This is a genomic window from Chryseobacterium sp. MIQD13, assembly GCF_050496705.1.
Classification (GTDB): domain Bacteria; phylum Bacteroidota; class Bacteroidia; order Flavobacteriales; family Weeksellaceae; genus Chryseobacterium.
Genome location: NZ_JBNWAF010000003.1, coordinates 56,466 through 287,151, shown reverse-complemented (window position 1 = coordinate 287,151; position 230,686 = coordinate 56,466). Strand labels below are relative to the sequence as shown.

The window sequence follows — 230,686 nt, the reverse complement described above, 5'->3', positions numbered from 1 at the left end:
ACGTTCAGAATCCATTATGGAATCCTGAATGCGGGAACCGCCAATCTTACCACAAAGAAAACAAATTATATGGGTGTTCCCCATCTGTACGTGAAAGGTACCGGGCAGACTACAGGCGCCGTAAAAGCTTTCTTTAAAGTAGAAGATTTATATGAAAGCTTTATTAATACAGAAACCGGACTGCCAAGCTTTTACGTAAGAAATGTACGTGAAGGAAGCTACAGACAACATTTTGAAACCGTTTTCAACCATAACAACAATACGCTGATCTTAACTGATAAAAAAACACCTGCAAATGGTTCAAAGGTGATTAAATCCGTAAAGGGAGTTCAGGATATGCTTTCCTGCTTCTATTACCTGAGAAGTAAAAGCACAAGCGAGCTGAAAGTAGGAACGGTAATCAATATGAATGTATGGATTGATGATGAAATGTTTCCTTTTCAGCTAAAAGTGACCGGTACAGAAGATCTGAAAACAAAATTCGGTAAGATCAATTGTCTGAAGATTATCCCGTCTGTAAAAAGCGGAAGGGTTTTCAAAGAAAAAGAAGGTGTAACGATGTGGGTAACTAATGATGCCAATCATATTCCTATGCTTTTGCAGGCTGAATTGGCCGTAGGTTCATTGAAAGCAAGTATTGATGATCTTAAAAATGTAAAGTATCCTTTAAAGTATATTAAATAAGACTATCCATCAGTCATTAAAATTATAGGATGCCGGCAAGAATTTTTTGTCGGCATTTTTTATTTGAAGATGTAATGGATTTCTGCTTTTGGTTGTCTTATTAATAACAGACGAGATAAAGACTGAAAGAGCTTAAAGTACTCATATCACGCTTCGACTCCGCTCAGCGTGACAAGCTGTCAGGAAGAGAAAAGTTAATATAAAGTAATGTTTCACTGTAACAGTGAATAAGACAATCACGTTGTAAATTTCAATAGAATCGTTTTTAATTACGTTTTGTTTCTTAGGTCAGTAATTAAAAACAAAAACCTCCGGGATTCCGGAGGTTTAATTTTTTATAGTGATTTAAACTGTTCTAAAGTTCTGATATCATTTTCGAAGAACATTCTGATATCACTCATCTGGTAAAGAAGCATTGTGATTCTTTCAATACCCATTCCGAAAGCATATCCTGAATATTTCTCAGCATCAATATTCACATTTTTAAGAACGGCAGGATCTACCATTCCACACCCCATGATCTCCAGCCATCCTGTTCCTTTCGTAATTCTGTAGTCGGTTTCAGAATTTAATCCCCAGTAAACATCAATTTCAGCACTTGGCTCTGTGAAAGGGAAATAAGACGGTCTCATTCTGATCTTCGATTTTCCGAAAAGCTCAGTCGTAAAGAACTGGATCGTCTGCTTAAGATCTGCAAAACTTACATTCTCATCAATATATAAACCTTCGATCTGATGGAATATACAGTGTGAACGTGAAGAAATAGCCTCATTTCTGAATACTCTTCCCGGAGAAAGGATTCTGATTGGCGGCTGATTTTCTTCCATATAACGGATCTGTACGGAAGATGTATGCGTTCTTAAAAGGATATCCGGATTCTGCTCAATGAAGAAAGTATCCTGCATATCTCTTGCCGGATGATATTCGGGAAGGTTAAGCGCCGTAAAGTTATGCCAGTCGTCCTCTATTTCAGGACCATCAGCAACTGCAAAACCTATGGATTTGAAAATTTCAATGATTCTGTTTTTCACAAGGTTGATTGGATGTCTTGATCCAAGATCCAATGGAAAAGCAGGTCTTGTAAGATCTTCTTTTTCTGTGACAACAGCAGATTGGGAAGCATCTTTAAGATCTTCTAATTTTCCGGCAACTGCCTGTTTTAAAGAATTGATTTTCTGTCCGAATTCCTTTTTCTGGTCGTTTGGAACTTCTTTAAATTTCTCAAAAAAATCGTTCAGAACACCTTTTTTACCATTATACTTAATCCGGAAGTTTTCAATTTCCTCTTTAGACGTAGCATTGAAGCTGTTTACTTCGGTAAGTAGTTCTTCTATCTTTTCTATCATTGTTTTACCCTTTCAAAAATGTTTTGCAAAAATACGTTTTTTAAGTTTAATAATGAATCTGTAATAAAAAAATCTGCCCCTTTACGGGAGGCAGACTTCAATCACTTATTTCACTTAAATAAAAAAATTATTTCTTTTCCAAAGCTTTAACGTTGATCTGAAGAGTCACCTCATCTTTAATCACACCGTTTTCAGCAGAAGTCTGGAATTTCACACCAAACTCATTTCTTTTAATATCCTTAGGCTCAGTAGCCACACTTACTTCTCCATCTTTTACAGAAACATTAGCTTTAAACTGAACCGGTTTTGTAATACCTTTGATCGTTAAATTCCCGTCAAGAAGCGTATTATAATCTCCTTCCGTTGCCGGTGTCACTTTTGTAATCTCAAAAGAAGCTGTAGGAAATTTTTCCACTTCAAAGAATTCACCGCTCTTAAGATGGTTGTTCAATTTTCCTAATTGCTCGGCATCATCTTTAAGATCTACAGATGTTAAAGAACCCATATCAGCAACAAATTTTCCGCTTTCAAGCTTTCCGTCCTTCACTGTTACATCACCACTTTCAAACTTGATTGTTCCGAAATGGCTTGTGCTTTCAGACTTGAAAATTTTATATCCTTTCCACTCCACTCTACTGTTTAGTGTATCCACTGTATACTGATTCCCGTCTTTTGTAGTTGTCACTTCATTGCTTTCGCTCGTAACCGGTTTGTCTTTTTTGCAAGAAACCGCTACGGCTGCAACAAATAAAGCAGGAATAGCCAGTGAAAACAACTTTTTTCTCATTTTTGATATATTTTTATTACTTCCGCTAATATAATAAAAAAATTTATTTTTTCATAAAAACCTTACATTTGTATTATGCTTTTAGAAATAAACAATTTATATTTTTCCCATACTAAAGATAAGCCCCTGTTTCAGAACCTTAATATGGGTTTTGAGGAAGGCAGAATCATTGCACTGGCGGGAGAAAGCGGCTGTGGAAAATCTACATTGCTCAACCTGATTTACGGACTTCTTGACTGGGAAAGCGGCGAGATTGTTTTTAACGGGACAAAACTTTTGGGACCTAAAGGAAATCTTGTTCCCGGAGAAGCCGAAATGAAACTGGTTGCCCAGAATTTTGACCTTATGCCTTATGCTACCGTTGCTGAAAACGTAGGAAAATTTATTTCTAACATCAATTTAACTCAGAAAAAAGAAACTGTCATGGAGCTTCTGGAAGTCGTAGGACTTCAGGAGTTTGCCCATATACTTCCTAAATATTTAAGTGGCGGACAGCAGCAGCGGGTTGCCATAGCGAGAGCACTTTCCGTACTCCCGAAGCTTCTTATTTTAGACGAGCCTTTCAGCAATCTGGATTTTCCCAGAAAAATAGAACTTCGCGAAAGATTATTCAGATATGTAAAGCAGCATCAGATTTCCCTGATTATTTCTACCCATGAATTGCAGGAAATTATGCCGTGGCTCGACCAAATTGTTATTCTGAAAGATGGACGGCTGATCCAGAACGACAGCCCTGAGGAAAGCTACAAAAATCCTTATAATTCCTATGTAGCCAAACTTTTTGGTGAAGTGAATATTTTCAGTGAAGAGGAAAAAGCAGAATTTCAGCTTCCTAAATTTTCATATTATCCTAAAGAAATAAAAATATCAGAAAACGGAACAGAAGCCGAACTCCTGGAAAGCAGATTTGCCGGAAACCATTATTGGAATAAGATCAGGGTTTACAGCAAAGAACTTATCGTTTATACAGATGAAAAGATAGAAGGAAACATCAAAATTTCGTTTGTTTAAACAAATGAAATAGCAAATCGGTGGAAGACTTTACCAATTTTCTATAGGCATTTTTATCATTCTTAACAAAGTCACAATGCAATGTTAAAAATTTCATAACTCTTAGATTTTCTTATAGTTATTGTTAATATGTGGATAAAAAAAATACAAATCCAAGAAGCAGTTTGAAACTTTTTCTTACATTTGTATTTCCACAGCATAAGGAAATTTTTGGTTAATTCTCTTTCTGCCTTGAGACGGACATTAGCAGGTCACTGCAATTAAGTCTTTTTGAAAGATTACACTGTCCAATTCTTTCCTTTTTTTATTTTCAGCCCTAAGCTTTCTTTACGAATTCTGATTTCAGAGCCATAGATCCGAAACCATCAATTTTACAGTCAATATTATGGTCACTATCCGGTCTGAGGCGGATATTTTTAACTTTTGTTCCGGCTTTTACCGGCTTCGGTGCTCCTTTTACAGGAAGATCTTTGATGACCACCACAGAATCACCATCCTGAAGCTCATTCCCGTTTGAATCCAGTATTTTCCCTTCATTAGCGCTTGCAGCTGCCGTTTCCTCAGGGCTCCATTCGTAGAAGCATTGCGAACACACCATCATATTATCGCTCGGATAAGTAAACTCAGAGCTACATTTCGGACAAAGTACAGTATCACTCATATTTTTGATTTTTGCAAAGGTAGAATTTTTTGCACAATGTATTCATGTAAAATCTATTTATGCCCAAGAGACAGGATTTCAGATGATAAGCTGTCAATAGTGAATTTTTTAGAACTGAATCAAGATTTTAGATACCTGACATTAAGATTAAGATGTGGAGCTGCAGATTATTTTGGCAGTGGCTTTATCAAAAATGCTTATTCGGCAACTATCAACTCTAAAACTCTCTGACTCTCAAACCCAGAAACACGCATCCGAAACTCTCAACTATAATTCGTACTTTTGCAGATTCAAACAGCGAAGCAAATTTATGGAACTTATTCACAGAAACCTGGCAATCGGAATTCACGATGCTTTACAGGAAACATTTTTCGAGAAAAATAAATACGCCGATAAGGTAATCGAAAGACTTTTAAAAGCTCATAAAAAATGGGGAAGCCAGGACAGAGCTGTTGTTTCTGAGATTTTCTATAATATTATCCGTTGGAGAAAGCGCCTTGAATACTATATGGGCGAAGGCGTAAAACCCAACAATATTTACAAACTTATTATCGCATATCTGCTTTGGAGCAAGACCAATTATAAGAAGTTTGAAGAATTTGACGGAATTAAAATTGCAGATATTCTTACCAAACTTAAAAAAAATACTGTTCCTACAAAAGCAATCGAACATTCTATTCCTGAATGGCTGGCTGAAACTTTGGAAAAAGAACTGGGCGCCGGCTGGGAGAAAGAAATGCGTGCTTTGAATGAACAAGCTCCTACAGTTTTAAGAGCCAATACTTTAAAAACATCTACCAAAGAACTGATTTCTGATCTTTCCGATGAAAATGTAGTGGCTTATACAGTAAAAAACTATCCGGATGCGGTACAGCTTGAGGAAAAGAAGAATGTTTTCCTTACAACAGCTTTTAAGGAAGGTTTATTTGAAGTTCAGGATGCTTCTTCACAGAAAATAGGATATTTTCTTGATGTAAAAGAAGGCCAGAGAGTTGTGGATGCTTGCGCAGGTGCAGGTGGAAAAACACTTCACTTAGCAGCATTGATGGGAAATAAAGGCCAGATTGTAGCTTTAGATATCTTCGAATGGAAACTGGCTGAGCTGAAACGCCGTGCAAAAAGAGCGGGAGCCCACAATATTGAAACCCGTATGATCTCCGACAATAAAGTGATCAAGCGTCTTCATGACAAGGCAGACCGTTTATTGATTGATGCTCCATGTTCAGGATTGGGTGTTTTAAAAAGAAACCCTGACAGCAAATGGAAAATTGACCAGGATTTCATCGACAGAATTAAAAAAGAGCAGCAACAGATTCTTCAGGATTATTCCAAAATGGTAAAAGTAGGCGGAAAAATGGTATATGCTACCTGTTCTATCCTGCCGTCTGAAAACAATTTACAGGTAGAAGAATTTTTGAAAAATAATTCCGGCTTTAAATTAGTTAAAGACGACAAAGTAATGCCTAGTCAAGGCTATGACGGGTTTTATATGGCACTGATCGAAAGAGTTTCCTAATTATTGGATTCAAATATAAGATAATACAGCTGCTCTATTTCAGAGCAGCTTTTTTGTTTAAAATTTCAATCAGTTATATGTTCTGAAAAGCTATTTGTAACATCTGTATCATTATTCCTTACTTATTGATATTATAAATAGTTTCAAACCCCGGGAAAAACTATACCTATGCATAAAAGAATTCTTCTCAGCTTCTTTGCCTTATTATATTGTCTTTCATATGCACAGACTTATGAAATTCAGTATACCAGTTCTTATAATGGAAAAGTTCTTACCGAACAGTCTCCTACCCTTGTATGGGCAGACGGAAAAGAAAATTTTATCCTGAACAATACCATCAGAGAGCAGAAAAGTGAATATCCGTTTGAAATCATCAAGGTAGAAAAACCCTCCAACACAGTTGTTTCATATGCTTTCCTGAAACCGGGAGAAATTATTTCTTCATCAGATGCAGAATCAGTAGGAAAACAGAATTTTGAATTAACAAATGAAACGAAAAAGATTCTGGGTTATACCTGCAAAAAAGCAGTCACAAAGATCAATTCCAATACCATAGAAGTCTGGTATACCAATGATCTGAAAATGAATGGCGGACCATCGGTTTTAGGGCAGAATTTAGGATTTGTTTTAGAGGTAGAAAGAAATAAAAATTCTTTGATTACTGCCACTTCGATCAAAAAAGTTAAAAAGACGGATATTGCTTCTATTTTAAAGGGAACAATACAGTCTACAGACCTGTTAGGCTATAAAGATCTTCTTTGGAAAAGCCGCTTTACCACACTGAAAGTTTTTGAAAATGAAACTATCAATTTTTCAGATGAATCGAAATCAGCTGAAAATGTAAAAAGATTTGCCAACGGAACAATCATCCTTAAAAAAATAAAATTCCCTGCCATAAAAGAAGGTGAAAATATTTTTGTTGAAGTAAAGCAGCAGTCTAACGGTGATGCTTATGACAGAACCGGGACTGTATTCTTTATTCCTCAGGATCAATCATCCTCTTTTTTTGACGGACTTGAAAAAGGTGCTAAAACACTTCCTGTTTATGAAAACGGCAACGGAAAACAGTATTACGGAGTAACAGCTACAGAAAATTATAGCCCTGCTATAGAAATGATGAGATTCTTTACTGCTTTCGGAATCCAGAAATTCAATCATATTCAGTTAAAAGGAAAAGACTGGCAGACTATCAGTCCATACCGTCAGGATATTACAGAATTAAAACCTTCTCTTTCTGAAAAAGAACTGTGGATAGGTACATTTATTGGTAATTACGATAAAGGAGGCCATAAAGTAAGCCTTGAGATCACCATCCATAAAAGTGACCAGACAGTGTATAAGAACAATGTTGCCATTCCGCTTTTTAATACTTTAAATATTATGGAAATGGCAGGGCAGGATTATTCTACCATGTTTGACAAGGACAAAGGACTTTATGTGGAATTCACCTTAAAAAAGGATATTAGAAATGCTCAGCTGAGATATATTACTACCGGACACGGAGGCTGGGAAAACGGAGACGAGTTTGTTCCGAAGTCCAATTCCATATTCTTAGATGGTAAAATGACCTATTCTTTTGTTCCGTGGAGATCAGATTGCGGTTCGTACAGACTTTACAATCCGGCATCGGGGAATTTTCCGGACGGGCTTTCTTCTTCAGACCTCAGCAGGTCGAACTGGTGTCCGGGAACAGTTACCAATCCTGATTTCATTCCGCTTGGAGATTTGAAGGCCGGTAAACATACAATACAGATAAAGATTCCTCAGGGAGCTACGGAAGGCACAAGCTTCAGTTCATGGAATGTATCAGGTGTTCTGCTAGGGTCCCAATAAAACAAAACCTTCTTGCAAAGAGAATTGCAAGAAGGTAAAAACACAAATGATGAAAAAAAATTATTTCGAGCCACAAAGTAAGGGCTAAAATTCATATAATAAATTACCATATATTAATAATTATTTCATTTTAATTTTGTATAGGGTATACACTTAATTTTTCTCCGGCGAAAAAAATCAATTAAATACAGTACAATTCACCTTAAAAGTTAATATTTTTAATTAAATAAATTAAATTGATTAAAATTTTTAACATTTAAATATTTTTTATTGTTATTTTTAAACATCAAAACTAATTTTGCTTCAAATAAGTAACAATATGTGTGGAATCGTATGTTTGTTTGACGCCAAACAAAAGACCGAAATACTAAGACCCCAGGTTTTAGAAATGTCAAAAAAAATCCGTCACCGCGGCCCGGACTGGAGTGGTGTGTTTCAGGATGAAAAAGTAGTATTTTCCCATGAAAGGCTTGCTATCGTAGATCCTACTTCAGGAAAGCAGCCTTTGTTCACTAAAGACGGGAAAGTAGTTCTTGCCGTGAACGGAGAAATCTATAACCATAGAGAATTAAAAGAAGAATTTCCGGATTTTGAATTTCAAACCCAATCAGATTGCGAAGTGATTCTGGCACTATACAGAAAATACGGAAAGGATTTTATTGAAAAGCTTAACGGAATTTTCGCATTTGCCCTTTATGATATAGAAAAAGGAATCTACCTGATCGCACGAGACCATATGGGAATCTGCCCTCTTTACCAGGGATGGGATAAAAACGGAAATTATTACGTTGCTTCCGAATTAAAAGCTTTGGAAGGCATCTGCAAAACCATTGAAACTTTTCTTCCGGGACATTTTGTATACAGCCCTGATGGAGCTGAGCTTCAGCAGTGGTACAAAAGAGACTGGGAAAGTTTTGACCATGTAAAAGATAACGAAACCGACATTTCAAAAATAAGAAAAGGGCTTGAAGATGCCGTTCACAGACAGCTGATGAGTGATGTTCCTTATGGCGTTCTTCTTTCCGGAGGACTGGATTCATCCGTTATTTCAGCAGTTACTGCAAAATATGCAAGACAGAGAATTGAAAGCGGTGATACTCAGGAAGCGTGGTACCCAAGACTTCACAGTTTTGCAGTGGGTTTGGTAGGATCTCCGGACCTGGCTGCAGCAAGAAAAGCTGCGGACCATATCGGATCTGTTCATCATGAGGTTAATTTTACTGTTCAGGAAGGACTGGATGCTGTACGTGACGTGATCTATCATCTTGAAACCTATGATGTAACTACAATCAGAGCTTCTACCCCAATGTATCTTTTGGCAAGGGTAATTAAATCTATGGGAATCAAAATGGTACTTTCAGGTGAAGGTTCGGATGAGCTGTTTGGAGGATATCTGTATTTCCACAAAGCTCCGAACGCAAAAGAATTCCATGATGAAACAGTAAGAAAATTAAGCAAGCTTCATCTTTACGACTGCTTAAGAGCCAACAAAGCCTTAATGAGCTGGGGAATTGAAGGCAGGGTTCCCTTCCTTGACAAAGAATTCATGGACATTGCAATGACCGTAAACCCAAAAGACAAAATGATCAATGCAGCAGAAGGAAAAATCGAAAAATGGGTATTAAGAAAAGCTTTTGAAGATATTCTTCCTGAATCTATCGTATGGAGACAGAAAGAGCAGTTTTCAGACGGTGTAGGTTATTCCTGGATCGATACTTTAAAAGAAGTTGCAGAAAAAGAAGTTACTGATGAAATGATGGTTAATGCAAAATTCAGATTTCCTCTGAACACGCCTCAGAACAAAGAGGAATATCGCTACAGAACCATCTTCGAAGAGCACTTCCCAAGCGAAACAGCAGCTGCAACAGTTCCGTCAGTTCCGTCAGTAGCCTGCTCCACTCCTATCGCCTTGGAATGGGATGAAGCTTTCAAAAAAATGAACGACCCAAGCGGAAGAGCAGTGAAAGTACATGAGACGAGTTATGAGTAATGATTTTCTGATCTGAAATCTAATTCCTAAGATCTCATCTCTGGCTTTTGATTATAAAAAATTATCAATCCTGTAGAAATACAGGATTTTCTTTTGAATAACGTTAATAATATCAATATAATTTAACCGACAATCAAAAATAATATCCAAGAAATAATTATATTTGGACAACGAAAATATCAATTATAAAAAAATGAGAAGAAATCTTACTGTTTTATTTGCCTTACTATCCATCAGTTTTGCTTTCGGACAGGGAAAATACGGCAAATACTTAAATTCAAAAAAGCTTGCTTTATCTTACAAAAGTGTGAAAGATGCAGATAAGGACGATTATTATCAGCAATTCTACTGGCTGGTAAAAGCAGAACAGCTTAAAACCTATCCTCACCTGAAAGATGTAAAGCCTGTTATTTTGTATGAGTTTGTAAAAAAAGTAAACCCTCAGAATCCTACAAAAAAACTGGATGACAGGGGAAAAGAACTCAGAGCAACGGCAGAGTTATCTTTAAATCAATATTTTAAGAATAAAAAATTCGAAAACAACTCAGTTTTGATATATAATCTTGAAACTTATGTTGATCCTTCCAAAGGACAGTTCTACACCAAAGTAGATCCTGAGAAAATCAAAGAGCTGGTTCCCAAAGAACTTTTTGCCTTCAACTCTTTAAACAGAAACCTAGGTGAAGAAAAAACCTACTACCTGTGGATTGATAAGAAAAAAGATGACTTCAATATTGTAGATATTATTCCTGAAGAAAAAGAAAACAAGGCTTTCTATACAAGATTAAAACAGTATCTTCCAAGCTATAAGTTTTCCAAATATGTTCCTTCTGTGAAAAAGGGAAACAAAACAGACAAAACAGATGTAGACTACTATTACATCATGCCGTTTGAACAAAACACCGATAACATCGAGTACAAAACAAAAGATTTCAAAACTTACATCCTAAGCCAGTACAGAAAAGCCGGCGATGAATGGAAAGGAGTAGAAAAACCTAGAAAATAAATTTAAAAGTCCTGTGAAATTTCACAGGACTTTTTTAATTTTATATGAAATTCTTCATCTAAGAATCAAACTGCCTTAAAAGCAGAAACTGATTCAATAAAAAATAAATCTGGAACCCATCAGTTTTCCAGTCTACACCGAATGATAGAAACAAGTCCGCAACAGATCTCTGTAAAAAAAATCCTTCCGCTTATCCTGGCCACTGCTATTTTTATGCAAATGCTGGATTCCACCATTCTGAATACTTCCCTGCCCTCTATCGCCAGGGATCTTCATGAATCTCCCCTCAATATGCAGAACGCTATTATCAGCTACGTTTTGACTCTTGCGGTTTTTATGCCTGCAAGTGGTTTTCTGGCAGACAGGTTTGGAACTAAGAAAGTATTTATTTTCTCGCTGGTTCTTTTCAGTTTAGGTTCGCTATTCTGCTCCATGTCGCAAAACCTGACTCATCTCGTTATTTCAAGGGTCATTCAGGGAGTCGGAGGAAGTTTGATGACCCCTGTAGGAAAGCTTGCCCTGATTAAAACATTTGATAAAAACGAATTGCTTAAAGCAATGAACTTCGCAATTATCCCAGCATTGATCGGGCCTGTACTTGGTCCCTTAGTCGGAGGATATATGGTAGATTATCTTTCATGGCACTGGATCTTTCTGATCAATATTCCGATTGGAGTTTTAGGGATCATTTTAGGCTTTAAGTATATGCCTGACTACAAATCTGCTGATGTTGACTTTGACCTGAAAGGATTTTTAATCTTTGCAGCAGCATCCCTTCTCCTGTCTGTTTCGTTGGAACTGTTCGGGGACATGCAGAATATCAGTCCCGTACTTTTTGTCTTTATTCTGGGCTTTTTATTTCTGTACTACTATTACAAACACGCAAAAAGAGACGGCAACCCTATTTTTCCACTGAACCTGTTTCAGGTAAGAACTTTCCGTGTAGGAATTGTCGGAAATCTGGCCACCAGACTCGGGATCAGCTCCGTTCCTTTACTCCTTCCGTTAATGATCCAGATCGCTTACAAACAATCGGCAGTCACTTCCGGATGGATCATCGCTCCAATGGCCCTTACAGCGATATTCGGAAAATCATCGGTTATTAAAATTTTAGATAAATACGGCTACCGGCAGACTTTAATGGTAAATACCTTCATTATTGGAACTCTGATCTGTCTTCTTGCCATTCCCAATATCCATACTTCTTTATATTGGTTTGTCCCGATTATTGCCATATTAGGATTTTTCAACTCTATCCAGTTCACTTCGATGAATACCATTTCCATTGCAGATCTGAGAAATTTCCAGACCAGCAGCGGAAATTCATTAATATCGGTTAACCAGCAGCTAGCCATAGGTTTCGGAATCGCTTTCGGACTGATTGTTTTAAAATTATTTGAAAGTTCTGACCTCATCAAAGGTGAAACCCATAACGCTTTCCGCTACACTTTCCTTACCGTTGGAATATTGACGATCATATCCGGCTTTGTGTTCAGAAGACTCCATATTTCAGACGGGAAGAATATGAAATCAAAGGAAGAATAACGTCAAAAAGCTTAGCATTTCACACTAACGAACTTAACACAGATCAATGCATCTGATTCTTCGCTGCTGTATTTTTGTTATATAAAATTCACAATATTATGACAGCGAAAAAAGTAGAAATGGTGATATCTCCAAAACCTGCACATTTTGTAGGGGATGGTTTTAGGGTTCATAATTTTATACCGGGAGTACACGGATTGGATATGAAAAGAATGGACCCGTTTATTATGCTTGATTACAATTCAAAGTTTTATTTTAATGGTTCTGAAAGACCAAGAGGTGTAGGAGTTCATCCTCACAGAGGTTTTGAAACCGTAACGATAGCTTATCAGGGTAAAGTAGAACATCACGACAGTGCCGGTGGCGGCGGGATTATAGGTGAAGGAGATGTGCAGTGGATGACTGCAGCAAAAGGAGTTCTTCATAAAGAATACCATGAAACCGAATGGTCCAAAAAAGGCGGTATTTTCCAGATGGTCCAGCTATGGATCAATCTTCCTGCAAAAGACAAAATGAGCTGCCCGAAATATCAGGCTATAGAAAATGCAGCCATGGAACATGTCAATCTAGGTGATAACGGTCTTGTAGAGATCATCGCAGGGGAATATAATGGCCATAAGGGTCCTGCAGATACTTTTACCCCGGTAAATATGATGAATGCAAAATTAAAAGCAGGCGGAAAAGCAGAATTCAGTTTTCCTGCCGACTTTAATACAGCTGCATTGGTTATTGAAGGAAGCATTATCGTAAACGGAGAGGAAAAAGCAGCCTCAGATCATTTTGTTTTATTCAAAAATGAAGGTGAAACATTCAGCATTGAAGCTCAGGAAGATTCAATAATACTGATTATCAGCGGAGAACCGATCAATGAGCCGATCTATCCTCACGGACCTTTTGTAATGAATACAAGAGAAGAAATCATGCAGGCTTTTGAAGATTTTAACACGGGAAAATTCGGTTATCTGGAAGATTAGTAGAATTAAATTTATCTTAATCTTAAATTCTCCCTTTTTTATTAACTTTATATACTTATGTTTGGTGAAACGTAAAGGCGTACAGTTCAAAATCACTTTACGTCTTTACGATCCGCCAGGCAATATACAATACAGAAATTTATGAAACCAGAATTTGAAAATATTCCTCTTGTAAAAGCAGGAAAAAGATTTGAAATAGAAATTGACGGACATTTCGCATTTATCGATTACCGTGAAATGGGTCATCAAATTGCTTTAGTGCATACAGAAACAGATCCTGAGCTTGCAGGAACCGGGGCGGCTACTGCCGTTGTAGAAAAAACACTGGCTTATATTGAAGAAAATCAAAAAAAGCTTCTTCCTTTCTGTCCTTACGTTTTTGCCTATATCAAAAGACATCCGGAGTGGAAACGTATTGTTGATGAAAGATTTGAAGGATACGACAAACTGTAGCCGCAAGCTAAAGATCTATTTTCATTAACTTAAATTTAAAAACATTCAATTTATTATGTCAAATATTGGACTTATCATAGAAGAAAAAGCAGCAGATATAGGAAATTTCCTGGTAGGAAGACTTCTTCCTTTCCGTGAAAAAAGAGCGGTTGGACCGTTTGTTTTCATCGATCATATGGGACCTTCCGAACTGAAAGATTACCAGAATCTTGATGTTCCGCCGCATCCGCATATTGGCTTATCCACTTTAACTTATCTTCTTGAAGGATCTATTTTTCACAGAGACAGCATTGGAAGCGCAGTTGAGATAAAGCCGGGAGCCGTTAACTGGATGACTGCCGGAAAAGGAGTGGTGCATTCGGAAAGAACTCCTGAATATTTAAGACACAGCGATAAAAGACTTCACGGATTCCAGATCTGGGTAGGTCTTCCAAAACATCTTGAACAGACAGAACCTACTTTTCATCATATTGAAGCAGATGAAATTCCGGTATGGGAAGAAGATGGGATTCAATATAAATTAATTGCAGGTGAAGCATTCGGAAGGCAGTCTGCAGTTCCTGTTCACAGCAAATTATTCTTTATCGAGATTAAAACAAAGGAAGCTAAGAAAATAAGTATCGGAAAGGATCTTTATGGTGAAGCAGCCATGTATGTGCTGGACGGAACGGTTTCCACGGAAGGAAATACTTACGGCTCAAAACAGCTGATGATTGCCAAAGATACCAAACTATGTGAATTTGACATGAGTGAAAACGGCACGGTTTATCTTTTCGGAGGCGAACCTTTTGATGAGGAACGGTTTATATTCTGGAATTTTGTAAATTCAGATAAAGAAATGATCGATCAGGCTAAAGTAAACTGGAATGATCAGAACCATGACGCATTTCCTCTGGTTCCGGGCGATGAAAAAGAATACGTTCCGCTTCCAAAGGCCATTCTAAACAGAAAATAATAATCAGTACGGATTAATAAACTATGAAAATATTAGCATTTGCAGGAAGTACCTCTTCTACTTCTATCAACAGGGAACTGGTAAAATTTGTTCTGAAAGATTTTCAGGAGGAAGAAATCAATCTGATTGACCTCAATGATTTCACGATGCCTGTTTTCTCCGTAGATCTTGAAAAAAAAGGATTCCCGGATCAAGCCCATCAGTTTTTAAAGGAAATTGAAGAATGTGATGTGATTATCTGCTCACTTGCTGAACATAACAGGTCATATAGCTCGGCTTTTAAAAATGTCTTCGACTGGGCCTCAAGGATTAATGTAAAGGTATTTCAGAATAAACCGATGCTTCTTATGAGCACTTCCCCCGGAGGTTACGGAGGCGGAAATGTAATGAATACAGCCAAAACATTTTTCCCACAGTTTGCAGCAGATATCAAGGATACTTTCTCGCTTCCGAAGTTTTATGAAAATTTTGATCTGGAAAGCGGTGTGATCAATCCTGATATGCTGAAGGAGCTTAAAGATAAGATCGCAAACTTTAAAAACGAGATTAAAACCAATGACTAAGGGAAGACTTGAAGCCTTCAGTGATGGTGTTTTAGCCATCATCATTACCATCATGGTTCTTGAACTGAAGGTTCCGGAAGGAAGCAGCTGGGCCAGTCTCAAACCTCTCCTTCCAAGGTTTCTGGCTTATATCTTCAGTTTTATTTATGTAGGAATCTACTGGAATAATCACCACCATTTGTTTCAGACGGTAAAAAAAGTGAACGGAAGCATTTTATGGGCAAATCTTCATCTCCTGTTCTGGCTTTCGCTGATGCCTATCGCTACGGAATGGATCGGAACGACTCATTTTGCAGAGAACCCAACAGCAGCTTATGGAATTGGTCTGATCATGTCTGCTGTAGCCTATACTATTTTAGAAAATCTTATCCTTAAGAATGAGGGTGAAAGTTCCAAGTTGAAAGAAGCCATACAGTCAAAATTTAAAGAATATATTTCAATCGTATTTTATGTACTTGGAATCGCTGTTTCATTTTTTTATCCCTATATTGCCATAGGTTTTTATTATCTCGTGGCTCTCATATGGCTGATTCCGGACCGAAGAATCGAAAAATCATTAAAAGAAAATTAATATGGAAACACACGAATATCCCCACGGCAGCATTACTGTCATCTGGCAGCCTAAAAAGTGTATCCACTCGGCTGTCTGCGTAAAAATGCTTCCCAAAGTCTACAATCCTAAAGACAGACCGTGGATAAAAGCTGAAAACGCAAGTCCTGAAGAACTTAAAAACCAGATAGACCAATGCCCTTCAGGAGCATTAAGTTATAAATTCAATACAGAACAATAATGGCGGTAACGGTAAAAGCAAGTTTAGGAAAAACAAAATATTATACTGAAGTAACGGCTGGTGAAAACCAGATTATTACTGATGAGCCTATAGATAAAGGCGGACAGAATAAAGGTTTCAACCCATTGGAAATCCTGGCAACATCTCTGGCAAGCTGCACTGCTGCCACGTTAAGAATGTACATCGAAAGAAAGGAATGGGATGTGGAAAACATCAACGTAGAAGTAGAACTTGAAAATTTCCCATTGACGAAAAGAGCTGTATTCAAAAGAGACATCAGCTTTGAAGGGGTTCTGGATGATGAGCAGATGAAAAGGCTGCATACCATTGCAGATGCCTGTCCTGTACACAAAATATTAACTAACGACATAGAAATACTAACCAAATTTTCATAATATGACCGAAGTAAAACAAAACAACGACGAAAAACACGGAAGTTTTGAAGCTTTCATAGATGGAAGACGCGCAGGAATAATGACCTATACCTGGGCCGGAAAAGAAAGATTTATTATAGACCACACAGAGGTGGAAGAAGCCTATAACGGTAAAGGTGTAGGAAAAGACATGCTTCTGGCAGCTGTAGATTTCGCCAGGAAAAATAACAAAAAGATTATTCCGCTTTGCCCCTTTGCCAAAGCAAGTTTTCAGAAAAGTGAAGAATTACAGGATGTTTTAGTTAACTGATACTAATTTTGTCTTCAAGATACAGGCCTTTCAGATGTTTTATTCTGAAAGGCTTTTTCTTTTTCAGCAGAACATAAAAAAACTATATTTGTAAAATTTTAATTGAAAAACTATGTCTCCAGTTATATTACTGTCTATCATTATCGTTTACTTCGCATTACTTCTGTGGGTAGCCTACAGGACAGGAAAAGGAAGTAATAATGAAAGTTTCTTTATCGGAAACCGTAAGAGTAACTGGATGCTTGTAGCCTTCGGGATGATCGGAACCTCACTTTCGGGTGTTACGTTTGTAAGTGTTCCGGGAGCTGTAGGAAATGATAAGTTTTCTTACTTACAGATCACACTGGGCTATCTTATCGGGTATATTGTGGTAGCCTACGTTCTTCTTCCTTTATATTACCGCCTGAAACTGACTTCCATTTATGGCTATCTTCAGCAGAGGATGGGCCAGCTTTCCTATAAATCGGGAGCATGGATTTTTATTGTATCCAGATTGGTAGGGGCAACAGCAAGGCTTTATCTGGTAGTGAATATCCTTCAGATTTCCATTCTGGACAGCCTGGGAGTTCCGTTTATTGTAACCACGCTGATCATTTTAGCTATGATTATCCTTTATACGTATGAAGGCGGGGTAAAAACAATTGTATGGACGGATACTTTACAAACTTCGTGCATGCTTTTGGGATTAATTATCTGTACAGTTTATATGCTGAATCATTTAGGTTTAGGCTTCGGGGAAAGTTTTACAGCAATGCAGGAAAAAGGCTATACCAGAATTTTCGATTTCGATCCTAACCAGAAAAGTTTCTTTATTAAACAGATTCTTGCAGGAGCTTTTATTACAATAACAATGACGGGAATTGATCAGGAAATGATGCAGAAAAGTTTATCTGTAACCAGACTGAAAGATTCGCAGAAAAATATGGTGACTTTAGGCTTTATTCTTCTTGGAGTAATTTCACTTTTCCTTTATATGGGAGGACTTCTTCACCTTTATGGAGCTCAGGAGCATGTAACAAGTTCCGGTGACCAGCTTTTCCCTGATATTGCATTGAATCATATGCCGGGCTTTATATCCATCATCTTCATTATTGCTTTGATATCAGCGCTGTTTCCAAGTGCGGACGGGGCTATGACTGCCCTTACTTCTTCGTTGTGCATTGATATTTTCGGAATGAAAGAAAAAACAGACTGGGACGATTCTAAAAAAGAAAAATTCAGAAAAAGAATACACCTTATTGTGGCCCTTTCGTTCCTGATTATGGTGATTATCTTTAAAGTGATCAATGATAATTCAATGATCGGGCTGATCCTTAAGCTTGCAGGATTCACTTATGGTCCGTTACTGGGACTTTTTGCCTTTGGAATCCTTACCAAATACAGAGTAAATGATAAGCTTGTGCCTTATGTATGTATTGCAGCACCTGTGATCTCTTTCTTTATTGACAAGTACCAGGAAAATATGTTCGGAGATTTTAAAATCGGACTGGAGTTGTTAATCATTAATGGATTGCTAACCTTCATAGGGCTTTGGCTGATCAGAAAGAAATAATCCCGTATTTTAGCAGGAATCATTGATAATTAAACTTCATTGGTTTTCAATCTTTTCAACGGGTAACTCAAACAAAAATATTCAGTATGAAATTATCAATTCTACTTGCTGTTGGTTTGCTTTTAGGTCAATTTATGAACGCTCAAAGCGCTGCTGATTTTGCTAATCTTGCAAAGTACAAAGAAGATAATACAGCCATTTTAAGTACAAAGAAAAAGGTTGATGCGGTTTTTATGGGTAATTCCATTACTGAGGGCTGGGTAAAAAGCCATTCAGAATTTTTTTCTGAGAATAATTATATAGGTAGAGGAATCAGCGGACAAACTTCTTCGCAAATGTTGCTGCGTTTTCAGAATGATGTTGTTGCCTTAAAACCTAAACTGGTAGTAATAAATGCCGGTACTAACGACATTGCTCAAAACACGGGAGCTTATGACCCTGACTTTACATTCAATAATATTAAAGCAATGGCTGATATTGCACAAAACAACGGTATTAAAGTCATCATTGCTTCCGTATTACCCGCAGCTGCATTTCCCTGGCGTAAGGAAATAACAGATGTATCTCAGAAAGTGGATGCCTTAAACATCAGATTAAAACAATACTCGTACAGCAGTAAACTTACTTTCATAGATTACAATACAGCTATGCGTGATGCAAAAGGCGGTATGCGTGAAGGTCTTTCCAAGGACGGTATTCATCCTACTCCTGAAGGTTATGCAGTAATGGAACCTATCGCTAAGAAGGCTATTACTAAAGTACTGGAAAGAAAATAAATAAGTTACTTCTTATTTAAAACTCCCGGTTGTTTTTAAAACGAACCCACTAAAATCTATTATAAAACCATGAAAAAAACTATTTCACTTTTTGTATTCATTTTAACATTCAGCGTGATGTCTGCACAGGATTTTGAGGTTTCTACCCTGAGAATCGGGCCTTACAAAATCTTTATGGAAAAAGCAGAAGCTGAAAAGATCGCAGGCACAAAACTGAAAATAACAGACGGGACCATCAAAAACAATGTTAAGTATAGCGGGGAACCGGTTCAGATCGATCTGTATGAAAGCTATATCAGTGAAGCAAAACCAAATGTGGCAAGCATTATGGGACTTACCACCACCAGCAAAAAATTTAAAACAAAAAGCGGAATCGGGATCGGAAATACGAAAGATGATCTCATCAATGCTTACAGAAACCACCCTAGCTTTACAGTACATCCTGCATGGGACGAAAAGGGTGAAAAGCGTCTTAAAGACACAGGATATTTCACTTTGGAGGATCTTGATGCAGGGACGCAGCTTTCATTTAAGTTTGTCAATAACGTCATTACAGAAATTTCAGTATACCTGAACGAAGGCTGTTAAAATCAGTATTTCTGAACGATAATTCTAAATCCGGATCTTAAGTCCGGATTTTTGCATTTCCGTAAGCCGTTAAAAAATTGTAAATTCGCGTGCAAATAAATCAGATATAATGAGTAAAAGTATTGAAGAGTTAAAATCTCTTACTACGCAGATCAGAAGAGACATTTTAAGAATGGTCCACGCTGTAAATTCAGGACACCCGGGCGGAAGCTTAGGTTGTACGGAGTATTTCACAGCGCTTTACGGAAAGGTGATGAACTACAGTCTTCCTTTTACTATGGAGGGCAAGAATGAGGATCATTTTTATCTTTCAAACGGGCATATTTCTCCGGTTTACTATTCTACTTTAGCGAGATTTAATTTCTTTCCGGTAAAAGAACTGAAGACTTTCAGAAAATTGGATTCAAGACTTCAGGGGCACCCAACTACTCACGAGGGTCTTCCGGGTATCAGAATCGCTTCCGGATCTCTTGGTCAGGGACTTTCTGTAGCTCTTGGTGTAGCAGAAGGAAAAAAACTGGATGGCGACAACTCTCTTGTTTACACTCTTCACGGTGATGGTGAACTTCAGGAAGGTCAGGTTTGGGAAGCTTTAATGTATGCTGCTGCTAAGAAAGTTGATAATATTATTTCAACCATTGATTATAACGGACGTCAGATTGATGGTGATACGGATGATGTATTAAGTTTAGGAAATTTGCATGCTAAACTTGAGGCATTCGGATGGACTGTTCTGGAAGAGAAAAACGGTAACGATCTTGAAGCTGTTATTGCAATTCTTGAGAAAGCAAAAACTGAAACAGGTAAAGGAAAGCCAGTTGTAATCATTCTTCATACGGAAATGGGTGCTGGTGTAGATTACATGATGGGTTCTCACGCATGGCACGGAAAAGCTCCGAATGATGAGCAGCTTGACAACGCATTCAAACAATTATATCTGGAAGCTCCTGCTGATTACTAGTCCAGGAATAAATAATAGTAATCAAAATAAATAATCAGTAAAAAAATGAAATATACATATACAGAAAAAAAGGATACCCGTTCAGGATTCGGAGCCGGATTAGCAGAACTTGCCGATAAAAACCCTAATGTAGTGGCACTTTGTGCAGACCTTATCGGTTCTTTGAAAATGGAGAAGTTCATTGAAAAAGCACCGGAAAGATTCTTTCAGATTGGTATTGCAGAGGCTAACATGATGGGAATTGCTGCTGGTTTAAGCATCACAGGAAAAATTCCTTTCACCGGAACTTTTGCAAACTTCTCTACTTCAAGAGTATACGATCAGATCCGTCAGTCTATTGCTTATTCCGGAAAAAATGTAAAAATCTGTGCATCTCATGCCGGTCTTACTTTAGGTGAAGATGGCGCTACACATCAGGTTCTGGAAGATATCGGTATGATGAAAATGCTTCCGGGTATGACGGTAATCAACCCATGTGACTACAACCAGACAAAAGCAGCCACTATCGCTATCGCTGAGCACGATGGTCCTGTATATTTAAGATTCGGAAGACCTACAGTTCCTGTATTTATTCCTGAAGATATGCCTTTCGAAATTGGAAAAGGAATTCTTCTGCAGGAAGGTACTGATGTAACGATTGTTGCAACGGGACACCTGGTTTGGGAATCTCTTGTAGCAGCTGATGAGCTTGAAAAAGAAGGAATTTCATGTGAGGTAATCAATATCCACACAATTAAGCCTTTAGATGAAGAAATCATCATTAAATCTGTTGAAAAAACAGGTAAGATTGTTACCGCTGAAGAGCACAACTATCTTGGTGGTTTAGGAGAATCTGTTGCAGGAATGCTTGCAAGAAAGAGACCTACAAGACAGGAGTTTGTAGCAGTAAATGATACTTTCGGAGAATCTGCTACACCTGCAGAACTTATGAAGAAATATAAAATCGATGCAGAGGCTGTAAAAGAAGCTGTAAAGAGAATTTTAGCAAACTAAGATAAGCTATATCATATAAGCTCGGGCTGGTTCTTCGAACCAGCCCGAGTTTTTTTACCACCCCGTCAAATCTTCGATTTGCCACCCCTCCGAAGGAGGGGAATTATCAGAGTATCACTTGAGATCATTTTATAGAAATCCGGGATTAAAACTTCTGATAGTTTTCTATATTTCTTGAAAAAATTGTTGAATTTCTCTCTTTTAAGAGTCAATGCATTATTAGCTGGTTGTACATTTTTTTCCGCATTAGATTTTTTGCATCTCAAATTATGCATATTTTACTCTGTAATGTTTTATCTAACAAATGCATAAATAACTCATAAAACATAAGCCTGACCGGCATTTTCACTAGTCTCTGAATTCTGAATCAAATCTTTTTGTACAATAGAATTTTTGCGTTGCATTATATTTTCAGTTGATATTTTACTTTGCATGATAAAATATCTTTTTCCACTTTCTAAAGTTGTCTGAATTAAAAATAAATCATCATTTCCTCCCTTAAAATCATATGTACAACCTTAAAAATCCGCAACAAAATTACACGTTTTATCACAATAATGGGATGTAATTATTTATAGTTTTGAAACCATCAACGTTGATAGGAAATTCAGCATTTTGCCTGTAAGTGTACAGTATGGGATAAAATAATGAATGACAAAACCCATGTCAGGGTTTATATGACAACACAAATATTAATTAAAAATTTATTCTATTATGAAAAAGCTTCAAGGAATGAAGAACGGTTTTTCTTCATTAGAAAACAAAAAATTGAGCAACCCAGGAAATATTTTCGGAGGAAGACTTGCAGAATCTAATGTGAGAACAACACAGGAAACCGCAGCTAGTGGCAACGCGGGTAATACAGGCGATACCCAGATGTACAATGACGGAGTATTGGTGGCAACAATAACTGTTGACTAAATATGAGGGGGGAATTTCCCCCTCTTTTTTCCCAGTAAATTTTATGCCGATGAAATATAGAAAATTTGTTTTTGCCTTTCTGATTGTAGTCTCTTTTCTTTCCTGTAAAAGTAAAAAACTGAATTATATTGATTATTACCACAAGGTATATGCCATAGACAGTATGCACAGAATTAACAAAGATACTTTGGCAACCATAAAACGGTATAAAAAACTATTCAGGAAATATCCTCCCGTTCAAAATGAAAGACTGGAAGAATATGAAACCTACATCAGCTATGCAGACCGTTTCCATAAAAAATTTGGTGGTATAAAAAGTCTGGATAAACTTATAGCTCAATCGGCACCCAATTGGAAGTACAAAAGAGAAGATCAAGAATTTTTCAAACTCTTTAAAAAGTATGGAATTGACAGCATTACCGTTGAACAGAAAATTCTTCAATGGAAAAGAAGCTTAAATAAAACGCTGATAGATTCTTTCAGCATTGCACACAAACGTGACCAGTACAATGGACGCGTAGGCCCAGAAGTCGTAATTAATGACAGGAAAAATGCAGAGCTTTTAATCTGGACATTCAAAAACTATGGCTTTCCATCAAAACAGAAAATAGGGCTTAACGGAAATAATCAACAGCCCATGCATATGGGAACCTTTCTTAATCATATGGCGGGAACTGTGCATTATGAATACTTTAAAACAAAGCTCTTGGAATATGTAAAATCCGGTGAATGTCCACCGAGAGATTATATAGAAATGATTGATAAATACCAGTATATCCATTATCTGGAGCCTATTTACGGCATATATTCACATTATGACACGAATTTTGATGCTGCCGATTCTGCAAGGATAAACCGCAACCGAAAAGCAGTCGGTTTTCCTACATTAAAACAGTCTTCAAAGATGACAAAAGACTTTCAAAGAAAAATCAATAATCACTAGGCTTATTATGATACTGATTATCTCTCAAAATAATGAAATTACCACTACAGAAGTAATTAAAGAACTGATTGTAATGGGAAAAAAATTCCTGCGTGTACATGAAGATGAAATATTTGAAATAAAAGTTCAGCAAAAGAGGATTTTACTGCAAAGCTCCTGTAACAGTTTCTTTCTTGATGATATAAAAAGTGTTTGGTTCAGAAGAGGTGGATTGGTTTTTAAAAGGTTAAAGTATACCAACAGGTCTATTAACCTGAATATGAATGAAACACAACACTGGCTCGAAGACTATGTCCGCAAAACACTCGAATCCAAAAGACACATCAACAAGGAAAGCAATACTCATATCAACAAACTTCTTGTACTTGATAAAGCAAAAGAGCTCGGATTCGATGTTCCCGAATATTATCTGGCAGAAAATACCCATGATACAGACCTTGGAAATACCATCATAAAAACAATCAATGGAAATGTAATGCTGGATGAACTCAGAAAAAATTACAGCGGTTTTATGTATACATCTGTGGTTGATGAGCATGAAGAAGGGGATTTTTTTATTACTTTTTTTCAGGAGAAAATTGAAAAAGATTTTGAAATAAGAACCTTTTATTTAAATGGCAAATGCTGGTCTATGGCCATATTTTCTCAAAATGACGAACAGACCAAAGTTGATTTCAGAAAATACAACTCTGCAAAACCTAATAGAAACGTTCCTTATCATCTTCCACCCTGTTTAGAAGAAAAAATCCATACACTGATGCTTTATTTGGATCTTAACTCCGGGTCTCTGGATTTTATAAAGAAAGGAGAAAAATACTATTTTCTGGAAATCAATCCTATTGGACAGTTTACAGGAATGTCCAACACATGCAATTACTCACTGGAGCAAAAAATCGCTGAATATCTATGAAAAAAACGTACAACGAAAAAAATAAGCTTCCCCTTACTTTCAAATACATCGAGATCTTTAAAACAAAAAATGTCGGTAGAATCCACAGCAGCATGACATATTCCGTCTCATCTGAAAAATACGGGACTGAATATCATGTGAGGGAAAAACCGTTAAAACAGCTTACAAAAATGATATGACCTATTTTAACCTGTTCAGTAACATTATGGTTACAAAAGGACCTACCCGTATTCTGATCTCTGACCTTCAGAGAAATACTTCGGAATTATATTCTTTGGAATTCTATGAGGTTATAGAAGAGCTAAGGAATAAATCTATAGAAAATATCCTGGAAAATTACGACACAGAATCCCAAAAATTCATTTATGAATATATTGAGCTGCTGCTTGATAAAGAGTATGGCTTCATAACAGAAGGAGACCGGGACAGAAATTTTCCGCCACTCTCCTACAGATTCCATGAACCTCATCAAATTTCTAATATTTTCATGGAAATCAACAGTACTTCGGTTTTGGACAAAATAAAACAGTCTGTGGAAAACCTTGGAGTAAAACATCTGGTTATTTATTCTCATCAAGAGCTTTCCCTTAAAGAATTTCAGGATATTGATTCAAAATTCAACAATTCCGTTTTAAACGGCATTGAAATATTTTCTCCTTTTCATAATGCCGTTGATGAGAATTTTATGAACAGCCTTAATCAAACTTTAAAAAGGGTTTATGGTTTAGTATTTTACCGTTGCCCGGAAGCTCCTTTTAAACCTAAAGATGTTTTCAGATTTTACCTGAAGTTCAGTGATGAAAATCTTGAAATTTCCTCCTGCGGAAAAGTAGACCTTAAATACTTTAACACCAATTTCCCAAAAGTTTCAGAAGCTGTGAATCACAATTCCTGTCTGCACAAAAAAATAGGAATAGATATAAACGGTAACATCAAAAACTGCCCTCTGATGGCTGAAAATTTCGGAAACATTTATAATGCAAGTCTTGAAGAGGCTTTGATAAATCCCGGGTTCAGAAAGTACTGGAATCTTACCAAAGATAAAATAGAGGTCTGCAAAGACTGTGAATTCAGATACATCTGTACAGACTGCAGGGCCTATACCGAACGCAGCTATACCAACAGTGATGGATTAGATATTTCCAAGCCTCTTAAATGTGGTTACGATCCATATACAGGAAAATGGAAAGCATGGAGTAAGAACCCCTTAAAACAAAAAGCTATACGTTTTTAAGGAGTTAAAAATCTAACGCTGACAGTCAAAGATTACTTAAAGAATTTCCATTTCGGAATAATAGCCAGCATTCCAAAACCTGTAAACAGGAAAAGATTCGTTACATCCGTATACAAAAAGGTAGACAGGTAATAGTTATGCATAAAGAAATGCAGTACCAGCAGTACCGGAAACATAAAGATGCCAGCTTTTCTGTAGAAAAACATTAAGATAAGTCCTAACATCATCAGGACATCGATGGAAAAAATAACGAAGAAATACCATCTCGGGATCTGCAGAAATTCATGCTGAAGATATTCATCAATATCAATTCCCAGCCCCATAATCGTGAACAGCATTAATGCTGCAAATGCTAAAATAAAGCCCCATCCTTTCTTTGGATCCTCATCAAAATAACTGTATTCTTCCATAGGTACAAAAATAAAGAACTTATGAGTAAATTCATAAGTTCTTTAATATAATATTCGTTTAAAATTTGAATTATATAGAAATAGCGTTGATCAATCTGTTTTTGTCGCTCAAGTACTCTTCCATAGAGATCATACTTTCGGTTCTCATTACATCTTGAATGTCATCTATCTGATAGATAATTCTCTTCGCGTCCTCCGTATTCTTAGCTCTTACTTTACAGAAAATATTATATTTTCCTGAAATAACGCTAGCTTCAATTACGTTTGGAAGTACTGATAATTCTTTCAATACCTCTTGAGTACGGTTTGATTTTGTCAAAAGGATTCCAATGAAAGCTGTAAAGTGATAATCCAGCTTGCCATAATCGATATTAAGAGATGATCCCAAAATAATACCTGCATCCTCCATTTTTTTCACTCTTACGTGAATTGTTCCAGCAGAAACATCCATCTGTTTTGCTATTTCCGTAAAAGGCATTCTTGTGTTTTCGACTAAGAAATCAAGAATTTTCTTGTCTATTTCGTCCAGTTGATAGTTCATATTAGTTAAATTACAATTTTCTTAAAAAATCTATGTATTTGTTGCAAATTTATAAAAAATAATTTAACTAAAAAAATTATATCAAATATTAACAATAATTAACACGGATGATAAAAATCATTAAAATATTACGATTATTTACTAGCTGATTTTGTAGAATCTGTTTTTATTTCTGTTTTGGTTTCTGAAGGTTTTTTATCTTTTTTCTTCTTTTTAAATAGAGAATTAAAGCTTTTACTCCACACAACACCCCCACCATAGGCCTGATTTGCAGAACCATTCGTACTTACCATACCAATATTGGTAGGCTTGGAATATCCTCTTAAAACCAAACTTCCGTCATTCTTTTTAGAAATATCATATTCAATAGATCCTTCTCCGGAGAGATAATTAGCCTGTGTACCTTCCGTTTTGTTTAAAGGAATTCCCAATCCGGTTTTAATATTTATTCTCGGTGAGACTGCCACACTTACTCCTGCATTGGCACGGTCTCCGGTATTGGAATTCTGGTCACCCTTCACATAATTCAGGTCGATCTGGAATTCATTGCTCATCGTATTAAGAACGGATCCCAGCTGTTTCAGAAGCATATTATATCCGGAAGATTCCGCGACTCCTGCCACGTCAAAATCTACTCCTCCACTATTGGAAACATTAAAAGTACTCAACAATAATACGGAACCAAACTGAAGTACTTTTTCGCCTTCCTGGCTCATTTTGGCCGCTAATGTTTCTTTCACCTGGCTGGAAACATCAAGTGCAGTCACATTAAGGTCTATCTCCGGATTGATAAGAGATTGCGTAATATTCGCCTGAAGAAGTACACTGATCGGCTGCAGTTTCCCCATGCTCAGATATTCCCCTGCATTGGAAACCATTCTTACATAATTGGCAGTAATATCCAGTGCCGGCTTCATTGCATCACCATCCCATCTGATACTGCTGTTCTTTTCTATCTGGAACGTTTTATTAAGAATAGCTTTAGAAACAAATGTTCCGTTATCTACCTTATAAGTTCCGTTCATAGCAATGGCACCCTGTCTTCCCATCTGGAATCTCAGCTTGTCTGCAGTCCCTTTTACAGTAATATTTCCTACATCATCCCCTACAAGAACATTTACGGTAGTTCCTTTATCCACATCAAGACTGAAGTCGATATGCATATTAGCTCCTGTTTTTTTCTTTTCTTCCAGTGTGATAAGTCCGTCTTTTCCTTCTTTCAGGAACCTCAGCATTTTAAATTCTTCTACATTGGATGTTGAACTTGAATTAAAGGTAAAATTACTACCATTCAGCGCCTTCATATTAGGAGTGGTAATACTCAGTCCCGAAACAGGTCCGTCTACATATAGATCTCCTTGTCCGTAAACTCTTCCCCAGAACAGGTCATAATCTTTCTGAGTTGTATTCAGCATAAGAAGATTATCTGCCCTCATGATCAGGTTGACCCCCATTGAAGATATCGTTTCAAACTGGATTGCTCCCGAAATCGTTCCTTTAGAATTTGATCTTCCGTCATGAACTTCAATATTATTGAGGATTGCAAGCCCGCGGGAAAGCGGAACCACAGTATCATCAAATGAATAGTCTACTCCGGTAAACAAGAGCTTAAGACCGAAGCCTTTCAAAGCAATGTCACCACTATAATCAAGATCACTTAATTTTCCGTTGATTTTCAGATCACCTGTCGCTTTTCCTCTGATATTTCCGAAAATAGTCTGAACAAACTGCTGGGTAAATGCAAGGTCAAAATCACGCATTTCCGCAGTCAGGTCAAGCGTAGGAGAAGCCGTATTATTATTTACGGTACCCGTCAGATGCAGGTTATTATTTCCAAGAACTCCTGCTGAGGCCACTTTTACATCTACATCATATACATTCAGAGAGAAACCGTTTGTAGCAGAAATAGTGACATTCCCCATCTGGTTTCCATTCATAACGATATTATCTACCGTAAGGTCCACAAGCGGCTGCAAAGTACTCTTATCCATCTTGATCTTCACACTTCCGTTTGCAAGCCCCTTTATTCCCATAGGATTCCCTCCGGACTGCATTTCAAGAAGCTTTTCAATAGCAAATTCTTCAATATCAGCATCTATATAAAAGTCCTTGGCTGATTTGAACTGTGCCTCCTTGATAAATAATGCACTTTTATCTGAAAACACCCTCAGATTCCTGATATCAAAATCTCCGGTCTTTTTCCTGTAGGTAATGGAATGGTCAAGTTCAGGACTCGTATCTATGGCCCATGTTACTTCATTGAATTTAACTTCCGTAGGCTCGAATTTGAAAACATAATCTCCGGCAGCATTCGTAGACTGATCTACATTAATAGCATAGGCTTTAAGATTATCATTCAGCTCATCTTCAGGACTTCCATGCTTGAAAGTAGTCGCCAGATGAAGAGCCGTATTATTTTCATTATTCCCTTTCAGTTCAAAATCTTTGATAATATTTTTATTGTATTCCAGTTTGCTGATTCTTGCATAAAGCTGCTCATTAAGATTGGCAGTATTGATCCTCACCATAACACTATCTATCATGGCACTGTCTCTGGAAATATTATTCCTGTCATTAATCTTATATTCAGGATTGGCGGCGGCCAAAGCTTTGTCTGCATCCGTAATCTCCTCCTTCTTCGTCATAATGTACTTCAGAGAATTGGCATCCAGATTCAGGATCAGGTCATTTGAATCTCCATTGTACTCCCCTTCTACCACAGCACCCTGCGGAAGTTTAAGCTCAGGCAGAAAATAATTCACAACGCCCTGCTGGACATCAAAATTCATTTTAAAATTCTGTCCTCTGTATAATTTTCTTGGTGGCGGACCTACCAGAATTCTGCCGATTCCATTTTCTACCATACCTGCAAGATCACCAAGGTTATATCTTCCCGAAATTTTACCACTGGCCGCTCCCGGCGCATCAACGTCAATTACACGTCCACCAGCTTCTATAAAAGTTTTAACTTTTGCTTTCGGAATAATATATTGTTGAGTTGCTGTAGCAAAATGAAGGTTATTGGCATCAACGTCCAAGGTCAAATCATTAATATTGGACATAGACATTTTACCCTCTACCTGACCGCTTACGATCTGGCTTCCCGGCTGGTTGGTAAAATAATTCATATTCAGATGCGTGACATCTGCATTCACATTCATGGCAACTCTTGAAGTACTGAAATCAATAAGTCCTTTAATAGTAGCTTTGGCCTGCTCATCATTTACAGTGATCAGTCCGTTATATTTTTTATGGTCTAATAACCCGTCCAGATACAGATTATTAATCTGCTTATCCATAATTTCAATGCTGCTGATCTGAGATTTGGTAGTCAGACGCATTGTATTCACATCAAAACTCTGCCCGTTAAGATCAAATTTACCCGAAATCAGGCCAACACTTTTATTTTTGGTAATTACAGAAGTATTGAGGTCTTTTACATCCAGATATCCGGAATATTTAGGCATTGCCGTGCTGTATTCCGTAAGTGAAAGTTTGGAGATTTTAGCCTGTCCTATTCCTGTCATCAGATTTCCATTCGCAACATAAACCTGCTGAGGAGTCACTTTTGCAGTTCCGTTATATTTCAGTTTTCCAAAATCATCAGCAAAGTTTTTCATTTTTTTGGAAATAAATGAAGGCATCATCGCTTTCAGATCTTTATAGGTAAAATCAGCAGAGAGGTCAATTGTTTCAATGGCAAAATTTCCTTTCAGCAATCTGTCAACCTTCATTGTCTTCGTTGCAATATTCACATCAGGGTTCCTGATCAGAAAGTTTTCCAAATGGAATTTATTCAGCGGACCGGTCATTTTTCCAGCCAGATTGAATGGTTTAAAATTATCCCAGTTTGTCACAAAGTAGCTGATATCATATCCGCTCAACTGACTTCCTTGCTTAATTTCCATATCCCAACGTACGCGATCAGCAAATTCTGACCATGAACCGTCATGAAGATTAAATTTAATATTCCCCTGAAGCAGTGAATGATCTGTATTCAGGGTAAGATCCTTTAACGAAAGAAATTCATGGGTTAGGGAAAGTTCAGTAGAAAAGGTATCTACAAAATGAGATTTCCCCCATCTGGTAGTGACGAAGGACATATTGTTAATCAGTGCCGAAACATTGGCTCCGTTTACTTTTACATTAGGTGCTTTTAAATTAAATTTTGTGGCAGTAAGCCATTTTCCCGGTTCTCCCGGAGAATTCTCGCTGATGATGGAAACCTTTGAATCAATGATCTGCACACGGGAATCTAGCTGGAAGGGAGGTTTTTTCGGATCTCTTTTTTTCCCGCTGTCAAAAAGCTGTGTAAATCTGACAAAATTGGAAATACTGTCGCCTTTGTAGGTAATTACCTTTACATCTGCATTAACAAGGGTAAGGGAATTGAAACTTAATGAATTGCTGTTCCCTGAAATAGCATTGTAAGCAAGAGACATCCAGTCGGAATTGGCGCGAAATTCTTTTGCCGTAATGAAATTGAGACCTTTATAATCCTTGATCTTTAATCCCTTTATGGTTACATCTCCGAAATAATCCACTTCTACACTTTCTGTGGACATTCCGGATTTAAAATCTTTATTAACGATCTGAAGTGCCTGATCTGCAGCCCACTGTTTGGTTGCCGGAAGATTGATGGCAGTAAGAACTCCGCCCACAAGAATAACTCCCAGCCAGAAAAGGATAAGGAGAAGTCTTGCCCACCAGGAATAGCTGGTGACATCTTTTACAGCCTGTTTTCCAAATTCTTCAGCCGTCTCTACAGGATGATGAATAGCATCTGATGCCAGTTCAGACGCTTCCTTAACTGTTTCCTTTACAGCATCTTCTACATTTTCAACAGTCTTTTGCACCTGATCACCAAGGTTCTCAGTTACGGATTTTTTATTCTCATTCTCGTTATTATTCTCTAACTTTGCCATTATTATGAGCGACTCTATAATTTTAGGTATTGAATCGTCTTGCGACGACACCTCAGCAGCTATCATCAAGGGAAACTGTATTCTGTCCAACATTGCTGCGAATCAGGCCATCCACAAAGAATATGGAGGTGTGGTTCCTGAACTGGCATCGCGCGCACATCAGCAAAATATAATCCCCGTTGTTGAAAAATCTCTTACTAAAGCAAATATACAACAAAATGCTATTTCAGCTATAGGATTTACACGTGGTCCCGGACTTTTGGGATCTCTTCTTGTAGGAACGTCATTCGCTAAATCTTTGGCAATGAGTTTAAATGTTCCGTTAATTGAAGTGAACCATCTCCAGGCCCATATTTTAGCCCATTTTATTGACGATGCAAATCCTATGCCGCCTCAATTCCCATTCCTGTGTCTTACGGTGAGCGGAGGCCATACCATGATTGTTTTGGTGAAGGATTATTTTGATATGGAAATTATCGGGAAAACAATTGACGATGCTGCAGGAGAAGCTTTTGACAAGATCGGAAAGGTCTTTGACCTTGATTATCCTGCAGGCCCTATTATTGACAGGCTTGCGAAGGAAGGAAATCCTGATGCTTTTACATTCAATAAGCCTAAAATGGAGGGTTACGATTATTCTTTCAGCGGTATCAAAACTTCTGTTCTTTATTTTATTCAGAAAGAGGTCAAAAAGAATCCTGATTTTATTAAGGAAAATTTAAATGATCTGTGTGCTTCGGTTCAGAGAACCATCATTGAAATTCTGATGACTAAACTTGAGAAAGCAGCTAAAGAATTAAATATAAAAGAAGTGGCCATTGCCGGTGGAGTTTCTGCCAATTCTGCATTGAGAAAAGTAATGCAGGACAATCATGAAAAGCTAGGCTGGAATATTTACATTCCTAAATTTGAATATACTACGGATAATGCTGCTATGATCGCAATGGTGGCCCAACTGAAATATGAGCGCGGAGAATTTACGGATCTCAGGACTTCCGCAACTGCAAAATACGATTTATGAAAATACTCTTAGAAGAAAAAGTACTGGGAACCCATTCTAAAAAGAATTCCAAATATTATTGGGTGCTGGAAACCATTACAGGGAAAAATGATGCTTCGGAAAATGCTATAGATTATTTTCCATCAAGCTCAGAGAAAGGGTATATTCAGGATGTAAAAGAAGAGATTTTAGAAACGATAAATTCTGAGCATGTTTTCAGTTTTGCTTATACTCCACAAGAGGGAGATTATTTATCAATCAAAAATAATTTAAGAAAACAGGAGTATTTAAATCTTATTTTTATCAGTAATCGTTGGATAGAAGAAGTATTTATATGTACTTACCGTGACTGTGATACGGATATATACACAACCATAAAAACAGGAGTTGCCTTTTTAAGCTAGGATATATGAAATTATTTTACGGAGAAATTACAGGTCAAAAAGTTATCATTAATGATGAGGAACAGCAGCATATTGTAAAAGTTCTTCGGATGAAGGATGGTGAAGATATTTATGTAACAGACGGTAAAGGAAATGTTGCTTCCGGAAAATTAATTATTGAAGGCAAGAAAGCAGGTCTTGAAGTTTCTGAAATCAAAACGGATGCTCCGGATTTTAATCCCAAGCTTCATATTGCGATTGCTCCGACAAAAAATATAGACAGGATCGAGTTTTTTGTAGAAAAAGCAGTGGAAATGGGTATTTCAGAGATCAGCATTATTATTACGGAAAAGACTGAACGTAAAAATATAAATATTGACAAGATCAGAAAACAGGCCGTTGCCGCTTCCAAACAAAGTCTGAGGTTTCATTTCCCGGTCATTAATGATGCTGTGAAGCTTACAGATTTCTTAAAAAATATTGATGCGGAACATACTTTTGTAGCGCATTGCCATGAAAACCTGGAAAGAATTGAACTTAAAAATATTCCTTCAATGGAACAAATCACTTTTCTGATAGGCCCTGAAGGGGATTTTTCAGAAAAAGAGATCCAGTTTTTATCCAACAATAAAATCAAAGCGGTTTCACTCGGCAATCAAAGATTGAGAACAGAAACAGCAGGGATTTTTGTGGCAGCATGGAATTATTTCAATATGATAAGAGACTAGAAGACAGGAAGTAGATTATTCTACAATGATTTTTCCATTTTTCCGGTATATATTGATTTCATCACCCTCTTCAACAATATGGGCGCTCATTATCAAAAGTTTACCTTTTTCCCATTGATAGGTTTTGCTGTAAGTATTGGACGGACCAATATGATAGTCTGAGATAATTTCTTTTCTCTTTGAATCAATCTTAATATTCTGGATGGTATCCAAAGGTTTATAATGGTCATATTTCCTGCTCTTCTGATTATAAAGCCAAAAGCTTGATGATGAAGCATAATTTCCGGCCCAATTGATCACTTCTAAATCATTATAGCCATCGAAATTGGCATCATTATCAATATTAAAAATTACTTCATGTTCATTCAGAACATATATAGTGTCTACAATGATCTTCTGATGAATTTTCTTTTTATCAAGTATTGTGATTGATTTAAAATCAATTGATCCATTCGGTCTTTCCAGCCCTTTAAGCGTAAAGGTAAATGTATTCTTTTTTAGGGATCTGGAAAAAGGAACAGATGCTGTGTCTTCATCAGTCTGTATATTTTCCATTTCCTGTACAGGTTTCTCTTCACTCACAATATTATCTTTCATCGGCGCTGCTTTTTTGCTGCAGCTACCTAAAATAATCAGGAGGAAAAGAAATGTTCTGTTCATATGGTCAAATTATGATCTCTAAGATATTTTTCAAAGATCTGCTGTCCGCTTCGTATAGAATTTACAGCCCAACGGATCTTCATTCTCAATAGTTTTTCTTCATCAAGTTTGTAGTCGATATCTGACTTTATCAGTTTTTGCTTTAATTCATACATACATATTGAAGCTGCAACTGATACGTTAAAACTTCTCGTAAAACCATACATCGGAATCGCCAGTGTTTCATCTGCAAAATCCAGAATCTCCTGGGAAACACCTTCCATTTCAGTTCCGAAAACTAAAGCAATCGGCTCTGTAATTTCATATTCAGGCAGCATTTTCGCATTATTTTCCAATGAAACTACAACTATTTTGTAGCCTCTGTCTTTGATTTTCTGAAAAGACTCCATGTTTCTGGGAAGTTTTTCGACTTCAACCCAGGTATCAGCGCCCTTTGTAACACGCAGATTGGGTTCAAAACTATATTCTTCCTGCAAAGCCACCACTTTATGAAAGCCGCAGGCTTCCACTGAACGTACAATGGCTGCAGCATTCCTGAACTGATAAATATCTTCCACAACAGGAAGCACAAAATCTGAACTTTCCGGGGAAAAATGTTCAATCTTTGCCAATCTCTCCTCTGTTAAAAACTGCTTTAAATATTCAAAAGTTTGCGCTAAATCTTTCATTCATTTTCAAATCTTTGCAAATTAACGTAATTTTGAGCTATGAACCTGAACGAGGCTCAATTTCTTATTAAAAAGTAATTCATGAAAAGAAAAGTCCTGCTCATCTATACCGGAGGAACCATCGGTATGGAAAAAGATTATGAAACCGGAAGTCTCCGTGCATTTGATTTCGGAAATATTTTTGAAAAAATGCCGGAAATGAAACTGATGGAATGCGAAGTCTTTGTACATCCTTTCGCAAAACCACTGGATTCTTCGGATATGGGACCTTCAGAATGGAAAGTTATTGCCAACTATATTCTCAAAAACTATGAATTGTATGATGGTTTTCTGATTCTTCACGGAACAGATACGATGTCTTACACCGCTTCAGCTCTAAGTTTCATGCTGAAAGGTTTGAGAAAACCTGTGATTATGACAGGTTCGCAGCTGCCAATCGGAGATCTGAGAACGGATGCAAAGGAAAATCTTCTTACAAGTCTTTATTATGCCAGTCTTTATGAAAATGATGAAGCGGTTATTCAGGAAGTAGCAGTTTATTTTGAATATAAATTATTAAGAGGAAACAGGACATTGAAATATTCTGCCGAGTATTTTGATGCCTATGCCAGTCCGAATTACCCTATACTTGGACAATCCGGGGTTCATTTAAATATCATTAAGGATAATCTTTACCGATGTGATCCTGAAATAGAGTTTCATGTAGATGAGCATATCTCCGAAGATATTCTGTTCTGGAGAATTTTTCCGGGAATGCATCTGAGTCATTTTAAAGAAATCCCTAAAATGAAGGTTTTAATCCTTCAGGTTTTCGGTTCCGGGACTATTTTCAGCAGTGAAAAAACACAGGAAACACTGGAAGAGATCAGAAACAACGGAACTGAGATTGTAGTGGTAAGTCAGTGTATTTCAGGCGGTATTTCGTTTGGAAAGTATGAGAACAGTAATATTTTCTCAAGGATCGGGGCCATCAGCGGAAAGGATATGACGGCAGAAAGTGCCATCAGTAAAGCCATGCACCTGATAGACAATCCGAATTACTCCGGAACCTTCGCAGACAACTTCACCAGGAGTCTTTGCGGAGAAATTACCGAGTAATTTTCAATAATAATTTGCAGATTCCAGAAATTACCCTATTTTTGCAATCTCAAATAGAGAGGTGTCCGAGTGGTTGAAGGAGCTACCCTGGAAAGGTAGTATACGGGTAACTGTATCGAGGGTTCGAATCCCTTCCTCTCTGCAAGAAGATAAAAGTCTTAAACTTAATTGTTTAAGGCTTTTTTTATTTTAACTTTTTCTAAGAAAGCTCAAAACATTTTATATTTTCTGACGTTTTTTAACGCAAAGAACCTGTTTCATAATTCATAATAAGGATGCAAAGAAGGAATCAATCAAAGATTGATTTGATTAAGCAAGCGTGTTACTTTTCGGTTAATAGAACCTTATTACAACTTTTCCATCTGAAAACTTAACTAATTTTTCTGTTCCTAAAATATTCCTAAATCATGTATTTAATTTGTCCTGTTTATCAACAGTATTGACAGTTTTTAAATAATTATTTAATGGATAAAGGGTTTACATTCGTAATGATGTTCAGGAAAGGAAAAATTATTATCGGGATATTTTTATTAAGCTTAACAAACAGTTTATTACATGCGCAGATCAGTCCGCCGGGTCTTGGAGATGCCAATACCGCTTTCTGGTCGGCTTTTGGGGTTAAACATCAGCTTGATTCTCTTGGAAAAAAGCAGTCTTTAAGTTATATTGCTTTGGGACGTAAAAGCAGTCCTGACAATTACAATCCAGTTTCAAAACAGGCAATTATCGTTTTGAATCACGAAGTTTATCATTCTTTTGCTCCAAATCAACAATACAGTTATGCTGTGAGCTACCGCCGGCAGCCAAAGTATGAAAGTTCCGCCCCTTATGAAAAAGAAGCTACGGAACAGGAATTCAGGATCTACGGAAGATATGCCTATACTTTTAATCTCGGAATAAAATGGAAACTCAAGAATACAATCCGCCAGGAATTCCGGAAGTTTTTTGATGCTGATTTCCGTAAAACTGAAGAAAATTTTCAGTTGAGAACAAGAATTAAAAGTCAGCTGACTTATAATTTATCCAACAAAAATAATCAGAAGCTGGCTTTAAGTGCAGAAGGTTTATTTTCCACAAGTTATCTTAATGAGCCGGAACAGAAATGGACGTCCTTCGGATACAGAGAAATGCGTATTGGAGTGTACTATATGTTCAGCATTCCGAACTCTCCCTTCAGTATAGATATAGAATATGTTAATAATCTGATCCGGAACAGCAGAAGTATAAAGAAGGGCGGTGTACATTACCTGGCGGCTGATCTTATCTGGAACTTACCTTTTAAACATAAATGATAAGTGATGAATGATGAGTAATAGGAAAAAATAAACAAAATCCCAGTGTTTCTACCGGGATTTGTTTGAAAAACCGTTGAAGTCTTTCATCAATATAATTTAGATATGAATGTTTGGTGTAAGATTTTAATTACAGATCGTTAAAAACTGGTGACTCATCTGCACTTTGAATTTAGCCTCTGATTTTAATTTAGCATAAACAGTGTATTCAAAAGCCTGTACGGCTTTCAGCTTCCTGTCGATATATTCTGCAATCTGTACAACAGAAAAAATAAAGTCTCTGTACACTGCAATATTCACAGTCTGCCCATAATAAGGAAGATAAGCCTTCAGAAAAGGAACTGCAGCCTGATGCCTGTTATAGTTTACACAATAGCCGGCTCCTTCTCTTAAAGTAACCACCTCATAATCATTGATATAATCCAAAATTGATTTATTTCCTTCCGGAGAACTATTGTTTTTTGACAGATGTCTGTTGATTTTATCCAGAATATGCTGGGCATATTCCATCATGGTAATGGTTTTCCATTCAAATATATGGTTCATACCTTTAGCAGGTTTGGAAGGTTTCTCGTTTTCACAATTTGTGCAGAAAGAAATTCCAATCTTTTCATGATAAGGAAAAAAGCAGTCTTTGATTTCCATAGAAGCATCAGCCAAAAGCCTGTCGCCAGCAAAACTGTAATACAGATATGGGCTGTAAAGATCTGCCAGGGATTTTAAATAATCTATCTCGCTGGCATTATGATATTCTTCAAACCATTTTTCAAGGGTATCGTAATAATGGCTTTCAAATTCTTTAAATGTTAAGTAAAACGGCAATTCCATAGCTCTGTAATTTTGATATGACAAAGCTATTGCTGTAATGCGACAAAACTTGACGTGTTATATTTTTTGTAAAATGTAAAACGTAAAATGAATCAATAAGAATGAATCGTGAATTTTGCTTTGCAAGTCTCTCTCCTATCTAATCAGAATTATTTGTCATAATTCGTCATCATAAATTCAAAGTAGTGGATCATTTTAAGATAATTCCCGATGCTGATATACTCATTGGTGCTGTGAATGCTCTGTTGTTCCGAACTGTTGATTCTGACAGGCATGAATCTGTAAATGTTTTTACTTACGATCTGATATTTATAAGCATCGGTTCCGGCCATAGTAAGGTATGGGGTGACAATAGCACCCGGATAAATCTCTTTTACACCGGCTTCTATTAATTTAAATCCTTTTGTATTGGAAGGTGAAACAGCCGAAGCTTCTCTGGTATTGTCGATCTCTTCTACTTCAACATCGAAACCTTCTGTTGCTTTTGCGATATGCTCACGAATATCTTTCACTGTATTTCCGGGAAGCAACCTGAAATTCACAACAAATTCCACTTCCGGGGAAAGTACATTAGTTCCGTCGCTTCCTTTCATCATCGTTAAAGCTGTTGTTGTACGTACCAGAGCATTGGTTGTATTATTTTTGGTAAGCTGGGATAAAAGAAGAGGTTTTAACAACCACTGATTGGAAAGCGCTAATCTGGTAGACCATGGCATTGATCCTCCAATATTATCAAAAAATTCTTTGATAAGTGGTGTTATTGAAGGTTTCATCTGATCATCTTCAAGGCGTTGCATGATTACTGCGGCTTTTCCTATTGCACTTTCCATAGGAGGCATTGAGGAGTGTCCTCCAAGTCCTTTAACTTTTATTTTTGCAGATAAAAAACCTTTTTCTGCACAGCCAACAACCGCTACATCAGAGGCTACTCCCGCTATATTGCCTTTCTGCATAATTAAGCCTCCCTCGTCATAAACCGTATCAAACTGAAGTCCTTTCTTTTTAAAATAATCTGCAATCTGCATTGCCCCTTTTTGGCCGCCTACCTCTTCATCAAAACCAAAGGCCATATAAATATCCCTTTTTGGAACTTTTCTACTTTTAACCATAGCATTCATTGATTCCATCAGGGAAAAAAGCATTCCTTTCATATCAATGGCTCCTCTTCCGTAAATCCTTCCATTGGCTACAGTTCCTGAAAAAGGTTCAAAATCCCAGTCTTCCGCAACTTTTGAAACTGGAGGCAACGGTTTGTCATCCGGCCTGAAAATATTAAGTTCTTTATTTTTCACATCGGCATCTCCGGGAGGTACAACATCTATGTGGGAAAGAAAAAGAATGGGCTGTAGTGAAGGATCACTTCCTTTAAGCCTGAAAACCAAAGCATGGGTATTGACTTCATTGTTTTCGGTATTTTGGTAAACCAATGGATAAGATGATTTCAGGTATTCTTTAAACTGATCAAACGGAACGTAATTGAATTCTCCCAGACTTCCAGTAGAGACAGTAGGAATCTTGAGGCCACCTGACAGGCGCATTACGGCAGAATCATTTTTTACGGGTTTCCATCCTTCTGAAGTTTCTGATGTATTCTTTTTAAAGGGATAAGTATACATTTTGATTAGCAATATGGCAGTCAAAATAACAACAATACCAAGAATGGCTAAAAGGAACTTTTTCATGGTGTAGGATTTTGTGTGGTGGTATAACAAATATACTGAACAAAATTTTTATAATCATTTTAAAAGTCAAATATTTCCCTTGCATTGGATATAAATTTATAAAAATAATTACGGCTAATTCTAAAGCTAGGGATTGATATCAAAAATGTCTGAAGTACTGAAAATTCCTGTAGAAGCTTTTCAGAATTTTGATGAGGAACAGGCTATCAATATTATTTCAAATACATTTCATGATACACAAGGGCTGATTAATTACAGTCCTACACTTAATAATAATCCTATTGATAAGTTGATCGAAGAGAAAATTGCTCTATATGAACGTATGCTGAAAGAAAAGGATGAAATCATGGAGAGACTGGAAAAGGTGCTTAATAAATAAGAAACTTTATAAAAATAAAAAACCTCGCATGTTGCGAGGTTTTTCCATTAGTTAAAGATTGTTGACTTAAAAAATAGCATTGAAAATCAACGCTATTTTTATTTCTTTTGTTCTGAATTTTTTAAAGCTTCTTTACTTCATTCTACAAAAGAAAAAGTATTAATTTTAATAATAGCCAGTTAGTATTCTGTAAAAATTAACACATATATTAGTTTAATAATAATAAAACTCAATGATAGCATTAATACTAAAATAGGAATGGATGATAAAATCATATTTTTTTTATCTTCATCTTTTTTGTTTAAGCTAAAATTATATATGGAAATAGCTAAAAAAAATAGCATAGTAGGTAAAAAACAAAAAATATTGAAGAATTGAGCTCTCTTAATGTACACATATTTAACAGTCAGTTCTGAATGCTGACTTATATAATTTATTATCAAATAAATAACTATAGTTAATATAAATAATATTAAGGTTTTAATAGGACTAAAAAAACTTACTATTTTTTTCATATGCTATTTTCCAGTTATTAAAAATTTCCTTCCACCAAACATAGATCTTTGGTCAGCAGGAGTATCCATTTCTCCGCTTGATATGAATTCGTTTAGATTACTTCCTGCTTTTACTTCGGCTGAAGATAAACCGATAAATTTTGACCATCCTCCCCACATAAAATTTCCAGCATCCATTAAACTATACATTATATTAGTATTTCCAAATCTAAAGTTATAAGAAGAATCATTTGCATAAACATTATTTCCAATATCCAACTTTCTGGATAAATAGTGTGCAGAAAAATCAGCTTCTCCCTGTGTTGATTCATAACCAATCAAGGCATAAGCAGCAGCAATTAAACTTGGAGCAAGAAAACCAGCTGTTTTACTTCTTGCCAACAGACCCATTATCATATTATTATTAGGAACGCTTGCAATAGCTCTCAAAAAATCTGAATAATCTATTTGATAAAAGACTTGATCACCAATGTTGTACTCTCTATTCAAGCTAGTTTTATTCACACCTGAAGGATCATTAAAATACATTTGCCTTCCATTCTCATCAAAAAATCTGTTCGGCTTGCCTTTTTCTGTTCTTAAAATATTACTGACAACACCTTTACTATTAACTGTTACATCATCAATAGGTTTTGACATTGAGCTTTGCAAAGATCTAAAAGCAGCTTGCGCATCAGCTCCAGTATAAGTCGTTCCAATTGATGTTTCTTCTACACCTCTTCCGTCTGGGTCAATAAACCTTATTGGGTTATTTACAGTATAATTATATGTCGAATGTCTTCTATATTTCTCCGCCAGCGGATCAACAACACCCCATCGTCCTATGTCCGCCATGTACATCCTCGCCCCATAATCATACATTCCTGTCTCTTGAAGCTCCTTACCATTATACTTGTATTTATAAGCAGGATTTCCAGATAAAACATTATATCCCTCATGTTTCAATCCAAATGGATAATAATTATTCTCCTCAATAATCTCTGCTCCTGCGCCATTTTTAAAATAACTCAATCTTGTATTTCCAAGATGGTCCGTATAATTATACACATACTTTCCGGTCTCAAAATTAAAGTAACCTTCAGCGGTTGGTAAAAACTTCAACGTACCGTTTTCATATTGAAAGCCATCTAAATAATCTGTAGATACTGCATCAAAGATCTTTTTCACTTTTACTCCATCTGCTCTGTAGGTATAATCTGTTACTCTAGAGTTTTGGGTAATCTTTTCAGGTAAATTTAGATAATTATATTGAATAGAAGAAATACCTTTATCCTGCTGGGCAGTCATATTTCCGTTAAGATCATAATTAATCGTGCTTCCAGTGCTTCCTGATGAAAGCGGATAGCCACTTAAAGCATTACCTGTACCTATCTCTTTAAGATAAGCCAGTTTATTACTCTGTTCACCATTTTCGTAGTGGTATTCGAGGTTATCCATTACTTCAGGCGCCGTATAACCCGGAAGCTGTTTTCCTCTTCTGAGCAGGGTTTTAATGTTTCCGTTCAGGTCATAGGTAAGCTGCTCATTGTATTCTCCTCTGTCTAAATTCATGGCATCCCAGAAGCGTCCTTCTTTCAGACGGTTAAGAGAATCATATTCATAGGAATAGTTTCTCAGTACGGCATCACTTTGGGTAATCCATGACATCTGTGAAATGTTTCCATTATATTTTGCGGAACCGGAAAACTGACTGTCCGGTCTGCTGTACCTCAATTCGTAAGCAAAGAGGTTATTCTGCAGATTGGAAGGTTCATTCACTTTTGTGATCCATCCTCTGATATTATAGACATATTTAACATTCTGCATCGCATTTCCTGTAGTATTCCCTACATTTTTTGTCTGTATCTGGCCAAGATCGTTGTAAAGATTTTCTGCAAGGAGTTCCTGTGCCCCGCCATTTACCTGATGCCAATGCCTTACAAGTCTTTCCTGATGGTCGTACTCAAAAGTCTCTTTGATATTTACTTTTGTTCCATCTACAGCGCGTTTATGCTCGGTAAGGGTATATTCTGGTGAACCGGAAAATTTCAGGAAGCTTTCTGTTTTGGTATATCCTCCAAGATGGTTGACAGAATAGGTAGATATGGCTCTTCCTCTTTTGTCATAATAAGTAGAGGTCTTTGTCCAGTTATCATTTTCAACATTTTTCACATAAGATGCTGTAGGAAGTCCTTTGGTACTAACATTCGAACTCTGTACATCCTGAGGCAATACTTCCTGTCCTAAAATTGTTGCCGGAATTGCCGAAGCATCAGGATAAGTATCATAATAATTGACTGTAAGGACTTTTTCAATACTGGTAGGATAAGAAACATTTCCGTATCCTATATTTATTCCATTCAGAACAAGGTTTCCTCCACGGGTTTCATAAGAAGTATTCACCGGCTGGTTATCAATGGATGTCTGAATACTTTGCCTGGAAGTTCCGTCTCTTGAAATTCCGGTGTAAACAACTCTTCCAAACTGGTCATATTTAGTGAAAGTCCATGACTGATCTGCTGTAAAACTGGTTATTCCGTTTTTCAGAACTGTATCCCGATACAGGACTATCTGGTCTTTTTTATTGTAGACCATCTGCTCCCAGCCTTTACCCGGAAGTTTCTTCTCTGCCAGCCTGTTCCTTCCATCATATTTATACTGATAGCAAAGATTTTCCAGAGTTGAAGCGGAAACTGATGCCAAAGCAGACGCCAATGGCGGGATAACAAATGCCAATTGATCATATTCATTATACACATAATAAGTATCGGCATTTTCTGAAGCATTTATCACTTTTCTGACTAAAAGAGTCTGCCCTTTTCCATTTTTAAACTCTACTGTTTTACCATTATCTTCATCAGTAACAGTATTTTTATACAGCTGTGCTTCCCCATAAGTTTCGGGTACATTTAATACGGAAGAAGTAGCTCCATCAGCCCAGATAGTGGTAGTAGTAAATTTTTTCACTTCACCTGCTGTATTGGTCTCATAACCAAAAGTAACAGGTTTGTTTTGCCAGTCATTACCAGGATTTATCTGGCTCAAAACTCTATCTAATGGAGAGTTTTCTAAGTTTTTATGAAGTAAAGGATAGGAGTCATTAATACCATTTGATTGGTAATAGCTATTAACACTACTTTCCACGCCAGCCTGAATATTCCCATTCTGTGATGACATTGGAACAGGAAGCCAGCTATCTACCTGTCTTCCAAATCCATCATAAGGGATATGAGTAACAAGATCTTTTCCTGTAGGCGTAGATTTAATGCTCACTGACTGTTTGGGTCTTCCGAGGCCATCAAAAAACTGAATACTCTGTATCTGCTGCAGAGATCCGTTGGAGACTTCAGTTGGCACCAAATACTGTCTGGTATATACATAGTTTTCAGTATTTGGAATATTAGTCGAATAATCTACTGTAATGGGTGTATACGTATTTCCAGGATTACCGGGAGATGTGGCTCCAATATAAGCCCGAAAGGTCCCATTGACAGAGTTAAAACTAAATCCCGGAAGCATACGTATACTTTGAGGATCTACTTTTTCCGTATTAGGAATTGGAGGAGCAGTCAATACGATCTGTCCATAATGATAAATACCCAATATTAATCCTATGCTTAGATATATTTTTTTATACATGATTTTAAACTGGGTTTTATTGTTTGTAATTATATTTAAACTCTTTTAGTATTTGGCCATTAGTATTAATTACTTTTTCAAGGCGGTTGGCTGTATCATACTTATAGATTTCTCGAATTCCTGATGGAGGTGTGATGCTTTTTACTCCAATCAATGGATCATAGGTATATGTGCTGACCTGATAGCCTGATAATGCTGAATTATTTCTAAACAAATCTAAAGTAGAGATCAATGATTGTTCTGATGCGTCGGTTCCGGCCTGGGCATCATTATCGGAAGCACCAACAATATTGTCAATTAATGACTGGGGGATATCTGAAAGTTTTGCGCCTTCTATTTTAACAATAGGCTGGGTCTGGTTATACCCCCAAATAACAGTTACCGGAATATTATCTCTTGTAGTATACTGCTGGATATTTCCTTTATTATCATATTTATCAAAAGTAATCTCAGTTCCAAGTATACCAGCTAAAATATCATATGTCGATACAGAAGTAGGGAATATATTGGCTGGATTATCATATTTAGTTTCAGTTTTAGAGATAATTTTACTAGTATCGGTTACATTCTGTTTATTTGTAATGACCGTTTCCAAGGGAATACTGATCATATTTGCAGATAAAAGTTTTTGATTGTTTTTATCAAAAGCATATTTATAAGTACTTTCTTTTATCGTATTATCTGGAAATGTGATCTTTTGTGAAAGTAGATTGCCCCAGTTTGGGTTATACTGTCCCTGTAAAACCGGAGCATATTCATTATCTGTTTTTGTAGTAATTACTTTTCCATTCAAATACTCTTTCTTAGTAACGGAGGAAGCTCCAGGATTATAGATAGGAACTATTGATTTATAAGCAATATTATATTGACTGTTCCCTAAATATCCACTAGTCTGTACTGTAGTTGTATCGAAATAATTATAAAAAGCAGTATAATTATTATAGAATTGATATTCTTGTGAGGCTTGAGATACACCACTAGGGGGAATCGCTACACTTGAAAAATCGTAATATACTCCCCAATATTGTGGAGCAAAATAATTTGTCCAATTATATTCATATTCTTCTGAAGTTATTGGTGTATAAGAATTGTTGTTAAAAGAATACTGAATTAATGATTTTAATAGTCCATTTTTAAGATCTACATCATTTTTAATAAAGTCCGGCTTATAATCAAAGGCATAATCCCGATAATATTCTCTAAAAACATTATTAGGGTCCTGTTTATATTCAAATTCAAGTTGGAATGCATTATATCTTACCTGACTTTTTACAAACATATTTTGAGGCTCACTGAAATCTGGCGTAGGCGCCTGAAATCCCTTCATCAGATCATATATACCACTGTAAGTAGTTGATGGGACTATATTATAAGTATAGGTATTTTTTATTTTTGTATTATCTGTTACATTAGTTGTTATTTCATCAATCCTCTCATAACCAATAAAATCATTATCATATGTTGGAGAATTTTTTAATAGAATATAGCCATTAACAGTATTTATGGTTCCCCCATTAGCTCCAACCTCCATAGTAGTTTTGGGTCTGAAATCAAAAAAATTTGGACGAGTTAATAGATAACCGCTTGAATAGTTTTCTGATATACCATCATTATTATCATCTCTAATACTATGATATATATAGTTTTTCTTATATATTCCTCCTACGTTATCAATATTGATCAAGGATTTTATCCTTTGCCCTCCCGCAAGATTGAATTTATCTCCATTAACATTATTATTTTGGTATAAAGAATATTTTCCTGCATTTGCATCAGATAGAAAAGATTTTGCAGGATCATATGTATTATTTTCATATTCAAACTCAGTTGCTCCTTTTGTCGGATAAATAATTTTTTTAAGTGACATTGAATTAGTAAATACAGGATTAATTTGACGATTAGCTCCCGGAATGATAACAGTATGCTGATTACCTGTTTTAGCTATATAAAAATAAAATCCATAAACCTCAGGAACAGTTAATGTAAAACTTGTAAATAAATGCTGGTTCTGAGGTTCACCATTGAAGTAGCCCCAATAATCTATAGCCGTAGAATTTTTAGCGGGTATAGATTGATCATAATATTCGAACCCTTCTGTATTGATAATCTGCCCATTGGTATCCTGATATTCTATAGAATTAAGTTTTAACCGTTTGTTTAAAACATCCTGTCTGTTCACAAAGCTAGAAGTCGCAGCACTTTGTTGCCATTCTCCAAGCTCAGTAAGTATTGAATTAAAATTTTTCTCAAAGTAGCTTTGATTCAGTTTTATTTTTTTAATTAACCTATTTTGTTTATCCCTTATATTAATGGCTACTATTCTTTTATCTCCATACAAATCCTGTCTTGTATCGTAGTCAAATTCAATAAGTCCTTCTGAAAATTCAATTTTTTTAATAAGCTTACACTTAAATTCTTTCCATCCTTCATACTTTTTATCCTGATAAAAAGGGAACGTTCCAACTGGAGTAGTGCCATTATTACCATCATTGAAAAAATTCATAGGAATACCTGAATAATCATATAAGTTATAGCTAGGAATAGTTTCTATCAAGTCATAAGTAAATTTAATTTCTTTTCCTGCTTTGGTTTTTATTTTACTAATATACCAAGCATTGTTTATAGTGGTATTTATAGTTATACTTCCTTCATGATCTTGGGAAAAAACAGTTTCGAAATCATTAAATATATAGGTCGTACCTAAAGGGTCAATAATTTTAAGCTTTTTTAAAGTTGGCTGTCCCTGTACTCCTAAAGAATCAGTAATTTCTATTTTCAATTTATCCTGTATTTTCTCTAAAATAGGGGTTCTGTCTCTTTTGAAAATGAATTTTCCGGAATATTTGGGAAGGTTATAATAATAATCATCAGGCATAAAATCAGGATTATTAATAAAATATCTATCCCCTTGTATATAATTTTCCATTTTATAATTAGTGGGCATAATTTTGGTTTCCAATCCTAATTTTATAAAATCAATAGGAGATACATACCCATTAAAATCAGGAATAAGGGTATTATTTTTAGCTTTTGCTCCAAAATATCTATTGGAATAGTTATATACAGCATCATAATCAGGTTTTCCATTAACACTTCTACTAATTAGTCCTGGAAATCCAAGACTCCATCCTAATCCTATTCTCGTAGATTCTTCCCTCACTTTAATTCCTCTAGTATTATAATCAAGAGTAATTGGAAATTCAAAATCTCCTTCCTTTATAGTATAGATAGGAACAGAAATATTAGCTAAACCTGAATATTGATTTACTGGAATCTGTCCATAAGTCTGCATTTTTGTGACATCGGGAGATGTAGGGTACGTAATAGGCATAAAATTATTTGCAGTTTGCGCAAAAAAAACTTGTATGGTTATTATACCAATAGCTGTTATTATTTTTTTAATTTTTCGCATCTGTATTTATTTCTTTATTAGTTTAGCATTCGCTGTTTTATTGGTATCTGTTTTTATCGTAACCAGATAAGCCCCCTGAATTAAATTCTGGGTATTGATCTTCATTACTTTATTCTTTGTCTTCAAACTCTGAAGCTGTCTTCCGCTCATATCATAAAGCATAATATCAGCTTCTTTGAATTCAAAACCTATTTCAACATAAGCATAATCTGATACAGGATTCGGATAAATCTTGATGTCCTGCTTCTCAATCAGTTTATTGATCTGACTGTCACCAAGCTTTACAATCTTCCAGTTCTCCTTTCCCAGTTCTTCTGCACTCGTTCCTGCCAGAATGATGGATCCGTCTCTGTTCAGCTTTATATCTGATAATCTTTCTTCTCTTTTTCTGGATTCTCCTTTTATATGTTTTCTCCACTGCTCATTACCATCCTGATCCAAGTACAGCATCCAGAAGGTTTCATCATCACCCTGTATCTTCCCTTCCGCCTGGGTATAACCACCTAAAAGGATTCCCTTCGAAGATTTATCATCCGCTGAATGAAGCACACTTGTTCCCATCAAAATATCCCTGTTTCCAAAATTGTAGGATTTCTGCCAAATTTCTTCACCTCTTTCATTTAAGGAAATAAGCCACAAATCAGTTCCTTCTTCTATACCTGCAGTTTTATTGCCTGATCTCTCAGATCTGGATTCTCCACCAATCAAATAACCGGAGGAGGTTAAAGAAAGTGTTCGTATATGGTCATCTCCTTTTCCTCCAAAGTTCTTTTCCCATTCTGTCTTTCCATCCTTGTTAAGCTTGATGATCCAGTAATCTCCTTCACCATAGTTTTCTGTTTTCTTGGAACCTCCGGTATTACTTCTTGAATAGATCCCTAACAAGGCACCGCCATCTTTGGTAGGAATTATTTTCTCTGCCTCGTCCAAGCCTTTTCCGCCTAAAACGATCTGAGAAAGTTCTTTTCCGTCCTTATCCAGTTTAGTAATCAAAACATCTTTGGAACCATAACCTTTTTTAGAGTTCTGAACGTTTCCGGCAACAAAAAATCCTAAATCTGTACTCTGAATTACGGATCTGGCTTCTTCATCTGATGCTGATCCTAAAGTTTTCTGCCAAAGTTCGTCTCCAAATTCATTCAATCTGATTAACCAAATGTCTGATCCTCCCTTAGAATCATCCTTTTTGCCAAGACCTTTTGAAGAATAGCTTGTACCGGCCAGAAGAAAACCGCCTTCCTGAGTAGATACAGTTGCGGATAGATAATCATGATTCTGTCCTGAGAAATATTTCTCCCAGATTTCTTCTCCCTGCTGGTTCAATTTTACAACATGAAAATCGTAACCGTTATTTTGTTTGGAGCTTGCAGACCGCAGGTTAGAACCTGATGATGAACCCCCATCTGGCTGGATGCTGCTTCCGGTAATAAGATATTGCTGATCTATTGTTGTGGTAACCTGACTTAGAAAATCCTGGGTACTGGATTTAATATCTTTTTGCCACAATACTTCCTGGGCAGACAGCCCAAAGAAAGTGCATAGAATACATGCACCAGAGTAGATTTTCTTCATCTGTTTGTGTATTTAATTAATGTTATAATTTTCAGCAAATTTAACACTTTTTAACGCACTTTAAATCTTGATGTTGAGATTTAATTTAAATTTTCATTTACATGAATATTTTCTATTTAATTATTGAATAAAAAAGAGTTTTTTAAAGAAACAAACGTAACACGTAAAAAATAAAAAGAGCCGATCCCCGAAAGGATCAGCCCAAAACATTAACTGTTTGTATTGATAGAATTATGATGTCTTATTTCCAGCCACCGCCTAAACTTTTATAGATGTCTACGACGGTACTCAGCTGTTTCTGTTTAGCTTCAATCAGCTCCATTTTAGCATCAAGAGCATCCCTTTGGTTCAAAAGAACTTCAAGATAATCCGCTCTTGAATTTTTGAATAACTGGTTTGCAATATCAATAGACTGATCCAAAGCTTTGGTTTCCTGTGATTTCAGCTGATAATACTGGTCTATATTTTTCACTTTAGACATAAGGTTTGCTACGTCCAAATAAGCATTTAAGATGGTTTTATCGTATTCATACAGTGATTGTATCTGTTTCGCATCAGCAGCCTGGAAGTTTGCTTTGATCGCACTTTTGTTAATCAGCGGACCAGCCAACTCACCTACTAAACCGGAAGCTATAGATTCCGGCATTTTAACAAGATAAGATGGTTTGAAAGCCTCTAATCCCAATGTCGCAGAAATTTCCAGTGATGGATAAAATTCTTTTCTTGCAGCTTCTACATCCAGCTTCGATGCTTTCAATTCTAGTTCTGCCTGCTTAATATCAGGACGGTTTGCCAGCAACTGAGACGGAATTCCTGTATAAACAGTTTGTGGTACTGTACTCATAAAGCTTTCCTTCGTTCTTACAATCGTCTGTGGATATCTTCCAAGAAGTGCATTAATCTGGTTTTCTTTCTCCGTAATCTCCTGACGGATTGTATATTCCGCAGCTTTTGACTTGGCCAGTTCAGCTTCAAACTTTTTCACTGCCAATTCTGTTGCAGCAGCAGCTTCTTTCTGAATTTTAGAAATCTCCAGTGCTCTTTGCTGAAGCTTAATATACTGCTGAATAATATCTAATTGATTATCCAGTGCCAATAATTCATAATAATTATCCGCGACTTCTTCAATAAGATTAGACAATACGAAGTTTTTTCCTTCCACTGTAGAAAGATAATGAGCAACCGCAGCTTCTTTCTCTGTTTTGAGTTTCTTCCAAATATCAACTTCCCAGTTTGCCATCAAACCACCTCCAAAATTCCCCAGCGGATCCGGCATTTCCCTTCCCGGTTCTATCTCTGTAGATGCATCACCTGCCCCTTCGCTTGTATAGCGGCCGGCTTTACTCACTCCTATCCCTGCTCCCGCTGAAACTGTTGGTGTAAGCCTTCCTTTTTTAGCTAAAACACCACTTTTTGCAATTTCAATTTCCTGAAGTGTAATCAGTAATTCCTGATTGTTTTTTAATGCTGTTTCGATCAAACTTACTAGATTCGGATCAGTAAAAAATTGTCTCCAAGGTGTTGTTCCGCTGTTATTATTAGCATCTCCCTGATCTTCCTGGTTAAAATTCTGAGGTACATTTTCTTTCACCTCATCTTTTATAACGGTGGCCATTGGTGCCTTACAACTTGCCAAAACAAGTGATAAGGCGATGGCTGCTATATATTTATTATAAATCTTCATGTTTATCATCGTGTTGATAAGGTTCTGTTTGTTCTGTTAAAGGATTCTCCTCTTCATATCTTGCCAGTCTCGATTTCTCCGCAATAGTTCCAAAAATATAATACAGTCCCGGAATGATCATCAGTCCGAAAATAGTTCCTATCAGCATTCCTCCTGCTGCTGCGGTACCAATCGTTCTGTTTCCTATAGCTCCCGGCCCTGTGGCTACTACCAATGGAATAAGTCCGGCTATAAAGGCAAATGAGGTCATCAAAATCGGACGGAAACGTATAGCTGCTCCTTCTATTGCAGCCTGTGCTACCGGAATTCCTTCTTCCGCCTTCTTCTGAACAGCAAATTCTACGATCAGTACAGCATTTTTACCTAATAAACCGATCAGCATGACCATTGCCACCTGAGCATAAATATTGTTCTCAAGACCTAATAACTTCAAACATATAAAGGCTCCGAAAATACCTGTAGGAAGAGATAAAATCACAGGTAAAGGCAGAATAAAGCTTTCATACTGCGCTGCAAGGATCAGATATACAAATCCAAGACAAACCAGGAAGATAAACACAGCCTCATTTCCTCTGCTTACTTCATCTTTAGAAATACCTGCCCAATCGATACCAAAACCTCTAGGAAGTGTTTTATCTGCAACTTCCTGAATGGCTTTAATAGCCTGACCACTACTGTATCCCGGTGCCGGAGTTCCGCTCACCTCTGAGGAATTATACATATTATGCCTTGTGATCTCTGATAATCCGTATACTTTTTCCATTCTCATGAAATCTGAATACGGAACCATCTGGTCTTTATCATTTTTCACATACAGCTTCAATAAATCTGTAGGCAGCGCTCGGTATTGAGGACCAGCCTGCACAATCACTTTATAAGGTCTGTCGAAACGGATGAAACTCGTCTCATAGTTGGAACCGATCAGCGTAGACAGGTTATCCATCGCATTTTCTATGGTTACCCCTTTCTGTTCAGCAAGATCATTATCTACCTTCAGCATATATTGAGGGAAACTTGCAGAATAGAACGTAAATGCAGATCCAAGTTCTGGGCGTTTTTTCAGTTCTTTTACGAAATCATTACTTACCTGCTCCATCTTATGGTAATCTCCGCTTCCTGCTTTGTCCAGCAGACGGAGTTCAAAACCACCCGCAGCACCATATCCCGGAATGGAAGGCGGCTGGAAGAATTCTATATTGGCTCCGGGAATATTCTTAGCTTTTTCTTCGAGCTTCTCAATGATTTCTGCAGCAGATTCTTTACGTTCTTCCCAACTTTTAAGGTTGATCAGACAGGTTCCGGAGTTCGATCCTGTACCTTCTGTTAAGATTTCATAACCCGCAAGTGAAGAAACGGACTGTACTCCATCAATATCTTCAGATTCTCTTAAGAGCTCTTTAGCAATCTGGTTGGTTCTTTCCAGAGTAGAACCCGGAGGTGTCTGGATAATAGCATAAATCATTCCCTGGTCTTCCGCAGGAATAAATCCGGATGGAAGTGAGTTGCTTAGGAAGAATGTACATGCACAGAATGCAAGTAGCAAAGGAAGCGTGATCGTTTTTTTTGTAACTGTTTTATTCAGCATTTTCTCATACTTCCCGGCTCCTTTTGTGAATAAATTGTTGAATTTATCCAGGAAAATAGTAATCGGTGTTTTCTTTTTGACTTTTCCGTGATGATTCTTTAAGATCAAAGCACATAAAGCCGGAGTTAACGTCAAAGCTACAATCCCTGAAAGGATAATTGCTGAAGCCATCGTAATTGAAAACTGACGGTAAAATACTCCTACCGGACCGGACATAAATGCAATCGGGATGAATACGGATGCCATAACCAAAGTAATTGCTATGATTGCTCCACTGATTTCATGCATAGCTTCTTCAGTCGCCTTCAATGGAGAAAGTCCTTTTTCTTCCATCTTGGCGTGGACAGCTTCAATTACTACAATTGCATCATCGACAACCACCCCGATGGCCATTACCAATGCAAAGAGCGAGATCATGTTTAAGGTAATTCCGAATGCTGACATGACTGCAAATGTACCCACCAGTGAAACCGGAACAGCTAATGCCGGAATTAAGGTTGAACGCCAGTCGCCAAGAAACAGGAATACCACAATTGCTACCAGTATAAAGGCTTCAAACAGAGTATGAATTACTTTTTCCATGGAAGCATCCAAGAATCTGGAAACGTCATAACTGATATCGTAATGCATTCCTTTCGGGAAATTATTTTTCTGAAGGTCAGCCATCAAAGTTTTAACGTTTTTGATAACGTCGCTTGCATTGGAACCGTAGGATTGTTTTACGGTAATTGCTGCAGATGGCTTTCCGTTCAGTGTAGAATAAATATCATACATTGAGGAACCGAATTCTATATCTGCAACATCTTTTAATCTTACAAATTCCCCACCTGGTTTTGCTTTTAAGATAATATTCCCATAATCTTTTTCATTATTAAAACGACCGGAATATTTCAAAATATACTCAAAGGACTGGGACCGTTTTCCGGAACTTTCCCCTGTTTTACCTGGAGAAGCTTCTAAACTCTGCTGGTTCAGGGATTCCATTACTTCGTCTGCAGAAATATTGTAAGCGGTAAGCCTGTCCGGTTTAAGCCAGATACGCATTGCATATTCACGGGTTCCGAGGATGTCTGCGAAACCTACTCCACTTACCCTTCTCAGTTCAGACATTACGTTGATATCTGCATAGTTGAAAAGGAACTTCTGATCAGCTTTAGGATCGTCGCTGTACAGGTTAATGTACATCAGCATATTGGGTTCTTCACGGGTAATTTTTACTCCTTCACGCACTACAAGCGGTGGTAGTTTATTTACAACTGAAGATACACGGTTCTGAACATTTACTGCAGCAACATTGGGATCAGTTCCAAGATCAAATACGATCTGAATGGAAGCTTCCCCGTCATTACCGGCGTCAGAGGTCATATATTTCATACCCGGAACTCCGTTCAGACCTCTTTCGAGGGGAATAACCACTGATTTAATCAATAGTTCGTTGTTGGCTCCCGGATATTCGGCGGTGATATTTACTTTAGGTGGTGAAATGGAGGGAAACTGGGTCACGGGAAGTTTTACCAGCGACAGAATTCCCATAAATACAATGATCAGTGAGATCACGATAGACAGAACTGGTCTGCGAATGAATTTCTTAAACATACTGCTTCATTTTAAGAGTAGACTACTCTGCTTTTAGTTTCAATGACTGAAGAACTTTTTTAGGATCCTGGAATTTGGTCTGTATCTTCTGGTCGTCTTTTACTTTCTGTACTCCTTCCAGAAGGATTTTGTCACCTTCTGCAAGCCCTGAGCCTACCACATAAAGATCCGGCAGTTCATACGATACTTTTATATTTCTTGATTTTGCAGTTCCGTTTTTATCAATAACAAACACATACTTCTGATCCTGAATCTCATAAGTGGATTTCTGTGGAATGATAAGGGCATTATGCACAGGAAGAGTCATCTGCACTTTTCCTGTTTCCCCGTTTCTTAGAAGTTTGTCCGGATTAGGGAATTTTGCTCTGAAGGCAATGTTTCCTGTTTCATTATCGAATTCTCCTTCTATAGTTTGGATCTCACCTTTCTGAGGCAACATTTCTCCATTAGCCATAATCAGGGATACCAGATTGCTTCCTCTGTCGGCAGCATGGGTTTGATAGCTTATATATTCTGGTTCTGATACATTAAAATAGCTGTAAACATTAGTATTATCTGATAAAGATGTCAATAGATCTCCTTCGTCTACAAGGCTCCCCAGTTTTAAAGGGATTCTGTTGATTATACCTGAGAACGGAGCTTTGATATCTGTAAAAGACAAATGGATCTGAGCCAGTTTCATTTCTGCATTGGCCGCGTCCAGCTTGGCTTTAGCCATTGCTCTTTCGTTTTTGGAAACAATATTGTTGTTGGCTAAAGTACTGGCATTCTTCAGTTCTATCGTGGCCTGCTCCACTTCTGCTCTTGCTTTTAATAATTCCGCCTGATACAGCTGAGGCATAATCCTGAACAGGGTTTGCCCTGCATGAACATACTGGCCTTCGTCTACATAAATTTTTTCAAGAAATCCTTTTTCCTGTGCACGGACTTCAATGTTTTTTACAGACTGGATCTGGGCTACGTATTCTTTGTTAATCACTGTATCCATTTTTACAGGACTGGTGACGGGATATACTGTGGCTTCTTCTTTTTCTTCTTTCTTCTGACTGCAGCCAACAGTCAATAAAAGGGTGCTTATCGCAATGCCTGAGGCAACTCTTTTGATCATAATTCTAGAGTTTAATATAAATCGTTAATGTTTTGAATGGAAAGATGGTAATAAAGATCCTGCATAGAATGATTACCGGCATATATAACGCAGCTTATCTCCCGCCCAAGCTGAGGACAGAAAATACATCGGAAAAAATAAAATTTTAAATTCTGATAGAACGGATCAGAATGAATGTTTTAACATTGGAATAGAGCGAAAGAAAACCATTGATATCAGGTTTTCTGCTTTTGAAAGAACGTAAGCCAAAAATATAGACAAGACTGAAAACTCCTGCAAATACAGCAATGAACTGTATGGTATCTGACAGCTGAAAGTCATCTTCAGTAAGCTCAAGAGTAGAGTTATCCATTTTGTCGGCCATCTGCTGTACCGACAGTTTTTCAAAAGTCTGGTTGAGGCGGTTGGCTTTTTTAGGCATATGATGAGAAACATGACCTGAATAGTCATTTCGGAGTGTTTTAACATCAAGTCTGCTTTCTACTACAAACAGCAGAAAAAGACCGGTTAAAAAGTAAATAATAAAGTTTCTCATTTTGAAGTGGCAAATGTACATTTAGAAAGGTATATCCTCATAGTAGATTAACAAAATTTAACTCTCCTTTAAATTACCTGAATAGAAAAATCTTATATTATTTATAAAACATGAAATTACTGTTTAATTTAAATAAACTACATCAATCTCTCTGTATAACAGAAGTAGTAAAAAGCTCGGTTATTTACCTGTTTAATTGGATAGAAAAAAGAGACATCAAATGGCATGATTTAAATCATTTTTACTGTATATCAGCATTATATAATTTTTGATATTTTTGCAGCCATAAAACAACAAATGTAAGTTATGAAAAAAACTGTATTATTTTATTCTTAAAACCGTAGCTCAAAGCAGCATTCTTGCGGTGATCAGCTTTACAAATCTTTAAAGAACACAGCATTTTTTATGAATTATAAAAAGCTCCTGTAAAGTACCTGTAATGCTTAATGGATAGAAATGTCAGATTAATTTATGTAAAATTAACATATATTTATTAAAAATATTTGTAAATTTATGTACTATTAATACCACTATTTCATGATACACTTACAAATCACTTATCGTTATGAAAAAATTATTTACATCGGTCCTAATCGGACTGGCAGTCCTTTCCTCAACAGCATGTAAACATCCCGGTAAAGAAGCTGAGATGCTTACTGAAACATCACCTGAAAACAAGGATGAGATCTCAAAAGACATTTTCACTGACAGTTACGGAGAAAAAATTGAGGTCACTATTAATCGTTCCAAAGGTACAGCAATCATTCACCTGGAGGGTAAAACCTATAATCTTAAAAAAAGTGATGCCCTTCCCGAATACACTGCAAGCAATGAAGAATATCAGTATTCCAATATCAAAGGAAATATTACTTTACTGAAAAAAAATGTAGATATGGTTCTGTTCCACACCAAAAGTGAAATAAAAGGATCAGGTTCTGCAAAGATGGCTTCTTATTAATTTAAGGACCTAAAAAATTACATCAACACACCCAAAATAATAATTATGAAAAACTTGTATTACTATTTATCCGCTCTGCTGTTTCTTGTATTTCTTACGGCATGTAAAACTACTGCTCCTACACAGAAATCTAGTGATATTACCGGAAAAACATGGAAGCTTACAGAATTGAACGGACAGCCCATCAAGCTTAAAAACCCTAAAAACAATCCTTATTTCAAACTTAATACAGAAGGTATGAGATATGAAGGCCATGCAGGATGTAATGGATTTGGAGGTACTTTTGAAATCAAACCTGATATGATGAGGATTAAGTTTAACCAGGGAATGTCTACAATGATGGCCTGTGAGGATCTGGAAACTGAACAGTTATTTACAAAAGCAGTGCTGGCTGCAGACAACTATTCTGTAAACGGCAGTACACTGACACTGAATAAGGCAAGAATGGCTCCTTTGGCTAAATTTGTCCTTCAACCTTAATTGAATTTAAAATTTTACGATATAAAAAAGGTGGCTTTGAGTTTCTCAGCCACCTTTTTTTGTTATATGTAACTATTATGATTTTTTATACATTATATAGCAGACAAGCAAACTTATATTAACCAGAACAGCAAATGCATTGGATAAAATAATGGGCAGTTCATCTTTCACAAAACCATACCAGACCCAAAGTGAAAGCCCGGATATAAGAACCAGAAGCATTACAAGGGAAATATCATCTACATTCTTCTCCCTGATCACTTTAATCAGTTGAGGAATCATTGAAATAGATGTGAGAACACCTGCTATTATACCCAGAACATTTTCATTCATAGTTTAAATTCTCTTTTGAAGATATGAATTTTCTGCGGTTTTTATAATCAGCTAAACTCTGATTTATTTAAATCTGTCACCCGAAACTTCTTCATGCAACGGAATATTCTCTTCAATAAACTGATAAAGGCTTTTTGAAAAGTAGCATCCATTCAGAATTCCTCTTGCTCCAAGACCATTGAATACATACAGATTGTTAAATGATCCATGTCTTCCGATAATCGGCCTTCTGTCTTTCACTGTTGGTCTGAAGCCGAAATTCACTTCTTCCACTTCGAAATCATAAGGATAAATTTCAGACAGTCCATTTACAAGTTGTGCAACTGCAGATTCATCAATATGATGGTGAAGCTGTTCCCTGTCATAAGTCCCGCCATAGAAATAAAGTCCGTTATCTGTTGGGAACAGGAAGTGTTTCTTTTTGATAGTAATATCTTTTGGAATTGCTTCGGAAAGTTTTACTTTGATGTGATGCCCTTTGTTCGGGGTAACAGCGATATCTGAGAAAAAGGGATTTTCTTTCACTCCCATTCCTTCACAAAATACTATATGCTTAAACCTGATATCTTTATAAGTGGCTGAAGAAGCGTCTAATTTTTCGTAATCAAACTTTTCTTTAATGAGAAGTTCTTTTTTTTCTAAAAAATCAAATAGATCCGTGAAAAATCCACTTACCTGAAGTCTGGCAGACTGATTGACCTTTCCAGTGTTAAAGTCGTTTTTTACTACCTCTAAATGATCGAATTTTTTATCAAGAAAGCTGGAAAGTTCTTCATTATCTGATTTCTTTACCCACAGGTTCTGCTCATTCTCATCATGAAAGATTCTGTGGATAGGTGAATTGACAAGATAATTTTTTCCGGTATAAGATTCTATTTCGTTTAAAGTGTCTTTCAGGAAGTCGATCTGTTCCTGTGCTTTCCAGAACGTCGTGAATTTTTTGAGGACTACAGGATTGATAATTCCTGCGGAAACCTGGGAAGCGCTTTTTCTGCCTTCAGAATAGATCAGAAATGATTTGTTATTCTTTATTAGCTGATGGGCAAAAAACAAGCCTGCATACCCGTCTCCAACAATTATATAGTCTATATGTTTCATAATAAAAAAACCTGAGTAAAAGTACTCAGGTTTTGTATAAATATCAAGTGAAATCTTAGTAATTCCACATATCATTCTCCATGTTAAGGATCTGCGTCTTGATTCTTTCGCTTTCTTCTAACTGATCTTCAGCATCTTTAGGAATATAGTCCTTGATAGTACCGTCTCCTAAACCGCTTGATGATTTGTAGATAACTGAAGAGAATCTTCTTCCATTGATGATATCATCGAAAGAAAGGTCAGCGGAAGAGTTCTTTCTGTTGTAAACATAATTGTTCGCCAAAATATCTCTTGCATTCGGATAGAAGATCCAGAACAGGTCGATAAGCTCGTCATTACCTGCAATTGGCTTACCATCCGGTCCAATAACTCCCTGTACAGCAGGATCTGGTCCCATAGCTGCAATACCAAGAGGTCTGTATTTCATCTGTCCGTCTCTCTTATCGATAAACCACATACCCATGATTTTAAGAACTTTTACTTTTTCAGTAGTTGTCTTGAAAACGTCGGTATATTCTTTTTTCTCCTGCTCCGTTAGTTGTCTTCCAGAGTTAAGGATATCAATAGCAGCATCGTTGATTATTACTTTTTCCAATCTCTTCTGGATACCTTCCGGTGAAAGCTTCACTGTAAAGTTCTCATCATCATAAACCTGCTCAATCTTTCCGGTTAGTGCACCGTCCAGTAATAACTGGTATAAAGATCTTGTAGGTGTGGCAAGAAGACCATCCGGATTGTCATAGTAGAACGGCTGGTTGATCTTATCATTCATATCAATGATCTCCCAAACAAACATACTCTTAAGGATATCTTTATCTTCTACAAAACCATATTCAAGAGGCTTTACTGTGTTATCAATAATAGTATCACCAACTTTTTGTTTGTTTTCCTCTCTCATCTGTCTGAACTCTTCCGGAGAAGCTGCGTTCAGGATAGTCTGGGAAAAAGCAAATCCCGAAACTAATACTAAAAGGGTGCTAATATATTTTTTCATAATAAATTACAATTTTAGTCCTATTGAACATTAATAATTATAGGAGTAATGTTTTTAATCTGCTGTCCTTCCAATCCTTGTGCTGTAGCTTTAATATCAAAAATTGAAACTACATCTCCTGATCTAAGGTTCTTCACTAATCCGGCTGCATCGCTAAGCGTGTTTCCGTGAACCAGTAGTGCTGCTCTTCCAGGTACTCTTACCATAAACTGTGTCACACTGAATGAAACAGGGAAGTCGAAGTCTGGAATCGCTGCCTGTACAGATTGGTTAGGAATAGAAGTTGCCGGCATCGACAATACATTCTGTCCTCTCATCTGACCTTGTGGCGGCGGAACATTTTTAATTCTATATTCAAATACCTGAGATACAGATTTTCCGTAAGGGTCTATTCCTGATAATGTCAGCTTAACTGTAGTACCAGTAGTAGGTTTTACAATCCATTTTCCTGGGCCTGTACCTCTTACAGCAGCTCCCGGAGCAGATAATGAAAGTTTAGAATTATCAGCACCTAAGATTGATCCTGAAACAGGGTTCTCAAGTCCTCTATACATTACATTCATCTTATCAGCAGAAAGCAATAGTCCTTTTTCAAGTTTTACTTCTCTTGGTCCTGCAATTACGTTATAAGTATGCGTCCATGGGAAACTTTGAGGTTTTCCTGAAGCATCCGTTAAAGTAATTGTACCTGCTAGTTTATGTTCTCCGATACCAGAACCGGAAATCGGGATAATACCTTTTCCGTTTTCTACTCTGCTTACACCGGAGATATTAATCTTGTTGCTGTTTGAGTATGTACCCAACATTACTTTTACTTCAGCCTGTTTTCCTGCCTGGATATCAACCGGACCAGAAACAATAGGCTCATAGCTTGAGAATTTGATGTTTGCATCTACTTTCTCCTGAAGTAATAATGCCAATGCATCAGACTGTACGTTTCTAGCATCATTCTGGATAATCTCAAGATTTGAGATCGCTGCGATTAGTGGCTGATGATAGAATTTATTCTGAAACCAGGTCTTATCATTTGGAGATTTTCCTTTTGGATACTCAGCGATCAGAGATTTATTAGCTCTATCTACTAGATCTCTTAGCTGTGCATTGTTACCAAAAGTTGCATTGATATAATTTCTTACATCGTCAATTTTAGCTTTCAACTCTAAAGCTCCTTTTGAAGGTGTATTTTCATCTCCTTCTTTAAAGAAATATTCAGTAGTTGCTTCATTGTTGTTTAATGCTGCGAAATTTTCGCTTACATCAATATCCTTCCCGGTTTTTGGATCTTTATCATGAAAATCCGACTGTTTCTTAAGATTAACTTTAATGTCCTGAGCAGAAGCTACTAAAACATCAATTTTACCTTTTAAAACTTTATAATTTTCCCAAGGCTGAGCATAGGTATCCGGAACCTGCTGAGCTTTAGCCTCCAACGTCTTTTCAAAGATCTTTTCGTTCTTCTTCTCCGTTAAAGTTCTTGTTTCATTCAAAGCTCTGGTAGAGTCATAGTATGATCTGATGATTTCTGCATCAATATTTAGGGCCATCATCGCGATGAACACCAAATACATTAGGTTGATCATCTTCTGACGAGGGGTCTGTTTTCCTTGTGCCATTCTCTTTTCTTTTAGTTTTTGATTAAGTAGTTAAATTTAGAAATGGTTAGGAATTAAGACTTCATAGCAGTAAGCATACCACCATAAACTCTGTTTAAGCTATTTAAATTAGTTGTTAAACCTTGTAATTCTTGATTGAATTTTTCAGACTGCTCAGCAGACTTCTGCATATCTGCTACATATTTGTTAGCAAATTCAGATTGCTTTTTACCGCTTTCCAACTGCATTGCATAAAGAGCATTCATGCTTTCCATGTGCTGTGCTGCTTTGTTTAGCTGATCGTTATATTTATGAGTAGAAGCAGATACGTCAACAGTCTGGTTGATCTGATCAACAGAGCTGGAGAACTTGTCAATACCTGTTCTCAGTCTGTCAAACAACTGAACATCCAGTTTTGCATCCTGAAGCATCTTGTCTAATTTATTTGAAAGAGAATTTTCTAATTCCGCAAAATGCTGTGCATTGTTTTTAGACGACACATTAGAGTGTAAAGGGTTTGGATTGGCATGCTTATCCAATAATTCAGGATAAACGTTTTCCCATGCATAAGACTCTTCTGATTTTGGAGGGTCAAATGCGAAAATGATAAAGATAATAGCCTCCGTAATAAGACCCACTGTAAGAGCCATATTACCGTTAATTGGTCCCAAGGTAATGTGAGTAATTTTAAGCCAAGCTCCAAGAATTACAATTGCAGCACCGAATGAATAAAAGAAATTCATCCAAGCATCTTTAGTCTTAAACATATTAAGTTAGTTTTTTTAATGTTAAATAAAATTGTTATTGAAAAATTGTCCGGTTAATTATCTGTTAACTCTTCTTGGCTTAACAGCTGCTTCAGGAATATCCTGTACAGTTCTGAATCCGATATAGCTTCTTGCAGAATCTTTTCTTTCCCAATCTCTAGCACCTGTCATAAGGGCATATCCTATATCTTTCCAAGATCCACCTCTTACAGACTTCTTCGTATCTATTTTATTCTTCGTAGAAGGGTTTAATGTAGAAGAGAAGCCATAAGAAGAGTTGTTATACGCAGATTCTGTCCATTCAGAAACGTTTCCAGCCATATCAAATAACCCAAATCCATTTTTCTTAAATTTCTTTACTGGAGCTGTATATGTATAAGTACCTTTTTTATCATCTTCCATATAATTACCTCTCTTAGGCTTGAAGTTCGCAAGATAGCAACCTCTGTCGTCCATTAAATAAGGACCTCCCCAAGGGTAAGTAGCATTTTGCATTCCGCCTCTTGCAGCATATTCCCACTCGATCTCTGTAGGAAGACGGAAAATCATTGGTCTTTGTTTTTTTCTTTTTAAGCTTTCGTTATAATCTGTTTTCAGTTTAGATCTGAAGTTACAGTAAGCTCTTGCCTGATCCCAGGTTACCCCAACTACAGGATAATCTTTATAGGCTTTGTGCCAGAAATACTGCTCGAACAATGGTTCGTTGTAAGCAAAGTGGAAATCTTTTACCCAAACTGTAGTATCCGGATAGATCGCAATGCTTGAACTTTTAAGGTAGTTTGCTCCTCTTTCGTTGTCAGCAAGTGCCGCATCCATATCTCCCCACTGATAGTTATATTTTAGTTTACTAACGTCTAAAATTCTTTCGTTTCCGATTCTAGAAGAAGCAGGCAGATACATAGACTCTAAAACTTCTGCATACTCTACATCAGGATACTTTCCAGTACTCCAATGTAAAGGGATTTTCCAGTCAAGTTTTTTACTTGCATCATAACCTCCGTCTTCTCTTCCTCCCTGGCCTTCTAAATATTCTTGATAAGGTGTTAAATTTTCTTCTTTTTTAGCAAGGTATGCATAGTCACCAATGCTTGCTCCTTTACGTCCGCCTTCTTCGCCGCCTTCCCCAGCAGCTTCGGCTAGTAGAGTTCTCGCAATGGAATCTCTTACATAATTGATAAATACTCTGTACTCTGCATTGGTAGTTTCCGCTTCATCCATGAAGAAAGAGGAAACAGTAACAGTTTTCAATGAAGCTTTTTCAGGAGTATTTGTTGGATCCTGATCTGCAAGACCAGCAACAAATGAACCTGCTGGAATACCAACCATTCCATATGGTCTTTCCGCAACAAATGATTTAGTTTTTTCTCTTGGTATCAATTCTCCTTTTGTTCCAGGCTTCCCTACAGAAGAACTGCCACCACCTGAACAAGATACTGATGCTACCGACGCAGACAATAATAAAAGAAATATCCTTTTCATGTTAATTTTTATAATTAAGCCGTAAATATATAATTTTTTTAAGAAACTTTTAAGATTTTTTTTGAAATAACGGAAGAAATCTAAATTTATTTTATTTACAACTAATTTTTATTCCACGGTTACTGATTTCGCAAGGTTTCTCGGCTGATCCACATTGGCCCCTCGGTATACAGCAATATAGTAAGCTAATAGCTGTAGAGGCACTGATGCAACGATTGGTGAGAAACATTCCGAAGTCTCAGGAATTTCAATAACATAATCCGCCATTGAGCTTACCTGCTGATCCCCTTTATTAACTACAGCAATGATTTTTCCTTTTCTGGCCTTAATTTCCTGAACATTACTCACAATCTTATCATAATGTCCTTTTTTAGGGGCAATAATAACGATTGGCATATTTTCATCAATAAGGGCAATAGGTCCGTGTTTCATTTCTGCAGCCGGATATCCTTCTGCATGTATATAAGAGATTTCTTTCAGTTTTAAAGCGCCTTCCAATGCTGCAGGATAGTTGTATCCTCTTCCCAAATAAAGGAAGTTTGCAGTGCTTACGAAGTCTTTTGCTATATTTTGAGTCAGTTCGTGTGTAGTATTTAAAACTTCTTCAATCTTTTTAGGAATAGCATCCAATTCGGCAATTAAGCTCATGAATTCAGCATTGCCGAGATTACCGTTATGTTTTCCTAATTTAAATGCAATCAAAGTAAGGATGGTAAGCTGTGCAGTAAATGCTTTTGTAGATGCTACACCGATTTCCGGACCTGCGTGTGTATATGAACCGGCATCTGTAATTCTTGCAATAGAGGAATCTACTACATTACATATACCATAGATAAACGCTCCTTTTTCTTTAGCTAATTTCAATGCTGCCATTGTATCCGCTGTTTCTCCTGATTGAGAGATTGCAATCACAACATCTTTATCAGTAATAATAGGGTTTCTGTATCTGAATTCTGATGCATATTCTACTTCTACAGGAATTCTTGCATATTCTTCAATAAGATATTCTCCGATAAGACCTGCGTGCCAAGAAGTACCACAAGCAATAATGATGATTCTGTTTGCATTCTTGAATCTTTCCAGGTGATCCCAGATTCCGGCCATTTTTATAACACCTTCGTCAACAAGAAGTCTCCCTCTCATAGTATCGTGTATAGATTTAGGCTGTTCAAAGATTTCCTTAAGCATGAAATGCTCATAACCACCTTTTTCAATTTGTTCTAAGCTTAATTTAAGCTCCTGAACTTCAGGTTCGATTCTGGCATTATCATTAATGGTTCTGATATCTACTCCTTTTTCCAATGAAATAGTAGCCATATGCCCTTCTTCCAGGTAGATTGCTTCTTTGGTGAATTCTACGAAAGGCGATGCATCAGAAGCAATAAAGTATTCTTTATCCCCGATTCCTATTGCCAAAGGAGAACCTAGTCTTGCAACAACCAATACTCCGGGATAATCCTCATGAAGCACAGTGATAGCATAAGCTCCATATACTTCGTTTAAAGCATATCTTACCGCTGTAGGAAAATCTGTTTCCGGTTTCAGATCCATGAAATACTGGATAAGGTTTACCAAAACTTCCGTATCTGTCTCAGATTTAAAAGTAAATCCTTTTTCGCTAAGCATTGTTTTAATAGTATCATAGTTTTCTATAATACCATTATGTACAACAGCAATCTTTCCATTGTTTGACAAATGCGGGTGTGAGTTTCTGTCACTTGGAACTCCATGGGTAGCCCATCTGGTGTGTCCCATCCCTATTTTGGCCGTACCTTTCAACTGTGCTGAAATACCAACCAAGTCATCTACTTTACCTTTTGTTTTTTCCACTTCAAACTTATTGTTTGAACCTTCCAAAACAATTCCTGCACTGTCATATCCTCTATATTCTAATCTTCTAAGACCGTTGATTACAATGTCATACGCATCTTGAAATCCTGTATATCCTACAATTCCACACATAATATTTCTAGTGTTTTTTTATTTTTTAGTTCCGTAAGTGATTTTTAACTGAATTCTGTTGGCATTGGTTTTATCTGTACCAACATAAACGCCTCTTTCCGTAGCAAAAGCTCTGGATGTATATTTGTAGCCTCCCGGCACACCTGCTGTAGTTAGAATAAACTGTCCTATATTAATAAGAAGTTCTTTATTTGCTGCTGTTCCTTCAACAATATCTTTCACCGTTTTTGTAACCGTAAAGTCATAATAAGAAGGATTTTTATCTAGATCATAAGCTTTCATCATTGCAAATCCAGCTGTTACATCTGAAATAAATCCTGAAGAAGTAAGAACCTGCGTAGAAGTATCCTTGCTATCAATAGGCAGAATGGTAAAATTGTTGTCCATTCTCTTATAGCTATTACTCCATGTTGCAGCATCTGTATAGATTCTGATTTTGGCACTCATAATTGCGTTCTTATCTTTTTCATATAATGCCTTAAGGTTTGCAACGGTAGCATCAGGAATTTTCACGGCAATAGAAGGTCCCCCCATTCCCTGTGCATAAAGTTTAGCATCTCCGTCCTGCTCATTAATTGTTGATGATGCACTTTCCCAAGCAGATCCGGCTCTGTTATACTCATACTGGCCGATACGGGCATTACCAAGCCCCCCTGACAGAAGGAACTTAAAGGTAGACTGAGGTCTTGTAATAGTTCCGTTATCATTTTTCTCGTTGGTATAATACATTATTATTTCCATCGTCTCAGGAGAGAGTTGTAAAAGGTATCCGTCTGTATCAGTAACAGAAAGTTTTATCCCTTTAAAGTATCTTGTAAAGTTAGCAGCATCCATAAGCTCTGGTTTGCCATTCTTATCAAGAATCTTGGTTTGGAAGAAATCTTTATTCAAAGGAATTCTGATTCCTGCATCAGATGTAAATAAAGTTGAATTATCCGACTTTTTCGTAATAGTCTTAGATGTTACTGTTCCGTTAAATACAGTTGATCCCAAAGCAGCTCCTGTACTGACAACTACATTGGAACGTTTGAAAGCGGCATCATTACCATCCAAGAATGTAGTAATTTCGTCTACATTAATATGTAATAAAGAGTGTGTTCCCCCAGGCCCAAGCTTTGTTTTACCATATTTAAAGTTAAAACTAGTAGGGTAAGTCTTTATCTCTGTAGAAACAGGCACGGTTTCAGTTCCAACTAATAAACTTTCATCCTTAAGAGGAAGTGTAGTTACTGAATCGGCAATAGAATATGGTCTCATTACCAGAACCACGGAGTCTACTTTTGGAGTAGTTCCGAAACTGAAATTATCGGTGCTCATTCTTAACTGGGTAAGATAGGATGCTCTTTGCATACCAAACTGTCCCTCAGAAAAAGCTCCCAGAACGAAACGGGATGAAGATATACCTGCTGTATTGATCTGATCTACAAGTCTACCAGCATCGCTTCGGATCGTATCATGATTATTAATATTATAAGCAACAAGGTCGTAAGAAGTTACATTGCCTTCTGCAGCACCATCTATAAAAAGCTGTTCGCCTAGCGAATCCGTTTCCGGCTCGCAATTATAAAGAAGGGCACTCCCGAAAACAGCCATAAAAAGCATGGCTAAAGTCCTTTTAACAGTATGAGTCATTAAAAATGTGTTTAATAAAGTTGGTTTATAGAATCTACGTCAACATATTCTGACTTTGAAGTCGTTGTTTCATTGAAACCTTTATCAAGGTCTGCATCAAGAAACTCATCTCCTTTTACTACCATGTCTACATAGTTCATACTTTCGATAACAAAATTTTTGATTGTCGGATTATCTAACGCTTTTAATCCGGAAATATTATCGAATGCTAATTTTTCAGCAATATTCTTGTCCAGGTCTGCGTCTTTCTCATTATATAAAGAAAGGACGATTTTGGCATCTTTGAAATAAGTATCGGATTCGTAGTACGTTTTCAGGTAAACAGGAACAAAAGAAGACATCCATCCGTTCAGGTGGATTACATCCGGAACCCAGTTTAATTTTTTGATGGTTTCTATAACTCCTCTCGCAAAGAAAATGGCTCTTTCATCGTTATCACTGAAAGGGTTTCCTTCGTCATCTACGTAATATTGTTTTCTTTTGAAGTATTCTTCGTTATCAATAAAGTAAACCTGAAGTCTTTCCCCCGGAAGAGACGCTACTTTAATAATTAAGGGCTGATCCAGATCGTTGATAATAATATTCATTCCCGAAAGGCGGATCACCTCATGAAGCTGGAATTTTCTTTCACTTATTTGTCCAAATCTTGGCATAAAAACTCTTACATCATTGCCTTCATTGTGCATCTTAAGTGCCATTTTGTTTACCAATGCAGCCATATTCGTATCTTCCTGATATGGATACATCTCTGTAGTAATGTACAGTATTTTTTGATTCGGCATAAATTCTATCTATATTTTTGTAAAAATGCTTTAATGTGCAAAATTACAAAAAAACATTCAACATTATTTTAATTAACATTTTTTTACGATAATTCCCATTTTCAAATTATTAAAAACTCATATAATTATGTGATATTTTTAGTATTTTTGAAATAGTATTAAAATAAACTATGGAAGTTATAAAGAACAAGAAAACCCTTCAGGATTTCATTGAAAGACAGAAAGAAATAGGAAAAAAGATAGGTTTCGCTCCTACAATGGGAGCCCTTCACAAAGGTCATCTTTCCCTGTATGAAGAAGCCAGAAAAGATAATGATCTGGTTATTTCTTCAATTTTTGTAAATCCTACCCAATTTAATAATCCGGAGGACCTGGAAAAATACCCAAGAGATGTCAACAGGGATATTCTTATCCTTGAAAATTCAGGATTAGTGGATGCGGTTTATATTCCTGAAGTAACTGATATTTACCCTGAAAAAACTGAAAGCCAGCATTATGATTTTGACGGACTGGAAAATGAAATGGAAGGAAAGTCAAGACCAGGACATTTTGACGGTGTAGGAACTGTAGTGGAAGAGCTTTTCAGACAGATCAAACCAGACAATGCCTATTTCGGGGAAAAAGACTTCCAGCAGCTTGCCATCATCAAAAAAATGGTTGAAAAGAAGCATCTTCCGGTAAAAATCACAGGTGTTCCTATTTACAGGGCAGAAAACGGCTTGGCATTAAGTTCAAGAAACCAAAGACTGCATGAGGACCGGAAAGAAGTCTCAAAAGTTATTTATCAGACTTTAATCAAGGTAAACGACTGGTTCAGGGTTATTACTATTCCCGAAATAAAAGAAAGGGTAGCAGATATTTTTGATCATCAGCAGGGAATGAAATTAGAATATTTTTTGATTGCCGATGAGGACACACTGAAAGAAACGGATTTTTTCTATAAGGACAGAAATTACAGAGCATTCATCGTAGTTGTAGTAGATGGTGTAAGATTAATTGATAATATGCATCTGGATTAATATTAAACAACTGTTCAACAAAATACCCTTGTATATTTTCTTATAAAACACAACTCTGATTTAATATAATCAGAGTTTTCTTTTTTACAATATAGTACAAAAAAATCAAAGGTCTCTTGCGAGACCTTTGAAACACCAAATCACAAAATATTAATATGAAAAAATTTACTTTTCAGTAAATTTGTGACCCGGCTGGGATTCGAACCCAGGACCCATACATTAAAAGTGTATTGCTCTACCAGCTGAGCTACCGAGTCGGTCACTCTATAACGATTACATTTCTGATACCGTTTTTAAGAGGTTGCAAAGATAAGATTCTTTTTTTATTCCTGCAATATGTTTATAAAAAAAATCAAAGGTCTCTTACGAGACCTTTGAAACACCAAATCACAAAATATTAATATGAAAAAAATTTACTTTTCAGTAAACTTGTGACCCGGCTGGGATTCGAACCCAGGACCCATACATTAAAAGTGTATTGCTCTACCAGCTGAGCTACCGAGTCGGCCACAATTAAAAATGAAACAATTTCATTAATAATTATTAAATTTTCTTTGCAGTGCCTGCGACTGGACTCGAACCAGCACATCCTTAGGAAACCACCCCCTCAAGATGGCGTGTCTACCAATTTCACCACGCAGGCTTAAAATTACAAAAATCCAGTAATTTTTCGCTTGTGACCCGGCTGGGATTCGAACCCAGGACCCATACATTAAAAGTGTATTGCTCTACCAGCTGAGCTACCGAGTCGGTCACTTTATCAACGATTTGCATTTGAATAATGTCCCTCGTTTTCAGTGGTGCAAAGATAGGAGTTTTTTCATTATCTCAAAACTTTTTTGCAAATTTGTTTAAAAAAAATTCATGGTTATTTCACTGATCGGATACATGGGATGTGGCAAATCTCACATTTCCAAAATTTTAAGCGACAAAATAAATTTTAAACTAATTGACCTCGATAAAGAGATTTCCAGGAGAAATAAATTAACCATTCCTGAGATTTTCGAAAAAAAGGGAGAAATTCAGTTTAGAAAGCTGGAAAGAGAGGCCTTGGAAGAAATCCTTGCTTCGGAAGAAAATGTAGTTTTAAGCCTGGGAGGAGGAACTCCGGTTTACTATAATAATATGGAAATTATCAACCACAGTTCGAAAAGTATATTTTTAAGGGCTTCCGTAAATACTTTATATGAAAGACTTTCCAAACAGAAGGAAAAAAGGCCTTTAATTGCCAATATTTCTGATGAAGACCTGCCGGAATTCATCGCCAAGCATTTATTTGAAAGAAATGTATTTTACAGCAAAGCACAGTTCAGTGTCAGTACGGATTCAAGAACACCTGAAGATATTGTCCAGGAAATAATAGAAAAGCTCTATCTCTAGAGCTTTTTTATTTTAATCTTCACTTTCTTCATTACCGTCCGCTGTTTCTCCAAAGAAATCGTCCCAGTCTGTAAAGTCTGAGGCAATATCATTTCCCACATATTCATCCATCTCCCTTCTGTCTTTTTTGGTAGGTCTTCCCTCTCCTTTATTTCTGTAATAATCCTGTGACATTTTACGGAGTTTTAGTAATTCATACTGTTCCTTATCCGTCACATCCTGAATATGAAGGGGAACAAGCTTTGCTCCCATCCTGCTTTTGGGAATCTGGGTAACCTTTATTTTATAATCAATCTGATTTTTTCGGATTTTAATAACATCCCCTTCTTTTACCTCCTTAGACGACTTTACGGCAGACGTTCCTATTGAAACTCTGTTCTTCTTAATTTCCTCTGTTGCAATACTTCTCGTCTTATAAAAACGAATGCACCATAAAAATTTATCTATTCTCATAATTTTTTATACTTTTGCCGTTATATTATTTGTAAAGTAATTAAAGTTTTTTGAAATGAAAAAAATATTTTTATATATCCTTGCAGGATCTTTGTGTTTCTCTGCATGTAAGAAAGATGATGAAGTTGAAACGTATCAAGAACCGGAAGATATTACCGTTCAGAATAATTATGACGATCAGGCAATTAAGAAGTTTATGAACGACAATTATCTGGATGCACAGGGAAATATAAAAACTTTCAGCACTACAGATACCAGTGATGATAATGAGAAAAAGCTGATTGATTTGCCTTATGAAACGCTTCCATCCGGAGTTATATACATTATGAGAGACGGGGCACAGCCAACAGACGCAGATCAGCCACAAACTATCGGAGATTCCGATATTCTTACGCTTATGATAAGAGCTAATGCTTATCTAGCTGCCAATACTGACGGAAATGTTTCTTTTATTTCTTCAATTGGAATAAGCAATACAATTAACGGCAACGGTATTCCGCTAATAGATCCATTGTATTATTATGCAAAAAAACCGATAAGAGATGCAGCAACCACAGATGCAGCCAAGCAGAGAAGCTACTATGAAGTTGAAGGTTTCAGGGAGGCAATACAAAAGTTCAAGGCATTCAACAACCTTCCAAGCGGAAATCCTTATAACCTTCAGGGTGTTATCTTAGTGCCTTCAAGGGCTGCTTTTGCAAGAGATCCGCATTATCCTTACAACTCGCAATACTCTCTGAGAAATTATTCGATGGTATTTAATTTCCAGGTATACGGAAGAAAAGACAGACCTGAAAGTGATAAATAATCTCTATAAAATAAAAAAACCGCCCTTAGCTGAGGGCGGTTTTTTATTGTCTTTTATATTTTTTTAAGATCTCGCTTTCTGCTTTACATTCCCTAGAATGTCCGGGAAGTAAAGATCTGCCAGATGATCAAATTCATCTCCTCTCATAAACATAGTGGCATCCACTTCTTCATAAGAGCTTCTTCCTGCTGCTGCAATCAGTTCATTACAGGTATGCAGTGTATTTTTGTGGAAGTGATATACTCTTTCACTTTTGTCTGTAACATCAAGCCCTTTAATCAGCATCTTATCCTGAGTAGCTACTCCTGTAGGGCAATTGTTACTGTTACATCTTAAAGCCTGGATACATCCTAGCGAGAACATAAATCCTCTGGCATTATTACACATATCCGCACCCATAGCCACAGCTCTGAGAATATCTAAACTCGTCAATACTTTTCCACTGGCAATAACTCTTAATTTACTTCTTAAATTGTAATTATTAAGAGTTCTGTTAACGAAAATCAAAGCTGGTTCCAAAGGCATCCCTACTCCATCCGAAAATTCCGGCGGTGCTGCTCCTGTTCCACCTTCCGCTCCATCTATGGTAATAAAATCCGGATAGATCTTCAGAACATTCATTTGTACACAAATATCTTCGAATTCTCTGGTATCACCTATACAAAGCTTAAAACCTACAGGTTTCCCTCCTGAAAGCTCTCTAAGCTGCTGTACAAACCTCAGCAATCCCGCAGCATCAGAAAATGAAGTGTGGGAAGGTGGCGAAATAACGGTCATTCCCGGAGTGACGTGACGGATCTTTGCAATCTCAGGAGTATTTTTCACACCAGGAAGCACCCCTCCATGCCCTGGTTTTGCTCCCTGGGAAAGCTTTATTTCAATCATTTTTACATTCGGAAGGGTAGAATACTTTTCAAATAGTTCCGGGTTAAATTTTCCTTCTTCATCACGGCATCCGAAATACCCTGTCCCGATCTGCCAGCAAAGGTCTCCTCCTTCCATGTGATATGGAGAAATACCCCCTTCTCCTGTATTGTGGTAAAAATTTCCTTTTTTAGCCCCTCTGTTCAGAGAAATCTGTGCCCTGTCACTTAACGCTCCAAAACTCATTGCTGATATATTGAATAAAGAAGCATGGTAAGGCTGACTACACTGCTCTCCTCCCACCCATACTCTCGGTAGTTCTTCTTTTGGGGACTTTGCATAGATAGAATGCTTGATCCCTTCATATTTTCTGTGATTAACTTCTAACTGTGTTCCAAAAGCCACAGTATCACTTAGATTTTTAGCACGTCTGTACACTGCAGAACGCTGGTTTCTTGGAAATGGCTTCCCGTCTGTCTCCCTTTCGATGAAATACTGCTGCATTTCGGGCGAAATACTTTCAAAAAAGTACCTGAAGTAGCCCAATACCGGGAAGTTCCTCAAAATAGCGTGTTTCGATTGATAGGCATTGTAAACGCCTAATGCATAGATAGCAGACAAAAGGATGGGTATCCAGTAATGTGCTCTGATCAGTAATGCAACAGCCCATGTAGCAATTACCAATACAATTCCCCAAGATAAAAACTTATCTCTCATGAATGTAGTATTTAAAGTTAAAATAAATTTAGTAGAAATTTCGCAAAGAGACTATGCTTTTGCTAAAAAACTTTCGAAGGATGACTGCACAGAAACCGTGCCATCTGACAGGATTTTTTCTAAATTTAGAAATTCAATCTGATTAACGAATGCGGAATCAAAATCTTTCTGGACTCTCACATAGTTTTCTGTGAAGCCAAACATTTTGCCGTCTTTATTTTCATGCTCCCAAAGAACAGGAAGTGTTTTCCCAAGCTGGGTCTGATAAAATGCCATCTTTTTCTTTTCAGAAAGTATTCTCAGCATTTTATTACGTTTTTTTCTTTCCGGGATCGGCACTACACCGTCCATATTGGCAGCTTCTGTATTTTCTCTTTCAGAATAAGTAAATACATGAAGATAGGTGATAGGAAGTTCGTTCAGGAAATTATAGGTTTCCATGAATTTTTCTTCTGTTTCACCGGGAAATCCTACGATAACATCTACACCAATGGCTGCATCAGGCATTACTTCGCGGATTTTATTAACTCTGTCGTTATAAAGTTTCGTAAGATAGCGGCGCTTCATTTTTTTCAGCAGATCATCGCATCCCGACTGCAGCGGAATATGAAAATGCGGAACAAAGCTTTTACTTTTAGAAACCAGCTCAATGCTTTCGTCTTTCAAAAGGTTGGGTTCTATGGAAGAAATACGGATTCTTTCGATTCCATCCACTTGATCAAGCTCTGAAATTAAGTCTAAAAAGGTATGTTCGTGTCTTTTATTTCCGAATTCACCTTTTCCATAATCACCAATATTTACTCCGGTAAGAACAATTTCTTTGATGTCTCTTTCCGCAATTTCTTTGGCATTTTTAATAACATTCTCGATGGTATCTGAACGGGAAATTCCTCTTGCCAGTGGAATGGTACAGTAGGTACATTTATAGTCGCATCCGTCCTGCACTTTAAGGAAAGCCCTTGTTCTGTCTCCTATTGAATAGCTACCGATAAAGAAATCCGTTTCTTCAATTTCGCATGAATGGACAATCCCTTCGTTTTCAGATTTTTCCAGATCATCCAGGTAGCTTAAGATATTGAATTTTTCTTTAGCTCCCAGAACAAGATCTACCCCATCGATCTGTGAAATTTCTTCAGGTTTCAACTGGGCATAACATCCTACGATAACAACCAGTCCTTCCGGATTGGCTTTCATGGCACGCTTCACATGGAGTTTACACTCGCGGTCTGCATTTTCAGTTACTGAACAGGTGTTGATTACATAGATATCTGCTTTATCATCAAAACTTACTTTATCATAACCTGCATCTGTCAATTGGCGGGCAATAGTAGATGTTTCCGCAAAATTTAATTTGCAGCCGAGTGTATGAAATGCGGCAGTTCCGTGAAAAGTAGACATGAATACTCCTGAATTTTCTGGGTGCAAAGATAGTAATTTTAATAATAATTCTAAATTGATTCAGTCTATTGTTTATATTCATCCCTTACTTCATGGCTGTTTTGAAAACACACCGGAGATGAATTAGGACTTTCTTCTTTGTTATTTTCAGAAAATTTATTTTTCATTTCGGCATTAAAGTCCTGAGACTTGTTTCTATCAATGGAGAGTGTTTTCCAGTCATCATTTTTCAGCATTTTCGCAATGGAAACAATCTGCCCGATATGATAAGGATAATGGGCAAGCTGGCGCAGAACTGCATCTAAAACCGAATGACCTTCTCCCCTGATATAAATAGTAGAATATAAATTTTCATCATTAATCTGATCCAGGGCATCGAAAAAGCATTTCCAGCCCTTTTCCCAGAAATCTATAACTTCCTGTTTTGTTTTAAAGGTATTGATGAATTCATCATCGCGGTTGCGCCATGACTTTTCTCCGTCTTCGGTTAAAAAATTAGTCCATCTTGAAAGCATATTTCCAGCAATATGTTTTACAATTACTGCAATGGAGTTACTTTCCTCATTATACTGCCAGAAGATCTGTTCATCTGAAAGCTGTATGAATGATTTGTCCCCAAGCGATTTATAGTATTTAAAGCGATTTACAAAAAGATCTTTCATTTTTTCTTTGTTGATGAGACTAATTTAGAATTATTTTAACGACAAAACCATCTCTTTCGAAATGGTTTTATCTATATAGTTTATTATTAAAAAGCTTAATCCCTGTTTTTAACAACGATCCATCCTGAGTACTTGATTGGTGTGCTCAGTTTATCATTTTCATTCCAGCTTACGGAATACCAATAGTTTCCTGTAGGTACTTTTAACCCTCCCTGACTGGTTCCGTCCCACTTATAGCCGCTAAATTTATCCATCTTGAAGATCATATTGCCGTAACGGTCAAAGATATTCATCACAAAGTTTTTCTTACTGGCTAATGCTGAATAATCAATAACATCATTATATCCGTCACCGTTTGGCGTTATCACATTCACAAGATTAGGAACCACGATACTGATATCTATAGGATCACAGTCATAAGAATCTTTAACAAATATGGTAGCATCACCTCTTTTCACATTATCAAATACATTGGAATCCTGCCAGTTGATATCATCCATTGAATATTTATAAGGAGGCGTTCCCCCTATCACAAATACATTAACAGTAGTATTTGAAATATCAATACTGGAAACAACAGGCTGCTCGGAAGGATATACTTTAACATTTTGCGTCACAATACAATCTCCTGTTTTAAGTTTCACCCAATAAGTTCCTACACCCACATTTGTAATTGTTTGAGTAGTTGCTCCGGTACTCCACTCATAACCGTTAAATCCTGGCCCTGCATCTAAAGTTGTTCTGTCTTCCACACAGATAATTTTATCTTTAAGAACCGTAGAATATACAGAAGGAATAACAACTAATGTAATTTTAGCGATATTATAGCAACCTTGTGCATTGGAAACTCTTACATAGACTACACCGTTAGGGGCAATATATGGTGAAGGGGTTAAAATTTCATTGGTCTGATTGGCCGCATCTGCTGCAGAAGGGTAATATTTTTTAACAGCACCAGTTTGTGTGGTTACAGTTGCTACCGTCAGGTTAAAAGATGCTGTAGAAGGACTGTTTTCAAGAGCACAGGATCTTAATGTAGCATCAGTCACAATAACAACTGGATTGAATTTCAAGGTTATCTGTGCAATAGCAGTACATCCGAAGGGCGAAGTCACTTTTACATAAATTGTTCCTTCAGCGGAAGTAAATGCTGATGGATTTGTAATTTCATTGGTACCTGCGTTCAGGTCTGAAAGGGTATTGTAATATTTCTTCGTTACGGTTGGATCTGTAATAACATCAGCCGTTGTGAGATCAAATACTGCCGTTCCTGCATTATTATTGTTGCACTGCGTCAACGTTGCATTTTTTGCAGTGATTTTGCCGTCTCTGAATTTAAATGTTCCGATCTGTTTACATTTATTAAGCGGACTGTTTGGATTGGTCGGATCCGTATAGCTTATGCTGTAATAATAAACAATGGTTGTGCTTACGGTTGTAGGAACAGTAATGGCATTACTTCCTGTTAATGCATCATTCTGACTTGTATGGTAGCTTACACTAAAGTTCGGATTTCCATTCAGGATTCCTGCAGAAAGTGTAGAGAAATCAAATACTGCAGGATTTGTGCATATAATTACTTCTTTCGGATCTGCCGGATTGGCTGCCGGAACCCCAGGCGGGATAAACGGATTGGGCTGTAAAGCAGGATCTGTAAACGGAGAGGCCAATGTTGCGGTTCCACCCCATGTTAAAGAAAACGGAGCCGTTGTACTGCTGGTACTGCTCACCCAGTTGTCAATAAACAAATAATAAGTCTGCCCCGGTAAAACATCCAGATACTTACAATAAGGCGTAAGTGAACCACCAACAGCATTAGTAATGGTACTGGTCATATTTAATCCTGTAGCCGGACCGGGCCCGATCACAGTTGCAGCGTTACATCGTATAGGTGATCCCAAAGCTCCACAGCTAACATTCGGGCCAAAAATAGCCCAGTCATAATCGGCATCGGGATTGTTTGGAACCAGATCAAAAGTAAGTGTTCCGCCTGTAGCAATTGTAATTTTATACCAGATTGAATTGTGCTCACCGGTTGCATCTATACAACTTCCTGAATTCACAAGCTCCCTGATATTTCCATATCCTGTAGGGCTGTACGTAATATTGGAATTTCCACAGACTGAAAGAGCTGTAGAACAATCTGCCTGCGCAAAGAATATCTGGGAAATACCGAAAAAAATAAAGAGTAAAAGTTTTTTCATAGATATACAGTTTTTAGTGAATAGTTTGAAAATCAAACGATATGAGCTGATTTACAACCCATACATCAAATATACCTATATTTTAATCACAAACAATAGAATTTTAAAAATATTGAATTATTTTAAATAAAAACACATAATGATTACGATATAACACGATAAGACACCGCTATTTTATGCTTGTAATATTTCCACAGAGATTTTCAAGATGGAAGATTTTATGGAACGGGCTCTTCACTTCCTTTAAGTGTTCTTTGTCCTGAATGAATGTATACCTTGATGCAATGGAATTCATATCGGAAACAATTACCAGCCAGCATTCATCTACTGAAGTATCATAATAAGGGAATTTTTCATTTTTCTTATCAATAAGCTCGAGGATTTTTTCGGAACAGAGCTCGTCAAAGAGATTCATGCTGTACTCATGGGTAATAAAAACATTTCTGCGGTGAAAAGATTTTCTCATTCCTTTTACACATCCTACAGGCTTATTCTTTTTGATACTTCTGTAAATACTGAGGATATTTTCTTCCTGCTGTTCTATATTGTCAAACCTGATATTCGGGTGGAATTCCAAAAAATAAACACCACGATACTTCGCGGTGTCTTCCTGTTCTAATAATATTTCTGCCTGACGGAACATTTTATTTAAGGTACTTTCTGCCTTTTTCATTTCCAGATGGTTGATCACTTCGGTCAGCTCTATTCCGATCTTCTTGTCGTTGAGTTTGGCGATAAAGTCCGGACTTTCGCAGGTAAGATCTTCAAATTTGACATCGGGGAAATGATGCATAAATGAATTAAGCAGCAGAATCTCCGATTTCTTTCTATATTTTTCGCGGTCGTGGAGCAGAGATTCATCTATTTTTTGGTGATACTTTTCTATCGGCTTTTTTTTCAAATGCCGGTTCATATAGTATAGGCTTAGATTCTTTATTAAATCTTCATCAGAAAATGTCTTTTTCATAGGTGATTTTTTTATGTGACCAAAGAACGAATGCCATATTGGTTCTCACCGTTAGAAGTTTTTGATTTTCAAAAATTTACATAATAAAGGTAAGTAAAAAAACTATTCACAGGATACTTTTAAAATAATTTATCAAATAATTAATGTAAAGTTTACTTTCATAATCAATACCTTTGGCGCTCAAATTATTAAACTGTGATTTATATGGATTTTAAAAACTTTGAAATACCTTACAACGTTAATCCACAATATTCTAAAAAAACCGCCTATTTCTCAATGGAATTTGCCATTGAACAGGTTTTAAAAATATATTCGGGAGGCTTAGGATTCCTTGCAGGATCCCATATGAGAAGTGCTTACAACCTGAAACAGGACCTTATCGGAATCGGAATTCTATGGAAATTCGGTTATTATGATCAGGCCAGAAACCATGACCAGACCCTTCAGCCGGTTTGGACAAGAAAAATGTACAGCTTCCTTGAAGATACTGGCATAAAATTCCAGATCGAGATTCACAGCGCACCGGTATGGGTAAAGGTATGGTACCTTGATCCTGAAGTTTTCAATACAGCACCGATGTTTTTCCTTTCCACAGATGTTCCGGAAAACGATCATGTTTCCAAAACCATCTGCCACAAATTATATGATGCCAATGAATCTACAAAACTGGCTCAGTATATTTTATTAGGAAAAGGAGGCGCCAAACTCTTGGACGAAATAAATGCTGATAGAGATGTTTATCACCTGAATGAAGCTCACGGACTTCCTGCAGCATTCTACCTATTGAAAAAATACAATGGTGATCTGAACAAGGTAAAAGAAAAACTGGTTTTCACAACCCACACCCCGGAAGAGGCCGGAAATGAAAAACATAATCTTAAACTGTGCTATGATATGTCCTATTTTTCAGGTTTCAGCATGGAAGATGTGAAAAGTATTGAAGGAGCAGATGATGACCGTTTCAATCATTCATTGTGTGCCTTGAAAATGGCAAGAATGGCGAATGGTGTATCCAAGCTGCACGGAGTGGTTTCGAGAGCCATGTGGAATAAATATCCGGGAATCTGCGAAATTACTTCCATCACCAATGCACAGGAATTTAAATATTGGGCAGATAAGCCGCTCTATAATGCCAAAGACGAAAATGATGAAACTGTTTTCGATTACCGTAAAAAGCATTTAAAGAAAAGATTGTTCACGATTGTTGCAGATCAGACCGGAAACCTGTTCAATCCAAATGTTTTTACCATTGTCTGGGCAAGAAGATTTGCAGGATACAAACGTGCAGATTTACTCCTTCATGATAAGGAAAGATTCCACAGATTATTAAATAATCCGAAATATCCGGTGCAGATCATCTGGTCAGGAAAACCTTATCCGATGGATTATTCTGCTATTTCTACCTTCAATACTTTGGTGGAGGAAAGTAAAAATCATAAAAATATGGCTGTTCTTACAGGTTACGAGCTTTCTTTAAGCAAGTCTTTAAAACAGGGTTCAGATCTTTGGCTTAACAATCCAAGAGTTCCAAGAGAAGCTTCCGGAACCTCAGGAATGACTGCTGCTATGAACGGATCTGTAAACCTTTCTACTGATGACGGATGGATTCCTGAATTTGCAAAACCGGGAGAAAACTCGTTTGTAGTACCAAAAGCAGATTATTTAAACATGAGCATCTACGAACAGGATACGTATGATCTGAATAAGCTGTACGAAATTCTTGAAAACGAAATTCTTCCAACTTACTATGATAATCCGGATAAATGGAGAAAAATCCAGTATACTGCTATGGATGATGTTCAGGAGCAATTTAACAGTGATAGAATGGCAGATGAATATTATAAAGTACTTTATAAATAGAATAAACTTCATTTCTAAAATAAAAGAATCCGTGAAAATTTTCACGGATTCTTTTATTTTAATTTAATCTTTCTTTTTCTTCGGTACTTTCAGGCCTTTTTCCCGGGCTTCGGAAATACCTATGGCAATTGCCTGGGTTCTGCTGGTCACTTTTTTCCCTGAAGAAGATTTCAGTTTCCCTTCTTTGAACTCGTGCATGACTTTTCCTACTTTGTCCTGAGCTTTCTCTGAATATTTGGTCTTGCTCATGATAAAAATTTTTAAGATTTTGGCAGGGATACCCCCAGTTCATAAACTTTAGCGTGCTTCAGATACTTTGAACGCTCTCTTGAAGTAACCGACTCAAAATGATCATTTTTAATCACAATAATCGGGTCTTCTATATTTTCTATTTCAAAATTGGCAAAATACCTTTCATCCGGGCTGGTTTTATCATTATTAGCCTTTATTTTCTGGAGTTCATCGGCATATTTTCTGAATCCGGGATCAGAGGAATGGATAAATTTATACTCATCGCCTGCATATACATAGTAATGAAGTTGTTTCTCAATCAGCCCGGCCTCATCAGTAATCTGCGGATTATCATTTCCATCTTTAAAACCCACCTCTACCAAAGTTCCGCCTTTTTTGTTTGCACATTCTTCAGCATCTTTAAAACTTGAAAATCCTGTATAAACAATCCGATCGGCTAAAACATACCGGTTCAGTTTCTGGTTGTATGCATTCGTTTCCATAATTATTATTTTAATTTGATTGTATATTAATACATTCAATTTTTTTGCCAAAACTCGTATGAAAAAAGCTTTTTTATGCATTTAATAAAATTATTATCTTTGAAATCCATTAAAATTAGAAATGAAAAAAATATTCTTAACTCTTACTGTAGCTGTAGCGTTTCATAATGTCTCTGCACAGGAAATCACTTTAGATAAAATATATTCAGGATATTACCGTGGAAAAGGGATTGCCGGTATTACATCCATGAAAAACGGAGAAAACTATTTGGTTATTGAGCCGGAAGGAATTGCCAAATATTCTTACAAAACTTCACAGAAGGAAGGAAATATTGTTGACGGGAAATTTAACAGTTATGAATTCTCTGATGATGAGTCAAAAATTCTCCTTTTAAAAGAAAGCCAGCAGATCTACAGACATTCTTTCCTCGGAAAATTTGATGTGAAAGATTTAAAATCAGGTAAAACGATCAGCTTAAATGATGGTAAAACAGTTCAGGAGCCCAGATTTTCACCTGATGCCACCAAAGTAGCATTTATCTCGGAAAATAATTTATTCTATCAGGATCTGAATTCAGGGAAAATTACCCAGATCACGAATGACGGTAAGAAAAATTCCATCATCAACGGGCTTGCAGACTGGGTGTATGAAGAAGAATTCGGGCATGCAAGACAATATGAATGGACAAAAAATTCAGATGCTATTGTATTTGTAAAGTCTGATGAAAGCCAGGTTCCGGAAATCTACATTCCTATCTACGGGAAAAAACTGTATCCTGAAGAAATGCGTTACAAATATCCTAAGGCAGGAGAAAAAAATTCTGTAGTTTCTGCACAGTTATTCCGTCTTGATACCGGAAAAACAATGCCTATCAATTTGAGTTCTTTCAAAAATTATTATATCCCGAATGTTATCCAGACAGCAAAACCTGACGAAATTGTTCTGATTACTTCTGAAAGAATCCAGAATGCCTCTGATATTTTAAAGGTCAATACCAAAACCGGAGCTGTTCAGAAGCTTTTTACAGAAACGGATGAAAAGTGGATCGATACGGACAGTCCTACTCTGGAATTCCTTGATGACGATTCTTTCCTTTGGGGTTCTGAAAGAGACGGAAACCGTCACCTTTACTGGTATGACAAAGATGGAAAGCTAAAAAAACAGGTAACAAAAGGAAACTGGGAAGTAACCGATTATTACGGATTCAATCCCAAGTCTAAAGAAATTTACGTTCAGACTACTGAAAAAGGTAGTATTAATAAGGTAGTTTCCAAAGTTAACATTGAAAACGGAAAATCCCAGCTGATCTCAAATGCGGAAGGTAACAATTCAGCTAACTTCAGCAAAAACTACAATTATTTCATCGAAACATCTTCCACTGCTGCAAAACCTTACACTTTTGTTTTAAAAGACGGAAACGGTAAAACAGTTAAAGAGCTTCAAAACAATAACGATCAGTTACAGAAACTGAAAACAGATAATTTTGTGGATAAAGAATTCATCACTATTCCGAATGGTGCCGGAGATCAGATGAATGCATGGATCATGAAGCCTAAAAACTTTGATCCGAATAAAAAATATCCGCTGTTTATGTATCAGTATTCCGGTCCGGGATCACAGCAGGTTGCCAATTCATGGGATAACGGAAATGCTTTATGGTTTAACCATCTGGTACAGAAAGGCTATATCGTTGCCTGCGTTGATGGTCGTGGAACCGGTTATAAAGGCGCCAAGTTCAAGAAAGTTACTTATATGAATATGGGTAAATATGAGATTGAAGATCAGATTACTGCAGCAAAATGGTTCGGAAGCCAGTCTTATATTGACAAAACAAGAATCGGTATGTTCGGATGGAGCTACGGAGGATATATGACAAGTTTGGCTATGACGAAAGGAGCTGATGTTTTCAAAGCCGGAATTGCTGTTGCACCGGTTACCAACTGGAGATACTATGATTCTGTATACACGGAAAGATTTATGAGAACACCTCAGGAAAATGCTGACGGATATGATAAAAACTCTCCAACAGAATACGCCAATCTGTTAAAAGGTAAATTCCTGTTGATTCACGGGACAGCTGATGACAACGTACATTTCCAAAACTCTATGGAATTCTCTGAAGCTTTGATCCAGAACAAAAAACAGTTTGAATTCATGGCTTACCCGGATAGAAACCACAGTATTTATGGAGGCCAGACAAGACCGCAGCTGTATCAGAAAATGACAGATTTTATCTTGAATAATTTATAATACTAGCGATGAATAAAATTATTTTATCAGCATTTATTATATTTTCATTTTCGGTAAGAGCACAGACGAAGGCTATGACGGAAGACGGAAAAGAAGTTGTTCTTTTCGATAATAAAACATGGAAATTCGTCAACGAAAGTGATGAAAAAACTCTCGAAACTATCACCACTAATGAAGGATTATTCGAAAAGTCAAAAGAATCCACTTTTTTGGTAAGAAGTAAAAATATTGATGCCGGTTTTTATTACAATCCCAAAAGCTGGAGAATTGTAAAGGCTCCCGGGGCTACGGCTTTCGTGGAATATGCATTTAATAATAATTCTAATTCTTCAATATATGCCTTATTTGGAAGTGAAATTCTTCCGGTTCAGAGCTTGAAGAACTTAAAAGACATTCTGATTCCTGCCATTCAAAGAAATGCAGATTATTTTAGGTTAAAAAACTCTGAATACAGGACTATAAATGGTATTAAAGTACTCCATATAGAGTACAGTGCCAATGTTAAAGGATTGGATTTTGAATATATTGCAAACCTGTACCTTAACGGGGAAGGGTATTCCAGCATTTCTACGTACACCTATGCCAATCAGTTTGAAGCCAATAAAAAAGAAATGGAAAACTTTGCTAATGGTCTTGTAAAAACTGAAAAAGGAAAAGATATTGTAGAAGTTATAAAAGGGCCTCCTCCGCCAATGCTTCCAAAAAAATCAAAATAAAATACGATCCCCTCCCTTTTTTGGAGGGGATTTTTATATTTATTTTATTAATCATTTCATAGGATACTATTTATTTTATCAATTAAAATTAAAACCCTATTTTTGGGAAATTTGAAAATTGAAACTATGAAGACTAAACATCCTAAAGGCCTGCCCTTCCTCTTCTTCACAGAAATGTGGGAGCGTTTCGGGTATTATCTTATTCTTGGAATCTTTGTTCTTTATGTCATTGAGCCTACCGGACTAAAAGGAGGCCTTGGACTTCCGGACAAAACTGCTGATGATATTTTCGGAACTTATATCGCTTTAACCTATCTTACCCCCTTCCTTGGAGGATTTTTGGCAGACAGGGTTTTAGGCTATATCAAATCCATTTATTTAGGAGGAATCCTGATGGCAGCAGGATATATAGGAATGGGAGTTTTCAAAGAACTGCCTCTTTTCTATGGTTCACTGGCATTAATTATCATTGGGAACGGTTTCTTTAAACCTACCATCTCCACTCTTTTAGGAAACCTTTATTCAGAAGAACCTTATAAAGCCAATAAAGACTCCGGTTATAATATTTTCTACATGGGAATCAATATCGGGGCATTTATCTGTAATATTATTGCAGCTTTCATGCGTAATAAATTTGGTTGGGGAGAAGCCTTTATCACTGCCGGAGTTGGTATGTTGATAGGTATGATTATTTTTACCATCGGAAGAAAGCACTATATCCATGCAGCACAGATGAAACCTGTACAGGAAGGTGACACGAAACTTTCTGAAATTCTAATTAAAGTTTTTGTACCTGCCATTGCAGTGGGAGCTATAGGATGGTTTATTCCGGGAAATATTTTCGGAAGTGACAGTACTGATGCCTTTATTTTTGCCTGTGTTCCTGTTATTTATTTCTATGCTTCCCTTTACTTTAAGGCTAAGCCTGAAGAAAAACCATCAATTGGCGCTTTGCTTTCCGTATTCCTGATCAGTATGTTCTTCTGGGCTGTTTTCAAACAAAACGGTACGGCTCTTACCAGATGGGCTAACTATTACACAGACAGAAGTGTTCCTGCTTCTTTAGAAAAACCTCTCGAAAGCATTTATATGGTGGACGGAAAAAGTTATGAGAACAAAGAAGTTCCTGTATACGACAACCAGTTCCAGTCTCAGAAAGACAAAGACGGAAATACCATTAAAGAAACAGGAAAAGATGTATATTTTAAAAATATATCCCCCGAACAGCGTGCTGCTTTAGAGAAAAACCCTGAAACCAAGATGTATTTATATAATACGGAACTATTCCAGTCCATCAATCCGTTTTGGGTAATTGCCCTTACTCCTGTTATCGTAGGCTTCTGGGCATTATTAAGAAGAAAAGGAAAAGAACCTCTGACTCCTACAAAAATTGTTTTGGGATTGTTTATCTCAGGATTGTCATGTCTAGTAATGGTTCTTGCCGTTATGGCCGGAGATAACGGAGCGGTGAAAGTTTCTCCATTATGGCTGGTGGCAGGTTACGGAGTAATTACTGTAGGAGAATTATGTCTTTCTCCAATGGGACTTTCTTTTGTTTCCAAGCTTTCACCAGCAAGAATTACCGCATTGATGATGGGAGGTTTCTTCCTTGCCAACTCAGTAGGAAACAAGCTTTCCGGAATTCTGGCAAGCACATGGTACAGCTACGATAACAAAATGAATTACTTCCTTGTAAATTTCGCTTTGTTAATATTTGCGACACTTTTAGGGCTGTCTATGTTAAAAAGATTAAACAAGATCATGAAGGAAAAAGGACACTAATCCTTATTTATCATAAAGAATATCAAGCTGCAGAATCCCTCTGCAGCTTTTTTATTTAAATATAAAATTAAAACCTTGCCAAAAACTCAAAAAAAACTATATTTGTCAGTCTTAACAAAAATTAACAATAGAATGGATAATATTGAAGCATTAAGTCCGAAACCGGATGAACTTGTAGAGAATAAGAATTCAAGGCATCCAAAAGGATTGTGGGTTCTTTTCGGAACGGAAATGTGGGAGCGTTTCAACTTTTATGGGATGAGAGCCCTTCTGACGCTCTTCATGGTAAATTCCTTATTGATAAAAGAAGCTGATGCAGCAATCATCTATGGTGGATTTTTAGCTTTATGTTATTTAACGCCTCTTTTGGGAGGGTTCATTGCAGATAAATATATCGGAAACAGAAATGCCATTTTAATTGGTGGATCTTTAATGGCTATCGGTCAGTTCCTGTTATTTATCAGTGCCTCTACTTTCTCTGCAGATCTTGGCAGCTCCAAAATGATTATGTGGTTGGCCTTATTTATTATCATTTTTGGTAATGGATTTTTCAAACCTAATATTTCATCAATGGTGGGAAGCCTTTATCCTAAGCAGGAAAAATCTAAACTGGACTCTGCTTTCACCATTTTCTATATGGGGATCAACATTGGAGCATTCCTGGGACAGTTCATCTGCCCATACGTAGGAGATGTGAAAGATGCAACTACCGGAGTAAGAGATATTTTCGCTTTCAAATGGGGATTCTTAGCTGCTTCAATTGCAATGATCATCGGAACAGTAACATTCTTTATCCTTAAAAATAAATATGTAGTAACTCCTGAAGGAAGACCTATCGGTGGGTTACCAAAGCATAATACAAGTGCGGATTTCGAAGAAGGAGAAACTCAAACTGCAAAATTTTCAGGAGCTTCTTTGGGTATTACAGGATTCATTTTTGTAGTCTTATTCTTCGCTTTCAGATATTTACTTGTAGGGGAATTCGGATTTAACTCTGTAGAAATGGGACAGATGATCAAAGGAATTATTTATCCTTTCATCTATGCGGCAGGTATTTCCCTGGCATTCCTGATCATGAGTTCTGCAGAAAACAAAGTTGAAAAGCAAAGAATCTGGGTAATCTATATCGTATCTTTCTTTATCATTTTCTTCTGGGCAGCTTTCGAGCAGGCAGGATCTTCATTAACATTTATCGCAGATAACCAGACAGACAGAAATATTTTCGGATGGAATATGCCGCCTTCAATGGTGCAGATTTTCAACGGTATTTTCGTAGTTCTGTTAGCAGTTCCATTCAGCTTAACATGGGATAAACTGAGAGCAAAAGGCAAAGAACCTGTATCTCCTTTCAAGCAAGCTATGGGATTGGCATTGATCGCTCTTTCTTATTTCATTATTGCACACAACGTAAAAGATCTTGGAAATTCAGGATTATTAGCTATCAAATGGTTAATGCTACTATATTTCATCCAGACTTGTGGTGAGCTTTGCTTATCTCCAATTGGTCTTTCATTAGTAGGTAAACTTGCTCCAAAAAGATTTGCTTCATTATTATACGGAGTATTCTTTATTTCCAATGCTGCAGGATATGCATTAGCAGGTTCATTGGGAGCACTTATCCCTGCAACAGGTGATAAATTCAAAAAAGCAGAGGAAATCGGAGTAAACCTTCAGGATGTTTTAGATAAAAAAGTAACGTTAACTACTGAACAGGCAGCAGCATTTGAGAAAGCTCAGTTACCGTTGCACAATCCTACATTTGCAGGGTTTGAAATCCACAATCTATTTGAATTCTTTATGGTATTCGTAGTACTTTGTGGTATTGCAGCTGTTATTTTGGCATTTCTTTCTCCAATCTTAAAGAAAATGATGCACGGTGTAAAATAACCGCATCAATAAATATCATAAAACCTCTGCTAAGTCAGAGGTTTTTTTTATTTTCGTATGATGGAAGTTTCCGAAGATTCTTTATTTCAGTCCGTAAAGGAAATTATTAGGCAGTCGCGCGAAAAAGTGTTTCGGATCGCGAATTCTACCCTACTGCTCACCTACTGGCAAATCGGAAAACTTATTGTAGAAGATGAACAGAAGGGGAAAGAACGTGCTGAGTATGGAAAGCAAACATTAAAAAATCTTTCCAAAAAACTTTCTCTGGAATTTGGAAAAGGTTTTGATGAAAGTAATTTAAGAAATATGCGCTCCTTTTATCGGTCATTTCCAATTTGTGACGCAGTGCGTCACGAATTGAGCTGGACTCACTATAGACTGATTATAAGGCTTGACCACTGTAATAAAATGAATTATTATATCAATGAAGCTATTCAGAATAACTGGAATTATAGAGACCTAAAAAGACAAATCAACTCTCTTGCTTACGAAAGAGTTTTAGAACATAAAAAATCTCCTGTTGAAAATATCCACAGTGTTTTAAAAGACCCTTATATTTTTGAATTTTTGGGTTTAACTCCTGATGAAAAAATCTCAGAAAAAGAAATTGAAACAGCTATTATAGATCATATTCAAAAGTTTCTTCTGGAGTTCGGGAAAGGATTTGCATTTGTGGCCAGACAACAGCATATTTCTACAGATACTTCAGATTTTTATATCGATCTTGTTTTTTACAATTATATTCTAAAATGCTTCGTCATTATTGATCTTAAAACAGGAGAACTTTCCCATCAGGATATTGGCCAGATCGATATGTATGTAAGAATCTATGATGATATGAAACGAGGTGAAGGAGACAATCCCACCATTGGAATTCTACTTTGTTCAGAAAAAGATGAAACCATTGTAAAATACTCTGTACTGAATGATAAAAACAATCTGTTTGCCAGCAAATATCTCCTGTATCTTCCAAGAGAAGAAGAATTAAAAGAAATCATAGATCAGGACAGAATCCGTTTCGAACTGGATAAAAACAACAATAAAAACCCTAATTAAAATTATCATATACCATTATGAGCTTAACTTTAGATGAAATACAAAATTTCAAAGGAAAATATCCCCAACAGATCTGGAGCCTGTTTTTCTCTGAAATGTGGGAACGTTTCTGTTTCTACGGAATGCGCGGAATGTTAGTTTTCTTCATGATTTCACAGCTTAATTTCCATGAAAAAGAAGCTAATCTTCAATATGGCGCTACCCAGGCATTTGTGTATGCCTTTACATTTGTTGGCGGTCTTTTCGCCGATAAGATCCTTGGATTTAGAAAATCTCTCTTTTGGGGTGGGCTTCTGATGATTGTCGGAAGTTTAATTCTGGCAGCAGATCCACACAAATTCTTTTTCCTGGGAATTGCATTTACTGTGGTAGGAACAGGTTTCTTCAAACCTAATATCTCATCTATGGTTGGTCAGCTTTATAAACCAAACGATTCACGTGCCGATGCCGGCTTCTCTCTTTTTTATGCAGGAATTAACCTCGGAGCTTTGCTTGGAGGATATCTGTGTATTGCTATTGGAAAAGGAGAAGTTTTAGGCAATACGATCTCAGAAGGAATAAGATGGAATGTTGCTTTCGGACTGGCCGCAATAGTAATGGTAATTAGCCTCGTTAACTTCATCTTCACACAACAAAGACTGGGAACAATTGGTCTTCAGCCGGGGCATCCTTTGGCAGAAGTAAAAGCTGCTCCAATCCCAAAATGGCAAGAGTATGGAGTGTATGTTTTATCACTTATTTTCGTTCCAATTATTATGAAAATGGTTGCGAAAACGGAATATACAGATTATTTCATGTGGACAATCGGACCTTTGACATTGATCTATCTGTTCTATGAGATGTCTAAAGTAACCGCTTCAGAACGTAAGAAACTTTGGGCAGCTTTAGTATTTATTATATTTTCTATATTATTCTGGGGAATCTACGAACAAAGCGGCGGTTCTTTAAGTATTTTCGCAGCAAAAAACCTTAATAAAGATCTTCTTGGGCTGGACCCCAATGGAGTAAATAACTCCGGAGGAGCATTTTTCATTATTTTCCTTGCTCCACTTATCGGACTTCTTTGGATATGGCTGAATAAAAGAAAAATTGAACCCAATACTATTGTTAAATTCGGTTTAGGATTTATTTTCCTGGGAATCGGATATTATGTTTTATTTGCAACCAGACTTTTTGCAGATCTTCAGGGAATAACATCGCTGAACTTTTTTACATTGGCATTATTGATTATCACTCTTGGGGAGCTTTGCCTTTCACCAATCGGGTTATCAATCATGACGAAGCTTTCTACCAAAAATCTTCAGGGAATGATGATGGGAATGTGGTTCCTGGCTTCTGCTTACGGGCAGTATGTTGCAGGGATCATAGGAGCGGGACTTGCCACAGCAAAAGAGGGTTCTACCAACTATGATGCTTTGATCACTTACACTGATGGATATAAACAATTGGGATTATATGCGGTAATTGCGGGTGTGGTATTAATTTTGATATCTCCGTTCGTGAAAAAATTAATGCAGGATGTAAAATAGTGTAAGCAGATTATGCTTATTTTTATGTTAAATATCAAATTATGAAAAAAATTATAAGCATATTCCTTCTACTTATAGTAAATTTTAGCTTTGCTCAGGTAAAATGGATGACCATTGAAGAAGCTTTAAAAGCCCAAAAAGAAAATCCCAAAAAGATCCTGATCGATTTTTATGCAGATTGGTGCGGCCCATGTAAGATCATGGATAAAAAGACATATGGTCACGACATCATTGCCCAAATCTTGAATGAAAATTATTATCCCGTAAAATTTAATGCTGAGGAAAAACAGTCTATTGAAGCTTTCGGGAGAACATTTTCCAATGATAATACCGAACATAAAAAAGGAAGAAATTCCCTTCACGAATTTACTCAATACATGAATGTCGCTGCCGTTCCCAGCACTGTATTTTTAGATGAGAGCGGCGGACCAATTACTATTCTGCAGGGAGAACTGTCGGCTAAGGAACTGGAACCTTATTTAGAGTTTATCTCAAAAGATCTTTTCAAAAAGATCCGTACCAGAGAACAGTGGGAAGATTATCAGAAAAAATTCAAATCTAAAATCAAAGATTAACTATACGGCGGCTTTCAAAATTGGAAGCCGTTTTTTTAGTTTTAACAACCAAATATTTTCAGCAAAAAGTTTTAATCTTAAACCTATTTTCCCGAAATTAGGGCTCATTTTTAAAATGACTTTAGAAACTTCTATAGAATACGTCAAAGGAATAGGTCCTGACAGAGCCAAACTCATTAAGAATGTGTTAGGTCTGTCAACCGTTGATGATCTTCTGAACTTCTACCCTATCCGCTATCTGGATAAAAATAAAGTCTATAAGATATCACAGCTTGAGGAAAGCAGTATTGAGATACAGCTTAAAGGAAGAATCACACAGATTCAGGAAATTCAGACTGGGAAAACGAAAAGACTTTCTGCGAAATTCAATGATGATACGGGAACAATGGATCTGGTCTGGTTTCAGTATTCAAAATGGCTGAAAGAGCAGATTCCTGTCAATCATGAAGTTTATATTTTCGGAAAAATCAATGTTTTTAACCGGCAGTTTTCCATGCCTCACCCTGAAATTGAAGCTGAAGAAAATAAGGAAAATGACAGTCGCTTGAAACCCATTTATCCAAGCTCTGAAAAGCTGACTAAAAGAGGACTTAATCAAAGATTTTTTCAAAATGTTTTGAGGAACATCTGCAGGGAAATTCCAAATCTTATTGAAGAAAATTTTCCTGATTATATGATGAAAGCATTTAAGTTTTTATCAAGACAGCATACTTTTTTAAATATTCATTTTCCAAAGGATATGGAGCATTTTGAAAAAGCGGATAACAGGCTGAAGTTTGAAGAATCTTTCTTCTTCCAGCTGGGCTATGGTCTTAAAAAGCTTCATCACAAAACCCACTCACCGGGAAATCCGTTTCCTATTGTAGGTGATCATTTTAATGATTTTTACAATCACCATATCCCTTTTGATCTTACGAATGCACAAAAGAGGGTTCTAAAAGAGATCCGTCTGGATATGAAGAGACCTATTCAGATGAACAGACTTCTTCAGGGTGATGTAGGATCAGGAAAAACGATGGTTGCATTGCTTACAATGCTGATTGCTATGGATAATGGTTTTCAGAGTTGTATGATGGCCCCGACTGAGATCCTTGCCCAGCAGCATTACAATGGAATTAAAGATCTTTTAACGGGAACAGGAATTAATATCCGTCTTCTGACAGGTTCTACCAAAACTTCAGAAAGAAAGATTATTCACGAAGAGCTGGAAAGTGGTACGCTTTCTATTCTGGTGGGAACCCACGCAGTTCTGGAAGATAAAGTGAAGTTTAAAAACCTTGGACTTGCCATTATTGATGAACAGCACAGATTTGGGGTAGCGCAGAGGGCAAAACTTTGGGCAAAAAATAAAATCCCTCCACATATTCTGGTCATGACCGCAACTCCTATTCCAAGGACACTGGCCATGAGTTTTTATTCTGATCTTGATGTTTCTGTGATTGATGAAATGCCGGTGGGAAGAAAACCTATTATCACAGCCCACAGACGGGAGAAAGACAGGACTTATGTGTATAATTTCTGCCGTGATGAAATAAGAAAAGGGAGACAGGTTTATTTTGTGTATCCTTTGATTGAGGAGTCTGAAACACTGGATTATAAAAATCTGATGGAAGGTCTGGATCACGTCATGAATGCATTTTCCGATTATAATGTCACCATGCTTCACGGAAAGATGAAACCTGCTGAAAAAGATGCTGCGATGAATTATTTTGCATCTGGTAAAGCAGAAATTATGGTGGCTACCACTGTAATTGAAGTAGGCGTTAATGTTCCGAATGCTTCTGTGATGGTAATAGAAAGTTCAGAAAGATTTGGACTTTCCCAGCTTCATCAGCTGCGTGGACGTGTGGGAAGGGGGGCAGAACAAAGCTACTGTATCCTTATGACTTCCGATAAATTATCTAAGGAAAGCAGAACCCGTATCAGGACCATGACGGAAACAAATGATGGATTCAAAATTTCTGAGGTGGATATGCAGCTCAGAGGCCCCGGAGATATTTTAGGAACACAGCAAAGTGGTGTTGTGGATTTTAAAAGACTTGATCTTGTAAATGATTCAGCTATCATTAAAACAACAAAAAATACAGTTGATAAAATCCTGGAAGCAGATCCGCACCTGACAAATCCGGAGAACCAGGTCATCAAGAATTACTATTTGAAATACTATAAGGGAAAAAATAAGTGGAGTAAAATTTCATAAAAAAACCGCGAAAAGAAAATCTTTCCGCGGCCCCCTTATAAAACTGTTATTTAGAAGAAATTACTTTTTGAATTGTTTAAAAAATCTATTTTAATAGCAAGAACTAATATTTTGTGATTGGGTGTGAAAATATTTATATATTACTTGAATTTTTCAGTTCTGGCTATTAAAATAAATTAAAAAAACAAAATGAATTATTTTTCCAACTTGCTTATTATAAAAACTAACTGTTCAGGTCGAAGGAAGTGGGAATGAAACGAATAAATATCCTTCAACCGTCTTAAGTTTTCATGATTGTACCGTTTTGTTTAAAGATCTTCTATGCTTTATAGCTGGAAATAAACATAATCCATTTTGTTAAAACTAACATTGTGACTTATATTTTGATTCTAATGAAATAATCTATTCTCCACATTTATTGCTTTTTTTATAGCTAATTTGTGTTGCAATGTTTACGTTTACAAAATTGGTGATAATGTAGGGATTGGTCCTTATATTATTTTAATTATTAGTTATACAATTTTCACTTTTATGTGAATAGTATGTGGTAAATAATAACTTCTATATGAGAAAATTAAATTAACAAAGTCTTTATTCATCATACTTTCATAATAAAATTATCTTTATTCAATCCGGAAGACTCATACTGCCAGTTTATCGTAATTATTTCCGTAACGGACTTTTTAAGACCTTCATAAGTCTCCGGTTTTTTCATGAAAATATTTGCTCCGTTAACGAAGACATCTTCTATCTCTGCTTCCGAAATCTGATGCCCATAAACAGCAACTGCTATATTGCTGAATCTTGGTTCCGCTTTAATTTCTTTCAGGCACTCCATCCAACTTTTCCCGGCAATATCATATCTGATAAAGACCAGTTCAGGAATAATTGCCCCGCAGCTCTTTAAATATTTCATAAGGTCTTCTCCACCGGAAAAACACTGGGACTTCACTCCTATCTTTAAATCTTTGAAAATATTTTTAAAGAATATCATGTTACCCTCATCATCATCTGTTGCTATTACATTCAGGTATTCTTTATTCATACAATACTTTTGAATTTATAGCGATACTTTGGCTCTTTCTTCTTTTTGTAATGATCTTATGAAATTGGGAAGGCGTAATTCCGGTAGTGTTTTTAAACTGGGTACTCAAATGGGCAACACTGGAGTAATTCAGTTTATGGGCAATCTCTGTCAGACTCTGCTTATTATTTAAGATCAGTTCCTTCGCATATTCTATTTTCTGAAGGATAATAAAGTTTTCTATAGATGTAAAAGCGACCTCTGAAAAAAGATTGGAAAGGTAACCATAGCTGTGATTCAGCTTTTCAGCAATGTAAATCGAGGCTTTCACTGGAACTGCATTTTCAGAAAAAACAAGTTCCACAATTGCATCTTTTATTTTCTGTACCAAAGCTGTTTTTTGGCTTTCGATAATCTCGATGCCGTAATCTTTCAGATTCTTCTTAAAAAGATTATGCTGCTCCTGGGTAATGGGTTCATAGAACTCTACTTCACCAAAGTTCAGCAGGCGGTATTTCAGCCCGTGTTCCTTTAGTTTCTCATCCAATACCTTCTTACAGAGGGCATTGAAATCAAATTTTACATACATTTTCATCCTGGTATAAGTGTGTTAAATTTCGAAGTAAATATAATAATTTATTTCATTTAAAAGTGAAATAGGTATGAAAATTTTAACATAATGTATAAAAAACAAAAAACTCCTGCATTTTGAATACAGGAATTTAAACACTAAGGATGAAAAAAATATACTGATAAAAAGCTGTAAAAGCTTAAAACCAAGCATATGAATGTATTATTGAAAGTGATTTGGTTCTGTTACAAAGATGAAGTAAAAAAAAACATCACCTGTTATAGAATTATAATTTAATGTTACAGAATTTTAAGTCAATCATTTGTGAATTAAGAATTCCATAAGGTAATCGTCCATCACAAAATTATCACCTATATCCAAAATCACTTCATCATATACTCTGTATCCTTGGGATTCATAGAATTTTTTAGCAGAATTTTCTTTATTAACGTTTAAAATAATTCTTTCATCTCCACTTTCAGCAACTTTGTCTTTCAAAAAATTCAATGCTCCTTTCCCAAATCCTTTTCCTTTACTTTCCGGTACCAAGTAAATACGGTGAAGCTTTGTGGTCCCGGGTTCATAATTATTTTCATAACCAATAAAACCTTCAAACGAATCATTATTTTCATCAAAAATCAGATAATAATGGTAATCAGGATGCTGAAACTGATTTGAAATCTCTTCTTCCGAATACATTTTCCCCAACATATATTCTATTTGTTCCTGGGAAATAATTCCTTTATAAGCAACTTCCCAGGATCTTCTGGCCAGATCCTGTATTAACGGAATATCCTTCTTTCCTGCTTCTGTTAATTTCATTATTTTAAATTTTAAGATTAAAAAAAGTGAAAAGCCGGAACTTTTCACCTTTGATATTTTTTGATTTCAATGGTGAATGATCAATAGCCAATTTTAAGTTATGGTTAAAAACTGACTATTCACTTGCGAAGCAAAATTCACAATTGACTTTTATTAAATTTTCGTCATTTCAGCTTTGATCTTCGAATAAAGTCCTTCTGAAGCCTGAACAAGAGGAAGTCTTAAATAATTTTTAATAATTCCTTTTTCCGCAAGGATTACTTTAATTCCGCAAGGGTTTCCTTCTGCAAAAATCAGTCTGGTGATCTCTACCAATTTATTGTGGATTTCATAAGCCTCTTTCACTTTTCCATCGAAAGCCAGCTGAACCATTGCAGAAAATTCTTTTGGATAGCCCTGTCCGATTACAGAAATCACACCGTTTCCTCCTGCCAACGTCACCGGAAGTGTATATTCATCATCTCCGGAAACCAGTGAAAACCCTTCAGGTTTCTTTCTCAGAATATCAAAATACTGAAGAATGTTCGGTGCCGCTTCCTTGATCATAAATAAATTCGGGAATTCTTTTGCCAGACGTAAAGTGGTATCAGCCTCAATATTTTGTCCTGTTCTGGATGGCACATTATAAATAATGATATTTTTACCTGTGGAAGCAAGTAATTTATAGTGCTGATAAAGCCCTTCCTGATTAGGTTTATTGTAATATGGGGATACAGAAAGTACTGCATCAAATGCGGAAAGATCTGTTTCTTCAATCTGTTTCTTTACTTCAAGAGTATTATTTCCGCCAATTCCCAAAACCAAAGGAAGACGTTTACTATTAACCTTAATGATATGCTCAATCACCTGTTTCTTCTCCTCATCAGAAAGCGTTGCAGCTTCTGCTGTAGTTCCCAAAACAACTAAATAATTGGTTCCGTTTTCTATATTATACTCAACAAGTTTCGTTAAACTGTCGAAATCAACGGATAAATCTTCATTAAAGGGTGTTACCAATGCAACACCTACTCCTTTTAAAATGTTCATTTGTTTGAATTATTTTTTTCAAATTTAATAATTTACGATAAGAATTTGTAATAAATAATAATGTTTTATTCTACATATAATTATATTTGCATATACTAAAAGATATTATGACATCGCTATGACCAAATTCGTTTATAAAAAACTATAAATACTGGCGATTACATATGACCTTTAAAAAAATAATTTGCAACATATGAAAAATAAATTCTTGTTACTAGGAATTGCTCTGGCCACACTTACTGCCTGCAAAACAGCTTCTACGCTGCAGCTGGCAGAAGTTCAGACCCAGAAAAACATTTCTATTAATAATGAGCTAAAAAATGATGAGGAGTTTGTAAAAGTTATTGAACCTTATAAGCAGAAACTGGACAAGGAGATGAATCAGAAGATCTCCCATACCAGTCTAGACCTTACCAAGCAAGGAGATAACAGCAATCTGGGCAATCTTTTAGCCGACTATACTTTTGAAGGTGCTGATGCATGGACAAAAAAGAATCTTAATAAAAGCGTAGACGCAGCTCTGATCAATATCGGAGGAATACGTACTACAATCGGGAAAGGTGATATTCTTCTGAAAAGTGTTTTTGAAGTAATGCCTTTCGAGAATGAAGTAATTATTGTAAAAATGAAAGGGTCAGATCTTCAGGGACTTTTTGATTATTACGCAAAGACCCAGGTCAACAATCCTGTTTCCCATTTATATATTGAAACCAATAACGGACAACTTACCAAGTCCCTGATCAATGGAAAGCCTGTAAATCCAAATCAGGATTACTATATTGCCACTTCAGATTATCTGGCACTTGGCGGAGACAATATGAAATTCTTCTCCAAAGGGGAATCTATTTCTACAGGGATCAAATTAAGGGATCTTTTCATTGAATATTTCAAGAAAACTCCTGAGGTAGTTCCGAATACGGATGTTCGTTTAAATTTTATCGGTAAGAAGTAATGGATAGAAAAAGTTTTTTAAAAGTAATAGGGGGTGGATCTTTAGCAGCAGCTTTAGCTCCGAATATGATGATGGCAGAAGAATTGAAACTCAATCCATTTACATCTGCAAATAAACTGACCATTCTTCATACCAACGATCAGCATAGCAGAATAGAGCCTTTTGACTCAACCTATACAAAAAATCCCAATCAGGGAGGATTTGCCAGAAGGGCAAGTTTGATACAGCAGATCAGAAGCCAGGAAAGCAATGTTCTTCTTCTGGATTCCGGTGATATTTTTCAGGGAACTCCATATTTCAATTTTTTTGGAGGGGAGCTGGAATTTAAACTGATGTCTATGATGAAGTATGATGCTTCTACGATGGGAAACCATGATTTTGACAATGGCCTTGACGGTTTCTTAAAAACACTTCCCAATGCAAAGTTTCCATTCATCTGTTCAAATTATGATTTCAAAAATACAGTTCTGGACGGAAAAACTTCACAGTATAAGATCTTTAATAAAAACGGAATAAAAGTCGGGATTTTCGGGGTTGGTATTGAATTGGATGGTCTTGTGGGCAAAAAGCAGTATGGTGAAACCATTTATTCAGATCCTGTAGACGTGGCTCAACATTATTCCAACTTCCTGAAAAACGAACAAAAATGTGATCTTGTAATCTGCCTTTCACATATCGGCTATGATTATAAAGATGAACCTAATAAAATAAGTGATAAAACTCTGGCTGCCAAAACAGAAAATATTGATATTATCTTAGGCGGACATACTCATACTTTTTTACCAGAACCTCAAACTTTTACCAACAGACAGGGTAAAAATGTACTGGTAAATCAGGTAGGATGGGCAGGTCTTCTTCTCGGCAGGATAGATTTTTATTTTGATGCCAATAAAAACGTAAAGCACATTTCCTGGAACAACCAGGTGATAGACAGTAGTATAACCGTATAATATGAAAAAACTCTCTTTAATCTCTCTTGGTATTTTAGCCTCCCTGCAATTCATGAATGCGCAGGTTATTTCATCAAAAAAATGGACAGATCTTTTTTCCTATAATAATGTTCTGGCCATGAAGGAAGACAATGGAAAAATAGTTGCCGCTACAGAAAACGGTATATTCTATTACACCATTTCATCCGGAGAGATTACAAAGCTGTCAAAGGCTAACGGTCTCCATGACGTTAATATATCTGCCTTCGACTATAATCCACAGACTAAAATAGGAATTATAGGATACGCAAACGGTTCTATGGACGTTATTACCCCGGAAGAGGTTAAGTATATTGTTGATATTCCTATTGCAACCGGTTATAACGGAAGCAAAAAGATCAATCATATTTCCATCACAGGGGATCAGGCCGTAATATCTGTAGGTTATGGAATTTCTATATTTAATATTAATAAGAAAGAATTCGGGGATTCTGCATTCTTTGTAAGCGGCGGTGTGTATGAAGCCAGCAACGAAGCAACCATATTCGGGACAAAAGTGTATTCTGTAACCAATACAGGACTTAAAAGCCATGAAATGAATAATACATTTCCAGTATTTTCTACATGGACAACTGAAATACCAGGGTCATACAAACATATTGACTCAGAATCATCACTAATCTTTTCATCTGCCACTTCTGCATACATCTACAGTAACGGTACAGGTACTGCCCTACCGGCAAGTTTCAGTAATATTCAGGATATTGTCATTAATGCAAACAATATTATAGTAACGGATAACAGAATCTATACATTTGGGCTCAACGGAATATCTCAAAATGCTGTAAGCATGGGGGAAGACTGTAATACTGCCATAACAGCCAACGGAAAAATATATGGCGGAACCATACTGTCTGGAATAAAAGAAGAAAGTGGTACGACCTATAAGCCGTCAGGCCCATATTCTAACTCTTCATATAAGATTAATCTATATGATAACAATCAGATGCTGGTATCATCCGGATCAAGGTTAAACAGGTACAATCATCCTGCAGAAAACCCTAAAAAACCTGGATTTTATTATTTTAATGGATCAGAATGGATCTATCCTTCTTATTTCATTGGCCTTACTACTCCCGTTAATGTTCTGGATGCAGTAATGAATCCTGCAGATAATAGTGAAGTGTTTTTTACTAATTATACAATAGGTTCGCAAGGTGTTTATAAAATGAAATATAATTCTGGCAGTAAAGACTTTGATCTAGTAAAATATTATGATATGGGAACTCCCGGTATTTCCTATCGCCGTCCTGTAGGATTTGTATTTGACAACCAAAATAATCTTTTTGTTTCTGTAGGTTTTAATGATGGATCTCCATCTATAGGTATATATGATAAGGCAGCAGATAATTTTATTGTAAAAAAATTCGGTCTAACAAGTGAAGGAATGCAGAAGCCAGTATTTTATGAAAATATGCTGTGGCTGCCTCTTCCAAGAACCAATAATTTCATTGTATACGATTATAAGACTCCTACTAATATTTCAGATGATACTGACTATATATTAAAAGATACCAACGGATTTGCCGGAAATTCAAAAGGAACTCTCTCTGTAGCTTTCAGCAAATCAGGAGATGCCTGGATTGGTACCGATAGCGGATTAAGAATATTAGCTAATGCTGCTACTGCAATAAAAGATCCGGACCCTAAAGTAGAACCTATTATTATAGAACAAGGTGGGCTTGGGGAAGAGCTTTTCAGAGATGGTCAGATATTACAGATAGAAGTAGATGCCGGAGATTACAAATGGGTATCTGTAGATGGCGGTGGTGTATATTACCTTTCTTCCGACGGACAACAGGCTATTAAGCATTTTACGAAAGAAAACTCACCGCTTCCTACCAATTCTGTTACCGATATAAAGGTCGATAAAAAAACAGGAAAAGTATATTTTGTAACATTCAATGGTGTTGTTACTTATCAGGGAGATGTAGCAGATGTGACTGCTAATTTCGGAAATGTGGTGGTTTATCCTAATCCTGTAGTTTATTCAAACTTTAAAGGAAAAGTTACTATTAAAGGACTTGCAGAAAAAACAAATATCAGAATTGCTGATGCTGCAGGAAACGTAATACATTCTGCTGTAGCCAGAGGAGGTTATTATGAATGGGACCTTAATAACCAGAAGGGGACCAGAGTAGCTTCAGGTATTTATTTTGTACTGATGACCAATGAAGACGGATCAGATAAAGCTACTGCAAAAATAGCTGTAGTTAATTAATGAATTCACAAAACGGATTTTTACTATCATTCATAAAATATGGCGAAAATGATGCTGTCCTGCATTGTTTTACAGAGGAGGATGGCTTTCAGACCTATTTCGTAAAAGGAATCTATTCCAAAAGGAATAAAAAGAAAGCCCTGCTTCAGCCATTAAGCCTGCTGAACTTTACCGTTAATCCTGCAAAAGGAAATGGAATTCCACTGGTTTCAAAATTTGAACTGGTAAAGAACCATGATATGTATACGGATATTAAAGCCAATACCGTTATATTTTTCATTTCAGATTTCCTGAATCAGGTTCTAAGGCACGAAAATAAGAATCCAGATCTTTTTCTCAGCATTGATGAATTTATAAGTGAGTTGATGAACAAAAACTATCAATGTCACTTACTCTTCTTAATTACTGTGTTAAAAATTCAGGGAGTTGCCCCTTTGATACATGAAGGAAAATATTTAGATCCGGAAACAGGAACATTTTCTGATATCCCTGCACATCAACTATTCGATGATAAAATATCGGACCTATGGAAAACAGCTCTTTTCTCAGAAAAGCTTTATACAACAAAGATCCATTCATTGCAGCGAAAAGATTTTCTGGACAGTATTTTAGTATATTACCATTATCATATTACAGATTTCAAAATACCCACATCGCTGGAAGTTATTCAACAGATTTTTGAATAATATGAATGAAAGATAAATTGGCCATCCTTATTTTCCATCGCCTTTTTTAACTCTTTATTTCTCCCGGCATTTCCGTTTCAGATTCAGCGATCTCTTTTTTGGAAAATCTTGGCTGCAGAATTTTGGCAATAAGCCCCGTCCATCCTGTTTGGTGTGATGCTCCTACCCCTCTTCCGTTATCTCCATGAAAATATTCGTAGAATAAAATATAGTTCTTGAAATCCGGATCAGTCTGAAATCTTTCATACTGACCATTTACAGGACGTTTACCATTTTCATCCTTTAAAAAAATTTTAGACAGCCTTTTACTTAAGAAATCCGCAATCTGATCCAGATTTAAATAATTTCCGCTTCCTGTAGGACATTCCACCATAAAGTCAGGACTGTAATAGAAGAAAAACCTCTGAAGACTCTCAATGATCAGAAAATTGATTGGAAACCATATAGGTCCTCGCCAGTTGCTGTTCCCCCCGAAAAGACCACTATCACTTTCTGCAGGAGTATATTTCACACTGTAATCTGTCCCGTTCAAATTCAGTGTGTACGGATTCTGTTCATATTCTTTGGATAAAGCCCGTATTCCATAATCACTTAAAAACTCTTCAGTATTAAGCATTCTTTTCAGGAGTCTTTTTAAACGATGACCGCGGAGCAATGATAAAAGATGCTTGGAATCCTGCCCTTTTACTTCCCACCTGGATACAAGGGAAGCCAGCTCAGGCTTGTTTTCAAGAACCCATTTCATCCTTTTTTTGAAATTGGGAAGATTTTCTATCATTTCGTCATCAATTACCTCAACAGCAAACATTGGTATTAGCCCTACGATAGTTCTCAATCTTAAATACATATGATTTCCATCGCTGGAAGAAATAGCATCATAGAAAAATTCATCTTCCTGATCCCAAAGACTGAAATTCTCTTCCCCCATATTGTCCAGTGAATTGGCGATGGAAAGGAAATGCTCAAAGAACTTCATTGCCATTTCTTCATACACATTGTTATACAGGGCCAGTTCAAGAGCAATTCTCATCATATTCAGAGCAAACATGGCCATCCAGCTTGTCCCATCCGACTGTTCCAGCTGTTCCCCATTCGGCAGAGTTGTATTCCTGTCAAAAACACCAATATTATCAAGCCCTAAAAAGCCTCCTTCAAAAATATTATTGCCGTTATTGTCTTTTTTGTTGACCCACCATGTAAAATTCATGAGCAGTTTCTGAAATGCACTTTCCAGAAATTCTAAATCAGGTTTTCCTTTGATATATTCATCAATTTTAAAAACTCTGAAAACAGCCCAGGCGTGAACCGGAGGATTCACATCGCTGAAATTCCATTCGTAGGCAGGAAGCTGGCCATTAGGATGCATATACCATTCAAACAGGAAAAGCTTCAGCTGGTGCTTTGCAAAATCCGGGTCAATTAATGAAAAACTGATCGTATGAAATGCCAGATCCCATGTCGCATACCACGGATATTCCCATTTATCGGGTATCGAAATGATATGCTCATTATTGAGATGCTTCCATTCAAAATTCCGGATCTTATCGCGGGATTTTGGCGGAGGCATTTCTGCCGGATCTCCTTTCAGCCATTTTTCAACATTATAATGATAAAACATTTTATTCCAGAGCATTCCGGCAAATGCCTGCCTCTGAACCATTTTTTCATCCTGAGACTGTATACCTTTCTGAATTTCGGCATAAAACTCATCTGCTTCTCTTTTCCTCAGTTCAAAAATTTCTTCAAAACCGGCGAAAGGTTCTTTTAAGTCTTTATCCGTTAACCTGAATTCAAAAATCTTTGTTTCCCCGGCTTTCAGTATCTCATCAATAAAAAAAGAAGCTTTCGTTCCCATGCCCTGAGCATTCACAGACTGAGAATTACCATTAATCACAAAATCATTGATCCCGTCTTTACAGTACTTGGATTCGTTAGGTGAATGGTAAAGCCTTTCGGTATTAGTTTCATTATCACAAAATAATGTCTTTAAAGACTGCCTGGCATATACATTTTTGATCTCAATATTTTTATGGTCAATCAAAATATGCTGAGTATCATCACTGTTAAGCTGCGGCTTATAGCTGTCATAGCCCCATTTCCATGTATTTCTGAACCAAACTGTCGGGAGTATCACAATCGGGGCTTCATATTGAGATTTGTTGACTATTGTAAGCTTAACCAGAATGTCATGTTCACTTTCTTTTGCATACTCAATAAAGAGATCAAAATATTCATTCCGGTCAAAAATTCCTGTATCAATCAGCTCATATTCGGGTTCATTTTTACTTCTCTGAGCATTGGTTTTTAAAAGATCTTCATAAGGGAAAGCGTTCTGAGGATATTTGTACAACATCTTCATATAGGAATGGGTAGGTGTAGAATCAAGGTAATAAAAATATTCCTTGACGTCTTCGCCATGGTTTCCCTGCCCGTTGGTAAGGCCAAAGAAACGCTCTTTTACCATTTTATCTTTTTTATTCCAAAATCCTATGGAAAAAACCAGCTGCTGAAGATCATCACAAATTCCGCAGATACCTTCTTCTCCCCACCGGTAAGTTTTGGCTTCAGCCGTATCATGGTTGGTATAATTCCAGGCATCTCCGTTTTCACTGTAATCTTCACGAACAAGCCCCCATTCGCGGTTGCTGACGTATGGTCCCCATTTTTTCCATGCAAGGTCTGAGAGTCTTTGTTTTTCGGACATGTATTGATTTTTTTACAATGCAAAATGTATTAATGGTAGAGGAATAGATAGATGTCAAAGGCTAAACTATTAATAAGATTATCAGAACCGTTAGCCAGCAACTATAGCCCCTCAAACGTTCCAGTTCCAAAGTTCCTCTATCCTCCTGTTGAAAAACTTTCAAAGGTGGTCATACCACCATCAATGAAAATGCTTGCACCGGTAATATAATCTGAAAAATCACTTGCCAAAAATACAGCCAGATTTCCGATGTCTTCGGGTTGGCCAATTCTGTTGTAAGGAATTAATGTAAGAAGGGAATCCAGTGCTTCCGGGGTATTCCATGCATTGGTATTGATGGGTGTCTGAATCGCTCCCGGACAAATGGAATTGACACGGATTTTATCTGCACCATATTCCTGAGCCAAAGTCTGCATAAGCATTCTTATTGCTCCTTTGCTGGATGCATAGTTTGCATGACCTGCCCAAGGAATTATTTCGTGTACTGAACTGATATGGATAATTTTTCCGCAGGCTACGGAACGTGAGGGATCTATTCCACGGCGGAGAAATTCTTTTATAACTTCCCTTGCGCAAAGGAATTGTCCCGTCAGGTTTACTCCCATTACGGCATTCCACTGATCAATGCTCATTTCTGTGAATTTAGCATCTTTCTGGATTCCGGCATTATTGATCAGAATGTCTACCGTTCCAAATTCTGAAACTACATCCTGAAACATTTTCACGACCTGATCTTCTTTAGAAACATCACATTGGTAAGTAATTCCTTTTCCTCCTGCATCTGTAATTTCTTTCAGAACTGAATTTGCCTGTTCCAATGCACCTTCAAAGGGGTAATTAACTACGACTGTTGCTCCTGACGCAGCTAATGATTTTGCAATTCCTTTACCTATTCCGCTTGAAGCTCCGGTAACCACAGCTACCTGGTTTTTAAGTGATATTTCCATGTTTTGATTTGTATTTTACTCAAAGTTAATGGAAAGAATTAAGCCAAACAGAACATTTGGAATTAAAATTTTCTTAAAGTTTTTTATACATCAGATATTGGGGACCGCTTCTTCCCATCCTGGATTTGCCATCATATAAATAACCTGCTTTCAGGTAAATATGATAAGCTGAAAGATTTCTCTGGTTGACTGCAAGAACAATTTCATCGCAATCATGGAAATTCTCCTTAACGAAATCATCCGCTTTCTGCATCGCTTCTTTCCCGATCCCTTTTCCCTGTAAGTCCGGGTTTACGGACAAAGATCTCAGTAGAACAGATTTTTCATTATCTGTAAGATCCAGCTTGTCTCCTCCGAAGTCCAGCACAAAAAATCCGGCAGGTTTTTCATCTTGAAAAATAGTGACAGCGAATGATTTACTGTCATTATTTTCTTTAATCCTTTCCAAGGCTTTCTTTACATTTGAAGTATACTGCAGCTGATTTTCATCTAAAGTATAATCAAGCTCTGTAAAATCTTGCTCTTTAAAAAATTTTAAGATGATCATATTCTTAATGATGATAGATATCCTGATACATTACACCTGCTCTGATCTCTACCGGAAGCTTATTTTCTTCAGGAACAATCGGACAGTTGTAATCGTAGGCATTGTACGCGCAATAAGGCTGATAGGACTGGTTGAAATCCAGAACAATTGTATTCCCTTTCGGGATCTTCAGATCCATGTATTTCCCGCCTCCATAGGTTTCTTTTCCATTGGTGGCATCACGGAAAGGAAGGAATAAATAATCTTTATATTTTTTCTGCTTGATCAGGTCAAGGCTTTGATATAAAATTAATGTATAAGGTTTTCCACCCAGTTCAAATGTTGCTTTTCCGTATTCTTTGTAAGATTTGGTTTTGCCGGAAGAGGTTGGAAGATCAAAAGGCTTGGCATTTTTCGTTTTACTGAATTTAGCAGTAACTATGTATTTGAAATCTGCCGGAAAGAAAGGGTGCTCCTTAAAATTGGTAAAATTATCTCCACGTAAAGGCGTCTCCTTCGGATTAAGATATTCTGCATTGAGTTCTTCCTGAAATTTCCTGATATCCATGATCTCTTTAGAAACCATTTTTTGAGAGAAGATAAAAAGTGGAAAAAACAGAAGTATGATTAAATATTTTTTCATGACAGCTTCAAAATTATGAGTAAAATTATGAATTTTCCATGGTATGAAAAGTTAAGATTGTGATAAAAGTACAATGTATTTTAATCAGGACATAGATTTTACCTCATCTAAATATTTTCTGATATCTTTTTCATGTTGATACGGATATTCAAAATTAAGTTTTTTAGCCAGAACTGTTCCAAATTCATGCACCAGATCTGCTGAAGCATATAAAGCATCCCAGTTATCATCAATATTACTGCCGGAAAACGTAGCTTCTACTTTCAACCAGAGTTCTGCAGACAGATATTTTTTAAAAAGTCTTCCATGTTTATTGGTTGTGATGTTTTTCCAGTTATGATTGCCGGCAACATACCACTCTATCAAAGGAACCAGATAGTCTGTCCTGATTACATTCTCAGACATAAATTTAGCATAAAACAGGTCGCCGCGCTTAAGGCATTTTGCCACATAAGTAGTATCCCACCAGAAATCATTCATCAATTGCCGGAATTCCTTTTCTGTCGGTTTCCGGATCATGATAGATCCGTAAGTTGGTAATTTCAGATCTTTAGTCAGATTATCTTTATCAATTAAAACTTTATAGCCCACATCCCAATCATCACAAAGGAATTCTTTTTGAACCTCTTCTACAAACTCTGACTTTTGGTAAAGCTTAAAATCAACTTTTACATGATCGGTGTACAATACCATTTTCATGGCGTGTTTTCCATCAAAATACGTTTCATTTTCTTCAATCATGGAAATCGGCTCACCAAAAAGATAAATCCATTTTTTATCTGTCTCATAATCCTTCATGCTTTCAAAGACCAGTTCTACATCAAGATCGCTTAAATCATCTACAGGAGCATAGGGATTTACAAGTGAACTAGTAAGCAGTACAGCACGGATAGCTGGATTATTTTCTGCCCAGCTGATGATCTGGCTCAGTTTTTCTTCACGTGCTTTCATTAGTAATAAGATTCTGAGATTTTCACACGGTAGATATCCATGGAATTTCTTTTGATAGATTCCACAAAGAATCCTCCTTCTTCAGGGATGACTTCTTTAAGATCAAAGCTTTTACAGTCTCTCGGAAGGCCGGAAAACACTAAAGTAAACCAGAAATCACGCATAAACGGAACAGGCGTCCAGTTCGGATAAATGCTAATATTTTCTGCATGAATGAGTTTGCTTTTATGTTCGGACTGATTATCGAGAAGATACGTGGAATTCCAGATTCTGATCAGATTGCCAAAAAATGGTGATGCCGGGAAACAGCAATGAACAATCACCTGCTTCTCCTCTTCTACTTTGGTCTGAAGAGATTCCAGGAGTTCTTTTGCAATAATGGGCTTTATAACTACTTCTTCCACGTTTTATGATGTCCATTGTTGATGATGAATAGTCAATTTTTAAAATTTACAATTGACTATTCACCATTGACTTTTAATATTCCAGTTCCAGTTTTTCTTTGGTATAATTTCTTATTTTTTCTGTAAGCTCAGGATTCTGGGCTAATTTCTGTCCGTATGAAGGGACCATTTCCAGCAGTTTATCTTTCCATTCACCCTGTAATTTTTCAGGGAAACATTTTTCGAGAACGTTCAGCATTGCATAAACAGCTGTGGATGCTCCGGGAGAAGCACCAAGCAATGAAGCAATAGTCCCTTTCTGGTTAACAACCACTTCAGTTCCGAATTCCAGCTTTCCGCCATCTTTTTCATCTTTTTTGATGATCTGAACTCTTTGTCCGGCTACTTTCAGTTCCCAGTCTTCTTCTTTTGCATCTTTAATGAACTCTCTAAGATGCTGCATTCTCTGGGATTTCGTCATGGCGACCTGCTGAACAAGGTATTTCGTCAGCGGTATGTTGTGCCACCACGCTCCGAATAAGGATTTCAGGTTTTTTGTATTAACACTTTCAGGGAGATCCAGATAACTTCCTTCTCTTAAGAATTTAGTGGAGAATCCGGCAAAAGGTCCGAAAAGAAGAGCTTTTTTACCGTCAATAATTCTTAGATCTAAGTGAGGAACAGACATTGGCGGAGCATCTACAGTTGCCTGAGTATATACTTTTGCATGATGTTTTTCTACCAGTTCCTGATTATGGCTTACCAACCACTGTCCAGAAACCGGAAAACCTCCATAACCTTCACTTTCTTTAATATCTGAGCTGTCCAGCAGCGGAAGTGCATATCCTCCAGCACCGATAAACACAAAATCAGCGACTACTTCCTGTTTATGGCTGTGGATTCTGTCTTTGACCTTCATTTCCCATTTCCCGTCTTCTCTTGGATCAATATCTTTTACTTCATGGTAAAGAAATACTTCCACATTAGAATCTTCCAGCAGGTGTCTTCCCATTTTTCTGGTTAAAGTTCCGAAGTTAACATCTGTTCCCATATCCATTTTGGTAGCTGCCATCACTTCAGACTGGTTTCTTTTGCTCATTACCAAAGGAATCCATTCTTTAAGCTGCTCATGATCTGTGGAATATTCCATACCGGAAAACAGTACAGACCCAGACATTTTTTCATGGCGTTTTCTAAGATATTCAGCATCTTTATCACCGAATACCAGGCTCATATGCGGACAGGAATTGATAAATTCTTTAGGATCTTTAACATATCCCTGAGTCACAAGATAGGACCAGAACTGTTTTGACATTTCAAACTGCTCTGCAATACTTTCTGCCTTGGTGATATCAATACTTCCATCCGGTTTTTCTGGAGTGTAATTTAGTTCACAAAAAGCAGAATGCCCTGTTCCTGCGTTGTTCCATGCTGCAGTACTTTCTTTGGCAAACCTTCCGAGCCTTTCAAATATGGCGATCTCAAGATTGGGATCAAATTCATGAAGCAGCGTTGCTAAAGTGGCGCTCATAATTCCGCCGCCTATCAGTACAACGTCATATTTTGGTTTCGGTGTTCTGCTTGTAAGCGATTGTGACATAATTCTAAATTTTATTTCAAATTTCGGGAAAAGTTTTATAAACAGAAACGTGTTTAACGATTTTAACACGTTAATTTTTATGTAAAAAACAGTTTTCAAAAAGACACAAAAATTCTATGGATACTGTCAATACTTTTCCATTGAAATTAATGATCGAAAGCAAGTGATTGATGCCTCTGAAGAATTTTCACTCCTGCATAAAATAAAAAACTTAAGCCCCGAAAGACTTAAGTTGATCTATTTTGATTATTAAAAACAAGGGTGAAGAGGTTAAAACCTTCACTCTTTAATTTAATTTTGCTGTCAGTTTTTTGAATTGTTTCTCAGCATTTTTCCCTTCATAAAGAATAGCATAAACGGTATCGATAATCGGAAGTTTAAGATGTTTCTGCTTTGCTGTTTTATAAATGGAATCTGCAGCATAATACCCTTCTGCTACCATGTTCATCGACTGTATTGCAGATTTTACGGTATATCCTTTTCCGATAAGGTTTCCTAAACTTCGGTTTCTTGAGAAAAGGGAATATGCTGTTACCAGAAGGTCACCCAGATAAGCACTTTCATTGACATCTCTCGGTGCTTCATATACGGCTTCCAGGAAGATTTCCATTTCACGGATTGCATTGGAAACAAAAACTGCAGTAAAGTTATCTCCATAACCAAGTCCACTTGCAATACCTGCTCCGATCGCAAAAATGTTCTTAAGGATCGCACTGTATTCGTTTCCTAAGATATCTTTACTGGAATGTACTTTGATAAAATCTGAACTGAAAACCTGCTCCAGTTTCTCAGCAGTCTCATCTTCCACGGCTGCAACGGTAAGGTAAGAAAGTCTTTCCATCGCCACTTCTTCTGCGTGGCAGGGTCCTGCAATAACGGCCTGATTTCTGAAACCGATCTTAAATTCGTCTCTCAGATAATGAGCGACTACATCATTTACCTTAGGAATGATCCCCTTGATAGCAGAAACGAAGATCTTGTCACCGTATTCACAGGTCATTTTATCCATGGTATCCGACAGGTAGATGGATGGTGTTGCCAGTACAATAATATCGCATGCACTCACAAGTTCATTAATATCTGTGGTAAGTTTTAGACTTTTAAGATTAAAATTAACTGCCGTAAGATAGGACGGATTGTGACCACGAAGTTCAATAGCTCCTTTTACAAATTCACTTCTTACACACCAGTGTACTGTTTTGCAGTTTTCAACAAGCATTTTTACGATAGCGGTTGCAAAACTTCCGCTTCCTACTACTCCTACAGAAACGTCGTTCTTATTCTTTTTTGGATTAGAAGATTCTGAAATTATTTTCTTTTTAGCCATAATTGGAATGTGAACTGCAAATATATTAAAACAAAGACGGAACAAGGACTCCGGAGCTATGATAAAAACCATTTTCTGAAAAAATTAACACTTGAACACAATTAAATATCTAATCAGACGTTAAATACAGAAAAAACTAAGTTTTATTTAAAAATATTGATCAAAAAGTATTTTTAATTAAATTTGCATGCTTAAAACCGTTTTGTAATATACTAAGAGAAGAAAAATGAAGAAATTTCTAAACAGCAGGAAGAACGTGAATATTCTCCTAGGGGGACTTTTGCTAGTAGTTTTTGCACAGGCTATCTTTATCGCCAGGTTATTTTCTGAAAAGGATGACAAGATGTATGAAGTGAACCTTGTCAAAATAAACACTGAGAAAGACAGTGTAGATTATTTAAAAATGAAAACAGATCTTACCTTGGTAGATCAGACTGTTGCCCAGCTTAATTCATTTCTGAAATCTAAAGACATCTCTAACGAAAAGGTGATGATCCTGAGCAAAGACAGTATCTCCAATTCTGTATATCTGGCCAAACAGGCAAACCGCTACAGCCAGTATTTAATGAATCTTCAAAAAAAGCTGATGGAAGTTCCTCTGGGAATGCCTACCGACGGATATATTTCCTCTAATTTCGGCATCAGAAAAAATCCTATTCCTTTTAAAACTGTATTTGCTTCTGTAAAATCAAGTGCAGCTGCTGAATCTAAACCTGCAGCTGTAGCCGCTCCAAAACCTGAAGTAAAAGCTGAGCCTGTTGAAAAAATCATTGAATTAACAGACAGCTATGGTAACAAAAGAGAGGTAAAAGTAATGGTAACTCCTAAAGCTGCTCCTTCTGCAGCCCCTGAACCATCATCACCAGCTGCAGCTTCAACAAAAACTGTGGCGGGTAATACTTCATCGAAAGCTCCTATGGAAAAGAACAATCCACCTGCTGAAGCAGACCAGATGCAGTTCCATAAGGGACTTGACATTGCTGTTGCCTATGGTTCTGATGTGAGAGCCGCTGCTGCCGGAACTGTAATTTTCTCAGGCCAGAAAGGGGGTTATGGAAACTGCGTTATTGTTTCTCACGGAAACGGACTGGCAACGCTTTACGGTCACTTATCACAGCTGGTTTCAAAAGTAAATGATAAGGTAAAGGTAGGACAGGTTATTGCTAAATCCGGTAATTCCGGGCGTTCTACAGGACCTCATCTTCATTATGAAGTACACAAAAACAATACTCCGGTTAATCCGAAACTATTTATGAATTTATAATAAAAATGACTGTCGTTTGACAGTCATTTTTTTATTTAAAAACTAAAGTTCTGTGTAATCTGAGAAATTTGTGAGATTTTTTTTACGCAAAGTTTTTATTATATAAGTGTAGATTTTAAGGAAGCAAAGATGAAATCAACAAGTTGATTTGATGAAGCGGATGGCTTTATTCTGCTAATATTCCTTTGTAGTAATGTCACAAAAAAACTGCTGTCATATGACAGCAGTTTTAGTTTTTTATTATTTCAGAATTTTTAAGGTTCCTTTCAGATGAGTGAATGATCCGTTAGGTTCTGCAATATTGGTATAGATTATATTTTTATTGTAATCCTGTATGTGAGTTACATTAGAACCCAGCTTAGGTTCATGCCAGTATACCATAAAGACATTTTTTGCTACTTCTACAGCAGTATACTGTACCGTATCCGTACTTCCTTTTACATTTTCTGAAACTCCTGTGAAGGACATCTCTTTATTGTCTTTAAAATCCAGAACAAATTTAAGTGTTCCGAAATCAACTTCTACTTTATGACCAATCGCCGGATAAGGTGATTTAAGATCCCAGTCCATTTCTCCAAAGAAAACTTTCGCTCCCATTCCCAACTCATCTTTTCCGTGAAGATCCGGGTATTTTTTTACCATGAAATCTACAACACCTGATGATGTTTTATTTTCTGTGACTGCTTTTTTATAGTTTTCCAGATAGTTTTTAACAAAATCAAGAGACTGAGAAGATAAAGACAGCTTTGCAAAATGGGAAGGAACTACCTGCTCAGGTTTTAATGCTTTCATGGCATCAATCTGCCCGATCCACTGATCAATCGCTTTAATGTCCTTAGTATCTGCCATCCAGATATGGGAATCTATGGAAACAGAAATACCTCCTGCTATTGTTTTTAAAGATGGAATCCAGACAAAACTGTGAGCAGGATCGTCAGCAGTTTGTTTGATCTCGATCTTGTTTCCTTCCAGATCAGGAATTGCATTAACAGCTTCCGGAACGATGATTTCTGATGGGGCATCTTCTTTTAATTGAGGTTTCCAAACAGTCATTTTATCGTCTTTTGAAGCAGATATAAGATAAGCAGTTTGTGCTGTTGATATAATTTTTACATTGGGAAATGCTCTTTTTATAACATCAAGGCCAAAATAAAAATCCGGATCACTGTGGGAGATAAAAACCGTTTTCAGATTTTTCCCTGTTGCTTTAATTTCCTTTACCAATTGTTCCGCGTATTGCTTCTGGAACTGGGCATCAATAAGAATAGCATCCCTATCTCCATAAATAATTGTGGAAGTAATAGGAAAAATAGCCTTGGAACCGGGATTGTAAACTTTGATCTTTAAATTTCCTGCCAACATCATACCTGCAAAACCAAGAAATATAACGAGTGATAATAATTTCTTTTTTAACATTGTCTAATTTTTTTAATGAATTAATATGCTGCTGTAAAACGTTCACGAATGTGGTTGTTCTGCTCCAGCTCATCTACCAAAACAGCTGCTACATCTTCTACTGAAAGACGGCTTCTTCCGTTTTCATCAAAAACAGGAGTTTCTAAGGATGTTCTGTACTTTCCTGTTCTTTCCCCTACATTTGCCTGGTTCATTTCGATTGCAGGACTGAAGAAGGTCCAGTCTAAACTATTATTTTCTTTGATTTTGTTTAAATAGTCTCTTGCTGCTGTTGCTCCCGGTTTGTAAGCTTCAGGAAAATCCGGAGTATCCACAATCTGTACATTGTCCGGCGTATAAAGGCTTCCTGCCCCTCCAACTACGATCAGTCTTTTTACCCCCGACTGTTCTACTGCTTTTTCAATGTTAATAGAACCGTTCAGGAAATCGTTGTAAAGATTCGGATTGGTCCATCCTGCGTTAAAAGCACTGATTACAGCATCATTTCCTCTCAAAGCTTCTGCCAGCTCTTCTGTGTTGTTTACATCTACACTTTTTGCTGTTACATTTTCTTTAGTATCTACTTTTGAAGCATCTCTTACCAGGGCTTCTACTGCGTATCCTCTTTCTGCTAATTCATTTACTATTTTGGTTCCTACAAAACCTGTTGCGCCAATTACTGCTACTTTTTTCATAATATTTTTATTTAAAATTAAATTGTAATAAAACTTGTTACATTTATGGTTAAAAAATTTTTACTCAAACTGCTCCGAAAATTCTTTCAGAGATTTATTGCCTAAAAATTGAGTAACCAACTGATCTGTTTCTTCAAACAGTGTATTTAAATGATCATTAATCTCCTTCCCTACACTGCAGGCAGGATTAGGATTCTGATTTTTCTTTCCTAAAACCTCGGTGTTCTTTACTGCCCTGTAAATCTCCGAGATCGTAATCTGTTCTGCACCTTTTGCAAGCTGGCTTCCTCCTTCTTTTCCCTGTCTGCTAGTAATAAGGCCTGCTTCTCTTAATACGCTGATCTCCTTTCGGACAATCACCGGATTCACATTGATACTACCGGCCATCCATTCAGAAGTGAGCCACTCCTGAGGACTTTTCGCCAATAAGGTCATAATATGTATTGCCGTAGCAAATCTTGTATTGTTCATTGTAATTACAGTGCAAATATAAACAAATTTTTAATTGTAACAAATTTTATTACAGTTAAATTTTTCTTAAAGGATTAATTTATCCAGATCCAGCAGCAGATAATTGATATTCTGATTGATCGTACGTGTTGCAGACTGCATCTGGTTGAGCATAGCAGCACGGTTATGAAGATCATCCGCCCTGTAGAAACCTCCGTCACTGAAAATTACGGATTGATCGGCGGCGGCTTTACTATCATCAAACTGATAATGAAGCCATCTTTCTCTCATATTGCCAATAATGGAATGCTGTTCCTTGTTTGAAAATTTTTTCTCTGTATACATATACCAGATAAACGGCGGAAAGTTTGGGGACTCCAGTTTTTCTCTCCAGATGTCCCTCAACAGATTTCTCTGATGGATAAATTCCACTTTCTTCCCTTTGGGATTAAGCGTGGCCAGACCGAAGCCAGCTCCCAGAACTCCTCCCCCGATATCAACGGCATTACTCCATCCTCCATCCTGTATAATTCCTCCTGCAACAGATGCTGCAGCTCCCGTTACAATAGAAAGCAGGATAAGTTTATTATTTTTAGAATCGTTGAGATTATCAACATAATTTCCAATCTGGGCTACTCTTTCCCCTTCACAATCGAATTCCGCTGCTACAGCATCCAATTCCGTGAGAGCAATGGTAATCTTACTGTTGATCTTGGTCTTAAGCTGCAGCACTTTGACCTGCGATGCAATAGATGAGTCTTTTTTCAGATCAATAATCTGATGTACTTCATCAAGATTGTCCAAAGCATTCAGGATTAAGATACTCTGATCAGAAAACATCCCCTGAAGTTCTTTATTGGCCATTAAAATAGAATCTGAATTATAGGATGGAACTCTGTTACTGTAATTATATTTGAAAGGTGCTTTGCAGTAACTGTCCTTCAAAGTAAGGATATTTTGTTTAATCACCTGGTTCTTTTTGGAAACGCAGGAAGTCAGCAGAAGGAATCCAGCTAAAAGATAAAAGAGTTTTTTCATTCAGTTATATTTTCTTGTAAGATTATTAGAGTCAAGGATGTCATTTTTTCCGTATAAAAAATCATTACAGTCTGTAAATAATCAATACGAATATAGTACAAATAAAAAAATTACCCGAATTCAGGTAATTTTTTAAGCTATTTTTAAGCAGGATTATTTTATATCCAGCAGTTCCACTTCAAAAACAAGGGTAGAATTAGGACCGATTTCTTTGCTGATCTGCTGATCTCCATAGGCTAGATGCGGAGGGATAATTAATCTCCATTTACTTCCTACAGGCATTAGCTGAAGTGCTTCTGTCCATCCTTTAATTACTTTGTTTAAAGGGAAAGATGCAGGTGTGCCCCTTTTCACAGAGCTGTCGAAAACTTTACCGGAAATGGTTGTTCCGTGATAATGGCATTTTACGGTAGATTTAGGTCCCGGTTTTGCTCCATCGCCTTCGGTAATGATTTCATACTGCAAACCACTTGGCAATTGTACAACACTTTCTCTTTTACCGTATTCTTCCATGTATTCCTTGCCGTCATTAAGGTTCTTTTCTGCAAGTTCTTTTTTCTTTTTAAATAACATATCTGCTACTCCCATGTTGATATTTTTTACAAAGATAAGTGTTTTTGAGTTGGAGTGAGGCGGGATGGAAACAGAACGTTTGAAAATGGAAGTTACTGTATTGTTTAGTATAGGGCTTAATTGATACTGCAATTACCGGTTATAGATTCCGATAAAATATAGACTTACAGCAACTTCCGCCTCCAAACTCCCATCCTTCTTACGATTTCCCTCAAAATTCAAATATTTTTAATGTTATGTTAACACGGATTCCGAAACTTGGCTTTATAATTGGATTTAAAAACTAAATGCCACAACCACTAAAATTTAATAAGAAATTCAACGAGCTTAATGAAGAGGAAAAAAAACTTCTTGAAATCAATAAAAAATCAATTGCCGATTTTGTAGAACAGTCATCTTCTATTAGCGACGTCAACTATGCTACCAGAAATGCCCATGCAAAAACATACGCTGTAGCCGATGGTATGTTTATTATTGATCAAAATATTCCGGAGGAACTTCTCCCGTTTTTTGACAGTGAAAAATTTAACCTTACCATCAGGCTTTCAAATGTCAATCTGAAAATTAATACTACAGAAAAGGATATTCCTGCCTATGGATTTGCTGTGAAAATAAAAGACGAAAATGGCGGACTGATCGCGAATTTCCCTCTTATTAATTTTCCTCTCTTTCCTACGAATTCTGTTTCCCTGTTTTTGAGACTTTTTACCGCAATAAACCGGTTTTATATAAAAAAATGGAGTAACGTCTTTTCATTGGCCGTGCAAACCATTAAAATGGTTCCTTCTTTTTTTACTTTATCTTTTATCAGAAATATTTTCAAGCTTCTGGGTAAAAAGAATGATTTTATCCTGTCATTTGATTATCATTCTGTAGGAGCTTACCGGCTTGGTGAACATATGATTAAGATAAAACTGGTTCCAAAATCAGTCAATAAAAAATTCGGACGGAAATTAAAGATGAAAGATGCTTTAAAAAGTTATTTTCAGGATCATAATTATTCTGCAGATGTTTTCATACAGTTTTGCTATGACCTGAAAGATCAGCCGATCAACCGCCTGAATGTGGAATGGAAAAATTCCCCCTTTATTAAAATCGGGGAAGTAACAATCAGTAAGGGAGCATTGCTTGATCCCCGTGATTGTAATACTGAGCTGCTTTCATTCAATCCGTTCGAAAGTAAAATTTTTTTCCAGCCAGTCGGAAAGATTCAGAAACTGCGGGATGAAGCCTATAAGGTTTCTGTACAGACGAGAAGGAAAATCAATAAATTACTGCACAAACATCAATGAACGTAAAGGTTATTTTTTTACCTATTCTGATATTTAAATAAAAGACTACTCTTCTGAGCAGTCTTTATTGTTATTTAAGCTTACGTTCCTTTTCTTTGATGCTTATATCATTAATGCTTGCGTATCTTTTCTGCATGAGTCCATTTTCATCAAACTCCCAGTTTTCGTTTCCATATGCCCTGAACCAATTTCCGTCTCTGGTCTGGTATTCATATTCGAAACGGACAGCGATACGGTTTTCAGTATGGGCCCAATATTCTTTTTTAAGCTTGTAATTAAGCTCTTTATCCCACTTTTTCTGCAAAAAAGCAACGATCTCTTCTCTCCCGTTAATGAAAGTGTCTCTATTTCTCCATTCACTGTCGGCAGTATAGGCTTTAGAGACTTTTTCAGGATCCTGGCTGTTCCAGGCATCTTCTGCCATCTGTATTTTTTCTTTCGCCGATTCTAATGTGAAAGGCGGAAGCGGGTGTTTCTGTTCCATATTTTAAGGAATTAAATTGTTGATTATTTTTTTTGACTTCTCTATTAATTCATCGGATTTAAAAAGCTGGCTTTCTGTGATACTGCTTTCAAAAAGTAAATAGATATGATCTGAAAGAATATCATCTTTCAAAAGCTCTGAAAAGTAATTTCTAAGTCCTGTTTTATGGTGTTGAATAACGCTTAAAATTTTTGCATTATCCATAGGAATCTCTGACAAAATATTAAGGAAACTGCATCCCTGAAAGCTTTCTTTTTGATTCATATAGATGAGAAAATCAAAAGATTTTAAAATTTTCAGTTTCAGATCTTTTTCCTGTAAACAGAAATGATTCAATTCGTTGAACCAGTATTGATGTCTTACATTCAAATATTCTATGCACAAATCGTCTTTAGATTTAAAATGCTGATAAAAGCTTGCTTTGGCTACTTTTGCTTCGGAAATAATCTGATTAATACCAGTAGAATTATATCCCTGCTTGCCAAATAAACAGGAAGCTGTTTCAACAATTCTTTCTCGTGGAGATGCCATACATTATAATTTATGGACAAATCTACAATAAAATAATAGAACAGACAAGTCTGTCTATTTATTTAACTTTATAATCAACACAAAACATTGTCTGTAATAATAAAAATAGCTCCTGAAATCAGATTTTCAGGAGCTATTATATGTTAAAAAGAATTTTTATTATTTATTCTTCTTCCAATTTTTCTTCCTCTTTTTCAGGGAATAAGATTGATGCAAGAACTGCGATTACCAGTACACCTCCTACAATTCCTAACGAAACCGGAGAAGAAATGTGAATCCATGGTGCGATCAGCATTTTGATCCCGATAAATGACAGAATAATAGCCAGTCCATATGAAAGCTTGCTGAACATATGGATAAAGTTCGCTAACAGGAAATATAGAGACCTCAATCCTAAAATCGCGAAAATATTTGATGTATAAAGAATGAACGGGTCATTGGAAATTGCAAAGATAGCCGGGATAGAGTCTACCGCGAAAAGAACGTCGGTAAATTCAATAACTCCTACCACCACCAAAAGCGGTGTAGCCATCTTGATTCCGTTCTGAACAGTGAAGAATTTATCTCCATCATAATTATCAGAAACCTTCCAGAAACTTTTGATCAATCTTGCTCCGGCCGTATTACTGTAGTCTTCATCATCTTCACCATCTCCTTCACCCCACGACTTAATTCCCGCATACACAAGGAACAACCCGAATAAAGTCATCACCACATTAATCTTTACAGCTTCTCCGAAGATATTCATTTCAGGAAGATAAGTAAGATTAATCAAACCTACTCCCGCAAAGATAAATATTGCTCTGAAGATCAGGGCTCCGATAATACCCCAGAAAAGAACTTTGTGATGAAGGTATTTCGGAACTTTAAAGAATCCGAAAACCAGGATAAATACAAATAAGTTGTCTACAGAAAGAGCTTTCTCAATCCAGTATGCTGCCTGATATTGCGTAAATTTCTCTACTGCCAGCGCATGGCCATCAGCCTGATTGAAAACCCAATACACTACTCCTGAGAATATCATGGATAATGAAATCCATACGATAGACCAGATGGTAGCTTCTTTAGACGATACTTCATGGCTTTTTTTGTTGAATACTCCTAAATCCAGGAGCAGCATGATAACAACCGTTACCGCAAATCCCCACACCAAGCCTGGGTGCAATTCTAAAATACTTTGATGTTCCACTTGAGTTTATGTTATTATATGATAAAAGCAATAGATGTACATGATGCACAAATATTGCTAATTTTAAATTATTTTATTTTGATATCAATTTATAAATAAAGCTTTGGCTAAAGCCTGTAAAATTATTCATTTTTTTTGAATAAGCCGAAACTCATTTCATTGAATATCTATTTATTATAAATAATTGGCCTGTACAGTCTGAACTGTCTGCTCCAGTTTTCTGTCTGAGGTAGGATCTCCAATGGCATTGAACTTCCATTCTCCGTTTCTTTTGTAGAAAACGCCCATTACCATAGCAACGTGTCCTTTGAAAGAAGCATCATTGGCAATATCATATTTGGCAAAAACTTCTCTCACATTGGTAGGTGTTCCTTCATAGATACGGATAGAAGCGAAAGGAATCGTTCCGAAATCCTGCCCCTGATAACTGTTAAGTACCAGAGCAACATGCTCTACATTTGGCTCCAGCTGGCTGAAATCTACAGTGATCACCTCGTTGTCAAGGCCGTCATCTCCGTTCACATCACCGGTGAGATCATCACCACTATGTTTTACAGATCCGTTTCTTGATTTCAGGTTTCCGAAATAAATTACTTCTGTAACGTTTTTGTTTGAGTCATATAAAATACAGCTTCCGTCTAAGTCTACTGCTTCTTTTTTAGTTCCGAAAATTCCTTTTTTCTCAATCGCACCCCAGTTGATTCCTACACAGGCTTGAGTAAGTTCGGCACCATTTTCTTTTTTCAGATTAATTCTTTGACCTTTTTGTAAGTTAATAGCCATCTTTTTATGTTTAGTATTGTTATTTATCTTTGCTGAAAGAAAAATTTTTCTTTCGGTTTAATTGTTATTCAAATTCAGATTAAGCATTGCACGCAGAATATTCGTTTCTTCATTCACATCGAATATTTTGCTCATAATATCTATATTTTCCAGGTTTTTAAGATAATCTGTCAGTACATTTTCCACTTCTGCAGGCAGCATTCTCTTCCTTTCATCAATGGAATTTTCCAGCAGCTCATTTTTATTTTTCAGCTGGTTGATGATAGAAGTCTGATTCGACTGGTTCTCAGAAACATCAAGCTTTTCCAGATCACCATCGAATAAGTAGAGTTTTTTCTCATCAATCCCGAAAATGAAATAATCATCAGACTGAAATATCTTAAAGAGCTCATATTCATATGTCCCGATAAGATAACCACAGACAAACCGAACCTTAAAACTCTGGATATTCAGCCTTCCTAAAAGTTTCCTCTCTATCGCATAATCTTTATACTGATAGGCAGGAAAAGGCTGATATTTAAGCTGTTCCTCATCCGCATTCGTCCTGTAGAATTCCTGGCCGTATTTTTTATGGAAATACAGTACATTATTCCAGTCTGCTGTAAAGATATCCTCGGTAAGATCTTTATAGAGTGTTTTCAGATGCTGGGAAAATACACCGCTGTACATCTTCCTGTCAGTCTCAAAACTGTCTACACGTCTTTCCTCAAAACTTTCAATATATTTATTATTAACATCAATTTCATTGATAACAGTCAGCATATCATTTTCTTTCTGCCTTTTTATCTTGGTCAGAAGTTCTATGAGGCTGTCGGTATACTGCAGGTGGAAAAGTTCCAGCTTACTGTAGTCCAGTGTCTTATTTTCCTGAAACAAATTGTGTATGATATCTGTTTTGATGTAAATAGATATGATATTGATATGTTCAAAAAAATTGGCAAGAAGCTTAAGCTTTGTTAATCTTCTTTTGCTCTGAGACATTATGGTTGCTGCATCATCCCCCACCTTGGTATCCTGTTATTTAACCTCTGATGTTTGCTTTTAATTCATGTTCCAGTGTCTGAAGGTCCTGATCCAGTTTTCTTCTTCCTTCTGCACCCTGTTTCTGGATCTGTTTCACTTCATTCAATGTATTGATCAGCATTGAGGTGGTTTCTCTCAATGTTTCTACAGATACGATCGTCTGTTCATTCGCTCTGGCTACATTCACTGAATTCTGACCGAGACGCTCTGCATTTTTTCTAAGAATTTCCTCTGTAGTAGAAGAAACTTTCTGCTGAATCTCGATATTCTGCTGCTGTCTGTACATGGCAACAGCCAGTGAAAGCTGGTTTTTCCAAACCGGAAGCGTTGTCGTAAGAATCGTCTGTGCTTTTTCCGCGATAGAAACATTGTTATTCTGTACCAGCCTGATCTGTGGAAGCGACTGCATCATGATAACGCGTACCACTTTAAGATCAGCCATTCTTCTGTCCAATCTCGCGATGAAATCTCTTTTGTCAGCAATCTGATAATCCTGATAACTCTGTGGGGCAGCTTCCATTTGGGCAAGTTCTCCGGCAGCTCTTTCCATTCTCAGATTTCCTGCAATTACCAGTTCCTCAATCTGTTTGATGGAATTCACATTACTTTCAAAGATCGTCTGAAGTACAGCATTATCTTTGGTTGATGTGATAATTCCTGCGTTTACTTTATAAGAGATCTGATCAATGTTATTTATGATTTTATCATATTTTGTAAAAAGATTTTCTACCTGCGTCACGATCTTTTTCATGAACGGCAGCTTGCTGAAAAAGCTTTTTACTTTATTGCTGTTCAGCTCATCCACATCTACATAATTCAGCTCTACCAACAGATCATTGATAAGCCCTCCTACTTCGCCTGAGTTGGATCTTCTTACATTTCCTAAAAAGCTGTCACTCTGGTTGGATAAAGTTTTCTGAAGCTCTGCACCATAATTCACAATGGAACCGGGATTGGTTTCATCGATAGAATTGGCAAGGACTTCATATTTCTGACGTTCTTCCGACTGTAGCTGAGTCAGGTTTACATTTCCTTCCCTGTCCACAAGCACTGCCGGTGCTGTATTTTGAGCAGGCTGGGCCGGTGCCGGTGGGGTCATCGGAGCCGGTTCAAATGTTTTTAGGGGTTCAATTGATCCAAGCGGATCCATTGATTGATTATCCTGATTATCCATGATTACTTCTGATAAATTGATACAAATTTGTCAAGGCCGTCTCTCTGACCAGCCCCAACAGCTTCAAATTTCCATTCTCCGTTTCTGTTGTAGATTCTTCCGAATTCTACTGCAGTTTCAATAGAGAAATCTTCGTCTAATTCATATTTCAGAATCTCCTCATTCGTATCCGTATTGAAAATTCTGATGAAAGAATTTCTTACCTGTCCGAAGTTTTGTCTTCTGGCATCTGCATCATGGATCGTTACGACTACCGTAATTTCCTGAATTGCAGAATCAATCTTTGTAAGATCGATCTTGATCTGCTCATCATCTCCCGAACCTTCTCCTGTAAGATTGTCTCCTGTATGGATCACAGATTTATCCGGAGATTCCAGGTTGTTATAAAAAATGAAATGATTATCTGAAACCAGCTTTTTGTCATCTCCCAATAAAAATAAAGAAGCGTCAAGGTCAAATGCCGTTCCTGTAGAAGTATTATTGATATCCCATCCTAAACCTACAGTGAATTTAGGTGCGTTAATGTTTTCTCTCTGTCCTTTTTGTAAGTTAATAGCCATAATATAGTTCCGTTTGTGTTAAAGTATTGATGTTATTTTCGTATTCTTTTATTAAATGATAATTATTGCTGATGGCCAGTTCCAACAGAAGGTCCATCTGCCTCTTTTTTACTTTAGACGTAAGATAATCAAAATTACTTGAATCCAGGCCTAAAATATATTTCACGATTCTCGTATTAAATTCAAAATCAGGCTTCTCCATTACTTCTGCAACGTGTTTTACATTTTTTACTGCATAATAATTGAAAAAGTTCTCGATCTTCGGATCAAGGTCAAAATTCATCAGTTCCGCATAATACAGGAACATGAAATCCGCCTCCACATTATATTCATTCAAAATCCTGTTCACCGTAAATTCGTGGCTTCCCGTGATTTTTATATCGTCTATAAAAATACAAAGTTTTCCGCGTAAAAAGTCCTTATCGATATAATAAGTATCATTAGCGATCAGATTTTTACGGTCTTCGAAATTAAGATTCCCATAATCCGTGATATAGGTATGATTACGATTGATTTTCGATAAGATACTGGATCTCATTCCTTTCTGAAACAGGTGCATATCCAGATGTTTTTTAAAGAAAAAACATAAAAAATTAGAAGCCGTAGGAATGGCCATATACGGACTTGGAAGCACAACGATCTCTTTTTCTGTATTTAAGAGCTCTGCATGTCTTGAAATAAATCCATCGAATAATTCTTTTGCAAATTTTTCAGCATACGACTTATCGCCATACTTGAAATAGCTGTATTCCGCGGGTGAAAAAGTGAATTCATCCGCCGAATGAATGTGGTGTAAGCTGTATCTTTTGTTCATATTATTAGTGTTTAAGTAAGTGTGCATTAAAACCGAAATCTTTCGCGCCTTTATAATCTGCCACCGGATTGTCTCCTATGTGAAGAATGCGGTGCATCGGAAGATCCTGATTTTTCAGGTTATTTTTCACTTCCTGAAAAATAAGCGGATTCGGCTTGGAAATATTGATCTCATCAGAATAAATATGGAAATCTATATACTGATCCAGTTCTTCCTGAATCAGAAATTTTCTCATTGTTTTTCCTTTAATAAACCCAGTATTGCTTAAAATATTAATTGTTTTATCTTCATTCTTGATTTGATCAAAAATTTCTTTAATATTTTCGAAAATAACAACAGGCTTATATTCTAAAAACAATTCTTCGCTTTTAAGGTAAAACGTTTCCAGTTTTTCTTTATCTAACTGTTTTACATCAACATTCAAGGCACTAAGGATCATTAAATAGATCTCAAAAGTGTCAATATTCCCACCTGTAACCTCATTGATTGTATTGCAGAGATCATCATAATATTTTACAGTTTTCGCAACCTCTTCAATAGGTTTGTCAATATTAAAAAACGAGGTGAACAGCCCCACTCTTTTTGTTTTAAATTCAGGATGAGATTTGATTAGGGTAAGCCACAAGTCAAAAGAAAAATGACAGTGGTTATGAATGTCGATATCCGTTTTCAATAGTTTTAAGTTAAAAGTTTTATTTAGCTTTCCTTGAAAAAGATTTAAAATTATTTAATCATCAACAAGTGTTTAATTTGCTATTCTTCCCAAAGATAAAATTTTTCTTATAAAAGCATTACGTACTTCTCTGTTTTAAGAAATTTTTATGAATTTTCAGTGATTTTTCTGCTGATTGAAATCCGGCTTAATAATCTGTTTAAATTCAGTTAACCGAAAAAAATTTTGATAATTAAAAAAAATATTTAATTTTGCAACCGGTTAAAAATCAACAATGACAACAAAAATGATAAATATTATAACTTTAAGCAACCCTGTGAGAGCTGTGTACTCTGGCAGCACTGAATATTTATCTGAATAGTTCCTTAGATCTTGTATTACTAAAAATATATTGAAGACCTATCTATTCAGATGGGTCTTTTTTGCTGCCTTATTTTCAGACTTCAAATCAAGGAGAATACATCCGGTATTCTCAAAATCAACAATTTAAATTCAGCAAAATGAAATATAACATAAGAAATATAGGAATTATAGCACATGTAGATGCAGGGAAAACAACTTTATCGGAAAGGCTTCTGTACTACACAGGACTCATTCATAAAATCGGAAATGTAGACGATGGAAATACCACAATGGATAAAGACATCCAGGAAAAAAACCGCGGTATCACCATTTCATCCGCTGCAATTTCAACTCAATGGAAAAAGGATGAAACAGTTTATAACATCAATATCATTGATACTCCCGGACATATCGATTTCGCAGTGGAGGTTGAACGTTCTTTAAGAGTTCTGGACAGTGTTGTTGCCGTTTTTTGCGCTTCTTCTGGAGTTCAGCCGCAAACTGAAAATGTTTGGTTCCAGGCAGAAAAACATGGAATTTCAAAGATATGCTTCATCAATAAAATGGACAGAATCGGAGCGGATTTCTTTGGGGTTCTGAAAGAAATAGAAACAAAACTTAATGCCGTTCCTCTGGCAATTCAGATTCCAATTGGAGCTGAAATCCATTTTGAGGGTGTTATTGATCTGATTAAACAGAAAGCTTTATACTGGACGGATGAAAACGGAGAAACAATTCTTGAAAAGGAAATTCCGGAAAATCTTCAGGCTGATGCCGATGAATACAGAATGAAGCTCATGGAAACTCTCGCAGAATATGATGAAACCTTTTTTGAAATTTTCATGAATTCTGAAAACAGTATTTCTAAAGATATGATTATCGAGGCTTTACAAAAGGTCTGCAGATCAGGAGCGGTAGTTCCCGTTCTTTGCGGTTCAGCTTTTAAGAACAAAGGAGTACAGCCTCTTCTGGATGCCGTGGTTACTTATTTTCCGGCTCCGGATCAGCTTCCGCCTGTTCAGGGTAAAGATCCTGAAACTGGAGAAACCGTAGAACTTGTAAGGAATGAGACAGAAGCTTTTTCCGGCCTTGTCTTCAAAGTCGTAATTGATAAGCATATGGGAAGACTGGCTATGCTCCGTATGTATTCCGGTACAATAAAATCCGGTGATACGGTTCTGAATGTAAGAACAGGTGAAAGTTTCAGGATATCGAGAATTCTGCAGATGCAGTCGGATAAAACATTATCGATTGAGGAAGCAAAAGCAGGTGACATCATTGCCTTAACAGGAATAAAGGATGCCAAAACTGGAGATTCTTTATCTGCTGTCGAGAAACCTGTACTTCTGGAAGCTATTACCATTCCAGCTCCTGTTATCAGGGTTTCGATAGAACCGAAAACAAACAGTGATGAGAAATCTTTCGGTTTGGTTCTAGCTAAAATTCAGGAAGAAGATCCTTCTTTAGTGGTAGAAAGAGACCGGCAGACAGGGGAAACTTTATTGAGTGGTCTGGGAGAACTTCATCTTGAGGTCACTTTGGAAAAAATTCGCCTGAATCATGGTATAGAAATCAATCAGGGGAAACCTAAGGTATCTTACCGCGAGATTTTAACAGAAGTCAGAACACACAGAGAAAAGCTTTCCAAGCAGAACGGAGGAAGCGGACAGTTTGCCGATATCACTTTTGAAATTGGACCAAGAGAGAATAATGAACCCGGATTGGAATTCATTAATTTAATCAAAGGAGGTGTAATTCCTTCTGAGTTTATTCCTTCTGTGGAAAAAGGTTTCAGGGATGCTATGGAAAACGGACCATTAAAAGGATATCCTCTGGAAAGTATGAAGATTATACTTTTGGACGGTTCTTTCCATGTTCAGGATTCTTCTGCGTATGACTTTGAAATGGCAGCAAGAGACGGATTCAGAGCAGCTGCTTTGTCATGCAGTCCCAAGCTTCTGGAACCGGTAATGCAGGTTGAGATTCAAAGTATTGAGGAATACACGGGTGCTGTAACGGCCGATATCAACCGGAGAAGAGGAATTATTTCGTCCATTGATGAAAAATCAGGAAGAAAGATTTTCACGGCGGAAGTTCCGTTGGCTTCAACTTTCGGATATATTTCCGATTTGAGGACTTTGACAAGCGGAAGAGCTTCTATCAGCATGAAATTATCGCACTATGCTTTGGTGCCTGATTTCATTGCCAATACATTAATAACCTAAAGAACGAGGGCTGTAAAGTAATTTACAGTCCTTGTTTGGTTATTATAGCGATGAGTAGTGAAACATAAAAATGTTTTTTTATCTCTAGCAGATTAAGCAGATGACGCAGATCTTTTTGCTGTCGTTTCTATCTCCTGTCTTTCATTTTTCAATCTACATTATTCATTCTCTGCTATTTTTCCGGCATTACTTTATAGGTGGGATCTTCCTGAATATTGACTTCAATTACTGCTTCTGCATTTTTCAGCATTTTACGGCAGTCTTCACTGAGATAACGTAAATAGAGTTTTTTATTTTGCTGGCTGTAACGTTTGGAAAGTTTATCTAAAGCATCAATAGCACTCATATCCACAATTCTGCTTTCTCTGAAATCTACCACTACTTCATCGGGATCATCCATCAGATCGAATTTATCCATGAATGCTGTTACTGAGCCGAAAAATAACGGACCATATATTTCATAGTGCTTCACACCGTTTTCATCGGTGGATTTTCTGGCCCGGATCCTTTTTGCATTATCCCATGCAAAAACCAATGCTGCGATGGTAACACCTACCAGAACTGCCAGCGCAAGATTGTGAAGAATTACTGTTATCAGAGCTACTGTAATTCCAACGAATATGTCTGATTTTGGCATTTTATTGGCAATGCGAATGGAAACCCACTGGAATGTACTTATGGCAACCATCATCATTACTCCCACCAATGCTGCCATAGGAATCTTTTCAATAAAAGGAGCTCCGAATAAAATGATGAATAAAATCATAATGGAAGCAATAATTCCGGATAGCCTCGCTCTTGAACCTGCATTAAGATTAACTAATGTTTGTGCCACCATCGCACATCCTCCCATACCTCCGAAAAAGCCATTGGTAATATTAGCTATTCCCTGTGCCACAGATTCTTTGTTTGCATTTCCTTTTGAATTGGTAATCTCATCTACCATTGATAATGTCAAAAGAGATTCAATGAGACCAACTCCTGCCATCACCAAGGCATAGGGAAAAATGATCTGTAAAGTTTGTAGTGTAAAAGGAATCTGGGGAATATGAAAATTGGGAAGATTTCCACTGATGTGGGCAATATCTGCCACAGTTTTTGTTGGAATATTAAAGCCTAAAACTATAGCAAAAACTATAATAATAGCTACTAATGATGCAGGAACTGCCTTTGTGATCTTTGGAAAAAAGTATACAATGGCAATCGTCAAAGCTGTCAGTCCCGCCATAATATATAATGCCGTTCCCTGAAGCCAGCCGGAAGTTCCGGTACTATCTGTGATTTTAAACTGCTCGACCTGGGCCATAAAAATGATGATTGCCAGACCGTTCAAAAAACCATACATTACGGGCTGCGGGATAAGCCTAACAAATTTCCCCAGTTTAAAAATACCTACCATCATCTGGAAAACGCCGCCCAGAGCTACAGCGGCAAAAAGGTATTCTATTCCGTGAGATTTTATCAGAGCAATCAGAACAACAATAGTAGCACCTGCTCCACCTGAAACCATTCCGGGACGCCCACCCAAAATAGCGGTAACAATACCCATCATAAAGGCAGCATAAAGTCCCGTAAGCGGAGAAAGTCCCGCCAGAATCGCAAAGGAAAGAGATTCCGGAATCATCGTCATGGCTACTGTGAAACCAGCCAGAAGTTCGTTTTTATAATTTATTTTTTTCGAGAAATCGAATAAGCTTATGGTATTTTTCATTGAACTGCAAAGGTATATACTTAAGAGGTGGAATACAATTACTATATTTTATCTTTTTAAATACAATTTCTTCATCTTAAAATAATTCACACATTTGTTTATTTAATTTGTTAATTTTAATTAAAATTCACCTTAATAGATATTTTTTATGCATTTTTGAGAATTAGGTTCTAATTTTTATTTAAATTTGAAAATAAATAAACAGATTATTTACTATTAATTAAAAAATTTATAGATAATATGGTATCTGTCAACATTATTAAGGTAAATAGTTAATATTACAAATAGCTGTATAAAAAGGCTTAATAAGTCATTGGTACAGAAAGAATTCTAAAGCTTGAAAAAAGGTTTATCTGAATGGACTCAGCGAGAATATCGCAGCAGGAAATAAAAGATATAAACCCGAAAACAATTACCGGCTGGTCATCCCTCAGACTGCCGACTGTGCATATACCTGGTATGGTACCGAGCTTAAATTTTTCTTTTGCTAGCTGCTGAAATTTATTTAGGATAGTTTTATTTTCCAAACGACTCAGGCATTCGTTAGCATATCTATATATTATCTATTGTCTTTAATTTCATGAATTTAACAAAATAGTACTCAATACATGTTATATAAAGAAATTCATATAGGGAAGTTTATCAAAGAGATGGTTGATGAAAATGAGGTACCTATGGAGAGGATATCTAATTTTCTCAACAGGGATATTCAGTTTATTGAAAATGTATACCAAAGCAGATCAATAGATACAGATTTACTTTTGAGATGGAGCAAGCTGCTGGAATATGATTTTTTCCGGTTGTACAGTTCGCATCTGATTCTTTATGCACCGCCATCTGCCGTGAATAAAAATCAAAAGAAATCTGATAAAATTCCTTATTTCAGAAAGAATATCTACACTCAGGAGATCAAAGATTTCATTATGAAAAGAATTTTATCCGGAGAAATGACTTATGGAGAGGTTATTAAGGAATATTCTATTCCAAAAAGCACGCTTCACCGATGGATTCAGAAAAATAATGATAATACTAACGGATAAACAGAACTCGCTATGCGTCCCAACTATAAAAAGATATACTACGATATGCTGAGGCTGGAGCATCCGGAAAAGCTGAAAGATCCCAAGATTAAAGAGCTTTTGGGAAAACTTAATACGACTGAGGATATATTAAATTTTAATGAAAAGATTTTTGAACAGTCAAAAGAAAGTCAGGCGAACAATCAAAAGCTTAGGACATATGATAAAAAAACGATGTTTAAACTTTTGCAGTATCAGAATAAGCACGGCTTTTCTACCAGCTATATGGCAAGAAAGTACAAGATCAGCAGAACAACGATCATGAACTGGAAGAAAACTTTCGAAGAAGAAATAGAAGAAGTAATCAATGCCGGCGAATAGCTCACCGGCATTGATTGTAAATTGTAAAAGATAATAATCAGGAAAAGAAAACTGGGTCTGTCATTCTGCCGGATTCGAACCGGATAGCCTTGCCGGAGTTACCGACTTCGCTATTCCTACCCAAAAGTGTGACGATGTATCTTTTCCTTACGACACTTTTATGTTTTAAAAACAAGGCAACAGCTGAGAGTGTATAAGCGTGCTCTAACCAACTGAGCTACTCTTCCTATTGATAGACTGTGTTTTTTAGTGGAAGAGACGGGACTCGAACCCGCGACCCCGTCGTGATGAGCGAAGTAACACTGTTCTACGGCACTTGTTTATTTTTTACACAGATAAGGAAACAGGCGAAAAGAGTCTGCTCTTTTCAGAGCGTCGTTCTTACCCATATTGGGCAGTGAACCGGCAATTCTACATCTTCGTGAGACTTACGTTTCCCGCAGAAAACTTTTGCCAGGCCGGGTTTCAATCCGGCGTCGCTAGTTCGGTCGCCCGAATTACGCTACCTTAGGACCGTTAGTTCGAAGGAACCCTTCTCTACGACACTTATCTGCTTAACTTTTATAGATATTTTATTTTTCTTCTTCAGCAATATATGTTTTTACAATAGGATGTACTTTCGCATTTGCAGGGTGATAATTCAATCCAAAAGTTTTCCAGCCTGAAGACCAGTACATAATCATTTCTTTAAGGTATGGAATATCTTTAGTTTCATCATATTTAAAATTTTCACTAAATATGTTTGTTACCTCATCAATAATCTCAGGGTAAAACCTCTGATCTTCTTCATCAAAAACATCAATATAAATATCTAGATGATTTCTCAATTCATTCAGCAGATAGGTTCTGAAATCCCATCCCATGAGTACAACATCAGACCCGTTCATAGAAACTATAGGCTTCCACAAAAGGTATTCATCGCTCACAGCAAATCTGGTTCCCCGCAATGGTATAAGGCTGGGAACATGAGAAAACCATTCGTCAAAAATCTCTTTTCTTTTTTCCAGAGATTTGGGTTTTATTCCCCATGATTTAAGCCAGACATTATTTATTCCGTTTATATCATACCATAACCATTTATAGGGCTCTTTCATTGTTTCTAATATTTCATCATCATTTTCCAGCCAATTATAAAAGAAAGTACATTCTTCAGTAATTATTTCTCCCTCATCTTCATATTCCACAATTTCTTTTTTGTCAATAGCATGAAGAATCTTTAAAAAATTCCGGTGATCTGAGGTAAATTTAACATCGTATTTTGTTTCAATACTATCAATCTGATCATCTGTAAGTCCCTGCCATTTGGCTCCGTAAAACCCTTTTGGACAGCAACTTTCATCGTCAACAGACCAAACCATTTCTGTCCGTTCTTTAATCCAGTATAAAAATTCAGTTAAATCTGTCGGTATATACATTGTATTAGTTTTTTAAAATTTAAAAAGAGGCTAAAGGCGGGAAAACTGCTATATATAAACCATCAGGTTTATTCTGGAGTCGAACCAATTGTAACCGAAGTAAGTTTTCTCTAACGGCACTCTTTTATTTAAATCAAGGTAATAATGACAGAATCCTTTCTTTTCCATCTGCTCTACCTGCTGAGCTACAATCCCGTTTACAACAGGGAAGGCAGGGATCGAACCTGCGACCTGATGACCCGTATCGAAGTATGATTCTAAGACGACACTTGATTATTTTTATCCATACTGAAGATTAATCTCAATATTATGCATTTTCATTTTGTAAAACCAAGCAATGGATCATAAGAGTTTTGAATGTATTCAAATTGGAAGTTTGACGATGAAACTCTTATTGTACGGCATTGGTCTGTTTTTACCGGGCATTTTAGCGGAAAGACTCTGGTCAATTGAAAGTCGAAGAAATTCTTTCCTTACGGCACCGGATTAATAACAATGCAAAGTTATATTGTAAGTGCGCATTCTTTTTACGCAGTAAATTTTATTTTAATTTTTTCAGTTCGAAAATCATTCATCATTTATAATTTATCATTCATTAAAGCAGTGCCTTTTACAGCACTACTTTTTTAATGATTTGTACGGCAGATTTTCTGTCCTCCAAAGCATTCAGTACATCGAACACCTTGTCTGACCAGCCGGCAATAAGATAAACATCATTTTTTCTGATATCAAGCGGCTGTTTTCCGTAACCTGCCAAGTCGAAAATATATAATTTTGCGTTCGGAGCAATCCTTTTATATCGGTTCCAGGAATCTTCAAAGGAATTTCTGGTTCCGCTGCTGTTCCACAATTGGGTATCCGTAAACAGCATTATTTTATCTGTTTTTTCTTTTCTTTTGATCAGATCTTCAATCACCAGATAACCGTTGGTAGAATAACCTACTTCACCTTCACGTTTGTAAAACTCATTAACGTTTCTTAAAATACCGTTCTTAGGCATTGGAACTCTTTTCCATCTGTCACCGAACATACCTGTAATGACATTTTTACATTGTGACTGCAAAATCATAGACATCAGCAAACCGATATCGTAAAGCAATACTTTACTCTTAGGAGAAACAGGCTTCTGCATAGAACCTGAAACGTCAGCAGCAATCAAAACTGAAGTGTCAAAACCAAAACCTTTAATGTTTTTTGCACTCACCATAACGGCATCTTCCAGTGCTTCCAGAATAGAGGACAGATAAGGTGAATTTATGGTTTTAAGTTCTCTGTAAGCCGCCAAAAATCTGAATGGAAGCTGTTTGGAATTCATTACAGCTTTTTCATTGGATAAATAGCTGCAAACTTTATACATGGCATCAGATGACACACCCGCTTCTATAATATTTCTCAGGTTTCTTAGAGTTGCCATATAACCCAACTTGTTACTGAAGATCAGCTCTTCCCATTTGTTTTTAAAAGCCTGCTTCTTTTCCGTTTCATCAGCAAATTTGGTCTGACCTAAAACAGAAAGTTCAACTTCCCATGTGTAAGGTGTTTCCAACGTATCACCAACAATTTTGTTAAAGACAGCCTGCTGGCCTTCATCTTTTGCTTTCGGGTGAACTAAAAACAATGCATCTTTCAAGGTCACTTCTGCTTTTCTGTTGTATTTTGCAAACTGATATTCATCAAATTTATTGAAAGACTTTGCCAGACCTTTCTGAATCTGCTTTGAAAGTCTGTTCAGTTTTTTGGTATCTGTTCTTTCATTCGCAGTTTGGTAATAAGCCAGAAGTTCAGTGATTTCATCTGCTCTCTGTACTACACCGTCTACAGTTCTGCTCACCAGATCTGTACCGGAAGTCTGTTTTGCCAGTTCTGCGGTAAGCACCAGCGGAATAGAACGCAGATACATATCTTTTCTTGCATAAACTGCCAGTTTAGCTACAAATTCAGGATCGTTTTTTCTGATCAGAGACTGAATTCTTTCCAATCTGTCATTTCCTTTTTCATAAGATGTATTGGATAATCCTGTTGTAACAACAGCACTATATAGTTCTTCAGCAGGTGTCATGGTAAACGCCTTTGCACCTTCGTAGTTCATTACGGTATTTTTCTCTTTTTTAAAAATATTAAATTTCATGAGTTACTGTTTTTTTGTTAAACATTATGGAGGATTACCTTCCTCTCTGATTTCTGATGCAAAGTAAAAACAGTATTGCGCAGTCTTTTTGCGTAGTTATTTTTTATGTAAATATTTTTTATAATTTTCCCACAGATTTCTCAGATGGACCCAGATGATTGTGCTTAAAATCTAAGTTTTGGCTGAAGCCGATGGGAATTTGTTTATATTTTTTAAACGGGCTAAAGCCTACTCCTCTTGATGCTTAATGACAAGATCTTTTATCTTTTATCTTTTATCTTTTATCTATAATTTCTATCGTTTATTTCCAATAAAGGAATTGCAGAGATTCAGCTGTTGATAATACATTGTCTAGCTTTGTATGTATTAAAATGAAAGCTATGATCAAAGGATTATATGAAACTCATATTCAGGTAAGCAGTTTAGAGAATTCCGTACGGTTTTATACTGAAGTATTGGGCCTGAAACTGGCACACATGGATGAAAAGCGCCCTATTGCTTTTTTATGGATAGGTGAAGATAAAGAATTTATGCTGGGATTGTGGGAGCAGAAGGACAACCTTCAGCCAAGACATTTTGCTTTTTCCAGCAGTAAAGAGGATATTTTAAATAATTCTGTTGACTTTCTGAAGAAGAAAGATCTGAAACCTTACAACTTTCTGAGAAATGACATCAATGAACCCATGGTCTTCGCGTGGATGCCCGCACTGGCTATTTATTTCAATGATCCGGACGGTAATCAGCTGGAGTTTATTTCGATCCTTGAAGGTGAAGGGAAACCGGAACTGGGTGTAATTTCTTACGAAGAATGGTTGAAACATCAATAAATAAAAAGGACAGACTTAATTTTTCAAAAGCTGTCCTTTTATTTAAATATTTACTAATTTCTTTACAGCAAGCACATGTTTGCATGGTCCCCGTTCGCCCTGATATTTGCTGAACCATTCACAGGTACACCTTTCTTTGTCATTCTCTATAATCACGGTATGATGTACACCGGTGCCCTCTACCCTTGCTTCAGTTCTGGATGCAGTATTATTTAAAATCTCCACTTTTCCTTCTGCAATAAGTTTTTCTGCATTTCTCATCCGTGGGTTTAAGCCGATAATTCGATTGAGTTTAAACGGCAGCCTTCGGTAGAAAAATCCGTTATCATCCAGATCATAGCCCAAAAATCCCATGGCGGCCAGCCTTCCTGTAAGATTTTCTGTTTTTTTCAGACTGATATTTTCTTCCAGGACAAACATTGAAGGATTAAAAGTTTGATTGGCATAAGCATATTTATCCAACGCATCGATCCATTCATCGGAAATATCATCAATCAGACTGTCTAAAACTGCCCCTTCTCCGGAAAATCCCCTCCAGGCTTCTCTTGATAATGAAAAACTGAATCTTATATTTCCCATATAAAGCTGCCATGTAGTAGACTGCATATCAATATGTGGAAATACCTGCATCTTTTCAATATAAGGAAGAAGGGGTTCCAACAGGCGTAATCTGTGAAGCCCCCCGATACAAACTGCATCCACTGATTTCACCGGGGAAAACATAGGTTTATTTCCTCTTATAATCAAGTAATAATCTGATTTTACAGGACCTTTCGGGATTCCTCTGAACAGCTGCTGGGTCTGAATTTTATTGAAACAATGAAGTTTCTCCGATTCAGACAGGTAAACCTGAACGGTACCCAATCCTTTGATCCATTTTACAGGCAACGGGACTTTCCGTTCCATTATTTTTTTTTCTTCTTTATAAAGTCCAACCTCTTTTTCACCTACAGAAAGCATAATCTTTTCATTGGGACGGATGCTTCCCAACGCTGTGATCATGGGTTGATTAAAATCCACATTCGTGGTTCCGTTTTCAAGAAACTCGCCTTGAATACCACCGGGTAATACATCTACTCTTGCGTAAACACTTGCACAGTGTGAAAATCCTTCAAACCGTAATCTGCTGTTTCCGGCAGTAACAATTGGATCTTTAAGCAAAGCCATCTGAAACGGTGACAGGTTAAAGCTTGACTTCACAATATTAGAAAGTGTGATAAGACACCTTGCCAGTATAAACGGCTGGTCTACATTTCCCCAAAAAAAGCAGGGAGCATCTGTTTTCTTCTGAATTTCACTGTATTTGGACAGAAATAATTCTTCAGATACCTCTTTTTTTATCAGAGATGATGGTCTTTGATATTTGTAAGTAAGCATATCTTCCATAATCTATTTTTTAAGAAGAAGATTGCAGATTTTTTTCAGACTGGAATTATCTTTCCAGTTATTCAGTTTTTCTTTTAAATTTTTATCTACCTCAGATTGGTTTAATGCTAAGATTTCGTGGTAAATATCCAGTATTTTTTTAAGATTGGTAACCGGAGTCTCCATCTGCAGCAAAATATGGGTAAGAAGCTCCTCCAGGGCCAGATTGTGGTCTTTACTGACATTCAACATCTGATGCTGTACAATATCTGTAAATCTTTTCACAGGAGCCCATTCCAGTTTTTCATGGAGCCCTATAACCTGCCCCAGACGTGCATTATCCATTACTTTGTGGGAGACATGCTCCAGCCAGATTTCAGCAGCGGTTCCGCGAATTACTTTATCTCCGTCCAGAAAAATGGTTCCCAGAAACAAGTATCCCATTGCATCCAGAGGTTTTTTCATCTGATGGAGCGCCTGTGCTGTATTCAGAACAAGACCTCTTTCGTAAACTTCTGCAATCCCTGAATAAAACAAACAGTCTTTAATGATCTTGGCAAAAACATTTCCTAATGTATTGGGGAAACTCCAGATAAATAAAGGGGTTTCGGAAAAGTTTTTCTGCTCTGCAATAAAATATTCCAGGAAAAGCTGATGCGGTCTTTTGCTCAGATGGTATTTCGGCACACTGATATTGAGTTCAACGGGATAATAGGAATTCTTTTTACTGTCGATCGTTTTCCAATTATAATTTCCCGTAAGGAATTCTTTAGGAATGTCATCATATCCGAAGTCTTTAAATTCTTCAAAAACCATTTCAGGTGAACGGGTGATTCCGGCAGTTATCCACCAAGACGGATGTTCTAATTTTCCTTTCGGAGCAGCATTTTTATTAAAAAAGAAAAGCAGAAGCTGTTGATATTCTCCTTTTAATTTCTGTTGAGCCAATTGTAGGGCATCTGAAGTTTTTTCCAATGAACAGCGCTGTAATGCGAGCTGCAGATCCAGATCATCGGGTTTTATATTTCTGTTCTGATACATCTCAAATCTTTCTACCAGCACTTCAGGACTTATCCAACATGGCTCATGAGTGATTGTAGAAAACAATGGAGTTTTATCTCCTGATGCTATCTGATTAAAAACACGTACTGCAATATGTTTGAAAGGCTCCATAGCCAGACCTCCTGCATAGATATCTTTGATGGGTTTCAGCTTTTTATGATAAGTGGAATATACTTCTCTTGCAGCTTCATCCTCACAGGTTCTTTTATATATTTTTTCCAGATTTTTAAGTTCAACAGGAAATTTTTCCAATAACAAAAGTCCGTAATTAATGATCAGGTTGCACAATAATACATTAAAGTGGTTGACTTCCCATTTGGCAATAGTTTTACATGCCTTCTGAAATACGGGCTCAAAAAGTTTTACTGATCCTGTATCAGCTTCGTCTGCAAAACGTATCAATCCTGCTAACACTAAATCATAGTAATAGTTTCCTGGGGTTTCTATAGCCTGCGGAAGGAGAAACATCAGGTCTTCAAAGCTTTCCAGCTCCTGGACCTTACATTCTTCGTTGATGAGCTCTAATCTTTCTGTCTCAACGGTATCCAGCTCCAGCTGCCTGTTTTCTATGTATTGAGCCAGTTCCAGTCTTACATTGGCCAGTATATTATCTGCATAATCGGCTAAAGCTTCTTTGATCTCTTCTGAAACGGGAATATATTTAAGTATGATCTTTGCCGCTTTGGTCTGTATACTTTCATCTTTATTTACAAATGCTGCACTTAGAGCCATTCCAAGGTTTTCTGAACGAGTTTTATTCTTTTGGAAAATTTTCTCTGTTACTGTCAGACTGGCTGCCACCACTGTTTTAACTTCTGAACTCAACAAATTGGGAAGGAAATATGAAAATTCACCAGTTCTGAATGCCGGATCCTGAACTATCTTTTTCAGGTGAGCAAGTATGGTATTGACAGCTTTTGACTGTACAGAAGCCAATCCTGCCATCAATTCATCCTGAAGCATAATAAGTTCATCGTCAGAAGGTTTCAGGGCATTGAATGCATCCATAAACCATCCGGTTACATTTTTATTAAAGTTCCTGTTTGCTGCCAGAAGGCATTCTTTGAGAAATCTTTTCCTATCAATTTTCTTTTCGCTGATGAGCTTTTGAACCAAAGGCATCCATTCTCTGGTAAAAGGAAGTGATTTTGAAGGAAATTCGCACAGATACCAAAAATGAGTTTGCAGAGTTTCAGGAAATTTCTCCAGATCATAGGGCTGAAGGCTCAAATGATAACCAAGCAGTTCAGACCTGGGCTGTACATAGCCTTTTTCTGCCCAACCTAAGATATCCTGATAATTAAACGCAGTAAATTCGGCGTCTACGGAATCGTTAATAAAATCTGAAAACCAGTCCGGACATCCCCATTCCAGTATTTTTTCGGTCTGCTCCTTGTCTCTGAAAAGGCTCCAGTAGTTCTTTCCGTAATGTTTCTGATCCATACAGACAAATGATGCTATATCAATAATCGAATGCTGGTTTGCCGAACCGGAAGTATGGTAAGAGTTTTTCGTCATTACGATCTTACTGATCTCCCGGTCCAGTTTTTTTATCGTTGGAACCAAGGCTTTCCTTTCTTCTGTTGTAAGTTTCTTCAGAAACGGAATAATCTCATGTGCTTTTTCCTCATTAAGGATCTCATAAAGTCTTTCTTTCATTTGTTTTTAATTTGATGATTTTTTCAGGTTATTTTGCTTATCATTCTTTCAGAATTCCAGCTATAGGATGATTTATTACCTTAAGAATGAATATTACTAGTTTTATATTTATCCCGGACGTTGATGTATGCCAGAGCGGATAGTGTAGAAATTTTGCTGTTTGTTCCAGCTTTATTTAAATTTCTTTTTAAAAAGACCGTAGTCTCTTCTCTCTCTTTTGGGGTCAGCTTTTTAAGGAAAGGAATCATTTCCCTGATGTTACAGTTTAAATAAACCATCGTCAATTCATCTTCAATAAGCATAATTCCAGTCTTGAGGGACTAAAATAGCAAAAAAATGATGGCAAGACATGAAATTATCCCTACAAAGTGAATTTTTTAACAAAAAATTATGCTTTCTACAGCAGTTCAGGCAGCATTTCCGAATAAAAGTTAAAAGGAAAGTATCATTTCACTTCTGAAAAGATCCAATAAAAAAACTCCCTTAAAAAAGAGAGTCATCAGATTTCAATTGAATTAATACTGCTGCAGGCACCAATGCAAAATCTTCGCAATATTCTTGGCGTCATCCACACCTCTGTGATGTGTACCTTCAAGCTTGAGATTCAGTTCGCCTAAAGCTCTTGCCATTCCGACGCTTTTTCTCACCGTCGGATGTAGTTGCCCGAACAGTGTTTTCACATTGATATGGTTGTCACTCAGCGGATAATCCACATTAAATCTTCTGGCCTGATTCTGCAGCATATTCAGGTCATAGTTTCCGTAGCTTGCCCAGGTAAGGTCTTCGGAATCATATTCTGCCCTGAGGATATCCAACGCATCTTCCAGCATAATACCTTCATGATCCAGCATATTCTGAGTAATGGAAGTCAGTTCCGTGCAGAAAGGACTCACCTTTGAATATTGTGGAGTCACCAGAATGCCTTCATTTTTTGAGATCCTACCCGTTGTGGCATTCATAATACACACTCCGATTTCAATGATCTCGCTTTCCTGGCCTCTGGGCGGTCGTTCCTCCCAGCAGGTGGCTTCCAGGTCTATAATTAGTATATTTTCTGTTGTTTTCATTTGTTTAAATTTTTGTTATTAAAAGATGAGATTGGAATAATGGAGTCTATGACAGATATTTATTATTGCTTCCCTCTTCTATCTCTCTTCTTATGTTTTCTATTTACTCCAGAATCTTTTGCAAAATTCTGGCAGCATTGTAAGCGTCGTCTGCTCCGCTGTGATGGTTTCCTTCAAAATCCATTTTCAGATAATCAAGGGCTCTTTTTAAGCCTATCAATTTGTGAAGTCTGAAATGATCTCTGAATTCTTCCATCACATTCAGGTAATTTCCTTCGAAAGGAATCTCTATTCCAAGCCAGTCGCACTGCTCAAAGATCTGCTCCCTGTCGAAATTTCCAAAACCGGCCCAGGTTGATGATGCAGAATCATATTCATTTCTGATTTTTTCACAGGCTTCTTCAAAATAGATTCCTTCCTTTTCAATCAGTTCCGGAGTAATTCCCGTAAGTTTTGTACAGAAATCATTGATTTCAGATCTTTCGGGAATTACATAGATGCTCTGTTTTTGGGAAATTGCTTTTGACTGTAAATTCAGCTTGCAGATCCCTATTTCTATAATATCGACTTTCTGCCCGATGGAAATTCTGTCATTTTCCCAGCAGGTTGCTTCCAAATCGATGATTAGTATTTCGTTTGTATACATTTTTTAATAATTAAAGGTGAATCGGAAACAGGCAAAGCTTAGCTACTGACTGCTTACTTTTCACCATTTTCTGTTAATCTCTCGTACTAAATGGTGGTGACCATTTTTTACGCTTCATGATTTCTTTGACTTCTTCGTAAGAGATCGGATAAAAATTATGGCAATCTACCCCAACATCGAAACTTAATGCCATCTCATCGTCGGGTAAAGTTCCGTGTGAATGGCCGTATAATTGCCAAACTCCGCGGTGTGAGCCGTTCCAGCTGCGCATGGCGTAATGTAAAAGAATGATCTTCTGTTTGCCGTTGGCATTTTCGGGTTCATCAATTCTTAATTCGTGATAATCTCTTATCGATTCAAATCGTTTAGGATAAGTAAGAGCTGCCCCTTCATGGTTTCCTTTGATTAAATGGATTTTACCATTCAGCCTGTCAAGAATTTCTTTAGTGAAATCCGGTTTTCCTAAACTGATATCGCCAAGGTGGTAGACAGTGTCGTCAGTACCTATTTTTTCATTCCATCTTTTGATCAGTTCTTCATTCATATGATCCAGAGACTCAAATGGCCGCTCTGAAAATTTTATAATATTGGCATGACCGAAATGATGGTCTGCCGTAAAAAATATATTTGGTTTCATTTTTTAATAATTTGTTTGTTAATATTTTACCATAAAAGCATCTTATGTTTTATAGCTTAGTTTTAAACACAAAAAAAGTTCCGGTAAAATTTACCGAAACTACACTTTAAGAGTCATCAACTCTTGTTTTATAAAATCAATAACTAAAGTATTCAGTTTTTTATTGATCTTTTTCTGTTCCTCTTTTTCCACTCTGGTGAAAGCTTCAGGAAAATCTTTTCCGAAATCTTCCAGAATATCCTGTGCAAAAAGGCCTATGATTCTGCCTATCATTTTGGGCTCAAATTCTCCAATTTTGCTTATAACATTATTCAACCTGTTTTCAGTTACATATTTTTGAATTTCTTCCCAAATATCCTGAGCTGTTTCACTGAAATTGGTTGGTTTCTGAACATTTTTCTCCTGCTTTCTCACCATTTTAGATTTTTCAACCCATTTTTCATTCTTGTTCTTAAGAATGACTCTTGAGCCGTTTCCAAAATATCTGGTTTTCAAAGTTTTCACAATGGTTCCTTCGCACATATTGTTCTCAATTTCAGGCAGACCAAGCCAGCCCGGAATTTTTGAATCAAAAACATTCGGGAACATCAAAGCTTCTTCCAATGAACCCTGGAATAAAATTTTAGCATAGAAAAATCCGGTTTTGTCAAAAATCTGATTCACCAAATCTGTATCCAGATAAGTAGTCCCATTCAACTTAATGTCGAAAGCATAAAATTCGTTATGAGGAGCATATTCAATTCCCTTCTGTACTTTCACAGCATCTTTTATGGGTTCTACTTCTTGATGTTTGTAACCACCACCGAATAATTCACCGTAGATCACTACAGTTTCTGTTTCAGGATAAATGCTTTTCACATTCTGAAACAAATCAATTACATTTTTCCTGTAACGCTCCAAAATCTGGTGGGCATTGAAGAATTTTTCATCATTCTCAATAAAAGCAGTTCTCTTCCCGATTTTAATTTCCTTTCCGTCGGTAAAGAAAGAGAAATTAGCACCGTGAACCTTTTCCTGTACTATGAAAACCTCATCCCCGAAACCCTGTAACCTGATCTGATCGATCACGCGGGTCTGGTAAGCATTTTCTATAGAGTTATATGTTTTGAAAATCATTTCTTTAGTTTTTAATAGTTTCTAATTCATTATTTTTCATCTAGGTAAGATGTCTCTGAGCGTGAAGGGAAAGGAAATAAATGTATTCATACACATTGATTTTGCCCAGTTCATTCACTGTCATTGTTGTCTTATAAAGGAGACCTTCACCATTTTTCAACCGATCCAGATAATCTAAACACTGGTTATACTGCCTGGAAATTAAATTTCGGATTTCATTCAAGCTTAAATCTCCTTTCGGCTCCATATGTTCCGGCCTGATCCATTCAAAAGCACCATACTCACCTACTTTTTCAAATTTTTCTTTATCGAAACTGTAATTTTTTATTTCGGTATCTAAATCAAGATCTGCATAATTTTTCATCGCTTTTTTAGAGCCTTTTTCAATGAGTATCAGCAGATAAAAGTCTGTAAGATAAATATGTTCCAGGATCTGCTGAACAGTCCAGCCTCCGTTTGAAGGCTGATAGTTCAGCGTTTTCCTGTCTTTATCAAACCACCTGTCAACCTCATCAAAGCTGAGTTTCAGATGCGTTTTTATATCCTGAATTAATGTAAAAATATCCATTACAATTTTTTAAAGTTTTTTAAAAGGCTTTCAATATTTTCCTTTCCTACAGGATTCATTGAATGACAGTAGAATTTTGGTAAGTCTAAATAGTTGTCCATACAATATTCTACCAGCCATTTTGCACAATCATAGCCTGTTTTTTCAACAAACTTTCCCGTATTCAGATAGTGTTCATCTGCCAGATCATGGTCAAAAGAGATCATTTCCGGAAGTCCTTTTTCCAAAATCCTGTTGACAAACTGTTCGTAGTTTCGCACAATATGCCAGTCTTTTCTGAGGAAAATATCCTGCTTGGTATAATGATAAGCCTCAACCGGGTATCTTATATCATCCAGAAACAGTAATCTTTTTGTCATTTCCATAGTTTTATTTTTTAACCGGAAAAGTAAATATTCAATGCTTTGATGATACTTTTCACATTGGTATTGGGATAAAATCCGGAACTGTTGATACAGTTGATTTCTACAATCTTCCAACCCTCGTCCGTCAAACAAATATCCATTACAAAGGCTTCTTCAAGGTTGAAAGTTCTGACCATTTCTTTGGCAAAAGCAAATCCGTCTTCTGAAACTTTTTCTTCGAAAGGAGCATCATCATTAAATTTATAATAGCCTCCTTCTATAATCTGCCCGCCAACAATCCAAAGTCTTGCTTCTTTTATTGTCCGCTTTGCTTCTGAAATTTGTATTAAAGAATCCTCTGTTATCCTGTTTAATCTATTTCCAAGAGATTCAAAAACGAAATCATTCCATTCTGCTTCTGTGAAAACTTTTCCGGTAAAGATTTTAGCTTCATTGTAAGGTTTAATGAATTTTATTTCCTCTTTTTTCCAAATCAGTTCTTCTGAAATTCTGTGCACAGAAACCTTATGATTAAGAAGGTTTTCGCCATAATGCCTGGAATATATTTCATACAGATGATTGCCTCCGTAAAAAGAACCGGGAAACCAGTCTGAATTCTGTTTTGCCAATCTTGCAATCGTCACGGAACCATACACAAAAACATCTTTTCTGTCTGTTTCGAAGTCTATTTTTTCTGCAGTTGGGGGAATATTAATTACATCATAATCAATATTCAGTTCCTCTAATGCATCAAAAATTTTGTAATGATCCGGATCTAAATACACATTAGCCTGAACTAAAAAATACATGGTTATTCGTTTTTAAGGGTCTTTTTATCTACTTTTTACAATCTTTGATAAAACTGTTTTCATGTTTTATAATTAAGATTAAACCATCATATCAGCACAATTGGAGCTTGCAAATGCGTAAGGTTTTGCCTTAAACACATATCCCATTCCCAGAATATAGCCCATAGCATCTTTCAATGCGGTATTTGACTTGAAATCCGGATCGGTATTAATGTCTGCGTGTACCTCCATTTCCACACCATAAGCATCCAGAACGGCACAGATAGCGTAAGCAATTTCTACGGATCTGTTGACCTCGTTCAGCATTCGTTCTTTGATACTGATTTTCTGTATCTCTCTTTCTTTTCTGATAAAGGTAAACGCTCCTTTTCCTTCGCGAACAAATACTACTGCCGTTGCATAGCTGATTTCGTCACCATAAACGTGAGAGTCTGAGCCCACACATACTTTCAGACGATGACCATTGGCCTGTTCGCGGATAATGGCCTCTTCTACCAGCTGTGTGATAGGTTTCCGGAAAAAATTTCCTTTCATATTCTGCCATACTTCTTGTTGCGTTTCCATTTTTTCTACATGTTTTAAATTTGTTTTGTTTAGATTTTAATATGTCAATTTAAAATTCACTATTGACTATTCATTTTGCACTCCGAACCGGACTCGAACCAATACCATCAGTTTTGGAGACTGAGATGCTACCATTACAATATCAGAGTAATTTCTGTTGATTCATCAGGATCCGAACCTGAACAACAAGAGTCAAAGTCTTGTGTGCTGCCAATTACACCATGAATCAGAGTAACTATAATTATAAATGATGAATGATGAATGATAAGTGATCATTGATATTTTCACCCTAAGTCCATCATTTATCATTCATCATTTATGCTTTGCGGAACAGACAGGAATCGAACCTGTACCTTTAGTTTTTCAGACTAACGTGCAGACCAGCTACACCACTCTTCCGGATTTGTACCTCTCCCCGGATTCGAACCGGGACTTTACGGGGTTTAAAGCCGTTTTCTCTGCCAGTTGGAATAGAGAGGCATTGGTACGGGAAGAGGGCCTCGAACCCCCAAAACCTTGAGCCTAAATCAAGTGTGTCTGCCATTTCCACCATTCCCGCGAAATTTTTATAATGATACTTCATCAATGATCAATTATAATAAGGTTAGAGAAAGCCTGCCTATATAAAACTATGCCTGTAATTGTCTAAGATCTTCTTCGCTTGACAAACTTTTCTCTTTCCTGTTTTTCTGTGAATGATCAATCAATTTTATTTCTCAATCTGAACTTTCATGGTATCAATAATTCATCATTGATTTCTGATCATTCACGTTTGTACTCCATAAGGGAATCGAACCCTCGTCTTCCGGTAGAAAGCCGGATGCACTTGCCACTATGCTAATGGAGCGTTTTAAACCAACTGGCCAGGAATCGAACCTGAACAACAAGAGTACTTTTCCTGCATGCTGCCATTACATTATCAGCGGTTTTTGTGGAAGTAGCAGGATTCGAACCTGCTCAGCAATGAAGCAACAGATTTACAGTCTGCCCCGACTCTCCAACTTCGGTGTACTTCCGGTTTTTAAGTGATGAATGATTATTGATAAATGATATTTGATTGTCATTTATAACTTCTAATCTCTGACACCTAATTTCTTTTTGTGAAGAAAAACAAAGCTTGTCTTTAATTTTTTTAGTTTGATATAAGAACTTCTACGCTCGACAAACTTTTACTTTTTCTCCGGAACTAACTCTCATTTTAGTTATTTGAGATGGCTATGGGATTCAAACCCACTCAGTTTTCACAACGGTTTTGCAGACCGCCCCGACTCTTCCACTTCGGCGAACCATCAGATATGATTGTAAATGATAATTGACAGTTGATATTGAACTTATATTCTATCCAATTCCCAGTATTTAGCTTCTATAAAAAGAAAAAGGCTGTCGGTATTTTTCCGTATTTGGCGTAAAGATCTTCTGCTCTTGACATGCCTTTTTTCTTCTCTTTTGAAACAATTAACATTTAGTTTTCTGCGATTCTGGAAAGACTCGAACTTTCAACTTCCGGTTTAACAGACCGGTGCTCTGCCATTGAGCTACAAAATCTTTTTGTAATTCCGGAAGGACTCGAACCTTCAACCTTCGGTGTATCAGACCGAAACTCTAACCACTTGAGCTACGAAATCGTTTTTAATTTGTAAACAGTGAATTGTCAGGTCACTTTGCTGTCAATTTTTAAATTCACAATTTCACTATTCACTTTGCTGTCTGGAAAATAGGATTCGAACCTATGACCTCCCGCGTCCAAGGCGGGTAAACAACCACCGTTATCTTTCCAGTTTTGCAGATTCACTTTAGATTTCTTTTCCGGGAGACAGCCGGAGCTAAAATTTTCCATGAATCTTTGCGGTCTATGCGAGAATCGAACTCGCAGTGCCCAAGAGACAGTCGGGCAGGTTACCATTACCTCAATAGACCTTTTTGTGATCCCGACAGGATTCGAACCTGTAACCTACGGTTTAGAAAACCGTTACTCTCTCCAGTTGAGTTACGGGACCATTTGTAATCCCAGAAAGACTTGAACTTTCAACCCCCGGTTTAAAAGACCGGTGCTCTAACCTGTTGAGCTATGAGATTATATTACTTTGGGTATCTTCGGGGATCGAACCCTGTTCTCCGGTTCCACAGACCGGCGCTTTACCAAATAAGCTAAAGAAACCATAAAAAAAGCACCTCTTTTCGGGAGGTGCTGTATATATTCTGACGTAAGAGATCATTAGCTGACCCACGTATATAAGCACCTTTTATTTATAAATTCACTATTGAGAATACATGCATATCCTTTCGGCCCCTGTCCGTATAGTCTTGAATCCAGATTAGATATGTTATGTAATTGTTTCATTATATTTTTTGTTTAAAAGTTTTTGAATCCTGAAAACCTGTTGCTTTCAATTTTCGGTTGCAAAGTAAATATGATTTTTTTTAACTCACAAATTTATTTTTCATTTAAAATATTGAAAATCAATAAGTTAAATGTATTTTTTAGCATAAGAAATACCTGTCCGCAATTTCCTGCAGATGTCTTAAATACCTAAATGACTGTCTCTCACCGGGTTACTTATCACTCTTACTTATTGTATTAAATGTTCATCGTTAATTAAAAAATTTTCAATTTTATGGTTATTTTTTTTCATTCTAAATAATTTATGGCCTAAAAAACAAAAAACGCCCCGATTACTCGAGGCGTTTCTGTCTATTTTGTTTAAATTTTTACGGGTTTATTGTAAATAATTTTCAAAGCAAGCACATTTCGCCTCATTCCATATCATCCATTCATATCCGAATAATCCTTTTATTGAAGGGCTATCGCATAGATTTACATTGATATGTGCTCTTTGTAGTGTCATAATTTTTCTGGCGCAAATATATGAAAAATTGTTTTTGAGCAATGAAAATATGGCTTTATTCACCAGTAAAGGGGAATCGTTTTAAGGAATTAAACTGATAAAAGGTGGTGAATTCGAATCTTTAAAACCCTAATTCCTCAACATCTTATTTCTTCCTGTCTTGAACCTTGAAATATCTTTCAGGATTACACTGTCGTCAGGATTGAAATGTTTCAGTTCATTAATGATCTCGGAGCGGGTTCCTACTTTTTCGGCAATAATTTCATAAGCAATATTCCTGGTTACGGATTGCAGTTTAGGGTCTTTTTTAAATTCATGCTTCATGGCATCAAGGTAGATCGTCTTTTTATAGGAAGGAGTTTTCAGGTAAAGGTTCTGAATCTCTGCTTCCAGTTTTTTGACATCGAAAACATTGGCGAAATAATTATTCAGGCAGTTGAATGCGTCTTTATCTTCATTCCAGCCTTTAAGTAACACTTTCTGGGCTTCTTCCGGCTGTTCCATCTTTTTACTGTAGATCAATGAAGCTTTTACCATCTGGCTGTTGGCAGTATAATCATCGGCAACCATCTGATAATAGCTGTGAGCGTTTTTAATATCATTGATTTCTTTATACAGATCTCCTACTTTTTCTTTCTGCTGCATTTCTTTGTACAGATCTATTGCTTTTTTGTACTGCTTTGCTTTTTCGTAACAGGATGCCGCTTCGGATTTATTGTTTAATTTTTTAAGATAAACTGCGGCGGCTTCATTATAAAAACCACCGTCTTCCAGTGTCTTTGCACCGCGGAAATTGTCCTGAAGAAGGTTCATATATACTTTAGCTGCTTTTTTATAATCATTTTCAGCAATATATTTCTCGGCAAGCTCTTCGTATTTATTTCTGATCCTGTCGAACAAAGAGGTTTCCAGATAAAAATTTCCACCGCCAGAACCCCGTCTTCCCGAATTTCTCCTGTTCTGTTCTTTATCTTTTAAAGCAGTGATCACAAGCATAATAATAAAGGCTGCCACAAGAAAAATCACCAGTGTAACCACCACACTCCAAAAGCTTTCGTGAAACAGCTGTGCAGCAATCCCAATGATCTTAAACACTGTAAGGATCATAAATGCAAGCAGGAATTTGTCTATAAATTTCTGTTTATTCATCATCTTCACTGTTTAAAATGGTTTTATCTTCACTGAACAGACGGTAAAGAAGTAAGATAACACAGATCACCAGAATCCATACAAACCAGTTGTATCCAAACATATTGATCAGCGGATAAAACAGATATACGAGCATGGAAACAAGAACAGCAGATAAGATCAGCTTTACCCAGAGAGGTACATTATCTCCGCCAAGATTTAATGATTTCCTCTTGAAGATGAATGAATAAATACCCACTGCTCCAAACATAAAAATCACAAGATACAGGATATCCGAAACCGAAGTTTTCTTTTCCTGCGGACCGGAATCTGTCTCCAAAGTTCCTGTTTTTGAATCTTTAACCGGAGACGGAGGAAGCGCAGCCATATCTAGTGTTCCGTACAATTTCCCCAAAGAATCTGCTATGAGTGCCTGTTTTTTCTTTAAAATAAATTTTACAATCTCACCGTTAACAGGTTTTCCTTTGGTATATTGTTTCAGAGAATCCGAAATATGCCGTTTCATGGTTTCTTCCTGCTGAACAAGATGTTTCGTTATTCTTTTTGAGTAAATGATTTTCAGGGAATCTCTGCTGTTCTGCTCTCTGGCATTGAGTTTTTCAATATCATTTCCAACTTCACCAAGGTTTCTGCCTCCTGATTTTTTATATTGATCCCTCTCGTTTTTATCTTTTGACATGGCTGCACCTGCAGCAGTATATTCACTGGAAAGCTTTTTTCTGGTTTTTCCATAAATGGAATCAATTTTCATGTCAATATCCGTTACGCCGGATTGATAAGCAATTATATCAGCCTTCAATTTTTCATCGCCGTTCATAATTTTTCCGGATGAAACAAGAAAATCTTCTTTTTGGGTTTTGTCTTTATCCGAAGGCATAAAAATCCTGAAGAGTATAGCCAGTACGACAACTGACCAGAATATCCTGCGAAAATTACGGTTTCCTGCTGTTTCTTTTTTATTATCCGAACCTCCGAACAAGGTACTCAACCAACTCTCTCCAAAAGTAAATTTCCCAAATCCGTCACCACGTGAGGTTCCCATAATATCTAAAGGAACCCCCAATTCCACAGCTCTGTCTGGATATTTTTCTAAATATTTTAAGTATTTTTCAATTTCTTTTTTATTACCAGCCATAACCTTTTTGAGATCAAAAGGCAGGTTTTTCATCCACTCTTCTTCACTTTTAGGCTGCTGAAGTGTCGCAAGAACTTTTTCATCATCCATCTCAACGGCAAAGCTTTCGATATGTTGAGGAATTTTCACACCGTTCGATGGTTTTCGTACTTTTCCCTCTGCTATTTCCGGTTCCTGTATTACAGATAACCAGTCTATTTCTTCTGACAGTTTTACGAATCCAAACTCGGGATGCATGATTACAAACCTTGTATCAACAGACTGCCAGTCTTCCGGATTGATTTTAGGATAAAATATAGTATTTTCAGGAATAAAAAACCGATCGTCCACGCACTGGAAGTAAGCATTTTTTCCAATTTCCTGTGGAGCCTCATCATAAAAAAACAGCAGACATCCGTACAGAACATTAGGCTGATCTGCCGGAACAGCATAGGACTTTACTGTATTGAGATCTATTCCCAATATTTCCATTTCATGAAGCCATACATGCGGTGACGGGTCTTTGATTAAAAGGCCTTTTTTAGGATAGGTGTTTTTCGGAAAAGGTTTTATTCTAAGCTCCATAATCCAAAATCTGATCAATAAATGCTGTTAAATACTGGGAATACATTTCTTCCATGGTCTTTACTTTCAGCAAGGTCTGCTTCGGCAGATAATATTCCGAGCCTCCATATTCGGTATTGGTTGCCAGTGCCAGAAAACCATATTCCGTGGAGGGAATATAAAATGTAGGAATGCCAGTATTGCTGCTTTTAAAAGTAAGCATTCCGCGGGAATCTGTAATGACCTCGCTGCCATCCTGGAATGTAAATTTATTTTTATTCTGTTCTGCAAGAATCTTAACGGTAAATCTGTTCTTATAAAGGTTCAGTGAGTTGTCATATAATCTGCACAATTCATTTCCGGAAATAACGAGATTGTTATTTTCATTGATCCCCATTCTGTTGAAATTGCTGATTATTTTCATCCCGCTGCGATTCAGCTTGGCAACTTCTGTCTCCGCTTTTGCGATGTTTTTATCTATTTCACCATCATCGTTAAAGATGGATTCTACGGATACATTTCCTTCTAAATTGATTTTATAAAGAGAGGAATTCATAGACTGGTGCAGATAAAAATTTCTTCCGAAATAAATCAGATGATAAGAGTTGGGAATATTAAGCCCGGTGACATTCTGTTCAGAATATTCTTTAGTATTCAGGTTAAGCTTTGAAACCAGTTTTTTATCCGGCTGATACTGGCATAAAATAAAGTGTTGTTGCTTGTTTTTAGCTAAAGCAAACTGTCCTCTCGGTCTTACAGAAATATCTTCTATTAAAGCTTCGCATCCATGGTAAGTTTTATAGTAATCATAAGAGTTACGATCATAATAATTATCTGAAAGATAAGTTTTCAATAATTGCTTTTTTGAACTCAGAATGTAAAATTCACCTTCGTATAAAAACTGTGCAATCTTATTGGAAGGAGTCGGAAACAGAATCGGATAATTCTGTGGCAGGTCTGTTTTCTTCCCATTAATCTGCTGAACTTTTTGCTTTCGCTGCGGCGGATTGGCCCATAATTCCTGAAGCGGGAGTTTTATCTTCTGAATATGTTTTCTTGCTCCTTTATGATGTTTATAGAAATTCAGCTCACCATCTGAGGTTGTGGTGATCAGGAATTTCAGTCTGTCCCGGTTTTCGTGAATTACTTTTTGAATCTTCTCATCAGCCATGTTTTCCTGATGGGTGATGAAAAAAACTTCAAGGTCTTTTTCTGTGTGTTCTTCATTAAAAAATTTCTCCAATGCTTCCGAAACTTCAAGAACCGGACTTACCTGATTAAGGTTTTCAATAACCTCATCTGTTCTATCGAGAGAAATCTGAGTACCAGCCTGTCCCAATGCAAAAACTTTACATTCGGAATGAGCTTTCGGATGCTTAATCACTGCAATAGCTGATGCAAAAGCCATTACTTTTGGAGTTCCCCAGTTTCTCAGGGAAGTATCGATTAGGATGATGCGTTCAAAAATATTTTCTTCAGGCGGAATCTCTCTTTGAATATACAGTGCTTCATTATTGGCTACCCTATTCATAAAAACCTCATCATCATTGGCAAATTCAGAAAGAAGCATTCTGTGGAGATCTCCTTTGTTCGCCATATCGGAAATTCCTCCAATGGACTGTTCACCGGGAGAAAGGTGTTTCATAGGAATTCTGAGTCCGCTCCAGATTCTTTTGATCAGGCTTCCCACCTGAAAAGTTTTAGGTTCTTCGATCAGCTGCTGAATAAAATCCTTATCGGTCTCTATGGTGGTTTCTTCCTCCACTACTTCATCATCCAGTTCAGGTTCATCAATGTGATCCCGCATGGCATCAATAATAGACTGAGCGGTCGGGAATTTTTCATTGAGAAGATCAAGGGTGCTCAGATCCCTGTTAATGGCGGACGGTCCCGCATATTTCTTTTCTGCGCTTGCTGCCAGTACGTGGGGCCTTCTGTAGTAGATCGTAAGAATCATCTCTGCTTTTCCGGGAGCCATTATATTATGGGAATCCTGAAAAAGTGTCTGAAGCAGTATAATTCTGTTCTGTCCCTGTTTATATATTTTATTTAATGATCTCAGCTTTTCAAGAAATTCAATACTTTTTTCTGCTGTGAAATCAAAATTTCCAATGCTGTGAAAATTAGCTGTATGTTTTAAAGGTCTTGCAAAATCTGTATAGCCGTCCTGCATTGCATATAAAACCATCAGCAATGCTCCGAACGGAGGCCATCCGTACGGCTGAAGTTCTTTCAGAATCTCCATGACATATGGCCTGTAAGCTATAGCCCCAACTCCCGGAATGGAGATAAGGTTATTATCATGGTACCCGGAATCCCCGGCGATATCTTCGTCGGTCTCCCACTCCCAAAAGTAATTTTCGTATGACTGGAAATATTCGTTCAGATCCATTCTTTTGTTTTTTCAGTAAGACGGAATGAGCTTACAGACAGCTCCCTGAAGTCTTCTTTTTTTATGGGAAGATAGGTTCCGTCTTCGTTCCACATCAGCCATTTGTCAGACTCTTTATTATATTTTTGCTGCAGCAGTGAGCTTAAATTTTTAAATTCGAAATCAAAACCTGCAGGCAAAAGGTGTCCATCTCTGGTCCAGTATGTTTTTCCGGGCAGACTCAATAAGGGAGCTCCCAGGAACAAAGCTTTATCACCGATCACAATCCATTCGATTTTTTCAAGTTTAAATTTCGGTTGTGCAGGAATAGTTTGTTTAATCTCTTCTATTGTACTTAATAATGCCACAACAGAATGTTCTTCGCCACCCTGTATTAATCTGACCTCAATTTTTTCGTCAATTCCAAAATAATTATTGTTAGAAGCTGGAAAAGTAAGACGCAGTGCTTTATCTATTGGTGACCAAAGCAAAGCTGTCCTCGTCTTTTTGCTTGGTACCAGTGCTTCTTTTTTAAATAGAAGTCCTTCACGTAATTCGTATAGTACAAAATTAGGCAGCTGCTGGATATCTGCAGATACAGCCTGTTCTTCGGTGAAGCCTTTCAGCCACACTGTATCATCGTCCACTGCGATCTGAACATTTTTCCAGTCCCGGATAGAACCCAGAAAATCTTCATCAGCGCGGGGAAGTTCTGCCCAGAATTCTTTTATACGCTTTGAAGAATCTTCTGCCATAAGTTTTCAATTTCTTGCTGAATATATTGTTTCTGTTCCGGATTTCTGATCCAGTCGCAGCGTGTCTGCAGGTATCTCAGTTTGTCTTTGATGACATTCTGTTCTTCAAAACTGAGCATTCCGCTGTTCCACTTTTCCACCAGGATCTTTACATCTTTCATCACTTCCTCAGGATTCGGAGTTTTGTTCTGCATAGCCTGTGGATGGGATTTCGGATTATCATCTTTTTCAATGGTCCTGTTGATAATTCCTTCCAGAATCTCGATCTGCTCTTCCGTGTCCCAGATATGCTTCAAGACCCAAAGGTCGGAAAGCACAGCTTCATTTCTGCCACAGATAAGAGCGCTGGCTGCAATCAGATTTTGGAGTTTTACAGCTCTACGGTCGGAAATAGCAATTCCCGTATTTCTCAGACTGATAATGGTATTTAAATAAACTTCATAAATGGGTCTCAGGTCAATTGTTTTACATAGATTCTGAAGTTCCCTGATTTCATCCGCATGAATTTCAGGAATATTGGTTTCTATCTGGTTTTCGAGTTTTCTTCCAGCCAAAAGTACTTGCTGAAGCAGTTCAGGATTTACATAATCAACATTAATTCTAACCAGAAAACGGTCAAACAATGCATTTAGAGATTCATCTTCCGGAAGAACGTTACTGGCTCCTACAAACATAAGGGCAGGTAAATGTTTCGTTTCTTTTCCTCTTTTGAATATTTTTTCGTTCAGAGCTGTCAGAAGTGAATTCAGGATTGCAGAATTGGCATTGAAAATCTCGTCCAGAAAAACCAGCGATGCTTCGGGCATCATTCCTTCGGTATTGGTAAGAAGTTCTCCTTCTTTTAATTTCCGGATATCGAAGGGACCGAAAATTTCGTTCGGTTCTGTAAATCTTGTTAATAGATATTCAAAGTTCCGGCCGTCTTTCATGGTTTTTGACAACGTTCGTACAATCGCGGATTTTGCTGTACCGGGAGGACCATACAAAAAGGCATTTTCTTTTGCTAAAAGGCATATTCCCAACAGATCTACAACATCATTTTTTCCTACGAAAGTGTCTTTTACGTAGTTGAGAACGGTATTAAGTTTTGTAATATTTTGAGTCATCAGTATTTTATTTAATGAAAAATCTTAATAATAAAAAATATATGAATCCACTTATAATCAGTGACAGCATAAGATCAATGTAAAAGGTCAGCGGCAATTCAAAATACTTAAAAACCAATAAAAGATCTGCCACAATAATGACTATGGACAACAGTAATGCAAGATAGGAAGACAGCGAAGTAATGATCATCAGTACCGCAATTAAAATGAAATACATCATTGTAGCTGCCACTATAAAAAAGTATTTTCCATAAATCTCATACTGGCTATGAATGAATGTCACAAAATCCGAAAAATCCTGTTTTCCTGACATAAGATTCCAGGTATTGGTTCCTAAATCACTGAACATACTGACAGTATTATTTCCAAGTATAAGATTCGTAACCACAAAGAGAATCAGAAAAAAAATGGTTATCATCGTCTGGAAGGCGATATTATTTTTTTTGGTTTTTGCCTCATTCTGCTTTAGTTCCAGACTGTTCAGTATAGCATCTTCATCAGAATGAATGTTGACATAGCTGGAAAGTGGTATATAACCGAATTTAACCTTAACATTGTTTCTGAGGGTATAAGAATATAACGGTTTTGAGAATGACATAAACATATGAATCTCACTCACCTTATTTTTAAAGATGACCTTTTGGGCGTAATATGCCAAAATACCGAAAATAAAAAAATAGGAAGCTGTTACAAAACCAATTGTAACTGCGGTATTAATCTCCATGTTCAACAATCTTTAAATCTCTCCAATATGTTTCTTTGTGTAATCCGAATTCTGCAATCAGCAGTTTATTAATATAAGGAATTTCTGCCAGTTCATAAGCTTTCTTTTCAACAATTCTTTCCAGGTATAATTTCCGGTAAGTTTTGTCTTTCAGTTCTTTTTCCCAGTTGATTTTTTCCAGATTAAGATGATACCCAATCCCTGAATAATGGAATTGTGTTAAAATATTTTCCAGAATTTTAACCAACGGATCATTAGGATCAGCAGTATGCAACAGTGATGCTATCTGGGGCAAAAATCTTAATGACAGATCTGCCGATAAAATAGATGATGTATCATATGGTGCTTTCAACTTTGGAATCAGTTTATCCAGATCTTTTGCCGTATTCTCCCTGATAAGATAGAGCTGAGCACTGTAATACAAAACCTTTGCAGCCCAAACCGCCGTTTCTTTCTGACAATGGATTTCCGAAGACAAAAATTCAAGTCTTTCTTTTTCGAATTCTGTTTCAAAATAATCTCCGGCTTCCTGTTCTTCTTTTTTTGAGATCTCCTGCAAATTTGAAAAAACAGTAATGCAGCTGCTTTTCCGCAGCAAAAAAATAGTGTCTAAAAATGGGGATTTAGGTTCCATCATCTAACAAAAATAAAACTATTTCGCAGAGAATAAAACTTTTATGTGAGTGATTAATGTTAAATAATAGTTCTTTTTTATAATTTACAAAAACATTGATTCAGTTGGAGCTAAGATGTTGTTATTTTATGGTTTTGCTCTCGCAGATTTAGCTGATAACGCAGATGATTGTGCTTAATTTATTTACATTCATATAAGCTTCGTAAGTTTTAAAGCTTCATAGAGGTAAGCCTATTCCAGCTTTCGGCCCGCGTCTTCGACGCGGGCCGAAAGCTGGAATGAAAGCTGCATTTTTTAAAATTACATATCAATCGGTTATTTCAATAATGTTATTTTCTGGATCGAGAATGACACTTTCATAGTATCCGTCACCTGTTGTACGTGGTTCTCCGGCAATGGTATAGCCGTCTTTTCTTAAAATTTCTGTCAGTTCATCTACTTTTTCTTTACTTCCTGTGGAAAAAGCAAGATGAATAATCCCGAATTGCTGGGATTCGTAGGAATTTTCACTTTCCTTAATATCCGGTCTGGTCATCATCTCGAGGCGGCATCCGTTTTCAAAGCTTAAAAAATAAGACTGAAACTGTTTTACAGGATTGTGATACTTTTCATTGGATACAGCTCCAAAATATTTCTGATAGAATGCTCTGGTCTTTTCCAGGTCTTTTACCCAGATGGCAACGTGTTCGATTTTCATTGGTGCTTATCTTTTAATTTTTAGCTAAAATAGTAAAGAAGGCCTGGAAACACTTCTTCTCTGTTATTTCTTTTTGATACTGTATTTACATAATTATGATTTTATATTCTCTCCTTGATTAGGTAGGTTTTGTCTGTGAAATCCATAAAAATGTCCCTTTTCATTAATCACCCCGTCAGATTTTCAATCTGCCACCTCTCCAAGGAAAGGGAATTTATCTCCCAAAAACGTATCATACTGAACAAAAAACCTTTGGGTGTTTCAATCTAAAAGTTGTTATCTTTGTCCCTTCAAAATAACATTATGAGTATTCACATCAGTGCAAAAAAAGGAGAAATTGCTAAAGTAGTATTACAGCCGGGGGATCCGCTCCGTGCACAATATATTGCTGAAAATTATTTGGAAAATGCTAAACTGGTCAGCAAAACAAGAGGAATCTTTTATTATACCGGTCTTTATAAAGGCAAGGAAATTACTGTAGGAGCCAGCGGAATGGGCTTTCCAAGTATTGGAATCTATTCTTTTGAATTGTTTACAGAATATGAGGTAGATACTATCATCAGAATTGGGACTTGCGGAGCTTATACCACAGATCTTAAACTTTTTGATATTTTAAATATTGAAAACGCAGCAAGTGAAAGTACCTACGCAAAGTATGCATGGGAAATTGAAAATGAGATTCTTCCTCATCAGGGAAATATCTTTGAAACCATTAACCAGACTGCACAGGAGCTTTCTTTAGCGGCAAAAGCAATCAATGTACACAGCAGTGATATTTTCTACAGAAAAGATCAGAATATTCCAGCAATTGCTACAAAATATAACTGCCCTGCTGTAGAAATGGAGGCTTTCGGATTATTTGCGAATGCTCAGTATTTAGGAAAAAATGCAGCTACAATCCTTACGGTAACGGATATCATTCCTACCCATGAAAAGATTTCTGCTGATGAGAGAGAGAAAGCCCTTAAACCAATGATGGAGCTGGCTTTGGAATCTGCATTAAAAAGTCTTTAAAAGAAAAAATTAAGTTGCTGTTTTGCAGCTTTATCATAAAAAAAGAGCTTTACTTTGTGAGTAGAGCTCTTTTTTATAGTCTGAAAAAATTCCGGGCGGTTTCTGTGGTTGCATCTGCAATTTCAGAAATACTCATTTTTTTCCAATGGGCTATGGTCTGTGCCACGTAAGGCAGAAAAGAAGGTTCATTACGGCGGTTCTGCATTCTGGGCATATTTTTCGGAAGCATGAAAGGTGCATCGGTTTCTATCATCATCCGGTCCAGAGGAGTGTATTTTATAACGTCTTCCAGATGTTTAAATCTTTTATCGTCACTTATAGCTCCGGTAAATCCTAAATAAAATCCTTTATCCAGATATATTCTGGCTTCATCCAATGTTCCGGTAAAACAATGGACAACGGCTTCTGGTAATCCGGAAAGATATTCATCCGTAATTTCATTAAATCTTTTAAAAGCGGATCTTTCATGAAGGAAAAGTGGCTTATTAACCTCTACAGCCAATTCAAGCTGAGCTTTGTAGCATTTTTCCTGAACAGGTCTGGGAGAAAAATCCCTGTCAAAATCAAGTCCGCACTCCCCCACCGAGATCACATGATCCAGTTTCAAAAGGTTTTTGAGTTCCCTGATGCTTTCCTGATTAAAAGACTTCGCATCGTGTGGGTGAGTTCCTGCCGTGGAAAATAAAATTTCAGGATAATCTTCCGCTATTTCAGCTGATTCCCTGCTTCCCCGTACGCTTGTACCAGTGAGGATCATCTGCTCTACCCCGTTATCAAGGGCACGGTTGATAATTTCTTCTTGTTCATTATAGAACTGTTTATTGGTCAGATTAATGCCAATATCAATGTATGTATTCATTTGTTTTTGTTTTGTTTTTTTGTGTAAAAGTATCTTATAATATTGGGGCTTTTCAGGACATTCATAAAGTCTTTCTCAGAGTAAAATCCACGATAAACAGAATACTTTGTTCTGTTATGTTCCTTCGTTATTTTTACCCAGATTGTTTTACGTCTGCCTTTTCTGGTTTTTTTTAATTTAAAAGTTTCACTAAGTTGATCTTCGATAGCTGCTTTTTCTGTTCTTCTCCATTTTTTATTGCCATACTTCTGTAGTTCCTGAGAGATTTTTCCATATTCACCAGCTCTGAAACTGCTTTTGTTATAAATATTTCTCATTTGCTGTTCATATTAAAAAGGAAAGCAAGCAGGATTCGAACCCGCAAATCACATTAGCAGTGTGTGTTTTTCCGTTAAACTATTGCTTCCGTTTATTTGAAAATTTAAGAGTTTACTATTTTTTTGTTTTTTACTTTTAATAATAAAAATGAAAGGAAACCCGGTTCAAACCGATAATGTACTGTTTAAAAGCCGGTTTTCCAGATTAAACTGTTCCTTTCATTTATCCTATTCTGCGAAACGTACGGGATTCGAACCCGCAACCTCCTGCCGTGTCGGAACAGGGCTCTTCCATTTGAGTTAACGTTCCTCCTTTTACCAAGTATTTATTTTATAATTTTTCAGCAGTACCCCGCTGTAATAATTCCCTTTCATACCTTCAGCGATGGGATGAAGTATTCTCGCTGCTCCGTCCACAGAGTCCAGCGGTGGCACATATCCCTGCTCAAACTGCTTTTTTCTCAGGCTTTCTTTGGCTCCTGTGGAAATCCATCCTACATCTACAGCACTCATATAGATCTGGTCTTTTTCAAATTCCTTTGCAGAAGTAAACGTCATCATATTCAATGCAGCCTTTGTCATATTGGTATGCGGATGAAATATCGTTTTATTATCATAGCTGAAAATCCCCTCTGAAGATGTGACATTAATGATAAATTTTTCCTGAAATCCTGAGTTTTTCATTAAAGGTTTCAGTTCCTTGATCAGAAAATAAGGAGCAATATGATTAATAAGATTTACCTCCACCAGCTCATACATTGAAACTTCTTCCAACGTTGAATTCCAGCTTGTTTTTTCCCTGTTGTCTACCGGCTGGCCGAAACGTGTGAGAGAAACCTGAGTTTCTTCATTATGTGCGTATTCCAGCCTGGTTATTTCACCTGAAATTTCAGTCTGATTAGGAAAAAGATTCTGAACCTCTTTAAATTGAATTAGTTTTTCCTTTTCACGTCTGATAATTGGGAGATAGTATTCATCAGGATACTTGATCGTCTGAGCCGCATTATTGATCAGGATATCCAGTGTTTCAAAATTGTTTTTATAAAAATCTATAAAATCCTGTATCGCTTTTAAATTCCTGAGATCAAGACCATATATCCAAAGTCTTTCTTTCCAGTTTTCGTAATCTGCTTCCTGCTGCATCAGTTCCAGAGCCAGTGCCGGAAAACGGGTTGTCAAAACCAGATTGGCCCCGTTTCTCAGCAATTTCAAAGCTGTGGCGAATCCTACTTTTACCCTTCCTCCTGTCAGAATAATATTTCTTCCTGTGAGATCTGCCGTTTCAAAACGTTTTTCATAGTTTTCCGCGGCACATTTCGGACACAATCTTGTGTAAAAGGAATGGGCATAATGATAGCCCTCATTACAGCAGTAGCAGTTTTTTGGAATCTGAAGCCTGGTGAGCTTCGTTTCATCTTTTTCATCATCATGAAAATCAGAAACTCCTGCCAATGCCTTTTGCATCAGTACAGCGCCAGAATTAACCGTCAAATCATGAGATTTCATCTGAGAATAATTTTCCTGACGGTTTTGTTTTTTTGCATTTTTATGAATTTTCGTGATCAGCCCTGAAAATGTTTTATTGTCAGGATTGAGAAACGGGTCATCTTTCAAGGCATTAAGCACCTTAAGACATATCTCCCATTCGTTTTGTGAAAATCTCTGTTCTGAAAAATCCATAGCTTCAGTTTATATCTGCAAAATTATTTACTTGATGCGCAATCTTTTTACGCAGTTAAAAATTTCATTCTATTTCGTTGATAAATTTTTCCAGGAAACCGATCAACTGTTTACCGCCATGACTCCACCTGATCCCATGCCCTTCTTTTTCCCTGACTTCAAAAACGAGTTCATGTTTATAGTGATAGAAAACATTCCACCAGGTTCTGTTGTTCAGAATATAAATGATCTTTTCCATCACTTTCTCCTGTTTCTGCTGGTTGTTTCCTTTGATCTCGCCCCAGAATTGGTCATCCATCCTTCCAATATGTTTTTCCAATGCCCTCTGTGCAATGGTGATTTCACTGTTAAAAGGTTTCCGGCAGGCTTCAAGCAGAATATTCTGTAAGGGAGGAACCGCATTTTCATCACGGATACTGGCGGAAGTCATGCGCTGTCCTAAAATATTCAGCCAATGTTCAAAAGGAATTTTTTCAAGCCGGGATGCTTTCACCTCATCGGTGTCATTGCTTTGAAATATATTGATGAAAAGATTGAAACTTTCTTTTCTGTCCATCTTAATTTCCTCATTAAAATAGGGAAACTCCCATTCAAAGTTATGCTCCTGAAATTTCCGGAGATTATTGTCTATGTTTTGCAGATGTTCTTCAGCGAGAACATCCTGATATTGATCTTTCCAGGAATCAGAAAATAAAGGGATATAAGGGCTAAATGAATTCATTTTTTAAAACAGTCTGACTAAATTAACTTCAAGCTTTTCTTTTTCTATCAAATATCCGATAAGATTGAACCATTGTTTGCAGTTATCTAATATCCAGGCATCTGACGAGACTGCTATCTGAGATTTTTCCGCTAAAAATTTATCCGGATTATATTCCAGCTCTGCTTCCCAGTTCAGATTATTTTCTACAGCAAAATCATAAATAATCTGTTTAATTCTTCCACTGTTGGAAACGGGTTTATCAAAAATCCAGATTAATTTTTGTACTTCTGCTTTCTGAAAAAATGCAGCTATAAGTTCTACTGCTCTTAAAGTCTGATTTACTCTTTTATAAGTTCCGTGAACCCCGGAAAGGTCGCGAAAGCATCCGTCTGATCCTTCAAATATGTAGGCTCCGGAAAGCAGGCTTTCCATCAGGATCAGTACATTGAAACCATCCAGATACAGAACTTTATTTTTCAGTTCCGAAACTTCCAGTTGTCTGCATTTTCTGTCCTCTATTTGTTTTTCCGATGCAGAAGCCCCACGCAATGCCTGAATTTGACGGGTTTTCATCCTGTACCTGTTGCCTGCAAGCTCGGATGAAGCTTTTTCCGGATAATCCCTGCTTAATAAGTACATCATATCCTGAACTGCCATTTTCAGCTTATCAATCTGCTTTTGTGAGCCGAACAAAGTATCATCACCTGTATTTTTCCCGCGGTTTCTGTTATTCATACTCAAAAATAGTTTTTTAAACGGATATAATTACAGCTATATGACTTTAACGTCACATTACTTATCAATTTACCAATACCTGAAATATAGAGTTATACTTTTTACAACAAAAGAGATATTTCGTACAACTTTTTGATTTCCATAAAGAATATGTTTGCAGTGAAAAAAAATATTGATTATGAATACACTGAAAAAATTATCCTGCCTGCTTACTGTAATGTTTATGTTTTCTGTTTTTTTATCATGCTCTGATAATGATGATAGCATGGAGCAACAGATTACTCCTTCAGAGGTCCTTTCTTCAACACCATGGGAAACTACGGCTGCGAAGGATAAAAACGGAAACCAGGTAGCTTTAACAGATGCAAGCGTAGCCGGATTTGTAGGTTTTGCCTACTTTAAAACTGACGGAACTTTCGCCATTTACAATCTTAGTGATGTCCTGAGATCAAGAGGTACATGGACTGTAGACCCTCAGGGAAAAACGAGAACTATCACATCACTGAATCCGGACGGAACTTCAGTTTTTACCCGCACTGTTGATATTCTTGTACTGAATGCTAATGAATTTACCTATAGAATTCATACAAATCCAAATGATCCGTCTGTTTATTACGATATTATCCATACAAAAACAGCTCATGCTGAACCAGCCAACGGACAGCTTACTCTGGCTTCCACGCCCTGGGAAACCACAGGTGCCAAAGATAAGAACGGAAGCCCGGTAGCTCTAACAGATGCAAGTGTAGCCGGATTTGTAGGGTATTCTTATTTTAAAGCAAACGGAACTTTTACTATTTACGGCCTGAATGATGTTCTGAGGTCTCAGGGAAACTGGTCTATTTCCCCGGATGGAACAAAAAGAACGATCACGGCTCTGGATGCAAACGGAAATGTACTTTTCACGAGGGTTGTTGATATTCTTACTTTGAATAGCTCAGAATTTACTTACAGAATTATTCCTGATGCGGGAAATCCATCTGTCTATTATGATATTATCCATAGCAAAGTGAATCATCAGGAACCATAAATGTTTTTTAGTTAGTTGTTTATGAATGGAAAATCCGGCCCAAATTTGGGCCGGATTTTAAGTTTAATATCGTTGGGGTATGATTAATAAAGTGGAAGGGATTCCTTAATAATGCTATGTTTTTAACGCAAAATTTTAAGTTTTTTAATGCATATTTTAAGGAGGTAAAGAAATAATCAATCAAAGATTGATTTGACTAAGCCTACTTTTCAGGTTTATATCTGTTTAGAATTTAAGTTTACATAAATTCCTGCCACCATTTCTTCCAGAGTATTTCTCCCAAGTGATCAAGATCTGCTTTTTCACCAATTAAAGGAAGTGTAATGGGTATATTGTTTTCGTCCGCATATTTTGAAACAAGCTCCAGAGGTTCAAACCAGGGATGCTGAGCTAGTTTAAATTTAGAATTATGGACAGGAATAAAGTTTCCGGCTTTCAATTCCTGTACTTCTTTGATGATCTGTTCGGGAAGGCTGTGAATATAGGGCCATTTTTCATTGTACTGCCCACATTCCATTACGGCAAGATCAAATGGTCCGTATTTCTCCCCGATTTCTGAAAAGTGGTTTCCATAGCCACTGTCGCCCCCTAAAAATAATTTTTTAGACGGAGTCTGTAATACAAAAGAGGTCCACAGCGAAATATTCCGGTTCAGGAGCCTTCCTGAAAAATGCCTTGCCGGAGTCAGGGTAATTTTGAAACCTTCAGCTAAATCAACACTTTCCCACCAGTTTTTCTCGATAATATTTTCTGTATCCCAGCCCCAGTATTCAAAATGCTGTCCGGTTCCCAGTCCGCAGATTACTTTACCTACTTTATCTTTGAGTGTCTGAACAGTTGAATAATCCAGATGGTCCCAATGATCATGGGAAATCAGAAGAAAATCTATCTCCGGCATATCTTCCGGCTTATAATGGTCTGAGCCGGGGAATGCTTTTATAGAGCCGGGCATTGGCGACGCATTACCGCTAAACACCGGGTCTGCCAGGAATTTCTTGCCATCAACCTGAAGGAAATAAGAACTGTGACCAAACCATACAAGAACATTTTCTTCCGGTTTAAGGTTTTTCAGATCTGTCACTATAAATGGAACAGGTGATTTCGGGGTAACATTTTCTATTTTGCATAAGGTCTGCAGAAGTAATTTGGTCATACTTTCTCCTTCTAACAGTGCGGGTGTGGGAAGTATATTCTGAAATTTTCCGCTGGTATAATTGGGTAATGTACTGAAATATATTTTTCGTTTTTCATTGGGAAATTGTCCCATTTGTTTCTTTAAATTCATTCTGTTGTTTTTTTACGTTCTGAATCCCGGTATTTAAGGTTTAATCAGAAGAATAAATATAGGAATAGATTTCTTATTTATAGTCATCAACGAACAAAGGGGGTATTTTACTTTATATTATTAACCCCTTTTTATAAAATAATTCTCACTAAAATACAGCAGAATCTGAAAAATACGTTTTTAATAAAAATTCCGGCGCCTATGAATTTTTTATTATTTTTTTTATCTGGTGTAACAAACTTCGGGCAATAACTGTCTTATTGGTGAAATACCACTTTGAATGAAAATAATTATATGTTCGATAGCTTTATTAATGGGATCTCTGGTCTTTGCACAAGAAAAAAATGATACAATCAAGCAGAAGGAAAATCAGATTGAGGGTGTTACTTTAACTGCAAGAAAACCAACTGTAGAGTCCAAAGTGGACAGAACGGTGTTCAATGTATCCAATAGTTCTATCCTCGCGGGAAATACAACCTGGGACGTTCTTAGAATGACCCCTTTGGTGAGTATTGATAATAATGATGCTGTAAAAGCTGAAGGTGAATCGGTGACGGTTTATATCAACGACAGGAAGTCTGTTTTTACAGGTAAGGAATTAAAAGAATATCTGAAAACCATTCCTGCAGACAACCTGATGAAAATTGAGGTAATCACAAGTCCGTCTTCCCGGTATGAAACAACCGGGTCGGTCATCAATATCGTACTGAAAAAGAGGGATGATGAAGGAATGAAAGGCAGCGTAACCTTTAATAACAGACAGAATACCAAAAATTCACAGTATACGAATCTTAATCTTAACTATCATAAGAAAAATTTTACACAAACCCTTATCGGAAGTTACAGTGATAACACTTATTTCCAGAAAAACACCAGTGTAAACAGCCTGTACAAGGATAATGATGTCACTAATATCATTAACGAGACCCTGGGAAAAAGTAAAAGCCCTTCAATATCTTCTACTTCTGAATACGAATTGAATGATAAAAATAATATAGGTCTTATTCTGGAATATTATCAGAGTAAAAACACTTCCACTTCTGATGCAGACCTTATCAGAACCAAGAATGATACATTATTTGAGGCTTATCATCAGGATCAGAATGTAGCAGGACGATACCGTACATTAGGTACAAACATCTTTTATAAGTATTATGATAAGGAAAAGAACAGAATCCTGGATGTTAATTTAGGTACCAATTACAATTCCCAAAAAAATGAGAATGAGTTCTTAAAGACCTATAATACTTCACCGGATATCAATCAGCTTGGCATCAATTCTCATGAACAGATGCGAAACTATTACATAAAGGTAGATTATACACAGCCTCTCGGTAAAGGAGGTAATTTTGAAGTGGGTGGAAAAATGGACTTCAACAACAATGTAATTCCAAATAATTTAACCGGAAAAAATGCAGATGGCCTTCGTACAAATGATGTTTTTCATTATGAGGATAATATCAATTCCCTGTATGTGAACTTCAGTAAAACTTTCTTCGAAAAGCTGGAAACGAGAATCGGAGTCCGCTACGAACATATTGACTATAAAATGAGACAAGATGTGGCTGGAACGGAAAGAAAGGATTCTTACGGCACTCTGCTTCCCAATTTATTGCTGAAATATTCTTTTTCGGATAAATATGATCTGAGTTTCACTTATAACCGTAATCTCTGGCGTCCGTGGTATGCGGAATTCAATCCTTTTCTGGTCCCTACAAATGACGGAACATTTTCCCGCGGAAATATGGATCTGGAACCCAATCCAAGCCATAGGCTTTATATGAAATTCGGAATTCTGAAAAAATATTTCCTTTCTGCAAGGTATATGTATACAGATCAGGACTACTGGACTTCTTTTACTGAGGAAGGCGGTAAAACAGTTACCCTGCCTGCCAATTTCAGTGGGAAAGTGCAAAAATATTACCTGTTTGCCAATACTAACCAAACTTTCCTGAAAAACAAACTAAACGTGAATGTAGGAATCGGATGGTATTATATAGATAATCATGACTTTAATGAGGTAAACGACCTGAAAGGTAAAAATTACATCAGTTATATAGGGGCTTCAGCTAATCTGTCGTATACAAACCTGTTTAATAAAAATATTAATCTGAGTGCATGGGTGGAACTTTCAAACCAGAATAACGGAAATTCCTATGCCAACAGAGTGAATGTTTTCCACAATATTTCAGCTACAAAAATATTCCCTAAAACACAGATGGAAGTAAGCCTTCAGCTGATGAATATTTTCAGCAGGCCTAATTTTGATACCACCACTTACAGCCAGGACGGAACTTTCAGGTCTTCTCTGAGATCAGACTGGTATGGTTTTTCACTTTCATTCGTAAAACGTTTCGGAAACCAGAAAGTAAAAGGAAATACGAAGACAGATGTTGAAAAAAACGGCGGCGGTGGAAAATAAGTAATCATTGAAAACTACAATAATATTAAAAATTTAAAACATTATTTAGTCATATAAATTCATTGATTTTTAATTAGCTATTAATTTCATTTATACAAAATAAAAAATCACATATATAAGATTTATTTATATATTAGTAGTTAATTATAAACTAAAAAATATGAAAAATATTAAGAAAATTTCAAGAGAGAATTTAAAAGCAATCAAAGGAGGTCTTAGATACTGTAACGAAGAGCAACATTGCAGCTAGCTCAACATTCTGTTGTGCTAATGGAGTTTGCCGACCTTTAGATTCTGTTTACTGCCAGATTGAATTATAATTAAAAGTATGCACATTAGCTTAAACTGATAATACTTTATTTCAAAATACTGCCTCTGAGTCATCAGGGGCTTTTTTATTTGCTTACAATGTATTTCTAATTAAAATAACAAACTGATTTACAACAATTTACATGATATCAAAATTGATAAGTATAAAAGTACATGTATAATATAAGCATAATTTGTAATTTTAGCCCTTATATCTCTTTTTAATTAACGATAACACAAATGAACCCCTTAAATCCTTTTTTTGCCATTGTCATATTCCTGATTGTCTTTGGAACTGCGTATCTGATCAACCTAAAATATAAATTTTCAAATGATAATGTAAGGTTTGAAACAATAGACGGACTCAGGGGATTTCTTGCCTTCGGAGTATTTATTCATCATTCTGCTATTTGGTTTCAATTTTTACAGATCAAGAGCTGGGAATTGCCAAAATCAAATTTATACTCCCACTTGGGACAAACCAGTGTTTCATTCTTTTTTATGATTACTGCATTTTTGTTTGTAACGAAGCTATTGAATACCAATAAGGAAATTGATTGGAATGCCATATTTATTTCCAGATTTTTCAGATTAGTTCCCATGTATTTTGTCTCACTATTAGTGTTGGTACTGATTGTATTTATAATAAGCAACTGGGAATTAAAAGTAACGTTTACTGAATTAGTAAAAGAATTATTTTACTGGGTAACTTTTACCATTTTTGGCACCCCTTCAATAAATACCTATTCAAATACATCTATTATAAATGCAGGGGTTGTTTGGTCACTTCCCTATGAGTGGCTTTTCTATTTCAGCCTTCCTGTCATTTCCCTTTTAATGCTAAAAAAAGTAAACTCAATAATGTATTTAATTATCAGTATTATTTTTATTGTGCTTTTTTACAAATTCAAAGGGGCCAACATACATCATTTCCTTTCCTTTGCCGGCGGAGCGATATCTCCATTCCTTATCAAATATGGCCCGAAGAAAATAAAATATGATTCCGCCTTCTTCAGCATAATTATTTTGCTTTGTTTAGCATCAATTTTATACTTCCCGACTCCGAACAGCTTTTATTGTAAATTTTTAATCATTGTAATATTCAACTTGGTTGTTTTAGGAAACAGTATTTTTGGAATACTAAAAAATTCCACTTTAAAATTCCTGGGTGAAATATCCTATAGTACCTATCTAATTCATGGTATAATTCTTTTTATCGTAATGTATTTTATTTTCGGTTTTGAAAAAGCAACGAGTTTATCACCAACAGAATTCTGTATAACCATATTTATTATAACCCCGCTTGTTGTGTTGGCCAGTTTCTTATCTTATAAAAAAATTGAGCATCCTTTTATGGTTTACTCAAAAAAATATCTGCGTAAAAGGCAAAATGTAAAACAGGAACTTCTAGAAAAACAAGGCGAAATGTATACAAAATAGAAGTATTGGAAAGAACAAAATAAAAAACCAATGTCCAGATTAAAACAAATAAGAGAACTGCAAAATCTAACTCAGGAAGAACTCTCTGAAAAATCAGGAATTTCTGTCAGAACAATTCAAAGGATTGAATCAGGAATAAATCCTAAGGGACATACACTTAAAACACTTTCCAAAGCCCTTGAAATAAAGGAAAAAGAATTATTAAATGACCCAATAAACCCTGAACCCAACATAACCGTTGAAGAACCTGCTCAAACTCCTGGAAAGAATGATTCAACAGATTATTCAAAAATCAAGCTGATCAATTTTTCTTCTATTTTATTTGTGGTACTTCCACCTCTTAATATTTTGGCTCCGCTTATTCTTTCTCAGGTATTAAAACAGAGGAATCCTATAACAAAACAGATAATCACTCTTCAGATTTTTTGGACCGTTCTGGCACTCATCATTTTTATGTTGGGAATCTTTTTAAAGCTTGGACGTTCATTTACAATAGTATTAATAATCCTGATTGTTCTTTCCAATATCTTTTTAATTCTCCGTAATGCTGCTGAAATTGACAGAAACCACAAGCTCCGTTACAAGCTGAATTTCAATATAATATAATTTCCGACAGGCAATTGTCAGGTTCTTGGCGGGTTGATTTTTTGGCAACAGAATGTCTAAGTTTCAATATTTGCAAAAAATTGAAACAATGACAAAAGTCCCTTTTTTACTGCTCGCTATTTTTATATTCTCATCTCAAAAAATTGATGCACAAACAGATCCGTCAGACAATCTTTATACTACCATTCCAGCTAAGGATAGTTTACTGTTTTCCGTTGGCTTTAATACTTGTAATATTAAGCAATACGAAAATTTATTGAGCGAAAATCTAAAATTTTACCATGACAAAGATGGAATTTCTGATAAAGCCAAATTTTTAAATGATTTAACAAACGGACTTTGCAAAAACCCAAAAATCCGTCAGGTGAAAAGAGTTCTGATAAAAAAAAGTACAGAAATTTCTCCACTTTATAAAAATGGAGCTCTTTATGGAGCTGTTCAAAACGGGGCTCACTTATTTTACGAGAGTCCCGGAAGCAAACCGGGTTTTGCAAAATTCACCAATGTTTGGGAGCTGGAAAATGGAGACTGGAAACTGACCACATCTCTAAGTTTTGATCATCAGACAGCAACGGAACAACAAACAGAAAATCTATTTTCTGATGATACTGCTATTGAAAGCTGGCTGAGAGAAAATAATATTAAAACACTCGGACTTGGAATTATTGAAGGAGGAAAATTAAAGCAGGTGAAAGTTTTTGGTGAGATAAAAAATGGAATTTCAGCTCCCTATAATACCATTTTCAATGTTGCTTCACTTACAAAACCCATCACAGCAATGGTTGCTTTGAAGCTGGTAAGTCTGGGAAAATGGAACCTTGATGAACCTGTATATAAATACTGGACAGATCCGGATATATCAAACGATCCAAGAACTAAGAAACTGACGACCAGACTTATTTTGAGCCACCAGACCGGTTTTCCAAACTGGAGATGGCAAACTGAAAATAAAAAATTAAAATTTGAATTTGAGCCAGGTACAAAATATCAGTATTCCGGTGAAGGATTTGAATATTTGCGAAAAGCTCTTGAAAATAAATTTAAAAAATCACTGGAACAATTAGCTGCAGAGCTTATTTTTCAACCCCTAAAAATGAGTAATACAGATTACATTTGGAATAAAAGTACAGCCGAATCCAGATTTGCAATTGGCTACGATAAAGATGGGAAGCCATACGAAATCGTCAAAAATAAAACTTCAAATGCAGCTGATGATTTACATACCACAATAGAAGATTATGGAAACTTTCTTGTAGACATTTTGAATGGAGGAAGCTTAACAGAAAATGTTTATCTGGAAATGCTTAAAAAGCAGGTTGAAACCAAAGAAAACAAATATTTCGGATTAGGTTTTGAAATATATGATCTCGGAAAAGGAAATTTTGCGATTTCTCATGGTGGATCAGACTTTGGCGTACAATGTATTATTTTTCTACTTCCAAAGACCAAGCAAGGAATTCTAATTTTTACAAACTCTGATGTAGGGTATAAAGTTTATGATAAATTTCTCATTCAATATTTAGGCGAGAATGGAAAAAAACTCATTGAAATTGAAACAAAATAAAAAACCCGTAGTACTTTTAAAGTATTACGGGTTTTTGTTGTGGTCCCGATCCCACCTAGGCTCGAATCAGGGACATCTGGGTTATCCCCCAGTCTCCCTAACCAACTGAGCGCTATGCATTTATACAAAACACACCAAGTGAAAAATGTTAAGTTTGTATATCTAAAAGTTTGCCTTTTAGTTAGAATTCAATAGTAATCCATCATCATTAAAACTCATACAGCTATCTTTTGTAATTATAATACTATCAAGAAGAGCTATATCAAGTAATTTACAAACTGTGTTAAATTTTTCATAATTGCTAAATCTGAATTACTTGGAGTAAGATTTCAACTTGGATGATTGTACACCAGTATTAGTTGTGTGGCATGCCATTTAAGAGCTATAGCTAAAATAGTTCGTATATTTACTATTGAACTGTCTATACAGCCTTTGGATAATTCATACCCCAAAAAAGTAAGCAATTCTAGACTGGGGGATTATCTCCATATTGTAAGTTGCTATAAAAATGTAGATTTAAAAGTATACATTCACCGGCTCCGGATCTATCTTTTTATTTCTGTAAATTTCTCCTATTATGTCTTCAATACTAATTATTTTATTATATGATTTGTCATTGAAATTGTTTTTATAATTTGAATTATCAAAAATAAAATGCTGTTTCCTGCCAGATTTATATTGTATTATCAATTTAGATAAACAGCCTTTATCCTTACAGGATTTTACAAATTCCAAAGAATCATCCAGTTTGTATATTTTTTCTTCAATGATTTTTTTCTTAATCATATTAATCTCATTGGCTGTCATCATCAAGCTATGTTTACCCGGTTCTTTATATCTTTTATCAAGAATATAAAAATTCTCCATTATATTATAAGTAATATTATCACTTATATATACTATTTTTGCAATATCTTCAATTTTAATATTATTTTTTTCTTGATTACAATTCAGTAAAAAAATGAAAAGTAAACCTATAAAATACTTCATAATTTATTTTTTTAAATTAACTATATTCTTGATGGCATAAGTCCAATTGAAAATTCCAGGGAATTTTGCACCATAATCATAAAACTGTTGCAGATATCCACTAAAATCAAGTCCGTGAAATTTCAATGAATTAATTGTAAAATGATAAGCAGAGGATTCTGTATAATCCGAATACTTACTTCCATATTTTGCCATTAAACCAATATATCTATGATATGCGTGAATATATTCATGTCCGAAAATAGCTTGCTTCACATAATCACTTTTCAGTCCAAGATTGGGAGCAATGAGTATTGTAGTTTTTTCTCCTTTAGTTAGAAACTCCCACCAATTTTTATTTCTGTTTGTCGTAAGACCAAGAACATATCCAGCCTCTTTTGGATCAGTTGTTATAATTCTTTTTGCTGGTTGTGAAATACTATATCCTTTAGAATGTTTTTATTTCGTGCTTTAAATGATTGACCCGTGACTGAATAATTTTATTGAGGCTGTCCAAACTTTTTGGACAGCCTCTTTTATTTTGTAATGTCTATATCTTCTAACGATTTTCCCTTTACTATTTTTTGCAAATCTCCATAGGATATATTTTTTATAATAGTATCTTTCTTTAAATCCTGTATAAAATATTTTAGATCTTTTTTGTTTACTTTTTTCGGGGTCATTGAATAAGTTGGATCAATAGAAATTAATAAATAAGCATCATTATATTTGCAATCTACAAGTCCACTATCGATAATCATTGTATTATTCTTCATCATTCTATTCTGATTTCCTCCTTCAAAATCAACTTCATATCCACCAAAAGGTAATTCTTCGTAATTATCAGACATATTACAAGAATATATAAATAACAATGTACTCAATTTTAAAATTTTTTTCATAACTATATTATTTAAAATCTTTGGTAAAATCATATCCTTTCGGCGGTTTAATTGTATTTATCCCTCTAAAATTGATTTTATACTGTACTCCTTTTCCTGCAAACCACCTTCCTATAGAATTTGCCGGATTTCTTATCGGCGAACTCCAATAAGAACCATGTTGTTCAAAATTATAAGTGTCAGAAAGTATCCTTACCTGGTTATTTCCTAAATATTCAACACTAACATTTCCAAAAACTCTACCTTGTTCAGAATTTAATAAAGTTTGCACTCCATAGGTTTCTCCTTTTACCCATCCTTTGGTGTTAACTGAATTTAAATCAACCTTACTCGCGTCCACAGTAATTGGTTGCCCTTTTCCATTCCTATACCAGTCATTTGCTTCAGATAAACTGATTTTCCCATCTTCATTTTTATTCCAAGGTTCTTTCTGCTGTTGAGTTTGAGTAGAGTTATCATCCAATGGATTTCCGATTTCATGCATTGTGTGATTTAATCCGCCAACAACACCTCCAATCAAAGCACCTTGCCAGCAGAAATTACCTCCAGAAGTTCTGCTCCAACACCTCCTGCAACGGCACCAAAAGCTACTGTTCCTACTACACTGTTAGCAGTATTGCCCGCTATTGCTCCAAAAGCAGAAGCTCCTAAGCTTCAAATTTACCAAACTATACCTTTGATTTTTTCTATTCTGTTGATCCTCTTACATCGTAAAAAAACATATTTTGTTTTGAAATTAAATTTTCTTAATTCTTTATTTTTCCAACTGAATTTAGAATAGATTAAGTTACTATCGCAATAATAATTTTTTATATAATAATTTCCTAAAACAAAATCATTAAAAACCCTACTTTGGTTTTCTAGAAAAGGTATTCTTTTTTTTAAATTATTATATTGAATATAAATATCATGATCATTTATTGATATTGTAAATTGATCAGTTCCAACTGAATTTTCAAACATATAAGTGTTACCATCTTCATACAGCATAAATTTTCTATAATTATTAATTTCATTATTTTCCATGTATAGCTTATTTAAATGTAGTATGTTTCCAATATTTTGGATTTAAATAAATATGAGCATTGGTCTTTGTAGATAAATTATTAAGATTAATATGTGTTCTATATCCTATCTTTGGAGAAGGTATATTATGTCGTTCAAATCTGAACATGTAATTTTTAGATTGATTCATCCATTTTATAGAAAAAGTAGTCTGTCCACCTGGTCTATAAACTAATTTTTCAAACATAAATTTACCTTTTGATAAAACTCTAATTCCTTTAAAAATTGCTCCTCCACCTATTTCACTAACAGCAATATCAAAACTCGGATCATATAGTGCAGGACTTTGTAATCGGGTATCTAGTTTAATATTTATTCCAAAATCTCTTTTTCCACCACCTGCTGAAGCAGTTGAAACGCCATTTTGAACATTAGCAGTTGCAATGAGTCTCAATTTTGGAGAACCTGTAGATTCTGGTTCATAAAGATAATCTGTTTTATCTCCACCTTTATCTCCTATTTTAGTAGTAGAACCATCTTTATTAAGCATATATTCGTTAGGAGGGTCTATATTATGCAACGTATGATTCAATCCAGCGACAACACCTCCAATCAAAGCACCTTGCCAGAAATTTCCTCCAGAAAGTTCTGCTCCAACACCTCCTGCAACGGCACCAAAAGCTACTGTTCCTACTACACTGTTAGCAGTATTGCCCGCTATTGCTCCAAAAGCAGAAGCTCCTATACTTCCAAAAAATCCTGAGAAGAAAGACTGCTGGAAACTGTTATTCTGCATTAAAGATAAAGCTCCCTGAGCTACACCATGAGCAACAGCTTTTACCACAAAAGCGGCATCTCCCAGGCTCTTGGCAAACTGTGTAGCTGCTCCGGCAGTAGAGCTAAAGATACTGCCGACCCCGAAGGTCACTGCTCCTGAAGCCGCACCAAAAAATATGGCTTTCAATCCCCCTGCCAAAGATACCCCTTGATTGGTGATGGCTGCGGTAATCATATAGGATGTAAATCCAATGTATGCTCCTATAATTACTGCTTTCCAGAATAAGACACCAAGGCCCAAAAATTGAAAAAATTCACCATTTGGATCATTAAACATCAACGGATTATTCATCACATACCCATACTTGTTGTAGTTTTGGGTGTTGAATGGCTCTTGAATATTTTCGTCCGCATTTAAGAACCTTCTCAATAATGGATCATACAATCTACCATTCATGTGGATTATTCCTACTTCTGCAAAATGCTCATGGCTGGTGTAACCTCTATCTGCCAATAACGAGGAATTATTAATAATATTCTTATCCGTGATAATGGCTCCATTTCCAATCTGAAGATGAGTGAAATTACCCCATGCATCGAAATGCCTTTGTTCGAGCCTGTTACCGGCTTCATCACTAATAGCTAAAACACTTCCTATATAATCTTTGTGCAAAAATTTGTAAGAACCGCTGCTCTCTGTATAATCTTTCAAATATACAATGTTACTTTCATAAGGCGTTCCACCAATATAAAGAATGTGCTTTTCCTTTCCAGTCGTATTGTCTTTTACTACTTCAAAACTTCCATCCTCACTGTAAAACTTTGTGAACTTACCATCACCATCAACACTGAAATTGCCTCCATAGGTTACTCTCTGCCTCATTGAAGTTAAGCCGTACTGGAAGGCTGCATCTCCTTTTTCCCCATCGATGAATACAGGATCATTATTTTCATTATAAACAATGTTCTGAATAAGATTACTGTTATAATTCTGTTCTCCAGCCACATTCAAAGTCATTCCAGACGGCTGGTAGATTTTAGAAGCGTTTTCATACTTCATGGTTCCTACCTGATCGTTTTCCGTAATTCTTCCTTTAATGTCATAATTATTATGTGACATTTGTCCTGTAGCAGGATTTGTCCAATTAATTAATCTGTTGCTGTCATCATAATTAAATATCTCTGTAATATTAAAATCCCCACCTCTTGTTCTCGTCTTTAGCTCATTTTTAATGGCATCGAAAGTATAGTTCATCTGAAGAACTATAGTGTTATTCTGGTTTATATGACTTATACTAGTTAAAAATCCATAAGAATCATAAGCATTATTAATATCGACTGCTCCTAATTTTGTTTTCAGGACTTGTCCTTTAGCATTGGTTTCTTTGAGCTCCCAAAGGGCTTTGCCTGTAACTTTATCCTTTACCAGATACAATTCTCCATTCCATGTGCTGTACAAATTTTCAATCTGAACTTTGGTCAAAACACCAGAGGAATACAATTGTTTTTCGTAAGAAATTATCCTTCCTTTATCATCATAAGTAATTCCTTTTTGGATAAAGTATTTTCCATTGCTGCTTTCTGATGATGATAATACTCTTCCCTGCAGATCATAAGAAATAGTAGAACTATATGCCTGTCCTTTTGAAGTTCCTCCCTTAGAAATGAGTCTTCCTTTATCATCATAAATAAAGGAAATTAATTTATTGGTTGCTTCTCCACCATCAGCAGTAGAAATTTCTTTTTGAGAAATTAATTGCCCTAGATTATTATATGTATATTCTTTCGTTCCTTTCGGGCTAATAATCTTTTTAGGTTGACCGAAGCCATCATATTCATATTTATAAATACCATTAGATGGATCGTTGAATTCTGATTTTCTTCCCCATGAATCATATTTCGTAGTTACGATATTCTCAGCATATTGAGCTTTAATCTGCTCTCCGGCAGCGTTGTAAGAAAACTGTATTGTACCTCCTTTGTCGGTGCTTGAAAGTACGTTTCCTAATGCATCAGCAGTTTTGGAGGTACTTCTTGCATAACCGTTGATTTCTTTAACAGTTGTCGTTAAGCCTGAGATAGTAGTTTCTACCTTCTTTCCAATAAAACCCTGTATTACATATTCCGAATTAAATGAATTGACAAGTGATACGGATGCTATTTTAGCAGGAAAGATGGTATCATCATAGGTTATACCATTCCACAAGCTTGGATTTTGCCCCTCAAAGTAAGGTTCACTTTCCATTATTTTTCTGCCTAAAACATCATATCTAATATTTTGAGAAACAAATTGTCCCTGTTCAAAGGCTTTGGTAGAGGTTTTATATTCCTGTCCAAATCTATTGGTAAATTTCTTGGAAATATCACCATCAGGATCATTCTGTGTAACAATAATATTGGACTGAGAATCTTTTTCGTATTGGTAGGTCGTCGTGCCTTCTAAATTGCTTTTAGAAGTTAGCAACTTACCCCAGTTATCATAAGTATTAATCAGGGTATTTCCTAAAGGGTCGATTTGTTTTTTAATCTGCCCCCAATCATTGTATTCAATATTCGTTTCCAGTCCTAAATTATCAATTTTCTTTATGACAAATCTTCCTTTCGGATCATAATCACTTGTTGTGGTCTGGGTTTGGGAGTCAATACTATTGCTGATCGTTTTATTTGTAATATTTCCAAAGCCATCATAATTGTATGTTTCCTGTAAATATCCGGTATTATCCCTGTTCCATGTTTTTAATGTTTTTAAAAGATTATTTTCATATGTATATTCTTCTTTGGCAGATTTGGTATCCCCATACGCCTGTACCGCATCAGTTTTAGTTTTCGGACGTCCAATATAATAATCTGTACCAATTCCTGAAGGGTTATTAATATACTCAAACGTCGATGTAGTGATTCCATACCCATTATTAACATTAAAGATACTTTGGTTTGGTAAATAATAATCACCATAAGTAACACTTCCGGTTGTAAGTATACCAGTTAAAAAATCTTTGGATTTTGTATTTTTCGGAACAATGGCTGTTACCACTTTAGGCTTATCGTCAACAGCTACTGTTGTTACAACAGTTCCGTTAATCAGTTTATCTGCTTGATAAACTATAGATTTAAAGCTTAATAGCTGGGTGTTATTTTCTGAAATATCCGCCGGGAATATTTTACTTTCATCATTGGTTCTGATCGACCATTCTTTCACGGGAAGACCATCAATTGTTGGATCAATCTCTGTTCCTGACCAGATTTTTGTGTTCTCAAAGCCATCGGAATACCATGAGGAACGGGCCATTTGACGATAGCCAATGAAGCCCTTTCCTGTATTATGATTCAAAAATCCTCTGTATCTGAAATCCTGATACAGTACCTTACCTGGAGAAATCATTTTATTTAATTGAGCCACCGCAAATGATTTTGGCAATTTGGATGATTCATAATAGGGATATTCTTCTTTTTTTATAGGCAGGTACAAGTCCGGGTTGATATCGGGATTCAATTCTTTATAAATCACATTGAGTATAGTTCCTCCCTGTTCTATGGATTGGATCCTTGACAGGGTGGTCAGTGAAGGGTGATTATAGTATTGGGCATAATTTTCAGTACATCCTGAACAATTAGCTAGTTTTCCAAGAAGTATGAGCTGCTGATGGGTATTGCTCATAGTGATTTGGTTAAAAACAATGGCTTTCTGCGGATAGTTGTTTGTCCATACCCTTGTTTTATAGAAAGTATACTTACTGCTAGTATCTGTACCTTGATATATACTGTAATTGTCTATTTTATTGAGTGAATAGACAGAAACCTGAGATAACGTATTTTCCTGATCGTTATGCGCATCCCATTCATGTTCTTCATATTGAACTTCTGTAACTATAAATTCCGATTTTCCATCGCCATCAATATCATTAACATCATAATTAAAATAGCCGAGTTTTACGCGGTCACAACTATTTCCCAAAAATCCGCTATGGCTGTCTTGGAAATATACTGTTGCATTGGTTTGAAAAGGGGCTAATGCAACAGTAGAAGTAATAAAGCTTTTACCATCGGAAATATATAGTTTCCATTGATTGGTGTTATTACTGACAGGTATTAATATATCCGCTTTATTGTCTCCATTAAAGTCAGCAAAGAACATATTTGTGTACATCTGGCCTACAAAATTCTGACCAGTGAAATTTCCAATCGTGGCTGTGGAATAATTGAAGTTACCATCTCTTTTTATATTAAAAACCTTACTAAATTGAGAGTTGGTCATTGTTATTATTTCCTGGACCCCATCTCCATTTAAATCAGCAAAAAGAACTTTCGGGTTTTCTAAACCACTTTCTATCTTATATATATTCTGTGGTGAAATTAGAGCTTCTTCTAAATCCAAAAAAATTAAAGATGTATAGGATGTTAGAGTTGTTCCCGGAACTATATTAACTGATTCATCAGGAGTTTGCAATTCAGTCTGCATGGCATCTGTTGAACTATTTATATCTAATGGCGGATCAGTTGGATCACCTCCATTATTACATCTTTTGGTAACTCTAAATTTAACAATAAGTTCTGATACCCCGTCTCCGTTATAATCATAAGCCAGAATATCTCCAACAGCAGGAGCTGAAATATTGCATATTTCAAATTCATCATCAGGGCTATAAGGCGAGTACTGATCATGAGTAATAGTTTTTGAATACTCAAAAACCAACTTCTGATTAGTTATATCAACAGAATAAACCTGGAATTCATAATCTTTTTTATTAGTTATATCGGTACTTTTTTGAACCGGAATTACCAACCCTATACTATTTTTAATATAATTATCTTTTTTAAATGTAACAGGAGTAGATCTACTAAAATCCCCTGATGTAAACTTAGAGGGATCATAACTTAATATAACATCTGATACCCCTTTATAGAGTGAGCTTCTGTATTTGAGAACTCCATTAGAGACAAACTCAATATAATCAGTTTCCCCATCTAAATTAAAGTCTGCATATTTTTTAGTCGCGTTGGTTGCACTAAGGGATTGGTAGGGAGTATATTCGGTAGTATTATTTTGTTCATAATTAAAAATAACCGGATTAGCAGACTCATTAGCAGCGTTGAATTCGGTGAGTTTCTTGGCAAATTGATAGCTTGTTCCATTGTCTGCATACTCTATAGCATATCTTTTAAACTGATTTCCATTGGATTTTACCACAATTTCTTTTAACAGTCTGTTTTGTATAAATTCAATACCACTTAAATAGTTAATTTCCTTAAACGTTCTTTCGTTAAAATAATTAAACTCTATTATATTAAAATGAGTTTTACCCAAAGTTTCGTTTCCGCCCCATTCTATACTGGATATTGTAGCAACATTTGTAGAAGCTATTTGTGTATAATTGTATATTATATAATTCCCTTTTATGTCTTTCCACTTTACAATATTGTATTCAAGAGGAGTCCTTGCATTACTATTTCCAGGAGCTACTGCTCCATACCAAGCCTGAGACCCATCTTCAAATGTCACTTCCCAATACTCAGGACCTGAGATACTGAGGTTATTTCCAACCGATTTGATCTTTGTATTAGAATATTTTTCGGTCACATATTCTGCACCATCTTTGCCATATTCTCCGGATTTTAATATCAATCTCTGCCCATTAAAACTATAAAGGTCAGAGTAATCTAATTGTATCCCTTTTACAGCACCATCTTTTTCGATGTTTTTTCCGACCCTTGAAATAGCAGTAATTCCTGATAAAGTCCACCCGTAACCTGCTATTCCATTACTGGAACCACTGGTATAAGCCAAATTAATTTGTGGAGCAACAGATTTCACTCCCGGCGGTAAAGCTATGGGTAAACTAAACTGTAACTGTCCGGCAGCGGTAACATCAACATCGCCTTTGGTATCATAAAATTTGTTATCTGTTGTTTCAGTCGTACCTGAGGGATTATTAGCTCCTGCTCCTGAATCTACTGGACCTCCCCCTGGATTTTCTGTTGCAGGACCAATTTTAGCAATAAATGGATTCGATGAGCTTGAAGAAGCATAAAATCCTTCAGTAAGAATTACTGACTGCGGATCCTGTACTGTTCGTGAGGTACTTTCTGCCTGGTATAGTATGGTCTGTGAAAAGCCCAGTACTGAAAACAAGGACAGTATAAATGATGAAATAAATTTCATATTTGTTGTTTTGTAGTAAATAATTTTGGTTAAAAGTTTATCGTTTAGTGATATTTCGACTAAACACTCTTCCGTCTTTCAATGTAAAGCGTAATACATAGATTCCCCATTCATAGCCTGTCATGTTGATTTTAATTTGCTTATTTAGATCAGGCATATTTTGCTGCTGGAATTTCCAGTGTATCGTACTATGCTGGTATAAGGATACAGATTCTATGAGTTCATCTACTTCATCTGTCCAGTCGATTGTCAAAACATCGTTTACAGGAACAGGGTAAAGCCTGATTTGCTTCCAAAAAGTAGCTTCATCCATCATTTGGGATTCAGACTGAGTTTGAGTTACAGAAACAGTTTTAGCTTCTGTTTTTGCAGACTCCTGTACTGTTTTCCCAGCTATATTAGTTCCTCTATATCGTTGGTTTCCTGCTTCATCATATTTGAAATACACTTCGGTTTGGGAAAACCCGAAGAAGCCTATGAATAATGAAAATATCGAAAATAATTTTGTTTTCATCTTTGGGTTTATTTTTTGGTGGAAAGGATTTGTCGAACTTGCTCTTTCAATTCTTTTATGTCTTCGGATTGAGTTTTCAAAGTTTTGTTCTCTTCCTGAAGACTTTTTATCTGTTTATTCTGTTCAATGGAATACAAAGTCAATTCTTCTATCTTTTCCATAAGTTTGGCATTCATTTGAGCTATATTAAGTCCATTTTTCAAAACATCTTCTTCTGATGGAATATTGGGAAGGTGCCCATTCTTCTGAATGTACTTTTCTACTTCTTCTAAACTGTTGAGCTTATAGTCTTTTTTAAATACATAATCTGCCCATACATTAGCCTTTACCTGAACTTCTTTGGCATATATTTTACCATCAAATCTTGCAATGGCATTATTGAAAAACTTTACCCAAGTACCATTAGCATGGTCTTGAACGCCTACATAATATTGTCCATCATTGTTATTGTTAGGCATGGAAAGAATAATATTATGGGTTTTCCCTTTATTTCTAAGCACTGTATCTCCTGTCATTCCTCCCCAGCATCCATCGCAAGTAGATTTTGTAATCTGGAATGACCCTAATGAACTGGCCACTTCCAAATTAGGATTTTCTGCCTTATAGACTCTGAAAAAAGCTTCACCGCTTCCCCCGGGATCACCAGTCCCTACCTTAACTGTTCCATTAGAAAGGATACTCATAACTTCCGTATTGTTGGTTTTTAGAACCAGAGGTTGAGCGTCTGTTGTTCCAAGAAAGTTGTTAGAAGAACTGATGCCGGAATTTCCTGTCAGATTCCATGATTGTGCGAATGTGAAAGATGATGCCAATAAGACCAGTGATAATAATTTTTGTTTCATCATAGTATGTTTAAAATGTTAGTTTTAAATTTTTGCAAAAATATTCTTTTTTACTCACAGTGAAAAGATTTATTCAATAAGTTTAATTTGAACTTTCTCATCTTTAGCTTTTTGTAACAATTTTAATTAATTTATTACAAAGCTATCCTGTCAAAGCGACAAAACTCGACGTGTTATTTTTTGGGGAGATCTTTTTCAATGTAGATTTAAATAGATAAAGAGAGTGATCTAGAAAAAAGAAGAATATAAAACCCTGATTCTAAGGCATAAAAAAGCCCAACAAACTTGACATTTTGTTTGGGCTCTTAAAAAGTGGTCCCACCTGGGCTCGAACCAAGTACATCTGGGTTATAACCCAGTATCTCTAACCTACTGAGCACACGGTATCTATAATTCAATTATCAAGAGTGCTCTTTTAAGGGTCTGCCTAAAACTATGCCTTTTAGTCTAAAACTCCTAACATAATAGAATATAATTAAGAAATCAAATTATCATGATATGGTTTGTAATAATATTACAGAGCAATATTTACAATCTTATATGACAAGTAGAAGTCTTCTACCTTCTTTTATTTAACAGTATTAAAGTTCCATTTTCCTTAATCTTATCAGAAACATAGTAGAAGTCTTCAGGCTTATTCATGTCTTGCATCAAGAATGTGCCTTTATCTGTAGTATTGATGTATTGTACACCAAATCCTGTAGAACCTTCTGGCATTTGAAACAGGATATAATAACTCTTATAAAAGGTATCATATTCGATTGAAAGAATTTTTCCATAGGGTCTTTCAAATAACACTTTCTTAGTTTTTGCATCCTGAGCTGCTAAATAGATGTCACCTTTCATATAGGTGATTTTATCTGTTTGAGCTTTAATAAGCATTGCAAGGAAAAACAATAATAGTAATGTAGCTTTTTTCATGGGTAAATATTTTTTATGGAAGTTTTGTTTTAGGAATTTTATAAGAGTTTAGGAATTCTATTATCTCATCTGTATTAGCTTCAGTAAGTCCTACTTTATCATCTATTTGAAAGAAATGTTTCTCTTGAATATCAAATATATCATCTTCATCATCTATTATTACATAGTTTTCTAAACCTCCTTTTAAAGTTCTGTGATAATCTCTAATCCATTTAAGGATTTCCAGACCTCTCGGAGCTAATTCAAATGTTTCTTTATAATGAAGGGATTCTGTAACACTTATTATCTCAACAATCAGATTAACTTCTTTAAATAGCTCATTGATTTCCTCTAAGCTTTTTATAAGTCTCCATGCAGAAGATAAAACCACTTTAGAATCGGTACTGCTTATTATTCTGTTTAGTGCAGTAACATTTCGTGGATCAAAATGAGAGGTTTCTTTATGATGGGAATGTAGACTTTTATTCTTGTAATAATCTGCATTATTGAGTACTCCATCTATGTCTAGAAAAATAATTTTCATTTCTTTTTGGTTTTAAGTTTGAATATCAAGAAGAGAAATCCTATTATTCCTAGACTAATCAATCCCCATTTAATAGTCTTTTTAGTATCATATTCCTTCTGCATCTCTTGAAGAGTTATCTCATTAGGCATTTCATAAGGGCTAAGTCCATTAGCTTCTGTCATTTCTGCATATTCTTTTGGGATGGTATTTATACTTTTCCCTCCACTTCCATAAAGCCCAGACTTATCTTCTCCATAGGTATTAGGATCTTTAGGAACATGAGGGTTTTCTTTACTGTTGGCTTTCTTCCAGAATTCTTTTGATAATTCTTTCTGAGTTTTTTTTGAAATGTTTCCAATCTTTAAAACCATTTCTGAGTTTTTAAAACTCTTTACTTTACCATTTTTAAAAGTAATCGTAGCTATTCCATTCTCTCCATAACTCCAAACCTCTTCTCCAAGAGCATCATAATTTTGAATACTATAAGGATTTCCCTGAACTTTTTTCACATCTGATTTAGTAGAACCAACATTTATATACTGTTGTGCATAAATAACAGCATTACAGCTTACTAGTATTACTAATAATGTTCTTTTCATGTTTGAAATTTTCGCATAGATACAAAATAAATCACAATGTAACGTATGCGTTCCTTTAAAATTCATGACAAAGGTCAAATTTTGACTAATGGATAGAGAGCAAGAACTTATAAAGTTTGGAAAAAGAATTAAGCAAATAAGAGAATCTAAAGATCTAACTCAAGCTCAACTTGCCCATAAGATTGGGAAAGACAGAGAATCCATTGCCAGATTAGAAAGGGGCGGAATTAATCCTACTTATTTGTATCTAATGGAAGTTTGTGAAGGGCTTGAGATAAGCATGGAAGAATTAATGAAGTTTTCAACTTTGGATATTTAGCTATTAATCATCTCAATGATTGTATTCATATACATAAATATTTACAATTTAGCTATAATATTATATCTTAAAGTTAAACACCTTACAAAAGTTCTTATATTTTAGAAGAAGTTTACTTCTCTTACATTTCAACTTAATCTTTACATTATTCGTAATACAGTTCAAATACTATATCTTTTAATATTTGAATGAAATTTTTTTAAGATTAATATTAAAGATTATAACAAACCCTCATCAGCAAAACTGTAATAAGACTCTTTATTGATGATTAAATGATCAAGTAATTTAATTTCTAAAAATCCACATGCTGTTTTCAATTTACTTGTAATATCCATGTCAGCTTTACTTGGTGTTAAGCTTGTGCTTGGATGATTGTGAATTAATATAATATGGGTTGAAATAGACTTTAATGCAATAGATAGAATTAATCTTATATCTACTACACTAGAAGATATCCCTCCTTTTGACAAACTATAAATGCCTATAACTTTAAGTGCATTGTTAAGAAACATGACTTTAGCTTCTTCAAACATTTCAATGGTACTTAGATTCCAATTGTTGAGAGCTACTTTGTATGATAATTCACTAGTAGAGACCATAGTACCTATTATGTTAGGAGAATAAGAAACTTGTATTTCTGATATTTGATGATGTTCCATAAATAAAAAGAATTAAGTGGGGAATTATAGAATAAAAACTTCCAATCTCGTATTTACACTGTATAGCATAGAATACGATACTGGAAGTTTTATGTAATAAAGTTCTATTTTGAACTCTAAGATTAATCTGCTAATACATGATCATATTTTCCATTAGTAGAAAAAGCTTTTAAATCTACTTCAAAGTTGTCAGATGAAACTTTGTTAGACTTTATTGAGCTAGAAGAAACATTACTTTCTGGTACATAAGCAAACCTGTGTTGCATAATAATGGATTCTCCTGTTTCTTTAATAACATACTCATAAGGCTCACATTTTTCTTTCTGAACACTGCCCTGAAGTTCTGTACCAATTAAAGCTTTACAGGTTTCTTCATCAAATGTAGATGAAATAAAGGTTTTCTTGGCTGTAGCATAATATTGATTGGTCTTTTGGCTTAATACCATTTCAATTCCTCCTTGAACTTCTAAAGCACAAAATGTTGTACCATCCTCTCTTTGTCTTGCTTTGTAACTGATAATTCTTACCATTGTTTTTAAGTTTTTGAGTTAGATTTTCATCTTTCCTAAGAGATATGTTCAGATTCAACTATAGTTCTAGAAGGAATTTATAGTCTGCCTGAAATTTTATTTCTATTAGGAAGAGGTGCGGGGAGCTTCCCGTTCCAAAAAGAAGTGGGGGTATTTCTCAAGGAGAATCAAGCTTACTTAAATACTTTTGAAATTTTTTAAAAAATTAGATTTATCTAATACTTACGGGAAACCATATTAACCTATAAAATAAAAATAATATATTTACGTATCAAATCATGAAATAAAATATTATGTACACAAATTATGATACATGGGAACATTTTGAATACTCAATAAATACTTTACACTTAGATTTAAGCAACCCAAGATTGAAATACAGAAACGTTAAGCTAAATCAAACAGAAATAATAAAGTTTTTAATACAGAATGAAAATGTATACGATTTGGCCAAGAAAATTTCTGAGGAAGGATATTTCGTAGGAGAAGAGCCAATAATATGTATTGAGGGTGATAAAAAAATAGTCTTAGAAGGCAATAGACGTGTTGCAGCTTTAAAAGTACTACAAGATCCAAGTAAATATTTATCTAATGCAAGAAGCAAAACATTACAGAAAAATATACTTGAAAATAATATTAAAACTGATCGGAAAATAAACTGTCATATTGCTCCCAATAGATTTCATGCAAACCCAATTATTTACGAAAGGCATAAAGGAGAATCTCTCAAGAAATGGGAAACTGGAAACCAGTATGCTTTTGTGGCTGATATGTATTATGAAGATGGGCTTGCAATTGAGGATATTGCAAATGTACTCAATGAAACAGTATCAAGAATATTAAAACCCTTGAGAGCCTATAATTTATTTCTTGAAGCTAAAGACATTTTAGAAAAGGAAGAAGGAGTAATAATTGAGATAGACAACTTTGATTTCACAAACCTAGAAAGATTTTATTCCTATGAAGAAGGAAGGAAAATTTTAGGTATCAATTTTAATCCTGACAATGCAGAGCTAATCATTAATATTCCAAGAGAAGAGTTTAATAAGAGATTATCAGTAATATTCAAAAGAATAATTGATGCAGAGAGCTTCTCCAGAGAGTTTAATAAGGAAGAGGAAAAGAGAAAGTATATTGAAGATTTGAAAACCAATTACAATTTTGATTTGAGTGTTTCAAGTAAAGAAGCAACAACTCAAAGTAAATCATCAAAGCAGACTACAAGTTTAGATGAGCAAAAGGGTAATATTACTTCTAGAAAGAAAAAAAGGAGAAAAAGAAGCTCTTTTTTTGATAGAATAGTCCCAAACGACATTGAGATTACCTTTAATAATGATAAACTAGACAGTCTATTTGATGAACTTAAGACAATGCCTAATGAAAAATATTACTCATTTGCTATTCTGCTTAGAACCTACTTAGAGCAGTCCCTTTATTATTATTTAAAAGCAAATCAATTATTTGATAATCTTTCAGAAAAAACAAATGAAAAAACATTAGAAGAAAGTAAAAAAAAGGTAGGTTCAGTAGCTCAATACTTAAAAAATACCTATAACATAGAAAAGGCAATAGATATAGAACCTATTATGAATATTCTTAGGTTCAATTCTTCTAAAGATTATTCGAATGCGTCCCTAAAAATTATGTTAGATTATATTGCAAATAATGAACTGAATAAATACTTTGATGTACAACAGTCTAAAAATTTAAAAAGTTATCTAACAAGAATAAAAGATGATTTAGATTTAGCAGTCCATAATATAGAAACTTACATAGATTTATCACATAATAAAAGAGCATGGAGCCATTTACAACCATTATTCTTAACTTTGAGCCAAAATATCAACAATAAAAACTAATGTTATATTCTCCTTTAAGATACCCAGGTGGAAAAAATAAACTATCAGCATTCATAGCCAAAATCTGTCTTGATAATAATGTTGATGGACATTATGTTGAGCCATACTCAGGGGGAGCTTCCGTGGCTCTTTTTCTGTTATTTGAAGGGTTTGTAAACAAAATCACTATAAACGATAAAGATAGGTCTATTTATGCATTTTGGTATAGCGTTTTAAATGAAACTGAAAAATTATGTAAATTAATATCTGATGCAGAGTTAACAGTTGACGAATGGAAAAAACAAAAAGGTATCCAAGCTAATAAAGAAACTGAAGCCTTATTAACATTAGGATTTTCTACATTCTATTTAAATAGAACAAATCGTTCTGGTATTATAAATGCGGGATTAATTGGTGGAGTTGGACAAACTGGGGAATATCTAATGGATTGTAGATTTAATAAAGAAGATTTAATCAAAAGAATAGAACTTATAGCATCTAGAAAAGAGGATATTAGATTATTTGAAAAAGATGCTATTGAACTCATAGAACTCATTCAAAGTGAAGCTAATGATGATAATATTATCTTTTATTTTGACCCTCCCTATTATTTAAAGGCTAGCTCGCTATATATGAATCATTATAAGGATGAAAATCATCAACTCGTTAGTGATAAAATTAAAGCAATAAATAATATTAGATGGATTGTATCTTATGACAATGTTCCAGAAATAAATGCTTTATATAATGATTGCAGTAAAAAAGAATTTTCTTTTAAACATACAGCATATAAAGCAAGAATTGGGAAGGAAATTCTTTTTTTTAGTGATACTTTAATCACTCCCAATAAGGAAAACTGGAATCCTTTAAAATTCAAATTATCAAGAAAAAAAAATCAAAAAGAGATAGTTTATGCTGAAAAAAAGAAAATGTAAATAGCCATGCTAATAAAAAAGATAACCATTGAAAAATTTAGAGGTTTTAATAATGCAGAATTTGAACTGGGAAACAATCTGACAGCTATTGCTGGGCAGAATGGTACACAGAAAACAACTATTTTAGGACTCTTAAGCCAACCATTCACAATTACTGATGATAGTAATCCAATTATTAATGAAAGACCACTTTCAGGCGGAAACTATAAATCATCTTTCTCAGAGAAATTCAAATTGTCTCAAAATTTTGACAAACCAAAGGATCATACTTGGACACTTGAAACAAACGATGAAGAAAATTCTGTATTCACATTAGAAAGTATTCCACGAGACAAAAACAATATCAGGTTTTGGCAGAAGGGTGATAAGTCAAAAGGGTCTGGCTATTTACAATATCCTGTTATCTATCTTAGTTTATCTAGATTAATGCCTATTGGAGAAGATAATAATATCAATACTAATAAAGATATTGAACTAACTAATGAAGAGCTAAATTTTTATAATGAATGGCATAATAGAATTTTAATATTACCAGACTTAAATATCAACTCTGTTGATTATTTGTCAAGTAAACAAAAAAACACTTTAGGAGTTTCTACGGATCATTATGATTGGAAAATGAACTCTTCAGGACAGGATAATATTGGCAAAATACTTCTTGCTGTTTTATCATTTAAAAGGTTAAAAGAAAAATATCCTACTCATTACAAGGCTGGCATACTAGTTATAGATGAAATAGATACCACCTTATACCCTGCATCACAATTAAAATTAATAGAAGCACTACGAAAGTTTTCTTCAAAATATGATATCCAAATAATTTTCACAACACATTCTCTTACAATACTGGAAAATATTTGTGAGTTGCAAAATGATGAAAAATTAAGAAATCAAGTTAAGGTAGTATATTTACAAAAAGTAGATAACCAAATAGTTGTAAAGGATAATATTTCAATAGAATTTATTAAAAATAAATTAAATGTAAGTCTTCTTCTTCAAACAAAAGCATCAAAGATTAATTTGTTCACTGAAGATAAAGAAGCTGAAATTTTTTTGAAAGTTTTATTAAAATCCAGAAAAAGTCAAGTTAGCTTCATTCAGTGTACTTTAGGTTGTAATAATTATGTCGAATTAGTAAGAAAAAAAATAAAAGGATTTAATTTTCCTGAAAGTATAATCTGCTTAGATGGTGATGTTAACCAAAAAGCTAATATGATCAGAGAAATTAAAAAACATAAAAATTTTCTTATCCTCCCAGGTAATGATTCTCCTGAAAAAATATTAGCAGAAATGCTCTATAATGAACCTGATTCATCAGATATATGGGAAAAATTATATAATGGCTATGATAAACAAATCTGTTTTAGAGATTATAATATATCTGATATTAGAACAAATAGAGAAAAATCAAAATTATGGTTCAATACTCAAAAGCAATATTGGGGGCAAGCATGTAGCAAGTTAATCAATATTTGGATTTCTAGAAATAAAAATGATGCTGAAACATTTATAAATACATTTGATAAGCTAATTCTAAAATATAAATAGGCTAATCCTAAAAGTCTACTTAATCATCACATAAATTCACAAAACTAAATATTCCCCACTTAATATATCGTGGGGATATCTGTCTTAAATCAATCTGTTAATCTATTCAAAGCACTGATTAAAATATTTTTTTTTTAATTGTTTATATATTATTATGTTGGGAGTTTTACTGAAACTTTGAGTGTCCATTTTTACTAAAATTACTTGGGTTGTTTAAATTGATAAGTAATGACTTTTTAGCTTCAAAATCAGGTTTTAAGCTTCCCTGATACTGTGGAAATTGTCTGTATATGGCTAATAGTTCTGTAACAGACTTACAGTTTTGAATAGCTTCATAAACCTCTTTTTCTGTTACATGGGAAAGATTTAAACTTGAATTACTTTCGTAAGGAGAAATACCCTCAAATGCTTCTTTAGGATCTATTTTAGGCATTTTATCCCTTCCTCCGGAGCTTTGTGTAAAGTTTTCAGTAGAATTGTCTTTTGAGCCTGAATTACACCATTCCAATATCATTCTGCCTGTATCAGGAGTAATAAGAAATTCAGGTTTATTCATAAATAATCCTGTCCTGTCTTTTGAAGCCTTAGCACGATGATTTTCATTAATAAGCTCTAAGTTTATAGTTAGCTCATACTCAAAACCTTCTCTGGTGATTTCCTTAGTTCCATGTTTCACAACTTGGGTTTTACCATTGCTACCTATATCAAGGGAATAATCTATTTTCCTTCTAGTAGTAGTGATAATATGGCAGTTTGACTGCAATATCTTATTAATAAAGGCTTGGTGGCGAGGTGTTACATTAGCCCAATCTTGAAATCTACCTCCCAATTTTTCATGAATATCAAGACATCCACCAGTACCATTCCATTCATGGCTAGCTGAATCTATGATAATAACCTCAATTTTTGATTTCTCACATAGTTCAATAGCTTGGATATATCTTTCAGGACTATAAGAAGGTTGTAGGTCTAATACATTATAATTGCCTAAATCCGAATACAAAGAGGCTGAAGAGTTCTCAGTATCAATGACAGCTATTTTGCTCCAGTCCTGTGTCATACCATAGGCTAATAATAAGGCTGATTTGGTCTTTCCAAATCCAGATGCTCCAGACAAACCAAGCCTCAACTTGACTTGTTGCTTTTGTGATTTTTTTATCTCCATAATGACGTTTTTTAAATTTTGGAATACATATTGAATTAATTATAGCAGATTAAATGGGATAAAGTTAGATGCCACTTGCTTTGGAATGAAGCACCTCTTAGGATTAACACCCTAAAGGCACAGCACCCTCAAGAGAGGGGGTAATGGAACTAACCTCATTGGTGGGCAATGCTTCTGAAGCTCACTTAAATAAAAAAAATAGCCCAAGTGCAGAAGCATCACTTGATAATAATGGCTATAAGAGAATACCTAGATTAACGTTGTATTTACCTGAAAATTTAGACATTGATTCTATTTTGATGGACAATGAACAAGATTCTCAATTAGATAGAGATAAGTTAATCTACATTCTCCACCTTATTTATGCTATCCCAGCTCAAAAAAAGAAAGCTATTGAAGAGTACACGGGATATACTCCTATTAGTAAAAAAATTTTGGGTAGTATAATTAAGGACTATAGGAAGTATATTGATTATCTAAAAGAACAAAACATTATTGAAGAAGACAATTATATTGTTGGTTTAAAATGTGCTGGATTAAGATTTTCTGAAAGATATAGGAGTAAATTAAAACCTGTCGATATCTCAAAATGGCCTTTAATTAAAAATCTTGTATACTTAAGAAAACAGTTCAATCAGGATGCAACCCAAGAATTATCGTTTCTAAAAAAATGGTTTGAAAATTTAGATGTTGATATTTTAAAAGCTAGAGCTTATTTAGCATCAGAATTAGCTAAAGATGAAATAAACGGAATTGAGCATTCTCTTGTGAGATATAATAGCAGACTGCTTCCTATTGAGAGACTTTCTGCAAAGAATAATATCAATTTCTTTGTAGATAATACGGCAGGAAGACTTCACACTCCTATTACACAATTAAAGTCTGAATTAAGACAATATTTAAAATGGAAAGGTAAAGTCTTATGTAGTGTAGATATTTCAAATTCTCAACCTTATCTTCTGCAATCACTTATGAATGTAGAATTATTTGAGAGATGTAATATGGCTGATAGAATTAATGCTGTAAATCCGGCCATAGACACTACTAGATTAAAAAATTTGATTGCTAGTATATCTTCTAAAAAAGATGTAATTAGTTTTAATCAAATTGTAACTTCTGGTAGATTCTATGAAAACTTTGGAAAATTACTCAAAGAAAATGGAGAGTTAATTGGTGTTCCAGATGAGAAAATAAAAGAGAAGGTAAAAGAAATCATTTTCACAACCTTCTTTTCTAAAAACTCTGCTATTAGGTACAGAAATATTATTAAACTTTTTAAAAGGACTTTTCCTAATGTATATAAAGTTATAAGTGCTGTTAAAAAGGCTAAACATAATACTCTAGCGATAATTCTTCAAAATTTGGAAGCTGAGATTATTCTTCATAATGTTTGTAAAAAGCTGAATAAAAAATATCCCGCAGTTCCTCTATTTACATTGCATGACTCTGTAATAACAACAGAAGACAATGTTGAATTAGTAGAAAAAACAATTCAGCAAACTATGAAAAAGTTCTTTGATAAAAAGGTCTCTTTAAAAATTGAGAGGTGGGAATAATCCACCTCTTTTTCATTTTAATTTCTCATTTAGCCTAAACATCTGCTCACTAACCTTTTTCTGTACTACCTTAGCATAATGTTGCTGTGTTATGGTAATTTTTGAATGCCCTAAAAGTTGTGATACAATTTCCATAGGGACATCATTAAAAAGTAATACAGTTGTTGCAAAGGTTCTTCTTGCTAAATGATGAGTAAGCCTTTTATTTATTCCAACTATATCAGCTATTTCTTTCAAATAAACATTAAACTTTTGGTTACTTAACTTAGGAAGTACTCTCTTTTCATCAACATAATCATATTTATCAATGATTCTTTTACTTCTAGTAAGTAGAGGTATTGTTAACAAATGCTGAGTTTTCCCTCTCATCATATTAATCCATTCATTACCATCAAATCCCTTTATAATATGAGATTTTTCAAGATTAACCATCTCACTATAAGCCAAACCTGTATAACAACAGAATACAAACATATCCTTAACCATCTGCAATTTTTCAGCTTTAAATTGATATTCTTCAAGCTTAGCTAATTCTTCTTCAGTTAAATAAGTGATTTCTTTTTTAATATGTTTTACTTTATAGTTAGTAAAAGGCTCCTTGTGTAAAATATCTTCTGAGAGAGCAACCTTGACAATTTTCCTGAACCTTTGTATCATCTTATTAGTAGTTGCAAGAGCTAAAGATTTCTCTGCCTTCAGGAAGAATTCATAATCTTGAATAAACTTTAAGTCCAAATCTTTGAAATGATAGTCTCCCTTATTAAAAGAATACTTAATAAAGTCCTTTAATAACTCTTTTGCCTGTTTGAATTTCCACAAAGTTGCTATAGAATATCCCTTGCCTATCAGCTTTTCAATTCTATCATTATGTTCTTGAAAGAGCTGTAATATAGTTTTGTTTTTTTTAGGAGGATTTCCTTTATACTGCAAGAAAACATCTTCCACATCAAACTCTTCTTCATTGACCTGTAAAAACAAAAAAGCCTGATTAATTTTATTCTTAATCAGGCTCAATTGTGTATTGATAGTTTCGTTCTCATAATTTGGTGGTTTAGCTTTCTGCTGTTTATTATCCCAATTTTGAGGATTAATAAATATTCCTGTAGCAAAAGGTTTTCTTTCTCCCATGTAAGTAATCCTACACTTTAGGGGAGCTAGGCCTTTACTATTAGATTTTGATTTATCTAATACAAATAATATTTTAATTGTCATTTTCTAATATTAATGAGGGTTATAATGGGGTTCCAATTTTTCAGAATGGGGTTCCTTTTGGGGATCTTTTTTAGTGTAGATTTAAAAGACAATGAGAGTGTTCTAGAAAAAAGAAGAATATAAAACCTTGATTTTAATGCATAAAAAAAGCCTAAGCAAATCATACAGATTACTTAGGCTTTAAAAGTGGTCCCACCTGGGCTCGAACCAGGGACCACCTGATTATGAGTCAGGTGCTCTAACCAACTGAGCTATAGGACCTCAAAACTTGGTTAAATTTTGTGATTGCAAAAATAGCAAAATTTATTTCACTACAAAACTTTTTATTGCTTTTCTTGACAAAGTTCTACCAGTACGCCATTCGTAGATTTCGGGTGCAGGAAGACAACTAATTTGTTATCAGCACCTTCTTTTGGTTCTTCGGAGATAAACTGGAATCCTTCTTTTTTTAATCTTTCGATCTCTTCAAGGATATTTTCTACTCCGAATGCCAAATGATGGATGCCTTCACCTTTTTTATCTATAAATTTTGAGATCGGACTTTCAGGATTACTGGCTTCCAACAATTCAATCTTACTTTCTCCAGTTCCATAAAAAGACGTAACTACCCCTTCCCTTTCCACACTTTCTTTCTTATAGGATTCTTTTCCTAATAATTTAGCAAAAAGCTCATCAGAGACTCCTAAAGATTTTACGGCAATACCGATATGTTCTAGCTTCATAAATACTAATAATATAATTTAATCGTAAATTTGATACCGGAGCTGAATTTCAAGGGTATCAATTCAAACAAAAGTACTAAATTTGCACAACTTATGGAAAGTAACAGACAAAGAAAAGTAGCACAGATCATCCAGGAAGACTTCGCAGAGCTTTTCCGCAAACAGGCTTCAGAAAGCAAGCAAAGTATATTGGTATCCGTTTCAGATGTAAAGGTATCGGCAGATCTGGGTATTGCTAAAATTTATTTAAGTATTTTCCCGCAGGAATTCCGTTCTGCGGTGATGAAGGAAATTGAAGAAAATAAACCTCAGTACAGAAATTTTATCGGCCAGAAAATGGCAAAACAGGTACGTATCATTCCACAGCTAAACTTTTATCTGGACACAGCTCTTGATGATGTTGAAAGACTGGAAAGAGAATTAAGAGGCGAAGGCGACAATCCTGTTTTATAAATCTTGAAGAATATTGCATTTTATATAGCATCCAGATACCTTTTGGCTAAAAAAGGAAGCACCGCCGTGACTTTTATTACATGGCTTTCAGTAGGTGCGATGATGGTTGCTGTAACTGCAATGTTCGTGATCATTTCAGTATTCTCAGGCCTTGAGATTCTGAATAAAGATCTGATCTCCAATCTTCATGCTGACCTGACTCTGAAAAGCACTTCAGGAAAAACAGTGAAAGATATCAACAAAGTTATCAACGTTTTAAAAAACAATAAAGAAATCAGCAGCTTTTCTCGGGTAATTGAAGAAAAAGTATATGTCAATTATAAAGGTAAAGGTGATATTGCTTATTTAAGAGGAGTTGATTCTGCTTATGTAAAAGTCAATCCTATTGATAAGGATGTTTTCTACGGAACTTATCCGAGTTTCAAATACTCCAATGAAGTATTAATGGAAACCAACCTGCATAACAGGCTTTCGATTCCTATTGATTCCTCCAGTAATTATGCTACGGTCTTTATGCCTAAACCCGGAACCGGCATCATTAATAAGGAGGAAGACATATATAATAAAAGAGATTTTCTTGTAACAGGAGTTTTTCCCGGAAAAGAGCAACTTGACAGTTATATCATTGCACCAATAGAGCTTACAGAAGAATTACTCAGCCTTCCTAAGAAATCAGCATATCAGATTGTAATTAAATTAAAAAATGCTGAAAATGCCGATACTGTAAAGCAGAATCTTCTTACTTCACTGGGAAAAAATATTGAAATAAAAACCAAAGAAGAGGAAAATGCAGCCTTCTGGAAGATGATCAATACAGAAAAAATGTTCATCTATCTGATCTTTGCACTGGTGATTTTCATTACAACCTTTAATCTTGCCGGAGCTATTATTATTCTTCAGCTTGACAAAAAAGAACAGTCAAGATCTCTTGTTTCACTGGGCTTTCCTATCAGCCATTTAAGAATGACCTATTTCTATACCGGGCTTCTTATAGTGATTTCCGGAGTAATCTCAGGATTGATTTTAGGAACTTTACTCTGCTATTTCCAACTTTACACTGAATTTTTCAGAGCTAACGAAATACTTCCTTTCCCTGTAAAGATTGTGGGAAAAAATTATCTTATCGTAGCATGTACCGCATCCCTGTTCGGGATTATTATTTCATGGTTCTTTTCAAAGATCGGTAAAGACTATATTACTAAAAGTTAATATATTGATTTAAAATAAAATCCACTTCATTTTCAATTTTTTGTAACTTTACGGCCCAATTTTTTTGAAATGAAACGAATTTTATCCTTTATCTTTCTGAGTTCTGCAATGATCCTTGCATCAGCACAGGCACCCGCTACCTATTATGATGGAACCGCAGGTCTTACAGGCATAGCTTTAAAAAACAAGTTGAGCCAAATTATTACAGACGGTCATCAGGCTAAAACCTATAATGGTTTATGGACTGCCTATCAGACGACCGATCGTGATTATTTCTACGAAAATGACGGAACTGTTTTAGATATTTATTCTGAAAACCCGAATGGTCCGGACCCGTATAACTATACAATCATTACTAACCAGTGCGGCCAGTACAACAGCGAAAGTGATTGCTACAACAGAGAACATATTGTTCCTCAAAGCCTTTTTGATGAAGCTTCGCCAATGGTAGCTGATGTAAACTTCATCAGAGCGACCGACGGAAAGGTGAACGGTATGAGATCAAACTATCCGTTTGGAAAAGTGCAAAGCGCTTCCTTTACTTCACAAAACGGTTCTAAACTTGGAAGTTCTGCATCTGCAGGATATGGAGGAACAGTATTTGAGCCGATAGACGCTTTTAAAGGTGATGTTGCCAGAATGATTTTCTATTTTGTAACAAGATACCAATCCCAACTGGGAAATTTTACAAGTGCAAATGGAACCGGAGACATGCTTGGAACAACAGCATTTCCGGGACTGCAAACCTGGGAACTGGATCAGCTACGTGCATGGCATGCATTAGATCCGGTATCACCTGCTGAAATTGCAAGAAACAATGCGACCTACGAATACCAGAAAAACAAAAACCCTTTTATTGATCACCCGGAATTTGTTGAATTGATCTGGGGATCAGCTGTTGCAGATACAGAAGCTCCTACTGCAGCTACCAACCTTACTACTCAAAACCCTACTTCCAATACCATATCATTAAGCTGGACAGCTGCTACAGATAATATTGGCGTTGTTGGTTATGATGTATACGTTAACGGTGTATTAAAAACAACTGTTTCAGGAACAACGGTAACTGTTCAGGGATTGTCACCTTCTACTACATATACTTTTTATGTCATTGCAAAAGATGCTTCAGGAAACGCTTCCCCACAAAGTAATTCTGCAGTCGGAACAACTCTTGCAGGACAGCCTGGAAATGCCAGCTGCGGAACAGAAACTTTTGAAACCATTCCGGCTTCAAGTTCAAGCTACAGCACAAGAACCTGGACGAACAATAATATCACCTGGATTGCAACAAGAGCAAGAACAGATCAATCCATTACCGGTGCAACCATTCCAAATGTAGGAGGTAAAGCCATTGCTATTGAAAACGGAAACCTTAGCAGCTCAACAATTTCCGGCGGAATCCAAAGCCTTACGATTACCCCGCAATTGGTATTTAATGGAAGTCCAAGTGTTTTGAATCTTGAGATCAACGGAATTTTGGTAGGAACCATACCATATTCTTCAACCGCTGCAGCAGTAACAATTAATAACATTAACGTAAGCGGAGATATCGTTATTAAAATTACAAACACCACTCCAACCAATAGAGTAATTCTTGATGGACTAAGCTGGACCTGTTTCAGTACATTGGGAACTTCAGATGCAAGAAAAGACAAATCAGGATTCGCCATCTACCCTAACCCGGTAAAAAACAACGAATTATTTGTAAAAGGTGAAAACCTAAGCAAAATTTCAAAAGCTGAGATTTATGACCTTTCAGGAAAACTGATTGAAACCATTGCAAATCCTTTCAAAAATTCCAATAAAATTAGTCTTAAAGGAATTGCCAAAGGAAGTTACATTTTAAAAACAGACAGTTTCTCTACAAAATTCATGGTAGACTAATCTGTAAAAAATATTTGACAATAAAGACCGGTTTTATTCGGTCTTTTTTTTATTTTTGATACATGGATTCCAATAAAAAATTAGGACTGATCGGGAAAAACATTTCCTATTCCTTTTCCAAAAAATTCTTTGAAGACAAGTTTCAGAAGCTGATGCTGAAAGATTTTACCTACAATATTTTTGATCTGAATGAAATCAACGAAGTAGAAAATCTCCTTGCCGATCCGGAACTTCTAGGGTTCAATGTTACCATCCCTTACAAAGAAAAAATTGTTGATTATCTGGACGGGCTCAGCGATGAAGCAGAAAAAATTGGTGCCGTAAACTGTGTTCTAATCAAAGACGGCAAAAAAACAGGTTATAATACAGATGCGTTCGGTTTTGAGAAAACCCTGCTGCTTCACAAAAAAACACATCAAGATAAAGCTCTGATTCTGGGGAACGGAGGTGCTGCAAAAGCTGTGAAATACATTATGGATAAACATGGAATTCCATCCATCACCATTTCCAGGAATTCAGAAATCAATTTCAAGAATCTTGATGCTGAGACGGTCCGCAATCATAAAATTATCATCCAGTGTACTCCGGTGGGTACGTTTCCAAATGTTGAAGACTGTCTGGAATTTCCTTTTGAGGGAATCACTTCAGAACATCTTATTATTGACCTGATTTACAACCCCAACTATACTCAATTCATCATTAAAGCTTCAGAAAAAGGAGCCAAAACAGTGAATGGTTATTATATGCTTGAACAGCAAGCAGAAAAAGCTTGGGAAATTTGGAATTTTCAAAAAAAATAACCTAAATTAGTACCTTAATTGGCTTTATAGCTATACACAAAAGGATATTAACGCCACTCACATAAAAGATTTGCTATGATTACAGAAAACAATCTTTCTGAAAACGAAGAAAATAAAAATTCTAACGAAGTATCTCAAGAAGAAACCTCAGAAACGTCTGTATCCCATGATGAAAATACGCATGAGGATGATACAGAACATATAGAAGAGGAACATGCTGACGATATTTCCCTGGCTGATGCTTTGAAAGAAATGGAAACTATCATCAACTCGGCAAATGCTGGTGAAAATTTCAAAAGATTCAGTCAGTTAAAAGAAAAAGCAAGTCATTACATTCATGATGAAGTGGAAGATAAAAAGCATGAATATGTAGAAGGTGGAAATCCTCCTGAAAACTTCAGCTATGAGCATCCTTCCCAATCCAGGCTTTCAGCTTTGATCAATATTTTTAGAGAAAAGCATGACAGCTACCAGAAATCTCAGGATGAAGAACAGAAGAAAAACCTTGAGCACCGTCAGAATATTATAGAAAGACTTAAAAACCTTTACACCAATTCTGAACCGGGAACCAATCTTTTCAAATCCATCCGTGAAATTAAAGAAGAATGGTCAAAGGCCGGACAGGTAGCAAAATCAGAATTCAAGATCCTTAATAATAATTATTTCCATCACCTGAACCAGTTTTATCAGATGCTGGATCTGAATAAAGAATTTCTGGAGCAGGAATTCAGTCATAATTTAGAAAAAAGACAGCATATTATTGCCCGTGCCAAAGAACTGGAAAACGAACCTGTAATTCAGAAAGCCCTGAATGAGCTTCAGTATCTTCATAAACTTTGGAAAGAAGAAGCAGAACCGGTGGCTGAAGAATTCCGTGAAAAAACATGGGAAGAATTCAAGGAAATTTCCAATAAAATCCACGAAAGAAAATCTGAACTTTCTGCAGCTATAGAAGGCGAGCAGAACAGTAATCTGGAAAAGAAAAACCAGATTATTGCAGAAATAAAAAAACTGTCTGAGCCTTCTGAAACACCTAACCATGGCTATTGGCAGAATTCAATTAAAAGAGTGGAAGATCTTCGTACCGAATTCCTGAAAACAGGAAGCGTTCCAAGAAAACTTTCCAACCAGAACTGGAATGATTTCAAAACCATACTCAGAGGTTTCAATACAACAAAAAATAATTATTACAAATCTCTGAAAGGTTCGCAGCAAGCCAATCTGGAAGAAAAATTAAAACTGATCCAGACAGCTCAGGATAACATGAACAATGAAGAATGGGACATTGCTGTTCCGTTATTCAAAAAGCTTCAGGAAGACTGGAAAAAGATCGGACATGTTCCAAAAAGCATGACCAACAAGATCTGGGATGAGTTCCGCGACGCATGTAATACATTCTTCAACAATTACAGAGAGAAGAACAATGCTTCCAACGACAACTGGAAAGAAAATTACAAACAGAAAAAAGAAATTCTTGAAGATCTGAAAACCGTTTCCAATGACGAAGGCAGCATCGAAAGAATAGAAGCAATAAAAACCGCCTGGAACAATATCGGGAAAGTACCTAGAGACAAAATCTCAATCAATACTGAATTCAACAGGGCATTAAGAGAAAAATTGAAACTGAATAAGATCAATGAACTTGAACTGAAAGAGGAAGGATTAACAGAAAACCAGCTTACAGATAAAGCAAGAAAGATTAAGAGCCAGATCTCTGACCTTGAAGGTGAAATTGTAAAACTGGAAAACAACCTGGCATTCTTCAACAAACCGTCAAGAGAAAACCCTCTTCTTAGAGATACTTTCAATACGATTGACGAGAAGAAAGCTCATCTGGAAACATTAAAACAGAATCTTCACAGTATCATTACCGGAGATTAATTTATTAAATAACATAAAAAAGGCGGAGCAAAGAAATTTGTCTTCGCCTTTTCTTTTCATCTTATGAACAACGACGAATTATATATAAAGAGATGCATTGAACTGGCTCAAAAAGCTCTGGGCAGAACTTACCCCAATCCTCTCGTAGGCAGCGTGATTGTCCATGACGGGAAAATTATCGGGGAAGGATATCATCATAAAGCCGGAGAAAACCATGCTGAAATCAATGCAATCAATTCTGTAGAAAATAAAGATCTAATACCGGAATCTACGATCTATGTTTCACTGGAACCGTGTGCTCATTATGGTAAAACACCACCATGTGCTTTAAAAATTAAAGAACTCGGATTTAAAAAGGTGGTGATTGGCGCTATGGATTCTCATGATAAGGTAAACGGGAAAGGCAAGAAAATTATTCAGGATGCCGGTATCGAAGCTGTTTCAGGGATACTGGAAAAAGAATGTATCGAATTAAATAAAAGATTTTTCACTTATCATGAAAAGAAAAGACCTTACATTATTCTGAAGTGGGCTGAATCAGGTGATGGATTTCTGGATAAGGATTTTAAACCCACTGCAATTTCAAATACTTTGGTCAACCAATTTGTACATCAGTTAAGAGCAGACGAACATGCTATCTTAGTTGGGACACAGACTGCTTTAAATGACAATCCAAGCCTGACGGTGAGAAATGCCAAAGGGATAAATCCTGTAAGAATCCTTATTGATTTTGACCTGAAAGTCCCTGCAACCTTTAAAATCTATAATGACGAAGCACTTACTTTGGTTATCAATAACAAAAAAGAAGGAACTGAAAACAATATCAGATTCATTAAAGTTGAAAAGGAGAACTTCCTTCAACAGTTGATGAATGCACTCTATAAAGAACAGATACAATCCGTTATCATAGAAGGAGGCAGATATACTCTGCAGCAGTTTATTAATGCGGGACTTTGGGACGAAGCTATTATAATCAGAAATGAAGGTCTGAAACTGGAGAATGGTACTAAAGCGCCTGAGCTGAATTTAAAACCTTACGACATTAAAACATTCAGAGATAATACAGTTTCTTTTTATAAGCTGCATCATTAAACTAAAACTCTTATTTAAATAAATTCCTGGAAATCACATTTTAATTTAAAATAAATAATTAACTTCATGGTGAATTAAAACTTTGAATCCAAAATTATAATTAAAATGAAAAATCTAAAGAAAATTTCAAGAATTGGCTTAAAAAGCATTACCGGTGGAGCATTTGTAAACTGTACACTTCCTACCGGAGAAGCCACAAGATGCAGAGATAAATGTCCTGAGGATTTCTGTGGCCCTACAAACTACATGTGTCTGCTTCCATTGGATTATTGCGGATCATAGGAAGAACCTGCTATAAAAATAAAATAAGCCGTCAAAAAATTTGACGGCTTATTCATTTCATTGGGTAACTTACAGAGCATTTTATACTTTTGCATCAAATAAGCGTAAAAAAATCGTTACCAATATAAAATCAAAATCCATCACCATGAAAACTTTGCTTTTATCATTTACTGCCCTTATTGGTTTGATAATATACGGCTCAAACAGAAATCCTGTTCCTGAAAGCAGGGATATTTATGATTTACGGAAAACTAATTATATCCCCTATTTTCTGGAAATTTATAAAGCTGATAGTTTATTAATATTAAACAAAGACCAAGAGGCTTTTCAAAAACTGGACAGCCTGTTTAAGATCTATTCTCCAATAAATCAACTGACTTATTCTGAAATGCTGAATTATGTATTGCTTTCAGAAAAACTGGATAAAAGAATTGACTCAAAAAAATATATTGAAAGCCTGATCAGAGATTGGGGAGTAAAGGTAAAAGAACTTAAGAAAGAAAGCATTTTAAATTCTGTTTTAAAGAAGAATTTCTCAGATACCGAACTTCTTGCTCTTGAGCAGCAACACATGAAAAATATCGACTGGGAATATAGAAAGGTATTAAAGGAAATGTTCACTGCAGACCAAAGCAGCAGAGGAAAACAAGAGGAACCTGAAATAGATGAAAGCAACATAAAAAAGCTTATTCATCTCATTCAGACAAAAGGGTATCCGGATATTCCTACGGTTGGAAAAATAGCTGATGACGGGATTATGCTACCACTCATGTACTTTCATATCGGCCGGGCAGAAGAATACAAAGAACTCAAAGCTCTTGTGCTTGAAAATATCAAAAAAGGGAAAGCAACCCCTTTTGAGATCAAACAGCTTATACAGGCGAAATACCATCTCGCTTACGGGCAGGATTACTTTCAGCAAACGAATCAATCAGCTACAAATCCAAGAAGAATTAAAACTACATATCCAAAAGATACTTTCAGTATAAGAAGAAATAAAATAGGTCTTCCTTCCCTGGAATACGAAAAATGGAAGAACAGTCTGATGGGCCTGAATAATAATTAATGAAACAAAAAATGTTCGAATACAAAACCATAGAAAAACCCATAGAAAATACTTTACTGAAAGAAAAAGGGAGCAAGTTCATCGGATTTGCCTTTCCCGTCAATAATGAAAAAGAACTAAAGGAAGCACTGGAAAAAATCAGGACAGAACACCCTAAGGCTACCCATCATTGTTATGCCTTCAGAATGGGTCTGGAAGGTGAAAACTACCGTGCTAATGATGACGGAGAACCATCAGGAAGTGCAGGACTTCCAATATACAATCAGCTTCTTGCCCATGAAATTACCAATGTTCTGGTGATATCAGTCCGTTACTATGGCGGAACAAAGCTTGGCGTTTCCGGTCTTGTAAAAGCATATAAAGAATGTGCAAAGATTACATTGGAAGAAGCCAATATCATTACAAAAGAACTTGAAACGGAAATTGAAATACAGTTTAACTTCAACCAGCAAAATACCATCTTTACTCTCCTTTCTAAATTTGATGCAAAAGTGTTGAATTTTGATGCCAATGAAAACTGCATCCTTACCGCCTCTTTAAAGCTGGCTCAAAAAGAAAGCATCTCAGACAAATTATCCGAGATGCAGTATGTTTCATTTGAATTTAAAGATTAATCCCTTCTTCCTCCGAGCAGTAAAGAACCCCAGTAAAGAAGTTGTGCCAATGATCCGATAGCTGCAACAACGTATGTTCTTGCTGCCCATTTCAGACTGTCCTGTACTCCTACAAACTCTTCCTGAGTAACTGTTCCTGTATCTTTAATCCATTTCATGGCTCTGTTACTTGCATCATATTCTACTGGAAGCGTCACAAAAGCAAAAAGTGTAGTCATGGCAAACATTGCCACTCCTATCGCAAGAACCGTAGTATTTCCGTTTGGATCCTCAATGGATCTGGTTGCAGCCATAATCCCGATACCTGCAATAAGCACAAACTGCATCAGGTTGGAACTTATATTCACAACGGGAACCAGTTTTGAACGCAGGTTCAGCATCGAATACCCTACGGCATGTTGTACCGCATGACCGCATTCATGAGCCGCCACTGCAGCAGCAGCAGCATTTCTCTGCATATACACTCCTTCTGAAAGATTAACAGTTTTATCTGCAGGATTATAGTGATCTGTCAATTGGCCTGGAACAGAAATTACCTGTACATCGGTAATTCCGCTATCTCTCAACATTTTTTCTGCCACTTCTTTCCCTGAAAGGCCATTTCTGAGGTGTACATTAGAATAGTATTGAAATTTAGATTTCAACTTGGATGAAACCCACCAGCTTACCAGCATTGAAATACCGATAATAATATAATAACCCATCATTTTATATAGATTTTTTGTGTTTAAATTTTAACCATAATGATGTAAAAACTGTGCCAAAGTATTACATTTTATTATCTATATTTGTTCTCTAATTACCCTTTAAACTATGTCTAAAGTTTCAGTTATTGAAGTGAAAAACCAGGATGAATTAAAAAAATTCGTAAGGTTTCCCATGGATCTTTATAAAAACAACCCATATTATGTCCCTTCCTTTATCAAAGACGAATTTAAAATCTGGGACGAAAAAGAAAATCCTGCTTTACATTATTCGGTATCCAAGCAGTATCTGGCCCTGAAAGACAATAAAGTAGTTGGAAGAATAGCTGTAATCATCAACCATAAAGAAGAACGGGAACTGGGTATCAGAAAAGTACGTTTCGGGTGGATTGATTTTATTGATGATAAAGAAGTTTCTAAAGCTTTGATTCAAAAAGCGATTGACTATGCCAAAGAAAACAACATAGATAAAATTGAGGGGCCAATGGGCTTCACGAATCTTGATAAAGCCGGAATGCTGACAATGGGATTCGACAAGCTCGCAACCATGATCGGGATCTATAATCACGAATACTATCCTAAACATCTTGAGGAACTTGGAATGGCCAAGGAAAAAGAATGGGTGGAATATGAAATGAACTTTCCAAAAGTTTTGCCTGAAAAAGTGGAGAAATTCAGCGGACTAATTGCACAGAAATACAAGCTTAAAGTTCTTAATTTTAAATCAAAACAGGAAATCCTTCCGTTTGTGGAACCTATGTTTAAGCTTCTTGACGAGACTTATAAGCATCTTTCTACCTACACGCCTATTTCTGACGAACAGATCAAGACCTACAAAGAAAAATACTTCCCTTTTATTGACAAAAACTACGTAATCTGCGTCGTAGATGAAAACAATGAGCTCGTTTCATTTGCCATTACAATGCCTTCTTATTCAAAAGCGCTGCAGAAATCTAAAGGAAAACTGTTTCCTTTCGGATGGTGGCATTTTTTACAGGCAGGAAAGAAAAACGACCGGGCTAATTTTTATCTGATCGGGATTCATCCTGAATACCAGAGACGGGGTGTTACAGCCATCATTTTTAAAGAAATTTTCGTCCGCTTTACCAGCATGGGAATCGATTTTGCCGAAACCAATCCTGAACTGGAAGAAAACAAAAGCGTACAGCTTCTTTGGCAGGACTATAATCCGGTGAATCATAAGAGAAGAAGAACCTATTCATTAACAATAGATAATGAATGATAAATGATGAGTTATTAGTGACTTATTTTAAACAGGATGCCAATAACTCATATTTTACCTCTCAAAAATCCACCCTGAAATTTCATAGTTTAACCTAGCAATACGCATCACATTCATGAAACCACATCTCATTGTTTTCGCTATTCTGATCGCCATATTTATAGCTTATAATTTCTTCTTCCGTATCGAAGACGACAGAATGAATACTATAGTTAACATAATACTTGCCAGTATTCTTTTTGGATATATAGCGTTCATGGCCTATTCTCTCCTCAAAAAAATGAAGAAATAAATACTATTTTTATTGATTCTAAATTACTGGTTTTCCCTATTTTCATCCCACTTTTAAGCTTATTAATTTCATGCTTTCTTGTTTATTCGCTAAATTTGCAAATTGAGATAATAATGCAAAAATGAATTTACCTGAAAGTTATATTCCAATCCTAATTCAAGCAGGCGTTGCTGTGGCGTTCGTAGCTGTTTCTCTGCTTGGAGCCCATTTTCTGGGACCGAAACAGAAAAAAGGAAATTCTGTAAAAAACCAAAGCTGGGAATGTGGAGTTCCTGTGGAAGGAAACGCAAGAACACCATTTTCTATTAAGTACTTCCTTACTGCGGTATTATTCGTACTATTCGATATTGAAATCGTATTTTTTTATCCATATGCGGTTAATTTCAGAGAATTCGGAATGGAAGGATTCCTGGCTGTACTTACATTCGTCGCAATCTTCTTCATGGCTTTTTTCTATGTCTGGAAGCGTGGCGCATTAGATTGGGATAAATAGAGAGAATTATAAATTTTAAATTAAAATTTTAGATGATGATTTTGAATTGAAACAATTTAAAATCTAAAATTTAAAATCTAAAATCACTACAAAATGTCAGATCAAAAACCAATAATAAGAACAGATGCACCTGCTCCCGAAGGATATGAAGGAGAAGGATTTTTCGCAACGAAACTGAGCAGTGTAATCGGGATGGCCAGAAAATTTTCTCTTTGGCCTTTACCATTTGCAACCTCTTGTTGTGGTATCGAGTTTATGGCTACCCTGAACCCTACCTATGATGCTTCAAGATTTGGTATGGAAAGAAACTCTTTCTCACCAAGACAGGCAGATATGCTGATGGTTTGCGGAACGATATCTAAAAAATTAGGACCAGTCCTGAAAGAAGTTTACACTCAGATGGCCGAGCCGAAATGGGTGGTAGCAGTTGGAGCCTGTGCTTCCAGTGGTGGTATTTTTGACACTTACTCTGTATTACAGGGAATTGATAAAATTATTCCGGTTGACGTGTACGTTCCCGGATGTCCTCCAAGACCGGAGCAGATTATTGAAGGTGTAATGCAGGTTCAGGCTTTGGCAGAAAGCGAAAGCATCAGAAGAAGAGATATGCCGGAATACCAAAAATTACTAGATTCTTACAAAATAAGCAACTAAGGGAAGATGACAAACGAATTTGTATTAGAAGCCATTACAAGAGAATTTCCGGAGTCTGTTATTTCAAGTTCAGAACCTTATGGAATGCTGACCATTGAAGTGAAGAAAGAAGATATTAAAAAAATCATTCACTATCTGAGAGATTCATCGTTAGGATTTAATTTTCTTACCGATATCTGCGGGATCCACTACCCTGAATTTCCGGACAAGGAAATTGGCGTAGTATATCACCTGCACAATATGATGGCTAACTTCAGATTACGTCTGAAAATATTCATGTCCAGAGAAAATATTGAAGTAGATTCTCTTGTAGAATTATTCGCAGGAGCTAACTGGATGGAAAGAGAAACATTTGATTTCTACGGAATTAAATTTAAAGGACATCCGGACCTGAGACCTATCCTTAATATGGAAGATCTCGGATACCACCCAATGTTGAAAGAATATCGTCTTGAAGATGGCACAAGAACAGACAAGGACGATAACATGTTCGGAAGATAATATCGCTTCTGGCGAATGGCAGCTAGCCAAAGCCAAAAGCAAATAGCTAAAAGCAAATATTATGAAAGATAACTCATTATCTAATATACTTAACCAATACGAAAGTAAGGAACAGATTGACGGGCAGCTTTATACTCTCAATTTAGGACCTACCCACCCTGCTACCCACGGGATCTTCCAGAATATCTTAACGATGGACGGAGAAAGAATTCTTCATGCAGAACAAACGGTAGGATATATCCACAGAGCATTTGAAAAAATTTCTGAAAGAAGGAATTATGCTCAGATTACCACCCTTACCGACCGTATGAATTACTGTTCTGCACCAATCAATAACCTTGGCTGGCATATGACAGTAGAAAAGCTGATCGGCGTAGAAGTTCCGAAGCGTGTAGATTATATGCGCGTTATTTTAATGGAATTAGCCAGAATCGGTGACCACCTGATCTGTAACGGGGTAACCGGGATGGACTCAGGAGCTATTACAGGTCTTACCTATATGTTCATCGAGAGAGAACGTATTTATGATATGTACGAGCAGATCTGCGGAGCGAGAATGACTACCAATATGGGAAGAATTGGAGGATTTGAAAGAGATTTCACCCCGAAATTCCACGAGTTGTTAAAAGACTTCTTAAAAACATTCCCGCCAAGATTCAAAGAATTCTGTACCCTTTTAGAAAGAAACAGAATTTTCATGGACAGAACCATCGGAGCAGGAGCCATTTCTGCAGAAAGAGCATTAAGCTATGGTTTTACAGGTCCGAATTTACGTGCAGCAGGAGTAGATTATGATGTAAGAGTTGCACAGCCTTATTCTTCTTATGAAGATTTCGATTTCATTATTCCGGTAGGAACTGCAGGTGACACTTACGATCGTTTCATGGTCCGTCAGCAGGAAATCTGGGAATCCATTAAAATTATCAAACAAGCATACGAAAACCTTCCTGAAGGACCATTCCATGCAGATGTTCCGGATTTCTATCTTCCTGAAAAGGCAGATGTATACCAGAAAATGGAAGCTCTTATCTACCATTTCAAAATCGTTATGGGAGAAACAGATGTACCGAAAGGAGAAGTTTACCATGCTGTAGAAGGAGGAAACGGAGAATTAGGATTCTACCTTGTGAGTGACGGAGGAAGAAGCCCTTACAGACTTCACTTCAGAAGACCATGTTTCATCTACTATCAGGCATATCCTGAAATGATCACAGGATCTGTAATTTCAGATGCCATCGTTACGATGTGTAGTATGAATATCATTGCGGGAGAATTAGACGCATAAAATTGTAAAAAGTATCATTGTAAAATGTATTCATGATTTTACAATGATTAAATAAATAAAGTCATCAGTACATTGTACATTGTACAATAATACATTTAATAAAAATGAGCGAAACAATAGCTTTTAAACCGGAAAGTTTAGCACAGGTACACAAAATTATCGCAAGATATCCTGAAGGAAGACAGAAGTCTGCCCTTCTTCCTGTACTTCACTTGGCACAGAAAGAATTCGGAGGATGGTTAGACGTTCCTGTGATGGATTATGTTGCAGAATTATTAAGTATTAAGCCAATTGAAGTATATGAAGTAGCTACTTTTTATACCATGTTCAATATGAAGCCGGTTGGTAAATATGTTTTGGAAGTATGCAGAACCGGACCTTGTATGGTATGCGGAAGCGAAAAGATCCTTGACCACATCAGAACCAAACTGAACATCAAGGACGGAGAAACTACCGAAGACGGTATGTTTACCCTGAAGCCAGCCGAATGCCTTGGAGCTTGCGGATATGCACCGATGATGCAGTTAGGAAAATTCTTTCATGAAAATTTAACGATAGAAAAAGTAGACGAAATCCTTGATCTTTGCAGACAGGGACAGGTTGCTTTGGATTAATAGAAATTTTAAAATCTAAAATTTAGATTTTAAATTATTCACTTGACGTTTAATAATAAATTAATGCAAGGAGCCAAAAGCTAATTGCAAGAAGCAAATAACAATGAGTAAAAAACTTTTACTTAAAGACGCACATATAGAAGGTATTCGCTACTTTGAAACTTACCGTAAACAGGGAGGTTACACCGCAGCTGAAAAAGCCTTGAAAATGACACCTGACGAAATCCTTGAAGAAGTAAAAGCTTCAGGACTTCGCGGACGTGGTGGAGCCGGATTCCCGACAGGGATGAAATGGAGCTTTCTGGCAAAACCGGAAGGCGTTCCAAGACACCTTGTTGTAAATGCCGATGAATCTGAACCTGGAACTTTCAAAGACAGATATCTGATGGAATTCCTTCCTCATTTACTGATCGAAGGTATGTTGATCTCTTCTTATTGTTTAGGTTCAAATGTTTCCTATATCTACATCCGTGGAGAATACTCATGGATTCCGGATATTCTGGAAGAAGCTATTGAAGAGGCTAAAGCAGCTGGATTCTTAGGTAAAAACATTTTAGGAACTGGTTTCGACTGCGAAATTTACGTTCAGAGAGGTGGAGGAGCTTACATTTGTGGAGAAGAAACTGCATTGCTTGAATCTCTTGAAGGTAAAAGAGGAAATCCAAGATTAAAACCACCATTCCCGGCTGTAAAAGGACTTTGGGAAAGACCAACGGTTGTAAATAACGTTGAGTCTATTGCAGCGATCGTTCCAATTATTGATATTACTGGAGCCGAATATGCTAAAATCGGAGTCGGAAGATCTACAGGTACAAAATTGATTTCCGCTTGTGGAAACATCAATAAACCGGGAGTTTACGAAATCGATATGACCATCACTGTAGAAGAATTTATCTACTCTGATGAATATTGCGGCGGTATTAAAGACGGCAAGAAACTGAAAGCATGTATCCCTGGAGGGAGCTCAGTTCCAATTGTTCCTGCTAATTTATTGTTGAGAACCGTAAACGGAGAACCAAGATACATGAATTACGAATCACTGGCAGACGGAGGTTTTGCTACCGGAACCATGATGGGTTCAGGAGGTTTCATCGTTCTGGATGAAGACCAGTGTATCGTAGAACATACCATGACTTTGGCGAGATTCTATAATCACGAAAGCTGTGGACAGTGTACGCCTTGCCGTGAAGGTACAGGATGGATGTACAAGATTTTAAAGAAAATTGAAAAAGGAGAAGGAAAAATGGAAGACATTGACCTTCTTTGGGATATACAGAGAAAGATCGAAGGAAACACGATCTGTCCGTTGGGTGATGCAGCAGCTTGGCCGGTTGCAGCAGCAATCCGTCATTTCAGAGACGAATTCGAGTGGCATATTAAAAACCCGGAATTGTCTCAGACACAAAACTATGGATTGGCAAATTATGCAGATCCTATTCCGGCCGTTGAAAAAAATGCATAGCTAAAAGATGAAGAAGTTATTGGTTGTCGGCTTAATGATGTCGGGGTTTGCTTTTGGGCAAATAAAACAAGATACATTAGACAAAGAATATAAACTGGAGGTAGCTCCAAAGAAAGAAAAAAAACAGAAGCCCAATCCCTTAAGCAAAAAAGGTCAGGTATTTGTTTTTTATGGATGGAACAGAGGTGCTTTCAGTAATTCTGATATCCATTTTACAGGAAACGGCTACGATTTTCAGCTGAATAATGTACAGGCAAGAGATAAACCTACAAAGTTCGGAATCGTTTATATCGATCCAAGCTGGTTTACCGTAACACAGTATAACTTCAGACTGGGATATTTTATAAAAGATAATCTGGCTCTTGTTTTAGGAATAGATCATATGAAATATGTGATGAAACAGGACCAGACAGCTGATTTTTCAGGCACAATTTCAGACCCGAAATATGCAGGAATGGTACAGAACGGTCAGGTAAATCTGGCAGATAGTCAGTTTCTTACCTTCGAGCATACAGACGGACTTAATTATGAAAATTTAGGTCTTGAAAAATATAAAAATCTTATTCATAAGAAAAACATAGATTTAGTATGGTCTTATGGAGCAGGAATCGGGGTAATGTTTCCGAAAAGTAACATCAAGCTTTTTGGAAATGAAAGAAGTGACCGTTTCCACGTTGCCGGGATGGGAACCGATCTTAGAACCAGCCTTAATATGGTTTTCTGGAAAAACTGGATGATCAGAGCAGAGGCAAAAGCAGGATATATCAATATGTGGGATATCAAGACTACATTAAATAATAAGCCGGATAAAGCCCGTCAGGATTTCGTTTTTGGACAGGTCCTTGCAGGAATCGGATATACATTTAACACGAAGAAGTATAATTAAAATATAGCTTAACGCCTTAAAAGCATAAGCGAAAGCATAGAATATGAGCGAAGAGGTTAAAAAATTCAAAATAACTATAGACGGACAGACTACCGAAGTTTTGCCTGGAACTTCTATTTTGGAAGCTGCCAGACAGATTGGTGGAAAATCTGTACCTCCTGCAATGTGCTACTACAGCAAATTGGAAACCAGTGGAGGGAGATGTAGAACTTGCTTAGTCGAAGTTTCCAAAGGATCAGAAGCAGATCCGCGTCCTATGCCAAAATTAGTTGCCAGTTGCAGGACTAATGTAATGGACGGGATGGAAGTGAAAAACCTTTCTTCTGAAAAAGCTCAGGAAGGCAGAAAAGCAGTTACCGAATTCCTATTGGTAAACCACCCTCTGGACTGCCCTGTTTGCGACCAGGCTGGTGAATGCCACCTTCAGGACCTTGGTTACGAGCATGGAAACCTTGAGACAAGAACAGAATTTGAAAGAAATACCTACGAAGCAGACGATCTTGGTCCACATATCAAGCTAAATATGAACCGTTGTATCCTTTGCGCAAGATGCGTATTGGCTGCCAACCAGTTAACAGGTGAAAGAGAGCACGGGATTCTTTTCAGAGGAGATCATGCTGAAATTTCTACCTATTTAAATAAAGCTTTGGATAATGACTTTATCGGAAACGTAATTGACGTTTGCCCGGTAGGAGCATTAACAGACAGAACATCCCGTTTTGCAAGCAGAGTTTGGTTTACAAAGCCAATGAACGCTACATGTAAATGTGATAAATGTTCAGGAAAAGCTGTAGTCTGGATGAAAGGTGACGAAATTATAAGAGTCACTGCAAGAAAAGATCAGTGGGGTGAAGTGGAAGAATTCATCTGCGATACCTGCCGTTTCGAAAGAAAAGAATTATCTGACTGGAGCATTGAAGGTCCTAGACATATTGACAGACATTCAGTAATTTCATTGAACCACTACGAAAAGCCTAAGGATGAGCTAAGAGTTTTAGACAATCCTATGGCGAAAGAAATCAGTGAAAAAGACGAAAAATAAATTTAATCTTTAAGACATAAGATTTCAGAAATCAGACAACAGATTTTAAATCTGATATCTAGCATCTGACATCTAATATCTAAATAAATAAAAAATGGATTTACTAACATTTAAACTTATACTTGTACTGGCGCTTTTCCTGCTGTCTCTTACAATAGCAGCCTACTCTACCTGGGCAGAAAGAAAGGTTGCATCTATCATGCAGGATAGAATTGGTCCCAACAGAGCCGGACCTTTCGGATTGCTGCAGCCCCTTGCAGACGGTGGAAAATTTTTCTTTAAAGAAGACTTTACGCCAGCCAATGCAGAAAAATTCCTTTTCGTATTGGGCCCCGCATTGGTAATGTTTATTTCATTGATCACAGGAGCAGTTATTCCTTGGGGTAAAAGTTTAAATATTGCAGGTACTTCTTTTGATCTGCAGGTTGCCAATATTGACGTTGGAGTACTTTTCATTATTGGAATGGCTTCAATCGGTGTATACGGAATCATGATCGGAGGTTGGGCTTCAAACAACAAATACTCATTATTAGGTGCTATCCGTGCTTCTTCACAGATGATTTCTTACGAATTGGCAATGGGACTGGCATTACTTTCTATCATTATGATGACAGGAAGTTTAGATCTGAAAGAAATTACAGAAAGCCAGACTACAGGAAAACTTTGGGGAGTGATTCCTTGGGTTTCCGGTCTGAACTGGAACATTTTCTATCAGCCGATCGCTTTCCTTGTATTCTTCGTGGCTGCTTTGGCAGAAACCAACAGACACCCTTTCGATTTACCTGAATGTGAATCTGAGTTGGTAACAGGATATTCTACAGAATATTCATCAATGAAATTAGGTTTATACATGTTTGGGGAATACGTGAATATGTTTATCTCCAATGCTTTCATGGTGGTTCTTTTCTTTGGTGGTTACAACTATCCTGGAATTGAATGGGTAACTCAGAACTGGGGCGAAAATGCTGCAGGAATCTTGAGTATCGTAGCATTTTTAACAAAAACGGTAATCGGAATTCTGATCTTCATGTGGATCAGATGGACGCTTCCGAGATTCAGATATGATCAATTAATGCACTTAGGCTGGAAAACTCTGATCCCGATGGCATTGGTTAATTTGTTAATTACAGGTGCTGTGATTTTAGCATTTGCAAACTAAAAGATAGATAAAGAGAAATATTTTTAACGCTGATTAAAATTCAGCCTAAAAAAATTAAAATAAATGAAACTTACTAACAGATCAAAAGTTGTTTCGAATAAAGAAATGACCCTTGCTGAAAAAATCTACTTACCTGCTATTTTTACAGGGATGGGGATTACATTTAAGCATGCTGTAAGAACCGTGATAAAAGGTGCTCCCGCAGTATATTCATATCCGGAAGTACAGAAACCAAGAACTACCATCTGGAGAGGTCAGCACGTTCTGAAAAGAGATGAAGAAGGCAGAGAAAGATGTACGGCTTGCGGACTTTGTGCTGTAGCCTGCCCTGCGGAAGCCATCACCATGACATCAGCTGAAAGAACAAAAGAGGAAAAAGGCCTTTACAGAGAAGAAAAATATGCATCAGTATATGAAATCAATATGCTGAGATGTATTTTCTGCGGAATGTGTGAAGAAGCCTGTCCCAAGTCTGCTATTTATCTTACAGACAGATTAGTGGATGTAGAAACCAACAGAGGATCTTTCATCTATGGAAAAGATAAATTGGTTGAAAAAATAAATGAAAGGATTGACATTACGACAAGACAGTCCGAGAAACAAAAAAATGCGGTAAAATAATGGATCAGATTTTATTTTTCTTGGTGGCGTTTTTAGCAGTGGCAAGTGCGGTGTATTTCGTATTTGCAAGAAATCCTTTATATGCTATTTTGTCATTAATTGTTACTATGTTTTCCATTGCGGGCATGTACATTCTTCTGAATGCACAGTTCCTTGCAATCATTCAGATTATAGTGTACGCCGGAGCTATCATGGTATTATTCCTTTATATCCTGATGATGCTTAACCTTAATAAAGAAGACGAAAGTAAGAAGGGCAATACTTTAAAATTTGTCGGAGTTTTTACTGCCGGTCTTTTATTAATTGGAGTTTTAGGCGTATTTAGAGGCATTCAGGACAATCACATTGTTGTTGAAAATGTAGACAGAGGTGTTGGTCTTACTAAAAATCTGGGTAGACTTTTGTTTAATGAATATGTTTTACCGTTTGAGCTTGCATCCATCCTTATTTTAGCTGGTATTGTAGGTGCGGTATTAATCGGTAAAAAAGATTTATAAAATTATGGGAGAAGTAAATACATTTATACAAAGCGTCCCTCTGAATTATTTCATCATTCTTTCTTCAGTACTGTTCTGTTTGGGAGTGTTGGGAGTATTGCTGAGAAAAAACGCTATTGTTATTTTGGGCTGTGTAGAGCTTATGCTGAATTCTGTAAACCTTTTATTGGCTGCTTTTTCAGCGTATAAAGGAAACGGAGACGGACAGCTTTTAGTTTTCTTCATTATGGTGGTAGCCGCCGCTGAAGTTGCGGTAGGATTGGCAATTATTGCTATGCTGTATAGAAATACCCGTTCTGTGGATGTAAGTATATTTAATAAATTAAGAGGATAAGGAATGGAAAATTTAGTGTATGCAATAATACTTTTACCACTTTTAGGGTTTCTTATTAACGGTTTATTCGGAAAAAATCTTCCAAAAATATTTGTAGGCTCTCTTGCTACGGCAATGGTTTTCGGATCATTCTGTATTGCGGTAAGCCTTTTCATGAAAATGGATTCTGAAAGTCAGCCGATCATTGTAAAAGCTTTTGAATGGTTTACAGTAAACGGGGTTCAGATCAATTTCGGATTCCAAATTGATCAGCTTTCATTAATGATGGTGATGATCATTACAGGGATCGGTTCTTTGATCCACCTGTACTCTATCGGATATATGAGTCACGACAAAGGTTTCTATAAGTTCTTTACTTATCTGAATCTTTTCATATTCTCAATGTTATTACTGGTAATGGGAAGCAACTACCTGATCCTGTTCATCGGATGGGAAGGTGTAGGTCTTTGTTCTTACCTGTTGATCGGATTCTGGTATACCAATGAAGAATATGGTAAAGCAGCAAGAAAAGCTTTCATCATGAACAGAATCGGTGACCTTGCATTATTGATCGGGATCTTTATGATTGCCGCTCAGACCAATGCAGTGGATTACCTTACCGTAGCACAAAACTCTTCAAAATTTGAATTGGACGGAACAGTAATTATCTTTATTACAGCGAGTTTATTTATCGGTGCAACCGGTAAATCAGCGCAGGTTCCTTTATATACATGGTTACCGGATGCGATGGCCGGACCAACTCCTGTTTCTGCATTAATCCACGCGGCAACGATGGTAACGGCAGGTATCTATTTGGTAGTAAGATCAAACTTCTTATTTACTTTAGCACCTACAGTTCAGGGAGGAATTCTTTTCATCGGATTCTTAACCGCTGCTTTGGCAGGATTCTACGCACTTCGTCAGAACGACATCAAAAAAGTATTAGCCTACTCTACCGTTTCACAGCTTGGGTTTATGTTCATTGCTTTAGGATTGGGGGCTTATACAACAGCGATGTTCCACGTAATGACACACGCATTCTTTAAAGCTTTATTATTCTTAGGTGCAGGTTCTGTGATCCACGCAATGAGCAATGAGCAGGACATGCGTTTTATGGGAGGTCTGAAAAAATACATTCCAATTACTCACGCTACTTTCCTTATCGGAACACTGGCAATCTCAGGTTTCCCTTTATTATCGGGGATGATCTCAAAAGACGAAATTTTAGTAGCTGCTTTTGCTAAGAATCCTATTTACTGGGTAATCTTATTTGTTTTAGCGGCAATGACTGCAACGTATATGTTCAGACTGTACTATCTTACTTTCCATGGAGAATTCAGAGGTACTGAAGATCAGAAACACCACTTACACGAAAGCCCGTCCAATATGACACTTCCGTTGATCGTACTGGCTATCCTTTCTGTGCTTGGAGGTTTCATTAACCTTCCTCACTTCATCGGTCACGGTCATTATGCAAAACTAATGGAATGGCTGAAACCCGTTCTTACTGAAGAAAGCTTTAAACAAATGGAAGCTACTCTATCCGGAGTTCCGTTTGGTACTGAAATGATATTATTAGGAGCTACGGTTCTTATGTTCTTCTGCGTATGGTTTATTGTAAAAAACACCTACGTGAAGAAGAAAAAGATGGCTCTTGCAGAAGAAAGCTATACCGGATGGGAAAAGCTTTCTGCTAAAAAACTATATGTAGACGAACTTTACAATGCATTAATTGTAAAAACTGTTGAAGGATTAGGACGCGGAGGAAAGATGTTTGATAAAGGAATCCTAGATCGTTTTGTAGATTTTGTGGGCGAAGGTGCTGAAGACAGCGGAAAAGCCATGAAGCGTATCCAGAACGGAAATGTGGAGACTTATATTCTTATCATGTCTTTAGCAGTGGGAATTATACTGATTGTTAACTTTATATTACAATAATGTCTGGTTTATTATTAACATTATTACTATTACCTCTAGTAGGTTCGGGATTAGTTTTTGCATGGAAAGATAAATCCAGCAAATATTTGGCACTGGGAATTGCATTGGTACAAATGCTTATTACCTTCTACGTTGCTTCGGATTTTAATTTTAATCCGACGGTAGACAGTGTATTACAGCACGAGATCAATTACCCTTGGTCACAATTCATTAAAAGCTCACTTCATTTCGGAATCGACGGAATGAGCCTTCTGCTTTTATTATTGACCAATATTCTTACGCCGATCATTATTTTATCTTCTTTTAACGAAAATGTAAGCTACAGAAATACATTCTACGGTCTGATCCTGCTTATGCAGTTTGGCCTTGTAGGAGTTTTCACATCGCTTGACGGATTATTATTCTACATTTTCTGGGAAGTAACCCTGATTCCGATCTGGTTCATTGCCGGACTTTGGGGCCAGGAAAACAAAAGATTTGAATTCACTACCAAATTCTTCGTATATACATTCGTTGGGTCATTATTTATGTTGGCAGGATTGATCTATGTGTACAATCACTCTGCATCATTCGCTTTAACAGACCTTTATAATGCCGATCTTAACGAAGTACAGCAAACAGTAGTATTCTGGTTTATTTTCTTTGCTTTTGCAGTGAAATTACCGGTATTTCCTTTCCACACATGGCAGCCGGATACCTATACTTATTCACCTACTCAGGGATCCATGCTATTATCAGGGATCATGCTGAAAATGGCGGTATATGGTGTTATCCGTTATCTGCTTCCGATTACTCCTATTCCAATTGCGGGAATTTCAGGGCAGATCGTTATTATTCTTGCCATCGTAGGAATTGTTCACGGTGCATTGATCGCCATTATCCAGACGGATATGAAGAGAATCATTGCCTATTCATCTTTCTCTCACGTAGGATTAATGGTAGCAGGGATATTTTCTTCTGCGGTAATTACTTTAAGAGGTACATTTAACATTGAAGGTGCAGAAGGAGCTTTAGTTCAGACTTTTGCTCACGGTATCAACGTGGTAGGATTATTCTACTGCTGTGATATTTTATATAAAAGATTTAAATCAAGAGACATCAGACAAATGGGTGGTTTAGCGAAAGTGGCTCCGAAATTTGCGGTTTTGTTCCTGATTATTATACTGGGTTCAATGGGAGTTCCATTAACCAATGGATTCATCGGAGAATTTATTCTGTTAAAATCTGTATATGATTTCAACGGATTGGCAGCTGTAATTGCTGGTCTTACGGTAATTCTTTGTGCAGTATACTTATTGAGATTCTACGGAAAAGCAATGTTCGGTGAAGGAAACGAAGCCGTTCTAAGTACAGCAAAAGATTTATCCGCTGTAGAATTCTCTGTATTGGCAAGTTTGGCAGTTTTCGTGATCCTTTTGGGTATTTTCCCTCAGCCGGTGATCGATATGGTGAATAGTTCGTTGAAGTTTATCTACCAATCAATGGTAAGTTAATTTGATATTTTAAGAAATGAGTGTTTTAATTATTGTTTTCCTAACGGCAGTTATTGCGTTATTTTCAGGAGTTTTTGAACAAGGAAAATTCGCGAGATACATTGGGATTTTGGGATTAATCATCGCATTATATGTAAGCTTCTTACCTGAGTGTGCTTTCTTCGAAAAGTACAGACACATGTATGAATACACTGCAAATACTGCATTATTCACTAAAATATCAATTGTAACAACATTATTACTATTCTTCCTGGGCGGTTTTGCATTCAGCAACCACAGAAGCCACCAGTCGGAATTATACGCCCTGATGCTTTTTGCACTTTGTGGTGGAATTACCCTTTTCGGATACCAGAATATGGTAACGCTATTCTTAGGAGTCGAGATCCTTTCTATTCCTTTATATGTAATGGCTGGAGCCAACAAAACCGATCTGAGATCAAACGAAGCTTCCATCAAATATTTCCTGATGGGTGCATTTGCTACAGGTTTCTTACTTTTCGGTATTGCATTTATTTATGGAAGTGCCGGAAGTTTTGATTTATATAAAATTCAGGATTTCGGAGTTAAAAATCCAGGTGATGTTATGTTCATTTTAGGTGTTTTATTAATTCTTTGTGCACTGGCATTCAAGGTAGCATTAGCACCTTTCCATATGTGGAGCCCTGACGTATATTATGGAGCCCCTTCATTAATTACAGCATTTATGGCGAGTGTGGTAAAAATCTCAGGATTCTTCGCTCTGTTCAGATTAATGACGATAGGATTTGGAGGAGTTACCGAGCAATGGATCAATGTTTTTGGAGTATTCCTGATCATTACATTACTTTTAGCCAACGTTATGGGTCTTGCCCAGACCAATGCCAAAAGAATGCTTGCCTACTCTTCTGTTTCTCACGCAGGATATATCGGGTTGGTTTTCTTCGGAATGACAAGCCTTTCTACTTATAATTTAGCATTCTATTTATTTGCTTATGCTTTATCTACAGTAGGAGTTTTCATGTGTCTGATTTATGTAGAAAAATTGAAAAGAGAAACTTCTTTCGGAGCTTTCAAAGGATTGGCAAAATCTGAACCTTTACTGGCAACAGTTGCGGCTATCTCTATGCTTTCAATGGCGGGAGTTCCGTTAACAGCCGGTTTCATGGGGAAATTTGCTTTATTCTCTCAGGCAATGAATTCCAAGCACGGAGTTTTCTTAGTATTGGTAGCGGTATTAGGTTCTGCAGTATCTATCGCATACTATTTAAGACTGATTATTTCAATGTTCTTCTTTAAAGATTCTACATTCAAATCTTCGGAAAAAGTAACACTTACTTACAATATCGTAGCAGTATTTGTTATTGCATCAATTATTGCTTTGGGAGTTTTCCCTGATCTTTTCGCAAGACAGTTCGGATTATAAAATCTCAAATAAGATATATAAAGCACAACTTTTCAGTTGTGCTTTTTTTTGTGGTTATAACAGATTATTATTTAAATTATAAAAGATTTTAAATGCAAAGCTCTATTTTAAAAACTGCTCAATTTAAGGGGAAGCAAAGAGATGCTACAAGTCACTGATTAAGCTGAAAGATAAAACGTATGCTTCATCAGATCAATCAAAGATTGATTCCTTCTTTGCAACCTAAAAATATAAAGTATAGAAATAAAACTTTGCATTAAAAATAAAATATAACAATAATTTTCACCCTAAATATTCTCAAAAACAGTTAAATTTGAACAACATTCATCACAATGAAAAAAATCATTATAACTTTATTTACTGCTTTATTGATTGCTGCAATTGTTTTCTTAGTAAGCAAAAATGAAACAGATATGAAGGGCTACAGTTTACTTGTCGGAGCTATTGCTTTAATATTTATAGTTCCACTCATGAAATTTCTGCTTCCAGTTACCAGAGAATTAAAAATCGGAACCTCAGAATTTTATCCCAATCTTTTCCACAAAACTGCAGAATATTTTAAAAAGAAAAGAAGTAGCAGATAATGCCTTATCTATATCTGGATTTTGTTTAAGAAAAATAAACAAATCTCTTATAAAGATATCTTTCAACAATTGACAGCACATTTGGAAGTAATGTTTTTTTCATAACTTTATTTTAAATTTCAGCTCTTGGCCAATCTTTACAAAAAAGACGCTCCATTTCAGGTTCTTATATCATTCAAAAAATATTTGGATGTACTGGAACATATCCGCTATAATGACCGTCTGGAATACAGGGTCAATTATGCAGAATCACTTATCGAGAGAACCAAAAATTTCCAGGAGCTGAAAGATGGGTTTCAGGATGTTTCACTTCTGAAAAAACACGAAGACCTCATCAAACTTTTGCTTGCAGACCTGTTTCCTACAGGGCTTACCCATAATGAGATTAAGGCCGCAAGTATTCCGCTTTCCAATATTACGTTCAATTATACCGAAAGATTCAAAAATATCCTGAAAGATGCAGGAAAAGACTTTGAAATAGAACTCAGAAATATTGATGACAATGAGTTTTATGTATTTTGTTGCTGCCTCATCCTTCAAAGTTATTTCAAAAGGGATATAAGAAGTACCATCCCGTTTTATTATGACATCCCGAACAGACTGGGAATCATGAAGCATTACAAGATTACGGTCAATGCAGATTTTACGGAGGTCTATCCTACAGAAAATGCCAAGATTCCTTCTGATGATATTATAGATATGTTGCTGGAAAACCTGGATGATTTCAAACTGTGGAAGAAATATTTTCCGTCAAAGTCATGGGTATTAAAAGGCTTTGCGATCGTTTCTCTGGTAGATTGCACTTCAGAAGTTGCATTGTCTGATCTGAAATCAAGTATGATAGAAATTGATCCGGAAGACCTGAGCCCGAATGAAAATCTTGTAGAAATTTTCAAATCCTATTTCGATGTACCTGAACTTAATTTCGGACTGATGCTGTTTGATAAAAAAGATCAGAAACTCGGCAGGCTTCCGATCTATGAAAACCTGTTTACAAACCATGTTCTGGATTTCTGGATCAATGCATTTGATGAAGAAACCCGGAAGAATACTTTCAATAATTTAAATCATAATTCCAAACCGATTGTTATCTCCAATGTTAATAATCTGGATGAGAATGTCAAAGCTCTTCCTTCTTTCAGTATTTTAAGGGATAACAATATCAACAGCTTCATGGTAATTCCTATCATGAAGGATAATGATCTTCTGGCCATCATGGAATTTACTTCCCCGCAGGCCAACAGTTTTAATGGGTTAAAACTTAAAAAACTGGAATTTTTAACAGACATGATCCTTTTCTCCCTGAACAGGTTCAGCTTTGAAAAAAACTATCAGATAGAAGCCATTATCCAGCGTGAGTATACCTCCATCCATGACAGTGTTGTATGGAAATTCAGAAATGAGGCCGAGAAATATTTCAATGCTTCGCTTGGGAAAAAAATGTATACCCTGAAGCAGATCTCTTTTAAAAATCTGACACCACTGTTCGGATTCTCTGATATCCGTTCTTCTTCAGATAAACGTTTCAATCTTATGCTTGAAGATCTCAATCAGCAGCTTGAAAGCCTCCATGATATTTTCACCCTGATCAATTCTGATTCGGAGAGATATCTTCTGGCTCTTGATGTTTTTGAGAATGAACTGAACAATGAAATTAAAGCTGATACAGAACAGCGTTTTCAGAGGCTTTTGAGAGAAGAAATCCATCCTTATTTACAGGGAAAACTGGAAATGCAGACCGACAGGCAAATAAAAAACAAGATCAAAGATTATTTTGTACAGGTTTTTACCCAGACGGATCTGTTTTATGCCAACAGGAAAAACTTAGACGATTCTATAACACTGGTCAACAGAAAGCTGGCTGATATGCTGGATGAAAGCCAGGTAAAGGCCCAGCAGATTTTTCCACACTACTATGAAAGGTTCAAATCTGATGGTGTAGAACATAATCTGTATATTGGACATAATATCGCTCCGGATCTTAGCTATACCTCAAAAGTAGTCCACAAACTAAGATACTGGCAGCTGAAAACGATCTGCAATATGGAGCGTGAGTTCCAGACATTTAAAAACAGTCTGCCAATACAACTGGATATTGCCTCATTGCTATTTGTTTACAATGAAAAAATAGACATCCGCTTCCGAATGGATGAAAAACGTTTCGATGTAGATGGTGCCTATAATTCCTACTATGAAATCATAAAAAAACGTCTGGATAAAGCCCATATCAAAGATTCTCCGGAAAGAATAACCTGTCCCGGAAAGGTTACCATCGTTTATTTCGGCATGGAAAACCAGAAAGAATATCTGGAATACATCAACAAGCTTCAGAAAAAAGAAATCCTGCAGAATGATGTGGAGTTTTTAAAAGTAGAGGATTTGCAGGGGATTACGGGATTGCTGGCGCTGAGGGTTTCTTTGGTTCAGAATTAATCTATAAAATAAGTATCCGGCTTTTTCAGTTCATCCTGCAGTATTCCCGCCTGTTCAAAAATAGAATACTCGATGGTTCTGCATATAGTGTTCAGGGCAAGATCATTTTCCTCTTCTCCAAACGGCTCTCCTATTTCCTGAATGATAGCGTCCAGTGCAATAAACGTATAACTGATCAGCAGAACGATTAAAGGCATCATCCAGTCAAGCGTATCCACCAATCCGAAAGGCAGCCAGAAACAGTACAGATAAACCGTACGGTGAAGAAGTACACTGTAAGCAAAAGGCAGCGGTGTATTATGAATTCTCTCACATCCTCCTGAAATATTGGAAAACTGATTCAGCTGATGATCCATAGAAGTCATAACGATTGTATCAATATTTCCTTTCTTCTGCTGCTCATTCAGCCAGTCTGCAATAAACCCGAGAATAAGGCTTGGAATAAACTTTTTATCCTTTAGCTGCTCTGCCTGTTCAGGAGAAAGAAGCCTTGCTAAATGCTCAGTTCCGGATTTATCTCTTAACTGGTAATTCAGGGACCAGCCAAATGCTGATATCATTCTGATGATCTTTTCTTTTTCCTCTGGTGAAGAATCATTCACTAAAGAAAGAATCTGTCTTGTAAGAGATCTGCTTTCAATAACCAGTAATCCCCATAATTTCCTTCCTTCCCAGAAACGGTCATAGCTTGCAGAATTGCAGAATCCCATGAAAATAGCCAATGCCAGACCGATAAGCGTAAATATGGTAGGATTGAGATGTACTTTATAATCGAAGATTTTTCCTTTAAAATAATAAATAGAAAGTGAAAAAACTAAAATAACGATCAGCTGGACAACAATTTTCTTTAGTACGGATCCTCTCCATATAAACAACATTTTCAGCCAATTGGTGCGCTGTCTGACGATCATCTGTATTTATTTTTTAATTAAAGGGTAAGAAAAGCATATCCGAAAGACAGCACGGAAATAATAATTCCAGCCATAAAGATCTTATATGTTATGGATAAAAGCTTATATTTTCTGTCAAGGACTTTCCCCAGGAAGTACAGATCTTTCACCATAGAATCATAGATGTAATCCCTGTCTTTAATCAGATCTTTCATAGCATTATGATAATCGTTGAATATCATTTGGTGAAAGTTTCCGAAGAACAGAAGATTCACTTTTCTGTCTGCAATATCCTGAGCCGTAAAATGGGTCTTGGTTACATTTGGTTTTGTAGATAAAATGGCAAATATAATTGTCAAAACACTTGAAACAAGCAGGACAAAGCTCGGGATAATGAGGTGTGCATTCTTCGGCGTATCCAGTTTAGGAACCAGTACGGAAAGGCAAACCGAAATAATGATGGCATTAACGGAAAGGAGGATATTTGCCTTACTGTCGGCAATATCGCTCAACCTTGTATGATTGTTCAGCGTAACTCTGAATAATGTATCTACACTACGGTCAGATTTTGGATCTTTAGGATCTTTTTTGCTTTCTGAATTTTCTTTTTTATCCTCTTCCTTTTCCAGCTTCTTTTCTATTTTTTTAATATTTTTCTTTTTCAGAGGCTCCCAGTTTTCCTGTGCATATTCTGTGTAATAATGGTGCTTGTTTTTAAGCATTTCGAGATTTCCTGCATTCCATTCATCATTGGAAAAACATCTTACATTGGTAAGTTCCCACTCTTTTCTAAGAGCATCGGAAATATCATTATAGTCGTGGCTCGCAAAGTGGCTGCAGTCTGCATCCTTCACAATTTTTTCCAGAAGGTTTTGCGGTTCGTAGGTAATTTTTGTAGCCAGAATCAATTTAGAAACATCCTCGATATAATTTTCAGGATAACTTTCCTGTTTCAAAAAATCGGTAAGGATTGCGACTCCTTTTTCTTCATGATTCTGTGCACATTCTACATAGCCTGTATCATGAAACCAAAGTGCCAGAAGCACCTTTTCCTGATCCTCCTTGGAAACAGGTGTATTTCGCATGATCTCTTCGGCCTTATTTACTGTATAGGTCGTGTGAATAAAATTATGATAAAAATATACAGAAGATAACTTATCTTTGAATAAGATTTCTACATAATCTTTAGCTTTGTGTAAAACATTCATCCCTGAATTTTTGTTAATGTAAATTTATGAATTTATCCTTTAAAACTCATTTAAAAAATACTTCTATTGCTTTTAGAGCAGTATTATCAGCCGGAGTTCTCTACTCTTGCGCAACATATAACGTAAAAAAGGGTAAAAACTTATTTGAAGTAAAAAATTCTGATATAAAACCTGAAAACGATTTTAAGGTTTTCCTGATCGGTGATGCCGGAAATGCAGATGATCCTCAGGCCCAGAACACTTTAAATTTACTCAGGAATAAGCTGGATTCTGCGGACAGCAATTCAATGCTGATCTTCTTAGGTGATAATATCTATCCCAACGGATTACCAAAAGAATCAGACAAAGATTATGCACAGGCAAAGCAAAAACTGGAAAACCAGCTTGCCATTACCAAAAATTTTAAAGGAAAAACGCTTGTTATTCCGGGAAATCATGACTGGAACAGCGGCTTGCTTGGATTAAAAGCACAGGAAGAATTTGTGAAAGCCTATTTCAACGATAAGAAAGCTTTTCTTCCTAAAAATTCATGTGGCATTGATGATATTAATTTATCGAAAGATATTAAACTTATCGTCATTGATACAGAATGGGCACTTGTCAACTGGGATCAATATCCCGGTATCAACAAAAACTGCACAATTAAAACCCGTGAGGATTTTTTTACAGAATTTAAAGATCTGGTTACCAAAAACCAGGATAAAAAGATCATTGTTGCTATGCATCATCCTGTGATCAGCAGCGGAACACATGCAGGATTCAATTCTGCCAAATCACATATTTATCCGCTGAGAAGTAAAATTCCTGTTCCGGTTGTTTCAAGTGTGATCAATATTTTAAGGAATTCTTCAGGAGCAAGTCTTGAGGATATGAATAACCAGCATTACGCAGATCTTGCCAACAGGCTGAAGAGTATTGTTCAGGATAAAGAAAATATTATTTTTGTTTCCGGGCACGATCATAATCTTCAATACCACGAAGACAGAAATATCAGACAGATCATCAGTGGCGCGGGTTCCAAAACAGATCCTGCCACTATTGTTGAAAAGACCGATTTCTCTTATGGAGGAAGCGGATTTGCCGTTCTGAATATCAGAAAAGACCAAAGCACAGATGTTGAGTATTTCTCTACAAAAGACAACACCCTTAAAAGGCTTACCCAAATTTCGGTAATCTCAAAACCGGATGCTTTTGTAAATAATTATCCAAAAGATTTTCCGGCTACAGCAACTTCAAGTGTCTACCCTGTAGAGCTTACTAAAAAAGGATCAATTTACCGCTGGTTGTGGGGCGAACATTACAGAAGATACTATGGGATTCCTATTGAAGCCCCTACTGCAGATCTTACTTCACTGAATGGCGGGTTTACTCCTTTCAGAGAAGGCGGAGGCAACCAGTCTAATAGTTTAAGGCTGAAAGCAGCGGACGGACAGGAATTTGTAATGCGCGGCGTGAAAAAAAGCGCAGTACGTTTTCTGAACAATATGGCTTTCAAAAAAAGTACGTTCGGGAATGAGCTCAACAATACCTTCCCTGAAAAGTTCCTGCTCGATTTTTATACGGCCAATCATCCGTTTACCCCTTTTTCAGTGGGAAATATGGCTGATAAATTGGGGATTTTCCACAGCAATCCCAAACTGTATTATATTCCGAAACAGTATGCTTTAGGAGAGTATAATAAAAATTATGGTGACGAAATGTATATGATCGAAGAACGTTTTTCTTCTGATCCTAAAACACTGGCTTCACTTGACAACGCTAAGGATATTGTTTCTACAGATGACGTTCTGAAGAATTTCACCAAAAATTATAAATATTCCGTAGACCGCGAATCGTACATAAGAGCAAGGATTTTTGATATGCTTATCGGGGACTGGGACAGACATTCGGATCAATGGAAATGGGCGGAATATCAGGACGGTGATAAAATTATTTACAAACCGATCCCAAAAGACCGGGATCAGGCTTTCAGCAGATATGACGGTGCTGCTTTCAGGATTATCATGAATGTTCCCGCTATCCGCCATATGAAAACATTTAAGGAAGAGATCAAAAATGTAAAGTGGATGAATATGGAGCCCTACCCGATGGATCTCATCTTTTTAAAAGGTGCTTCACAGGAAGAATGGATTGCACAGGCAAAATATATCCAGGAACATCTTACGGATGCTGATATTGATGATGCATTCACTAATCTTCCGAAAGAAGTAAAGGACGAAACCGTTACTGATATTCAAAGTAAATTAAAAGCGAGAAAAACAAAACTGCAGGATTATGCCGCTCAATATTATGATGTACTTCAGGAAAAGGTTCCTCTTGCGGGTACAGTGAATCCTGATAAGTTCATTATTACAAAAACAGCTCATTCTGTTAATGTAAAGCAATATAAATTAGATAAAAACAAAGAAAACCCTGAATTGGTTTTTGAAAAAACATATGAGGATTCAAAAACGAAAGAACTTTGGATCTACGGTCTTGAAGACGATGATATTTATGAGGTTTCAGGGGATGGAAGGCCTAAGACAAGCATAAGACTGATTGGTGGCTACAATCATGATGTCTATAATATTGCTGATGGAAAAAGTGTGAAGATTTATGATTTCAAAAGTCAGAAAAACACTTATAATGGTTCCGGTACAAAGAATATTTCTGATGATTATGATATTAATACTTACAATTACAAACATCCGAAGTATAACTTCTTTGCGGGCTACCCGAATATAGATTACAACCCGGATGACGGTGTAATTTTAGGGGTTTTGGCTAATTATACAGTCAATAATTTCATCCGAGATCCTTACACACAAAAGCATAGCCTTAAAGTTAATTTCTATACTGCTACGGGAGGTTTTAATGCTGTTTATAAAGGAGTTTTTAAAAAAGCGATATCGGGCTGGGATTTTAATCTTGATGCGGGATATACTACTCCCCGGTTTTCAAAAAACTTCTTCGGACTGTCTAATGAAAGTAAATACGACAAAGAAAATACGGAAAGAGAATACAACAGGGCCAGAATTTCCAAGTTTAATTTTGCTCCGTCCATCTCCAAAAAAAGCTGGATGAATCTTCAGCATCAGTTTCAGCTGACGTTTGAGGATAATAAGGTTCAGCAAAAAGGCAACCGTTTTGTAGATCAGTCACCTGATGTAAGACCTGAGGTTTTTAAAAGCCAGCAGTTTGCAGGGGCCAACTATACATTCAGTTTCAAAAATCTGGATAATAATGCCTTCCCTACTTTAGGACTGGAATTATTAATGAATGCAGACTGGAAAACGAATCTGGCCAATACCGACAAAAGTTTTTTCACGTTGAACGGAACATTGACCATAGACCACAGACTTGATAAAAGAGGAGTTTTTGTTTTTGCAAATTCCAGCAATGCCATGTGGATCAGCAATAATAACTTTGAATTCTACCAGGCAGCAAGCATAGGCGGCAATAATGGAATGAGGGCTTTCCGGAATGACCGGTTTTCAGGAAAATCTTACTTTACGAATAATTCTGAGATCCGATGGGACTTCGGAAGAGTAAGAAACAATATCGTTCCTGCCAATATGGGAATTCTTGTCGGGTATGACATCGGACGTGTCTGGAATGACGGTGAAGATTCCAGAAAGTGGCACCAGTCCGTAGGAGCCGGGCTCTGGATGAGCGTTGTAGAAATGATTTCCGCAAGACTGAATTATTTCTATGGTTCTGACGGTGGAAGGATTTCTGCCGGTGTGGGGATGACTTTTTAACCAAGCCATTTTCTAAAACATTAATTTTATTACATAGAAATATCAATTCACATATTATTTTTAATGTGAATAAATTTAACTATTCTTATTTTTCAGTATTTTAAGGAAATATATCCGGCTATTTAGCCTGAGGAAATTCAAATCTATAGACATTTCCGCCCATATCTTTGTCCTTTTCATCAGCCATCAGAAGAGTTTTATCATCCAGAAAAACAACAGCTTCTTTTTGTGAATTGTGATTTAACGATATTTTTTCAATTTTAGCAGCATTAAAATTATCTGCTGCAAATCCGGAAAGTACATGGATATTTTTATGGGTAAGCAGAACGATTTTATCATTAGTACTGTTCACAGCTGCCGAAGTAATGGCCGCATCACTGTATTTTCCTGCAAGTTTAAGTTTTCCGATTAATTTTGCTTCAAAATCCCCTTCTTTATTCGGAATCTGGAATACAAGGAAAGTACCGTCAAAACCTTTGCTTCTGTTTTTTGTGAAAAGGTAAAAATTCCCGTTCATCTCTACAAAAGCTTCGCAGTCATACAGCCAGTTTGATTTCTTGGGAGGGAATTCAGTCTGTCCTTCATAATGAAACTTTGTCGTCTGAATAGCTTTTGTTGTCTTTTGGGAAGCATCTTTTAAATCCAGCTTTAAAATAGCAAGATTCTGCCTGTTATTTTCATTATTCCCAAAATCCCCAAGGTAAATATTTCCTTGTGAATCTTTCGTAATATCTTCCCAATCGTTATTTTCAGCATTTTCTACCAGAACATCCGTTACCAGTTTGCCCTGCATATCCAAACCGTACACTACATTTTTATTTCCCTGATCTTCTATAGCCCAAACAGTGTTTTTATCCTGAGACAGAACAATCCCTGAGACTTCTTTCAGTTTTTTAGGAAGAGAAAACTCCACCTTTAATTCATCAGTTTTAGGGGAATCCTGAGCTTTTGGATTGCAACTCAATAATAAGAAAGCGGACAGGGTAAGAATACGCAACATAGCTATTTTTTTATTTTTTAAACCAAATACGGATACCGTATATTTTTCTCTAAGTTATTAATTATCTGCTGATGGTAAAAACATTTCAAATGTGGATACGGGCAGAATAATTTTGTTTGTACAAAACTGAAGTTATTTTTATGACAGAAGTTTTGCTTTTTCCCATAACACATCCATCTCTTCCAGAGAAAGGTCGGCCAGCTTCACATCGGATTCCTCTGCCAGTTTTTCCATTTTCTGAAATCTGGAGATGAATTTCAAATTGGTTCTTTCCAGTGCAGAATCCGGATTGAGACCTGAAATTCTTGCATAATTGATGAGCGAGAAAAATACATCTCCCAGCTCCAGCTCTTTTTTATCGGGATCAGTTTCATCATGGAATTCCTGGATTTCTTCATCCACTTTTTTCCAAGCATCTTCCGCATCATGAAATTCGAAACCGATTCCTTTTACTTTATCCTGAATCCTGTAAGCTTTTACCAAACTCGGAAGGCTCTTCGGAACACCACCCAAGATAGATTTATTCCCTTCCTTAAGCTTTAGCTTTTCCCAGTTCTGTTTTACCTCTTCTTCATCCTTCACTTCTGTATCTCCATAAATATGGGGATGGCGGAAGATCAGCTTCTCATTTAAAGAATTGATAACATCGGCAATATCGAAACTTTCTTTTTCAGAGCCTATTTTAGCATAAAAAACAAGGTGAAGCAATACATCTCCCAGCTCTTTTTTTATCTCCTGTAAATCTTCCTGCAAAATAGCATCTGAAAGTTCATAGGTCTCTTCAAGAGTCAGATGGCGAAGTGACTGTAAAGTCTGTTTCTGATCCCACGGGCATTTTTCACGCAGATCATCCATAATATCCAATAATCTCCCGAAAGCTTCTAGTTTTTCTTGTCTGGTATTCATAAATTGAAAATTCAAGTAGTGCAAAGTTAGGGTAAATCTTTAATTTAAGTCCCTTTGTTATGAAACAAAAAACCTCATCATTTCTGACGAGGTTTTGTATTTTAGATTAAAAAAAGAAATTATCCTTTCTTTGTGTGCGTACTTTTCGGAGCTGCTTTTGCTGCAGAAGTAGCTTTTACTTTTGGAGCAGCAGGTTTTTCTGCTTTAGGAGCT

At 36.2% G+C, this 230,686-nt stretch carries 205 protein-coding genes, 23 tRNA genes and 2 pseudogenes (2 of these 230 only partly in view); 96 read left to right on the top strand and 134 right to left on the bottom strand.

Annotation, left to right across the window (positions count from 1 at the left end; genetic code table 11):
• Positions 1-684 carry the 3' portion of a DUF3108 domain-containing protein gene (locus ACQWU4_RS13660; protein ID WP_429936301.1) on the top strand. The gene continues 87 nt to the left of window position 1, outside the view, so only the last 684 of its 771 coding nucleotides appear in the window; the start codon falls outside the window, past its left edge; the stop codon is at positions 682-684.
• Between the two features lie 335 nt (positions 685-1,019).
• Here ACQWU4_RS13660 and pheS read toward each other — a convergent pair whose 3' ends face one another.
• Together pheS and ACQWU4_RS13650 are read right to left on the bottom strand one after the other, a co-directional pair.
• Entirely contained in the window at positions 1,020-2,030 is a 1,011-nt protein-coding gene (gene pheS, locus ACQWU4_RS13655) for a phenylalanine--tRNA ligase subunit alpha (RefSeq protein ID WP_429936300.1), read from the bottom strand.
• Positions 2,031-2,157: 127 nt separating this feature from the next.
• Entirely contained in the window at positions 2,158-2,817 is a 660-nt protein-coding gene (locus ACQWU4_RS13650; RefSeq protein ID WP_429936299.1) for a YceI family protein, read from the bottom strand.
• Positions 2,818-2,892: 75 nt separating this feature from the next.
• On the opposite strand from ACQWU4_RS13650, the gene ACQWU4_RS13645 reads away from it, so the two are divergent.
• Positions 2,893-3,828, top strand: a complete 936-nt coding sequence (locus ACQWU4_RS13645) for a sulfate/molybdate ABC transporter ATP-binding protein (protein WP_429936298.1) — start codon at positions 2,893-2,895, stop codon at positions 3,826-3,828.
• A 316-nt stretch (positions 3,829-4,144) separates the two neighbouring features.
• Here the strand turns inward: ACQWU4_RS13645 and ACQWU4_RS13640 are convergent, their stop codons facing one another.
• Positions 4,145-4,489, bottom strand: a complete 345-nt coding sequence (locus tag ACQWU4_RS13640) for a zinc ribbon domain-containing protein YjdM (protein ID WP_429936297.1) — start codon at positions 4,487-4,489, stop codon at positions 4,145-4,147.
• Between the two features lie 310 nt (positions 4,490-4,799).
• On the opposite strand from ACQWU4_RS13640, the gene ACQWU4_RS13635 reads away from it, so the two are divergent.
• From ACQWU4_RS13635 to gwsS, 23 genes are all read left to right on the top strand, one after another.
• A complete protein-coding gene (locus ACQWU4_RS13635; RefSeq protein ID WP_429936296.1) occupies positions 4,800-6,005 on the top strand; it encodes an RsmB/NOP family class I SAM-dependent RNA methyltransferase in 1,206 nt (401 codons plus the stop codon).
• Between the two features lie 168 nt (positions 6,006-6,173).
• Positions 6,174-7,838, top strand: a complete 1,665-nt coding sequence (locus ACQWU4_RS13630) for a GLPGLI family protein (RefSeq protein WP_429936295.1) — start codon at positions 6,174-6,176, stop codon at positions 7,836-7,838.
• A gap of 319 nt (positions 7,839-8,157) precedes the next feature.
• Entirely contained in the window at positions 8,158-9,828 is a 1,671-nt protein-coding gene (gene asnB, locus ACQWU4_RS13625; RefSeq protein WP_429936294.1) for an asparagine synthase B, read from the top strand.
• Positions 9,829-10,021: 193 nt separating this feature from the next.
• The gene (locus ACQWU4_RS13620) at positions 10,022-10,834 is read left to right on the top strand and encodes a hypothetical protein (protein ID WP_429936293.1); all 813 of its coding nucleotides are present in this window, start codon (positions 10,022-10,024) and stop codon (positions 10,832-10,834) included.
• A gap of 141 nt (positions 10,835-10,975) precedes the next feature.
• The gene (locus ACQWU4_RS13615; protein ID WP_429936292.1) at positions 10,976-12,379 is read left to right on the top strand and encodes an MFS transporter; all 1,404 of its coding nucleotides are present in this window, start codon (positions 10,976-10,978) and stop codon (positions 12,377-12,379) included.
• A 98-nt stretch (positions 12,380-12,477) separates the two neighbouring features.
• A complete protein-coding gene (locus tag ACQWU4_RS13610) occupies positions 12,478-13,353 on the top strand; it encodes a pirin family protein (protein WP_429936291.1) in 876 nt (291 codons plus the stop codon).
• 141 nt (positions 13,354-13,494) lie between these two features.
• Positions 13,495-13,806: a GNAT family N-acetyltransferase gene (locus tag ACQWU4_RS13605; protein WP_429936290.1), complete on the top strand. Its 312-nt coding sequence runs from the start codon at positions 13,495-13,497 to the stop codon at positions 13,804-13,806.
• A gap of 55 nt (positions 13,807-13,861) precedes the next feature.
• Complete coding sequence (locus ACQWU4_RS13600) at positions 13,862-14,761, top strand: pirin family protein (RefSeq protein ID WP_429936289.1); 900 nt, start codon at positions 13,862-13,864, stop codon at positions 14,759-14,761.
• Between the two features lie 23 nt (positions 14,762-14,784).
• Positions 14,785-15,324: an NADPH-dependent FMN reductase gene (locus ACQWU4_RS13595; RefSeq protein WP_429936288.1), complete on the top strand. Its 540-nt coding sequence runs from the start codon at positions 14,785-14,787 to the stop codon at positions 15,322-15,324.
• Positions 15,317-15,895, top strand: coding sequence for a TMEM175 family protein (locus ACQWU4_RS13590; RefSeq protein WP_429936287.1), 579 nt, complete (start codon positions 15,317-15,319; stop codon positions 15,893-15,895). The genes ACQWU4_RS13595 and ACQWU4_RS13590 overlap by 8 nt, the downstream gene beginning before the upstream one ends.
• Before the next feature lies 1 nt (position 15,896).
• Positions 15,897-16,115 (top strand): (4Fe-4S)-binding protein, encoded by a 219-nt coding sequence (locus ACQWU4_RS13585; RefSeq protein WP_429936286.1) that lies wholly within the window; start codon positions 15,897-15,899, stop codon positions 16,113-16,115.
• Positions 16,115-16,510, top strand: a complete 396-nt coding sequence (locus ACQWU4_RS13580) for an OsmC family protein (RefSeq protein WP_429936285.1) — start codon at positions 16,115-16,117, stop codon at positions 16,508-16,510. Before ACQWU4_RS13585 ends, ACQWU4_RS13580 begins: the two co-directional genes overlap by 1 nt.
• Before the next feature lies 1 nt (position 16,511).
• A complete protein-coding gene (locus ACQWU4_RS13575) occupies positions 16,512-16,799 on the top strand; it encodes a GNAT family N-acetyltransferase (protein ID WP_429936284.1) in 288 nt (95 codons plus the stop codon).
• Between the two features lie 112 nt (positions 16,800-16,911).
• Entirely contained in the window at positions 16,912-18,351 is a 1,440-nt protein-coding gene (locus tag ACQWU4_RS13570; RefSeq protein WP_429936283.1) for a sodium:solute symporter, read from the top strand.
• An 86-nt stretch (positions 18,352-18,437) separates the two neighbouring features.
• Positions 18,438-19,127 carry an SGNH/GDSL hydrolase family protein gene (locus ACQWU4_RS13565; RefSeq protein ID WP_429936282.1) on the top strand — a complete coding sequence of 230 codons (690 nt, stop codon included), beginning with the start codon at positions 18,438-18,440 and terminating at the stop codon, positions 19,125-19,127.
• 69 nt (positions 19,128-19,196) lie between these two features.
• Entirely contained in the window at positions 19,197-19,715 is a 519-nt protein-coding gene (locus tag ACQWU4_RS13560; RefSeq protein ID WP_429936281.1) for a hypothetical protein, read from the top strand.
• A 106-nt stretch (positions 19,716-19,821) separates the two neighbouring features.
• Positions 19,822-20,676: a transketolase gene (locus ACQWU4_RS13555; RefSeq protein ID WP_429936949.1), complete on the top strand. Its 855-nt coding sequence runs from the start codon at positions 19,822-19,824 to the stop codon at positions 20,674-20,676.
• Positions 20,677-20,721: 45 nt separating this feature from the next.
• Positions 20,722-21,669 carry a transketolase family protein gene (locus ACQWU4_RS13550; RefSeq protein ID WP_429936280.1) on the top strand — a complete coding sequence of 316 codons (948 nt, stop codon included), beginning with the start codon at positions 20,722-20,724 and terminating at the stop codon, positions 21,667-21,669.
• A 714-nt stretch (positions 21,670-22,383) separates the two neighbouring features.
• Positions 22,384-22,590 (top strand): hypothetical protein, encoded by a 207-nt coding sequence (locus ACQWU4_RS13545; RefSeq protein WP_429936279.1) that lies wholly within the window; start codon positions 22,384-22,386, stop codon positions 22,588-22,590.
• Between the two features lie 49 nt (positions 22,591-22,639).
• A complete protein-coding gene (locus ACQWU4_RS13540) occupies positions 22,640-23,533 on the top strand; it encodes a hypothetical protein (RefSeq protein WP_429936278.1) in 894 nt (297 codons plus the stop codon).
• A gap of 7 nt (positions 23,534-23,540) precedes the next feature.
• Positions 23,541-24,443 carry a grasp-with-spasm system ATP-grasp peptide maturase gene (gwsG, locus tag ACQWU4_RS13535; RefSeq protein WP_429936277.1) on the top strand — a complete coding sequence of 301 codons (903 nt, stop codon included), beginning with the start codon at positions 23,541-23,543 and terminating at the stop codon, positions 24,441-24,443.
• Positions 24,440-24,622 (top strand): hypothetical protein, encoded by a 183-nt coding sequence (locus tag ACQWU4_RS13530; RefSeq protein WP_429936276.1) that lies wholly within the window; start codon positions 24,440-24,442, stop codon positions 24,620-24,622. Before gwsG ends, ACQWU4_RS13530 begins: the two co-directional genes overlap by 4 nt.
• Positions 24,619-25,677: a grasp-with-spasm system SPASM domain peptide maturase gene (gene gwsS, locus ACQWU4_RS13525; RefSeq protein WP_429936275.1), complete on the top strand. Its 1,059-nt coding sequence runs from the start codon at positions 24,619-24,621 to the stop codon at positions 25,675-25,677. Before ACQWU4_RS13530 ends, gwsS begins: the two co-directional genes overlap by 4 nt.
• 32 nt (positions 25,678-25,709) lie before the next feature.
• On the opposite strand, the gene ACQWU4_RS13520 is transcribed toward gwsS, so the two are convergent.
• The 3 genes from ACQWU4_RS13520 to ACQWU4_RS13510 all read right to left on the bottom strand — a co-directional run bounded on the left by ACQWU4_RS13520 (position 25,710) and on the right by ACQWU4_RS13510 (position 31,553).
• On the bottom strand, positions 25,710-26,087 hold the full coding sequence (locus ACQWU4_RS13520; RefSeq protein WP_429936274.1) for a hypothetical protein: 378 nt from the start codon (positions 26,085-26,087) through the stop codon (positions 25,710-25,712).
• 70 nt (positions 26,088-26,157) lie between these two features.
• Positions 26,158-26,628 carry an Lrp/AsnC family transcriptional regulator gene (locus tag ACQWU4_RS13515; protein WP_034703315.1) on the bottom strand — a complete coding sequence of 157 codons (471 nt, stop codon included), beginning with the start codon at positions 26,626-26,628 and terminating at the stop codon, positions 26,158-26,160.
• Positions 26,629-26,762: 134 nt separating this feature from the next.
• A complete protein-coding gene (locus ACQWU4_RS13510; RefSeq protein ID WP_429936273.1) occupies positions 26,763-31,553 on the bottom strand; it encodes a translocation/assembly module TamB in 4,791 nt (1,596 codons plus the stop codon).
• 4 nt (positions 31,554-31,557) lie between these two features.
• On the opposite strand from ACQWU4_RS13510, the gene tsaD reads away from it, so the two are divergent.
• The 3 genes from tsaD to ACQWU4_RS13495 are packed head-to-tail and all read left to right on the top strand — an operon-like array spanning position 31,558 to position 33,664.
• Positions 31,558-32,574, top strand: a complete 1,017-nt coding sequence (gene tsaD, locus ACQWU4_RS13505; protein WP_429936272.1) for a tRNA (adenosine(37)-N6)-threonylcarbamoyltransferase complex transferase subunit TsaD — start codon at positions 31,558-31,560, stop codon at positions 32,572-32,574.
• Entirely contained in the window at positions 32,571-32,957 is a 387-nt protein-coding gene (locus ACQWU4_RS13500; protein WP_429936271.1) for a hypothetical protein, read from the top strand. Before tsaD ends, ACQWU4_RS13500 begins: the two co-directional genes overlap by 4 nt.
• A 5-nt stretch (positions 32,958-32,962) precedes the next feature.
• Entirely contained in the window at positions 32,963-33,664 is a 702-nt protein-coding gene (locus ACQWU4_RS13495) for an RsmE family RNA methyltransferase (RefSeq protein WP_429936270.1), read from the top strand.
• A gap of 15 nt (positions 33,665-33,679) precedes the next feature.
• On the opposite strand, the gene ACQWU4_RS13490 is transcribed toward ACQWU4_RS13495, so the two are convergent.
• Both ACQWU4_RS13490 and ACQWU4_RS13485 read right to left on the bottom strand, forming a co-directional pair.
• On the bottom strand, positions 33,680-34,324 hold the full coding sequence (locus tag ACQWU4_RS13490; RefSeq protein WP_429936269.1) for an XAC2610-related protein: 645 nt from the start codon (positions 34,322-34,324) through the stop codon (positions 33,680-33,682).
• The gene (locus tag ACQWU4_RS13485; RefSeq protein ID WP_429936268.1) at positions 34,321-34,992 is read right to left on the bottom strand and encodes a TrmH family RNA methyltransferase; all 672 of its coding nucleotides are present in this window, start codon (positions 34,990-34,992) and stop codon (positions 34,321-34,323) included. The genes ACQWU4_RS13490 and ACQWU4_RS13485 overlap by 4 nt, the downstream gene beginning before the upstream one ends.
• An 81-nt stretch (positions 34,993-35,073) precedes the next feature.
• Between ACQWU4_RS13485 and ACQWU4_RS13480 the strand changes: the two genes are divergently transcribed.
• The 3 genes from ACQWU4_RS13480 (at position 35,074) to ACQWU4_RS13470 (ending at position 37,382) form a co-directional block, all read left to right on the top strand.
• Positions 35,074-36,090 carry an asparaginase gene (locus tag ACQWU4_RS13480; protein ID WP_429936267.1) on the top strand — a complete coding sequence of 339 codons (1,017 nt, stop codon included), beginning with the start codon at positions 35,074-35,076 and terminating at the stop codon, positions 36,088-36,090.
• 55 nt (positions 36,091-36,145) lie between these two features.
• Positions 36,146-36,232: transfer RNA gene (locus ACQWU4_RS13475), tRNA-Ser, on the top strand.
• Positions 36,233-36,554: 322 nt separating this feature from the next.
• Positions 36,555-37,382: a DUF2490 domain-containing protein gene (locus tag ACQWU4_RS13470; RefSeq protein WP_429936266.1), complete on the top strand. Its 828-nt coding sequence runs from the start codon at positions 36,555-36,557 to the stop codon at positions 37,380-37,382.
• A gap of 126 nt (positions 37,383-37,508) precedes the next feature.
• Here the strand turns inward: ACQWU4_RS13470 and ACQWU4_RS13465 are convergent, their stop codons facing one another.
• Positions 37,509-38,210: a hypothetical protein gene (locus tag ACQWU4_RS13465; RefSeq protein WP_429936265.1), complete on the bottom strand. Its 702-nt coding sequence runs from the start codon at positions 38,208-38,210 to the stop codon at positions 37,509-37,511.
• Between the two features lie 149 nt (positions 38,211-38,359).
• Complete coding sequence (locus tag ACQWU4_RS13460) at positions 38,360-39,892, bottom strand: M20/M25/M40 family metallo-hydrolase (protein ID WP_429936264.1); 1,533 nt, start codon at positions 39,890-39,892, stop codon at positions 38,360-38,362.
• 133 nt (positions 39,893-40,025) lie between these two features.
• Here ACQWU4_RS13460 and ACQWU4_RS13455 point away from each other — a divergent pair.
• Positions 40,026-40,271: pseudogene (locus tag ACQWU4_RS13455) on the top strand (XRE family transcriptional regulator); the annotation flags it as partial.
• Between the two features lie 518 nt (positions 40,272-40,789).
• On the opposite strand, the gene ACQWU4_RS13450 reads toward ACQWU4_RS13455, so the two are convergent.
• From ACQWU4_RS13450 to ACQWU4_RS13420, 7 genes are all read right to left on the bottom strand, one after another.
• Positions 40,790-44,404: a DUF6443 domain-containing protein gene (locus tag ACQWU4_RS13450; RefSeq protein WP_429936263.1), complete on the bottom strand. Its 3,615-nt coding sequence runs from the start codon at positions 44,402-44,404 to the stop codon at positions 40,790-40,792.
• Positions 44,405-44,420: 16 nt separating this feature from the next.
• A complete protein-coding gene (locus ACQWU4_RS13445; protein WP_429936262.1) occupies positions 44,421-47,816 on the bottom strand; it encodes a hypothetical protein in 3,396 nt (1,131 codons plus the stop codon).
• A 6-nt stretch (positions 47,817-47,822) separates the two neighbouring features.
• Positions 47,823-49,388, bottom strand: a complete 1,566-nt coding sequence (locus tag ACQWU4_RS13440) for a T9SS type A sorting domain-containing protein (protein ID WP_429936261.1) — start codon at positions 49,386-49,388, stop codon at positions 47,823-47,825.
• A 241-nt stretch (positions 49,389-49,629) separates the two neighbouring features.
• Entirely contained in the window at positions 49,630-51,072 is a 1,443-nt protein-coding gene (locus ACQWU4_RS13435) for a TolC family protein (protein WP_429936260.1), read from the bottom strand.
• Positions 51,059-54,253 carry an efflux RND transporter permease subunit gene (locus ACQWU4_RS13430; RefSeq protein ID WP_429936259.1) on the bottom strand — a complete coding sequence of 1,065 codons (3,195 nt, stop codon included), beginning with the start codon at positions 54,251-54,253 and terminating at the stop codon, positions 51,059-51,061. Before ACQWU4_RS13430 ends, ACQWU4_RS13435 begins: the two co-directional genes overlap by 14 nt.
• Before the next feature lie 22 nt (positions 54,254-54,275).
• The gene (locus ACQWU4_RS13425; protein WP_429936258.1) at positions 54,276-55,361 is read right to left on the bottom strand and encodes an efflux RND transporter periplasmic adaptor subunit; all 1,086 of its coding nucleotides are present in this window, start codon (positions 55,359-55,361) and stop codon (positions 54,276-54,278) included.
• A gap of 145 nt (positions 55,362-55,506) precedes the next feature.
• Positions 55,507-55,896: a hypothetical protein gene (locus ACQWU4_RS13420; protein WP_429936257.1), complete on the bottom strand. Its 390-nt coding sequence runs from the start codon at positions 55,894-55,896 to the stop codon at positions 55,507-55,509.
• A 565-nt stretch (positions 55,897-56,461) separates the two neighbouring features.
• Between ACQWU4_RS13420 and ACQWU4_RS13415 the strand changes: the two genes are divergently transcribed.
• Both ACQWU4_RS13415 and ACQWU4_RS13410 read left to right on the top strand, forming a co-directional pair.
• Positions 56,462-56,854: a hypothetical protein gene (locus tag ACQWU4_RS13415; protein ID WP_429936256.1), complete on the top strand. Its 393-nt coding sequence runs from the start codon at positions 56,462-56,464 to the stop codon at positions 56,852-56,854.
• 45 nt (positions 56,855-56,899) lie between these two features.
• Positions 56,900-57,334 carry an META domain-containing protein gene (locus tag ACQWU4_RS13410; RefSeq protein ID WP_429936255.1) on the top strand — a complete coding sequence of 145 codons (435 nt, stop codon included), beginning with the start codon at positions 56,900-56,902 and terminating at the stop codon, positions 57,332-57,334.
• A 75-nt stretch (positions 57,335-57,409) separates the two neighbouring features.
• Here the strand turns inward: ACQWU4_RS13410 and ACQWU4_RS13405 are convergent, their stop codons facing one another.
• The 9 genes from ACQWU4_RS13405 to ACQWU4_RS13365 all read right to left on the bottom strand — a co-directional run bounded on the left by ACQWU4_RS13405 (position 57,410) and on the right by ACQWU4_RS13365 (position 67,973).
• On the bottom strand, positions 57,410-57,667 hold the full coding sequence (locus ACQWU4_RS13405) for a SemiSWEET transporter (protein WP_429936254.1): 258 nt from the start codon (positions 57,665-57,667) through the stop codon (positions 57,410-57,412).
• Positions 57,668-57,730: 63 nt separating this feature from the next.
• Entirely contained in the window at positions 57,731-58,765 is a 1,035-nt protein-coding gene (locus ACQWU4_RS13400) for an NAD(P)/FAD-dependent oxidoreductase (RefSeq protein WP_429936253.1), read from the bottom strand.
• Positions 58,766-58,820: 55 nt separating this feature from the next.
• A complete protein-coding gene (gldN, locus tag ACQWU4_RS13395) occupies positions 58,821-59,759 on the bottom strand; it encodes a gliding motility protein GldN (protein WP_429936252.1) in 939 nt (312 codons plus the stop codon).
• 20 nt (positions 59,760-59,779) lie between these two features.
• Positions 59,780-61,372, bottom strand: coding sequence for a GldM family protein (locus ACQWU4_RS13390; RefSeq protein WP_429936251.1), 1,593 nt, complete (start codon positions 61,370-61,372; stop codon positions 59,780-59,782).
• Between the two features lie 53 nt (positions 61,373-61,425).
• Positions 61,426-62,118: a gliding motility protein GldL gene (gene gldL / locus ACQWU4_RS13385; RefSeq protein WP_429936250.1), complete on the bottom strand. Its 693-nt coding sequence runs from the start codon at positions 62,116-62,118 to the stop codon at positions 61,426-61,428.
• Between the two features lie 57 nt (positions 62,119-62,175).
• On the bottom strand, positions 62,176-63,597 hold the full coding sequence (gene gldK / locus ACQWU4_RS13380; RefSeq protein WP_429936249.1) for a gliding motility lipoprotein GldK: 1,422 nt from the start codon (positions 63,595-63,597) through the stop codon (positions 62,176-62,178).
• Between the two features lie 108 nt (positions 63,598-63,705).
• A complete protein-coding gene (gene glmS, locus ACQWU4_RS13375; RefSeq protein WP_429936248.1) occupies positions 63,706-65,559 on the bottom strand; it encodes a glutamine--fructose-6-phosphate transaminase (isomerizing) in 1,854 nt (617 codons plus the stop codon).
• Between the two features lie 18 nt (positions 65,560-65,577).
• Positions 65,578-67,191, bottom strand: a complete 1,614-nt coding sequence (locus ACQWU4_RS13370; RefSeq protein WP_429936247.1) for a DUF4270 family protein — start codon at positions 67,189-67,191, stop codon at positions 65,578-65,580.
• Between the two features lie 11 nt (positions 67,192-67,202).
• Positions 67,203-67,973 carry a glycogen/starch synthase gene (locus tag ACQWU4_RS13365; RefSeq protein WP_429936246.1) on the bottom strand — a complete coding sequence of 257 codons (771 nt, stop codon included), beginning with the start codon at positions 67,971-67,973 and terminating at the stop codon, positions 67,203-67,205.
• A gap of 170 nt (positions 67,974-68,143) precedes the next feature.
• Here ACQWU4_RS13365 and panC point away from each other — a divergent pair, with 170 nt between their 5' ends.
• On the top strand, positions 68,144-68,992 hold the full coding sequence (panC, locus tag ACQWU4_RS13360) for a pantoate--beta-alanine ligase (RefSeq protein WP_429936245.1): 849 nt from the start codon (positions 68,144-68,146) through the stop codon (positions 68,990-68,992).
• A gap of 184 nt (positions 68,993-69,176) precedes the next feature.
• Here panC and ACQWU4_RS13355 read toward each other — a convergent pair.
• The 4 genes from ACQWU4_RS13355 to ACQWU4_RS13340 form a co-directional block, all read right to left on the bottom strand.
• Positions 69,177-69,249 (bottom strand) — tRNA-Lys (locus ACQWU4_RS13355).
• 175 nt (positions 69,250-69,424) lie between these two features.
• Positions 69,425-69,497: transfer RNA gene (locus ACQWU4_RS13350), tRNA-Lys, on the bottom strand.
• Positions 69,498-69,552: 55 nt separating this feature from the next.
• Positions 69,553-69,635 (bottom strand) — tRNA-Leu (locus tag ACQWU4_RS13345).
• 34 nt (positions 69,636-69,669) lie between these two features.
• Positions 69,670-69,742 (bottom strand) — tRNA-Lys (locus ACQWU4_RS13340).
• 114 nt (positions 69,743-69,856) lie between these two features.
• Between ACQWU4_RS13340 and ACQWU4_RS13335 the strand changes: the two genes are divergently transcribed.
• A complete protein-coding gene (locus ACQWU4_RS13335) occupies positions 69,857-70,372 on the top strand; it encodes a shikimate kinase (protein ID WP_429936244.1) in 516 nt (171 codons plus the stop codon).
• Positions 70,373-70,384: 12 nt separating this feature from the next.
• Here ACQWU4_RS13335 and ACQWU4_RS13330 read toward each other — a convergent pair whose 3' ends face one another.
• Entirely contained in the window at positions 70,385-70,825 is a 441-nt protein-coding gene (locus tag ACQWU4_RS13330; RefSeq protein ID WP_429936243.1) for an RNA-binding S4 domain-containing protein, read from the bottom strand.
• Between the two features lie 55 nt (positions 70,826-70,880).
• On the opposite strand from ACQWU4_RS13330, the gene ACQWU4_RS13325 reads away from it, so the two are divergent.
• Entirely contained in the window at positions 70,881-71,633 is a 753-nt protein-coding gene (locus tag ACQWU4_RS13325) for a hypothetical protein (RefSeq protein ID WP_429936242.1), read from the top strand.
• Between the two features lie 63 nt (positions 71,634-71,696).
• Here ACQWU4_RS13325 and ACQWU4_RS13320 read toward each other — a convergent pair whose 3' ends face one another.
• From ACQWU4_RS13320 to ACQWU4_RS13300, 5 genes are all read right to left on the bottom strand, one after another.
• Positions 71,697-73,214: an FMN-binding glutamate synthase family protein gene (locus ACQWU4_RS13320; RefSeq protein ID WP_429936241.1), complete on the bottom strand. Its 1,518-nt coding sequence runs from the start codon at positions 73,212-73,214 to the stop codon at positions 71,697-71,699.
• Positions 73,215-73,265: 51 nt separating this feature from the next.
• Positions 73,266-74,612, bottom strand: coding sequence for a tRNA (N(6)-L-threonylcarbamoyladenosine(37)-C(2))-methylthiotransferase MtaB (mtaB, locus tag ACQWU4_RS13315; RefSeq protein WP_429936948.1), 1,347 nt, complete (start codon positions 74,610-74,612; stop codon positions 73,266-73,268).
• Positions 74,613-74,677: 65 nt separating this feature from the next.
• Positions 74,678-75,274, bottom strand: a complete 597-nt coding sequence (locus ACQWU4_RS13310; RefSeq protein ID WP_429936240.1) for a DUF1572 family protein — start codon at positions 75,272-75,274, stop codon at positions 74,678-74,680.
• 95 nt (positions 75,275-75,369) lie between these two features.
• Positions 75,370-77,478, bottom strand: a complete 2,109-nt coding sequence (locus ACQWU4_RS13305; protein ID WP_429936239.1) for a T9SS type B sorting domain-containing protein — start codon at positions 77,476-77,478, stop codon at positions 75,370-75,372.
• Positions 77,479-77,647: 169 nt separating this feature from the next.
• Positions 77,648-78,445: a hypothetical protein gene (locus tag ACQWU4_RS13300; protein ID WP_429936238.1), complete on the bottom strand. Its 798-nt coding sequence runs from the start codon at positions 78,443-78,445 to the stop codon at positions 77,648-77,650.
• Between the two features lie 204 nt (positions 78,446-78,649).
• Between ACQWU4_RS13300 and glgP the strand changes: the two genes are divergently transcribed.
• On the top strand, positions 78,650-80,305 hold the full coding sequence (glgP, locus tag ACQWU4_RS13295) for an alpha-glucan family phosphorylase (protein ID WP_429936237.1): 1,656 nt from the start codon (positions 78,650-78,652) through the stop codon (positions 80,303-80,305).
• 63 nt (positions 80,306-80,368) lie between these two features.
• Here glgP and ACQWU4_RS13290 read toward each other — a convergent pair whose 3' ends face one another.
• Both ACQWU4_RS13290 and ACQWU4_RS13285 read right to left on the bottom strand, forming a co-directional pair.
• Positions 80,369-80,554, bottom strand: a complete 186-nt coding sequence (locus ACQWU4_RS13290) for a DUF6496 domain-containing protein (RefSeq protein WP_429936236.1) — start codon at positions 80,552-80,554, stop codon at positions 80,369-80,371.
• Between the two features lie 11 nt (positions 80,555-80,565).
• Positions 80,566-81,039 carry a hypothetical protein gene (locus ACQWU4_RS13285; RefSeq protein WP_429936235.1) on the bottom strand — a complete coding sequence of 158 codons (474 nt, stop codon included), beginning with the start codon at positions 81,037-81,039 and terminating at the stop codon, positions 80,566-80,568.
• Positions 81,040-81,160: 121 nt separating this feature from the next.
• On the opposite strand from ACQWU4_RS13285, the gene ACQWU4_RS13280 reads away from it, so the two are divergent.
• The 8 genes from ACQWU4_RS13280 (at position 81,161) to recG (ending at position 93,035) form a co-directional block, all read left to right on the top strand.
• The gene (locus tag ACQWU4_RS13280) at positions 81,161-83,290 is read left to right on the top strand and encodes a S9 family peptidase (protein ID WP_429936234.1); all 2,130 of its coding nucleotides are present in this window, start codon (positions 81,161-81,163) and stop codon (positions 83,288-83,290) included.
• A gap of 8 nt (positions 83,291-83,298) precedes the next feature.
• Positions 83,299-84,006 carry a hypothetical protein gene (locus tag ACQWU4_RS13275; protein WP_429936233.1) on the top strand — a complete coding sequence of 236 codons (708 nt, stop codon included), beginning with the start codon at positions 83,299-83,301 and terminating at the stop codon, positions 84,004-84,006.
• Between the two features lie 126 nt (positions 84,007-84,132).
• Entirely contained in the window at positions 84,133-85,788 is a 1,656-nt protein-coding gene (locus tag ACQWU4_RS13270) for a peptide MFS transporter (protein WP_429936232.1), read from the top strand.
• Positions 85,789-85,920: 132 nt separating this feature from the next.
• On the top strand, positions 85,921-87,675 hold the full coding sequence (locus ACQWU4_RS13265; protein ID WP_429936231.1) for a peptide MFS transporter: 1,755 nt from the start codon (positions 85,921-85,923) through the stop codon (positions 87,673-87,675).
• A 57-nt stretch (positions 87,676-87,732) separates the two neighbouring features.
• Positions 87,733-88,731, top strand: a complete 999-nt coding sequence (locus tag ACQWU4_RS13260) for a PDDEXK nuclease domain-containing protein (RefSeq protein WP_429936230.1) — start codon at positions 87,733-87,735, stop codon at positions 88,729-88,731.
• Positions 88,732-88,748: 17 nt separating this feature from the next.
• A complete protein-coding gene (locus tag ACQWU4_RS13255; RefSeq protein ID WP_429936229.1) occupies positions 88,749-90,260 on the top strand; it encodes a peptide MFS transporter in 1,512 nt (503 codons plus the stop codon).
• Between the two features lie 41 nt (positions 90,261-90,301).
• On the top strand, positions 90,302-90,835 hold the full coding sequence (locus tag ACQWU4_RS13250) for a thioredoxin family protein (RefSeq protein ID WP_429936228.1): 534 nt from the start codon (positions 90,302-90,304) through the stop codon (positions 90,833-90,835).
• Between the two features lie 115 nt (positions 90,836-90,950).
• Entirely contained in the window at positions 90,951-93,035 is a 2,085-nt protein-coding gene (gene recG, locus ACQWU4_RS13245) for an ATP-dependent DNA helicase RecG (protein ID WP_429936227.1), read from the top strand.
• 598 nt (positions 93,036-93,633) lie between these two features.
• On the opposite strand, the gene ACQWU4_RS13240 is transcribed toward recG, so the two are convergent.
• The 4 genes from ACQWU4_RS13240 to dapA all read right to left on the bottom strand — a co-directional run bounded on the left by ACQWU4_RS13240 (position 93,634) and on the right by dapA (position 96,478).
• Complete coding sequence (locus ACQWU4_RS13240) at positions 93,634-94,080, bottom strand: response regulator (protein ID WP_429936226.1); 447 nt, start codon at positions 94,078-94,080, stop codon at positions 93,634-93,636.
• A complete protein-coding gene (locus ACQWU4_RS13235) occupies positions 94,073-94,654 on the bottom strand; it encodes a helix-turn-helix domain-containing protein (protein ID WP_429936225.1) in 582 nt (193 codons plus the stop codon). The genes ACQWU4_RS13240 and ACQWU4_RS13235 overlap by 8 nt, the downstream gene beginning before the upstream one ends.
• Before the next feature lie 294 nt (positions 94,655-94,948).
• Positions 94,949-95,452, bottom strand: a complete 504-nt coding sequence (locus tag ACQWU4_RS13230; RefSeq protein ID WP_429936224.1) for a GNAT family N-acetyltransferase — start codon at positions 95,450-95,452, stop codon at positions 94,949-94,951.
• Between the two features lie 153 nt (positions 95,453-95,605).
• On the bottom strand, positions 95,606-96,478 hold the full coding sequence (gene dapA / locus ACQWU4_RS13225) for a 4-hydroxy-tetrahydrodipicolinate synthase (RefSeq protein ID WP_429936223.1): 873 nt from the start codon (positions 96,476-96,478) through the stop codon (positions 95,606-95,608).
• 193 nt (positions 96,479-96,671) lie between these two features.
• On the opposite strand from dapA, the gene ACQWU4_RS13220 reads away from it, so the two are divergent.
• From ACQWU4_RS13220 to recO, 4 genes are read left to right on the top strand one after another with little or no spacing between them, the layout of a single operon-like run.
• On the top strand, positions 96,672-97,430 hold the full coding sequence (locus tag ACQWU4_RS13220) for a 5'-nucleotidase C-terminal domain-containing protein (RefSeq protein ID WP_429936222.1): 759 nt from the start codon (positions 96,672-96,674) through the stop codon (positions 97,428-97,430).
• The gene (locus ACQWU4_RS13215) at positions 97,430-98,380 is read left to right on the top strand and encodes a bifunctional metallophosphatase/5'-nucleotidase (RefSeq protein ID WP_429936221.1); all 951 of its coding nucleotides are present in this window, start codon (positions 97,430-97,432) and stop codon (positions 98,378-98,380) included. Before ACQWU4_RS13220 ends, ACQWU4_RS13215 begins: the two co-directional genes overlap by 1 nt.
• Position 98,381: 1 nt before the next feature.
• A complete protein-coding gene (locus ACQWU4_RS13210) occupies positions 98,382-100,640 on the top strand; it encodes a hypothetical protein (RefSeq protein WP_429936220.1) in 2,259 nt (752 codons plus the stop codon).
• Complete coding sequence (recO, locus tag ACQWU4_RS13205; RefSeq protein WP_429936219.1) at positions 100,640-101,326, top strand: DNA repair protein RecO; 687 nt, start codon at positions 100,640-100,642, stop codon at positions 101,324-101,326. Before ACQWU4_RS13210 ends, recO begins: the two co-directional genes overlap by 1 nt.
• Positions 101,327-101,372: 46 nt before the next feature.
• Here recO and ACQWU4_RS13200 read toward each other — a convergent pair whose 3' ends face one another.
• The 8 genes from ACQWU4_RS13200 to ACQWU4_RS13165 form a co-directional block, all read right to left on the bottom strand.
• Positions 101,373-104,030, bottom strand: coding sequence for an MGH1-like glycoside hydrolase domain-containing protein (locus tag ACQWU4_RS13200; protein ID WP_429936218.1), 2,658 nt, complete (start codon positions 104,028-104,030; stop codon positions 101,373-101,375).
• Positions 104,031-104,167: 137 nt separating this feature from the next.
• Positions 104,168-104,977 (bottom strand): glucose 1-dehydrogenase, encoded by an 810-nt coding sequence (locus ACQWU4_RS13195; protein ID WP_429936217.1) that lies wholly within the window; start codon positions 104,975-104,977, stop codon positions 104,168-104,170.
• 73 nt (positions 104,978-105,050) lie between these two features.
• On the bottom strand, positions 105,051-105,524 hold the full coding sequence (locus tag ACQWU4_RS13190; protein WP_429936216.1) for a GNAT family N-acetyltransferase: 474 nt from the start codon (positions 105,522-105,524) through the stop codon (positions 105,051-105,053).
• Between the two features lie 4 nt (positions 105,525-105,528).
• The gene (locus ACQWU4_RS13185; protein ID WP_429936215.1) at positions 105,529-106,146 is read right to left on the bottom strand and encodes a DUF1684 domain-containing protein; all 618 of its coding nucleotides are present in this window, start codon (positions 106,144-106,146) and stop codon (positions 105,529-105,531) included.
• Positions 106,147-106,230: 84 nt separating this feature from the next.
• Positions 106,231-107,097 carry an AadS family aminoglycoside 6-adenylyltransferase gene (locus ACQWU4_RS13180; RefSeq protein ID WP_429936214.1) on the bottom strand — a complete coding sequence of 289 codons (867 nt, stop codon included), beginning with the start codon at positions 107,095-107,097 and terminating at the stop codon, positions 106,231-106,233.
• Complete coding sequence (locus tag ACQWU4_RS13175; protein WP_429936213.1) at positions 107,097-107,501, bottom strand: hypothetical protein; 405 nt, start codon at positions 107,499-107,501, stop codon at positions 107,097-107,099. Before ACQWU4_RS13175 ends, ACQWU4_RS13180 begins: the two co-directional genes overlap by 1 nt.
• A gap of 73 nt (positions 107,502-107,574) precedes the next feature.
• Positions 107,575-109,080, bottom strand: coding sequence for a malate dehydrogenase (quinone) (gene mqo / locus ACQWU4_RS13170; protein WP_429936212.1), 1,506 nt, complete (start codon positions 109,078-109,080; stop codon positions 107,575-107,577).
• A gap of 286 nt (positions 109,081-109,366) precedes the next feature.
• Positions 109,367-110,407, bottom strand: a complete 1,041-nt coding sequence (locus ACQWU4_RS13165) for an NAD(P)H-dependent glycerol-3-phosphate dehydrogenase (RefSeq protein ID WP_429936211.1) — start codon at positions 110,405-110,407, stop codon at positions 109,367-109,369.
• Positions 110,408-110,633: 226 nt separating this feature from the next.
• Between ACQWU4_RS13165 and ACQWU4_RS13160 the strand changes: the two genes are divergently transcribed.
• Positions 110,634-111,671, top strand: a complete 1,038-nt coding sequence (locus tag ACQWU4_RS13160; RefSeq protein WP_429936210.1) for a peptidoglycan DD-metalloendopeptidase family protein — start codon at positions 110,634-110,636, stop codon at positions 111,669-111,671.
• A 240-nt stretch (positions 111,672-111,911) separates the two neighbouring features.
• Here the strand turns inward: ACQWU4_RS13160 and ACQWU4_RS13155 are convergent, their stop codons facing one another.
• The 5 genes from ACQWU4_RS13155 to ACQWU4_RS13135 form a co-directional block, all read right to left on the bottom strand.
• Positions 111,912-113,087, bottom strand: coding sequence for a MoaF-related domain-containing protein (locus ACQWU4_RS13155; RefSeq protein ID WP_429936209.1), 1,176 nt, complete (start codon positions 113,085-113,087; stop codon positions 111,912-111,914).
• A 20-nt stretch (positions 113,088-113,107) separates the two neighbouring features.
• A complete protein-coding gene (locus ACQWU4_RS13150; RefSeq protein WP_429936208.1) occupies positions 113,108-113,761 on the bottom strand; it encodes an NAD(P)-dependent oxidoreductase in 654 nt (217 codons plus the stop codon).
• Positions 113,762-113,821: 60 nt separating this feature from the next.
• On the bottom strand, positions 113,822-114,232 hold the full coding sequence (locus ACQWU4_RS13145; protein WP_429936207.1) for an Rrf2 family transcriptional regulator: 411 nt from the start codon (positions 114,230-114,232) through the stop codon (positions 113,822-113,824).
• A 66-nt stretch (positions 114,233-114,298) separates the two neighbouring features.
• The gene (locus tag ACQWU4_RS13140; protein WP_429936206.1) at positions 114,299-115,249 is read right to left on the bottom strand and encodes a hypothetical protein; all 951 of its coding nucleotides are present in this window, start codon (positions 115,247-115,249) and stop codon (positions 114,299-114,301) included.
• 153 nt (positions 115,250-115,402) lie between these two features.
• The gene (locus ACQWU4_RS13135) at positions 115,403-115,954 is read right to left on the bottom strand and encodes an FKBP-type peptidyl-prolyl cis-trans isomerase (protein WP_429936205.1); all 552 of its coding nucleotides are present in this window, start codon (positions 115,952-115,954) and stop codon (positions 115,403-115,405) included.
• Between the two features lie 155 nt (positions 115,955-116,109).
• Between ACQWU4_RS13135 and ACQWU4_RS13130 the strand changes: the two genes are divergently transcribed.
• On the top strand, positions 116,110-117,114 hold the full coding sequence (locus ACQWU4_RS13130; protein ID WP_429936204.1) for a catalase: 1,005 nt from the start codon (positions 116,110-116,112) through the stop codon (positions 117,112-117,114).
• Positions 117,115-117,184: 70 nt separating this feature from the next.
• On the opposite strand, the gene ACQWU4_RS13125 is transcribed toward ACQWU4_RS13130, so the two are convergent.
• From ACQWU4_RS13125 to ACQWU4_RS13085, 9 genes are all read right to left on the bottom strand, one after another.
• Positions 117,185-117,598, bottom strand: a complete 414-nt coding sequence (locus ACQWU4_RS13125; RefSeq protein WP_429936203.1) for a DUF1348 family protein — start codon at positions 117,596-117,598, stop codon at positions 117,185-117,187.
• Positions 117,599-117,601: 3 nt separating this feature from the next.
• Positions 117,602-118,129, bottom strand: coding sequence for a TetR/AcrR family transcriptional regulator (locus tag ACQWU4_RS13120; RefSeq protein WP_429936202.1), 528 nt, complete (start codon positions 118,127-118,129; stop codon positions 117,602-117,604).
• A gap of 163 nt (positions 118,130-118,292) precedes the next feature.
• Positions 118,293-119,318, bottom strand: coding sequence for a TerC/Alx family metal homeostasis membrane protein (locus tag ACQWU4_RS13115; RefSeq protein ID WP_429936201.1), 1,026 nt, complete (start codon positions 119,316-119,318; stop codon positions 118,293-118,295).
• 174 nt (positions 119,319-119,492) lie between these two features.
• Positions 119,493-120,101 carry a TerD family protein gene (locus ACQWU4_RS13110; protein ID WP_429936200.1) on the bottom strand — a complete coding sequence of 203 codons (609 nt, stop codon included), beginning with the start codon at positions 120,099-120,101 and terminating at the stop codon, positions 119,493-119,495.
• A 57-nt stretch (positions 120,102-120,158) separates the two neighbouring features.
• Entirely contained in the window at positions 120,159-121,082 is a 924-nt protein-coding gene (locus ACQWU4_RS13105) for a hypothetical protein (RefSeq protein WP_429936199.1), read from the bottom strand.
• 40 nt (positions 121,083-121,122) lie between these two features.
• The gene (locus ACQWU4_RS13100; protein WP_429936198.1) at positions 121,123-122,298 is read right to left on the bottom strand and encodes a toxic anion resistance protein; all 1,176 of its coding nucleotides are present in this window, start codon (positions 122,296-122,298) and stop codon (positions 121,123-121,125) included.
• 2 nt (positions 122,299-122,300) lie between these two features.
• Positions 122,301-122,858, bottom strand: coding sequence for a TerD family protein (locus ACQWU4_RS13095; protein WP_429936197.1), 558 nt, complete (start codon positions 122,856-122,858; stop codon positions 122,301-122,303).
• Positions 122,848-123,672, bottom strand: coding sequence for a phosphoribosyltransferase family protein (locus ACQWU4_RS13090; protein ID WP_429936196.1), 825 nt, complete (start codon positions 123,670-123,672; stop codon positions 122,848-122,850). The genes ACQWU4_RS13095 and ACQWU4_RS13090 overlap by 11 nt, the downstream gene beginning before the upstream one ends.
• 4 nt (positions 123,673-123,676) lie before the next feature.
• A complete protein-coding gene (locus ACQWU4_RS13085) occupies positions 123,677-124,345 on the bottom strand; it encodes an HAD family hydrolase (RefSeq protein WP_429936195.1) in 669 nt (222 codons plus the stop codon).
• Between the two features lie 500 nt (positions 124,346-124,845).
• Between ACQWU4_RS13085 and fusA the strand changes: the two genes are divergently transcribed.
• A complete protein-coding gene (fusA, locus tag ACQWU4_RS13080) occupies positions 124,846-126,912 on the top strand; it encodes an elongation factor G (RefSeq protein WP_429936194.1) in 2,067 nt (688 codons plus the stop codon).
• A 172-nt stretch (positions 126,913-127,084) separates the two neighbouring features.
• Here the strand turns inward: fusA and ACQWU4_RS13075 are convergent, their stop codons facing one another.
• Positions 127,085-128,623, bottom strand: a complete 1,539-nt coding sequence (locus tag ACQWU4_RS13075) for a SulP family inorganic anion transporter (protein ID WP_429936193.1) — start codon at positions 128,621-128,623, stop codon at positions 127,085-127,087.
• Between the two features lie 608 nt (positions 128,624-129,231).
• Here ACQWU4_RS13075 and ACQWU4_RS13070 point away from each other — a divergent pair.
• Positions 129,232-129,663: a transposase gene (locus ACQWU4_RS13070; RefSeq protein WP_429936192.1), complete on the top strand. Its 432-nt coding sequence runs from the start codon at positions 129,232-129,234 to the stop codon at positions 129,661-129,663.
• 12 nt (positions 129,664-129,675) lie between these two features.
• Complete coding sequence (locus ACQWU4_RS13065) at positions 129,676-130,023, top strand: helix-turn-helix domain-containing protein (RefSeq protein ID WP_429936191.1); 348 nt, start codon at positions 129,676-129,678, stop codon at positions 130,021-130,023.
• Positions 130,024-130,595: 572 nt separating this feature from the next.
• On the opposite strand, the gene ACQWU4_RS13060 is transcribed toward ACQWU4_RS13065, so the two are convergent.
• Positions 130,596-131,438, bottom strand: coding sequence for a hypothetical protein (locus ACQWU4_RS13060; protein ID WP_429936190.1), 843 nt, complete (start codon positions 131,436-131,438; stop codon positions 130,596-130,598).
• 610 nt (positions 131,439-132,048) lie between these two features.
• A complete protein-coding gene (locus tag ACQWU4_RS13055) occupies positions 132,049-133,566 on the bottom strand; it encodes a TROVE domain-containing protein (protein ID WP_429936189.1) in 1,518 nt (505 codons plus the stop codon).
• Between the two features lie 380 nt (positions 133,567-133,946).
• Between ACQWU4_RS13055 and ACQWU4_RS13050 the strand changes: the two genes are divergently transcribed.
• Positions 133,947-134,393, top strand: a complete 447-nt coding sequence (locus tag ACQWU4_RS13050; RefSeq protein ID WP_429936188.1) for a VOC family protein — start codon at positions 133,947-133,949, stop codon at positions 134,391-134,393.
• 42 nt (positions 134,394-134,435) lie between these two features.
• On the opposite strand, the gene ACQWU4_RS13045 is transcribed toward ACQWU4_RS13050, so the two are convergent.
• The 34 genes from ACQWU4_RS13045 to ACQWU4_RS12880 form a co-directional block, all read right to left on the bottom strand.
• Positions 134,436-135,779, bottom strand: coding sequence for an SWIM zinc finger family protein (locus ACQWU4_RS13045; RefSeq protein ID WP_429936187.1), 1,344 nt, complete (start codon positions 135,777-135,779; stop codon positions 134,436-134,438).
• 3 nt (positions 135,780-135,782) lie between these two features.
• Positions 135,783-138,479 carry a DUF6493 family protein gene (locus tag ACQWU4_RS13040; protein ID WP_429936186.1) on the bottom strand — a complete coding sequence of 899 codons (2,697 nt, stop codon included), beginning with the start codon at positions 138,477-138,479 and terminating at the stop codon, positions 135,783-135,785.
• Positions 138,480-138,559: 80 nt separating this feature from the next.
• Positions 138,560-138,781 (bottom strand): hypothetical protein, encoded by a 222-nt coding sequence (locus ACQWU4_RS13035; RefSeq protein ID WP_429936185.1) that lies wholly within the window; start codon positions 138,779-138,781, stop codon positions 138,560-138,562.
• 213 nt (positions 138,782-138,994) lie between these two features.
• Positions 138,995-139,546 carry an exonuclease domain-containing protein gene (locus ACQWU4_RS13030; RefSeq protein WP_429936184.1) on the bottom strand — a complete coding sequence of 184 codons (552 nt, stop codon included), beginning with the start codon at positions 139,544-139,546 and terminating at the stop codon, positions 138,995-138,997.
• A 103-nt stretch (positions 139,547-139,649) separates the two neighbouring features.
• The gene (locus ACQWU4_RS13025) at positions 139,650-140,192 is read right to left on the bottom strand and encodes an exonuclease domain-containing protein (RefSeq protein ID WP_429936183.1); all 543 of its coding nucleotides are present in this window, start codon (positions 140,190-140,192) and stop codon (positions 139,650-139,652) included.
• 73 nt (positions 140,193-140,265) lie between these two features.
• The gene (locus ACQWU4_RS13020; protein ID WP_429936182.1) at positions 140,266-140,829 is read right to left on the bottom strand and encodes a metallophosphoesterase family protein; all 564 of its coding nucleotides are present in this window, start codon (positions 140,827-140,829) and stop codon (positions 140,266-140,268) included.
• Positions 140,830-140,928: 99 nt separating this feature from the next.
• Complete coding sequence (locus ACQWU4_RS13015) at positions 140,929-141,945, bottom strand: RNA ligase, Rnl2 family (RefSeq protein ID WP_429936181.1); 1,017 nt, start codon at positions 141,943-141,945, stop codon at positions 140,929-140,931.
• Positions 141,946-141,985: 40 nt separating this feature from the next.
• Positions 141,986-142,513, bottom strand: coding sequence for a DinB family protein (locus ACQWU4_RS13010; protein ID WP_429936180.1), 528 nt, complete (start codon positions 142,511-142,513; stop codon positions 141,986-141,988).
• Positions 142,513-142,878 (bottom strand): cyclic-phosphate processing receiver domain-containing protein, encoded by a 366-nt coding sequence (locus ACQWU4_RS13005; RefSeq protein WP_429936179.1) that lies wholly within the window; start codon positions 142,876-142,878, stop codon positions 142,513-142,515. The genes ACQWU4_RS13010 and ACQWU4_RS13005 overlap by 1 nt, the downstream gene beginning before the upstream one ends.
• A gap of 11 nt (positions 142,879-142,889) precedes the next feature.
• Positions 142,890-143,666 carry an ATP-grasp domain-containing protein gene (locus ACQWU4_RS13000; protein WP_429936178.1) on the bottom strand — a complete coding sequence of 259 codons (777 nt, stop codon included), beginning with the start codon at positions 143,664-143,666 and terminating at the stop codon, positions 142,890-142,892.
• A gap of 78 nt (positions 143,667-143,744) precedes the next feature.
• Positions 143,745-144,230 carry a ribonuclease H-like YkuK family protein gene (locus ACQWU4_RS12995; RefSeq protein ID WP_429936177.1) on the bottom strand — a complete coding sequence of 162 codons (486 nt, stop codon included), beginning with the start codon at positions 144,228-144,230 and terminating at the stop codon, positions 143,745-143,747.
• A gap of 78 nt (positions 144,231-144,308) precedes the next feature.
• Positions 144,309-144,379, bottom strand: a tRNA-Trp gene (locus ACQWU4_RS12990).
• Positions 144,380-144,387: 8 nt separating this feature from the next.
• A tRNA-Gln gene (locus tag ACQWU4_RS12985) sits at positions 144,388-144,459 on the bottom strand.
• A gap of 97 nt (positions 144,460-144,556) precedes the next feature.
• Positions 144,557-144,629: transfer RNA gene (locus ACQWU4_RS12980), tRNA-Phe, on the bottom strand.
• A gap of 7 nt (positions 144,630-144,636) precedes the next feature.
• Positions 144,637-144,710: transfer RNA gene (locus ACQWU4_RS12975), tRNA-Leu, on the bottom strand.
• Between the two features lie 2 nt (positions 144,711-144,712).
• Positions 144,713-144,789 (bottom strand) — tRNA-Leu (locus tag ACQWU4_RS12970).
• 216 nt (positions 144,790-145,005) lie between these two features.
• Positions 145,006-145,077: transfer RNA gene (locus ACQWU4_RS12965), tRNA-Glu, on the bottom strand.
• Positions 145,078-145,162: 85 nt separating this feature from the next.
• Positions 145,163-145,246 (bottom strand) — tRNA-Tyr (locus tag ACQWU4_RS12960).
• Positions 145,247-145,439: 193 nt separating this feature from the next.
• Positions 145,440-145,521, bottom strand: a tRNA-Cys gene (locus tag ACQWU4_RS12955).
• Between the two features lie 182 nt (positions 145,522-145,703).
• Positions 145,704-145,775: transfer RNA gene (locus ACQWU4_RS12950), tRNA-Asn, on the bottom strand.
• A 6-nt stretch (positions 145,776-145,781) separates the two neighbouring features.
• Positions 145,782-145,855, bottom strand: a tRNA-Ile gene (locus ACQWU4_RS12945).
• Positions 145,856-145,936: 81 nt separating this feature from the next.
• Positions 145,937-146,008 (bottom strand) — tRNA-Pro (locus ACQWU4_RS12940).
• Between the two features lie 68 nt (positions 146,009-146,076).
• Positions 146,077-146,147: transfer RNA gene (locus ACQWU4_RS12935), tRNA-Asp, on the bottom strand.
• 6 nt (positions 146,148-146,153) lie between these two features.
• Positions 146,154-146,227 (bottom strand) — tRNA-Arg (locus ACQWU4_RS12930).
• A gap of 5 nt (positions 146,228-146,232) precedes the next feature.
• Positions 146,233-146,306 (bottom strand) — tRNA-Lys (locus tag ACQWU4_RS12925).
• 10 nt (positions 146,307-146,316) lie between these two features.
• Positions 146,317-146,389 (bottom strand) — tRNA-His (locus ACQWU4_RS12920).
• Positions 146,390-147,205: 816 nt separating this feature from the next.
• Entirely contained in the window at positions 147,206-148,228 is a 1,023-nt protein-coding gene (locus tag ACQWU4_RS12915) for a hypothetical protein (RefSeq protein WP_429936176.1), read from the bottom strand.
• Entirely contained in the window at positions 148,218-149,924 is a 1,707-nt protein-coding gene (locus ACQWU4_RS12910; protein WP_429936175.1) for an APC family permease, read from the bottom strand. The genes ACQWU4_RS12915 and ACQWU4_RS12910 overlap by 11 nt, the downstream gene beginning before the upstream one ends.
• The gene (locus tag ACQWU4_RS12905) at positions 149,914-152,295 is read right to left on the bottom strand and encodes a hypothetical protein (protein ID WP_429936174.1); all 2,382 of its coding nucleotides are present in this window, start codon (positions 152,293-152,295) and stop codon (positions 149,914-149,916) included. Before ACQWU4_RS12905 ends, ACQWU4_RS12910 begins: the two co-directional genes overlap by 11 nt.
• On the bottom strand, positions 152,286-153,029 hold the full coding sequence (locus ACQWU4_RS12900) for a hypothetical protein (protein ID WP_429936173.1): 744 nt from the start codon (positions 153,027-153,029) through the stop codon (positions 152,286-152,288). Before ACQWU4_RS12900 ends, ACQWU4_RS12905 begins: the two co-directional genes overlap by 10 nt.
• Complete coding sequence (locus ACQWU4_RS12895; RefSeq protein ID WP_429936172.1) at positions 153,002-154,135, bottom strand: AAA family ATPase; 1,134 nt, start codon at positions 154,133-154,135, stop codon at positions 153,002-153,004. The genes ACQWU4_RS12900 and ACQWU4_RS12895 overlap by 28 nt, the downstream gene beginning before the upstream one ends.
• A 7-nt stretch (positions 154,136-154,142) precedes the next feature.
• Complete coding sequence (locus ACQWU4_RS12890) at positions 154,143-154,859, bottom strand: hypothetical protein (RefSeq protein WP_429936171.1); 717 nt, start codon at positions 154,857-154,859, stop codon at positions 154,143-154,145.
• Complete coding sequence (locus ACQWU4_RS12885; protein WP_429936947.1) at positions 154,849-155,493, bottom strand: hypothetical protein; 645 nt, start codon at positions 155,491-155,493, stop codon at positions 154,849-154,851. The genes ACQWU4_RS12890 and ACQWU4_RS12885 overlap by 11 nt, the downstream gene beginning before the upstream one ends.
• A 307-nt stretch (positions 155,494-155,800) precedes the next feature.
• Complete coding sequence (locus ACQWU4_RS12880; RefSeq protein ID WP_429936170.1) at positions 155,801-156,190, bottom strand: VOC family protein; 390 nt, start codon at positions 156,188-156,190, stop codon at positions 155,801-155,803.
• A gap of 303 nt (positions 156,191-156,493) precedes the next feature.
• On the opposite strand from ACQWU4_RS12880, the gene deoD reads away from it, so the two are divergent.
• Positions 156,494-157,204: a purine-nucleoside phosphorylase gene (deoD, locus tag ACQWU4_RS12875; protein WP_429936169.1), complete on the top strand. Its 711-nt coding sequence runs from the start codon at positions 156,494-156,496 to the stop codon at positions 157,202-157,204.
• A 73-nt stretch (positions 157,205-157,277) separates the two neighbouring features.
• On the opposite strand, the gene ACQWU4_RS12870 is transcribed toward deoD, so the two are convergent.
• The 7 genes from ACQWU4_RS12870 to ACQWU4_RS12840 all read right to left on the bottom strand — a co-directional run bounded on the left by ACQWU4_RS12870 (position 157,278) and on the right by ACQWU4_RS12840 (position 161,498).
• Positions 157,278-158,063 (bottom strand): TatD family hydrolase, encoded by a 786-nt coding sequence (locus ACQWU4_RS12870; RefSeq protein ID WP_429936168.1) that lies wholly within the window; start codon positions 158,061-158,063, stop codon positions 157,278-157,280.
• Entirely contained in the window at positions 158,060-158,380 is a 321-nt protein-coding gene (locus ACQWU4_RS12865; RefSeq protein WP_429936167.1) for a hypothetical protein, read from the bottom strand. Before ACQWU4_RS12865 ends, ACQWU4_RS12870 begins: the two co-directional genes overlap by 4 nt.
• Before the next feature lie 20 nt (positions 158,381-158,400).
• Positions 158,401-158,469 (bottom strand) — tRNA-Ser (locus tag ACQWU4_RS12860).
• Positions 158,470-158,616: 147 nt separating this feature from the next.
• Positions 158,617-158,690, bottom strand: a tRNA-OTHER gene (locus tag ACQWU4_RS12855).
• Between the two features lie 5 nt (positions 158,691-158,695).
• Positions 158,696-160,060: an SDR family NAD(P)-dependent oxidoreductase gene (locus ACQWU4_RS12850; RefSeq protein ID WP_429936166.1), complete on the bottom strand. Its 1,365-nt coding sequence runs from the start codon at positions 160,058-160,060 to the stop codon at positions 158,696-158,698.
• 64 nt (positions 160,061-160,124) lie between these two features.
• Positions 160,125-160,781 (bottom strand): hypothetical protein, encoded by a 657-nt coding sequence (locus ACQWU4_RS12845; RefSeq protein WP_429936165.1) that lies wholly within the window; start codon positions 160,779-160,781, stop codon positions 160,125-160,127.
• Positions 160,782-160,784: 3 nt separating this feature from the next.
• Positions 160,785-161,498 (bottom strand): DUF434 domain-containing protein, encoded by a 714-nt coding sequence (locus ACQWU4_RS12840; RefSeq protein ID WP_429936164.1) that lies wholly within the window; start codon positions 161,496-161,498, stop codon positions 160,785-160,787.
• Positions 161,499-161,676: 178 nt separating this feature from the next.
• On the opposite strand from ACQWU4_RS12840, the gene ACQWU4_RS12835 reads away from it, so the two are divergent.
• Positions 161,677-162,528 (top strand): DUF4822 domain-containing protein, encoded by an 852-nt coding sequence (locus tag ACQWU4_RS12835; RefSeq protein ID WP_429936163.1) that lies wholly within the window; start codon positions 161,677-161,679, stop codon positions 162,526-162,528.
• Between the two features lie 238 nt (positions 162,529-162,766).
• On the opposite strand, the gene ACQWU4_RS12830 is transcribed toward ACQWU4_RS12835, so the two are convergent.
• Complete coding sequence (locus tag ACQWU4_RS12830) at positions 162,767-163,813, bottom strand: MBL fold metallo-hydrolase (RefSeq protein WP_429936162.1); 1,047 nt, start codon at positions 163,811-163,813, stop codon at positions 162,767-162,769.
• A gap of 280 nt (positions 163,814-164,093) precedes the next feature.
• Here ACQWU4_RS12830 and ACQWU4_RS12825 point away from each other — a divergent pair, with 280 nt between their 5' ends.
• The 5 genes from ACQWU4_RS12825 (at position 164,094) to ACQWU4_RS12805 (ending at position 170,154) form a co-directional block, all read left to right on the top strand.
• Positions 164,094-166,235 carry an outer membrane beta-barrel protein gene (locus ACQWU4_RS12825; protein WP_429936161.1) on the top strand — a complete coding sequence of 714 codons (2,142 nt, stop codon included), beginning with the start codon at positions 164,094-164,096 and terminating at the stop codon, positions 166,233-166,235.
• A gap of 160 nt (positions 166,236-166,395) precedes the next feature.
• On the top strand, positions 166,396-166,485 hold the full coding sequence (locus ACQWU4_RS12820) for a bacteriocin-like protein (protein WP_429936160.1): 90 nt from the start codon (positions 166,396-166,398) through the stop codon (positions 166,483-166,485).
• Positions 166,486-166,784: 299 nt separating this feature from the next.
• On the top strand, positions 166,785-167,984 hold the full coding sequence (locus tag ACQWU4_RS12815; RefSeq protein ID WP_429936159.1) for an acyltransferase family protein: 1,200 nt from the start codon (positions 166,785-166,787) through the stop codon (positions 167,982-167,984).
• A 30-nt stretch (positions 167,985-168,014) separates the two neighbouring features.
• Positions 168,015-168,590 (top strand): helix-turn-helix domain-containing protein, encoded by a 576-nt coding sequence (locus ACQWU4_RS12810; RefSeq protein ID WP_429936158.1) that lies wholly within the window; start codon positions 168,015-168,017, stop codon positions 168,588-168,590.
• Between the two features lie 88 nt (positions 168,591-168,678).
• A complete protein-coding gene (locus tag ACQWU4_RS12805; protein WP_429936157.1) occupies positions 168,679-170,154 on the top strand; it encodes a serine hydrolase in 1,476 nt (491 codons plus the stop codon).
• Positions 170,155-170,331: 177 nt separating this feature from the next.
• Here the strand turns inward: ACQWU4_RS12805 and ACQWU4_RS12800 are convergent.
• The 13 genes and pseudogenes from ACQWU4_RS12800 to ACQWU4_RS12740 form a co-directional block, all read right to left on the bottom strand.
• A pseudogene (locus tag ACQWU4_RS12800) lies at positions 170,332-170,436 on the bottom strand (JAB domain-containing protein); the annotation flags it as partial.
• 47 nt (positions 170,437-170,483) lie between these two features.
• On the bottom strand, positions 170,484-170,606 hold the full coding sequence (locus ACQWU4_RS12795) for a JAB domain-containing protein (protein WP_429936156.1): 123 nt from the start codon (positions 170,604-170,606) through the stop codon (positions 170,484-170,486).
• 64 nt (positions 170,607-170,670) lie between these two features.
• On the bottom strand, positions 170,671-171,144 hold the full coding sequence (locus tag ACQWU4_RS12790) for a hypothetical protein (protein ID WP_429936155.1): 474 nt from the start codon (positions 171,142-171,144) through the stop codon (positions 170,671-170,673).
• Positions 171,145-171,147: 3 nt separating this feature from the next.
• The gene (locus tag ACQWU4_RS12785; protein ID WP_429936154.1) at positions 171,148-171,399 is read right to left on the bottom strand and encodes a hypothetical protein; all 252 of its coding nucleotides are present in this window, start codon (positions 171,397-171,399) and stop codon (positions 171,148-171,150) included.
• A gap of 260 nt (positions 171,400-171,659) precedes the next feature.
• Entirely contained in the window at positions 171,660-172,025 is a 366-nt protein-coding gene (locus tag ACQWU4_RS12780; RefSeq protein ID WP_429936153.1) for a hypothetical protein, read from the bottom strand.
• A gap of 7 nt (positions 172,026-172,032) precedes the next feature.
• Positions 172,033-172,509, bottom strand: a complete 477-nt coding sequence (locus tag ACQWU4_RS12775; protein WP_429936152.1) for a hypothetical protein — start codon at positions 172,507-172,509, stop codon at positions 172,033-172,035.
• 176 nt (positions 172,510-172,685) lie between these two features.
• A complete protein-coding gene (locus tag ACQWU4_RS12770) occupies positions 172,686-173,051 on the bottom strand; it encodes a hypothetical protein (protein WP_429936151.1) in 366 nt (121 codons plus the stop codon).
• A gap of 7 nt (positions 173,052-173,058) precedes the next feature.
• Entirely contained in the window at positions 173,059-179,967 is a 6,909-nt protein-coding gene (locus ACQWU4_RS12765; RefSeq protein ID WP_429936150.1) for an RHS repeat-associated core domain-containing protein, read from the bottom strand.
• Positions 179,968-180,004: 37 nt separating this feature from the next.
• Positions 180,005-180,481, bottom strand: coding sequence for a hypothetical protein (locus ACQWU4_RS12760; RefSeq protein WP_429936149.1), 477 nt, complete (start codon positions 180,479-180,481; stop codon positions 180,005-180,007).
• An 8-nt stretch (positions 180,482-180,489) separates the two neighbouring features.
• The gene (locus ACQWU4_RS12755; protein WP_429936148.1) at positions 180,490-181,326 is read right to left on the bottom strand and encodes a cell wall anchor protein; all 837 of its coding nucleotides are present in this window, start codon (positions 181,324-181,326) and stop codon (positions 180,490-180,492) included.
• Between the two features lie 555 nt (positions 181,327-181,881).
• Positions 181,882-182,244 carry a hypothetical protein gene (locus tag ACQWU4_RS12750; protein WP_429936147.1) on the bottom strand — a complete coding sequence of 121 codons (363 nt, stop codon included), beginning with the start codon at positions 182,242-182,244 and terminating at the stop codon, positions 181,882-181,884.
• Positions 182,245-182,257: 13 nt separating this feature from the next.
• The gene (locus ACQWU4_RS12745; RefSeq protein ID WP_429936146.1) at positions 182,258-182,767 is read right to left on the bottom strand and encodes an HAD domain-containing protein; all 510 of its coding nucleotides are present in this window, start codon (positions 182,765-182,767) and stop codon (positions 182,258-182,260) included.
• Positions 182,764-183,348 carry a hypothetical protein gene (locus ACQWU4_RS12740; protein WP_429936145.1) on the bottom strand — a complete coding sequence of 195 codons (585 nt, stop codon included), beginning with the start codon at positions 183,346-183,348 and terminating at the stop codon, positions 182,764-182,766. The genes ACQWU4_RS12745 and ACQWU4_RS12740 overlap by 4 nt, the downstream gene beginning before the upstream one ends.
• A gap of 88 nt (positions 183,349-183,436) precedes the next feature.
• Here ACQWU4_RS12740 and ACQWU4_RS12735 point away from each other — a divergent pair, with 88 nt between their 5' ends.
• Complete coding sequence (locus tag ACQWU4_RS12735) at positions 183,437-183,667, top strand: helix-turn-helix domain-containing protein (protein WP_103291322.1); 231 nt, start codon at positions 183,437-183,439, stop codon at positions 183,665-183,667.
• A 218-nt stretch (positions 183,668-183,885) separates the two neighbouring features.
• Here ACQWU4_RS12735 and ACQWU4_RS12730 read toward each other — a convergent pair whose 3' ends face one another.
• Together ACQWU4_RS12730 and ACQWU4_RS12725 are read right to left on the bottom strand one after the other, a co-directional pair.
• Positions 183,886-184,326: a JAB domain-containing protein gene (locus tag ACQWU4_RS12730; RefSeq protein WP_429936144.1), complete on the bottom strand. Its 441-nt coding sequence runs from the start codon at positions 184,324-184,326 to the stop codon at positions 183,886-183,888.
• A 122-nt stretch (positions 184,327-184,448) separates the two neighbouring features.
• Entirely contained in the window at positions 184,449-184,856 is a 408-nt protein-coding gene (locus ACQWU4_RS12725) for a hypothetical protein (RefSeq protein WP_429936143.1), read from the bottom strand.
• A 293-nt stretch (positions 184,857-185,149) separates the two neighbouring features.
• Here ACQWU4_RS12725 and ACQWU4_RS12720 point away from each other — a divergent pair, with 293 nt between their 5' ends.
• From ACQWU4_RS12720 to ACQWU4_RS12710, 3 genes are read left to right on the top strand one after another with little or no spacing between them, the layout of a single operon-like run.
• The gene (locus tag ACQWU4_RS12720) at positions 185,150-186,715 is read left to right on the top strand and encodes a hypothetical protein (protein ID WP_429936142.1); all 1,566 of its coding nucleotides are present in this window, start codon (positions 185,150-185,152) and stop codon (positions 186,713-186,715) included.
• The gene (locus tag ACQWU4_RS12715; protein WP_429936141.1) at positions 186,715-187,629 is read left to right on the top strand and encodes a DNA adenine methylase; all 915 of its coding nucleotides are present in this window, start codon (positions 186,715-186,717) and stop codon (positions 187,627-187,629) included. The genes ACQWU4_RS12720 and ACQWU4_RS12715 overlap by 1 nt, the downstream gene beginning before the upstream one ends.
• Before the next feature lie 6 nt (positions 187,630-187,635).
• Positions 187,636-189,177: an ATP-dependent nuclease gene (locus ACQWU4_RS12710; RefSeq protein ID WP_429936140.1), complete on the top strand. Its 1,542-nt coding sequence runs from the start codon at positions 187,636-187,638 to the stop codon at positions 189,175-189,177.
• Between the two features lie 166 nt (positions 189,178-189,343).
• On the opposite strand, the gene ACQWU4_RS12705 is transcribed toward ACQWU4_RS12710, so the two are convergent.
• The gene (locus tag ACQWU4_RS12705; protein ID WP_429936139.1) at positions 189,344-190,342 is read right to left on the bottom strand and encodes an AAA family ATPase; all 999 of its coding nucleotides are present in this window, start codon (positions 190,340-190,342) and stop codon (positions 189,344-189,346) included.
• Positions 190,343-190,485: 143 nt separating this feature from the next.
• Between ACQWU4_RS12705 and ACQWU4_RS12700 the strand changes: the two genes are divergently transcribed.
• A complete protein-coding gene (locus ACQWU4_RS12700; RefSeq protein ID WP_429936138.1) occupies positions 190,486-191,898 on the top strand; it encodes a hypothetical protein in 1,413 nt (470 codons plus the stop codon).
• Positions 191,899-191,910: 12 nt separating this feature from the next.
• Here the strand turns inward: ACQWU4_RS12700 and ACQWU4_RS12695 are convergent, their stop codons facing one another.
• From ACQWU4_RS12695 to mce, 3 genes are all read right to left on the bottom strand, one after another.
• On the bottom strand, positions 191,911-193,110 hold the full coding sequence (locus tag ACQWU4_RS12695) for a site-specific integrase (RefSeq protein ID WP_429936137.1): 1,200 nt from the start codon (positions 193,108-193,110) through the stop codon (positions 191,911-191,913).
• Positions 193,111-193,297: 187 nt separating this feature from the next.
• Positions 193,298-193,371, bottom strand: a tRNA-Ile gene (locus ACQWU4_RS12690).
• A 62-nt stretch (positions 193,372-193,433) separates the two neighbouring features.
• On the bottom strand, positions 193,434-193,832 hold the full coding sequence (gene mce, locus ACQWU4_RS12685; protein ID WP_429936136.1) for a methylmalonyl-CoA epimerase: 399 nt from the start codon (positions 193,830-193,832) through the stop codon (positions 193,434-193,436).
• A gap of 93 nt (positions 193,833-193,925) precedes the next feature.
• Between mce and rbfA the strand changes: the two genes are divergently transcribed.
• The 9 genes from rbfA (at position 193,926) to ACQWU4_RS12640 (ending at position 203,113) form a co-directional block, all read left to right on the top strand.
• The gene (gene rbfA / locus ACQWU4_RS12680) at positions 193,926-194,285 is read left to right on the top strand and encodes a 30S ribosome-binding factor RbfA (protein WP_062652962.1); all 360 of its coding nucleotides are present in this window, start codon (positions 193,926-193,928) and stop codon (positions 194,283-194,285) included.
• Between the two features lie 3 nt (positions 194,286-194,288).
• On the top strand, positions 194,289-195,494 hold the full coding sequence (locus tag ACQWU4_RS12675) for an ABC transporter permease (protein ID WP_429936135.1): 1,206 nt from the start codon (positions 194,289-194,291) through the stop codon (positions 195,492-195,494).
• 69 nt (positions 195,495-195,563) lie between these two features.
• Positions 195,564-197,378 carry an endonuclease gene (locus ACQWU4_RS12670; RefSeq protein WP_429936134.1) on the top strand — a complete coding sequence of 605 codons (1,815 nt, stop codon included), beginning with the start codon at positions 195,564-195,566 and terminating at the stop codon, positions 197,376-197,378.
• Between the two features lie 62 nt (positions 197,379-197,440).
• Positions 197,441-198,178, top strand: a complete 738-nt coding sequence (locus ACQWU4_RS12665; RefSeq protein ID WP_429936133.1) for a shikimate dehydrogenase family protein — start codon at positions 197,441-197,443, stop codon at positions 198,176-198,178.
• A 75-nt stretch (positions 198,179-198,253) separates the two neighbouring features.
• Positions 198,254-200,059: a DUF349 domain-containing protein gene (locus ACQWU4_RS12660; protein ID WP_429936132.1), complete on the top strand. Its 1,806-nt coding sequence runs from the start codon at positions 198,254-198,256 to the stop codon at positions 200,057-200,059.
• A 63-nt stretch (positions 200,060-200,122) separates the two neighbouring features.
• Entirely contained in the window at positions 200,123-201,151 is a 1,029-nt protein-coding gene (gene ribD / locus ACQWU4_RS12655; RefSeq protein WP_429936131.1) for a bifunctional diaminohydroxyphosphoribosylaminopyrimidine deaminase/5-amino-6-(5-phosphoribosylamino)uracil reductase RibD, read from the top strand.
• 105 nt (positions 201,152-201,256) lie between these two features.
• Positions 201,257-201,433: a bacteriocin-like protein gene (locus ACQWU4_RS12650; protein WP_429936130.1), complete on the top strand. Its 177-nt coding sequence runs from the start codon at positions 201,257-201,259 to the stop codon at positions 201,431-201,433.
• A gap of 145 nt (positions 201,434-201,578) precedes the next feature.
• Positions 201,579-202,499: a hypothetical protein gene (locus ACQWU4_RS12645; protein ID WP_429936129.1), complete on the top strand. Its 921-nt coding sequence runs from the start codon at positions 201,579-201,581 to the stop codon at positions 202,497-202,499.
• An 11-nt stretch (positions 202,500-202,510) separates the two neighbouring features.
• Positions 202,511-203,113: an IMPACT family protein gene (locus ACQWU4_RS12640; RefSeq protein ID WP_429936128.1), complete on the top strand. Its 603-nt coding sequence runs from the start codon at positions 202,511-202,513 to the stop codon at positions 203,111-203,113.
• Here ACQWU4_RS12640 and ACQWU4_RS12635 read toward each other — a convergent pair.
• Positions 203,110-203,820, bottom strand: a complete 711-nt coding sequence (locus ACQWU4_RS12635; RefSeq protein WP_429936127.1) for a zinc metallopeptidase — start codon at positions 203,818-203,820, stop codon at positions 203,110-203,112. The genes ACQWU4_RS12640 and ACQWU4_RS12635 overlap by 4 nt on opposite strands.
• A 106-nt stretch (positions 203,821-203,926) precedes the next feature.
• Between ACQWU4_RS12635 and ACQWU4_RS12630 the strand changes: the two genes are divergently transcribed.
• From ACQWU4_RS12630 to ACQWU4_RS12545, 18 genes are all read left to right on the top strand, one after another.
• On the top strand, positions 203,927-205,060 hold the full coding sequence (locus ACQWU4_RS12630) for a GNAT family N-acetyltransferase (RefSeq protein WP_429936126.1): 1,134 nt from the start codon (positions 203,927-203,929) through the stop codon (positions 205,058-205,060).
• 413 nt (positions 205,061-205,473) lie between these two features.
• The gene (locus tag ACQWU4_RS12625) at positions 205,474-205,845 is read left to right on the top strand and encodes an NADH-quinone oxidoreductase subunit A (RefSeq protein ID WP_040996932.1); all 372 of its coding nucleotides are present in this window, start codon (positions 205,474-205,476) and stop codon (positions 205,843-205,845) included.
• 93 nt (positions 205,846-205,938) lie between these two features.
• Positions 205,939-206,499 carry an NADH-quinone oxidoreductase subunit B gene (locus ACQWU4_RS12620; RefSeq protein WP_429936125.1) on the top strand — a complete coding sequence of 187 codons (561 nt, stop codon included), beginning with the start codon at positions 205,939-205,941 and terminating at the stop codon, positions 206,497-206,499.
• A gap of 6 nt (positions 206,500-206,505) precedes the next feature.
• Positions 206,506-207,000 carry an NADH-quinone oxidoreductase subunit C gene (locus tag ACQWU4_RS12615; protein WP_429936124.1) on the top strand — a complete coding sequence of 165 codons (495 nt, stop codon included), beginning with the start codon at positions 206,506-206,508 and terminating at the stop codon, positions 206,998-207,000.
• Positions 207,001-207,061: 61 nt separating this feature from the next.
• Positions 207,062-208,285 (top strand): NADH dehydrogenase (quinone) subunit D, encoded by a 1,224-nt coding sequence (nuoD, locus tag ACQWU4_RS12610; protein ID WP_429936123.1) that lies wholly within the window; start codon positions 207,062-207,064, stop codon positions 208,283-208,285.
• A gap of 104 nt (positions 208,286-208,389) precedes the next feature.
• Complete coding sequence (gene nuoE, locus ACQWU4_RS12605; RefSeq protein ID WP_306846588.1) at positions 208,390-208,899, top strand: complex I 24 kDa subunit family protein; 510 nt, start codon at positions 208,390-208,392, stop codon at positions 208,897-208,899.
• A 103-nt stretch (positions 208,900-209,002) separates the two neighbouring features.
• On the top strand, positions 209,003-210,361 hold the full coding sequence (gene nuoF / locus ACQWU4_RS12600) for an NADH-quinone oxidoreductase subunit NuoF (protein ID WP_429936122.1): 1,359 nt from the start codon (positions 209,003-209,005) through the stop codon (positions 210,359-210,361).
• A gap of 7 nt (positions 210,362-210,368) precedes the next feature.
• A complete protein-coding gene (locus ACQWU4_RS12595) occupies positions 210,369-211,247 on the top strand; it encodes a hypothetical protein (RefSeq protein ID WP_429936121.1) in 879 nt (292 codons plus the stop codon).
• Positions 211,248-211,290: 43 nt separating this feature from the next.
• A complete protein-coding gene (locus ACQWU4_RS12590) occupies positions 211,291-212,289 on the top strand; it encodes a 2Fe-2S iron-sulfur cluster-binding protein (protein ID WP_429936120.1) in 999 nt (332 codons plus the stop codon).
• Positions 212,290-212,383: 94 nt separating this feature from the next.
• Positions 212,384-213,448, top strand: a complete 1,065-nt coding sequence (gene nuoH / locus ACQWU4_RS12585; protein WP_111960055.1) for an NADH-quinone oxidoreductase subunit NuoH — start codon at positions 212,384-212,386, stop codon at positions 213,446-213,448.
• 63 nt (positions 213,449-213,511) lie between these two features.
• A complete protein-coding gene (locus ACQWU4_RS12580) occupies positions 213,512-214,069 on the top strand; it encodes a NuoI/complex I 23 kDa subunit family protein (protein ID WP_429936119.1) in 558 nt (185 codons plus the stop codon).
• Positions 214,069-214,566: an NADH-quinone oxidoreductase subunit J family protein gene (locus ACQWU4_RS12575; protein ID WP_429936118.1), complete on the top strand. Its 498-nt coding sequence runs from the start codon at positions 214,069-214,071 to the stop codon at positions 214,564-214,566. The genes ACQWU4_RS12580 and ACQWU4_RS12575 overlap by 1 nt, the downstream gene beginning before the upstream one ends.
• A 4-nt stretch (positions 214,567-214,570) precedes the next feature.
• Positions 214,571-214,900 (top strand): NADH-quinone oxidoreductase subunit NuoK, encoded by a 330-nt coding sequence (nuoK, locus tag ACQWU4_RS12570; RefSeq protein WP_034703571.1) that lies wholly within the window; start codon positions 214,571-214,573, stop codon positions 214,898-214,900.
• Between the two features lie 3 nt (positions 214,901-214,903).
• Positions 214,904-216,817, top strand: a complete 1,914-nt coding sequence (gene nuoL, locus ACQWU4_RS12565; protein WP_429936117.1) for an NADH-quinone oxidoreductase subunit L — start codon at positions 214,904-214,906, stop codon at positions 216,815-216,817.
• A complete protein-coding gene (locus ACQWU4_RS12560; protein WP_429936116.1) occupies positions 216,817-218,310 on the top strand; it encodes a complex I subunit 4 family protein in 1,494 nt (497 codons plus the stop codon). Before nuoL ends, ACQWU4_RS12560 begins: the two co-directional genes overlap by 1 nt.
• 16 nt (positions 218,311-218,326) lie before the next feature.
• Positions 218,327-219,712 (top strand): NADH-quinone oxidoreductase subunit N, encoded by a 1,386-nt coding sequence (locus tag ACQWU4_RS12555; protein ID WP_429936115.1) that lies wholly within the window; start codon positions 218,327-218,329, stop codon positions 219,710-219,712.
• Positions 219,713-220,044: 332 nt separating this feature from the next.
• A complete protein-coding gene (locus ACQWU4_RS12550) occupies positions 220,045-220,296 on the top strand; it encodes a hypothetical protein (protein WP_429936114.1) in 252 nt (83 codons plus the stop codon).
• Positions 220,297-220,422: 126 nt separating this feature from the next.
• On the top strand, positions 220,423-222,729 hold the full coding sequence (locus tag ACQWU4_RS12545) for a GAF domain-containing protein (protein ID WP_429936113.1): 2,307 nt from the start codon (positions 220,423-220,425) through the stop codon (positions 222,727-222,729).
• Here ACQWU4_RS12545 and ACQWU4_RS12540 read toward each other — a convergent pair.
• Positions 222,726-223,640, bottom strand: coding sequence for a bestrophin family protein (locus tag ACQWU4_RS12540; RefSeq protein ID WP_429936112.1), 915 nt, complete (start codon positions 223,638-223,640; stop codon positions 222,726-222,728). The genes ACQWU4_RS12545 and ACQWU4_RS12540 overlap by 4 nt on opposite strands.
• A gap of 17 nt (positions 223,641-223,657) precedes the next feature.
• Entirely contained in the window at positions 223,658-224,827 is a 1,170-nt protein-coding gene (locus ACQWU4_RS12535) for a Pycsar system effector family protein (protein WP_429936111.1), read from the bottom strand.
• Positions 224,828-224,853: 26 nt separating this feature from the next.
• Here ACQWU4_RS12535 and ACQWU4_RS12530 point away from each other — a divergent pair, with 26 nt between their 5' ends.
• Positions 224,854-228,567 (top strand): metallophosphoesterase, encoded by a 3,714-nt coding sequence (locus tag ACQWU4_RS12530; protein ID WP_429936110.1) that lies wholly within the window; start codon positions 224,854-224,856, stop codon positions 228,565-228,567.
• A gap of 118 nt (positions 228,568-228,685) precedes the next feature.
• On the opposite strand, the gene ACQWU4_RS12525 is transcribed toward ACQWU4_RS12530, so the two are convergent.
• The 3 genes from ACQWU4_RS12525 to ACQWU4_RS12515 form a co-directional block, all read right to left on the bottom strand.
• A complete protein-coding gene (locus tag ACQWU4_RS12525; protein ID WP_429936109.1) occupies positions 228,686-229,567 on the bottom strand; it encodes a hypothetical protein in 882 nt (293 codons plus the stop codon).
• A gap of 138 nt (positions 229,568-229,705) precedes the next feature.
• Positions 229,706-230,473, bottom strand: coding sequence for a nucleoside triphosphate pyrophosphohydrolase (gene mazG / locus ACQWU4_RS12520; protein ID WP_429936108.1), 768 nt, complete (start codon positions 230,471-230,473; stop codon positions 229,706-229,708).
• 119 nt (positions 230,474-230,592) lie between these two features.
• Positions 230,593-230,686 carry the end of a DUF5606 domain-containing protein gene (locus ACQWU4_RS12515; protein ID WP_429936107.1) on the bottom strand. Its footprint extends 464 nt past the window's final position, so 94 of the gene's 558 nt are visible here — the last part of the coding sequence; its start codon lies beyond the right edge, outside the window — the gene reads right to left on this strand; the stop codon is at positions 230,593-230,595.

Bases quoted from the DNA above. Each gene is read 5' to 3' on its own strand.
- pheS (WP_429936300.1), bottom strand. From the start codon at position 2,030: ATGATAGAAAAGATAGAAGAACTACTTACCGAAGTAAACAGCTTCAAT.
- ACQWU4_RS13650 (WP_429936299.1), bottom strand. From the start codon at position 2,817: ATGAGAAAAAAGTTGTTTTCACTGGCTATTCCTGCTTTATTTGTTGCA.
- ACQWU4_RS13645 (WP_429936298.1), top strand. From the start codon at position 2,893: ATGCTTTTAGAAATAAACAATTTATATTTTTCCCATACTAAAGATAAG.
- ACQWU4_RS13640 (WP_429936297.1), bottom strand. From the start codon at position 4,489: ATGAGTGATACTGTACTTTGTCCGAAATGTAGCTCTGAGTTTACTTAT.
- ACQWU4_RS13635 (WP_429936296.1), top strand. From the start codon at position 4,800: ATGGAACTTATTCACAGAAACCTGGCAATCGGAATTCACGATGCTTTA.
- ACQWU4_RS13630 (WP_429936295.1), top strand. From the start codon at position 6,174: ATGCATAAAAGAATTCTTCTCAGCTTCTTTGCCTTATTATATTGTCTT.
- asnB (WP_429936294.1), top strand. From the start codon at position 8,158: ATGTGTGGAATCGTATGTTTGTTTGACGCCAAACAAAAGACCGAAATA.
- ACQWU4_RS13620 (WP_429936293.1), top strand. From the start codon at position 10,022: ATGAGAAGAAATCTTACTGTTTTATTTGCCTTACTATCCATCAGTTTT.
- ACQWU4_RS13615 (WP_429936292.1), top strand. From the start codon at position 10,976: ATGATAGAAACAAGTCCGCAACAGATCTCTGTAAAAAAAATCCTTCCG.
- ACQWU4_RS13610 (WP_429936291.1), top strand. From the start codon at position 12,478: ATGACAGCGAAAAAAGTAGAAATGGTGATATCTCCAAAACCTGCACAT.
- ACQWU4_RS13605 (WP_429936290.1), top strand. From the start codon at position 13,495: ATGAAACCAGAATTTGAAAATATTCCTCTTGTAAAAGCAGGAAAAAGA.
- ACQWU4_RS13600 (WP_429936289.1), top strand. From the start codon at position 13,862: ATGTCAAATATTGGACTTATCATAGAAGAAAAAGCAGCAGATATAGGA.
- ACQWU4_RS13595 (WP_429936288.1), top strand. From the start codon at position 14,785: ATGAAAATATTAGCATTTGCAGGAAGTACCTCTTCTACTTCTATCAAC.
- ACQWU4_RS13590 (WP_429936287.1), top strand. From the start codon at position 15,317: ATGACTAAGGGAAGACTTGAAGCCTTCAGTGATGGTGTTTTAGCCATC.
- ACQWU4_RS13585 (WP_429936286.1), top strand. From the start codon at position 15,897: ATGGAAACACACGAATATCCCCACGGCAGCATTACTGTCATCTGGCAG.
- ACQWU4_RS13580 (WP_429936285.1), top strand. From the start codon at position 16,115: ATGGCGGTAACGGTAAAAGCAAGTTTAGGAAAAACAAAATATTATACT.
- ACQWU4_RS13575 (WP_429936284.1), top strand. From the start codon at position 16,512: ATGACCGAAGTAAAACAAAACAACGACGAAAAACACGGAAGTTTTGAA.
- ACQWU4_RS13570 (WP_429936283.1), top strand. From the start codon at position 16,912: ATGTCTCCAGTTATATTACTGTCTATCATTATCGTTTACTTCGCATTA.
- ACQWU4_RS13565 (WP_429936282.1), top strand. From the start codon at position 18,438: ATGAAATTATCAATTCTACTTGCTGTTGGTTTGCTTTTAGGTCAATTT.
- ACQWU4_RS13560 (WP_429936281.1), top strand. From the start codon at position 19,197: ATGAAAAAAACTATTTCACTTTTTGTATTCATTTTAACATTCAGCGTG.
- ACQWU4_RS13550 (WP_429936280.1), top strand. From the start codon at position 20,722: ATGAAATATACATATACAGAAAAAAAGGATACCCGTTCAGGATTCGGA.
- ACQWU4_RS13545 (WP_429936279.1), top strand. From the start codon at position 22,384: ATGAAAAAGCTTCAAGGAATGAAGAACGGTTTTTCTTCATTAGAAAAC.
- ACQWU4_RS13540 (WP_429936278.1), top strand. From the start codon at position 22,640: ATGAAATATAGAAAATTTGTTTTTGCCTTTCTGATTGTAGTCTCTTTT.
- gwsG (WP_429936277.1), top strand. From the start codon at position 23,541: ATGATACTGATTATCTCTCAAAATAATGAAATTACCACTACAGAAGTA.
- ACQWU4_RS13530 (WP_429936276.1), top strand. From the start codon at position 24,440: ATGAAAAAAACGTACAACGAAAAAAATAAGCTTCCCCTTACTTTCAAA.
- gwsS (WP_429936275.1), top strand. From the start codon at position 24,619: ATGACCTATTTTAACCTGTTCAGTAACATTATGGTTACAAAAGGACCT.
- ACQWU4_RS13520 (WP_429936274.1), bottom strand. From the start codon at position 26,087: ATGGAAGAATACAGTTATTTTGATGAGGATCCAAAGAAAGGATGGGGC.
- ACQWU4_RS13515 (WP_034703315.1), bottom strand. From the start codon at position 26,628: ATGAACTATCAACTGGACGAAATAGACAAGAAAATTCTTGATTTCTTA.
- ACQWU4_RS13510 (WP_429936273.1), bottom strand. From the start codon at position 31,553: ATGGCAAAGTTAGAGAATAATAACGAGAATGAGAATAAAAAATCCGTA.
- tsaD (WP_429936272.1), top strand. From the start codon at position 31,558: ATGAGCGACTCTATAATTTTAGGTATTGAATCGTCTTGCGACGACACC.
- ACQWU4_RS13500 (WP_429936271.1), top strand. From the start codon at position 32,571: ATGAAAATACTCTTAGAAGAAAAAGTACTGGGAACCCATTCTAAAAAG.
- ACQWU4_RS13495 (WP_429936270.1), top strand. From the start codon at position 32,963: ATGAAATTATTTTACGGAGAAATTACAGGTCAAAAAGTTATCATTAAT.
- ACQWU4_RS13490 (WP_429936269.1), bottom strand. From the start codon at position 34,324: ATGAACAGAACATTTCTTTTCCTCCTGATTATTTTAGGTAGCTGCAGC.
- ACQWU4_RS13485 (WP_429936268.1), bottom strand. From the start codon at position 34,992: ATGAAAGATTTAGCGCAAACTTTTGAATATTTAAAGCAGTTTTTAACA.
- ACQWU4_RS13480 (WP_429936267.1), top strand. From the start codon at position 35,074: ATGAAAAGAAAAGTCCTGCTCATCTATACCGGAGGAACCATCGGTATG.
- ACQWU4_RS13470 (WP_429936266.1), top strand. From the start codon at position 36,555: ATGGATAAAGGGTTTACATTCGTAATGATGTTCAGGAAAGGAAAAATT.
- ACQWU4_RS13465 (WP_429936265.1), bottom strand. From the start codon at position 38,210: ATGGAATTGCCGTTTTACTTAACATTTAAAGAATTTGAAAGCCATTAT.
- ACQWU4_RS13460 (WP_429936264.1), bottom strand. From the start codon at position 39,892: ATGAAAAAGTTCCTTTTAGCCATTCTTGGTATTGTTGTTATTTTGACT.
- ACQWU4_RS13450 (WP_429936263.1), bottom strand. From the start codon at position 44,404: ATGTATAAAAAAATATATCTAAGCATAGGATTAATATTGGGTATTTAT.
- ACQWU4_RS13445 (WP_429936262.1), bottom strand. From the start codon at position 47,816: ATGCGAAAAATTAAAAAAATAATAACAGCTATTGGTATAATAACCATA.
- ACQWU4_RS13440 (WP_429936261.1), bottom strand. From the start codon at position 49,388: ATGAAGAAAATCTACTCTGGTGCATGTATTCTATGCACTTTCTTTGGG.
- ACQWU4_RS13435 (WP_429936260.1), bottom strand. From the start codon at position 51,072: ATGAAGATTTATAATAAATATATAGCAGCCATCGCCTTATCACTTGTT.
- ACQWU4_RS13430 (WP_429936259.1), bottom strand. From the start codon at position 54,253: ATGTTTAAGAAATTCATTCGCAGACCAGTTCTGTCTATCGTGATCTCA.
- ACQWU4_RS13425 (WP_429936258.1), bottom strand. From the start codon at position 55,361: ATGATCAAAAGAGTTGCCTCAGGCATTGCGATAAGCACCCTTTTATTG.
- ACQWU4_RS13420 (WP_429936257.1), bottom strand. From the start codon at position 55,896: ATGAGAAACTTTATTATTTACTTTTTAACCGGTCTTTTTCTGCTGTTT.
- ACQWU4_RS13415 (WP_429936256.1), top strand. From the start codon at position 56,462: ATGAAAAAATTATTTACATCGGTCCTAATCGGACTGGCAGTCCTTTCC.
- ACQWU4_RS13410 (WP_429936255.1), top strand. From the start codon at position 56,900: ATGAAAAACTTGTATTACTATTTATCCGCTCTGCTGTTTCTTGTATTT.
- ACQWU4_RS13405 (WP_429936254.1), bottom strand. From the start codon at position 57,667: ATGAATGAAAATGTTCTGGGTATAATAGCAGGTGTTCTCACATCTATT.
- ACQWU4_RS13400 (WP_429936253.1), bottom strand. From the start codon at position 58,765: ATGAAACATATAGACTATATAATTGTTGGAGACGGGTATGCAGGCTTG.
- gldN (WP_429936252.1), bottom strand. From the start codon at position 59,759: ATGAAAAAATATATTAGCACCCTTTTAGTATTAGTTTCGGGATTTGCT.
- ACQWU4_RS13390 (WP_429936251.1), bottom strand. From the start codon at position 61,372: ATGGCACAAGGAAAACAGACCCCTCGTCAGAAGATGATCAACCTAATG.
- gldL (WP_429936250.1), bottom strand. From the start codon at position 62,118: ATGTTTAAGACTAAAGATGCTTGGATGAATTTCTTTTATTCATTCGGT.
- gldK (WP_429936249.1), bottom strand. From the start codon at position 63,597: ATGAAAAGGATATTTCTTTTATTATTGTCTGCGTCGGTAGCATCAGTA.
- glmS (WP_429936248.1), bottom strand. From the start codon at position 65,559: ATGTGTGGAATTGTAGGATATACAGGATTTCAAGATGCGTATGACATT.
- ACQWU4_RS13370 (WP_429936247.1), bottom strand. From the start codon at position 67,191: ATGACTCATACTGTTAAAAGGACTTTAGCCATGCTTTTTATGGCTGTT.
- ACQWU4_RS13365 (WP_429936246.1), bottom strand. From the start codon at position 67,973: ATGCCGAATCAAAAAATACTGTACATTACTACAGAGATGTATCCATAT.
- panC (WP_429936245.1), top strand. From the start codon at position 68,144: ATGGAAGTTATAAAGAACAAGAAAACCCTTCAGGATTTCATTGAAAGA.
- ACQWU4_RS13335 (WP_429936244.1), top strand. From the start codon at position 69,857: ATGGTTATTTCACTGATCGGATACATGGGATGTGGCAAATCTCACATT.
- ACQWU4_RS13330 (WP_429936243.1), bottom strand. From the start codon at position 70,825: ATGAGAATAGATAAATTTTTATGGTGCATTCGTTTTTATAAGACGAGA.
- ACQWU4_RS13325 (WP_429936242.1), top strand. From the start codon at position 70,881: ATGAAAAAAATATTTTTATATATCCTTGCAGGATCTTTGTGTTTCTCT.
- ACQWU4_RS13320 (WP_429936241.1), bottom strand. From the start codon at position 73,214: ATGAGAGATAAGTTTTTATCTTGGGGAATTGTATTGGTAATTGCTACA.
- mtaB (WP_429936948.1), bottom strand. From the start codon at position 74,612: ATGTCTACTTTTCACGGAACTGCCGCATTTCATACACTCGGCTGCAAA.
- ACQWU4_RS13310 (WP_429936240.1), bottom strand. From the start codon at position 75,274: ATGAAAGATCTTTTTGTAAATCGCTTTAAATACTATAAATCGCTTGGG.
- ACQWU4_RS13305 (WP_429936239.1), bottom strand. From the start codon at position 77,478: ATGAAAAAACTTTTACTCTTTATTTTTTTCGGTATTTCCCAGATATTC.
- ACQWU4_RS13300 (WP_429936238.1), bottom strand. From the start codon at position 78,445: ATGAAAAAGACATTTTCTGATGAAGATTTAATAAAGAATCTAAGCCTA.
- glgP (WP_429936237.1), top strand. From the start codon at position 78,650: ATGGATTTTAAAAACTTTGAAATACCTTACAACGTTAATCCACAATAT.
- ACQWU4_RS13290 (WP_429936236.1), bottom strand. From the start codon at position 80,554: ATGAGCAAGACCAAATATTCAGAGAAAGCTCAGGACAAAGTAGGAAAA.
- ACQWU4_RS13285 (WP_429936235.1), bottom strand. From the start codon at position 81,039: ATGGAAACGAATGCATACAACCAGAAACTGAACCGGTATGTTTTAGCC.
- ACQWU4_RS13280 (WP_429936234.1), top strand. From the start codon at position 81,161: ATGAAAAAAATATTCTTAACTCTTACTGTAGCTGTAGCGTTTCATAAT.
- ACQWU4_RS13275 (WP_429936233.1), top strand. From the start codon at position 83,299: ATGAATAAAATTATTTTATCAGCATTTATTATATTTTCATTTTCGGTA.
- ACQWU4_RS13270 (WP_429936232.1), top strand. From the start codon at position 84,133: ATGAAGACTAAACATCCTAAAGGCCTGCCCTTCCTCTTCTTCACAGAA.
- ACQWU4_RS13265 (WP_429936231.1), top strand. From the start codon at position 85,921: ATGGATAATATTGAAGCATTAAGTCCGAAACCGGATGAACTTGTAGAG.
- ACQWU4_RS13260 (WP_429936230.1), top strand. From the start codon at position 87,733: ATGATGGAAGTTTCCGAAGATTCTTTATTTCAGTCCGTAAAGGAAATT.
- ACQWU4_RS13255 (WP_429936229.1), top strand. From the start codon at position 88,749: ATGAGCTTAACTTTAGATGAAATACAAAATTTCAAAGGAAAATATCCC.
- ACQWU4_RS13250 (WP_429936228.1), top strand. From the start codon at position 90,302: ATGAAAAAAATTATAAGCATATTCCTTCTACTTATAGTAAATTTTAGC.
- recG (WP_429936227.1), top strand. From the start codon at position 90,951: ATGACTTTAGAAACTTCTATAGAATACGTCAAAGGAATAGGTCCTGAC.
- ACQWU4_RS13240 (WP_429936226.1), bottom strand. From the start codon at position 94,080: ATGAATAAAGAATACCTGAATGTAATAGCAACAGATGATGATGAGGGT.
- ACQWU4_RS13235 (WP_429936225.1), bottom strand. From the start codon at position 94,654: ATGAAAATGTATGTAAAATTTGATTTCAATGCCCTCTGTAAGAAGGTA.
- ACQWU4_RS13230 (WP_429936224.1), bottom strand. From the start codon at position 95,452: ATGAAATTAACAGAAGCAGGAAAGAAGGATATTCCGTTAATACAGGAT.
- dapA (WP_429936223.1), bottom strand. From the start codon at position 96,478: ATGAACATTTTAAAAGGAGTAGGTGTTGCATTGGTAACACCCTTTAAT.
- ACQWU4_RS13220 (WP_429936222.1), top strand. From the start codon at position 96,672: ATGAAAAATAAATTCTTGTTACTAGGAATTGCTCTGGCCACACTTACT.
- ACQWU4_RS13215 (WP_429936221.1), top strand. From the start codon at position 97,430: ATGGATAGAAAAAGTTTTTTAAAAGTAATAGGGGGTGGATCTTTAGCA.
- ACQWU4_RS13210 (WP_429936220.1), top strand. From the start codon at position 98,382: ATGAAAAAACTCTCTTTAATCTCTCTTGGTATTTTAGCCTCCCTGCAA.
- recO (WP_429936219.1), top strand. From the start codon at position 100,640: ATGAATTCACAAAACGGATTTTTACTATCATTCATAAAATATGGCGAA.
- ACQWU4_RS13200 (WP_429936218.1), bottom strand. From the start codon at position 104,030: ATGTCCGAAAAACAAAGACTCTCAGACCTTGCATGGAAAAAATGGGGA.
- ACQWU4_RS13195 (WP_429936217.1), bottom strand. From the start codon at position 104,977: ATGGAAATATCACTTAAAAACCAGGTAGCTGTGGTTACCGGAGCTTCA.
- ACQWU4_RS13190 (WP_429936216.1), bottom strand. From the start codon at position 105,524: ATGATCATCTTAAAATTTTTTAAAGAGCAAGATTTTACAGAGCTTGAT.
- ACQWU4_RS13185 (WP_429936215.1), bottom strand. From the start codon at position 106,146: ATGAAAAAATATTTAATCATACTTCTGTTTTTTCCACTTTTTATCTTC.
- ACQWU4_RS13180 (WP_429936214.1), bottom strand. From the start codon at position 107,097: ATGAAAGCACGTGAAGAAAAACTGAGCCAGATCATCAGCTGGGCAGAA.
- mqo (WP_429936212.1), bottom strand. From the start codon at position 109,080: ATGTCACAATCGCTTACAAGCAGAACACCGAAACCAAAATATGACGTT.
- ACQWU4_RS13165 (WP_429936211.1), bottom strand. From the start codon at position 110,407: ATGGCTAAAAAGAAAATAATTTCAGAATCTTCTAATCCAAAAAAGAAT.
- ACQWU4_RS13160 (WP_429936210.1), top strand. From the start codon at position 110,634: ATGAAGAAATTTCTAAACAGCAGGAAGAACGTGAATATTCTCCTAGGG.
- ACQWU4_RS13155 (WP_429936209.1), bottom strand. From the start codon at position 113,087: ATGTTAAAAAAGAAATTATTATCACTCGTTATATTTCTTGGTTTTGCA.
- ACQWU4_RS13150 (WP_429936208.1), bottom strand. From the start codon at position 113,761: ATGAAAAAAGTAGCAGTAATTGGCGCAACAGGTTTTGTAGGAACCAAA.
- ACQWU4_RS13145 (WP_429936207.1), bottom strand. From the start codon at position 114,232: ATGAACAATACAAGATTTGCTACGGCAATACATATTATGACCTTATTG.
- ACQWU4_RS13140 (WP_429936206.1), bottom strand. From the start codon at position 115,249: ATGAAAAAACTCTTTTATCTTTTAGCTGGATTCCTTCTGCTGACTTCC.
- ACQWU4_RS13130 (WP_429936204.1), top strand. From the start codon at position 116,110: ATGCCACAACCACTAAAATTTAATAAGAAATTCAACGAGCTTAATGAA.
- ACQWU4_RS13125 (WP_429936203.1), bottom strand. From the start codon at position 117,598: ATGGAACAGAAACACCCGCTTCCGCCTTTCACATTAGAATCGGCGAAA.
- ACQWU4_RS13120 (WP_429936202.1), bottom strand. From the start codon at position 118,129: ATGGCATCTCCACGAGAAAGAATTGTTGAAACAGCTTCCTGTTTATTT.
- ACQWU4_RS13110 (WP_429936200.1), bottom strand. From the start codon at position 120,101: ATGGCTATTAACTTACAAAAAGGTCAAAGAATTAATCTGAAAAAAGAA.
- ACQWU4_RS13105 (WP_429936199.1), bottom strand. From the start codon at position 121,082: ATGTCTCAGAGCAAAAGAAGATTAACAAAGCTTAAGCTTCTTGCCAAT.
- ACQWU4_RS13100 (WP_429936198.1), bottom strand. From the start codon at position 122,298: ATGGATAATCAGGATAATCAATCAATGGATCCGCTTGGATCAATTGAA.
- ACQWU4_RS13095 (WP_429936197.1), bottom strand. From the start codon at position 122,858: ATGGCTATTAACTTACAAAAAGGACAGAGAGAAAACATTAACGCACCT.
- ACQWU4_RS13090 (WP_429936196.1), bottom strand. From the start codon at position 123,672: ATGAACAAAAGATACAGCTTACACCACATTCATTCGGCGGATGAATTC.
- fusA (WP_429936194.1), top strand. From the start codon at position 124,846: ATGAAATATAACATAAGAAATATAGGAATTATAGCACATGTAGATGCA.
- ACQWU4_RS13075 (WP_429936193.1), bottom strand. From the start codon at position 128,623: ATGAAAAATACCATAAGCTTATTCGATTTCTCGAAAAAAATAAATTAT.
- ACQWU4_RS13070 (WP_429936192.1), top strand. From the start codon at position 129,232: ATGTTATATAAAGAAATTCATATAGGGAAGTTTATCAAAGAGATGGTT.
- ACQWU4_RS13065 (WP_429936191.1), top strand. From the start codon at position 129,676: ATGCGTCCCAACTATAAAAAGATATACTACGATATGCTGAGGCTGGAG.
- ACQWU4_RS13060 (WP_429936190.1), bottom strand. From the start codon at position 131,438: ATGTATATACCGACAGATTTAACTGAATTTTTATACTGGATTAAAGAA.
- ACQWU4_RS13055 (WP_429936189.1), bottom strand. From the start codon at position 133,566: ATGAAATTTAATATTTTTAAAAAAGAGAAAAATACCGTAATGAACTAC.
- ACQWU4_RS13050 (WP_429936188.1), top strand. From the start codon at position 133,947: ATGATCAAAGGATTATATGAAACTCATATTCAGGTAAGCAGTTTAGAG.
- ACQWU4_RS13045 (WP_429936187.1), bottom strand. From the start codon at position 135,779: ATGGAAGATATGCTTACTTACAAATATCAAAGACCATCATCTCTGATA.
- ACQWU4_RS13040 (WP_429936186.1), bottom strand. From the start codon at position 138,479: ATGAAAGAAAGACTTTATGAGATCCTTAATGAGGAAAAAGCACATGAG.
- ACQWU4_RS13035 (WP_429936185.1), bottom strand. From the start codon at position 138,781: ATGCTTATTGAAGATGAATTGACGATGGTTTATTTAAACTGTAACATC.
- ACQWU4_RS13030 (WP_429936184.1), bottom strand. From the start codon at position 139,546: ATGAAAACAACAGAAAATATACTAATTATAGACCTGGAAGCCACCTGC.
- ACQWU4_RS13025 (WP_429936183.1), bottom strand. From the start codon at position 140,192: ATGTATACAAACGAAATACTAATCATCGATTTGGAAGCAACCTGCTGG.
- ACQWU4_RS13020 (WP_429936182.1), bottom strand. From the start codon at position 140,829: ATGAAACCAAATATATTTTTTACGGCAGACCATCATTTCGGTCATGCC.
- ACQWU4_RS13015 (WP_429936181.1), bottom strand. From the start codon at position 141,945: ATGATTTTCAAAACATATAACTCTATAGAAAATGCTTACCAGACCCGC.
- ACQWU4_RS13010 (WP_429936180.1), bottom strand. From the start codon at position 142,513: ATGGATATTTTTACATTAATTCAGGATATAAAAACGCATCTGAAACTC.
- ACQWU4_RS13005 (WP_429936179.1), bottom strand. From the start codon at position 142,878: ATGGAAATGACAAAAAGATTACTGTTTCTGGATGATATAAGATACCCG.
- ACQWU4_RS13000 (WP_429936178.1), bottom strand. From the start codon at position 143,666: ATGTATTTTTTAGTTCAGGCTAATGTGTATTTAGATCCGGATCATTAC.
- ACQWU4_RS12995 (WP_429936177.1), bottom strand. From the start codon at position 144,230: ATGGAAACGCAACAAGAAGTATGGCAGAATATGAAAGGAAATTTTTTC.
- ACQWU4_RS12915 (WP_429936176.1), bottom strand. From the start codon at position 148,228: ATGATGAATAAACAGAAATTTATAGACAAATTCCTGCTTGCATTTATG.
- ACQWU4_RS12910 (WP_429936175.1), bottom strand. From the start codon at position 149,924: ATGGAGCTTAGAATAAAACCTTTTCCGAAAAACACCTATCCTAAAAAA.
- ACQWU4_RS12905 (WP_429936174.1), bottom strand. From the start codon at position 152,295: ATGGATCTGAACGAATATTTCCAGTCATACGAAAATTACTTTTGGGAG.
- ACQWU4_RS12900 (WP_429936173.1), bottom strand. From the start codon at position 153,029: ATGGCAGAAGATTCTTCAAAGCGTATAAAAGAATTCTGGGCAGAACTT.
- ACQWU4_RS12895 (WP_429936172.1), bottom strand. From the start codon at position 154,135: ATGACTCAAAATATTACAAAACTTAATACCGTTCTCAACTACGTAAAA.
- ACQWU4_RS12890 (WP_429936171.1), bottom strand. From the start codon at position 154,859: ATGGAGATTAATACCGCAGTTACAATTGGTTTTGTAACAGCTTCCTAT.
- ACQWU4_RS12885 (WP_429936947.1), bottom strand. From the start codon at position 155,493: ATGGAACCTAAATCCCCATTTTTAGACACTATTTTTTTGCTGCGGAAA.
- ACQWU4_RS12880 (WP_429936170.1), bottom strand. From the start codon at position 156,190: ATGAAAATCGAACACGTTGCCATCTGGGTAAAAGACCTGGAAAAGACC.
- deoD (WP_429936169.1), top strand. From the start codon at position 156,494: ATGAGTATTCACATCAGTGCAAAAAAAGGAGAAATTGCTAAAGTAGTA.
- ACQWU4_RS12870 (WP_429936168.1), bottom strand. From the start codon at position 158,063: ATGAATACATACATTGATATTGGCATTAATCTGACCAATAAACAGTTC.
- ACQWU4_RS12865 (WP_429936167.1), bottom strand. From the start codon at position 158,380: ATGAGAAATATTTATAACAAAAGCAGTTTCAGAGCTGGTGAATATGGA.
- ACQWU4_RS12850 (WP_429936166.1), bottom strand. From the start codon at position 160,060: ATGGATTTTTCAGAACAGAGATTTTCACAAAACGAATGGGAGATATGT.
- ACQWU4_RS12845 (WP_429936165.1), bottom strand. From the start codon at position 160,781: ATGAATTCATTTAGCCCTTATATCCCTTTATTTTCTGATTCCTGGAAA.
- ACQWU4_RS12840 (WP_429936164.1), bottom strand. From the start codon at position 161,498: ATGAATAACAGAAACCGCGGGAAAAATACAGGTGATGATACTTTGTTC.
- ACQWU4_RS12835 (WP_429936163.1), top strand. From the start codon at position 161,677: ATGAATACACTGAAAAAATTATCCTGCCTGCTTACTGTAATGTTTATG.
- ACQWU4_RS12830 (WP_429936162.1), bottom strand. From the start codon at position 163,813: ATGAATTTAAAGAAACAAATGGGACAATTTCCCAATGAAAAACGAAAA.
- ACQWU4_RS12825 (WP_429936161.1), top strand. From the start codon at position 164,094: ATGAAAATAATTATATGTTCGATAGCTTTATTAATGGGATCTCTGGTC.
- ACQWU4_RS12820 (WP_429936160.1), top strand. From the start codon at position 166,396: ATGAAAAATATTAAGAAAATTTCAAGAGAGAATTTAAAAGCAATCAAA.
- ACQWU4_RS12815 (WP_429936159.1), top strand. From the start codon at position 166,785: ATGAACCCCTTAAATCCTTTTTTTGCCATTGTCATATTCCTGATTGTC.
- ACQWU4_RS12810 (WP_429936158.1), top strand. From the start codon at position 168,015: ATGTCCAGATTAAAACAAATAAGAGAACTGCAAAATCTAACTCAGGAA.
- ACQWU4_RS12805 (WP_429936157.1), top strand. From the start codon at position 168,679: ATGACAAAAGTCCCTTTTTTACTGCTCGCTATTTTTATATTCTCATCT.
- ACQWU4_RS12790 (WP_429936155.1), bottom strand. From the start codon at position 171,144: ATGAAGTATTTTATAGGTTTACTTTTCATTTTTTTACTGAATTGTAAT.
- ACQWU4_RS12780 (WP_429936153.1), bottom strand. From the start codon at position 172,025: ATGAAAAAAATTTTAAAATTGAGTACATTGTTATTTATATATTCTTGT.
- ACQWU4_RS12775 (WP_429936152.1), bottom strand. From the start codon at position 172,509: ATGCATGAAATCGGAAATCCATTGGATGATAACTCTACTCAAACTCAA.
- ACQWU4_RS12770 (WP_429936151.1), bottom strand. From the start codon at position 173,051: ATGGAAAATAATGAAATTAATAATTATAGAAAATTTATGCTGTATGAA.
- ACQWU4_RS12765 (WP_429936150.1), bottom strand. From the start codon at position 179,967: ATGAAATTTATTTCATCATTTATACTGTCCTTGTTTTCAGTACTGGGC.
- ACQWU4_RS12760 (WP_429936149.1), bottom strand. From the start codon at position 180,481: ATGAAAACAAAATTATTTTCGATATTTTCATTATTCATAGGCTTCTTC.
- ACQWU4_RS12755 (WP_429936148.1), bottom strand. From the start codon at position 181,326: ATGATGAAACAAAAATTATTATCACTGGTCTTATTGGCATCATCTTTC.
- ACQWU4_RS12750 (WP_429936147.1), bottom strand. From the start codon at position 182,244: ATGAAAAAAGCTACATTACTATTATTGTTTTTCCTTGCAATGCTTATT.
- ACQWU4_RS12745 (WP_429936146.1), bottom strand. From the start codon at position 182,767: ATGAAAATTATTTTTCTAGACATAGATGGAGTACTCAATAATGCAGAT.
- ACQWU4_RS12740 (WP_429936145.1), bottom strand. From the start codon at position 183,348: ATGAAAAGAACATTATTAGTAATACTAGTAAGCTGTAATGCTGTTATT.
- ACQWU4_RS12735 (WP_103291322.1), top strand. From the start codon at position 183,437: ATGGATAGAGAGCAAGAACTTATAAAGTTTGGAAAAAGAATTAAGCAA.
- ACQWU4_RS12730 (WP_429936144.1), bottom strand. From the start codon at position 184,326: ATGGAACATCATCAAATATCAGAAATACAAGTTTCTTATTCTCCTAAC.
- ACQWU4_RS12725 (WP_429936143.1), bottom strand. From the start codon at position 184,856: ATGGTAAGAATTATCAGTTACAAAGCAAGACAAAGAGAGGATGGTACA.
- ACQWU4_RS12720 (WP_429936142.1), top strand. From the start codon at position 185,150: ATGTACACAAATTATGATACATGGGAACATTTTGAATACTCAATAAAT.
- ACQWU4_RS12715 (WP_429936141.1), top strand. From the start codon at position 186,715: ATGTTATATTCTCCTTTAAGATACCCAGGTGGAAAAAATAAACTATCA.
- ACQWU4_RS12710 (WP_429936140.1), top strand. From the start codon at position 187,636: ATGCTAATAAAAAAGATAACCATTGAAAAATTTAGAGGTTTTAATAAT.
- ACQWU4_RS12705 (WP_429936139.1), bottom strand. From the start codon at position 190,342: ATGGAGATAAAAAAATCACAAAAGCAACAAGTCAAGTTGAGGCTTGGT.
- ACQWU4_RS12700 (WP_429936138.1), top strand. From the start codon at position 190,486: ATGGAACTAACCTCATTGGTGGGCAATGCTTCTGAAGCTCACTTAAAT.
- ACQWU4_RS12695 (WP_429936137.1), bottom strand. From the start codon at position 193,110: ATGACAATTAAAATATTATTTGTATTAGATAAATCAAAATCTAATAGT.
- mce (WP_429936136.1), bottom strand. From the start codon at position 193,832: ATGAAGCTAGAACATATCGGTATTGCCGTAAAATCTTTAGGAGTCTCT.
- rbfA (WP_062652962.1), top strand. From the start codon at position 193,926: ATGGAAAGTAACAGACAAAGAAAAGTAGCACAGATCATCCAGGAAGAC.
- ACQWU4_RS12670 (WP_429936134.1), top strand. From the start codon at position 195,564: ATGAAACGAATTTTATCCTTTATCTTTCTGAGTTCTGCAATGATCCTT.
- ACQWU4_RS12665 (WP_429936133.1), top strand. From the start codon at position 197,441: ATGGATTCCAATAAAAAATTAGGACTGATCGGGAAAAACATTTCCTAT.
- ACQWU4_RS12660 (WP_429936132.1), top strand. From the start codon at position 198,254: ATGATTACAGAAAACAATCTTTCTGAAAACGAAGAAAATAAAAATTCT.
- ribD (WP_429936131.1), top strand. From the start codon at position 200,123: ATGAACAACGACGAATTATATATAAAGAGATGCATTGAACTGGCTCAA.
- ACQWU4_RS12650 (WP_429936130.1), top strand. From the start codon at position 201,257: ATGAAAAATCTAAAGAAAATTTCAAGAATTGGCTTAAAAAGCATTACC.
- ACQWU4_RS12645 (WP_429936129.1), top strand. From the start codon at position 201,579: ATGAAAACTTTGCTTTTATCATTTACTGCCCTTATTGGTTTGATAATA.
- ACQWU4_RS12640 (WP_429936128.1), top strand. From the start codon at position 202,511: ATGTTCGAATACAAAACCATAGAAAAACCCATAGAAAATACTTTACTG.
- ACQWU4_RS12635 (WP_429936127.1), bottom strand. From the start codon at position 203,820: ATGATGGGTTATTATATTATTATCGGTATTTCAATGCTGGTAAGCTGG.
- ACQWU4_RS12630 (WP_429936126.1), top strand. From the start codon at position 203,927: ATGTCTAAAGTTTCAGTTATTGAAGTGAAAAACCAGGATGAATTAAAA.
- ACQWU4_RS12625 (WP_040996932.1), top strand. From the start codon at position 205,474: ATGAATTTACCTGAAAGTTATATTCCAATCCTAATTCAAGCAGGCGTT.
- ACQWU4_RS12620 (WP_429936125.1), top strand. From the start codon at position 205,939: ATGTCAGATCAAAAACCAATAATAAGAACAGATGCACCTGCTCCCGAA.
- ACQWU4_RS12615 (WP_429936124.1), top strand. From the start codon at position 206,506: ATGACAAACGAATTTGTATTAGAAGCCATTACAAGAGAATTTCCGGAG.
- nuoD (WP_429936123.1), top strand. From the start codon at position 207,062: ATGAAAGATAACTCATTATCTAATATACTTAACCAATACGAAAGTAAG.
- nuoE (WP_306846588.1), top strand. From the start codon at position 208,390: ATGAGCGAAACAATAGCTTTTAAACCGGAAAGTTTAGCACAGGTACAC.
- nuoF (WP_429936122.1), top strand. From the start codon at position 209,003: ATGAGTAAAAAACTTTTACTTAAAGACGCACATATAGAAGGTATTCGC.
- ACQWU4_RS12595 (WP_429936121.1), top strand. From the start codon at position 210,369: ATGAAGAAGTTATTGGTTGTCGGCTTAATGATGTCGGGGTTTGCTTTT.
- ACQWU4_RS12590 (WP_429936120.1), top strand. From the start codon at position 211,291: ATGAGCGAAGAGGTTAAAAAATTCAAAATAACTATAGACGGACAGACT.
- nuoH (WP_111960055.1), top strand. From the start codon at position 212,384: ATGGATTTACTAACATTTAAACTTATACTTGTACTGGCGCTTTTCCTG.
- ACQWU4_RS12580 (WP_429936119.1), top strand. From the start codon at position 213,512: ATGAAACTTACTAACAGATCAAAAGTTGTTTCGAATAAAGAAATGACC.
- ACQWU4_RS12575 (WP_429936118.1), top strand. From the start codon at position 214,069: ATGGATCAGATTTTATTTTTCTTGGTGGCGTTTTTAGCAGTGGCAAGT.
- nuoK (WP_034703571.1), top strand. From the start codon at position 214,571: ATGGGAGAAGTAAATACATTTATACAAAGCGTCCCTCTGAATTATTTC.
- nuoL (WP_429936117.1), top strand. From the start codon at position 214,904: ATGGAAAATTTAGTGTATGCAATAATACTTTTACCACTTTTAGGGTTT.
- ACQWU4_RS12560 (WP_429936116.1), top strand. From the start codon at position 216,817: ATGTCTGGTTTATTATTAACATTATTACTATTACCTCTAGTAGGTTCG.
- ACQWU4_RS12555 (WP_429936115.1), top strand. From the start codon at position 218,327: ATGAGTGTTTTAATTATTGTTTTCCTAACGGCAGTTATTGCGTTATTT.
- ACQWU4_RS12550 (WP_429936114.1), top strand. From the start codon at position 220,045: ATGAAAAAAATCATTATAACTTTATTTACTGCTTTATTGATTGCTGCA.
- ACQWU4_RS12540 (WP_429936112.1), bottom strand. From the start codon at position 223,640: ATGATCGTCAGACAGCGCACCAATTGGCTGAAAATGTTGTTTATATGG.
- ACQWU4_RS12535 (WP_429936111.1), bottom strand. From the start codon at position 224,827: ATGAATGTTTTACACAAAGCTAAAGATTATGTAGAAATCTTATTCAAA.
- ACQWU4_RS12530 (WP_429936110.1), top strand. From the start codon at position 224,854: ATGAATTTATCCTTTAAAACTCATTTAAAAAATACTTCTATTGCTTTT.
- ACQWU4_RS12525 (WP_429936109.1), bottom strand. From the start codon at position 229,567: ATGTTGCGTATTCTTACCCTGTCCGCTTTCTTATTATTGAGTTGCAAT.
- mazG (WP_429936108.1), bottom strand. From the start codon at position 230,473: ATGAATACCAGACAAGAAAAACTAGAAGCTTTCGGGAGATTATTGGAT.